Source organism: Natronomonas sp. EA1 (genome assembly GCF_051195035.1).
Classification (GTDB): Archaea; Halobacteriota; Halobacteria; order Halobacteriales; family Haloarculaceae; genus JBNTJV01.
The window spans coordinates 269,663-487,252 of record NZ_JBNTJV010000002.1 but is presented as its reverse complement, the minus strand read 5'-3'; the positions used below and the strand labels follow the sequence as shown (position 1 = coordinate 487,252).

Below are 217,590 nucleotides of genomic sequence, written 5' to 3'. Positions count from 1 at the left end.
ATGACCTCACTCTTCGAGGCATCGAACTCCTCGAGCTGCCGGATGAGGTCGTCATCCGCGCGGAAGGTTATCTTGCTCATTCGTCCCTCGATTGTGTAGCACGCTATTTCAATCTTCCCGCGATGTCCGACAGCTGTCTGTCGCCCCGCTGACGGCGCTTCCCTCGCACGGAATGATAACCGTTAAGTCCGACAGCGGGATTGTTTCGAGTGTAATCCGCCCTTAGCTCAGACTGGTAGAGCAGTCGACTGTAGATCGACTTGTCCCCCGTTCAAATCGGGGAGGGCGGACTTTTCCTGCGAACAACGTGAGCAGTGAAAAGTCTCTCCGCGAGCCGATTTGAATAAGGAGCGACCTCCGGGAGCGACTGGCTTCAAATCGGGGAGGGAGGACTTTTTTGACGCCTGTATCACAGTACCAAACAGTCTCGACCAGCTCTGCGGTTACGGACGATAATCACGTTCCGAGAGTTCTGATGGAACTACACACCTGATGGGGATTTCGCCGTCCAGCGACTTCTGGGCCAGAGGTGGGTAGATGGGGCCGTGACGTGCCATCGTCCTGGTGGGTCGTCGTTCAGATCGCTGGGCGAGACGAATCGGTCTGTAGGCGGTGTGCCTCTTAGCTCGTCTCCATGAGGTGTCAGGCGTAATCGACTGATCCGACTTCGTCGATAGCCTGTAAGACGGCTGTGGGTGCGCAGACTGAGCGCGCAAGATACCTATCGCCATCGTCTCCATCGAACCGACGGGCTCGTTCGTCGCCTATCTTGGGGACGGCGACGATATCAACGAGGTGGTGCTCTGTCCCGACAGCGCACTTCGTCGGTGGGCTTGAGAGCGACTCGGGGTTGAAGAACAGTGGTGACTACGTGCCTACAACGTTGACATCCACATGGTCAACTGGGAATGCGATGATGCTTGATAAACAGATCCACACGCCGGAGAGTATCACATATAATAATAGTAGTGCGGATCGACAGCTAAATCCCGCGCCTTGGACTCTGAGAGTATTTTTCCGACGGCCCTTGAGACTTGTATCGTTACTGGGAGCTTTTTGCAAAAGTCGGATGTGTTCCAGTCCAACTTGGTGAACGCCAAGATCTCTTCCGTGATCTCCTGAATTGGCGTATCACATACACTCTCGTCCGGTTTAATTGTTATCGGCTTTGGTACTCTCAGACCAGGGTACGTCGACAATTCTGGAATGAATCCCTTTGTGTACAAATAGTGTTCCTTCTGGTTAGGAGATGATAGCATGGTGCCTCTAAGAACTGGATACTCCCCCTCGGTAAACATCCGAACTGGGCTTCTTTCTCGAATTGTGATGAAATCCAATTTCCGAACTCCTACCCTCTCCGCTGCCCTGAGAAATCCTTCCCTCTCATCGCTCCAATAGTTGGATGTCTTGTGCAGGACAAGCCTCTCTGGATGATGTCCCTTGATCCTCGCGTATTGTTCTATGATACTGTCTACAAGATCCTCTGCGTCGGATTCAGATAGATGGTTATTTCCTGGGCCACTTTCTTTATTATCGACAGGATCACCACGGAGAATGAAGCTCTCTCCTGTTTCGAGGAAAACCTGCGCCATTGATGCCTTTGTTTTCCTTTTCTGACCTCGTTCGACATAGAACGAGATTCCGGCATAGCAGGTGTCTGACTCTAAGTGAGCCAACTTCCACGGATGGCCTCGGCTCGCCTTGTATCTAATTGCGACTGCAATATTCCAAGCAACTTCTGCTCGATCTTGGACGTCTGCCCCTCCAGCGAGTGTTTTAGGTCTAATCAGTTGTGTAGGAATTTTCTCTTGCATGCCCGCAAGCTTGACCCTACTTCGTAAATCGCTGGTCTGGCTCTGTATCTTTCCAGCCTTCTGATGTGGTGGTATACATGCATCTTTCACTTCTTCGGGCAGCGCTACGACGATTACATCAGGGGGTGTTTCTCTTTGATAGAGTAACCGAACCTTGTTCTCTATGAATTGAAGCGTTTTCTCATACCGTGTCTGTCTGTTATCTGTCTCTTTTATGATTCGCGTTTCTTGACCGGTAATCACTTCTCTCCATCGCTTCTGGAGACTGATTGAGAATTTAAAAGGGGAATCGGGGCCAATTCCGGGAAACGGAGGGTTCCATCTCTCTGGATCCCCCGATCTGAGAATCCGTGTTCTCATCTCTTCGAACAACTGCTCAACCTGTCCAATGGAGCGGCTTGAGCCTATAAGTCCAACATTGACGACCATGTTCTCGCCCTCCCCCGAAGGAGTCCGTGGGCCATATTTTGATAATCCAACTCTGGGGTCCTTTGCCTCTCCTCCTCCGAACTGGAGAGAGGGTTCCTCAATATAACTCGACTCAAACTCGTTCATATAAAATCACCCAGCCCGGCCTGTTCCTCGTCCATGATTCGACCCTGCTCATCGCTATCCTGTACCGGACGGACAGGTAGAGAGAGATGTGTCACAGCCTCTGTCGCAATTTGCTGATCCTCGCCGTGTGGACGAGGGGCACCCAGATTCAGTATATCGCTCCAGTGCCTCGTATAGCGTCGAATTTTGGAATTTCGCGCATTCGGGTCTGTAAACGCATCATGAAGGCTCTTTACCTGATTTGAAGTAATCAGTCTCTCACCATCTTCTGAATAAACAAACTCTGGGATTAAGAAAATCCAGATCTCCCCATCGTACCTTTCTAGAGACTGGTGCACTGCTCTGTGACGGACAAAATTCGTTTCTCCTCTTTCATCCGAGAACACCTTACTCACCTGCATTCCTTCCTTCTCGATTGTTTCCTGATTGAGGTCATCGTGCTCAAAATAGAGTATGTATTTTCCATTATGACGGGTAGACGTACACCCGAAATTGACTGCTCTGTGAGTAACGAATTTATTCATCAACCCTATGGAGGACCTCTGATTGCCCGACTGCTTCTGCCACTCGTCAAATCTACTTGGATTCCAACTACCTGATTTTACGAAGTGCGTTACTTCTTCAGGAAGATCTTGGGGAGCAATTAGCGAATGTAGCGAGTCTTCCTCGACCCAGATCGGAAAATAATTGGGATTTACCTCTCGAATGTTCTGATGCGTAGCGTCCTTCTCGAGATCACCCGTGTACACGTTCTGAGGGAGCTGGGTAATTCGATAGAAGTTGGGGACTAGTGATGTTTGCCCCTCTATGGGCCCTGGTTCCTCAAAATAGAACTCTGACTCGAAACGACCATCATCAGCCATATCGTCAATCCAGTGCTCCAGATCAACGTAGTCTCCCTGAGCTACGCGGCAATCAACCAGAAATTGTGTGAAATCATCGATAGTGTAACCCGATATCCGAGATTGTTCATCCTCGTTGAGCTCACTGCAGTCTCGAACGTCGCCCCAAGTTCTCTTAATCTCCTCCTCATCATGCTGGCTTGGCTCAAATACCGACCGCCAACGAGACAGATTTGCTAGGCCCGGTGCGAATATCATGAAATCAAAGCGTCCACCTTGGGACTCATATTCCAGAAAATACCGTCCCAGCTCGGCCAGAAGCGAGCTATCGGATAAACTCAATTTGTCACTCGCCTTTACCTCCACAACGGCTCGTCGAGTACCCTCCACCTTTGGACGACTCAGTACCAGATCTGGCGTTCGTCCATGGAATTCTGAATCCTCTACTAGGACCCAGCCTTGCGCCTTCAGGTAAGAGATAACTTGCTCCTTGTAATTCTGTCCTTTCCTGTGGGCTGACTCTCTTTGGCCACGCAGATTCCAGACCGTCACTAAATAACTACTGGAGAGGTAGTTTAAAAAACATTTCGCGGAGTTCGAAGCAGTCATTCAGAAACACTTTGTATCGTGATATTCTTGTCTAAACTATGACTCAGCGGTTGGGGGTAGACGAGCTCGCCGCGATTCTGCTTGACGAACATCGATATGACAATGCTCTCCCCCCAAAGGCATTCCACAAGATTGCGTATTTCGCCCAAAAAGAACTGGATGAGATTGGTCTAAGTGCGAACATCTCTTATTTTTGGTATCGGTATGGAATAATGACCTGTACAAGCGGGTCTTCAGTTGGAATCGATCGAGGCTCTGTTCAGAACGAACTCTCCTGTAACACTGACCCGGACGATTTACAGCTGTCTGAGAATGAAGAGATGCAGCTCCGACTGGCAGTCAATCGGGCCCTGAAACAATTTTACAATCTATCTCTGGAAGGTCTTACCGATAAAATGTACGAGGAAGCGCCGCATGATTTCCAAAGGCACTATAGAACGTTAGATAAGCAACTTAGCACGGTTGTACCAACCGGACCAGATTACCTTGCGAAAACACCCACCAAGGAGGATATCAGAGAGACATTATTTGAATTCTGTAATTCGTTCAGAGAAGATCCCATAAATGAATGTCTCGATGATATGCTCGTCTTCTACCGGTGTATGAGCGATGAGCTTGACTCTGAGAATTGGAGCCCCAACGATCTACAAGAAATTAGCCGTATATTCTGGGGCATCGTTTCAGCAGAACTCGCGCAGAAAGAGAACTCTGGCCTTAGCTTGGAGCAAATCGCTGCTGAGTTTGAGAAGTCCCCAGAAGAATTCCTTAGCACCCAACGAGGTATGCGGAGAGAGCTCCGAACCTTTGAGAGAGAGGATCGGATGGACCTCCGACAGGGCAGTATCAGTCCGGTAACGAAATCCGCTGCAGATGCGGTTGTGACCTCTATCGTCGATATCTCCTGGGAGTAATGACGAGATATTTTTTGGATACGAACTGCTTGATTGGCCTGACGTTCTCAACGGACGTCTGGAATCCTGATTCCAGACGGCTGTTCGATACTGATAACACCCTTTATACGAGTGACAATGTAGTTGAGGAGTTCTGCGATGCGGATATCAAGACGCAAAGTGAAGAACGAGAGTGGGATGGAGATGGAGGTGTTTTTAATCGTATCCGGTCCCGGTTCAGAATGGGACAGCTAGTTTTTGATCAGGAACTCCAGCTGATTCCGGACGAGGAACTGAACTCGAGTCGCATTGCTGATGAGTTCATTCAAGAGTTTGAAATCCAGGACGAGGCAAAGAGGCGAATCAGGCGCTACTTCGACCGTAACCTGAGTGACCCAGATAACGTCGAAGCTGAAGAGGCTCGCCAAGTAGCAAATAACCTGTTGAATTACATCCTGGAACACTCTGAGAAGGAATTGAGCCGTATACAACACCGGGTCAAATTAGGCCCTTCTCGGGAGGGAAGGCATCAAGAAATCGGACAGCGGCTTCAGTCAGTCGCTGATAATATTCACGATGAGGATGTTGATGTGGTACTTGATGCTTACCACCTGCTTCAGAGGGACATACTGAGTAAGCTAGTTACTGCGGACAAGCGGCACGTCTACGGCTCAAGGAATCTGATTCAAAACATTATGGGGATCCGTGTGTTGTTCCTGCGAGATATGTTCGCTAATTCAGAAACTGCCGGAGACGCTGGGATGTCATAATCGGGATTTCGTTGTCTTAGCTACTACTTGTTCTCCATTCCAAGATTCCTACTCAACACTTGCTGTGCTTCTTCTCTCCACTTACCCGCCTGTTCAATATATTTATCGAGCAGGGACTCCTTCGCCGTTCCGACCTGCTTCTGTTATACCAGACGCTCCCGGTACGCACTTACTGAGCCCATTCAACTGCTTAATTGAAATATAATAAGAAATCCCCGCGATTGCTCCTTTCTGGGCGAGAGGGGCCAGATCGGCTAAGCCGCTCTCGTATACGCTCGTGGGAATTATTGACTCAATCGCATCCGAAATAACTCGGCTCGACAGGCCGTAAATCTCTGATTCAACCTCTGCGTATAGTACCACCGCTCCGATCCCTCTCCTACCCGTCCGTCCGCAGTGAAGAATAGCTCCATCAACGGGGTTCGACCACCTCTCAGTTATCTCCCCACCCGCTCGCGTCCCAGTCGCGGGTGACTTTGAACGGGTCCAGCCGGGTGTAGTACTCCCCCGTCAGCCGGCCGACGGCGTCGATCTTCTCCACGTCGATTTTCCCGTCGGTGAGCAGGTCGTCGTCGACGTGGATGAGCTCGATGTGGCCGAAGACGACGGTGTGGTCCCCGATTTCGAGCGTGTCGTGGAGGGTACACTCCATCGTCGCTCTGGCGTCGGCGACGAGGGGGGCGTCGATGCGGTCGGCCTCCGTGCGGTCGAGGCCGGCGAGCTCGAACTCGTCGGTGCCGGGTTCGACGCTCTCACTCGTCCGGTCCATCTGCTCGACGAGGTCGGCGGTGACGAGGTTGAGCGCGAACGCCTCGGTGTCGAGGACGTTCTGCGCGGAGTCCTTGCGCTCACCCTCGCGGCGGGCCTCGGCGGAGAACATCACGACGGGTGGCTCGGCTTCGATGACGCCCATATAGAAACTGAACGGGGCGAGGTTGTCCACGCCGTCGGCGCTGCGGGTGGAGACCCAGCCGATGGGGCGGGGGATGATGAGACTCGTCAGCAGCCGGTACATCTCGTCGACGGCGTGGTCCGGGTCGATATCCATCACCGGCTCTGGGAAACCTGCGCGGTTAACCGTTCCCGCGGTCAGCCGACAGGTCTCGTGGGCCCGGGCTACAGCGAGATCCGCATCCCGTAACCCACCTCGGTCTCGGCGATGTACCACTCGCCGTCCACCTTCCGGTAGCGGTCCGCGTAGCGACCCTGTCGGAGCCCCTCCTCGCCGTCGGCCGTCCGGTAGACGAGCTGGAGGTACCACGTCCCGGTCGCCTCCTCGCCCGAGACGTCGATGCGGGGGTTGGTGAGGACGTGGGCGGCGAACGCGAAGGCGGTGTCGAACCTCTCGGTGGCGAAGGTGTAGAGAGCGTCGGTGCCCGTATAGGAATCACCGGCGTCGGCGCGGCGGAAGACGCCGTCGTCGGTGAAAAGCGAGACCCACTCCTCGTAGCGCCCCTCGTCGATGGCGTCGCAGTAGTCGTATTTCAGGCGCTGGATGGCGTGGCGGTCGGTCGACGACATGCCGGTGAATGGAGGGAGGGCCTGATAACTGTAGGCCCACAACTTTAACCCTGACTGCGGCATACCCTGTCTGAATGAGCGGTATTCGGGTGCGGTGTGCGGGTCGTGGCTCTGCGGCACTCGACCGTGCCGTACCGACACTATCGGCGGAGGGGTTCGAGGTCGACGTCGTTCCCGACGGAGCGACGGCCCTCGACGCGCTGGCGGACGTCGACTGTCTCGTCGCGGCGTTCGACCTGCCGGATATGGACGGGACTGAGCTCCTCTCGCGGGTGCACGCGGTGGACCCCTCGCTCCCCGTCATCCTCCTCTCGTCGGTCGAGGCCGGCGAGATCGGCTCGACCGTCGTCGGTGCGGTCGTGACCGGGCACTTCCGGTGGGCCGACGGGGGATCCGCGGCGCTGGCCGACCAGGTCCGGTCGGCGGTCGCCCCCGCCCCGGCGGGCGACGCGCAGGCGGGGGCGAACTACCGGGCGCTCGTGGAGGCGATGGCCGACGGGGTGTACACGGTCGACCTCGACGGCCGGTTCACGATGGTCAACGAGCGGACGGCGGGGCTCTCGGGCTACGACCGCGAGGAGCTCCTCGGCGAGCACGTCTCGAAGGTGATGACCGAGGAGGGGATCGAGCGGGGCGACGCAGCCATCCGCGACCTGCTCTCGCGGGAGGACCCCTACTCGGAATCGGTCACCTTCGAGATGGACATGGTGACGAAAGCGGGGGAGCACGTCCCGTGTGAGGACCACGTGGCGCTGCTCACCGACGGGGAGCGGGCGACCGGTTCTATCGGCGTCGTCCGCGACGTCTCCGCGAGCAAGCGCCGCGACGAGCGGCTGCGACAGCTCCACGAGGCGGCCCGCGAGCTGGTGTCGGCGACGGACGCCCGGCAGGTGGCGGACGTCACGGTGCGGGCGCTCGCGGAGATCCTCGAGTTCCCCATCACGAGCGTCCGGCTCGTCGACGAGACGCGGAGCTTCCTGTTGCCGACCGCGATCTCCGAGGAGACGCTCGACACCCTCGGGGAACGGCCGGTCTACCTCGTCGACGGCAACACCTACCCCGCGCGGGTGTTCCGGTCGGACGAGCCGGCCGTCGTCGACGACGTGCGTTCCCTGTCGACGGACCACGACTGGGGGCCCATCCGGTCGGCGTTCTACCTCCCGCTGGGTGAGTACGGGGCGCTCTCCATCGGCTCGACGGAGCCCGCGGCGTTCGACGAGGAGGCCCAGCAGCTGACCGAGGTGCTCGCGGCGACGGCGGAGACCGCGCTCGCGCGGGCGGACCAGCGCGCGGCGTTGACGAAGGAGCGCGACCAGCTGGCGGCGCTGTTCGAGAACGTCCCCGACCCGGCTGTGATGGTGGAGTACCAGGACGGCGAGCCCATCGTCCAGGAGGTGAACAGCGCGTTCACCGAGGTGTTCGGCTTCGAGCCGCCGGAGATCGTCGACCGCTCCATCGACGAGTTCATCGTCCCGCCGACGGCCGAGAGGGAGGCAGAGCAGTACAACGACCAGATCCAGGCGGACGAGTCGTTCCACGGCGAGGTACGCCGGATGACGGTGAACGGTCCCCGCGATTTCCTGTTGCACGTCGCCCCACAGAAAGTGGGGATGCAGACGACCCGCGGGTTCGCCATCTACACGGATATCACCGAACAGAAGGAGCGCGAACGGGAGCTCCAGCGGCAGAACGAGCGGTTAGAGCAGTTCGCGTCCGTCGTGAGCCACGATCTGCGCAACCCGCTGAACATCCTGCAGGGCCGGCTGGACCTGGCCCAGGAGACGGGTGACGACGAGCACTTCGAGAGTGCACAGCGCGCCGCCGACCGGATGGAGGAGCTCATCAGCGGGCTGTTGACGCTCGCCAGACAGGGGCAGGCCGTCGGCGAGATGGAGGCGGTGTCCCTAGAGGCCGTCGCCCGGGAGGCGTGTGAGTCGGTCGAGGGGCCCGACGCGACCCTGACGTTCGACGACCCGCCGACGGTCCGGGCGGACCGCTCGCGGCTCCGCCAGCTCGTCGAGAACCTCCTTCGCAACGCCGTGGAACATGGTTCCACAGGCCCTCGTTCGCAGGCTCACGAGGATGCTGTCGAACACGGTTCCACAGGCCACCGGACCGCGTCCGGTGACGCCGTCGAGCACGCCGGCCCCGAGGTGACCGTCACCATCGGCGCGCTCGACGAGGAGGGGTTCTACGTCGCGGACGACGGCCCCGGCATCCCCGAGGAGAGCCACGGGGAGGTCTTCGAGTTCGGCTACTCCGGCGGGGACGGGACGGGGTTCGGCCTCGCCATCGTGAAGGAGATCGCGGAGGCCCACGGCTGGCGCGTCTCGCTCGGCGACGGCCCGGGTGCGCGCTTCGAGTTCCGCGGCGTGACCCTGGCTTAGTCCTGTTCCTGCCCGGCGCGCCAGACGGTCCCGTTCGCGCGGTAGCCGTCGAACTCGCCGTTCTCGATCTCGGTCCCGATCTCCTCGGCGGTCGCCTCGTCGAGGCTGACGAGGTGACACAGCGGGTGGCCCGGCAGCGCGAGGGGGTTCTCGAGGACGCCGACGAGCAGCCCCGTGAACGGTGCGGCGACGACGTGCTCCTCGCGTTTGAAGTGGTCCGTGATGGTGCAGATGGTCTCCCCCTCGCGGACGAGCGGGTAGGGCCCCCACTTCATGTCGACGAGCCCGCCCGTGTCGGCGCGGAGCCACGCCTTCTGGTCGGTCGGGTCGACGACGCGCCACCAGCCCGGCCACTGGACGGTGGCGTTCGGGAGGACGCCGAACTCCGCGAGCACCGACTCCACCCCGTCGAGCGCCTTCTCGATGAGCACCGGCTGGAACCGGTGGGCCTTCCCCATCTCGATGGTGACGGTCGGGACCCCGGCGGCCGTCGCCGCGGCCCGGAGCGACCCCTCGTCACCCCCGCCGGAGAGGATGACGTTCGCACCGAACGCTCTTGCTAATCTATCCACCTCGGGGTTCGCCGTGTCCGCCCGCACGTGGTAGATGGTGGTCCGGTTGCGGGTGGAGGTGTGGAAGTCCAGCCCGTAGTCGCACTGTTTGATGAACGTCTCGAAGATCTCGTTGGCCATCCGCTCGGCCGTGTTGGAGGTGGCCTTCCCCGGGAACGACCGGTTCAGATCCTGGTCGTAGATGGGGATGTACCGCTGCTGGGCGTGGTAGCCGGGGACGTTCACGACGTGGATGACGACGAGGGTGCCGTGGAGCTGGGCGGGGTCGTACTTCGCTGCTAGCTCCTGGCACACCTTCACGCCGTTGAGCTCGTCGCCGTGGACCGCGGCGGTGCAGAACACCCGCGGGCCGTCGTGTTTGCCGTTGATGATCGTCACCGGGACCTCCACGGGGTCGCCGAGATACGTCTCGGAGACCTCATAGCGGAAGTGCCGCTTCTCACCGGGTGGCACCGCACCGTCGTAGCGGAACGCGCGTCCGTTTGCCATACACCCCGTGGCTCACGCGGGGAGAAAAACCCGCCGTCGCGTGCCGATAGCTTCTTTGAGCGACCTCTCTCACACCCGCCGTGGCCGTCTCCTTCGCCCTGTTCGACACGCTCGTCGACGCGCGGTACGACGCCCCCGCGGCCGACCGGGTGGCCGCGGAGCTCCGGGCTCGCGACGTTCGCGTCCCCGACGACTGGACCGCCGCCTACCGGGAGACACATATCGACCTCCCCGAGGGGGCGGCGGCCCCGCTCCCCGCGCACGTCGCCCGGGCGCTCGCCTCGCGCGGGGTGGACGCCCCCCACAACGCCGCGCGCCGGGCCGCGGTCGCCGCGTTCGACCCGGAGGTGACGCTCCGCCCGGGGGCCCGCGAGGCCGTCGACGCCGCGCGCGAGGCCGGTCCCGTCGCGGTCTGCTCGAACACGACCGTCCCCGAACTCGCCCGCCGTGTCCTCATCCGCGCGGACCTCCGGGACGCGTTCGACGCCGTCGTCACGGGGCTCTCCTGCGGCTGGCGCAAACCCGCTCCGCAGATGTTCGAGCGCGTGGCCGCGGCGCTCGACAGCCCGCCCGAATCGCTCGTCCACGTCGGGAGCGACCCCGCGACCGATGGGGGTCTCGAGGCGCTCGGCGGGACCTACGTCGATATCGCCGAGGTGCCGCTGACGGCGTTCCCCGCGTGGCTGGAGGGGCGATGAGCACGCTCGTCGCCCTCGCCATGGTCGCGGCGCTCGGCGTCCGGCTCGAGACCGACGCCTACGCTATCAACGAGGTCGGCACCCCCCTTCCGCCGAACAGCGCCGGTACGCTCGCCGGGTGGTCGGCCGCGCGGCCGGCCTCCTCGGGGTGGGTTCACACTGCTCGCGTGGCTCTAACATCGGTCGTCTCCCGCGATTCTCCCCGTTCCCGGCGCACTTCAGCCACGTGAAATGCTACGCTTTAATAGCTCAGCTCCTCTGAGTTAATACATGACCGTTGTCAGCGTCTCGATGCCGGAGTCACTGCTCCGGCGGCTCGACGAGTTCGCCGAGGAGCACGGCTACACCGGCCGCTCGGAAGTGGTCCGTGAGGCCTCCCGCAACCTCCTCGGGGAGTTCGAGGACAAGCAGTTGGAAGGCCGGGACCTCATCGGCGTCGTCACCGTCCTGTTCAGCTACGAGACCTCGAACGCCGAGGAGCGGATGATGCAGCTGCGCCACGAGTACGAGGGGCTCGTCACCTCGAACGTCCACAACCACGTGGGGAACCACTACTGTATGGAGCTGTTCATCGTGGAGGGCCAGCTCACCGAGATCTCGACGTTCGTCGGGAAGATCAGAGCGACGAAGGACACCCTCTCCGTGGACTACTCCGTCATCCCGATGGACGACTTCGACGGGACGTTCCCGCACGAACACTAAGATATTTTATACGAATTCGGCGAGGTCGACGGCGGTCTTCCCGGCCACGCGTCGGGAGCCGTCTGACGACCGTCGAACGCCCGACGGACGGGTGAACAAAAGACTCATTAGCTGACGCGCGCGCTACCCGAGTGGAGGATACGGGGGCACACACACGCTCTTTCCCCTTTCGAACTGATACTTCGACGGGCCGGGTCGCCGGCTCGCACGAGGCCGTTTCTCGCGGACGAACGTCGCTACGTCGTCGTCGCTTTCGGAGCGGCGTCTAAAGTCGCTTCTCGCGGTCAGTGCTCGGCGGTCGCTTCGACGACCTCCTCGGCGAGCCGTGCGTCTCTGGCCTCCCGGATCTCGCGTTCGACGTCCTCGCGGCCCTTCTTGAACTCACCCATCGCCTGCCCGCTTGCCCGCGCGAGCTTCGGGAGCTTGTTCGCGCCGAACAGGAGGACGGCGATGAACAGGATGATCAGGAGCTCTGGCCCGCCGGGGAGCCCAACGAACATGGGGTACATGCCGACTCTCTATGGGCGGCGACGGTATTGACTATGTCTGTCGTACGCCCTGCGGCTGGGTCGATACGGTCGCCGTACGTATCATGCCGGAGACAGCTTCTCTCGCGGAGGAAAACGTCTATACGCGTCGTGACGGACGGTCGAACGTGACGGTGCTCATCGCGGCGACGGGACGGCGGGGTGACGCGGCAGCTGCGGCGCTCGACGAGGTGATTCGGGTGGAGACGCTGGCGGCCGCGCGGGACCACCTCGAGGGGGTCGCGGTCGCGGTGGTCGGCCCGCTGACCGATGGCGACCCTGCCACCCTGCGTGAGGCCACCACCCTGCGCGACTCCGCCACGGCGTTCGTCCACCTCGGGCCGCACGAGGCGTTCGCGACGTGTCTCCCGGCGTCGTTCGAGCCGAAGGAGCTCCGCGAGGCGGTCGCGGCGGCCCGTGAGGCGGTCGCGTACCGTGAGGCGGTCGACGAGTTCTACCGGCGGTGTGCGGCGGCGGCGTCGACGGTCTCGACGGAGGAGTCCATCCACGAGCTGCGTGCGGCACGGGAGCGTGCCGACGAACGGTTCACTGCGGCGCGCTCCGGCGCGTTCGACTACTGGGAGCTGCTCGCGGACGATTAGACGGGGAGCCCGTGGATGACCGCGGCCAGCCCGAGATAGTACGAACAGGTGAAAAGCAGCGAGAGCCCGCCGACCTTCGCGACGTACGCCGGATAGCTCTGGGTGCGCATCCAGGTGCAGACGGGGTGTTCGCCGCCGCGCTCGTTCGGGAGCCCCTTCCCAGGGGGGCGGGTCCAGCGGATCTCGCGGTCCGGGCGACGGGCCTTCGCGGCGTCCCGGTCGGACTCACGCGGGGGCTCGGGCCGGCCGGACTCGTGGGCGGGGTCGCCCCGGTCGGTCCGCGGGGCGGTCTCGCGTTCCGATGGCGTCGGCTCGGGGTCGGCCGGCTCGGTGACGGCCGTCGTCCCCCCCTCGACGGGGAGGCTGACGAACTCCCAGCCCTCCGACTCGGGGGTGTGTTTCGCGCGGGTGAAGCCGGCGCAGGCGTGGTGCGGGAGCTCGTGGGCCGCACAGAACTGACGGCCGCAGTGCTCACAGGTGAACAGGAGCTCGTCCGTCACGCCACACGCGGCACACCCAGACATCGCCCATCCATTGGAGAAGGAGGTATATTACTCTCACCTTTCTCGTCGTAATTAACTGTCACGTCCCGTATGCGTGGCTTCCTGCAAGCCCTGCCGGTCTATCAAGAACTATCATTTCGGTATCTGATGTCGTGGTATGGCAGACCAAGGCGAGCAGTTCGGCAATCGGCACATCCGCGGTATCTACCGCGAGGGGATGTACGAGGGGAAACGGCCGTCGTTCCCCACGAGCTACGAGGACCTGCGTGCGGCCGCGTGGGAGGAGATGGACGGGAACGCCCGCGCGTACGTCCACGGCGGCGCGGGGAGCGAGGAGACCTTCGAACGGAACAAGGACTTCTCGGCGTGGCGAATCGCCCCCCGGATGCTCCAGGGGGTCGCGGAGCGCGACCTGACCGTCGACCTCTACGGCCGGACCCACGAGTTCCCGCTGATGATCACCCCGCTCGGGGTCCAGTCGCTGCTCCACGACGAAGCCGAACTCGGCACCGCGAGGGCGTGTGCGGAGCTGGAGGTCCCCTTCATCCTCTCGTCGCTCTCCTCGCACACGATGGAGGACGTGGCCGAGGCGCTCGGGAACGTCCCCAAATGGTTCCAGTTCTACTGGTCGAACGACCGCGACGTGGCCGAGTCGTTCCTCGATAGAGCAGAAGAGGCGGGCTACGACGCCATCGTCGTCACCGTCGACGCGCCCACCCTCGGCTTCCGCGAGCGACTCATCGAGCGCGGCTACTACCCCTTCCTCGAGGGGGAGGGCGTGGCGAACTACGTCGCGGACCCGGCGTTCCGCGAGTCGCTCGACGTCCCGCCCGAGGAGGATATGCAGGCCGCGGTCGACCACTTCCTCGAGATCTTCGGGGACGCCTCGCTCACGTGGGAGGACCTGGCGTTCGTCCACGACCACACGGACCTCCCGGTCATCATCAAGGGGATCCTCCGGCCGGAGGACGCACGGCTCGCCATCGACCACGGCGCGGACGGTATCAGCGTCTCGAACCACGGCGGGCGGCAGGTCGACGGCTCGCTCTCCGCCATCGAGGCGCTCCCCGCCGTCGTCGACGAGGTGGACGGGGAGGTGCCCGTCTTCTTCGACTCCGGCATCAGACGGGGGGCGGACGTGTTCAAGGCGCTCGCCATCGGCGCGGACACGGTGTTCCTCGGCCGGCCGTTCGCCTACGGCCTCGCGTACGACGGCGCGCGCGGGGTCGAGGCCGTGTTACGAAACATCCTCGCGGATTTCGACCTGACGATGGGGCTCGCGGGCTGTGACTCGACGGCGAAGATCGATCGCTCGACGCTGAAACACGAGTCGGAACTCGGGCCGTAGTCCCCGCCTTTTTTCAGATTTCCGGGCGTCCTGTCGCGTATGGGACGACACGTTCTCGTACCCGTTGACGGTTCCGAACAGGCACAGGACGCCGTCGAGCACGCGGTGGGGACGTTCCCCGACGCCGAGTTCACCTTCCTCTCGGTCATCGACCCCTCCGACGTGAACAGCCTCGCGGTCGGGCCCGCGACGACACCCGTCCAGAGCCCGCCCGCCCTCCCCGGCGTGGGCGAGGCGTGGTACGAGGACCGGACGGAACGCGCGGAGGAGCTCCTCGAGGAGGCCGTCGCGCAGGCGGAGGACGTGAACGCCGCCGCCGAGACGGCCATCCGGACGGGGAAGCCCGCCCGCGAGATCGAGGAGTTCGCCGAGGAGGCGGCCGTCGACCACATCGTCATCGGGAGCCACGGCCGCACGGGCGTCTCCCGCGTCCTGCTCGGGAGCGTCGCGGAGTCGGTCGTCCGCCGCGCGGACTGCCCCGTCACCGTCGTTCGCTGATTGCTCGTCGACGACCCGCCAGCGACTCGCCAGCGACTCGCCGCCCACCCCGTCGGCGACCGAGACTTTTTTAGTCGGTATGCAGTAACGCAATTTGTATGGTAGAGGCGTTCGCCGTGGCCAGCGGCAAGGGCGGGACCGGCAAGACGACGAGCACGCTCGCGCTCGGCATGGCGCTCGCCGAGGAGCACGACGTGACCGTCGTCGACGCCGACACCGGGATGGCGAACCTGCTTTTTCACGCAGGCCTCGCGGACGCAGACGTGACGCTCCACGACGTACTTCTGGACGAGGTCGCCGCCGTCAAGGAGGCCACCTACGACCGGTTCGGGATGCGGGTCGTTCCGTGCGGGACCTCGCTGGCCGCGTTCGAGGCCGCGGACCCCGGGCGCCTCCGCGGGGCCGTCGCGGACCTCGCACGCGACACGGACGTCCTCCTGCTCGATTCGCCGGCCGCCCTCGGCTCGAAATCCGCCGTCCTTCCGATCGTCCTCGCGGATAGAGTGGTCGTCGTCCTCCAGCCCACCATCCCCGCGCTCTCGGACGGCCTGAAGGTCCAGGAGTACGCCACCTCCTACGGCACCGAGGTCGCGGGCACGCTGTTCAACAAGGTGCGTGAGGATATCGACGGCGTCGTCGAGCAGGCCGAGCGCTACTTCGAGGGGCCGACGCTCGCGCGGGTTCCCGACAGCGACGCCGCGCGCGCGGCCCGGCGTGCGGGTGAGCCGCTGCTCGCACACGCCCCCCGTTCGGAGGCGGCACGGGCCTACCGGCAGGCCGCGCGCACCCTCGAGATCCGCGACCGGGACGCCGACGACGTGGCGTCGCGCTTCCGCTCCGCGGTCGTCCCCGACCGGCCATGATCCCCGACGGGGAGCTGGTCCGCTCGCGGGTGCTCGCCGACGTGGCGACCCTGTTCGAGGACGCGCTCGACCGCGCGCACACGGGATACGCCGTCCTCGAGCCCGCGGACGCGATGCTCTTCGAGGAGGAGGGGTCGGCCGTCATCACCTTCGAGTCGGGGGTCCCGGTGCTCGCGTACCACACCCGGACCGAACGCGGGGGTGAGTCGGCGCTCGCGGACCTCGCCGCGCCCGGTCCGTACCAGGTGGCGCTCTACGACTCCGCGCCGGGAGACCTGACCGCGGCCCACGAGAGCGACGCGTTCCGGGTGCCACCCGGAGCACCGGCGGAAAAACTCGCAGGCGCACCGCAGCTCGCGGACCGTGCGCGACGCGCGGCGCCCGAGTGGGTGCGCGAGGAGGAGGAACACGCGGTGGAGGCGTTCCTGGCCGACGAGGAGAAGATCCAGGCAATCCGCGAGCAGGCGCGCGCGGAGGCGCAGGCGAAAGCCGAGGAGTGGGGGTTCGACGACGCCGTCTAGTCGAGCGCCTGCAGGTGTGTGAGGGCCTCCTCGCGGGTCATCCCGCGGACGCCACAGACACACGAGAACAGCTCCGGGTCGCCGTCGGCCACCCGTTCGCGGGCCGTCTCGACCAGCTCGCCCCCGTCGAGGGCGTAGGTCACCTCGTAGCTCACCTGCGCGACGGCCCCGATGCGGTGGTCGGCCTCGGGGTCGGGGGCGTGGATGGACTGCTCGTGTTCGGCCTGCATCGACGCCTTCCACTCGCGGAGGGTCGCCTCGGGGTCACGGTCGGTCATGGGGTGTCCTCGCGGTGCCCACGGAAAATCGCTATCGGTACTCGGCGAGCGCGCAGACGGTGTCGGACATGAGCCAGGCCTCGTCGTTCCCGACCTCTTCGATACTCAGCGCGTAGAACGTCTCGCGTCCCTCGTCGACGGTGATGCGGTAGGCTTCGCTCGTCAACGCGGGAACGGGTGTCTTCTGTGCCGGTGCCACACCGGCTCCTCAGGGCTTCTCACTCAAGAGATAGTCGTTTTCGCTCGGCCACCGAATCTGGATTTCACGCCCGCGCTGGCACCCGGTTTCGCCTGTTCACCTATCAGAACTTATTAATCATCCTTGATGTGTTCTCGTCTGCGGACGACGCTCTCGCTGCGATCATCCCCCGTCCCCCGAACTCGCGACGAGCGAGCGCTGGACCAGCGCGCCCGGCTGCTTCAATCTCACAAGGGTTCGTCTGAAACGATATCGGAGTCGCTGATCGCCGCGTCGTATATCCACTTCAATCCCACAAGGGGTTCGTCTGAAACCACGCGCCGACGGTGGCGAAAAACGAGTCGCGGGCGGCTTCAATCCCACAAGGGGTTCGTCTGAAACTTCATCGTGATTCCGGTAATCGGTCGTCCAGCCGGGCTTCAATCCCACAAGGGGTTCGTCTGAAACAAATAGCGGGGGGTCCCCAAGCCCCGAGCGTGACGGCTTCAATCCCACAAGGGGTTCGTCTGAAACCGACCTCGTCGAGCTGGGCCTCATTGAGAAGGGCGAGCTTCAATCCCACAAGGGGTTCGTCTGAAACCCCGAACATCAGAGCTCACCCCCCAGGGCGTCGGCCAGCTTCAATCCCACAAGGGGTTCGTCTGAAACTCTCACGACGCTGGCACAAGCGTCGAGGACGCTCTGCTTCAATCCCACAAGGGGTTCGTCTGAAACGGGGAGCAGTTCGCCGTCGCGTGCGATGCCTACACGCTTCAATCCCACAAGGGGTTCGTCTGAAACGAGGAGACCGGGACGACAAAGACGGATGTCATCCGGCTTCAATCCCACAAGGGGTTCGTCTGAAACATGCGGCAACGTCGACCACTACGCCGAGATTCACGCTTCAATCCCACAAGGGGTTCGTCTGAAACTAACGCTCCACGCTATCCAGCATGGTCTGTGTGCTGCTTCAATCCCACAAGGGGTTCGTCTGAAACGCTCCGAGTGGGGGCATCTATCGGCTCCGCTCGATTGCTTCAATCCCACAAGGGGTTCGTCTGAAACAATGAGCGCCGACGCGCCCGAGATGGTCCTGATTCGGCTTCAATCCCACAAGGGGTTCGTCTGAAACAGGAGGCGTCTGCGGCCTCGCGGTTGCGCGGCCCGCTTCAATCCCACAAGGGGTTCGTCTGAAACAGTTGCTGGGTTGGGTCACCCATACGCCCCGCCGGGGCTTCAATCCCACAAGGGGTTCGTCTGAAACGCGACCAAGGCCGTGGCTACAAAGAGCCGGAGGGGGCTTCAATCCCACAAGGGGTTCGTCTGAAACGAGCCGGGGAGAATCTCGACGTGCTTTGGTTCCGCGCTTCAATCCCACAAGGGGTTCGTCTGAAACTTTAAACCACCCTGTCGGTGGCGAGCGATAGCCAAGCTTCAATCCCACAAGGGGTTCGTCTGAAACTCGAGGCGTGTCCGGTCCTCGTCTCGGTACACCTTGCTTCAATCCCACAAGGGGTTCGTCTGAAACCCTCCATGCGGTCCCTGTCCGTCTTGGTCTTGAGTTTGCTTCAATCCCACAAGGGGTTCGTCTGAAACGGGTGTTTCTCGATACTTGTCTCCCTTCCCATGGCGCTTCAATCCCACAAGGGGTTCGTCTGAAACAGGGGCGTTCTTCGCCCTCGGGCGTCTCGGCGCGGTAGCTTCAATCCCACAAGGGGTTCGTCTGAAACAGTACGACCCTGACGACTCCGCGCCCTGGAGCTGGCTTCAATCCCACAAGGGGTTCGTCTGAAACCTCGAACACTACCGCGACGACCCGGCGACGTTCGGCTTCAATCCCACAAGGGGTTCGTCTGAAACTGGCGAGGTGCTGACGCATGAGCATCGACACCGGCTTCAATCCCACAAGGGGTTCGTCTGAAACACGCCGACGACCTCGCCGCCGGGGACGAGGTGGCGGCTTCAATCCCACAAGGGGTTCGTCTGAAACCAGTTCTCGAACTCGTTGCATGCTGTCGAACATCAGCTTCAATCCCACAAGGGGTTCGTCTGAAACCGTCCTGCGTCGGGTCCTTCGACTCGAGGCGTGCCTGCTTCAATCCCACAAGGGGTTCGTCTGAAACAAGGGAGAGCACATCGGGAGCTGGGTCATCACGGCGCTTCAATCCCACAAGGGGTTCGTCTGAAACAAGGGAGAGCACATCGGGAGCTGGGTCATCACGGCGCTTCAATCCCACAAGGGGTTCGTCTGAAACAAGGGAGAGCACATCGGGAGCTGGGTCATCACGGCGCTTCAATCCCACAAGGGGTTCGTCTGAAACACGAGATCGAGCAGGTCGCGACCACGGGTCGCGGCTCGCTTCAATCCCACAAGGGGTTCGTCTGAAACCGCCTCCGGCAGGCGTGGGCGGGCGATGCGACTCGGCTTCAATCCCACAAGGGGTTCGTCTGAAACGTGAGCATCGACATCGCCGAGCGGCACCACTACCTGCTTCAATCCCACAAGGGGTTCGTCTGAAACGAGGACGAGATTCAGCGGATGCGATACCGCTGTCTGCTTCAATCCCACAAGGGGTTCGTCTGAAACGAGGCCCCATCGTCACCGACGGCGGTGTTCGCGAGCTTCAATCCCACAAGGGGTTCGTCTGAAACATGAGCTGCTCGAGGATGTTCTCGTCGGAGTCGGTGCTTCAATCCCACAAGGGGTTCGTCTGAAACCGGCCCCGGTGCGGCGGAGTTGGGGTCGGTGACCCTGCTTCAATCCCACAAGGGGTTCGTCTGAAACTGACTTCGCGACCGTCGAGATGGACGCCAACGAGCAGCTTCAATCCCACAAGGGGTTCGTCTGAAACTGAAAGGTAGCAGTACGATGCGAGCGTGGTCAGCTGTGCTTCAATCCCACAAGGGGTTCGTCTGAAACTCATTTGTTCGCCGCCCGGGCCACGCCCTTCAATAGCTTCAATCCCACAAGGGGTTCGTCTGAAACACTACGACGGCGTGCACACCATCGACCTGCCGCGAGGGCTTCAATCCCACAAGGGGTTCGTCTGAAACCATGGCCGGTTCGTGGCCGTAGAGCGTTCTATCCACCGTTTGCACATCAAGATTTCCGTCGACCCGCGATAGCCGCTGACCCCCGGGGGGTCGACGGGAGGCCCCCGAACACTTATGATTTAGTGTGTTAAGTGTTGGTTCAATGTCGTTGGTAAACGACCGAAGGGGTGGTGTATGCGTCTGCTGATGCGGCTGTCCGCACGGGCGGATGCAGCGTACGAAACGGCGTATCACCACAAGCTCCGTGGTGCGCTGTGGCGGGCGCTGGAGGGGACGCGGTTCGAGGAACTCCACGATACCGGCGATCCGCCCGGGTTCGTGTTCTCGAACGTCTTTCCGTGGGGAGCGATCGGTGAAGGAGACCGACGAACGTTGCTCGTGGCGTCACACGACGAAGCGCTCCTCTCGACGATTGCACGGCATTTTCGCGATGACTCGGAGTTGAACGTCGGGGAGATGCCGTTCCGGGTGGAGGAGCTGTCGGCTGTCTCCCCCGACGTGGGTGAGCCGGGTACGCGCGGCGTCATCGAAACGGCGACGGGGGTCGTCGTGCGACTGTACGACCACCACCGCGAGGCGTTCGGTATCGACGGGGAGTACGACGAGACGGTGACCTACTGGCGACCGGAGCACACGATGGAGCCATTCCGCGCGGCCATCGAGGAGAACGCCCAGCGGAAACACGAGCTGTTCGCCCCCGAGTACGTCCCCGGTCCAGCGACGGTCGACGGGGAGCTGTTTGACGGGTACGACCTCATCAAGACCTACTCGCTCCCGGTCACCGTCACACGGGGTGTCGAGCGCACGCTCGTGCTCTCGAAGTGGCGGTTCGAGTACCGCGTCCGGAACGACACCCACCGGAAGCAGCTGAACCTCCTGCTCGACTGCGGCATCGGAGGACGAAACGCGCTCGGCTTCGGCTTCCTCAACGTTGACGAGGAGAGCAAGCGAGTGGTCGGGAAGGCGGATGCGGAGGCGGTCGTGCGATGAAGCTACCCACAGCCGAAGCGCTGCTCGCGGAGTTTGACAGCGAGGAAGAGTTTCTCGCTGAACTCCCTGACCGACCCATCTCGTCGCTGCGTGACCTCCAGTACGTCTACGGACGGCTGTACACGCTGGCGACCGCGGGAAGTGGTGAGTATGCGCCGTATCTGACCCCGAACGAGGCGCGAGACCTGTTCGACGAGGAGGAGAGCCTCATCGTCGTTCGCGTTGACCTCTCAGGAGAATCCCCCAAGCTCGACGCACAGCCGGTGGAGATTCAGCGATACGGCTCATCGCTCGTCGAGCAGGTCGCCCACTGCAAGTACAATGCGGCCCGCGGAATCGACCACAGCATCACCCACCGCTCGGGGCGGGACAAGTCCCCCGAGAAGCTCGCCGAGTATGCCATCGAACGCCTGTCGAAGTGGCCGACCGACGACATCGTCAGCGAGATCGCGGCCGACCACGAGGACGGCTGGATTATCGAAGGGCTTTCACAGCTCGGCGAGGACGAGGCGGTCGCCGAAGCGATCACCGAGGCGATTACGAACGAGCTCGGTGGCACGGCCACCTCCCTGCTGACGGTTCGAGTCCGGCTCGAAGCGGACGGGCCGTATCAGTGGCCCGGTGAGGTAGAGGTCTTCAACGCCGCTATGCGCGCGCGGAAACTAGACAAGCTCGTCTCGAAAGGGAAGGCGACGGAGTCCGCGGGCGACTCGTGGGACCTCATCACCGGCGAGTCGGCACGGACGGTCGGGACGGCGGAGGACCCCCTCAACTACTATCTCGGCAAGCAGCTGGAGAAGTTTCCCGGCTTCGACGTGGACGAGGCGTGGCGGACCCACGCGCTGTCGGAGGATGCGGCGATCACGCTGATGAACGCCGCGCCGTTCATCGACGCCTGCACGTATTCGACGTTCGGTGCGAGCGTGTTCTACCTCCCGTATTTCAGGGGTGAGCTGACAGTCGAGCGAGCGCGTGAACTCTACCGACTCCTCCGGCTCATCGCCGCAGAAGGGGACACGACCCCCGTCGAAGTCGCCTACCGAGAGCTCGACGGGAAGCACACGGGAGCGTTCGACCTCCGCTTCTACGTGAGCGCCATCATGCGCCACCAGTCAAAGCGGTACGACGTGTTCGGCGACACGATGAATGGGGAACTCCTCTACCCGGATACGCTCGCAGACGCCCACGAAAACACCCTCATGACGTGGGTGTTCGACGACGGACACGAGCGAATCAGCGCACCCCTCCCAGTTCACGAGAACTGGCGCTTGCTGAGTGGTGAAGGTTATCTCCCGACCATCGCCACGGGACGATACTTCAGCGAGACGTTCAGCCGGGCGGACGACGACCAGAACGCATCGGCCGACGACACCCGAATCGAGGCGCTCGTCTCGGTGCTGAGCGGCCAGCCGATTCCGGTCGAACTCCTCCTCAGCGAGTACGTGGACCGGCTCATCGACGACCAGGGCGACGACTTTCCGCACTATCACGTTTCCTCGCAGTTCGCCCAGCTGACAGCGCTTGCCGAGGCTGGGCTCCTCACGACGAACGACGCCGACCACCGCGAAATCGCTCACGAACCGAGCTACACGACACAGATGACACCATCCGACACACCGATTCGGGCCGATGGCGGGAGCGCCGCCGCGGCCCGAACACAGAAACTCGAACAGTTCCTCGAAGCGACCCCCGCACTCCACGGTGAGACAGACGTGAGTCAGGAGCGCCGTGGTGCGTTCCTGCTCGGTGCCCTCATCGGGCAGGTGGGGAGCTATCAGCAGCGTGCGGAAGGCCGATCGAAGACAGTCATCGACAGCTATCCCATCAAATCGATGTCGGTGACTCGATTGAAGCGCATCACCCAGGAGGTGCTCGACAAGAACGTCGTCTATTCGCGTGAGCAGGGCCTCGGCTCGACGATGTACGCGGAGGTCGTCGATGAGCTGGTGGACACGCTGACCCACCACGACCCAGACGACTGGCGCATCTCGACCGACGACCTGCGATTCTACTACGCACTCGGCGTCTCGTACGGCCTGAACAACTACACCAAGACGGACACGAAGCAGACGGAGACTGACGAATGACAGACACTGACACCACCATCGAGAACCGCTCAGAGATCGTCTTCCTGTACGACGCTGTCGATGCGAACCCCAACGGGAACCCGCTCAGCGGGGCCAACCGCCCCCGAATCGATCCACACACCCAGGAGTGTGTCGTCACCGACGTGCGGCTGAAACGCTACCTCCGCGACCAGCTCGCGGCCGATGGCCACGGTGTGTACATCCGGAACATCAAGGAGGACGGCTACGCTGCGACGCGGAAGGAACTGCTCGAATCTCGACTCAAAGAGTTCGACCCGGACGAACACGACACCGCCGAGGAGATGGCCGAGGCTGTCTTCGGCGAATTCCTCGACCACAGCGCCGACGTGCGCTACTTCGGTGCGACGATGAGCGTGGACGCGAAGGACGACAAACTCGAAGCGGCGGTCGATGCCCTGCCGGACCACTTCACCGGCCCGGTGCAGTTCTCGCCGGGGAAGTCGCTGCACCCGGTCATGGAGAACGAGGAGTACAACAGCCTCACGAGCGTCATCGCGACGCAGGAAGGGAAAGAACAGGGTGGGTTCGACCTCGACGACCACCGCATCCAGTATGGCCTCATCGGGTTCCACGGCCTCGTCGACGAACACGGTGCGGCGAGCACGAAGCTCTCCGAGGCTGATGTCCGACGGCTCGACACGCTCTGCTGGCGGGCGCTGAAGAACCAGACCATCAGTCGGAGCAAGGTGGGGCAGGAACCGCGACTCTACCTCCGCGTCGAGTACGACGAGGAGAGCTTCCACCTCGGTGGGCTGGACAAGGACCTCACCCTCGGGGAAGAGTCAGAGCCGCCGGAACAGCTTCGGAACGTTCGTGACCTCACGCTGGACGTGAGTTCGATCATCGACCGGCTCGACAGGGCGGGTGACCGCATCGCGAGCGTTCGCGTAGTCACCAGCGACGTTCTGACCGTCGAACACGGTGACGAAACGGGCGGTCCGGAGTTCCTCTACGACGCACTCCGGGATGCGGTCGGGACGGATACCGTCGAGGTCATCGACGTGTACGAGGAGCGCGCCGAAACGCTTCCCGAGGCGTAACGACCGTGCCCGAGACCAAACTGGATCGGCGGACGGACGGGAGAGGGGGACCACCGGTGTGTCTCTCCTTCACCGTCCGAGGCCCCTGGGGGCACTTCCGGCGCGTGGAGGGGAACATCGTCAAGCAGACGTACGGCATCGTCCCGCGAACGACCGTGGCCGGGCTCACGGCGGCGATTCTCGGGCTCGACCGCGATTCCTACTACGAGCTGTTTGCCTCCGAATCGTCGGCCATCGCCATCGAACCCGTTCGCCCGATTCGGACGATGAACATGCCGATGAACACGCTCTCGACGGCGAACGAGCACATACAGACGATTCCCTCGCGGGGAAAGGGGCTGAAAGTCGGCCTCCCGGACCCGAGCAAGCCGCGCCAACAGCACAACTACGAAGTGCTCGCCGACCCAGCCTACCGCATCGATCTGTGGCTCGACGACGACGAGCACCGCACACGGCTTCGAACGCTGCTGGAGGAAGGAAAGTCCCACTACGTGCCGAGTCTCGGTCTCTCCGAACACCTCGCAGAGGTCGAGTATCACGGGACGTTCGATGTCGAGCCGGGACCGGACGACGACCGCGTCGACGTGGATTCGGCCGTCATCGACGCCGTCGAGCGGATCGTTCCCGAACCCGATTGTCGCCACCATATCGAGCGGTCACCGGCGTTCATGGAACGTGATGGTCGCCACCGGAGGACGACCGGCTATCGGTCGGTCGTGTACAGTCCCGACGCGGAATCACTCGCGGTCACCGATGTAGAGACGAGCCTCGTTGACGGCCGAGTCGTCATGTTCGGGTGACTGGAGATGCCAGCCACTCGCTACTCACACCCCGGAGGTCCCGAGACCGACGCGGTGCTGCTTCAGGACCACCTTCGAGACGTAGCGGCTCGCGTGGAGCTCGTACTCCCCGATGACGACTGCCGTGACCTGGCCCGCCGACTGGGACTCGTCCACGATTTCGGCAAGCTCACGACGTGGTTCCAACAGCACATCGACGATGAGAACCCGGACGGGCCGACACACCACAGTCGGCTCGGTGCACTGGTCGCCTACTACGTCCTCGAACAGGCGGGATTCGACGAGGCCGACTGTCTCCTCGGCTACGTCGCCGTGGCGAGACACCACGGGGCATCGCCAGACACGGGGCGATACGCCTTCGAGTCGAGTTCGTGGGAAAAGAAGGGGAACGAGAGAGTCCGGAAGGAGGAAGTGCTTCGACAGGTCGAGAACATCGATTCGCACGCCTCAGAGCTCGCGGGTGACATCATCGACGAGGCGACCGACGGAACTGGAGGGTGGACCGAGTGCCGCGACCGACTACAGAACCGATCGTTGTTTGAGGCAGTCAAGTCCCAAGTCGGTGACGGGCCTATGAATATCGGGGTCAAAACCGACCCCGTCCCCGAGGACTTCTACGGCCGGTTCCTCCGCGCGTGGGGCGCGCTCGTCCTCGCGGACAAGACGAGCGCAGCCAGAGCGTCGAACCGAGCCGAGATATACGACGGAGAGACGCCGGACATCGACGCGCTCGACCGGCACATCGCCGGATTCGATGACGCGGAAACGGACCGCGGGAAGCGACTCGATCGACTGCGGAGCGAAGCCCGTGCGGAGGTCAGCGCGAACGTGGACGCACTCGCCGCGGGCGACGAGGGGGTGGCGACGCTCACGCTCCCGACTGGACTCGGAAAGACGCTGACCGGTCTCACCGCGGCGCTCCGATTGCAGGAACGACGTGAAGGGTCACGAATCATCTACGCCCTCCCCTTCACATCCATCATCGACCAGGTGGCCGACGTCGCCCGCGAGGTGTTCGAGACGGACGAGCGTGGCGCGCTTTTGACCGTCCACCACCACCTCGCGGAGACGGTCGTCGAGCACGACGATACCGACCGCGACGAGCGGGATGAAGCCGAGAACGTCGCCTCCATACTCGGAGAGAGCTGGCGGGCCGGGCTGGTCGTGACGACGTTCGTCCAACTGTTCGAGAGCCTCGCCGGACCTCGGAACAGCCAGTCGCTGAAACTTCCGGCACTCCAAGACAGCATTATCGTGCTGGACGAGCCACAGAGCCTCCCACACGACTGGTGGCCGCTGATTCGGCGGCTGGTTTCCGTGCTCACGACCGAGTACGACGCGACCATCATCGCCATGACGGCGACCCAGCCACGGCTGTTCGAGAACGCGACCGACGAGCCGATACCGGAGTTGGTTGACTCCCCCGAACGGTTCTTCCGTGCGGTGGAGCGCGTCCGATTCCGGTTCCACCCATCGGTCGAATCGTTCAACGACGAGGAGACGCCCCTCTCACACGACCGCGCCTCGGACCGACTTCGAGAGGACGCTCGCAACGGTGCCTCCGTGCTCGCGGTCTGCAACACCATCGACAGCGCTCAGGAGCTCACCGGACATCTCGAACGTGACCCCGAGTTCGTCAACGTCGGTGCTGTGTACGACGACCTCCTCACGGCTACCGACGAACCGACCGTCGAGACCCTTGTGGAGGCAGTCACGGACCGTGATGGAGACCGCGCCCTGCTCCACCTCTCGACTCGGCACCGTCCACGTGACCGGCTCCGACTCATCGGTGCGGCACGCCGCCTCGCCCGCGAGCAGTCGCTGATCACCGTCTCGACGCAACTCATCGAGGCCGGCGTGGATATCAGCTTCGACCGTGTGTACCGGGATTTCGCCCCCCTCGACAGTCTGGTGCAGGCGGCCGGGCGTTGTAACCGCTCGTTCGAGCTGGAACAGGGAGTCGTCACCGTCTGGTGGCTCGATGCGCCCGAAGACAAGTCGATAACCCCGGGGGAGGCGGTGTACGACTACTGGGGCGAGAGCTTGCTATCGATTACCGCAGGCGTCCTCGCTGACGGCCCGGCCGAGCGCGGAGAATCAGCCGTCGCGTGGGATGCCGTCCGAACGTACTACGAACGCCTCGCCGCCAGAGCACCGGGAAAGACAGCATGGACCGAGTTCGTGGACCGTGCCGAAGGGGCGAAACTGCGGTCCTGCTCGCTTATCGGGAACCGACAGGCCGTCGATATCGTCGTCTGCCGGTCGGCCGCCGACCGCGAACTCGTGGACGGGATCAGGGACGCGATGGCGACCTACGAGTTCGACCAGCTCGGTGAACTCCTCGACGAGACGAAGCCGTTGCAGGTCTCGGTGCCGATTTACGACGCCACGAGTGACGAGGCACAGGAGCTCATGGATCTGCCGCCGCTCGGCACCGACGCGACGTTCAACACCCACGAGCTCCGGCTTCTCGATACGTCGAACGACCAACACGAACGGTTCTTCGACCCCACGACGGGTGTGTTCATCCCTGACGGCGTGGAGGGGCGGTTCCTGTGACCGACTCGAAACTCGACCCCGTCGAACTGTTGCTCTCGGGTGCCCGCGACTCGACGACCGAGCCCGAGTTCAGGGTCACTGGCGTGATGATGCAGTACTACGAGGCGTGCACGCGAGAGCTGTGGTTCCTCAGTCGGAATATCGAGATCGACCGTGGGAACGCGAGCATCGTCCGCGGGACGAACGTTGACGAGTCCGCCTACGGCGACAAGCGACGAAACCTCACCATCGACGGCACCATCTCCCTTGACCTCCTCGACAGCGGCGAAGTCGTCGAGGTGAAGCCGAGTTCGTCGATGGTCGAACCCGCGACCCTCCAACTGCTCTACTATCTCTGGTATCTGGAGGAAGTCGTGGGCGTCGAGCGGGATGGGGTACTCGCTCACCCCACCGAGCGGCGGCGGGAAGCCGTCGAGCTGACACCCGAGAACCGTGCCCGCGTCGAGGACGCGATTCGCGGTATCTACGAGATCACGCAGCGAGAGACCCCACCGAAAGTCGAGCGGAAGTCGTACTGCAGTTCGTGTGCATACCACGATTTCTGCTGGAGCTGTTGACCATGGACCGGAACTACCACATATTCTCCGATGGCCGACTGGAGCGACACAACGACACGGTCCGGCTCGTTACCCTCGACGACGAGAAGAAGTTCCTCCCCGTCGAGCGTGCCGAGGCGATCTACCTTCACGGACAGATCGACTACAACACCCGGCTGATGTCGTTTCTCAATCAGCACGGCGTCGCCCTTCACGTCTTCGGGTGGAACGACTACTACGCCGGCTCGGTCATGCCGAACCGCGGGCAGACCTCCGGTCGGACGCTCGTCTCGCAGGTGCGTGCATACGACGACCCCGAGACACGGCTCGCGATCGCATCGGAGTTCGTGAAAGGCGGGGCTCACAACATGCGCGCGAACGTCACCTACTACGCGAACCGCGGGAACGACTTCGATGCCCAGCTCGACACAATCGACCGACAGACCGAGGCTATCGACGGTGTCTCCGATATCCCCGAACTGATGGGCGTCGAGGCGTCGATTCGGAAGGCGTACTACTCGATCTTCGATACCGTTCTCCCCGAGGAGTTCGTCTTCGACGGCCGAGCGTACAACCCCCCGAACAACGAGGTGAACAGCCTCATTTCGTTCGCGAACGCGCTCGTCTATGCGAACCTCGTCTCCGCGATCCGCGCGACCGCCCTCGACCCCGCCGTGAGCTTCCTCCACGAACCGGGTGACCGACGCTACTCGCTCGCACTCGACCTCGCGGAGCTGTTCAAACCCTTGCTCGCCGACCGCGTCATCTTCCGGCTCGTGAACCGAAATCAGCTGTCACTCGAGGACTTCGAAGCCGAGCTGAACGCCTGCCTGCTCACCGAATCCGGGCGCCAGACGTTCTCGAAGGTGTTCGAGGAGACGCTCGAACGGACCGTCGAACATCCACGCCTAAAACGGAAGGTCAGCTATCAGTATCTCCTCCGGGTCGAGGCGTACAAACTGAAAAAACACCTGCTCACTGGTGAGGAGTACGTCGCATTCCGGCGGTGGTGGTGATGCCCTACGTCGTCATCGTCTACGATATGCAAGCCGACCGAACACACCTCCTGTTGAACTATCTCAGACGCTATCTCACCCACGTCCAGAACTCCGTCTTCGAAGGGGAACTCACCGACGGCGAACTCGAAGCCGTCCGCGATCGTATCGATTCGACGCTCGACCCCGGCGAATCAACCATCATCTACGAACTCGGCTCCGAAAAGCTCCTCTCTCGAGACGTGTTCGGCGACGACCCCAAGGAAGACGACCGATTTCTCTGAGCTCTCTGTCGACCCCCCGGGGTAGCACGGGTACTGAGGGTCGACGGAAATCTTGATGTGTGAACGGTGGATAGAACGCTCTACGGCCGCGAACCGGCCATGGTGTTTCAGACGAACCCCTTGTGGGATTGAAGCTGCGAGAGATCGTCGAGTGCGGGCTCGACCGACCACCGTTTCAGACGAACCCCTTGTGGGATTGAAGCGCCCACTCAAATCCAGCGGAAGTCTGTTTTCATATTGGTTTCAGACGAACCCCTTGTGGGATTGAAGCCTGTGGTTCGTGACGGTCGCTCGCGGCGTTCCTGTGAGTTTCAGACGAACCCCTTGTGGGATTGAAGCATCAAACTCGGCGATCCCGGGGTCAAGTCGCCCATGTTTCAGACGAACCCCTTGTGGGATTGAAGCAACAATATGGTCTGTGCAGTCTTGGAACGTGACACTCGTTTCAGACGAACCCCTTGTGGGATTGAAGCGCGGTCGTCGTCGAACCCCGAGGACTGTTGGCCGTGTTTCAGACGAACCCCTTGTGGGATTGAAGCTCGTCGATGATGTCGCGGATATGGGCTCGCGCCAACCGGTTTCAGACGAACCCCTTGTGGGATTGAAGCCACTCGTCGGCACACTCACCACAGAGCATCATCGTTTCAGACGAACCCCTTGTGGGATTGAAGCCCAAAAAACGCTGACGGATCGACCGAGATTCGCAACAGTTTCAGACGAACCCCTTGTGGGATTGAAGCACACTCTGGTTAGGACTATGAAACTCACGCCTGACCGTTTCAGACGAACCCCTTGTGGGATTGAAGCACCGCCAACGACGCGAGGCTTATTGACACGGAATCTGTTTCAGACGAACCCCTTGTGGGATTGAAGCACCCGCTCAAGCGTCTTTGGCTCCGCTGTGCCGTCGTGTTTCAGACGAACCCCTTGTGGGATTGAAGCATCGCGATGCGCCCAGCGCTTACCGAACTCGAGGAGTGTTTCAGACGAACCCCTTGTGGGATTGAAGCTCCGCCGTCCACCCACTCATGTCCTACAGCAGGTTTCAGACGAACCCCTTGTGGGATTGAAGCTCCGCCGTCCACCCACTCATGTCCCACAGCAGGTTTCAGACGAACCCCTTGTGGGATTGAAGCTCCGCCGTCCACCCACTCATGTCCCACAGCAGGTTTCAGACGAACCCCTTGTGGGATTGAAGCTCCGCCGTCCACCCACTCATGTCCCACAGCAGGTTTCAGACGAACCCCTTGTGGGATTGAAGCTCCGCCGTCCACCCACTCATGTCCCACAGCAGGTTTCAGACGAACCCCTTGTGGGATTGAAGCGACTCGAGCCCGAGCGCGTCGACCTGCTGGTGCAGGTTTCAGACGAACCCCTTGTGGGATTGAAGGCCCCCCAGGGTCGCGACCTCACGGACACCGACCGAGTTTCAGACGAACCCCTTGTGGGATTGAAGGGCGCTGGCTGGCGTCGGACTCCTGTTCCTGCTCTGGTTTCAGACGAACCCCTTGTGGGATTGAAGGGTGTCGACGCTCATCGCGGTCGTGAGCTATGCGTGGTTTCAGACGAACCCCTTGTGGGATTGAAGGTCGCTTCTCGGGCGTCGAGGCCGGTCGGGAGCGGCGTTTCAGACGAACCCCTTGTGGGATTGAAGTTACGACCACGGCGCGAGGAGGTTATCGCAGCTCGAGTTTCAGACGAACCCCTTGTGGGATTGAAGTTGGATTACCGACGAAGGCCAGCGCTACGTGTCGTGTTTCAGACGAACCCCTTGTGGGATTGAAGTCGATACCCGGCGTAGTGCCCGTATCGGGACGAGAGCGGTTTCAGACGAACCCCTTGTGGGATTGAAGTATGCAGTCGGGGCGGCGTGGTAGCGCCGTCCCGGTTTCAGACGAACCCCTTGTGGGATTGAAGTAGCAAGGCGACGGCAGGCGGTGGGGGCGACCCTGTTTCAGACGAACCCCTTGTGGGATTGAAGTCCACCGTTGCCGGAGTGTGAGCACGTCGGCCTCTGCTGGTTTCAGACGAACCCCTTGTGGGATTGAAGCACCGAGACCAACTTCGACCGTTCCGGTGGAAGGAGTTTCAGACGAATCCTATGGAAGTGTAGCAGTGCTCACAGTGGGAATGCCCGCCGGGCTGCGGATCTCTCAGGTGGCCCCTCGTGGAAGTTGAGTAGACGGCTCTCGGGGTATGGTGACCTGTCGGCTGAACCGCTATGTTCTCGGAGCGCCTACGTCCCCCATGCAACTCGGACTCGCGGGTGACGTGATGTTCGGCCGGCTGGTGGACCGTGCGATGGCCGACCGGGAGCCCGCGGCGGTGTGGGGGGATCTGCTCCCGGACCTGCAGGCGCTCGACGGATTTCTCTGTAACCTCGAGTGTGTGCTCTCGACGCGCGGGGAGCCGTACACCGGGGCGTACCATCCGTACCACTTCCGCGCGGACCCGGCGTGGGCGATTCCGGCGCTGGAGGCCGCGGGCGTCTCCTGCGTGACGCTGGCGAACAACCACGTGCTGGATTTCGGCCCCGAGGCGCTGCGGGACACCCTCGACGCGCTGGAGGCGGCGGGCATCCCCTACGCGGGGGTCGGCGACTCCCCGGAGGAGGCGTTCGCGCCGGTCGCGTTCGAGGCGGGGGACTGCCGTGTCGCGGTCGTCGCCGCGACGGACAACACGCCGGCGTTCGCGGCGAACGGGGGGCTGGGGACGGCCTACGTCGACATCGAGAACGACCCCGGGGGCGCGCGGACGGCCATGCGCGCGGCGCTCGACCGGGCGTGGGCGCTCGATCCGGATCTCGTCGTCGTCTCGCTCCACTGGGGGCCGAACATGCGGACGGCCCCGAGCGAGGCGTTCCGGTCGTTCGCGAGGTTCCTCCACCGGGTCGGCGCGGACGTGGTCGTCGGCCACAGCGCCCACCTGTTCCAGGGGATCGAGGTCGGACGGGGGCTCACGCTGTACGACACGGGGGATTTCGTCGACGACTACGCCGTCGACCCGGGGCTCCGGAACGACCGGTCGTTCCTGTTCGTCCTCGATACCGAGGCGTTCCACCTCCGGGCCGTCCCCACCGAGATCTACGACTGTGCCGTCCACCACGCGACCGAGGAGGGGGCGCGGTGGGCCTGCGACCGGCTGGCGGACCGGTCGGCGGCGTTCGACACGGTCTGCGTTCGCACCGACGACGGGCTCGTCGTCCCCCTCCATCCGAAGCTCCGGGCGCGAGCGATGCGTGGATAGTTGTCGCCTTAACCCCTCGCTGTGAACCCGCGCGCATGGGACTGGACGAGGACGCACTCGACTACCACGAGACGGAGCCGGCGGGGAAACTGGAGATCTCGACGACGAAACCGACGAACACACAGCGCGACCTGTCGCTCGCGTACTCCCCGGGTGTCGCGGCGCCGTGCCGCGAGATCGCCGCGGACCCGGAGGCGGCCTACCGCTACACGACCAAAGGCAATCTGGTGGGGGTCGTCTCGAACGGCACCGCCGTCCTCGGGCTGGGCGACATCGGCGCGCAGGCCTCCAAGCCGGTGATGGAGGGGAAGGGGGTGCTGTTCAAGCGGTTCGCCGACATCGACGTGTTCGACGTCGAACTCGACATCGACGAGGTGGACGCCTTCTGTGCGGCCGTCGCGGGGATGGAGCCCACCTTCGGGGGAATCAACTTAGAGGATATCAGCGCCCCCGCGTGCTTCGAGATCGAGGAGCGTCTGCGCGAGGAGATGGACATCCCCGTGTTCCACGACGACCAGCACGGGACGGCCATCATCTCGGGCGCGGCGCTCATCAACGCCTGCGACATCGCCGACAAATCCCTCGACGACATCGAGGTCGTGTTCGCCGGCGCGGGGGCGGCCGCCACCGCGACGGCGAAGTTCTACGTCTCGCTGGGGGTCCCCCGCGAGAACATCACGATGTGCGATATCGGGGGGATCCTCACCGAAGCCAGAGCGGAGGCCGGGGAGCTCAACCCCCACAACGAGCCGTTCGCACAGGACGTCCCGGAGGGGGAGCTCGCCGACGCGATGGACGGCGCGGACGTGTTCGTCGGGCTCTCCGTCGGCGGCATCGTCTCCCAGGAGATGGTCCGGTCGATGAGCGCGAACCCCATCATCTTCGCGATGGCGAACCCAGACCCCGAGATCACCTATCCCGAGGCGAAGGCGGCGCGCGACGACACCGTCATCATGGCCACCGGACGGTCGGACTACCCGAACCAGGTGAACAACGTGCTCGGCTTCCCGTTCATCTTCCGGGGGGCACTGGACGTGCGCGCGACGGACATCAACGAGGCGATGAAGGTGGCCGCCGCGGAGGCGCTCGCCGACCTCGCGAAGCAGGACGTGCCCGACGCCGTCGTGAAGGCGTACGGCGACGAGCCGCTGCAGTTCGGGCCCGACTACATCATCCCGAAACCGCTCGATACTCGTGTCCTGTTCGAGGTGTCGAGCGCCGTCGCGGAGGCGGCCGTCGAGTCGGGCGTCGCCCGAAAACAGCTCGACCTGGAGGCGTACCGCGCGACACTGGAGGCCCGGCTCGGCAAGTCCCGGGAGATGATGCGCGTCGTCCTCAACAAGGCGAAAGCCGAGCCGAAGCGGCTGGTGTTCGCGGAGGGCGCGGACCCGAAGATCATCCGCGCGGCCTACCAGCTCACCGACGAGGGGATCGCGGAGCCGATCCTCATCGGTGACAAGCGGACCATCTGGGAGCGCGCCGCCGAGCTCGGGCTGGACTTCGAACCGGAGATCGTCGACCCCACGGCGGACCAGCTCGACCCCTACGCGGACCGGCTGTTCCAGCTCCGGAAACGCCACGGTATCACCCGTCACGAGGCCGAAACCCTGGTTCGCGACGGCGACTACCTCGGGAGCGTCATGGTCGAGATGGGCGACGCCGACGCCCTGCTGACGGGGCTCACCCACCACTACCCGACGGCGCTGCGCCCCCCGCTGCAGATCGTCGGCACCGCGCCGAACGCGAACTACGCCGCCGGCGTCTACATGCTGACGTTCAAGAACCGGGTGGTCTTCGTCGCCGACGCGACGGTGAATCAGGACCCTGACGAGGAGGTGCTCGCGGAGGTGGCGAAACACACCGCCGAACTCGCCCGGCGGTTCAACGTCGACCCGCGGGTCGCGCTGCTGTCGTACTCGGACTTCGGCACGGTGACGAACGAGGGGACGCTCAAACCCCGGCACGCGGCGAAACAGCTCCGAGCGGACCCCGATGTCGATTTCCCCGTCGACGGGGAGATGCAGGCCGACACGGCCGTGGTGGAGGAGATGCTCACCGAGGACTACGACTTCTGTGAGCTGGATGCCCCCGCGAACGTGCTCGTGTTCCCGAATCTGGAGGCCGGTAACATCGCGTACAAGCTCCTCCAGCGGCTGGGCGGTGCGGAGGCCATCGGCCCGATGCTCGTGGGGATGGATAAACCGGTCCACGTCCTCCAGCGGGGCGACGAGGTGAAGGACATCGTCAACCTCGCAGGGGTCGCGGTGGTCGACGCCCAGCAGTAGCACCGAACGCGAGCCGTGGCGAGCGTTCGGCTTTTTGGTGCAGATTTTTCGAGGAGTGGTAGTCGGCGAAGCCGACTCCCCGACGCAGAAAAAGGTGCGAGATGGTGAATCTCGCAGGGGTCGCGGTGGTCGACGCCCAGCAGTAGCACCGAACGCGAGCCGTGGCGAGCGTTCGGCTTTTTGGTGCAGATTTTTCGAGGAGTGGTAGTCGGCGAAGCCGACTCCCCGACGCAGAAAAAGGTGCGAGATGGTGACTCTCGCGGGGGTCGCGGTGGTCGACGCCCAGCAGTAGCCCGGTAGTTCTCCACACCTCTCGATAGCCGTCCGTCCCCGAACGTATCGGTCCACAGATACGTTCAAGGCCGGGACGCCCGTTGCGTCGCGTATGGAACGGGAGTCCGCGAAACTCACCTGTCGGACGTGTGGGACGCTGTCGACTATCGAGGTGCACGAGGAGGCGTTCGAGCTCGACTGCGAGTCGTGCGGGTCGCGCCACGAGGGGCGCTATCGCGACGACGGCGTCGTGGTGTGGGCCGGGACCAACGCTTAAGCCGGCCCTCTCCGCAGACGGGGTATGACACTCGACCTCGTGGTGATGACGTCGGACCACGACTCGCTCGACTCCATCGTCGATATCGCCCAGCGCGCGGAGAACCACGGCTTCGCGCGCGTCTCCGCGGGCGAGACGACGGGCCGCGACATGGTGACCACCTTCACCGTCGTCGCGGAGCGCACCGACTCCATCGGCGTTTCTACCGATGTGCTCTCCCCGTTCGGCCGCGCGCCGACCGTTCTCGCCCAGACGGCACTGACGATGCACGAGGCGACCGGCGGACGGTTCCGTCTTGGACTGGGGACCTCCTCACCCGCCATCGCGGAGCGCTGGCACGGCGCCGAGTTCGACCGCCCCCTCCGCCGGCTCCGGGAGACCATCGACATCATCCGCGAGGTGTACGAAGGGGGTCGGGTCTCCTACGACGGCGAGATCTTCGAGCTGGGTGGGCTCGGCTACGAGGGCACCCCGCCCGAGACCCCGCCGGGCATCGACGTGGCCGCGCTCGGCCCGAAGGCGACGGAGCTGGCGGGCCGGTTCGCCGACGGGTGGGTCCCGCAGCTGTTCACCCACGACGGCCTCCGAACTCGGATGGAGGACCTCGAACGCGGTGCCGAGCTGGGCGACAGGACGCTCGAGGACGTCCGGGTCGCGCCCCTGGTTCGCTGCTGTGCGCTCGAAGAGAGAGAGACGGCCCGCGCGAAGACGCGCTCGATGGTCGCGTTCCTCATCGGGGCGTACGGTCCCTTCTACGGGAATTCCGTGGCCGAGCAGGGGTACGAGGACGTGGTGGACGAGATCCGCGCCGCGTGGGAGGACGACTGTGACACCGAGGCGATGGCCGCGGCGCTCCCGGACTCGCTGCTCGACTCGCTGGCGGCGGCCGGGACCCCCGAGGAAGTGCGCGACCGCGTCGAGGCGTTCCAGGCCATCGACGGGGTCGACGCCGTGCGCGTCGGCTTCGTGAAGGGGATGACCGACGAGGAGAAGGAGTCGACGCTGGCGGCACTGTCGGGGCTCTGAGTCGGGCCTTTAAAAGAGGCTGTCGGCCGTCGAGGCGCCCACGACGGAGAACACCGAGCCGATGGAGATGGCCTTTCCCGTCGTGAACGTCCCCACGCCGAACGTCTCGGGCGCGGAGAACGTGAACGCGAGGATGGCGACGGAGAGATACGAGATGCCGATGAGCGACAGATAGCGGAGAGGGACCCCGAAAACGCTCCGCTCGCGGTCGGGGTCGCGGTCCTCGTCGGCGCCGTAGAGGGTCCCGTACCCGATGGCGAGGACGATGGCGACCGTCGTCGCCGCCTGCCACGCCGCCATCGAACCGGCGAGGCTCCACACCTCCTCGGTGACGACGAAGGGCCCCGCCAGCAGGAACCCCCCGACGACCTGCTGGGCGAGATCGGAGAGGCCGAAGCGACCGCCGAACATGGCGTGTGTTCGAAGCGGGACGCGCAAAGGGCTGTCGGCCGAGGGAGGATTTATCAGCCACCGTGACATAGCTCTTGCAGGGTGTTACCATGGCTCAATCCACGTACCTCGCGAGCACGGTCGTCACGGGGGTCGCACTGGCGGTGCTGCTCGTCCTGTTCGTCCGGAGCGCGCGCCCGATTCCCGCGGTCACTGGCGCACCCTCGGGCGGCGTCTCCCGGGCGGTCCGCGGGCCGATGGGCTGGACGCTCGGCTTCTTCGCGCTGCTCGCCGCGGTGACGGCTGGGACCCTCGCGTACGTCTCCGGCGCGGTCGCCCCCGCGATGGCCGTCACGCTGCTCGCCGTCGTCGCCACCGTCGCCTTCGTCGGCTACCTGCTCTACGGGGTGTACGCCGCCGCGCGGGGGAACGGCCACCACAGCGCGCTGGCGGCCGGCGAGGCGCTCGTCGTCCTCGGCGTCTTCGCGCTCGTCGCCGTCGTGACCGTCCTCCTGCTGGGCTGATGGCGACCACGTCGAGCGTGCGACGCCGGCTCGCCACCCTCGATTCGCGAGCCGTGGCCCTCTTCCTCGGCCTCGAACTGCTGGGCGTCGCGGGCTACTATCTGCTGGGCCCCGCCGACATCGAACAGCCCCGCTACGCGCTCTATCCATGGATATGGATCAATCTGGGCCTGCTCGCCGTCTGGCGCACCGACCCTCTCCCCGCGAGCGGCCGCGCTCGCCTGCTCGCCGGCGCGCTCGCGGGCGGCTACGTCCTGCTGCTCGCGTGGCTCGCCGGCCTCGTCGCCCTCGACGGCCACAGCCACGGGCTCTCCGGGTTCGTCGTCACCATGTCCGCGCCGGGGTGGGGCCCCCGCGTGAGCTACGTCGCCGGGGGGTTCCACGTCTCCGTCATCCCCTATCTCACGGTGGGGTATCTCGCGCTCGGCTACCTCCTGTACGCCGCCGTCCTCCGCGCGCGGGCGCTCTCGCTCGCGGGGCTCCTCGGAGTCGGGAGCTGTCTGAGCTGTGCGTTCCCCGTGATTTTAGGAGGTGTTGGCGCGGCGCTCTCGCCCGCCGTCGCGTCGGTGGCCATCGACCTCTCGACGGCCGCGTTCGTGGTGACGGTTGGGCTGTTGTGGCGGGCGACGTGAGTCACGCGGGGGTCGGCCCTCACCGTATTCGGTCCCGTTCGCGGTCCCGCCTCAGTATCGCTGTCGGTGCTTCCGTTCGCTCCTCTCGAAGCATTCCCTGTACGTCCGATGGTCGGGGAACGGGATTCACGACCACTTCTCCACGCTCGTTCTTGTCGAACCGAATGCGTCCGGGAGTATCGATGTCGAGCGTTTCTCGAACCTCTTTCGGGATGGTCACTCGTCCCTCGCTCGTGATTCGGACTGCTTTCCCGTCGGTGTTCATACCCGGTGGTTGGTCGTGGTCGTACAAAGTGTTCAGCACCACTCCCCTCACGTAATCGAGTACGCCGCGGCCGCGGTGAGCGCCAGCGCCGCGAGCAGGCCGATGAGCATGACGCCCGTGATGGAGCGGGGTTCCCATCGCAAATGTTGGTAGTAGCCCGCGACGACGACGGCCTTCACGGCCGACAGGGCGACGATGGCCCACAGCGCGGGCCAGTAGAACCGCTCGATGAACCCGAGTTCGATGGCCACCTGCGCCGTCGCTAAGACGAACAGCAGGACGTAGATCACGGTGTAGAGTGTGAGTCGGTTCATGATTCTCTGGTTACAGGATGTAGAACAGCGGGAACAGGAACAGCCAGACGATGTCGACGAAGTGCCAGTAGAGCCCGAAGTACTCGATCGGCCGGTCGTCGCCGAGGTACGCGCCGTGGTACGCGCGGTACAGCAGGTAGCCGGCGACGGCGATCCCGCCGATGACGTGCGCGGCGTGGAGCCCCGTCGTGAGATAGAACGTCGAGGCCTGCACGCTCGACCCGAGGGTGACGCCCTCGTGGAACAGCGCCTGCCACTCCAGCGCCTTGTTGATGAGGAAGCCGATGGCGAGGAGGATGGTCGAGGCGAGCGCGACGACGACGCCCCACCGGTTCCGCCGCTGGGAGGCGGCGAGCGCGAGCACCACGGCGAACGACGAGGTCAACAGGAGGTAGGTGTTGATGAGCCCCGGCAGCGAGTCGTGGGGCACCGGCTCCCACGCGGTCCAGCCGAACGCCGTGCGGATGAACACGTACGCGCCGATGAGCGCGCCGAACAGCACCACGTCGCTCGCGAGGAAGATCCAGACGCCGAGTTTGGTGTTCTCCACGCGCGCGAAGGGCCAGCGGGCGCCGCGTTCGGGCTCGGGTGCGTAGAACGGCTCGGCCGCCATCGCCACGAGCGCGAGGAACGCGACGGTGCCGCCGCCGACCAGCGAGAGCACCGCGAGCGTCCCGAGCATCCCCTCGGCGAGGACGCCCTCGCGGAACCCCGCGAGCCCGAGGAAGGCGAAGAACGCGCCGATACTGGTGACGAGCGGCCAGATGCTCGCGTGGCTGGCGTGGTCATCCCCGCTCGGGTTCGCGTGGGCGTCCGTCGCCCCTGCCGTCGTGGCTCCCCCATCCGCGACGGCCGCGGCCGGTTCGGTGACGAGGTGGAACGCCCCACCCTCGTACGATGGAACCCCGTCGAAGTTCTCCAGCGGGGGCGGGGAGGCGACCGTCCACTCCGCGGTGGTGGCGTAGGGCCAGGGGTCACCGGCGGCCTCCTCGCCATGGGTAAGCGAGCGGTAGAGGTTGTAGAACATCACGAGGAACGACACCCCGAGGATGAACGCGCCGACGGTGGCGAGGCGGTGCCACGGGAGGAAGGCGAGCTCGTAGTCGAACGCCCGTCTCGGGGTCTCCCACGCGAGGAACATCGGGAAGTAGAGCAGATTGAAGCCGACGAAGTAGAGCGCGAAGTGGAGCTTTCCCAGCGTTTCGTCGTACATCCGCCCGGTCATCTTGGGGAACCAGTAGTAGAGCGCGCCGAACAGCGCGGTGGCCCCGCCGACCATCACGTAGTGGAAGTGGGCGACGACCCAGTAGGTCCCCCGGAACTCGTAGTCGAGGACGACGGCGCCGAGGAAGACGCCCGTAATCCCTCCCAGAATGAAGAGGACGAGCGCCCCGAACGCGAAGAGGAAGGGGGTATTGAACTGGATCTTCCCCTTGACGAGCGTGTAGATGAGCGCGAAGACCATCAGGTCGAACGGCAGGGAGATGCCGATGGTCGTCACCATAAACAGCGTCTTGATTGGGAGGTTGATGGAGGTGAGGAACATGTGGTGCATCCACACCATGAACGACTGGACGGCGACCAGCACCATCGCGGCGAGGAACCACTTGCGGCCCACTAATCGCCGCCCGGTGAAGGTCTGGAACGCCTCCGCCATCGCCCCCAACGCCGGGAAGAAGACGATGTACACCTCCGGGTGGCCGAAGAACCAGAACAGATGCGCCCACAAAAGCGCGCCGCCCTCGTTCGCGGCGAGGTAGGTGGTGCCCAGGATTCGATCCGAGAGGAGGATGAACAGCGCGGCGAGCAGCGCGGCGAAGGCGAACAGCATCATCCACACCGTGAGGAGGATAGAGGCCGAGAAGAGGGGCAAATCCCGGAGGTGGAGCCCCGGCGCGCGCATCCGGTGCATGGTGGTGAGGAAGTTCACCGAGGAGACGGTCACCGAAACCGTGAACAGCGTGAGCGCGAGCATCGCGGCGGTGCCGCCGGGCTGGGGGGTGTACGCCGGAATCGAGAGCGGGGCGTAGGCCGTCCAGCCGCCGTCGAAGGTGCCGCCCATGAAGAACGACCCGATGAACAGCATCCCCGAGGCGAGATACAGCCAGTAGGACAGCGCATTGAGTCGGGGGAAGGCGAGGTCCTTCGCGCCGAGCTGGAGGGGGACGACGTAGTTGGCGAAGCCGAACGCGAACGGCGAGATGAACCAGAACACCATCAGCAGGCCGTGGGCCGTGACGGTCTGGTTGTACGCGAGCCCGGAGAGGATGGTGCCGCCGGGCGTCCAGAGCTGCAGCCGGATGAGCAGCGCGAGCACGCCGCCGAAGACGAGGAAGAACAGCGAGGTGACGATGTAGAGGATACCCACGTCCTTGTGGTTCGTCGTGACGAGCCAGCGCTTGATGCTGGTCTTCGGCGGGAATTCGTGGGCCTCGTCGGTGAGGGCGGGGCGCTCGCTGTGGGTGTCCTCCGCGTAGCCGCCGTCCGGGTGGATATCGGGGGTCATGATGCGGTGGTGTTGGCGTACCAGGCGTCGTACTCCGCCTGCGTGAGCACGATGACGGGGGCGTGCATCGCGGAGTGGCCGGCGCCACAGAGCTCATAGCAGTTCGCGCGGTAGGTGCCGGGCTCCGTGGGGATGGCCCACGTCTCCGTCGTCTGGCCGGGGATGGCGTCGGCTTTCACCCGGAGGTCGGGGATACCGAAGTTGTGGAACACGTCACGGGAGGTGACGAGGAACCGGACCTCGCGGTCCACGGGGAGCCGGAGCTCGCTCGTCCGGTGGCCGTTCGGGTAGACGAACTCCCAGCCGAAGCGGTACCCCTCGACGCGGATCTCCAGCACCTCGGCGTCCTCGGCGGGCCCCTCGACCTGCGGGTGGGTCGGCTGCTCGACGTACAGCAGGGTGCCGTAGCTCCACGCGACGAGCGAGACGACGACGATCGTCGAGAGGCCGAAGGAGACGAAGAGCTTCTTCCCCCCGCCGCTCCCCCGCGGGAGTTCACCGAGCGAGGGGCGGTCGCCCCCGTCCCCACCACCGGTACTGCGACCCGTGTCGCGGTACGTGTAGGCGTTCCAGCACATGTAGCCGATGACGACGACGCCGACGACGGTACCCAGGATCAGGAACACCCAGTAGATCTGCTCGAAGACGGCGGTTCGGGCGCCCCGGGGGATGAAGCCGCCGCTCCCCCCGTTGTGCAACGGCAGCGGAACGACCGGAACCTGGGTCATGCGTCTCCACCTATCTCACCCTACATAATCACAGCTCCGCTATATAACGGTTTTGCATGTTAACAGGGAACACGGCGACCTGCAGGGGGACGCTTCCCTATCTACACCGGGACGTGTCGTATCGGGTAGGTTAGTGGTTTTCGCGGGGACAAAGGTTTTCCCTTCGAGCGTGGTAGTACATGACATGGCTGACACTGATGCGCGAACGGAGAACGTGGGCGTCGACGTCGAGTTCGAGGAGAACGGCGAGCCCGACTTCGACACCCTCCTCGGCGTCATCACCGACGGGTTCGTCGGGGCCATCGGCGGGTTCGTCGGGACGTCGGTGATGACGGTGGTGCTGCTCGTGGCCACCACCATCGGGGTGTTCGACTTCGTGGCGTTCGAGGAGCTGGCGACGCTCTCCGGGCTGGCCGCGTTCGCACCGATGGACGCCCGGTCGTTCGGCTATCTCATCTTCCTGCTCGGCGGGATGGTGACGTGGCCGCTGCTGCTCGCGTCGCTCGGCTCGTATCTCCCGGGTGATCGCTTCGCGCTGAAGGGGATCCCCTTCGGGTTCGTCCTCTGGACCGGGTTCGCGCTGGCGTTCTACACCGGCCAGACCGGGCTCGCGCTCGCGGGCTACCTCGTGTTGACGCTCATCGGCCACTTCGCGTACGGCTTCGCGCTCGGGACGGTGTTCGACTACCTCTCGACCCGGCCGAAGACGCTCGTCTGAACGCGAGCCCGACCGTTCTTCTCACCGTCTAACGCCCACGCCCGCGTAGCCACAGCCCTCACACGCGCGGGTCGCGCTCGTCCCCAGCTCGTACGTCTCCATCCCCGCGCCACACCGCGGGCAGGCGTCCGCGCCGCCGGGGGTGACCCCCGCGACGACGAGCCGCACCCGGAGCTCCCCCGCCAGCGCCTCGTCGATGGCCGCCCCCCAGATGAGATGCGCCTCGGGCGGCACCCGGTCGCCGACGGCCTCGATCGCCTCCCCCGCGGTCGCGACGGACATCGCCTCGCCTCCCGCGACGTGGACGAGGACGCCCGTGGTCGCGTCCAGGCCGTCGAGGGGTTCGAGTGCCGACGCCACGGCCGTCTCCCCCGAGGGTTCCCGCCCCCGACAGAGCGCCGCGGCCCCCGTTCCGGCGAGGACGGTGTCGAGGTCCGCGAGGTCGACGTTCACGAGCCCGGTCTCCGAGACGAGCGCGACGATGGCGTCGACTCCCACGGCCAGCGTCCCCGCAGCGTCCGTGACGCCCCGCGGCGGGGGTGCGACGACCGCCGCGTCCGCCACCTTCCGCACCCGGGCGAGCGACTGTCGCTCGCCTTCGGTCTCCGGGGGCGGGGTGACGACGACGGTTAACGCCCCGGCGGCCCGGCCTCCCCGGGCCACCGCGGTCACCTCGGCGTGTGCCCCCGGCGTCGCCGCGATGAGCAGGACCGCACCGCTCTTGACCGCTCCCGGTAGCTCTCCGGGCGTCACGGTCGTGGCCGCCGTTGCGGTCGCTGCGGCCCGGCCAGCCGCACCACAGCCGGTGACGACGATTGCACCGCGGGGTTGGTCGGGGAGCGCCATCGCCCGGCGGTACTACGTCACCACGGATGACGCTTACCCAGCCTGTCGGTCCGTTGTCGGGTCGAACACCGTCTCGAGGAGCCGTCGTTCCGCGGTCCGAAGGTGGTACTGGTAGGTCGTCGCGGCGATGCCGAGCGTGTCGGCGAGCGCCGCGGTCGTACAGGCGTGGGGCCACTCGTAGTAGCCGCTGTAGTAGGCCAGCCGGAGGGCCTCCAGCTGCCGGTCGGTGCAGGCCGACTCGAGACGGGCACGAACGGTTTCGGCCGTCTCGGGGGCCGACTTCGCCCGGCGGGCGTGGAGTCGCATCCCCGGATACCGCTCCTGGAGGCGTTCGACGAACGGGCGGACGGCGTCGTCCGCGTCGAGCGTCACGATCACCGCAGTCTCCAGCGAGTCGGCCGTGAGCGCGGTCAGCGCTCCGCCGAACGCTCCGGTGGCCTCGACGAGGTGCAGGCGCTCGACGTCCACCCGGACGAGACACCGGTCCCCCTCGTCCACCACCGGAGTCGCCGCGTGGACCTGCTCGATCCCCGTTGCCGCCTCCACCAGGTGGTCGGCACTCGTCTCGGCCGTGAGGAACAACCGGTGTGGCGTCCCCGGGACGACACCGCGGAGGCTCACCGGCGTGTCGAGCCACGCCGCGAGTCGGCTGAACAGCAGGTCGCCGTCGCTCCGGAGCTCCAGGGAGACGCCTCCCGACCCGAGCTGTGGCGCGGTCCGGTTCCGGTCGTGGAGGAGGTAGCCGATGACCTCACCGACGCTCGCGAGTACGGCGCGTTCCTGCGCGACGAGTTCGTCGGGGTGACGGAGATGGAGCAGGAGAACGCCCATTACCCCGTGGTGGGTACCGAGTGGGACCGCGATGACGGAACGGTAGTCGTGGCCGAGCGCGTCGCGACGATGGCGTCGCCAGCGGTTGTCGTCGAGGACGTCCGCGGTGACGGTGACGGACTCGGTCCGGATGGCCCGACGGGCGAGCGCCGCGATGGGGTCGTCCGGGGTGGCGACCCGGTCGAACACCGCGGACTCGATGGCCGGGTGCGTCCGGGCGTGGAGCCGGTCGGTCAAGTCGTCGTGCCCGACGATCCACGCGAACTGGTACAGCTCGTCGCCGGTGAACCGGTCGACGACCGTCCGTTCGAGCGCCTCCCGGGTGTCCGCGCGGACGGCGGCACGGACGACTCCCCGGACCGTCTCGTCGAGATGGGCCAGCCGCTCGAGTTGCCGGGTTCGTTCCGCACGGCGCTCGTCGCGCTCCCGCCGTTCGGCCTCCTGATGGAGGCGCTCCAGGACGGCTTCGAGGATGTCGACGAGCGTGTAGGAGAGCTGTCGGCGGCCGTTCGTGAGTGGGTCGGGTTCCGGGGAGCCGGCGACGACCAGCCCAGCGTTACCCAGCGGGAGGACGAGCCCCTGGTGGACGGGGAACGTCACCTCCGGTTCGGGGTGGTACGCGCCGTGGAACGGGACGACGGTCCCGGCGACGAACGCGTCCTGAAGCGGCCCTTCGGCGTCGAACTCGAGGGCGTCCGTATCGATGGTGTCGGGGTCGACCGCCTCGCTCCACGCCCGGAGGGTGAACGTCCCGGCGTCCCTGTCGAAGCCGTAGGTGGCGACGGCGGCGTAGTCGAGCACCTCGGCGACGGCGATAGTGATCCGGGAGGCGACCTCCCGCTCGGTACCACCTCCGATGAGCTGCCGGATATAGGTGTGAATGCGGCCCAGGCCGATCTCGTAGCGGTGGCGTTCGGTGACATCCTCCAGTATCGACACCGAGAGACCGTCCAACCCCCGTCCGTGGGTCGTTGTCACCTCAACTCGGCGTCGTTCGCCGTCGGGGCGATGGAGTCGACCCAGGTACCGCTCCGTCGGGGGCGCGTCCTCGATGGTCCCACCGGCCCCCGACCCGAAGGGCGGGGACGGAACGCCGTGCCGTCGTGCCGGGTGAATCGGCTCCAGCCAGTCGCTCAACTGTCGGCCGTACGCGTCGTCGCGGCCCGTCAGGCCGAGCAGTTCGACGGCGGCTGCATTCGCATCGACGAGACGGTTCTCCCGGTGGACGACGCTCGGCCGGGGAAGCGCGTGGAGGAACCGTCTCCCGGCCGACGCTGTCCCCCGCGCGGCCCGGTGGCACTGGACGGCCAGCACGTCCATCCCGGCCTCCGGGGTGAGATAGCCGTCGACTCCGTAATCGACAGCGAGGATGGCCAACTCACCGGTACCGCTGTCGTCGACGAGGACGACGGGTGTCGTGCCGAGTCCGGTCAACTGCGCCCGGGCCGTCTCCGTCTCCGTCGCGACGACGAGCGCGCAGTCGGCCCGACTGCCGTCAGTCCCCTCGATTATCTCGGCGTCGATTGCCGGGTCGATGGCGCCCAGGCGCGTCCGGAGTGCTGCGCTGGGAGGACCGTCACCGATCACGCAGACGGTCATTCGGTTCATGGTCATTCCGCCGAGCCAGCATGTATAACTGCTCTGCCGGACTCGGCGTTCGTTTCGGCTGGGACTCTAGTATGCTTGCCCCTTACTGCGGACAGGTCGTGCATACTTGAACGAGGGCTTACCCTATGCTGTGGCCTCGGTCAGGCCAATGACGAGGGACGACTTCGAGACGGCGGTAGACTGGCTCCGAGCGTGGCGACCGACGGACCGGACCCACCTGGGGCTGGTCTCCTCGCTCGCGTCGGGGTTGGGTGCCGCAACGGGCAAGCCCCCCCGTCGTCCCTCGAGCGGCTGTGACGTCGTCGTCGGTGCGGTTGCGGTCGCGGTCGTTCGCCCGGGTGACCTGCTCGAGCACACGACACTCGACCGGAAGCTCCGGGCGCTCGCCGCCACCTACGATCAGCTGATTATCTACGGCCCGAGCGTCGGTGGGGGGCTCATCGACCGTTGGCGGACCCGAGCACGGTACTACACCGCCGCCCGTCTCGGCGTGACGGCCGTGGCGTTCGTGACGGGCCCACCGCCGACGCACGTCCCCGACCAAACGCGGTGGTGGGCGGCGCTCGGCAACTGGCTCGCGGGCTGGTGTCTGTTCGCGATGGCACTGACGGCACTCCTCGCAGGGCTGGTGACGCTCTCCCCGCAGCTCTCGGTGTTCGAGCAGGCGACGCTGACGGCGATGGGCGTCACCTACTCGTTCGGGTTCCTGCTCACCGTGCTGGTCACCGGCGGCTGAGTCACCACCGGAACTCGAAGCGTGCACCGCCGTCGTCCCCCTCGTGGACCGAGGGGGTCCAGCCGTGGCTCTCGGCGACCTGCGCGACGATGGAGAGGCCGAGGCCGGCCCCCTCGCCGGTGGTGTGGCCGCTGGTGAACACCTCCTCGCGGCGGTCCGCGGGGATGCCGGGGCCGTCGTCCTCGAGATAGAACCCGTTCTCGAGGTCGCCGACGGTGACGGTGACGACCGGTCTCCCGCCGTCGACGGCGTTCCCGTCCGTTCCCACCTGGAGCATCGTCTTCGAACCGTGTTCCACGGCGTTCCGATAGAGGTTCTCGAACAGCGACCGGAGGTGGGGGATGCTCGCGTCGACGGTCTGCTCGCTCTCGACGTGGAGGTCGAGGCCGGGCGGGACGGAGGTGGCCGCCTCCTCGGCGACGGTGGCGAGCGGGACGCGTTCGGTCTCGAAATCCCCGGTCCGGGCGAGCGCGAGCATCTGATCGATGATGGTCTCCATCCGGTCGTGGGCGCGGATCACGCGGTCGAAGTGGTCGTGGTCGCCCACCTCTTCGCGCGCGAGCTCGGTGTAGCCACGGGCGACGGTGAGCGGGTTCCGGAGGTCGTGGCTCACGATGCTGGCGAACTGGTCGAGCCGGTCGTTCTGCGCCTGGATCCGCTCGCGCTGGCGGGCGGTTTCGGTCGCGAGGTAGCCGACGACGAGCCCGGAGCCGGCGGCGACGGCGGTGGCGTTCGCGGAGAGCATCACCGCCGTCGCGGTGGTGGCCACGGTCGACGGCGTGATGAGATACACCCAGAGGTAGATGAGGTTCCCGAGGAGGGCGCCGGCGAGCCCCCAGCGGGCGATGATCAGGTCGGGCTCACCGCGGCGGTGGTGGTCGACGGAGAGGACGAAAGTGCTGAGGATGACGGCGGCGGGGATGAGGAGGTGTTCGACGCGCGCGAACAGGTCGGTTTCGGGTTCGAGGACGACGTGAGCGGCGGTGAGCGCGAGCAGGAGCCCGCCGAGGATCGCAGTCGGGACTCCGGGCTCGCGTAACGGTATCCTGCCCCGTCGATCCCCCATCGTGTACTACCGTTGTCCACCTCTCGGTATAAACGCCGGGCTTGCTCCTCCGTGGTGTTCTTCAGGCGGCGACCGGTGATTCCACGTCCGCGAGGTACGCCGCGAGGTCGGTGGTCGTCACCATCCCGATGAGCCCCTCGGTGGGGTCGACGACGGGCATGTGGTGGAACCCCTCGGCGACCATCGTGTCGGCCACGTCGCGGATGGAGTCCTGTGCCCCGGCGGTGACCACGTCGGTGCTCATGTAGCGCTCGACGGTCGTCTGGGCCTTCGGCTGGCTGAGCGCGACGATGCGGACGAAGTCCGTCGTGGTGAGGATGCCGACCACGTGCCCGTCGTCGTCGGTGACCACGACGGACCCGATCTCGTTGTCGAGCATGACCGACGCCGCGTCCTCCACGAGCGTGTCGGGGGAGACGGTGTGCAGGTCGGTCGACATGATACGCGCCACGAAAATATCGTCCATGATTGTTGATGCCACTCATGGGTGATAAACCCTCTCACTATGGCAAAACCCTCTCAGTCGGCGGGTGTCGGGCGGTAGTTCCGGCTCACCGCCTTCCACGCCCCGGAGTGGAAGCGGTAGTAGTTCAGCGCCGCGGGGACCGCGGTCTCGGCGAGGAAGGCGAGATAGAGCCCCCACAGCCCGAGGGCGGTCGTCGCGCCGAGATACGCGAGGGGGATGGAGACGCCGAACATCCCGACCGCCTGCGCGGCGAACGGCCAGCGGGTGTCGCCGCTGGTGTCGAGCGCGCCCGCGGCCCCGCCGGAGACCCCCTGCAACACGACCGCCCCGCAGGCGGCGTAGACGAGCGTCACGGCGACGGGGACTGCGGGGTTCGTCGGGTCACCGAGGAACGCGACCACGATAGGCTCCGCGAGCAGGAAGACGATGCCGGCCGAGACGAGATACACCGCGACGGCAAAGCGGATGATCTCGCGGCCGTACTCCTCCGCGCGGTCCTCGTCGCCGGTGCCGAGCTCCTGGCCCACGAGCGAGGAGGAGGCCAGCCCGAACCCCCAGCCGGGGGTGTTCATGAGCCCCCAGATGCGCCGGGCGACGACGAACGCCGCGACCACCTCGCGCCCGAACAGGTTCACGATGAACAGCATCGGGAACTCCGCGACGGTCCAGACGCCGTTGCGCCCGACGACGGGGGCCCCGATGGTGACGATGTCTTTCACGTCGGCGTGGAGGTACGACCCCCGCGGGTCCACCTGTACGGGGAGGTCGCCCATGCCGGGGAGCCGCCCGCGGACGATGCCGACCGCGAACGCGGTCGCGACGACGACGTTGGACACGACCGTTCCGATGGCCGCGCCCACGACGCCCATCTCCAGCCCGAAGATGAGCACGGCGTTGATCGCGATGTTGGCGACCGCCCCCGACGCGCGAAGCACCATCGGCGTCCACGCGTCGTCCGTCCCGATGAACACGCGGGAGGCGACCAGGTTCAGCCCGGCGAAGGGGACGCCGAAGCCGACGATACGGAGGTAGTCCGCGCCGTACGCGAGCGCGACGGCGTCGTCGCTCACGATGCTCACGAGCTCCCGGGGGAAGAGATAAAACAGGAGGGAGACGGGGACGGTGACGACGAGGACGGCCAGCACGCTGGAGCGGACGGCCTGCCCGAGCGCCTCGGGGTCGTCCGCGCCGAACCGCTGGGAGACGAGGGCGATGGTGCCCGCCGCGAGCCCCCCGCCGAGCGCGAACGCGAGCCCCCAGTAGGGGGCGGCGAACCCGACACCGGCGATGGCCGCGCCGCCGAGGGCGATACCCACCATCGCCACGTCGACCGCGTTCTTCGACATCCGGGCGAGCCCCGTGACGATGCGGGGCCACGCCAGCTCCGTCACCCGGCGCACCCGCGGCTCCGCGACCAGCCCGAGCCGCGCGAGCAGCAGGCCGATGGCGAGGACCACGAACCGGACGGGGTTGGGAAAACGCACCTCTCGACCGTACTGACCGAGCGGTCAAGTGGGTTACCGTTCGCCCGCGCCGTGTGGCGTGTTCGCGGTGGGCGCTCCCCGGCACGCCCCGTCCACTCTGCCCCACCCGGCACGCCCCGTTCCTTCCCGCATCACCACCCACCCCTCATATCCGTTCACAGGAATCCCCAGACAGATGTTCCGTGCGCTGCTTCTCGCCTGGCTCCTCGTCCTCGCCGGTTGTTCGAGCGTGCTCCCCGGAGACCCGCCGGCCGCGCCCGGCGACGAGACGCCCGCCGAGGCCCCCGGAACGCTCGCGCCCGGCGTGACCGAGGGCGGGGTGAACTCGCTCGTCCTCGCGCAGGCGCACAACGACGCGCTGAACGCGACGAGCTACACCGTCTCGCGCACCCACACGGACCTGTATCTCGACGACCGGACGTACCGCGACCGACAGTCGTTCGTCGGGCGCTACGGCGCGGACGGCGCGTATCTGCTCACCTACGGCAACCCCGACCCCACCCCGGAGGTCCCCCACGACCGCTACGAGCTCTACGCCGACGGCGAGACGGTCGTCGTCGGGGGATTCTCCGAGGGCCGTGCCCCCGTCGTCGTCCCGGCGCTCGACGCCGACGGCGCCCCGCTCGACCCCGCCGACGGTCGGTACGAGCCCCTCGGCGTGCAGGAGCTGCACTTCATCCTCGGGGCCGTCGCCATCACCGACATCCGGGCGCTCGGCCCCGACGATGCGGGCTACGAGCGCTACGAGCTGTCGGCGACCCGGTTCCTCAAACCAGGGGAGGTCGCCGAGGGTGAGTCGGTCTGGGCCGACACGCTCACGAACCTCACCTTCACCGCCGTCGTCGACGAGCGCGGCATCGTCCACGCCTACGACTACTCGTACGACGCCGTCGTCTTCGACCGGCCGCTACGGATCACGGAGTCCGTCCGTGTGACGGCGATCGGCGAGACCGATGTCGAACGACCGCGGTGGCTCAGACCAGGCAGAATGAGGCGTCTCGCGGCGGCTCAGTCGTCCAGCTCGGCCTGGATGAACCGGCTGGCGGGGAGCCGCAGGTCGTCGAGGCCGGGGAGGTGTTTCACGTTGTAGACGATCTTCGCCTCCTCGGAGGTGGGGGCGGCGAGACAGGAGAGGCGAATGTCGCGGTCGGTCATCGACGGCGGGAGGATGTGGCTCGCCGGCATCGGCATCTCCCCCTCGACGACGGCGACGGCGCAGTTGGTACACGCCCCGCCGCGGCAGGCGAAGGGCCAGACGTTGCCGTCCTCCTCCGCGGCCTCGAGGAGAGTGTCGTTCTCGTCGACGAGGAGATGGCCGTACGACCCCGGCGCGAGCTCGGCGTCCGCGGCTTTCTCGAACAGGTCGTCGTCGGTGAGCTCCCAGCCGTGGTCGGTCATCGCCTGGTAGTCGAGGAACTCCACGCGCGTTCCCTCCACGTCGGCTTCCTCCTCGAACTCCACCGACTCCGGCTCGGCCTCCATCGCCGCCGCGTGGTCGTCGGCGTCGTACCCCGCCTGGATCCGTTCGTACGCCTGCTTGATGGCGAGGAACTCCCGAATCGACCCGCCCTGGTCGGGGTGGGCCTCCTTCACCCGCGCCCGGTAGGTCTCCTTGATCTCGGACTCGGAGGCCTCGGGGTCGATGTCGAGCACGTCGAACGGGGATGGCACACCCGTCCTTGGGGGCTCGGGCAATAAAGTCCTCTTTTCGCGGCAGTCGGGTTCAGTTCCTCCGGGGGTTCCGCTCGAGGATATCGAACACGTCGATGGCTTTGTACTCCCGATTTCGCTGCTGACCGGTCGTTTCCGTGAGGAGACCGTCGGCTTCCAGTTCGTCGATGGCGTTGTACGCCGTCGGTCCGGTTACGCCGAACCGTTCCTGCACGTCCGCGGGAGTGAAGTACGGAACTTCGAGGAGCGAACGGGCCAGTCGGTGACTCGTCTTCGTCTTCGGGTACTGCTTCTCGTACGACCGGCGAAGTTCGATGAGGTCGAACGTCCGCTGATAGGAGTCACGCGCTTGCTGTTCTATTCCTTCGATGAAGAAGGCTATCCAATCCTGCCAATTCCCCTCCTCGCTGACGGCTCGCATCTTCTCGACGTAGTCGTGTTTGTGGCGGTTGAAGTAGGCACTCGGGTAGAGATACGGCTCTTCGAGATAGCCTGCGGCACAGAGTTGCAGGACGACGAGCAGACGGCCGAGCCGACCGTTCCCGTCCGAGCACGGGTGAATCGTCTCGAACTGGTAGTGAACGATGGCGAGATCCACGAGTGGATGGTACTGGCCGCCCATCTCGATGTAGGCTACAAGCGAGTCCATCAGTTCCGGGACCATGTCGTGCGGTGGTGGCACGAACGGCCGCTGCCCTCCCCGCGGAGACGGAAGATGCACGTCGTGTGTCCGCCAGCCTCCCACTGTGTCGCCCTCGTTTCTGACGCCATCGAGGAGCGTTTCGTGGAGTGATTTGAGGAGGTCGAGCGTGATGGGTTCTCCGCGCTGCATCGCGGCGACCCCGTCTCGAAGCGCTTGCTCAGCGTTCAATACTTCGCGCAAATCGCGCGTCACGTCGACCGCTCGACCGTCGGCGTGTCGGGTGTGGTAGGCGTATACCTCGTCCATCTCCACGTCGGCACCCTCGATTTCGGCCGTTTCGACGGCTTCGAGTCGGCTGAGGGTCGTGTAGAGGACCGGGGCGAAATCGACGGTTCGACTGATGCCTGCCAGTCGGCCCAGTTCGTAGGACGTGCCTGCGATGCGCTCCGTGAGCGGCTCGTCGATCGGAATTGGGGATTCGACCGGTAGCTTGTCCGGGATGTAGTATGCGTGCGGGTGGGACTCGAGGTAGTGTCCGGGTGCTGTCTCGGGTACGGTTCGAGTCCGCATGTTCGTATAGCACGGCCGCGACTGTCTTAATAATATTGCTTATATAGCCCTCTTACTAAGCTGGCCCTCCGGGGCAGGCAATACACATTCTCGACTGGATTCTTTGATTCACACGTACCGTTGACTGCTTCACCGCCCGTCTCCTCCCGAGACGCTCTCCTCCAGCCCGGTGGTTCACTCCTGTCGGACGAGTATCTTCTTTCGCACAGGGCGTCGAAACCCCCAACTCCCCGCGTGCGGTTCTTCCGCCATGGAACGCATCACGACCGTCGACGAGGTGCCAGAGCACGGCTCGTTTCTCTTCACCGTGACGGAGCCGAACGGCCGCGAGGAGGAGGTCATCCTCGTCCACGCCGCGGATGGCATCGCCGCCTGGAAGAACTTCTGTATGCACGAACCGGACCAGCGGCTCGACAGGGGGGTCGGCAACGGCGCGGCGATGCGTGACTCCCAGATCATCTGTCCGCGCCACGGCTCGATGTTCGACGCGGAGACGGGCTACTGCGACAACGGCGACGCGCGCGGGCAGACGCTCGTGGAGGTGGAGATCGCCGTGAATCGGGGCGACGTCTATCTCACCGACGACGACCTGACCTTCGCGCACGTGGGCCCCATCGAGGAGGACGACGGGCTGCCCGACTCGACCTCCCACATCGGTTTTTAACCGACCGTCTCCACCACGACGGTCATCGCCGTCTCCCCGCGGTCCGTCACCACCCGCACGTCGTAGGCCACGGCGAGCGGGTGCGTCTCGCCGACGCGGTTCTGGACGACCACGCCCTCTCGCGCGATACAGGGGCCGAACTCCCGGCCCGCGCCGCCGGGGCACTGCTCCCGCGCGACGGTGCGCGCCGCGCTCTCGTTGTACGAGATCCGGATCGCCGTGCCCGTATCCAGCCGCGAGCGTTCGAGCGTCCGCAGCCGGGGGCGCAGCCGCTCGCGGACGCGGGTGACGGCCGTCTCGCGCTCACCCCACGAGTGATTGTGAGGAATTCCGACGCTGGCCTCGTGGGTCGCGCGTTCGAGGACCCGAACCGTGTTCTCCTCGATGTCGTCGTACTCGGCGCTCGCCGCCACGTCGGCGTGGTAGCCGAGCTGGAGGTACGCGAGCACCATCGGGACGAGCGCCACCGCGACGACGGCCGCCGCGACGAGCACCAGCTGCCCGCGCCCTCTCCGATTCATGCGTACCACACCCGTATCGTCACGTCCCCGTTCACCGTCGCGACCCGCGCGGTCCCGACCGTCACCCCCGGTGGAACGGGGTAGCCGACGGTTCCGTGTGGCGTCTCGACGCGGTACATGAGGTTGGCCGGGAGCACCCGTTCCACACGCCGAGCTAACGCGTCACGCTCACGGTCGAACGTCGCTGGGGACCGAGTGACCTCAGCAAGCCGCGTCGCGCCCTGATGCCGGGGGACCTCCCCCGCGAGCACCGTCGCCGCGTCGTCGGCGTACGCCTCCAGCTGTGCCTCTCTCGTGGCCGGGTCCGGGACGCCGAGCGCGAACCCCATCGCCACGGCGAGCACGAGGACGACGCCGATGCCGGCCTCGATAACCGAGAGGGAGAGCTGGCCACGCTCACGCATCGACGGTCACCTCCAGGGTGGCCTTCCGCGCTCGCGTGGGGAACGCGGTCACCTGCACCCCGCTCCCACCGTCGTGCCGGACGGTGGTGGTCTCGAACCGCGAGACTGCGACGGTGTAGGTTCCGGAGAGCCCGTCGTCTGCGTGGAGCACCACGCGCCCGTTCGCACGGACGGTGGTGACGCTCGCGGTCTCGGGAATCGAGAGCCGGACCCGGTCCGTGCGCCGTGGGAGGGTGGTCTCGTTGCCCGTCATCGTCCGGGTCGTGGGCTGTTCGGTGGCGACGAGGACGATTCTGCTCACTGTGGTCCCCGCCCGTGGCTCCCCGATCGCGGCGACCGTCTCCCCGTCGACCCGGACCCGGACGTCCCCCGCCGTGGGATACCGGGCTTCGAGCCGCTCGGCGTCGAGCGCTTCGAGGCGCGTCACGTTCAGGACGTTCCCGCGGCGCGTGAGGGGGGCGTCAGCGGCGACGAGCCGTTCGGCGAGGCCCACCGCGACGGCGCGTTCCGTCGCGTCACGCTGGCCGTCGGCGAGCGCCCCGTCCGCGAGGGTGACGGCGACGCCGGTGACCGTGGTCAACAGCAGGAGTGCGATGGCGAGCGCGGGGATGTTCGCCTGCGCCCTCTCCGCGCTCATTTCAGGGTCACCACCGTCCCCTCACCCGTCGTTTCGACTCGAACCGCCGACTCGTTCCGGCTCCACCACGCGCCCTCGACACGGGCCACGTGCGAGGGGAGCGCGAGCGGGACGCGCGCGTCGATACCGGGGTCGGGGTGGTCCAACACGAGCGTCCGGTCCTCGACGCGGAGGTAGTACCCCTCCCCGCGAATCGTGCGGGGGAGGTCCACCCGGTAGGTCGCCCGCGCCGCGGTGACGTTCGGCGGCACCGACTGCTGGATGCGCTGGGCCGCGCTCGCGGTTGCGCGCTCGCCAACCTCGTCGCCCGCCGTCGTCCGCGCCGCGGGGACGGCGTTGCCGAACAGCGTCGCCGTCAGCATGGTGATGAACAGCAGCGCGAGGCCGACTTCGAGGGTCTTGCCGACGACCGGGGAGACGGCACGCCGGTCGCGCCCGAGCCTACGCATGGCGCACCTCCAGCGCGAGGTCGTGGACCACCAGATACGCGCGGCGCTCGCCGTCGAACGTGGCGACGACGCTGTCGACCCCGTCGCCGTCGAAATCGCGGGTCGAGAGGGTCGCGCCCTTCGCGTGGAAGGTCTCGTTCCACGGGCGCGGGGTCGTCGTCTCGATGGCGACGGCGTAGGTGCCGTTCCCGAGGTCCCGCCGCTCGTGGGTCACGGTCGTGGTGAGGTGGACCGTGACGCCGCCCGTCCCCGAGACGCTCGCGGTGCCGTTTATTACTGGAGCGCCGACGATGAGCGTCTCCGGCCCCACGGTGACTGGCGGTGGGGTGTGGAGGTCTGCGCGCCCGGGCCCCCCGCGGATGACCGCGCCCGCCGCGAACGCCGCGCGGTCCCGCCCGGATGCGAAGACGAGGGCGTTCGCGTCGAGGGTCTCGACCACCCTCCCGTCTCGGAGCACCCGGAGCTCGCGCTCGACGGTGTGGAGCCGGCCCTCGGTGAACGAGACCTGTCCCCGGCGCGTGCCGGTCGTCGCCACGGGGTCGATTGCGCCGTCGAGCGAGTCGGCGACTCGGGTGGCGTCGGCGTGGCCGGCGTTCTCCTCGACGACCGCGCCGATGATCGCGGTCAGCGAGCCCATCGCGACGACGGAGACGCCGAGCAGGATGGCGACGCCGAGGACGTGCGACTGGCCTCTCATAACATCCCCGCCCCCGCGAAGACGACGTAGCAGACGGCGACGAGCGCCGCGGAGTGGAGCAGCGCCTCGTACTTCCCACGGGCGGCGCTTCCGGCGAACCAGCCGCTGGCGAGCATCGTCGCCTGCGTGACGAGATAGAACCGCCAGCGGTCGCGTTCGGGCTGGACCGCGTCCGGGTCGATGGCGACGCCGCCGGCATCCGAGACGGCCGAGAGCTGTGAGAAGCCGTCGAGGACGTTCCCGTTCACGGCGACGACGATGCCGATGACGAGGAGGGCGGTGGTCCAGCCGACGGCGACGTAGACGAGCATCGCAGAGCGCAGGGCTTTCCGCTCGTGGTAGAGCCGCCCCACCTCGGTCTGGAGGGTGTCGAAGACGGCGTCCGTCTCTCCGCCCATCTCCAGCGCGCCGGTGACGAGCCCCATCGTCTGCCGGGCGAGCGGGGTGCCGACGCGGTCGGTGAAGCGCCGGAGTGCCCCCTCGCGCACGGCGGTGTCGGGCCCGGTCGTCAGCCCGAGGGTGAACGCGAGGTCCTCCACGTCCGCCTGCAACGGACCGGAATCCACCTCCCGCGCGACCGTCTCGACCGCCTCCCTGAACGGCCGTCCGAGGCTCATATGCCCCGCGACGGCGTGGATGACGTCCTTGATCTCCCGGTCCTTGGCGTCGTCCAGCCGCGCCCGCCGGACGGCGACGAGCCCCACGGGAAGTCCGAACGCGACGTACGCGAGGAGGATGACGTTCGCGGGCCGGTAGCCGAGCCACCAGCAGAGCCCCCCGAGGAGGAGCGCGAACAGCCCTGCGGGGACCACGGCACTCGCGGGGTTCGTCGTCGCCGTCGCGAACGTGGCGAGGCCGCCGGGGCGCTCGTACTCCGGGGGTGACTGGTCCGGCGGCCGGAGTTGCATCACGACGAGCGCCGCGCCCGCGCCGACGAGGAGGGCGAAGCCCCCTGCCCCGGCGACGGCGAGCGCCCGGACGGTGACCGGGCCGAGCGGGGTCGCGACCTCGCTCGACAGGCCGGGCGCGAGCACCGCGATGACGGTGAGGATGATGACGAGGAGTGCGGGCAGGACGAGCAGGACGATGAACAGCTCCGCGACGAGTTCGAGGAAATCCTGTGCCCGCTGGCGGGCGCGGGCCTGCCGGTGGGAGAGCATCCGGGACTCCATCTCGAGATACCCGGAGAGGGCATCGCTGCCGGTGGAGGCGTGCTCCTGGAACTTCAGGAGGAACGGGGCGAGCAGGTCACGCGAGGGGGTGTCGCGTGCGGTGCGCCGGAGCGCGGCGTCGAGGCTTCCCGAGAGCTCCGCCCGGGTGAGCACGCGCCCGAACGCGGCGCTCGTCTCGCCGTAGGCGTCCTGGTTCGCGACTTTCCGGAGCATCGCGGCCCGGTCGTCGCTCCCGGTGGCGAGCGCGCGGAGGTACCTGACCGCACCGGGAAGGGTTCGCTCGATGTCACTCTGCCGGGCGCTCGCCAGCCACCGGAGGTAGAGCCCACCCGCGCGGACGGTGAGGTGTTTGGTGAGCCCGCCGACGAGGAGGGCGACGAGGAGGGCGACCGCTGGCCGTGGGAGACCCGGCGCAGGGAGGCGGTCCAGCACCGGGAGCGCGCCGTGGACCGTCGCCACGAGGGAGGCGAGCAGGTCGGCGGGGACGAGCAACACGAGCAGCGCGGTCCAGCAGGCCGCACCGAGGCCGGCGACCCACGAGAGGCCGTAGACACGAGCCAGGAAGCGCTCGAACGGCGTGGCGAGGTTCGCGGCGCGGTAGTGGTCCCGGTCGCGGGCGTGGCGCGTGCGGTCCGCGTGCCTGGAAAAGAGGGCGTAGAGCCCGCGGTCGAGGGGGTTCTCAGTCATCGGCCCCCATCGTCTCGCGTTCGACCGTCGCGGCTTCGTCCGTCCGGAGGTCGGCGAGGAAGCCGAACAGCTCGTCGATGTCGGTCATCCCCTCCTTTCTGATGTAGCGGACGTAGCGGTGTTTCCGCTGGAACTCCCGTTCGACGGCCTCGCGGGTCCGGTCGGTCCGCGCGGCGAGCCGGTCGAACGCCGCGCCCGCGTCGATGGCGTGCTCGAAGGCGCCGGTGTGGTTTCGGCGCGCGAGGCGGTTCCAACAGACGGTGGTGCCGTCCTTCTCGATGCGACCGCCGCCGAGCCCCGAGGAGGACTCGTACTCCCGCTCGGTGCAGAGTTCGACCACCTCGGCGACGTAGCGCTCGCCGTCGACCTTCCGGGGGAAGACGACGAGGTCGATCTCTCGCAGGAGGTAGGCGGGGAGTCCCTGCTCGATGACGCGGTTCACGAGTTTACCGATGTCTTCGGCGTGGAGCGTCCCGACGAGCCCGTGGCCCGTGTTGAGGCTCTCGCCGAACGTCCGGAACGACGCGGGGGTGTTGATCTCCGCGATGACCTCCGTGTCGGGATTGAGGTAGTTCGCCTCCGTCATCAGATCGGCCATCGAGACGGCCTTGTGCTCGCGTTCGTGCTCGCGCGTCGTCAGGGAGACGCCCGTCTCGTGGGGGAGCTGGACCTCCCGGGAGCCCTCGTCGATGGAGATGGGGCGGTTCTCGTAGGGGATAAAGGGCATGTGCGCGTTCATGAGCGTCGTCTTCCCGACGCCGGTGGGGCCGGAGAACAGCACGACCCCCTGCCGCTCGTAGAGCATCCAGAGCAGGGCGACGAGGTCGGTGGAGAGGGCGTCCCGGTCGACCAGCTCCGTGGGTGTCATCGTCTCCGCGGACTGCTTGCGGATGGAGATGTGCGGGCCGCGCTCGGAGATGACGGGCAGCGAGACGGCACACCGGATGGTCTCCCCCGTGCCCGCATCGAGGTTCACCTTCGCGGAGGGCTGGGCCGCGTTGAGTTCGGTGCCGTCCGCCGCGGCGAGCTGGGTGACGACGTTGACGAACGCCGTCTCGTCCTCGAAGGTGAGGTTGGTGGGCACCCGGCCCTCGTGGAGGTCGCTGCGGGGGACGACCTTCACGCGCTGGCCCACCTCGTTCGCCTCGATATCCTCCAGATGGGGGTCGCGGATGGGGATCGTCAGCTGCCCGTGGCCGACGAAATCGCGGAGGACGTAGTAGAGGAGGTCCGCGAGCCGGTCGCGGGCGTAGCGGTCGTTCGCGGGCGGGAGTGCGAGCTCGTACGCCGCGAGCGCGCTCCGGGTGCGGTGGCGCATCGTATCCAGCCACGCGCGGGTGTTCCGGGCGGTGAGCCGGCGGGCGAGCAGGCTCTCCGCGCGTTCGCGGACGAACGCCTCCCTGTCGTCGATGGGCCCGTCGACGCCCGCGTCCCAGACGCGTTCTTTGCACTCGTCGATGAGCTCGCGGTCGCCGGGCAGCAGGTCGGGTTCGAGGACGGCGTACTTGACGGCGAAGTGGTCGCCACCCAGGAGGTTCTCGCGGTAGAGGACGACGGGGATGGAGAAGCCGGCGAAGGGGACCTCGTAGCGGGCGACCCGCTCGGCGGCGAAGCGGTCGAGGTGGTCGGGGTCGCGGTCCGTCCTGGCGGGTGCGTAGTCGCGGGTGTGGACGACCAGCTCGCCGTCGGCGGTGTCCGCCATCTCGATCCGCCCGTCGAGTGCGAGCGGGGTCAGCCCCGCCAGACACCGCAGGTCGGCGAGCGCGTGGTACTCCAGCCGGCGGCGGCTCTCGGGGGCGAGGTCGGTGAGCCGGTCGATGACGGTCCGGTGTTTCGGGCCGAGCCCCTCCCGTAGCCGCTCCGCTGCGCCCTCCCGGGTGAGGGGTCGCGGGATGCTCGCGCCCTCGAAGTACGTCTCCACGCGGTCGAGCGCCTCCCGGGTCGCACGCGTGAGCGACGGCTCTCGCACCTCATACGAGAAGGGGTCGCCCTCGCGTATCGTGATCACGAGGTCGGGTGCGACGGTGTACTGGTCGAGGACGGTGGGGGCGTACCACGCCGCGGCCGAGTCGGGCGGCGTGGGGGCCGGCATCTCCGGACGAGCCATATAGGGTCAATTCGATACGGCTATTAATTTAAACTCTCGGATAGCGTAATAACGACCCATCGGATCTCCTGCGTGGTTTAGGTATCCCTAAAATCCGATGGAACTATGTTTGTTTAGGGAGACCTAAAACCGATGGCGCAGAACACGAGGGACACGAGGGTCACGCGGAACACGAGCGACGGGAGCGACACGGGTGGAGCGATGTGGGTCGGTGTGCGGGCGCCCGACCCGTGTCGGCGTGGGACAGGGCGGTCGGACACCGACCAGCCCGGTGTGGAGCAGTTCGGTGGACGACGGGTCGCGGGCGCGACCGGGGCGTGGTGAGATGGGGGGCTCGCTCGTCGCCCTCCGGCTGCGGGTGGAGGCGCTCGCCAGCGAGACGGGTGAGTACGCCGTGGTCTGCGCCTGCCACGGCGACTCCCCGGTCCCCGCCGACGGCCTCCGGTTCGACGACCGACCGACCGCCCGGGCGGCGGCGCGTGCGACCCGGGCGTACCGGGTCGCCCTGCGGCGGTACGACCCCCGGACCTCGCTGTGTGACCCGCTCGTGTGCCACGTCGGCGGGGAGCCACGACCCACCGCCGCGTCCCCGTGAGATGGCGGGAGCTCCACAGTACCTGCTGGCGCTGTACATCGCGGAACACCGGGAGGCGCCCCCGGTGTCGCCGGGGGTGGTCGCGGACCTCCTCGACCGGTCGCCCGCGACGGTCACCGAGCGGTTCCAGCGGCTCGCCGAGGAGGGGCTCGTGGAGTACGAGCCGTACGAGGGAGTGACGCTCACCCCGGCCGGACGGCAGGCGGCCGAACCACTCCACGAGAGCTACGTCACGGTGTCGTGGTTCTTCCGGGTCGTCCTCGAGCTGGACTCCTCCGAGCGGGAGGCGATGGAGCTGGCGGGCGCCGTCTCTCCGGCCGTCGCCGAGCGGCTGGCGGCGCTGCTTCCCGTGGAGGAGTCCCCCTCGCTGGAGGCCGAGTGACGGCGTGCCGAACCGGACGATTTATTTTTAGGGTGGCCTAAAGAGCTCCCATGAGTGCCGAGCTGCAGTCGCAGACGGATGACACGGGCCGGTCGCGCCCCATCGAATCGACGGTCACGAGCTGTCGGAGCTCCCCCGGTCGGGTCGTCTTCCTGGAGACCGGCAACACCGACGGCTGGATCGCGAGCGACACGACGACGGAGGTGACCCGGTGATGAGCGACGACCAGGTCGACTCCTCGGAGGTCGAGGAGGTCGAGGAGCGGACGACCATCCGTGCCGGCCGGAAGTTCGAACAGGAGTTCCGGCTCGACGCCGCGGAGGCGGGGGAGTTCCTCATCGCACTCGGCGAACAGCTCCGCGACGACGACGAGCTCACCATCGCGACCGAGGAGTGGGAGCTCCCGTTCGCCTTCGGCGAGCCGGTCGAGCTCGAGGTCGACTTCGACGGCGTCGGGGAGCCGGAGCTCGAGATCGAGCTGGAGCTGCCGGGTCGAACGGACGAAAAAGCGCCGTCGGTCGAGTAACCGCGCGTCCCTTCTCGCTTCAGTTGGTCGCCGATTCGAGGACGAGCGTGTCGTCCTCGAGGTAGTGCTCGACGTGGTGGGTGTGTTCCTCGAGCGTCTCGAGCTGGCCGCGCAGCATCTCGCCCGTGGCGTAGTCGCCGAGCCCCTCGGCGAGCTGGATGTGCTCGCGGGTGCTCTCGATGATGTCACCCATCATCTCCAGGTCGTTTTCGAGGGAGGTGCGGATGTCGTAGACGTCCTCGTCCTCCGGCTCGACCGTCGCGTTCTCGGCGAGGGTGGTCATGCTGGCGTGCGGGACGCCACCGAGCGCCTGGAGCCGCTCGGCGATGGCGTCGGCCGCGTCCTCCACGTCCTCGTAGACCTCCTGGAGGAAGCGGTGGAGCTCGAGGAACTCCGCGCCCGAGACGTTCCAGTGGTGCTTGTGGAGCTGGTGGTAGAGGACGTACGCGTCCGCGAGGTCCGTGTTCAGTGCGTCGATGATCTGTTCCGCCTTCTCCGTGTCGAGCCGCAGCGCGTTCTCCTCGACGGTGCCGGCCTGACGACGGGCTGACTTCTGTGTACTCATTTCACTTCGGGATACGCCCTCCACCGGCTTATAACTTTTCAATATCTAAACAACTTTTCGCCGCACCTAAAAATCTCTCACGGGGCCGTCTCTGTCGGTTCGCTCAGTGCACAACGTGTTTCGTATCTGCGATCTGGTATTTTCTGTTGGCCCGCATCGGCAGCCACCGAGACGGGGAGGAGTGACAGGGCCGAGGGGAGCGCGGCCGAGTCACGCGGCGGCGTCGTCCCGCTTGACGCCGGTGAGCTCGAACCGGGCGCCCCCGGCCTCGCTCCCGGTGACGTCGATCCCCCACCCGTGGATCTCCGCGATGCCGTCCACGATGGAGAGGCCGTATCCCGGGCTGTCGGCCGTCGAGAAGCCCGACTCGAACACCTTCTCGCGCTGGTCGGGGGCGATGCCCGTCCCGTCGTCCGCCACGTAGAAGCCGTCCGCGAGGGGGCCGACCCGGACCGTCGTCGCCTTCCCGTGGTCCAGCGCGTTCCAGAAGAGGTTCTCGAACAGCCGGCGGAGCTGGCTCTCGTAGGCGCGAAACGTCATCTCCCCCTCGACGGTGAGCACGGCCTCCCGCGAGGAGACGGTCCCCCAGGCCGTCTCCGCGGCCTCCCGGAGCGAGACCGTCGACAGCTCCAGCGAGTCGCCGCGGGCGACCTGCAGCAGGTCGTCGATGAGGTTCCGCATCCGGTTGTGTGCCCGCGCGACGCCCTCGAGATGCTCGAAATCCTCCGTCTCCTGTGCCAACTCGAGTTTCCCCTCCGCGACGTTCAGGGGGTTTCGGAGGTCGTGTGACACCGTGTTGGCGAAGGACTTCAGGATCTCGTTGCGGTACTGGAGCTCGCTCTCCTGGCGTTTCTTGTCGGTGATATCCCGCGAGTGGACGAACAGGCCGTCGTCGACGGGGTAGACGCGCAACTCCACCCAGTTGTCGTGTGGTTCGAACTCCACCTCCAGCTCCACCTCCTCGCGGGTCGCCATCGCCCGCTCGAATCCCGCCTGAATCCGCGTCTCCTGTGCCCCCGGAAAGACGTCCCAGAACCGCTCGCCGACGACGTCGTCGGAGGTGAGCCCCGTCCGGTCGGCGATCCGCTGGTTCCAGTAGGTGACCGTCCAGTTCTCGTCGATTGTGTAGAAGCCGTCCGTCTGCTCGTACAGCTGGACGAGCCGGTCCTGAGCGATCTTCGCCCGGTGTTCCGACCGGCGTCGGCCGACGAGGTTCCGGATCTGGTTCGCCAGGAGCTCGTACACCTCCGTTCCGTTCTTCTGCAGGTAGCTGTCCACGCCGGCCTGGATCGCCTCGCTCGCGATCTCCTCCGACCCCTGCCCGGTGAAGAGCACGAACGGGAGGTTCGGATAGTGCTCCCGGACCCCTTCGAGGAACTCCAGCCCGTCTTTCCCCGGCATCTGATAGTCGCTGACGACGCAGTCGATCGGCTCGTCGTCGAGCCGGTCGAGCCCCGCCGAAGGGGTCGAGGCCGTGAGTACCTCGACGCCATCGTCCAACCGCTCCAGATACGCCCGGACGAGCTCCCCGAACTGCGGCTCGTCGTCCACGTGGAGGACGAGGATCTCCTCGTCCCGTCGCTGACTGCTCATCTATTATTGCTGTCTCTTCTCGGGACGAATATATGTTTGGTACGTGGGTGGTACAGCCTCGTACCTTCAAACGGCTCGAGGCTCGTAGCTAGACAAATGGATTCCTCTATTGAGGACGTGGAAGCGCATATCCTCCAGTCGAAATACCGACGCCACGTGCTCGAGCATCTCGCGACGGACGGCCCCGCGACGCCCAAGGAGATCGCGACCGCGACGAACGACCGTCGGCCACACGTCTCGCGGGCGCTCGGCGAACTCCGAGAGACCGGCGTGGTCGAGCTCCAGGTCGCCGAGACCAGGACGGTCGGCCGGTACTACGACCTCACCGAGATAGGGCGGTCGGTCTGGCCACACCTGCGCGCGGAGCTCCGGAACGTCGAGTGGGTCGTCGCGGAGCCGGCGACACCGGAGACGGAGACGGCCGTCGAGCTGGCGACGGAGGAGTTCGGTGACTGCCTCCGCTTCGTCTCACACTACGACGGGGAGACGCTCCGTGTCGTCTACGCGGACGCGGACGCCTTCGCGGCGTACACAGACGTGGAGTTCGAGGAGGCGGTCCGGACGCTCGTCTTCGACCACGCGCTCGATGACCTCTCCGTGGCCGACCAGGCGTGCTGGTCGGAGGTGACCCACTTCGACGACTTCTCGCTGCTCCGCGTCCGGGTCTCCGACACGTCGACCATCGCCATCTCCTTCGACCGCGGGGGGGACGTGCTCACCCCGGCGTTCGCCCAGCGCATCGTCGACGTGTTCGCCGAGGCGTAGCCCCCTGGCCACCCCATTTATGCCACCCTCGTCCGAGGACGAGATATGTCACCACCCTACGACCGCGTCCGCAACTACGCGGACGGCGAGTGGGTCGAGCCGACCGGCGACCACGCGGAGCCGGTCACGAACCCCGCGACGGGCGCGGAGCTGTCGACCATCCGATTCGCCAGCCCGGCGGACGTCGACGCGACCGTCGAGGCCGCCCACGCGGCGTTCCGCGAGTGGCGGTCGACTCCCGTGGAAGAGCGCATCCAGCCGCTGTTCCGCCTGAAATCCCTCCTCGAGGAGCACCACGACGAGCTCGCGCGCACGCTCGTCCGCGAGCACGGGAAGACGCTCGCGGAGGCGAAAGGGGAGCTCCGCCGGGGCATCGAGAACGTGGAGGTCGCCTGTGGCATCCCGTCGATGATGCAGGGCGGGAGCCTCCAGCACGCCGCGCCGGATATCGACGAGCGGGCGGTGCGCCAGCCGCTCGGGGTGTTCACGGCCATCACGCCGTTCAACTTCCCCGGGATGATCCCGCTGTGGTTCCTCCCGTACGCGGTGGCGACGGGCAACGCCTTCGTCCTCAAACCGAGCGAGCGGGACCCGCTCACCAGCCAGTACCTCTTCGAACTCATCGACGAGGCCGGCTTCCCGCCGGGCGTCGTGAGCCTCGTCAACGGGGGGAGAGCGACCGTGGAGGCGCTCATCGACCACGAGCAGGTCGCGGGCGTCTCCTTCGTCGGCAGCACCCCCGTCGCCCGCGCGGTGTACGAGCGCGCGGCGGGCGCGGGGAAGCGCGTGCAGGCGCAGGGAGGCGCGAAGAACCACGTCATCGTCGCCGAGTCGGCCGACATCGAGTTCGCGGCCGAGCAGGCCGTCTCCTCCGCGCTCGCCTGCTCCGGCGAGCGGTGTCTCGCCAACGACGTGATCCTCGTCCACGAGGCCGTCTACGACGACTTCCGCGAGGCCGCGCTCGAACGGGTCGAGAGCCAGACCCTCGGCGACGGGCTCGACGAGGCCACCACCGTCGGCCCGCTCATCACGCCCGACCACGAGGCGCGCGTCCGCGACATGGTCGAGACGGGCATCGAGGAGGGGGCCGACCTGGTCCACGACGGCCGCGACTGGGCGCCCGATGGCGAGAAACTCGAGGCAGGAAACTTCCTCGGCCCCTGTCTGTTCGAGGGGGTCACGAGCGAGATGACGCTCGCACAGGAGGAGATCTTCGGCCCCGTCGTCTGTCTCGCGGCGGTGCCGGATTTCGACACGGCGCTCGCCCGGCTGAACGCGAGCCGCTTCGGCAACGCGGCGAGCCTCTTTACCGAGTCCGGGCGCGAGGCCCGGCGGTTCACCGAGGAGGCCGAGGCCGGCAACCTCGCCATCAACGCGGGCACCGCGGCCCCGATGGCCTTCTTCCACTTCGGCGGGCGGAAGGCCTCCTTCTTCGGCGACCTCCACGCGCAGGGCCAGGACATGATCCAGTTCTACACGGACGAGACGATCGTCATCGAGCGCTGGGACTACTAGTCACTCCCCCTCGAACGACGGCTCCCGTCCCTCCAGCCGCGCCCCGAACCCCTCTTTTCGATCCGCCGTCTCGTACAGCGGCATGGCGAGGTCCGCCTCCATATCGAGCCCCTCCTCGAGGGGGAGCTCCAGCGCCCCGTTGAGGGCCGTCTTCGCGCGTTCCATGCCGAGCGGGGCGTTCTTCGCGAGGTCGTCCGCGAGCGCGCGGGCCCGCTCGTCCACCGCGTCGTCGGCGCACACCTCGGTCACGAGGCCGATGCGCTCGGCCGCCGCGGGGGCGACGTACTCCCCGGTGAGGACGAGCTCCTTCGCCTTCGCCAGGCCCACCAGACGGGGCAGGCGCTGGGTCGCCCCGCCGTGGGGGAACACCCCCAGTTTCACCTCCACGACGCCGTAGGCCGCCTCCGCCCCGAGGACCCGGAAGTCGGCGGGGAGGGTGAGCTCGAACGCCCCGCCGACCGCGGCGCGCTTGATGCCGGCGACGACCGGCCGGGAACAGTTTTCGATGCGGTCGAACAGCGTCCGGAGCTCCTGAGTGATGGCCTCCATCGTGGCGCGGTCGCTCTCGTGCATCATCTCCAGATCCATCCCGGCGGAGAACACCGGCCCCTCGCCGAGCAGGGTGACGGCCCGCACGGCCTCCAGCTCGCCCACGCGCTCGAACGCCGCGGTCAGGTCGGCGATGAGCGGTCGGTTCATCGCGTTGCGTTTCTCGGGTCTGGACAGGAGCACGTCCGCGCGGTGGCCGTCCCGCTCGATGCGTGCGAGGCCGTTCGGCAGCTGTGTCGCCATGGCTCCCCGTCGGTGGCCACCAGGAAAAAGGTCGGTTACGGTCGGTTCGCACCCGCTGTGCGTCGTCCGCCGCAGCGAGTTCCGTCGGCGTGGACGGCTCAGTCGTCGTCCGCCGCGGGGGCCGGCTGGCCGTGTTCGATCGTCGTCCCGAGCACGTCGAGGAACGCCGCGAGCCACTCGGGGTGGTCCGGCCACGCCTGCCCGGTGACGAGGTTGCCGTCGGTGACGACGCCGTCGACCCACGCACAGCCCGCGCCCTCGACCTCGTGGCGGACGGCGGGGTAGGCGGTGATGGAGCGTCCATCCAGTACGTCCGCCGCGGCGAGGATCTGCGGGCCGTGGCAGATGGCCGCGACGGGCTTGTCGGCCTCGAAGAAGTGCCGGACCGTGTCGAGCACCGCGTCGTACGTCCGGAGGTACTCGGGCGCGCGGCCGCCGGGGACGACGAGCGCGTCGAACTCGCTCGGGTCCACGTCCTCGATGGCGGCGTCGACGGCGAAGTCGTGGCCGCGCGTTTCGAGATACGTCTGGTCGCCCCGGAAGTCGTGCACCGCCGTCTTCACCGTCTCTCCCTCCCCCTTCTCCGGCGCGACGGCGGTCACCTCGTGACCCACCATCGTCAGCGCCTGATACGGGACCATCACCTCGTAATCCTCCACGAAATCGCCGGCGATCTCGAGGATCTGCTTGCCAGTCATTATCTCACACCACTGGAGTGTAGCGGGAACACGGGGTTAACTGTTGTCCCGGGAGTGTTCGGGGAACGTCGTTCCGGCACCGAGCGGGTGTCTCACGGCGTGACGTGTTCGGCCAGTCGGTGACGTAATGCGCGTCCCGGAGCCCCGTGCGGATGGTGACACGACGTGCCATGCCCGTTCCACTCGGCGGACGACGCCGAGCCCGACAGTACCGAGCAGACGGTCGACGAGGCCCGCGACGACCGAGGGGTCGAGCGCCGCGAGTTCATGAAATCCGCCCTCCTCATCGGCGGGACGAGCGCCTTGGGGACGGCCACGAGCCTCTTCGGCGTTCCCGAGGCGGCCGCCGCGGATGCCCCGGTCAGCGTCGCTGCGCGGAACAACCGACAGCACGCGTGGGACCGGTGGGAGACGCACCTTCCGGATCACCAGCAGACGGTGCCGCCGGCGTACCACCTGGTGCTCCTCGCGGACTACGAGGGGGACGGAGCGCCGACGCCGGCCCACCGGCGCGAGGTCGCCGCGGCGTTCGAGCAGCTCGAATCCGCGTTCGCGTGGGGCCACGAGGGGCTCCTGTTCACCGTCGGCTACTCGCTGGGGTACTTCCGGCGGTACGACGAGCCGCTCCCGCCGGGGCTCGACCCCGAGGTGGACCCGACGAACAAGCCGGGGTTGCTCGGGGCACGGACGCTCATCGACGCCGCGGGCGTGACGCTCCCGCGTGAGGACCCGGTCGCGGACACCCACGACGTCTGTCTCCACCTGGCCAGCGATCACGTCCAGACCCTGCTCGCCGCGGAGGCGGCGCTGTGGGGGGAGCGGGAGTCGGCCCACGGGGTCACGTTCGAGGCGACGCTCGACGGCATCCTGACGAAGCCGGCGTCGTATCCGGACCGCCGGGTGGGGTTCGCCGGCCACGACGCGCTGGAGGCGGAGGGCGGCGAGGAGGAGCCGGATGGCGTCTACCCCGACGACATCCCGGAGGCCGCGGACCTCTCGATGGGGTTCAACGACCAGTACCGCAACAGCGTCCCCCGCGAGACGGACGCGACCATGCTCGAAGACCAGCAGCTCGTCGAGCCGAAACCCCCCGGCGTGTTCGCGCAGGGGACGATCCAGCATCTCTCGAAGCTGGACATCAACCTGAGCGAGGACGCCGGCGAGCGGGAGGGTGGGTGGTACGACGATCACTCGGCGGCGGAGCGCCGCCAGCAGATGTTCAGCCCGGACCACACCGCCGAGAACACCGGAGAAGTGGGGGAGGCGCTGGGGAACTCCACCGCGGCGGGGGAGACGGCGATGCGGAACCTCGACGCCGACGAGCCGGACCTCGCCGAGCGGACCGCACAGCACGCGGCCGAGCACGACCGGGTCGGCCACGCCCAGAAGACGGCGCGGGCCCGGTTCGACCTGCAGGAGCGCATCACGCCGGCGGGCCGCGAGCGGCTCTCGGGTGGCGAGGAACCGCTCCCCGCGGACGAGCGGGAGAACACGGTCGGCACGGCCGGGGAGCCGTACGACGAACCCCTGCCGGGCCACGACGGGACCCAGACGACGGAGCAGGTCATCCTCCGGCGGGACGTGGACACGGTCGATGGGAATCGACCGGGGAACCACTTCATCGCGCTCATGCGGTTCGCGCCGTACATGGCCTATATGCGCCGGGCGATGAACGGAGTCGAGTTCGAGACCGGACAGTTTGGCCTCGACCCGGACGCCGACGGGCTCGACCACTCGGGTGACGTTCCCGACGAGAACGACGGCATCGTCCACTACGTCACGACGCAGCGGCGCGGGAATTTCCTCGTCCCGCCGCTCACGCTCCGGGCGCTGCCCCATCCCCGCGGGGAGCCGGTCAGCATCTCGGTCACCCGGCGAGGCGACAGCTACGTCGTCGAGAGCGACGACCTCCACCGGCGGGCGGTCGACCCGGAGACGGTTCGATTCGGGTGGTTCTACGACGTGAACCGGGGGCGCGGGGCCCGCCCGAGCCGGGTGTCGAACCGCGGCGGGACGTTCACCGCGGTGTTCCCGGCGAGCGAAACCGGCATCGACGCGGCTCCCGGCGGCCCGAACGGGGACGACGACGTCCGACTCCGGCTGTTCGCCAAGCGGTCGGACAGCCGCCGGCCGGTCCGCGGGACGGCGAGCCTCCGGACGGTCACCACGGGCGAACGCGGGGCGGGTCGCGGTGACGAGCGCCGTGACGACGGAGACGGTGAGGACGGGGAGCGGGACGAGGCGGAGCGTGGGACCGGCGACGACGAGGGTCGCGGCGATGGGGGCCGCGATGGGGAACGCGGGGCGGGCCGCGGCCGTGGCGACGGAAACGCTGGCCGGGGGAACGGTCGGGGGGCCTGACCGGGCCCCCGCTCACGCCGGATCGGGGAGGTCGGCCAGCCGCGCCTCGAAGCGTTCCCGACGGTCGGCCAGCCGGTCGGCGTCGGCGAGCGCGATGGCCGACGTACACCCGTCGCGGGCCGCCGCGACGGCTCCCGCCTCCTCACAGGCCGTGACGAGGCCGTCGAGCGCGTCGAGCGCGAGCCCGGTCGCCCCGGCGTCGCGGGCGAGTTCGGCGCTCCGCTCGTAGCGCTCTTGCGCCGCTGCCGGGGCGTTCCGCGCCAGTTCGAGATCGCCGAGCGCGCGGAGGGTTCGGACGCGTTCGAGCGTCTCCCCCGTCTCCTCGGCCAGCCGCAGGCTCGCGTCGAGCCGGTCGGCGGCGGTCCCGTACGCGCCCTCTCGGAGTGCCACCAGGCCACGAACGCGGAGCGCCCCGATCTCGGTATCCGGGTCGTCGACCCCGTCACAGCGGTCGCACGCCTCGACGGCGTGGTCGCGCGCGGCGGCGAGGTCGTCGTCGGCCAGCGCCGCGTGGGCGAGCGCGACGAGCGCGTCGACGAAGACGCGTCCCTCGGCGTCCGGGTCGAGCACGTCGACCGCCTCCTGGGCGGTCTCGATCGCGGCGTCGACCTCACCGCGCAGTCGGTGGGTCCGGCTGAGGCCGGCGAGCGCGAGCCCCTCCCGGAGCGGGCGACCGACCTCGCGGGCGAGCTCGAGGGCGTCGCGCTGGTGGCCGGCCGCGGTCTCCAGGTCGCCCCTCGCCGTGGCGATGCTCGCGAGGTTGACGTAGGTCGCGAGCTGTGCGTCGCGTTCGCCCCGCTCGCGGGCGGTCGCGAGCGCCTGCCGGCCGTACTCGGCCGCGTCGTCGAGCGCCCCGCGCTCGCGGGCGACGAAGCCGAGGCCGTTCAGCGCCCGGCCGGCTTCGCCGCGGTCACCGACCGCCCGTGCCAGGTCGAGCCCGGCTTCGAGGTGGTCCGCGCCCGCGTCGAGGTCGCCGGCGTAGACCGCGACCGTCCCGCGGTCGATCCGGGCCTCGGCCAGCCCCCGCCGGTCGCCCACCGACGCGTACCCCTCGATCGCCGCGTCGAGGTGGTCCGCGGCCGCCGTCAGGTCGCCGTCGGTGAACGCGATGGTGCCGAGGAGGGTCCGGCTCGCGGCCCGCTCGCGTTCGTCGTCGAGCACGTCGGCGGCGTCGAGCGCGGCTTCGGCGTGGCGGCATGCGGCGTCGAGGTCGCCCAGCCGCTCGGCGACGAACCCCAGCCCCCGCCGCCCCCTGACGTAGAATCGCGCGTGTGTCGGATCCACGTCGTCCACGACCAGCGGGTCCGGTGCGGCCGCACAGAGCCGCTCGAACCGTGCCCGCGCTGTCTCGAACGCGCCGGCGGCGAAGCGCATCCCGCCGCGGGCCGCGAGACAGCGCAGCGTCGCCTCCCGGTCGAGCCCGTCGGGCGTCTCGGTGTCGAACAGCGGGGCGAGCTTCGGCCACTCGGTGCCGACGCGGACCGTCGCCACGACCGTCTCGGGGGCCACGTCGAGCCGATCGTCGTCGAGCAGCGCGTGGAGCCCCGCGGCCAGTCGGTCGGCGGCGTCGGCCTCACGCGCGTCCAGCAGGTGGGCGAGGAACTGGACTGACCACGCGCCGTGGACCGTTCGGAACCTCCCGTCCTCGCGGGTCCCGAAGCTGACGTGTCCGTCGAGGGCGTCGAGGGCGCGGTCCGTCGAATCGCCCGCGACGGCCCGGACGTGGTCGGGCCGGACCGCGACGCCGGCCGCGTTGAGCGCGTTGACGAGGAGGGCGGCGTCGACGGCTCGGTCGCCGGCGTCGACGACGGTCCCGTAGGCGGCGGCCACGTCGTCGTCGAGCGTGGTGGGGTCGCCGTCCCCGCCGGCGGCGTGCATCGCGAGTCGGTGGGTGAGGAGGAACGCCTCGCTTGCGGGAGCCGACGCGTCGACGTCGTCCCGGACGGCGGCCCGCAGCTCGTCGCCCGGCACGTCGATGCCGACGGTCTCCTCGAACCGGTCGACGAGTCGGTCGCAGTCCCGGCCGAGCAGCCGCGGCATCGTCACCACTTCGACGCGGTCGGTCGCGGCCAGGTCGCGGCCGGTGGCCGGCCCGTCGTCGGTCCACTCCCCCTCTCGGGCGTCGAACAGGAACGAGACGTCGGTATCGGCCAGCCGGGCGGCCGCCGTGAACGCGGCGCTGGCCTGCGGCCGGACGGCGTCCTCCACGACGACGAGCGGCCGGCCGTCGGCGTGGTCGAGCGTCTCGACGAGGGTCTCGACGGCGTCGAACGGGTCGCCGCGGCCGCTCTCACGGTAGTACACGTCCCCGCGGTCGTCCCGGTACCACTCGCAGGCGACGTGCTTGCAGACGGTGCTCTTCCCGCAGCCGGGGGGCCCGACGAGCGCCACGTCCGTCCCGGCTTCGAGGCGGCGGCGGAGCGCCGCGGTCAGGCTCCGGGGCTCACCCTCCGTCTCCAGCGTCCGGTCGGCGGCGTAGCCGGTCTGGACCGCCGGGAGGTCGAGGCCGGCCCGCCACGCGGTCACCGGGTCGGCCGTCGGGCGGTCGGCGAAGAACGCTCGTGTGAGGTGGACGAACCCCTGTGCGTCGAGGGAGGGGCCGTCGGCCCGACTCGCCCCGACCCGGTCGGTGGCCGGCTCGCCGTCGGCCTCGACCGCCGCGATGCGGTCGTCCGCCCACGCCACGGCCGCCGGGGTCTCGTTTTCGAGGAGGCCGCTGACGGTGCCGTCGTCGGAGAACACCACGAGCGAGACGCGCGGGTCGCCGTCGTGGGTGGTGCGGACGAGCCCGTACGGCGGTGGGTCGCCGACGACGAGCGTGAACCGACCCGTGTCCGCCATCGTCGCCATTCGCCGGGGGAACCGCGCCCGCAGCGTCTCGAAGAGGGAGGTGGAGACGACGAGCGTCGCCGTCCCGCCGTCGGTGCAGACGTGTTCGTAGAGCAGTCGCAGGTGCCGGGCGGTGTCGAGCGATGGGAGCACCGCGTGGTAAGTGTCGGCGGCGGCGACGGTCTCGTGGAGGCGCTCGACCGGGCGGTAGGGCGTCGGCTCGTCGGCCGTAACCGTCTCGCCACCGACGACGGCGCTGGCGTCGAACGGGGCGTCCGGCGGGATCGGGGCCAGCACGTCGGTCGTGGCCGCGAGCTCGCCCGCCGTCCGCCGGTACGCGCGGTGCTCGTCGAGCGCCACACGTCCCGCGACCGTGGCGACGTAGCCGCCGTCGGTTCGCGTGACGAGCCCCGCGTCTTCGAGTTGCCTGACGGCCCGGTTGGCCGTCGAGCGCGAGGTGTCCAGTGCGTCGATGAGGTCCCGTTTCCAGTAGGTCCCCTCGCACAGCAGCTCGAGGAACTCCGCCCGCCGTGCGACGAGCTCGATGAACGCTGCCGCCTCCCCACTCATCCTGGTCGGGGGTTGGACGCGTGTTCAAAAAAAGTAGGGTGCTGCTCGTGGGTGGCCCCGTGGCGTCGGCGCGTGGGGGGCGTCCACCCGCGGCTCGTGGGTAAGCAGCGTTCCCGACCGAACGCTTACGGTGGAGAGGACAGACCTACCGGACATGTCACGGGGTGGTACGGACGGGCGGGCAGCGCTCGCCGCGGCCCGTGCGGCGTTCATCGAGGCGCTCGTCCCCGAGCCGCAGCACAAGCCGGCGCTCGTCGAGTCGCTGGGGTACTCGCGCTCGACGGTCGACCGCGCGGTCGGCCGGCTCGTCGAGGCGGGGTTCGTCGAGCGCACGGACGCGGGGTTCCGCGCGACGCTCGCCGGCCGGCTCGCGGCCGAGTCGTTCCGCGAGTTCGAGGGCAACGCCCGGACGGTGCTCGACGGGGTGGCGGCGCTCGGGGCGTTCCCGCGGGAGTGCGGGCTCCCGATGGCCGTCCTCCAGGGGAGCCGGCTGGAGACGTTCGAGACGCCCGCCCGGGCCTTCGAGGCGATGGTCGAGCCGCTCCGGACCGCCGAGCGCTACGTCGCCGTGGTCCCCACACTCGGCGACTCGCGGCTCCTCCGGCTCTGTCACGCCCGGGTCCGGACGGAGGGGATGGCGGCCGAGCTGCTCGTCGCGCCGGCCGTCCTCGAGCGCCTGCGGACGGAGTTCCCGCGGCTCGCGGCCGACCTCGCCACGGCCCCGGACGTGACGGTCCGCCGGCTCGCGGAGCCGTCCCCGTACGGGCTCTCGCTCGCCGCGGGCGAGACGCCGACGGTCACGCTCACTCCCGCGGCGCGCGACGCGACGGCGGTCATCACCACGGACGAGCAGGCGGCCGTCTCGTGGGCGGAGTCGGTCATCGGCGACCACCGGGAGGCGGCGACGGACGTCACCGACGAGGTGGCCGCGCTCGTCTCGGCGCTCGACGACACGCTGCTCGGTCGCCACGAGACACGCGGGCCGGCCGGGCTCGCGGACATCGGCTTCGAGCGGCTCGACGCGGCGGCGTTCTCCCGACGGACGCCGAACGACCCCGCGACGGGCTGGCGCGTCGGCTTCGAGCTCGCGGACGTCTACTACGGCCACCCGTTCGAGCGCCACCACGACGGAGGGTCGGCGGTCGCCCACCTCCGCGACCGGCTCGCGGGCGGGACACACACCGTGGTCACCGGCCCGCCCGGCTCGGGCAAGAGCACGCTCTGTCGGCAGGTCGCGTGCCGCTGGGTCGCCGAGGAGCTGGGGCCGGTGTTCTACCGCGAGACGCCCGCGCGGACGGCGTTCGACCGCCCGGAGCTGCTCACCGCCGCGCTCGAATCGGCCGAGGGACACGCGCTCGTCGTCGTGGAGGACGGCGCGGCCGAGGGGACGGTCCCCGGGCTCGTGGAGGTGCTCGACCACGCGCGGGACGCGCCGCGGGTGACGGTGCTCACGGAGGCGCGCGAGAGCGCGTGGCCGCCGACGCCCGCGGACCCGCGGGCCGTCGCACTGCTCCGGGAGACGCTCGACACTCATCGGCTCGGGGCGCTCACGGCGGCGGAGTGTGCCGACGCCGTCGCCGCGTTCGAGGCCGCGACGGGGCGGTCCGTCCCGCCGTCGGCCGAGACGCTCTACGGCACCATCCGGGACGGGGACGGCCCGGGCGACTGTCACCTGCTCGGGCACCTGCTCGCGGCGTACACGACGCCCGAGCCGTGGCGCGACGCGACGGTGACCGGCACGGGGCTCGACGCGGACGTGCGCGCCGCCTACGAGCGCGTCTCCCCCGACGACCCGGACGACACGCTCTTCCTGGAGGTCGCGCTGCTCGCGGCGGTGCTCGCGGCCGCGAACCAGCCGGTGACGCCCGCGGCGCTCCACACGGTCGCCGTGGCCCACTCCGACGAGACGAGCGCTCACCGGCACGTCGACGCCGCCATCGACACGCTCCGCGGGGTGCTCCTGTTCGACCGCGGCGACGGGGAGGGGTTCCGGACGCACCACCCGTTCTGGGCCGTCCGCTTCCTCCGGATCGCGCTCGAGGATCGCGAGCGCACCGCCGTCGACGCGTTCCAGCGGGCCTGCTCGGCGCTGTTCGCGGCGGCCGACGACCCCGCCGTCGAGGCGAGCGTCGCCGCGTGGTTCGGCGGGCCGGTCGCGGGACTGGAGCCCGTCCAGTCGGCTCCCGACGCGCTCGTCGAGGCGGTGTTCGACGTGCTCCGCCGGGACACGGCGCTCGCGCCGCTGTTCGGGACCACGGCGTACGCGGGGCTCACGCTCCCGGATGCCTGTTCGGCGGAGACCCGGCTCGCCGTCCGCGACGCGCGGCTCTACGGCTGGTACAAGGCGGGCGCCCTCGACCGCGCCGCCCGCGAGGCCGAGGGGCTGCTCGACGCCGTCGAAACGAGTGGCCTCCCGGCCGAGGCGACGGGTGCGTACACCGCCGAGGCCCGCCGCCGGCTGGCCGACATCGCCGACGACCGGGGGGACGCGGCGACGGCCCGCGAGCATCTCCTGGCGGGGCTCGACGCGGTCTCGGAGACGGCGGACCGCTGGACCGAGACGCGCCTGCTCACGTCGCTCGGGATGGTCGAGCTCCACGTGGACGACTACGACGCCGCGGAGCGCTATCTCACCGAGGCCGAGCGCGTCGGCGAACCGCTCGGCCCCTGTGACGTGCGCTCGGAGACGCTCTACTATCTGGGCCGGCTCCACCGGAAGCGGGGGGACTACGCCGAGGCGGAGACGTACCTCGAGGAGACGCTCGCGGTGGACGAGGCGTGTCCCGCGCTGCCGCCCGCGGACGAGGCGGCGACGCTGAACGCGCTCGGCACCGTCGCCATCGACCGCGGGGAGCCCGACCGGGCGGAGTCGTACTACCGGCAGGCGCTCGAACGCCAGCGCGAGGCCGGGAACAGCCGGGGGGTGGCGACGACGCTCGTGAACCTCGGCGACCTCGCGATGGAGACGGGCGACGTCGAGGCCGCCGAATCCTGCTTCGAGGAGGCGCTGTCGGTCGCCCGCGAGGCGGACGTGGCCGTGGTCCACGGCGCGGCGCTCGGGGGGCTCGGACGGGTCGCCACGGCCCGCGGCGCGTACGACGAGGCCGAACGCTACTTCCGGGAGCGGCTCTCCGTGGACGACTCCCCGCGGACCCGGGCCGTCGTGGACCGGTGGCTCGGGACCGTCGCGGTCGAGCGCGGCGACCTCGAGACCGCGGTCGAGCGGTTCACCGCGGCGTTCGAGGCGTTCGCCGAGCTCGGTGCCCCCGACCGCGCGGCCAGCGCGGGGCTCCTGCTCGTCGAGGCGTGTGCGGACGCCGGGGAGACCCGGACGGCCCGCGAGTGGGTCCGCCGCGTGCGTGAGCTGACGCGGGAGGCGGGGCTGGGGGAGTACGAGGAGCGCGTCGCCTCGTGGGACGCCCGGCTCGCCGCGGACTGACCGCGACCTGAGCGGGCGGGCCACGGTGTGACACCCCCCGTCAGCCCGTGAGATAATTCCGCTCGGCTCGCAGTATCCGGTGCGGGGAGGCCCCGGCGCCGGTGCCACTGTTCGCAGTCGAGTTCGGCCGTCCAGACCGACGGCGCGACCTCGCGGCGTCGGGGAGTGGGGGGAACACGCGACCCGCGACGGCCGTTCGCCCGGCGGTGGTCACGGGTCGCGTGGCCTGTGCTTCATCACAGCCGCCAGCCGTGCGCCAGCCGTCCCCGGTGTCCCGGCCCTCCGGGGAGCTACTCCCAGTCCTCGTCCGTCTCTCTGTCCGTCTCGCGGAGGATGAACGGCCCGATGGAGAGCGTGCGCTTCGTCACCGTGGCGATACGCAGGACGTACGATAAGAGCAGCGCGAACGGGAGCAGCGAGACCGCGGCCGCGGCGCTCACCCCGAGGACGACGTGCGGCACCCCGAGCGTCGCGCCCGTCACCTTCGCGGGGTCGAAGAACAGCAGGGTGGAGACGGCGACGACGAGCGCGGGGATCGCCGCGGCGAGCATCGCCCGCGAGAGGTCGACGAGCTCCCACTGGAAGTAGAGCGTCTTGAAGTGCTCGCGGGCGGGGCCGAACAGTTCGAGGGTCTCGATGAACTCGTCGAGCGCGTCGCGGGCCTCCTCACCCAGCTCGTCGGCGTGAGCCTCCCGGAGCCGGCGGGCGGCGTAGAGCTTCCACGAGTAGTTGAAGTTGAGCGCGGCCGAGAGGACGCCGTAGTCCCCGAACCGTGCGTCGTTCAGCTCGTCGTGGACCGTCTCGGCGTTCTCGCGGGTGCTCCCCGTGAGCGACTCGACGCGGTCGCGGAGCTGGTCGTCGTCGGTGTCGAGGCTCGTCTCCAGCGTGTCGGCGGTCTCGCCGGCCACGTCCACGAGCGCGCGGAGGAATGCGGCCGGTTCGGGCGGGGAGGCGGGCGTCCCCAGCGTGTCGGCCGCGTCGCTCCGGAAGGTGAGCGCGGCCTCCATCCGCTCGCGCTGGTCGCCGACGGCGCCGAGCTCCTGCGAGATGACGAGCTGGTTCAGGGTCAACACGAGGGTGACCCCGGTCACCGTGGCGGCCGTCAGCGCCTGGAACAGCGTCTCGGTGGGGTCGCCGGTCCGGAGCGAGCCGACCACGTCCGGGTAGGCGAGCGCGACGAGGCTGACGGCGAGAAACAGCAGCAGGACGATGCCGGCGGCGAGCAGGCGACGGTCGCGTTCGAGGAGGAGCCTGAGCAGGGCGGTGTTCCGGTCCGAGCGCTCCCTGAGGGTGTCCTGCGTCCCGTCGCTCATGGTCGTGTCGTCTCACGGACGACGGAAAAAGCCGATGGTTCGGGTCAGTCGGCCGCGAACTGCGTCAGGTCGTACGGATGGGTGCCGGAGAGCCACTCGAACATCCGGGCTTTCGCCTCGCGGTCGACGCGGACGCCGTCGTGATCGGTTTCGAGTTCGAGGTTGACCGCGCCCTCCAGTGCGGGGCTGTCGGGGCAGTTCCAGAACAGGGGGTCCTCGCTTCCGCGGATGGTGTAGTAGCGGATGTCGCCGGGGGTTTCGTTCTCGTTCAGCAAGGAGAGGGGGTGGTCGTCGTAGTCGTCGTAGTCGGCGCGCAGGAAGGGACTTACCTTGTAGGGGCCGTCGGTCATCCCCGAGTCCGCACACCAGGAACTGAAGATCATGCCGTGGTTCGCGCCGGCCAGCCCGACGAACGCGTCGACCCAGTCGTAGCGGTCGGCGGCGGCGAGCCAGAAGCGTACGCCCGTCACCCCGAGGCTGTGCGCGACGATGGAGACCTGGTCGGCGCCGGTCTCCTGGCGGACGTTGGAGACGAACACGTCGAGCTGGGCCGCCATCGAGGGGTGGGTGGGGCTCCCCTCGTCGAAGGTGATGGCCCAGAGCTCGTCGCCGCGGTACCCACGTTCGAGGAAGTACTCTGCGTGTTCGGTGAAATCACAGGCGTCGCGCTGGTTCCCGTGGACGAAGATGACGGGGGTGTTCTCGACGCCGGGTTCGGTGCCGTGGTGGGCGTGTCCGCCCCACCCGCCGAAGCCGTCGCCGGTGGGCCACGGGAGGTCGTCGTCAGCGGTTCGATCCACCTCACAGCCGACAGCACACCCGCCCTGCCGCTGCGCCCGTCGAAGCCCCCGGAGGTTCGACAGCAGCGCCGGCGAGAACGGCCACCCACGTGTTGCGTTACCAGCTGACATTCGACCTCCTATTATCCTGGGTATTGTATATATCTGACCCCTCGTTCAGGCCGAATGTCAGGCTCTCGTGGGGGTTCTATCACGGTCCTTCATGGGGTTTTCGCGCGCGGGTATCTGACGGGTGTCAGACGAGCAACTGCACGTCCGCGTCACCCATCCGGGCGAGCGCGGTGGCGGCCCCGACCCCGACGGTCACCTCGTCGTAGAAGTCGTCCTCGTCGTAGTCCATGAGGTCGATGGTCATCTGACAGGCCTGGAGTTCGACGCCCATGTCGAAGCAGGTCTCGAGCAGCTCCTCGATGGACGCGGTGTCGTTCTCGGCGATCTTCTTGCCCATCATCCGGGTCGTCACCGTGTCCATCCCCGGCAGCGCCGCGACCACGTTCGGGACGGGCATCGAGGGGTTCCCGACCGCCGAGAGCTTGAGGTTCTTCGAGCGCTCCTCGTGGAGGATGTCGAGCCCCCAGAAGGTGTGGAACACGGTCACGTCCCAGCCGAACGCGGCCGCCGTGCTGGCGAGGATGAGCGGCGGATACGCCATGTCGAGGGTCCCCTTCGTCGCGATGATGACCATCGATCGCTCGTCGTCGGCCGTCCGAACCGCGTCGAGTTCGGCTTCCAGCTCGTCGATACGGGCCTCCAGCGCCGCGAGCGTCTCCTCGTCGCTCATGCCTTTCGCACGTAGTGGGTGTAGCGGCCGTCGCCCTCGACCTGCTCCAGCAGTTCGACGCCGGGGGTCGCCTCGGCCCAGCCCTGCAGGTCGCTCATGCTCCCGGCATCGGTCGCCAGCACCTCGAGGACGGCCCCCGATTCGAGCCCCTCGATGGCCTGTTTGGTCTTCACGACCGGCATCGGGCAGTTCTCGCCTGTCACGTCCAGCGTCTCGGTTGGATCTGGTGTCGTCATGGGTTTGTCTGTATCGCACAATATTGTGGTTGTACTGTAAAAGTGCTGCGGTGCTTTTGCCCCCAGTTGCTGAAATAGGGCGATTTGTGTGTCTATCTCGACTATGGTTGTGCAATGCTTATACAATTCTCTCCGAAGGTTTATCTCCGTGCTTCCGTTAGGGGCGGCCACAGATGAGCGAACTCCCGTTCCCCGAACCGGACGAGCCAGTGGCACCGACGAGTCCCGAGTCTCTCAAGCGCCGTATCGACGCGGGGGAGTCGGTGACGGTCCTCGACGTGCGCGCCGCAAGCGAGTACGAGGCGTGGCATATCGACGGCGAGACGGTCGAGACGGCCAACGTCCCGTACTTCGCGTTCCTCGACGGCGCCTCCGACGCGGTGCTCGACCGGGTCCCCGACGCCGACGAGCTGGTCGTCGTCTGCGCGAAGGGCGAATCCAGTCGCTTCGTCGCGGGCCTCCTCGCCGAGGCGGGCTACGACGCCACGAACCTCGAACGCGGCATGCGCGGCTGGGCGTCGCTCTACGAGTACGACGAACTCGACGCCGACACCGACGCCGTCGTCGCGCAGTACCGCCGGCCCTCCAGCGGCTGTCTCGCCTACATGGTCGTCTCCGAGGGCGAGGCCGCGGTCGTCGACCCGCTTCGCGCGTTCACCGACGAGTACGTGCAGGACGCGAAGACGATGGGGGCGTCCATCGAGTACGTCCTCGATACGCACGTCCACGCCGACCACGTCAGCGGCCTGCGGACGCTCGCGGACGCGGCGGGTGCGACCGCGCTCATGCCCGCTCCCGCGGTCGCACGCGGGGTCGACTACGCGGTCGAGACCGTCGCGGACGGTGACAGCCTCACCGTCGGCGCGGTGGACATCGACGTGCTCCACACGCCCGGACACACCTCCGGGATGACCGCGTATCTCGTCGACGACAGCGTCCTCCTCACCGGGGACACGCTGTTCACGGAGAGCGTCGCCCGCCCCGACTTAGAGGAGGGAGCAGACGGGGCCGCGGACGCCGCGGCGACCCTTCACGACACCCTGCAGGACCTCCAGCAGCTTCGCGACGACACGCTCGTCGCGCCGGCGCACTTCAGCGACGCGGCGACCCCCCGCCCGGACGGCACCTACGCGGCGCGCCTCGGCGACCTCGTCGAGTCGATGCCCGCGCTCTCGCTCGACCGGGAGGCGTTCGTCGCGTTCGTCCTCGACGACATGCCGCCCCGGCCGTCGAACTACGAGGCAATCATCGCTGCGAACCTCGGTCACGAGGCACCCGACGACGCGACGGCGTTCGAGCTCGAACTCGGCCCCAACAACTGCGCGGCCAGTCGGGAGGCCATCACGGAATGAGCCTCGAACTCTTCCCCGCGGGCGTGCTCCACTACGCGCTCGGCGGCCTGCTCATCGGGCTCGGTGCGGCCACCATCTACCTCGCGACGGGCATCGCGGCGGGGGCCTCGACGTTCCTCGAATCGTCGCTCTCGTACGTCTCCGACCTCCCGCGGCTGAACCGCGCGTCCTACGTCGCCTCCCGCGACTGGCGCGTCCTGTTCACGGCCGGCATCGTCGCCGGCGCGGCGACCTACGCGCTCGCGTTCGGGGAGTTCGGCTGGACGACGGCCGTCTCGGCTCCACGGCTCCTCGTCGGCGGCGTCCTCGTCGGGGTCGGCACCCGGCTCGGCAAGGGGTGCACGAGCGGGCACGGAGTCTGCGGGGTCGGCTCCCGCTCGCCGACCTCCATCGCCAACGTCGCGACCTTCCTCGCCGTCGCGGTCGGGACGGCACAGCTCGTGCTCGCGCTGGGGGTGTCGCCGTGAGTCGCTCCCCCGCGTTCGCCCTGACCATCGTCCTCGGGGGTGTCGTCTTCGGCTTCGGGCTGGGACTGAGCCAAATGGCCCGCCCCGAGGTCGTCCTCGATTTCCTCCAACTGCAGGACATGGGCCTGCTGCTCGTGATGGGCGGGGCCGCGCTCGTCTCGGGGGTGGCGTTCGCGCTCGCGCCGCGGCTGCGCGATCGCGCGCCGCTCACGGATGACCCCTACGAACGCCGGCTGAAGTCGTTCGACCGGAACGTCCTCCTCGGGGGCGTCGTCTTCGGGGTCGGGTGGGGCGTCTCGGGGCTCTGTCCCGGCGCGGCCTACGCCAGCCTCGGCATCGGGAACCTCCCCGTCCTCTGGGGCATCGCCGGGATGTTCCTCGGGGCGTACGGCCACGCCTACTGGCGCTCCGTGCGCGCTACCGCCTGACCGTCTCCCCCGGTCGTGCAGTCTTGCTTTTCGACCGCACAAGCGTTATACTGCCGAATCACGTATCGAACGACCAATGCCCGACTCGCTTGCGGAGATGCTCCAGCAGGATATGGCGTGTGAGAGCCTGCTCGACTGTTTCCACGGTCTCACGGAACTGGACCGCGAGGTGTTCCGGACGCTCGCTGACGCCACCGAGCCCCTGACCGTCGACGAGGTGGCCGCGGCGGTCGAACGCGAGCGCTCGACGGCCTACCGCTCCATCCAGCGCCTGCTGGACGCCGGATTCCTCGAGAAACAGCAGGTGAACTACGAGCAGGGTGGTTACTACCACGTCTTCTCGCCGCGCGCTCCGGAGGAACTCGCCGACGAGATGCAGCGGATGTTGAACGACTGGTACGCGCAGATGGGCCAGCTCATCCACGAGTTCCGCGAGACCTACGGGGAGCGCCGGGCCGAAGCGACGAGTTCCGACTGACCGGCACCCCCGTGGAAACGCCTAACTCCGCGGGTTCGCTAGCCTCCCCGTGGACAGCCGTCTCCGTGCACTCGTCGTCGCCCTCCTCGCGGTGCTCGCGCTCAGCGCCGCGGCCGCGACCCTCGACAGCACCCCCACCGGCGAGGGGGGGAGCGGGGTGAGCGACGGCGACGCGACCGGTATCGGCTCCGATAGCTCGTTCAGCCTCGGCGGGCTCGACCCCGCCGACACCTCGGACGCGAGCGACCTCTTCCGCTACCTCCTGTATCTCGTCCTCGCCATCGTCGCCGTTGCCGGCTTGCTCGGCCTCTACCAGTTCTACGAGGAGTACGGCTTCCGGGGGGTCGTCGTGGTCCTCCTCGCGGGTAGCGTGATGCTCGTCTTCATCTACCTCGTGTTCGCCCAGTCCGCGGGTGAGTTCGCCCAGAACGGCTCCGGCGGTATCGGAAGCGAGGGGACCCCCGCGCTCCCCGGCGGCGGGGAGTCGGGTGGCGACCAGCAGGGCGTCCCGACCGCCGACCCGCCCGCGGCGTTCGGCCTCCTGCTCGTCCTCGCCGTCGTCGGCGCGGGGCTCGTCCTCTTCCGGGCGACCGGTGACGAGGAGGCCGTCCCCGACCCCCCGACTGAGAGCGGGTCGGGCGACCCCGAACAGCTCGCGCGGGTGGCCGGCGAGGCCGCCGACCGCATCGTCCGGGGGGCCGTCGTCGACAACGAGATCTACCGCGCCTGGCGGGAGATGACCGACCTGCTCGACGTCCCCAACCCGAACGCCAGCACGCCGACGGAGTTCGCCGAGGCCGCGGTCGACGCGGGTCTCGATCCGGCAGACGTGGCCGAACTCACGGCGCTGTTCGAGGCGGTCAGATACGGGGGTGCCGACCCCTCCGCGGAGCGCGAACGGCGCGCCGTCGACTGCCTCCGGCGCATCGAGGCGCAGGGGTCCCCCCGGGAGGGCGAGGAGGGAGCGGAATGAGGCCGCTCGTCACGCTCGGGGCCCTCGCGGCGGTCGGGGGGCTCGCCGTCGTCGTCCGCCCCTCGCTCGCCGGAACCGTCTCGCCGACGTACCTGCTCGTCGCCGGCCTCGGCGTCTTCGCGGTTCTCACCGGGGTGGGGGCGGCCCGCGCCCGCCTCGAGAGCGAGCGCCTGCGGGCGGACCTCCCGGCGGTGGAAGAACGGCGCACCGTTCCGGCCCCCGGCGCGGCGTTCGACGATCTGCTCGCGCGGCTCTCGCGGGCGGACGGTCGCACGGCCGCGGAGCTGCGGGCGACCGTCCGCGAACGCCTGGAGACGACGGCCGTGAACGTCCTCGTCCACGAGGGGCACTCCCGCGAGCGGGCCCACGCCATGCTCGAGACGGGTGAGTGGACCGACGACCCGATGGCCGCGGCGTTCTTCGCGGAGGGGACGACCGGGTCGCTCGCCGACTCGGTGTGGGGGGCGATCAAAGGGGAGACGGCGTTCCAGCGCCACGCCCGCCGGGTGGCGGTCGCGCTCCACGAGCGGCTGGAGGGCGGGAAATGAACCGGCACTCGCTCTCCGACCCGCGGGCACCCGACCGCCGGCCGGCCCCGGGACAGGCCATCGACCGGCGAACGGACCGCTGGCGGGGGGTGAACGCCCTCGCGCTGTTCGCCGGCGGCGTGGGGGTGCTGTTCGGCCGGCCGAGCCTCCTGCTCGCGGGCGCGGTGGGCATCGTCCTCGCCGCCTACGCCGCGGCCGCGTCACCTCCCGAGGCCGAGCTGCACGTCGAGCGCCGCCTCTCCGACGAGCACCCCGACCCCGGGACGGCGGTGACGGTCACCCTCCGAATCGAGAACGCCGGCGACACGACCGTGCCGGACCTCCGGATCGTCGACGGCGTGCCGGAGGGGCTCGACGTGGTCGAGGGGTCGCCCAGACACGCCACGGCGTTGCGGCCCGGCAAGGCGGTGACGTACCGCTACACCGTCCGTGCGGGCCGCGGGAAACACGCGTTCGACCCCGTCACGGCGCTCGTTCGGGGGTTCTCCGGGGCCGTGGAGCGTGAACTCGCGCTCCCCGTCGAGACGACGCTCCGGTGTGCCCCGCAGCTGACGGAGGGACTCCCCCTGCCGCTGCTCGCGCAGACGACGCCCTACACTGGCCGAGTGGGTACCGACGCCGGTGGCGCGGGCACGGAGTTCCACGCCGTCCGCGAGTACCGGAAGGGTGACCCCCTCTCCCGCATCGACTGGGCGCGCGCGGCCAGAACGGGTGAGTTCGCCACCGTCGAGTACCGGCAGGAACGCGCCGCGGAGGTCGTCCTCGTCGTCGACACCCGTACGGAGGCGTATCTCTCCCCGCCGGGGGACGGGCCGAGCGCGGTCGAACGCAGCGTCGCGGCCGCGGGCGAGGCGTTCACGAGCCTGCTCGACACCGGAGACAGAGTGGGCCTCGCGGCGTTCGGCCCCGAGTGGACGTGGCTCGCGCCCGCGACGGGGGCGGACCACCGGGCGAAGGCCCGCGCGCTCCTCGGGACGGACGAGGCGTTCCCGCCGACGCCTTCTGACGAGCCCTTTTTCGCCTCGCTGCGGCTGGACCGCCTGCGCCGGCATCTCCCGGCGAACGCCCAGCTCGTGCTGTTCTCGCCGCTCGCGGACGACGACATCGTGGAGGCGGCGAAGCGCCTGACGGCCTACGGTCACGGGGTGACGGTCATCAGCCCGGACCCCTCGGGTCGGGAGACGGCCGGCCAGCGGCTCGCCGCGGCGGAACGACAGCTCCGGCTCTCCGCGCTCCGGCGAGCGGGGATACGCGTGCTCGACTGGGGCGACGAGTCGCTGGCCGCCGCGCTGGCGACGGCCGCGACGAGGTGGTCCGCGTGACGGAACGCCCCTCCCGGCTCTCGGTCGGGCTGGCGGCGCTCGCGGGGACGGTCGCGGTCGTCGCGCTCGCCTCGGTGCCGGTCGCCGCGGGGGTCGCCGGCATCGGCCTGCTCGTCCTGCTCGTGGGGCTCGACCGCGCGGTCGGCCGGGCGGTCGGCGCGGGGACGGTGCTGCTGCTCGGGGGCGTGCTCCTCGGTGGGGTGTTCGGCGTCGCGCCCGAGGCGTTGCTGCTCGCGACGGCGACGGCGGTGCTCGCGTGGGACGTGGGCGACAACGGGCTCGGGATGGCCGCCCAGCTGGGGCGCGAGGCGGCGACGGCCCGGGCGGAGCTGGTCCACGCCGCGGCGACGACGAGCGTGCTCGCGGTCGGCACCGGGCTCTGTTATACGGTGTTCCGGCTCGTCACCGGCACGCGGCCGGTCGCGGCGCTCGTCCTCCTGCTGTTCGGGGCGCTCGCGCTCGCCGCGGCGCTCCGCTGACGGGGATTTTTACGTTCGAGGCCGAAGCGGCCCCATGACCGACACCCTCGCGCTGGAACACGACCTGCCCGACGACCTCCGGGACGCCTGCTCTGACGACTCGCGCTCCATCGGCGCGCTGTACAACACCCTCCAGTCGCTCTCCGACGAGCAGTTCGCGGCCCGGTTCGAGGACTCGCTCGACACCGTCCGGGAGGTGTGTGCCGAGGCGCCCGACATCCCCCTGCTCGCCGTCGTCCTCGGGCTGACCGTCGCGGACGCCGAGAGCATCGAGGACGGCCCGCTCGTCGGGGACGCGGCCGTCATCACCGCGCACATCCCCGGCGTGGACGGCGGGGTGGCCGACCTCCGGTACTGCGACCCCGACGCGACCGCGCTCGACTACTTCCTCTTTCTCCCGCTCCGGCCCGAGGACTGCCCGCCCGGAACGGGCGAACCGGCGAGCGACCTCTCGATGGAGGAGTACCGCGAGATCGTCTCGGCGATGTGTTATCAGCGATTCAACCTCCTGCAGAACGACGTGGACGCCTACACGGAGAACTACATGCGTCCCCTGGTGCGAGGACTGGAGGCGTTCGCGGAGCGTCGCTAGAGCGTCGGGACGGGCGTCTCGTCCAGTACGTCCTCGATGATTCGTCGCTTCTCGACCTCCTCGACGCGGGCGTCGGGGGTGAGAACCAGCCGGTGGGCCAGCACGGGGACGGCGACGCGTTTCACGTCGTCCGGGGTGACGAACGCCCGGCCGGCGACGACGGCGCGGGCCCGTGACGCCTCGAACAGCCGCTGGGTCCCACGGGGGGAGACGCCGATCTGGACGCGGCGGTCCCGTCGGGTCGCGCGGGTGAGCGCGGCCATGTACGCGAGCAGGTCGTCCTCGACGCGGACGGACTCGGGGGCCTCGCGCAGCGCCCGGACCCGGTCGGGTGAGAGCACGGGCTCGATGGCGGGCGACCGCTCGGCCCGGCCCGCACGCCGGCGGAGGATCTCGATCTCGCCGGCCTCGTCGGGGTAGCCCACCGCCGTCTTGACGGCGAAGCGGTCGAGCTGCGCCTCGGGGAGCGGGAACGTCCCGCCCTGCTCGACGGGGTTCTGCGTCGCGATGACGAAGAACGGGTCCGGCAGTTCGTGGGTCTCGCCGTCGACGGTCACCTGCTCCTCCTCCATCGCCTCGAGGAGCGCGGCCTGCGTCTTCGGCGGCGCGCGGTTGATCTCGTCGGCGAGGACGACGTTCGCGAAGATGGGGCCCTCGCGGAACTCGAACTCGCGGTCGCGTTCGTTGAACACGTGCGTCCCGGTTACGTCGGAGGGCAGCAGGTCCGGGGTGAACTGCACGCGGGAGAAGGAGAGGCCGAGGGCTGTGGCGAGCGACCGGGCGGTGAGCGTCTTCCCCGTCCCCGGCACGTCCTCGAGGAGGACGTGACCGCGCGCGACGGCCCCGGTGAGGACGGTCTCGAGGAACGTCTCGTCGGCGATGACCGCCTCGGAGACGGCATCGAGCACCGCGAGACAGTCCTCGTGGGCGGTCTGGATATCCATATCCGAGTCCGGTCGGCTGGCTGTTTAGTGGTTCCGGACAGAAATCGGGTGGTCACCGGCGGTCCGCGCGTTCGGCCTCACCAGCCGTCGTACGCCGGGGTCGCGATGGGCGGCTCCTCCGTGGTCTCTGGCTCGTCGCGCCCGCGCCGGTGTACCCGCGCGACGAGGATGCAGCTCCGTCGGAACATCAGTCGAACTATGCGCCGTGTTATCATAGGCGTTCGGGCCGAAAATCGAAACCGACTAAACCGTCCGCGGGGAAGGTGGTGATGAGCCGAGGTAGCCTAGCCCGGCCAAGGCGGCAGATTCGAAATCTGCTGTCCTCACGGACACGTGAGTTCAAATCTCACCCTCGGCGCTTCTGACGCGAACAAGCCCGCGAGCGACACGCAAAGCGGTCGCTCGCGGCCGTGAGCGTCGAAGCGCCACGGTGAGATTTGAAGCAGGGAGGAGCTTCGCTCCGACCGTGGTTCAAATCTCACTCCTTGAATGCCGCTTCGCGTCTCACTGCTTGAATGCCGCTTCGCGTCTCACTCCTCGAATTCCCGCTACAGCTATTGTCTCCTCGGTAGTGTCTGATGCATGAAAAATCGTCTTCCCGCCGCGATACACCTGACACAGCTCCTCGTCGGATTCCTCCTCCTCGCTGTCTATCTGGTCCCTGCGGTCGTGTCGCTTACGGACCCGCGGTTCGGGGGTAACGCGCTCATCGGGGTCGAATTCGGGGTGCTGTTGCTAACGAACGGTATGCGTGACGTGCTGGACGAGTAACGGACTCGCCCACTGTGCCCCCTGCTACCATTTCACGGCAATATTCGCCACACCTATCCGCTCACACCCCAACGGCGAGGCATGGAAATCGTCGAGGACACGCTCGGCCCGGACATCGACATCTTCCTCTCGCGGCCGCTGTTCGCGCATCTGGCGACGACGTGTGACGCTGGTCCCCGCGAATCGCCGGTCTGGTATCTCTGGGAGGATGGGGTGATGTGGATCAACGGCGATAGAGAGACGGACTCGTTTCCGGGGCGGGTGGAGCAGGACCCGCGGTGTGCGGTGGGTGTCGTGGACTCCGACTCCACGCGGGGGTTGATCCAGCACGTCGGGATGCGCGGGGCGGCGTCGGTGGTGCCGTTCGAGCGGGAGCGCGGGAAACGCCTGCTCTCGCGGTATCTGGGCCCGGACCCGGACGCGTGGGACCCACGGTTCCGGAGTTTCATCACCAACCCGGCGGAGTCGTCGGTGTTCGTGAAGTTCGTGCCCGAGACGGTGGTGGCGCGCGACCAGTCGTACGCGCCGACGCCGGGCGTTTAGGACTCCCTACGTCTCGGCGGGGTCGCCCGTCCGGTCCTGTGCGAGCCCCCCGCGGAAGGCGATCCACGCGAGGACGGAGACGAAGAGGATGGGCGGGAGGATCATGAAGCCCCACAGCGGGTCGAGCCCCCACAGCAGGAGTAGGACGACGTCCGCGACACCGAGCGCGAGGAAGGGAACCACGGCGAGGACGGCCTGCTTCCGGCTCAGTTCGGTTTCCATGCGCCGGCTTGGGAGCGCCGGGGTAAAAACGGCGCGTTCGCGGCGTGGACTTCGTCGATGAGGAAAAGAATTAATATTATGAAGAACGTGAATGATATTAGGGGCGCTGGCCAGTCGAGCCTCCCCGGACTCGACTTCTCCCCCCCCACCCCCGTCGGCCAGTCCCCTCCCCCGCTTTTGTCCCTCGTTCCCCGCCGAGCTGCCGCCCTCGATTATTAACTCTACCCCGTGTATGCCCTCTTTTTTGTGAATGATGGGTGAGTACGTAACAGCTGAGTTAATACCGTCGGCGCTCGAATTCCGGGTAATGACCGATTCGACGAGTGAGCGCCGGCTGACCCTCCGGGTGCCCTCGATGGACTGCGCCTCCTGTGCGGGGCACGTCTCGACGGCGCTCGATGACGCCGGGTTCACGGCGTACGACCTCGCCCCTGCGACGGGCCGGGTCGTCGTCAGCTACGACGGGGACGAGGAGCGCCGGGAGCGGGCGGTTCGCGCGGTCGAGGCCGCGGGCTACGAGGTGACGGGTATCGACTCCACCGACGCCGACGACCTCCGGAGCGACGTGTGGGGCTCGCGGCGGGCGAAGCGGACGGCCGTCGCGGCCGTCTTCGCCACACTCGGGCTCGTGACGGGCGCCCTCGGCGTCGAGGTGGGGCTGCCCCTTCCACTGGGGGACCTCCTGCTCCTCGTCGCCATCGCCGTCGGTGGCGAGGTCATCCTCCGGGCCGGCTACCGCTCGGCACGGACGTTCTCGCTCGACATCGACTTCCTGATGAGTGCGGCCATCCTCGGCGCGACGGGGGTCTCGCTGTTCACGGGCGCGGAACTCTACGTCGAGGCCGCCTCGCTCGCGGTGCTGTTCAACGTCGCGGAACTCTTAGAGACCTACTCCGTTGACCGCGCGCGCTCCTCGCTCGCGGAGCTGCTCGAACTCGCGCCCGAAACCGCGGTCGTTCGCCGGAACGGCGAGCGCGAGACCGTCCCCGTCGAGACCGTCTCGAGGGGGGAGACCGTCATCGTCGAACCGGGGGCGAAGATCCCCCTCGACGGCCGCGTCACCGCCGGCGAATCGGCCGTGAATCAGGCTCCCATCACGGGTGAGTCCGTCCCCGTGGACAAGGAGCCCGGCGACGAGGTGTACGCCGGAACGGTGAACGAACACGGCTATCTCGAGGTGGAGACCACGGCGACGAGCGACGAGAACACCCTCTCCCGGGTCATCGAGCTGGTCGAGGACGCGCAGTCGCGCCAGACCAAACGCGAGCAGTTCGTCGACCGGTTCGCGAGCTACTACACGCCGCTCGTCGTCGCCTTCGCAGTGCTGACGGCGGCGGTCCCGCCCCTGTTCTTCTCTGGGGACCCGGTGACGTGGTTCGTCCGCGGGATCGCCCTGCTCGTCATCGCCTGTCCCTGCGCGTTCGTCATCTCCACGCCCGTCACCGTGGTTTCGGGCGTCACCGCCGCGGCCCGCAACGGCGTGCTCGTGAAGGGTGGTGACCACCTCGAAGCGATGGGGGAGGTCGGCATCGTCGCGTTCGACAAGACGGGGACGCTGACGACGGGAGACCTCGAAGTGACGGACGTGGTGCCGCTCAACGGCAACAGCGAGGCGGACGTGCTCGCCTGTGCCCGCGGGCTCGAAACGCGGTCGGAACACCCCATCGCGTCGGCCATCGTCGACCACGCCGAGGCGAACGGCACGGCTGCCGAACGGGAGGGTCACGGCCCCGAAGTCGAGGGGTTCGAGGCGCTCGCCGGGAAGGGCGTCCGCGCGGAACTGGGAGGCAAGACCCACTACGCTGGCGCGCCGGGGCTGTTCGACGAGCTGGGCTTCGACCTCTCGCACGTCCACTTCACGACCGACGCGGGGGAGCTCCCCGCCTCCACCGCGGCGCAGTGCGAGCAGGCCGGCTGTCTCGACCTCGTGCACGACCTCGTCCCCCGTCTCCAGCGCGAGGGGAAGACGGTCGTCCTCGTCGGCACCGACGAGGAGGTCGAGGGTATCATCGCCGTCGCCGACGGCGTTCGCCCCGAGGCGAAGGCGACCGTCGCGCGGCTGAACGAGATGGGCCTCCGCACCGTGATGCTCACCGGGGACAACGAGGGCACCGCCAGGGCCGTCGCCGACGAGGTCGGTGTCACCGACGTGCGCGCGGGCCTCCTCCCCGAACAGAAGGTGGCGGCCGTCGAGGCCTTAGAGGAGGAGGGCCGGGTGGCGATGGTCGGTGACGGCATCAACGACGCGCCCGCACTCGCCACCGCGACGGTGGGCATCGCCATGGGTGCCGCGGGCTCCGACACCGCCATCGAGACGGCCGACATCGCCCTCCTCTCGGACGACATCGCCAAACTCCCGTATCTCGTGGAGCTCTCCCGGACCGCCACGGGCGTCATCCGGCAGAACATCTGGGCGAGCCTCGGCGTGAAGGCTCTGCTCGCCGTGGGCATCCCGCTGGGCTACGTCAGCGTCGTCCTCGCCGTCCTCGCCGGGGACGTGGGGATGACCACGCTCGTCACCGGGAACGCGATGCGGCTCGCAGGGATCGACCCCGACGCGGAGTAGTTACCGGGGGCTCCACGGGAGCCGTCGCTCACCGGCCGCGAAACGGGAGAACGCGCGAGTCGTCAGTTGTGAACGCGCGAGTCGTCAGTTGTCGGCGCTCGCGCCTGCGGCGTCACCGCCTGCGATGCCCGAGACGGCCTCACCGAGCGCCTCGATGCTGCCGGTCAGGAAGTCGTTGATCGTCTGGTGGATGTCACCGACGAAGTCCGGGACGGGCTCGGGCAGCTCACCGGGTGGCCCCTGCGAGCCCGCGTCGTCGGGTGCGTTACCGGGGGCCGCGGCGGCCGCCCCCGCGCTCACGAGCAGTCCGAGGACGGCCAGCGCCGCGACCGCGAGTTTGGTGCGTGACATTGCACTCGCTGCAAGGGGAGAGAGCCACTTCAAGGGGTGATTTCGTTGCTCGCCGTTCACTCGATTTCGGGGGTTTGAACGCTCCTCTCGGGGGTTAAACGGTATAAACAGTTCTTCACAGGCGGGCTCACCCGTGGGGGGAGAAAGTACTTGTCGTCGGGTCTGAAGATTCTCGTATGGCTCCCTCCACGCGCCGCGCTCTCCTCCACGCCTGCGGGGTCGCTCTCGCGGGCGGCCTCGCCGGGTGTGTCGCCGGGTCGGACGGCGACCCGACGGATTCGCCTCCAGAGTCTCCCACGCACACCACGATTTCCTGTGAACAGCAGGACCCAGTCGATGACCTCACCGTCTGGAACGCGCTTGACTCGGCACACACCGTCGCCGTCACGGTGATGAACACCCGAAACGGGAGCGAATCGGTGGTCTTCGAGGATACGTACGAGGTGCCCGCAGGAGAGCAGACCACGACAGCGGTGGTGTTCGATGGGGACATCGTGGGAGAGTACACGATGACCGCCGAGGCTGACAACGGGTGGACGAACTCGGGAGATGTCACTAACGTCGCGGAGAACGCGTTCCGGTACGGAATCAACGTGGAACTGAACGGGGAGGCGGAGGAGTTGTTCATCTCACCGATTCACTCCGACCCTGGACCGACGCACGAGCTCGGCTGCGAGCGTTAGAGTTCCGCGAGCGACGCCTGCTCGCCGGGGTCGGGGTCTCTTCGAGGAGGAGTGCGCCGCCCCCCGACGACGTAGCCGTCCACCGCTCCCTGCGCATGAGGCGGGGCGTCCTGCACCCAGACGCTTCGCCCGGGCGGGGAGAGCCTGCGGGCCCACTTCCGGGCGAGGGCTTTCGAGTCGAAATCGTGGACGGCACCCTCGTCGCGCACCCACGCCCCCGCACGCGGGGAGACGCGCCGGGCGGACCGTTTCACCTCCACGACGTAGCTCACGGCCCCCCTTCGACGGGCGGGGAGATAGTCCCCCCGGACTGCCCGAGGAGGTAGCTTTTCATACCCCCTTATACAATGTCACTCTATGACACACCAAGCGCGGGTTCGGGGGCTGGGGGTGAGCGTTCGTGGAGAGACGTCCACTCCCGTGGTCATCCTCGACGTGCGCGAGGAGGTCGTCCCCATCTTCATCAGCCACGACCAGGCACAGTCGATCCAGCAGGCGCTGGAGGGGACACCGTTCGAGCGGCCGCTGACGCACGACCTGTTCGTCGACCTGCTGGCGGAGTTCGGGGGCGCCATCGACGCGGTCCGTATCGACGGGCTCGCGGACGGCACCTTCCTCGCGAAGATCGACGCGGTGCAGTACCGCGAGGGGGAACCGGAGGTGAAGACGTTCGACGCGCGGCCCTCCGACGCCATCGCGATCGCGCTGCGGATGGACTGCCCCATCGAGGTCGCGTCGGCCGTCGTCGACGAGGCCGGCCGTCCAGCCTCTGAGTTCGAGATGCGGACGGAGGACGACTGAGCGTCTGCCGGGCGCTACCGCTCGGCGGTGACGCTCGAAGAACGGGTGGTGAGTCAGTCGTCCGCGAGCACCTGCGCGTCCGTCTGTGCGAGCAGGCGGTCGAGCGCGTCGACCATCGCGCGCACGGACGCGGTGGTGATGTCCGAATCGCTGGCGGCGACGGTCACCGTGCGGTCCCCGCGGGACATCTCCACCTCGACGGTGACGACGGCGTCGGTCCCGCCCGTGATGGCGTCGACGTGGTAGGAGTCCAGTCGCGCCTCGCCGACGGGGCCGAGCGCGGAGCGGACGGCCTGTACCGCGGCGTCGACGGGACCGTCTCCGGTGCCCGAGGCCACCCGCTCCTCGCCGTCGACGAGGAGGCGGACGGAGGCGGTCGGGGTGCCGGACCCGGACGCGGCGGTGAGGTCCACCAGTTCGACCCGGCGGTCGTGTTCGCGGCCCTGTACCTCCTCCGCGATGGCGAGCAGGTCGGCGTCGGTGACGCGCTTGCCGCGGTCACCGAGCTGTTTCACGCGGGCGACGACCTCCTTGAGGTCCTCGTCGTCGGCCTCGACGCCGTGCTCCTTGAGCGCGGCCTCGACACCGGCGCGGCCGGCGTGTTTCCCGAGCACGAGCCGGCGTTTCCGCCCGACCGTCTCGGGCGCGTAGGGCTCGTACATCGCGTCGTCCTTCAGCGTGCCGTCGGTGTGGATACCCGACTCGTGAGTGAAGGCGTTCTCGCCGAGCACGGCCTTGTTGGGGGCGAGCGGAACGCCCGTGGCGTTCGCCACGACCTGCCCGAGCTCGTACACCTGCTCGAGTTCGAGGGTCTCCACGCCGTAGCCGTGATAGAGGGCGATGGCGACCTCCTCCATGGCGACGTTCCCCGCCCGTTCACCGATGCCGTTGACGGTCGCATGAACGAGGTCCGCGCCGGCCGCGATGGAGACGAGGGCGTTCGTGACTGCCAATCCGAGGTCGTCGTGGGTGTGGGTGCTCGTGGGGCCGTATTCGGAGAGCGCGGAGACCACTTCGAGCGTGCGGTCGGGCGTCGCGTGCCCGACGGTGTCGCAGTAGCAGAAGCGGTCCGCGCCCGCCTCGTGGGCGGCCTCGGCGAGGCGCTCGAGGAACGCGAGGTCCGCACGGGAGCCGTCTTCGCCTAGCACCTCGACCCAGAGGCCGTGGTCGCGGGCGTAGTCGACGAGCTCCTGGACCGTCTGGACGACGCCATCGCGGCTCGTTCCCACCTTCGTCTGGATGTGTTTCTCGGAGGAGGGGACGACGAGGTTCACGCCGTCCACACCGCAGTCGAGCGCGAGGTCGATGTCGCGCTGGACGCCACGAGCGAAGGAGGTCACCTTCGCGTCGAGCCCGAGGCTGGCGACCCGTTCGATGGTCTCCCGCTCGCCCGGCCCGGTGCAGGCGCTGCCGGCTTCGATGTAGGAGACGCCGGCCGCGTCGAGCGCGCGGGCGATGTCGGCCTTCTGGTCGGGACTGAGCGAGACGCCCGGGGCCTGTTCGCCGTCGCGAAGGGTCGTATCTAGGAACTGTACGTTACTGTCTGAGAGAGGGGTAGTATTCGGGTGCCCCCCGAATAAAACGTTCACCGGTCATATGCCAGTGAGACGTGGGGTGTCACCACGGATAAAGGGGGGCCTTCAGACAGATATTGCTGTCCGACTGGCAAGTATTGCCTACCCGAGGACGAGCTGGTCGCCCACCTCGACGGAGTCGGCCGCGCCGGCGGGCAGTTCGACGACCGTGTCCGCCCGCGCGCTCCCGTGGCCGCGCCACGCGCGGAGTCGCTGCACCTCTCGGACCTCGCCGTCGACGAGCCACACCGCGTCGATGTCGAACGGGACGAACAGCATGTGGAGGCCGCGGTTCCGGACGCCGCTCCCCCCGGCGAGGAGACTCCCGACTGTGCCGAGTTCGCCGAACCGGAAGACGAGCGCGTAGTCGTCGGGAATCGACCGCCGGAACATCAGCCCCCGGCCCTGCGTCACGAGCGAGTCCGCGAACTCGATGTCGGTGGCGATGACCTCGCGGCCCCCCTCCGGGTTCCTGATGAGACGCACACCGGGGGGTCGCCCGGGGTGGCGATAAGCGTGGTGTCGGGCGACGTGCAGCGTCGCAGGATTCAATCCGCCGGCGGCCCACGGTCCGCCATGGAGAAGACGCCACGCGGTACCTCCGTCGGGGTGGACGACCCCTACGCCGTCGTGGAGCGGTGTGACCACGTCACGGACGACGGCCGGTGCGGCTACGCGGGGCAATATGCGGGGATGGACCCGGAGTTCGCCGCGGAGCGACGGGCGGACGACCTGCGCTGTCCTGCGGCGGACCCCCACGGGGAGTGGGACTGGGCCGACTGCCCGCATTTCCGCGCCCGCCAGCAGTCCCGCGAGTGCATCCGCTGTGGCCTCGAGGAGCGGCGGCTCGCGACAGAGGGAGAGAAACCCCTCCTCGAGGAGCACCACCTCGAGTACCCGGACGACGACCGGAAGGAGATGAGCCACGAGGTCTCCGTCTACCTCTGCCGGTGGTGTCACGCGAAGGTCCACACGTCGTGGGCGCGCATCGACGACGACGTGGGGCCGGACCCGGAAGCCATCGCCGCGGCGGAGGGTCGGCGCTCGCGCGAGCTGGCGGAGCTCTCCTTCGAGTCCGCCGCGGAGCGGTACGACCCCGACTGAGCGGTCTGTCCTCCGAGAAACCGGGGCGTGGCCGTGCGGTTCCGCCCCGCGACAGCCCGTGTGGTATACACGTCCTTGCATGGAACCGGGCGTTTCAGGGGGTTTTTATCCCACAACCGTCTATCGCCGGTAATGACGCGAATCGTCGTGGTGGACAACCACGGGCAGTTCACACACCTCGAACACCGGACGCTGCGTGACCTGGGTGTCGACACGGAGATCGTCGACAACGACACCCCCGCGAGCGAGGTGGAGGCGGACGGCATCGTCCTCTCCGGCGGCCCCGACATGGACCGTATCGGCCGCGCACCCGAGTACCTCGAACTCGACGTGCCCGTCCTGGGCATCTGTCTCGGGATGCAGCTCATCGCCAACGAGCTGGACGGCACCGTCGGCTCCGGCGAGTACGGCGGCTACGCCGACGTGACCGTCGAGATCCTCGACGACGAGGACCCGCTCGTCGGCTCGCTCGCCCCTGAGACGAGAGTGTGGGCCAGCCACGCCGACGAGGTGAAGACGGTCCCCGAGGGGTTCTCGGTCACCGCGAAGAGCGACGTCTGTGGCGTCGAGGCGATGGCCGACACCGGCCGAGACCTCTACGGCGTGCAGTGGCACCCGGAGGTCGCCCACACCGAACAGGGAGAGGACGTGTTCGAGAACTTCCTCGCCCTGTGCGAGTAGGTTTATCCGTCACGGGCGAGGAGTCGAGACAATGACTGCAACGCAGGGCGATCTGGCCTCCCTCTCGCGGTTTATCTTCCGGGCCCCCAGCTGGTACTCCAGCGTCGCCTTCTCGCTCATCATCGCCGCGCTCGCCGGGGTCGCGGCCTTCGACTCCCGGTTCATCCTCGAGGACGCGTGGCAGGGCGTCTTCTTCATCGGCCTCCCCACCGTCGTCGCGGCGGGCATCACCCCCTACGTGGACGGGCGACTCGGGGGGCAGCTGACACCCAACCGGGCCTCGCTGCTCGCGCTCATCTGTGAGCTCCTCGTCGTCGGGATGCTCGTCGTCGCCGGCGTCATCGCCGTCCTCGCCGCGAGCGTCGGCCAGAACTTCGTCTTCGACGTGCTCGTCGCCGCGCTCGCCTCCGTGTTCGCCTTCCGCCTGCTCGTCGTGATGGCCGTCTCCGGCCACCTGCTCCGGGTGGCGATCGTCCCCGCCAGCATCCAGACCGTCGCCGCCGCCGTCCTGCTGTTCATCTACAGCGGGACGATGCGCTTTCTGGAGGTCGGTGGTCCCATCGCCCGCTCGTTCCTCTCGCGACCCGAACGCGCCCCCGCGGAACTGCTCGTCGTCGGCCCCGAGGACTTCATCCTCCTCGCGGTCACCTGTACCCTCTATGCGGGTGCGGTCTACCTCTTCCTGCTCGTCATCGACACCCCGTGGAAGCGCTCGATGGGCATCTCGGTCCTCGACTTCCTGCGGGGGTTCATCGGCCACATCGCCGAGGGCTCCCGGGAGCTGGAGGACTTCTTCGAGCAGATCGGCGAGGAGGCCGTCGTCCCCGTCACCGTGCTCTCGTTCCGCACCGAAGAGGAGGAGAAAGCCCGGTTCGTCCTCCCGATGATCCACCCGGGCCCGATGGGGGAGATCGGCGGTGGGAACCTCCCCGAGCGGGTGGCCGCCCACGCGGAGGGGCTGGCGTTCCCCCCGCACGCGACCGCGGGCCACGACTTCAACCTCGTCACCTCCCGTGAGGTGGACACCATCATCGACGCCGCGGACCGCGCCCACGAGCGCATCGAGTATCACGACGCGGCGACGGAGAGCCTGCGAATCGAGGAGGGCGACGCCTCCCTGCTCGCGCAGGCGTTCGGCGACGACGCGTTCATGACCGCGACCTACGCCCCGAAGTTCGCCGACGACGTGGAGTACGCGGTGGGGCTCTCCGCGATGGCCGAGGCCCGCGGTGGCGGGCTGCGTGAGGTGATGCTCGCGGACGCCCACAACTGCAACAACGGCCTGCAGGGGGAGGATTTGGGCCACGTCGTCCCCGGCTCGAAACGCTCGTTCGACATGATCGAGGCCGCGCGGAAGGCCGGCGACGAGCTCGCCACGGCCCCCCGGTACCCCTTCCGCGTCGGCGTCGCGTGGGACCGCACGGCCTGGGAGCCCATCGAGGGGATCGGCCCACTCGGGGTCCGCGTGCTCGTCACCGAGGCGAACGACCAGCGGACGGCGTACGTCCTCGTCGACGGGAACAACATGGAACCCGGCCTCCGCGACCGCATCGTCTCGGCGCTGGAGGTGGACAACGCCGAGGTCATGACGACCGACACCCACATCGTCAACACGGTGAAAGCGACGAATCAGGTGGGCGGGGCCGTCGACCACGACGACCTCATCGGCCTCATTCAGGGGCTCGTCGCGGAGGCCACCGCCGACCTCGAACCCGTCGAGGCGGGGATGGCGAGCGAGCGCGCGGAGGTGACGGTGTTCGGCAACGACCGCACCGAGTCGCTCGCCTCGCACGCCAACGCGATGATCTCGATGGGTGGGGCGCTCGCCGCCGCGTTCATCCTCGCGGTGACGGCGCTGTCGGTGCTGCTCTTTTTCCTGACGTAGGCTAATCGAGCGCCAGGCTCAGTTTTAGCGCGTCGTCGATTTCATCCATCGTTGCGTCAGAGAGACGACCGAGCACGGAGTGAACTCGGCTCTCGATGGAGACGACCCGTATCTGGTCGAGTCGGACGGAGGAGTCCTTGCTGAACGGTGACTCATCAGCTTCGATTAACACCTCGAACGGGTATCCTCGATACGTTCCTGTTGCGGGGGCGACGATCGTCGTACTAGCGTTTTTGTTTCCGGTGTCGTTCTGGACGACGACTGCCGGCCGGGTCTTTTTCATCTCGTGTCCTTCCGCCGGGTCAAATCGAACAACGACGACGTCCCCACGCCGGACCGTTGGCCGTTCACTCATCGAGGCTGTCCCACGCCTCTTCGGACGTTTCGTCCCACTCCCGCGCGAGTTGCTCTGCCGATTCAGATGCGTCCCGATATGCCGCTGCTAACTCCTCCTCGCTCGGACCATCGTCTTCTACGTCGATGACTGCGACCGTCACTCGCTTGTTCGCATACTCCGTTCCGAGATAGATTCGCCCCCGGTCGTCAGTACGGTTCGTGCGGAGGTCACGTGCATCTACGTCGTCCATGTTACCCACTATTGCCCACGAACGCATAAGTACTACCCACGGTTACCCACAGCGCTGCTGCTCACGGGTCTGTGAAGATAAAATCGAAACGGCCGCGTCCCTCGATTACTCTTCGAACAGTTCGTCGACGGCCGCTTGCGCGGCGAGCGCGGCGTCGTCGGCGACCTGCTCCGCGTCACCCGGCGCGTTGAGATAGACGTCCACGTCGAGCACACCGTCCTCGAACGTGACGGTCACGTCCACGTCTTTCACCTCGCTCTTCTTGTAGCGGTCGAAGATGAGGCCTTCCGCCGCGTCGGAGGCCGTCCCGATGACCTCCTCGTCGGTTGGCATCTTACGCGCCGCCGGGGCCCTGCGGACCCTGCGGGCCGCCCATCGCACCGCCCTGGAGCATCTGCTGGAGCTCCTGCTGGAGGCTCTCGAACTGCTCCTGGACACGCTCCTCCTGCTTCTCGAGCGTGCGGACGCGGACCTCGAGCGAGTCGACCTTGTCCGTGAGCGCCTCGTGGGCCTCGTCGTAGTCCGTCTTGACGAGCAGCTCGCCGACCTCACGGTACATCTCCGTGTCGGCCTCGAGCTCGTCGAGCGCCTCCAGCGCCGTCTGCGACTCGTTCAGCGTGGTCTCCGCCTGCTGCTTCTGGGCGGCGACCTGCTGGGCGGTCTCCTGGAGGTCCTGCAGCTCTTCGATCTTCTCCTGCGCTTCCGGCGGCAGATTACCCTGCATACGCGGCCCGAGGGCTTCCGGCGTGAAAAACCCCCGCTTTCGGGATTCAGGTGTGTGCGGGTCAGAATCGCCCGAGGGCGGCGGTCTCCTCGGCGACTTCGACGAGCGTCGTCCAGGTGTTGATGCCCGCGCGCAGCGCCACGAGGTCGTCGGCGTCGATGTCGACGTGGAGGCTGGGTCCATCGAGGGAGACCGCGGCGGTCGTCCGGTCGCCGCTTATCTCGCCGGCCTCCTGTGAGACCGCGCGATAGACGAGACTCGCGGTGTCGGCGTCCGGGTAGTCGAAAACGAGCGCCGCGTCGTGCAGCACCTTAGTTGACGTCGATGGTCTTGATGTCGCGGCTGCGTTCCTTCAGGAGGACGCGGTGGCCGCAGTACGGACAGCGGACGCCGCCGTACTCGTCCAGTTCGACGTCGCGCTTACAGCGGGAGCACTTGTAGCTCATCGGGGGAGATTACTCCTCTTCGTCGAGGGCGGCGCGGAGCGACCGGCGGACGGTCTTGCCGGCCGGCGTCTCGGGACGGTAGGCACCGCCGGCGAACTTCTCGCCGGTCTCGGTGTTGACCCAGATACCGGTGCCGAGGCGCTTGACCTTGTCCCCGTCGACCTTGGCGTTCCGCATGTCGTCTTCGATCTCGGCGACGCGGCGTCGCGCCACGCGACCGTACCGTGCACCGAAGCGCCCGGCGCTCCCGGACTTGCGCTTCTTGCTCATAGTATCGACAGATGCGGCCAGCATGGCAATAAACCCTTTGAGTTACTCCTGGAGGTCGGCGTCTCGCAGCGCCTCGTTCAGGTCCGCACGCACCCGTTCGCCCAGTTCACGGGAGCCCGCCGTCGTCACGACGCGGTTCTCCTGGACGCTGGAGCCGTTCCGGAGGATGAGCCGCACGTTCCCGTTCGTGTCCGCCCGGGTCGCCTTCGCCCGGACGCCCCCCCGCGTCGAGGACCCCCCGGCGTCGATGGGGCCGGGGATGATCTTCTTCACGTGCGGGTGCGCGGCCACCGTTTCGAGTGCCCGCCGCCCCGCTCGCCCCCCGATGAGGGTGGTGTGGCTCCCCCCGAGCTTCTCCGCGAGCGACTTCTCGACCACCTCCAGCGCCGGCTCCCCCTGCCGCTCGATGACGGCCTCGACGGGGTCGTCGTCGGCCACGCGGTAAAAGGGGTAGTGGAGGGCGGCCCGCACCTCCCGCAGGACCTCCCGGTCCCCCTTCGCGTACACCTCGTCGGGGCGCTTGCGCTGCACCTCGTCGGCGATGCGCCCCGCGAAGTTTCGCAGCTCCGTGGAGGCCCGCTTTTCGGCCGTCTCCGGGCGCGTCGTCACCGTCCGCTGGGCGACGATCTCCTCATCGAGGAGGCAGGTGACCGTCGCCCGTTCGCGCCCGATGTCGAGCACCACGAGGTCCGTATTGGCAGTGTGACAGACCAGACAGTAGTCGCCCGGCCGTTCGAGGGGGGTTCCACACTGCCGACACTCCATACCCCATCTGGGGAATCGCGCCGAATAAGCGGGGCGATTTGCTCATGGTGGAATTCTGGTTGGGTGGATTCGGTGTCGGATAATTCCCTCTTTTCTTCTTGTCGGTGTACCGCACCGACAGTCTTCAAGAACACCTCGAAAGCCCCCTCTTGCCGTTCTGCAATAGTGCCCGCCAACACCTCGAAAGCCCCTGCTCGCTCGCGGTCGCTGCGCGAGATATTCGCTTCGCGAATAGGGCTCGCGCAGGCGACGCTCCTCCGGCGCGAGCGAGCAGCCCCTTTCAATCCCACCCGGCGTGACTGTTCAGCGTCGTCGTGCGGTGGGTTGGTCGGGCTACGTCAGATCCAGCGGGTCGGTCTTCAGATACTCCCTGAGGACGGTGGTCGCGTAGCTTCCCTTCGGGAGGCGGAAGGAGAAGGTGAGCGGGTCCTCTGTGACTTCCATATCCGTTCGCACCTGCACGGCACGGCGAATCCCGGTCGAGTCGAAGTTCCCGGGCAGGTCGAAGTCCTCGCGGGTGAGCTCCAGCTCGGCCATCACCTCGCGTTCGATCTCACCGGGTTCGCCGTCGCCGTACTCGGTGTCGGTGCCGATGAGCGGGGCAGTGACGAACGCCCGCCCCCGTTCACAGTGACGGTTGATGGAGCGCAGGCGCTTCTCGGAGACGCGCTGTTCGCGGTCGGTGTCGGGGAGCGCGAGCCCATCGGGCGCGTCTTTGTCGGCGAAACAGACCACGTCGCCCGCGACGGCCTCGTGGAACGGCAACCCACGGGCGAGCCGCTCGGAGAGGATGCGGTTGAACGCGTAGGACTGCACCGCATGAACGAACAGCTGCTGGAGGTTGCGGGGGAGGCGTTCGAGCGCCTCGCGGAAGTGTTCTGGCGAGGAACCACCGTTCTCCGCGAGCCCCTGCAGCAGCGCGCGCTCGTACCGGAGCTTGCCGGGGAGCAGTTCGGTGAGCTGTCCCCACTCCCCCTCACCCCAGCGCTCGTCGATTTTCTCACGGATTTCGTACGTGCCCTCCGGCTCGAAGTCGGTGCGGGTACAGACGTAGGTCTTCACGGCTTCCTCCCACTCTCCGCGCAGGATATCGAGGCCGACGGCGTGCGTGACGGGGCGGTAGGTGCCAAAGCGCTGGGGGCCGAAGAAGTTCGGAACGGCCACCTCGCCCGCGCCCCACTCCTCCAACGAAGCGGTGATGGCGCTCGCGTGCTCGGGGTGGTCGGGCTCCCGGACGGTGATCTCGAAGGCGTTGCCGGCGAGGTCCCCAAAGAGGATGGGACGGCCCGCGCGGCCGAGCACTTCGATGTCGGCCTCGTCGATCTCGGGCAGGTCCGCGTGGTCGAGTTTCACCGAGAAGAGCTGGGTCGTCACGGCGCGTTTGTCCTTCGTGCCGGCCCAGGAGACGCGCTCTCTGGAGATGCCGAGCTTCTTCGCCAGCGCGTCGGCGAAGTCGTTGGTGTCCCAGTTCCTGAGCGTCGCCCGGAAGACGACGTGGGCGTAGGAGCCGGGGTCCGCGTCGACGGGTTCGGTGTCGTACCGTTCGAGCTCGGTCACGCGGAAATCCTCCGCACGGGCCTTCAGCCGGCCCCCCACGCCGTCGGCGTCGGAGACGTACCACTCGACGCCGACGCTCCGCTCGTCGGGGTGGGCCTCACGCATGGCGGGTCCCTCGTGTGGTCATACCCGCACTCACACGCGCAGGGTGAAAGGTCAGTCGTCCCGCCGCGCTGTCGATGCCGGCAATTCCCCCCGCCAGCGCGAGAGGTTTTCCCGGGGTCGGCGAAGGGAGGGCAATGCCAGGTCTGTTCGACCCCCTCGATATCGGTCCGGAAACGGCGCGGAACCGCATCATGGTCTCCCCGATGTGTCAGTACTCCTGTGACGCGATGGACGGACTCGCCACCGAGTGGCACCACGTCCATCTGGGCTCTCGCGCAGTGGGCGGGGCCGGCATCGTCATGAGCGAGGCCGCCGCCGTCGAGCCGCGGGGTCGCATCTCCCCGTACGACCTGGGTATCTGGAGCGACGAGCACGCGGACGCACTGGAGCGCACCACGGAGTTCATCGCCGACCACGGCGCGCTGTCGGCCATCCAGCTGGCCCACGCGGGCCGGAAAGCCGCCACGGAGCGCCCCTCGGAGGGCGGTGCCCCGGTTCACGACGACCGCGGCTGGACACCCGTCGGCCCCACGGACGAACCGTGGCCCCACGACGAGCCACACGAGGTGGAGGCGCTCTCCGAAGCCGGGATCCAGAACGTGGTCGAGTCGTTCAGAGATGCCGCACGCCGGTCGTACGACGCGGGCTTCGACATCGTCGAGATCCACGCGGCCCACGGCTACCTGCTCCACGAGTTCCTCTCGCCCGTGACGAACACCCGGGAGGACGCGTATGGCGGGGATTTCGAGGGCCGCACGCGCATCGTCCGCGAGGTCGCCGAGGCGGTCCGCGAGGAGGCCGGCGAGCGCCCGGTGTTCATCCGATTCTCCGCGACGGACTGGATCGAAGGCGGCTGGACGGTAGAGGACACCGCGCGTCTCGCGGCCGAGATCGACGAGCTGGTCGACCTCGTGGACGTGAGCGCCGGGGCCATCTCGCCCGACCAGGAGGTCCCCTACACGGGGGTCCACTATCAGGTACCCTACGCGGAGCGCGTCCGCGAGGAGACGGACGCCCTCGTCGGCGCGGTCGGTGGTATCACCACGCCGGAGGGTGCGGAGGCGGTCGTCCGCAACGACCGGGCGGACCTCGCCATCGTCGGCCGGCAGTTCCTCACCGACCCGTACTTCCCGCTGCACGCGGCCGAGGCGCTGGGCGTCGAGGGGCCGGTCCCGCGGCAGTATCTGCGCGGGTTCTGACGGGGAACCGTCGCTAGTCGCGAAGCATCGAAAGAAGCGGTAGAGGTGGGTTAGAGGTGAGTCACTCGCCGACTTTGTTCGCGATGTCCTCCACGACCTCGGGGTTCCGCAGCGTGGAGGTGTCACCCAGCTCGTCGCCGTTAGCGATGTCCTCGAGCAGGCGGCGCATGATCTTCCCGGAGCGAGTCTTCGGCAGTTCGGGCGTGAAGATGACCGCTTCGGGCCGCGCGATGGGGCCGATGGCGTCCTCGACGCCCTCGATGATGCGGGCTTCGAGGTCCGCGTCGCCCTCGTAGCCGTCCTCCGTGATGACGTAGGCGTAGACGGCCTCGCCCTTCAGGTCGTGGTCACCGCCGACGACGGCGGCCTCGGCGACGCCCTCGACGCCGACGATGGCGGACTCGATCTCCATCGTCCCCAGCCGGTGGCCGGAGACGTTGATGACGTCGTCGACGCGTCCCAGCACGGTGATGTAGCCGTCGTCGTCGATCTTCGCGCCGTCCTCGGGGAAGTAGACCCACTCGTCTGCGTCGGGGTCGGAGTACTCCTCCCAGTACTCCGAGAGGAACCGCTCGTCGTTCTTGTACAGGGTGCGGAGCATCCCGGGCCACGGCTTGTCGACGGTGAGGTAGCCGGCGCGGCCGGCCCCCACCTCGTCGCCGTTCGTGTCGACGATTTCGGCGCCGATACCGGGGAGTGGTGGGCCGGCGGAGCCGGGTTTCATCGTCCCGATGCCGGGGAGGGTGGTGATCATCATCCCGCCCGTCTCGGTCTGCCACCAGGTGTCGACGATGGGACAGGACTCCCCGCCGATGTGCTTGTAGTACCACTTCCAGGCGCGGGGGTTGATGGGTTCACCGACCGTTCCCAGCAGTCTGAGAGAGGAGAGGTCGCGCTTCTCGGGGTACTGCTTGCCCCACTTCATGAACGCCCGAATCGCCGTGGGCGCGGTGTACAGCTGGGTCACGTCGTAGTCCTCGACGATCTCCCACATCCGGTCCTTCTCCGGGTAGTCGGGAGTCCCCTCGTACATGACGGAGGTGGTCCCGAGCGAGAGGGGGCCGTAGACGATGTAGGAGTGGCCCGTGATCCAGCCGATGTCGGCGGCACACCAGTAGGTGTCCTCGGGCTTCACGTCCAGTACGGCGTGGGAGGTCCACGAGACGTACGAGAGGTAGCCACCCGTGGTGTGTTTCACGCCCTTCGGCTGGCCCGTCGTGCCGGAGGTGTACATGAGAAAGAGCATGTCCTCGGCCCCGCGCTCGACGGGCTCGACCTCGGCGCCCGCCTGTGCGGCGACGAGGTCGCCGTAGTCGTGGTCGTCGTCGCGCATCGGGTGGTCGTACTCGTCACCCAGCCGGTCGACGACGATGCCGGTCACGTCGTGGTCGACTCCGTCCAATCCCTCGTTGGCCTTCGCCTTGTGTTCGAGGGCGTCCCCGCGACGGTAGTAGCCGTCACAGGTGACGAGATACTCGGAGTCGGCGGATGTCATCCGGGTGGCGAGCGCGTCGGCGGAGAAGCCGGCGAACACCACGGAGTGGGGGGCACCGATGCGGGCGCACGCCAGCATGGCGATGGGGAGCTCCGGAATCATCGGCATGTACATCGTGACCACGTCGTCCTCCTCCACGCCGAGCTCACGGAGGGCCGCCGCGAACTCGTTCACCTCGCGGTGGAGCTCCGCGTAGGTGTAGGTGCGTGTCTCCCCGAGTTCGCCGACCCACTCGATGGCGACCTCGTCACCGCGGTCGTCGAGATGCCGGTCGAGACACTCGTGGGAGGCGTTGAGCGTCCCCTCCTTGAACCACTTGTAGAAGGGCGCGTCCGAGTCGTCGAGGACGGTGTCGTAGTCATCGTACCAGTCGAGGAGGTCGGCCGCGCGCTCCCAGCTCTCCGGCCAGTTCTCCTCGAACTCCTCGTAGATGGCGGGTTCCGAGACGTTCGCCTGCTCGACGAACGACTCGGGGGGGTCGAACGACTCCTGTTCCTGCAGCCGCGCTTCGAGTTCCACCTCTTCCTCTGCCATAGTCACGCATACACACCCACACACGGACTATAAAGGGGGATGCTAGCTATCCAAACCCCGCTCTCCCCCCGTCGTCGCGGGACGGCACCGCCGCGGCGAGCCGTCGCGGGCGGTGGAGCGGCTGTCCGTCAGACCGCCTCCGCAGCAGGGGGTCGCCCTTCGTTTCGTTCTCGATGTGCTCGGCGAAACAGGGAGGGGAATGATGGTTCACGACGCATACCCATGCCCCGTGTGGGCACGCTGCCGGCACCTCGCGTCGTGTCACCGGGACGAGCTTCGTTCGGCTCGTCCGAGACGAACCTGGTTCCACTCACGGACAAACTGCCAGAAACGACGCGGTTCCGGGGCGGTGTCATTATATGGCTCCAGGGCATCCCGGTGGACATGTCCGCGTCGCCTGTGCCCGGTTCCCGCACGGCGCCCCACGTTCTCGCCGTCGGCGGCTCCCTGCCGACACCCCTCCCCTCCCTGTCCGTGACGGCCGTCTCCCCGTCGGCGGTCACCGACGCCCTCAGCGACGGCGAGTGCGTCGTCACCGCCCCCGAACTGCCGGTCGAGACGGCACTCGATGTCATCGAACGGGTCGACCGGCACGCACTCGACGTCCCCGTCGTCGCCTGTCACCGCGACCCGTCGGCCGTCCCGTCGCTGCTCGACGCCGGGGCGGCCGAAGTCGTCCGGGTCGACGGCCCAGCCGCGGCCCGGACGCTCGACCACCGCGTCGCCTCGCTGGTCGACCGCCACCGCGCGGACCGCCGGCAGGCCCGCTTCCTCGAACACCTCTCCGACGCCTACTACGAGCTGGACGCGGCGTGGCGGGTCCTCGAGTGGAACCGCGTGATGGCCGAGCGGGTGGGTATCCCCCGCGAGGAGGCGCTCGGTGCCGTCTTCTGGGAGCTCCTCCCCGAGGGGCGCGAGTCGGAGCTCCACGGGTTGTTCGACCGCGTCCGCGAGACGGGGGTCGCGGCCGCCGTCAGCAGCCCCATCCCCACCGAGGAGCTCTGGGTGGAGGCCACCGTCTGGCCCCGGTCCGGCGGTGGCATCGCCGTGCTCTCCGAGGACATCACCGAGCGGCGCGAGCGCGAGCGCGTCCGTCGGGCCATGTTCGAGCGGACGTTCGACCTCGTCACCGTCCTCGACCCCGACGGGACCGTCGTCGAGGCGAACGAGACGGCCCTTCACACGTTCGACCGCACGCGCGAGGAGCTGGTCGGCGACCCCATCTGGAACGCCGAACTCCCCGTCGTCGACCGCGAGGTGGACGACCTGCAGTCGGTCGTCGCCCGCGCCCGCGACGGGGAGACCGTCCGGTACGAACTCGCCTTCACGGACGACGGGGAGCGTCGGGTGCTCGACGTCTCCTACCAGCCCGTCGTCGACGAGTCCGGGAGCGTCACGGACATCATCGTCGAGGGGCGCGACATCACGGAGCTGAAGCGGGTCCAGGAGTCGCTCGAACGGAACAACGCGCTGTTCGCCCAGGCCCAGCGGATGGCGAGCATCGGCGGCTGGGCGTACGACCTCGAGACGGGGACGCTCCGGTGGACGGACGAGACCCTGCGGATCCACGGCGTCGACCCCGAGTACGAACCCACCGTCGAGGAGGCGCTGTCGTTCTACCACCCGGCTGACCGCGAGACCATCCGCGAGGCGTTCGAGGGGGCACTCGCCGGCGAGCCGTTCGACCACGAACTCCGGATCGTCACCCCCGACGACGAGACGCGGTGGGTGCGGGCGATGGGTGAACCGGCGTTCGAGGACGGGGATGTCCGGGCCGTCCACGGGACGTTTCAGGACGTCACCGACCAGCGCGAACAGGAGCGGCGCTTCCGGGCGACGTTCAACAACGCCTTCCAGCTCACCGGGATGCTGGAGCCGGACGGCACCGTCATCGAGATCAACGAGACGGCGCTGGCGTTCGGCGACGTCTCGCGGGAGGCGGTGATCGGCGAGCCGTTCTGGGAGACGCCGTGGTGGCAGACGAGCGAGGCGGACAAACAGCGGCTGCGGGAGGCCATCGAGCGCGCCCGCAACGGGGAGTTCGTCCGCTACGAGACGCGCAACGTCGGGGGCGACCGGGTCGCGCACATCGACTTCTCGCTGAAGCCGGTGGTCGACGACGCGGGGAAGGTGATGCTGCTCATCCCCGAGGGCCGGGATATCACCGAGCTGAAAGAGCGGGAGGCGGAGCTGCGCCGCCGCACGGAGCAGATGGAGTTCCTCAACAGCCTGCTGCGACACGACGTGCTCAACGGGATGACCGTCATCGCCGGGAACGCGGGGCTGCTCGCGGAGGCGACGCTCCCCGAGGAGGCACAGCGCCGGGCTCGTACCATCCAGTCGTGGGCCGACGACGTGACGGATGTCATCCAGCGGGTCAGACACGTCCTCGACGCGCTCGCCGGCGAGGACGAGCTGGTGCTGGAGCCGGTGAACGTGACGCGGCTCGTGGAGGCGGAGGCGAACCACGTCGCCGTCGGCACCGATGCCGAGGTGACGGTGGACGCCCCCGAGTCGGTCCACGCCCGGGCGGACGACCTGCTCTCGGAGGTGGTCGGGAACGTGCTCACGAACGCGGTGAAACACTCCGACCGGGAGACGCCGCACGTCGAGGTGCGCGTCGAGCCACCGGACGAGACCGACCGGGTCCGCATCCGCATCGCCGACGACGGGCCGGGGGTCTCGGCGGCGATGAAGGGCGACCTCTTCGACCGCGAGGCCTCCACGAGCGGCGGCGGGTTCGGCCTCTTCTTCGTCGAGACGATGGTCGAGCGCTACGGCGGGCGCGTCCGCGTCGAGGACAACGAGCCCCGCGGCGCGGTGTTCACCATCGAACTCCCGGCGACGCAGTAGCCGGCTCTTCGTTCGGTACCGCGGTCAGTAGAGCGAGAGGTCGCCCGTGATGGCGTCGACGGCCTCGTCGCTCGCGGGCCCGACCGCGAGCGCGGTGACCGTCCCCGGGTCCAGCTGCGTGTGCCCCGCGTCGCGGATGATAGCCTGCGGAATCCCCTCGCGTTTCGCCATCTCCGCCAATTCGAATAGCTGGCGCTCGCTGTCGCCTTTGAGGACGACCTTCTTCTGGCCCCCCTGTTTCCAGTTCTTTTGCGCCTGTAGGTCGGCCTTCTCGTAGGCCTTCAGCGAGGCGTGAGCGACCTGCGCGGCGAGCTTCCCGGTCCCCATGCCGATGTCGGTGCGGGCGACGATGGCCTGCTTCATACCCTCTCTGGCAGGGGAGGCGGCTTAATTCACAGGAATCGGAGCCCCACGGTCAGCAGCTCCCCCGCGGTGAACAGCAGGACCCCGACGCCGAGTTCGCGCCACGGCACCCGGTCGTGCCGGCTGATGAGCGCGAGCGCGACGACGACGGAGACCGCGAGCAGCGAGGTGTACGCCACCGTGGGGTCGACCGGGAGGCGGTCGTACAGCGACGCTCCGGTCGAAAAGAGGACGAGGTTGTTCACCCCGCCGCCGACCCCCATCGCGACGACGAGGTACGTCCCGCAGAGGGTGGAGAGCCACCCCAGCCGGAGCCACGTCGCCAGCGAGAGCAGGCCACACAAAAGCGTGAAGTAGCCGACGGCGAGCCCGAGGTGGACGCCGGAGAGCAACGAGAGTAGCCCGTTCAGCTCGGCGAACCGCGGGCTCGAGAGGATGGCGGTGGTCGTCACCACGTCGAGTGCCGCGGCGGTCGTCGCCAGGATGGCGAGCGGGTGAGCTCGGACGGTCCGCCATCGCCCCTCGCGCACGTTCACCCGGAGGCTCCCCGACACGCCCGGAGCCTGCGAGGCGAGCGAGATAAATCGATAGGTCCGTTCGCCCGCCTCACGGGGCCGTGAGGACCATCCCGTCCCGGGGTTCGCCGTGGTACCACTCCACACCGGCCCGACCGTCGGCTTTTAGCCCCCATCGCCCGGTCACACGGATATGATACTCTCGGACGCCGACATCCGGCGGCGGCTCACCGACGGTGACCTCGTCATCGAGCCGCTGTCGGACCCGGAGATCCAGATCCAGCCCGCGAGCGTCGACCTCAGACTCGGCCAGGAGTTCCTGGAGTTCCGCCACGCCAACATCCCGTGTATCCACCCGAACGACGAGCGCGAGGTGAGCGAGTACGTCGAGCTCACGGAGATCGACGAGGAGGGGGAGTTCATCCTCCACCCCGGCGACTTCGTCCTCGGGACGACCCTCGAACGCGTCGAGATCCCCGCGGACCTCATCGCCCACGTCGAGGGGCGCTCCTCGCTCGGGCGGCTGGCCATCGTCGTCCACGCCACGGCGGGGCTCGCGGACCCCGGCTACCGCGGCCAGATCACCCTCGAACTCTCGAACCTCGGTCGCGCGCCCGTCGCGCTCTCGCCGGGGATGCGTATCTCCCAGCTCACCTTCACGGAGCTCTCCTCACCCGCCGAGCGCCCCTACGGGAGCGAGCGCGGGTCGAAGTACCAGGACCAGACCGGCCCGCAGGCCTCGCGGATTCAGGGGGACCGGGAGTTCGGGGGCTCGCAATAGATGAAGTTCATCGAGGAGGTCGTCGTCGACGAGTTCCTCCCCACCTTCCGCTCGCTTTTGGCCTCGGACCTCCGGGAACGGGGGCTCACCCAGAGCGAGGTGGCCGAGCTGCTCGGCGTCTCCCAGAGCGCGGTCTCGAAGTACGTCCACGGCGAGGTGGAGGAGACGCCCGAGATCGCTGGCGACGACCGGGTCAGAGAGCTCGTCTCGCGACTGGGGGCGGGGCTCGCCTCCGGGGAGATGACACAGGTACAGGCGCTCGCGGAGGCCGAGATCCTCGTCCGGTCGCTCGAACGCGGCGACCTGCTCGCCCAGCTGCACGAGGCCGCCTACCCCCCGCTCGCGGAGTACGACGGGGAGTTCGCCATCCACGACCCCGACTCGCGGCTCCGGACGGCGGAACGGGCGCTCGCCTCGGTGCGACGCGGCGTCCGGATGCTGGAGAACACCTCCGGGTTCGCGGCGCTCATCCCCGCGGTGGGGTCGAACCTCGTGGAGGCGCTCCCCGAGGCGCAGGGGATCGACGACGTGGCCGCGATCCCGGGCCGCATCCTCGACGTGAAGGGGCGGGCGACCGTCCCCGGCGAGCCGGAGTTCGGCGTCTCGGAGCACGTCGCGGGCGTCCTGCTCACGGCTCGCGCGGGCGGGAGCGATGCGCGCGCGGCGGTGAACATCCGCTACGACCCCGACCTCGTGGCGGCGCTCGAAGCCCAGGGGCTCGAAACCGCACAGTTCGACGCGGAGGGCGGTACCGACGCCGTCCGCGAGGCCGTGGCGGCCACCCCCGACGCCGACGTGCTGTATCAGTCCGGCGGCTTCGGTATCGAGCCGGTCGTCTACGTGCTGGCCCCCGACGCCGTGACCGCGGCCGAATGGGTCCGTTCGCTGGCCTGACCCGATGAGCGTCGCCGAGTTCTACGGGCGGTACGCCGGCCTCTACGACCGCATCGCCACGCTCCCCGGGGTGGGCCGCTGGCGCGCGGCGCTCGCCGACGCCCTCGCGCTCGAACCGGGCGACACCGTCGTCGAGATGGGCTGTGGGACCGGCGCGAACCTCCCGTACCTCCGCGAGCGCGTCGGGAGCGACGGGACCGTCGTCGGCATCGACCTCACCGGCCCGTTGCTCGAGGTGGCCCGCGCCCGCACGAGCGAGTACGACAACGTCCACCTCCTGCGTGGCGACGCCACTCGGCCGCCCATCCCGGACGCCGACGCCGTCGTCGCCTCGTTCGTCTCCGGGATGTTCCGCGACCCCGCCGGAGTCGTCGCCGGCTGGTGCACCCTCGTCGGCCCCGGTGGCCGCGTCGCGCTCCTCGACGCCGCGGTCTCCGACGACCCGGTCGGCCGCCTGCTCAACCCCGCGTTTCGGGCGTTCACCCGGGGTACCGCCCCCGCCCCGACGACGCTCGACGCGGTGTGGGCCGCCCTCGATCTCGGACGGGAAGACCCCCTCGAACCACGGGTGAACGCGGCCCGGAAGGCGCTCGCGGCCCGCACGACCGAGAGGCGATTCGAGGCGTTCGCGCTCGGCTTCGTCGGCCTCCTCCGTGGCCGAGTCCGGTAGCTTTACACGGATGCAAGGATGACGCACGCGGCTCTCTCGCGGCGAAGGATATCAGAGAGGAGGACGACCGGTCCGCGGTCTAACGTCACCCCCCGGCGATGGCCCGCGGGGGCCGGTCAGGGCGTTTTCTCCAGCAGTTTCGACACGTCCGTCCCCTCGAGCCCCGCCTCCAGCGCGGCCCAGTCGTCGTAGCCGCGGTCGTTCGGGCCGTCGTCGTCCGCGTAGTCGTAGTAGCCCGGCGGGGCGTTGTAGTTCATCACGCTCGGGTAGGTGTCGAACTCGACGTCCGTGCTGTCGATACCGCGGTAGTCCTGGGCGTCGAGCCCCACCGCGTGCCCGAGCATGTGCATGAACACGGGGCCGGTGCGGTCGTCCTCGACCACCGTCTCGAAGGCGACGTGCCCCTCGCTCTCGAAGCCGCCGATGTCCCCCTCGCTCACGGAGCGGGCGTCGGCGACGGCCAGCGCGTAGTGGTAGCCGTAGCCCGCGTGGTCGAAGCTCCCGTTAGCGATGCGCGCGAGATCGCCGGGCGTGGTCGCCCGCTCGCGGGAGAGCTCCTCGTCGTAGACGACGTGGAGCGTGATCCCCGTGGAGCCGTCGGGGTTCTCGACGGGCGCGCCGTTGTACGCGTCGATGACGCGTTTGATCTCGTCGCGCGGCACCTGCTCCTCGCTCATGTGGTCGATCTCCACGTAGATGTCCTTGTGGAGCGGTCGCGCGTCGGGGAGCATCGGGTGGCCGTCCACCTCGGGGCCGTCCGGCAGCCCGTCGTCGTCGGTGTCGGGGTCGAGCGCGTCCGTTCGCCCGTTGAGCTCGCGGCGGTCGTTCAGGCCGTCACCGTCCGTGTCGGCGTTCATCGGGTCGGTCGGCCCGTCGAGCTCCGTGGGGTCGGAGAGCCCGTCGCCGTCCGAATCGGCCGTCGTGGGGTCCGTCCCGGTCTCCTCGACCTCCTCGCGGTCGGAGAGCCCGTCGCCGTCGGTGTCGCGCTGGAGCGGGTCGCTGCCGATGGCGACCTCCTCGCCGTCTGCGAGGCCGTCGTCGTCGGAGTCGGAGTCCTCGGGGTTCGTGCCGAGTTCGCGCTCGCGGGCGTCCGTGAGGTTGTCGTCGTCGCCGTCGACGGGCGTCTCGCTCGGTGTCGGCGTCGGGGTGGGGGTCGGCTCACCCGCCGGCGTGGGGGTCGGCTCGTCCTCCGGTGTGGGGGTCGACCCGCCCGGTTCCGGCGTCGACTCGCCGTCGCCACCGGTGTCCGTCCCGTCACCGTCGTCCGCACTCGTCGGGTCGGTGCCGTTCTTCACCTCCGTCCCGTCGGCGATGCCGTCCCTGTCGGTGTCGGGGGCGAGCGGTTCCGTCCCCAGGGCGGCCTCCCGGTCGTCGTCCAGCTCGTCGCCGTCGCTGTCGGCTGAGAGCGGGTCGGTGCCGGCGAGGAGTTCCTGGTGGGGTGGGATGCCGTCGCCGTCGATGTCGACGACACCGGCGGCGGTGGCTCCACCGATGACGAGGAGGAGGGCGGCGCCACCGAAGACGAGGAGCACGACGCCGCCGGTGAGCAGGGATTCGCTTCGCATGGTAGGTAGCCCGTGCGCCGCGAATTAGTCGTTACGGTCGTTTCTCACGTGACCCGGGTGACAGAAGGGGGATCGGGGGTCGGCTCACGCCGGGCGCTGCGTCTTCTTCCGGGGCGTCTTCGCCCTCTCTCCGCGGTAGGTGTCGATACCGAGCGCGCGGTTCAGCGGGCACTGCTGGACCGTTCCGGTCACGGTGAACACGAGCCCGACGACGAGCGCGAGCGCCGCGATGGCCATCCCGATCCCGCTCGCGGCGAAGGCGAGGAGGCCGAGCAGGCCCACCACGCCGATGACGGTGAGGACGGGACCGAACACTAAGCGCACGATACGGTCGTAGCCGCCGACGTTCAGCTCCATGCCCGGAGATACGTCGCGAGAGGCGATAAGCCGCGCTCCGGGCTAGGTGTCTCCGTCGCGGATGGCCCGCTCGGCCGCGGCGAGCGCCGCCTCGCGGTCGAAGCCGTCGACGATGGCCTCCAGCTCCTCGCGGGAGGCCCCTTTCAGCTCGCGGGCGTGGCGGGTGATGTTCGGCACCGCCCGGATCACGTTGTCGACGATGGGGACCGTCGCACACTGTGCCGACCGCGAGAGGGGGTTCAGGTCGATGACGAGCTCGATCTTCCCCATCTCGCTCAGTGCCTCCGCGCGGTCGCCGTCCTCGAGGGGGACGAGCACCACGTCGGCATCCCCGATGCCGTCGGCATCCACCTTCGCGCGCTCGTGGTCGAGCCCCGGGATGCGGCCGTCGGCGGTGAGCCCCTTCACCTCCTCCGCCCCGTGCTCGCGGAGGTGGTCGACGATGGCCTGCATCCGTTCGGGCGTGCGGTTGAAGAGGTTCACCTCGAGGTCGGCCCCCACGACCTCGGCCAACTCGACGAGCTCGCCGGGACACAGCGCCGCGACGTTCCCGTTCACGGAGATGACGGGGTGCTCGGCGAGCAGGAAGTGGGCGGCTGCGGCGCGTTCGGCCGCGTCCGCGCTTTCGGTCGTCTTCTCTCCCAGGAGATAGTCGAACGCCTCCCCGCGGCCCTGTGCGATGAGCCCCTGCTTCGAGGTGATACCCTTCTCCACCCCGTCCTCGATACGGTGGCGCGTGAGCAGCGACTCGTACCGGGGGTGTGATTCGGGGATCTCGATGTCGCTCATGGTCGTCCCTTCGTGCCGGGCGTGAAAAACCGTGTGTAGTCGATTCGGCTACCGAAGCCCCGCGCCGGGCGGGTGAATCGCACAGACGGCCGGGTCGTACCCCGCATCCGAGAGGTCGGTGCCGAGCGCGAACGCCGTCTCGCCGAGCATCGCCATCGAGGCCCGTCCCCCGGCGGCTTCGACCGTCTCCAGCACGTCGCGCAGTTCGTCGGTCAACAGGCCGGCCTCGCGCGCGAACGCGACGGACGCGGCCATGAACGTCTCGAGCGTGGGCGTCGCCCGCACCCGTGTGAGCGCGCGCTCGCCGGCGGCAGAGAGGATCGTCGTGTCCCCGGAGAGCACGTCCTCCGTCGAGAGCTGGCCGAGGGTGAGATACTCTACCCGAGTGCGGGCGGGCACCCCGTCCATCGCGCCGACACCGGGGGCACCGGGTTCGAGGCGAAGTGGGACCCCACCGCGGGCCTGCGCGACCACGTCGCCGAGCCCCGTGCCGGCTTCGACCTCCGCGCGGTGGGCCAGCCCGACGAGCGCGTTCTCGCTTCGCTCCGTGTCGAAGACGGCGTTCGCGGCGAGCGCGGTCCCGAGCGCCATCGCCCCGGAGACGCCGAAGCCCGACCCCAGCGGGAGGGGGGTCTCGGCCTCGACGCGGGCCTCGACACCGAGGTCCGCGAGCACGGTCTCCACGGCCTCGACGGCGATGGTCTCGCCGTTGAGGGTCGTCCCGCTCCCCCTCGAGACGTGGACGGTCACGCCGTCGGAGAGTGCGAGGCCGCCACCACGTGACCCCGCCTTCGCGGGGTCCTCGTGCGGGTGGGCGGAGAAGAAGCCCGTGACGTGGCCGGGGACGAACGCGCTCGCGCTGTCGGTCATCGTCGGTGTTCGGATGGGGGGTCGGTTAAGGATTGAGATTCACCACGAACTCCAGTGAACCCGCGCCCGGTTCTCCGAGAATTAAGTGCTCGGCTGCGCTGCTTCGGGTATGGAACTCAGCGACGTCTTCGAACAGATCCCGTTCGCGCGGCTCCTCGGGATGGACCTCCACGAGGCCGCGGACGGCCACGCTGAAGGCTCGCTCCCGCTCACGGCGGAGCTCTCCTCGAACCCGAACCGGATGGTCGCGCACGGTGGCGTCCCGTACGCCCTCGCGGACACCGTCGGTGGCGCGGCCGTCGTCTCCGCGGCGGGCACCGTCGCGCCCACCATCGACATGCGAATCGACTACCTCGCGCCCGCGACGGGCGAGGAACTCCACGCCGTCGCCGACGTGGTTCGGGTGGGCAACAGCGTCGCCACCGTCGATATCGAGGTGACAGACGGGTCGGGCACGGCCATCGCGACGGCCCGCGGCGTCTACAAGACCGGTGGCGGCGAGGGGGATACCCCGTGGCTCCACGAGGAGGACCGGGACCTGCTCGACGACTGAGTCAGTCGTCGGCGGGCGCGGGCGAACTCGGGTTCTTCGGGACCGTCCCGTCGTCGTTCCAGCCGCGCAGGGCGTAGTAGTTCGACAGTTCTTCGTCCATCCCCTCCAGCTCGTACGGCAGGGTGTCGTCGGTGCGGTCCATCCCGCGCTCGTTGTTGAAGTGGCGCTCCAGGTCGACGATGCGCGCGCCGGTCTCCTGGAGGGTCTCCCAGTCGGTATCGAACAGCCGGGCGTAGCGCTCGGGGGTCATGTTCGAGAACGCGAACTTACAGAGCACGCCCGAGTCGTGTATCGCATTCTTATTCTCCATCTCGATGAGCCGTTCGGACTTCCCCGCGACCCCCGCAGCGTCGAGCGCCTGCTCCGGCGGGACGAGCGGGTACTCGAGGTGGTACATCTCGGCGTACATGTGGTCCGCGCCCCGGTTGGAGACGGCGAACGAGAGCCCCTGGCCGTTGAGCTTCCGGCCGTCGTGGGCCGCGAACTCCATCCCCTTCACGCTCCAGTTCTCGACGCCGAGCTCGTCGTGAATCCGGTCGATGCCCTCGGCGAGCAGGTCGCCGTCACCCTCACGGCGGGCGATCTGCTCGATGAGCTCGTGGATCAACTCCACGTTCCCGAACGCGTCGTTGGCGGCGAGGTAGGCGGCGATGGTGTCGCCGCAGGAGATGGTGTCGAGGCCGTACTAGTCACACAGCTCGTTCGACTGCATGATGGCGACGAAGTCGTCCACGAGCTGGTTCGAGCCGAACGACATCACCGTCTCGTACTCCGGCCCCTCCGTCTCCAATCCCGATTCCTCGTCGCGGGTGGGGAGCTTGCAGGCGAACGCACACGACGAGCAGGTCCCCTTCTTGTACTTGTGGTCGATGACGGCACTCGAGCCGATCTGGTCCACCTTGTCGTACTGGAGCTCCTCGAAGTACTTCGTGGGGAGCGCGCCGACCGCGTTGGCGTAGTCGGAGACGGAGACCGTCCCGGCGTCCTTCATCGGGGAGCCGGACTCCGCGGCCTCCTTGTGGATCTCCCTCACGAGCTCCTCGTCCAGCGCGGCCTCCGGGGCGGAATCCCCGTCGAAGGTGAGGAACTTCACGTTCTTCGCGCCGAGGACGGCGCCCAGCCCCCCGCGGCCGAACGCGCGGGACTCCGAGGTCATGATGGAGGCGTAGCGGACCCGGTTCTCGCCCGCGGGGCCGACGACGGCGGTGTGGCCCGCGTCGAGGCCTCTCGTGGCCTCGATATGCTCGAGCACGTCGTCGACGATGGCCCCCTCCAGCTCGGGGACGGCCTCGAACTCGACGCCCTCGTCGGTGACGTGGAGGCCGACGAGCTCGTCGGATGTCCCCGTAATCTCGACGGCCGAGTAGCCCGTCGCCACGAACGGCCGCGAGACGAACCCGCCGGCGTTCGACGAGCAGAGGCCGTTCGTGAGCGGCGAGAGCGCCGTCGCGGAGAGCCGGCCCGTGAAGGACATCGAGGAGGTCTGCAGCGGCCCGGCGGCGAAGACGAGCCGGTTCTCGGGGCCGAACGGGTCCGCGTCGAACGGGACGCGGTCGTGGACCAGCTTCGAGCCGACGCCGCGCCCGCCGATGAACGCCGCGAGCACGTCGTCGATCTCCTCCTCGGCCGTCTCCCTGGCACCGAGGTCGATGGAACACAGCGGTCCGTCAGCGTGAATCATGTACGTCCGGTCCGACGCTCGTGTGATAAACTATCCGACCCGCCCCGGCGTCCCGGTGGTTCAGGCGTCGGGGTGACAGAACTCCATCGCCTCGCGGACAGCCTCGCGCGCGCCGATGAAGGTGACGCGGTCGCCCGCCTGGAGGGTAAAATCCGCGTCGGGGACGCGGTTGTCACCGTCGCGGGAGACGAGCGCGATGAGACAGCCCTCGGGGAGCATCGGCCCGATCTCACGCACCGTGCGGCCGACGAACTCCTCCGAGGTGAGCTCGACCTCCTGGACGTCACCGCTCTGGCCGATCTCGCCCATCCAGTTGGCGAGCGCGGGTCGTTCGATGACGTTGTCGATGGCCTGTGCGGTCGCGAGCGCCGAGGAGATGGTCCGCACCCCGAGGTCCTCGAACGCCTCGACGTTGGAGGGGTTGTTCGCGCGGGCGATGATGGTCTCAACGCCGAACTTCGAGTCGGCGAGCTGGGCGACGAGCAGGTTCGCGTCGTCGTCCCCGGTGGCGGCGACGACGATGCTGGCGTTCACCGCGCCGGCCGCCTTCAGGACCTCCGTGTCCGTCCCGTCACCGATGTGGACGGTGTGGCCGGCGTTCCGGCAGAGCTCCACCTGTGTCTCGTCGTTCTCGATGATGACGACGTTCTCTCCACGGTCTTCGAGGCGGTCGGCGAGCGCACGGCCCACCTGGCCGCCTCCGATTACGAGTACACGCATTGGTATGACATCGAGTGTTTCCGCGATCTTCCGGGCGAAGCCACCCTCCACGAGGACGGTCGAGAGGATGACGAGGAAGACGGTGCCGACGAGCAGGTTCGCGGCGGGTTCGAACCCCGCGGCCGCGAGCTCGACGGCGAACAGCGTCGCGACCGACGCGGGGATGATGCCGCGCGGCCCGACGAAGCTCATGAACAGCTTCTCCTCGGTGGAGAAGCGGTCACCGGCGGTCGAGACGAACACGAGGACCGGCCGGATGACTGCGGCGACGATGAGGACGAACGCCAGCCCCGGGATGCCGAGGCGGGCGAGATCCGAGAACTCCAGCAGCGCGGCGAGCGCGATGAACACGAACGAGAGGACGAGCAGGGTGATGTCCCCCTTGAACTCCGTGATATCCTCCTCGTAGGGGACGTCCATGTTCCCGAGGATGAGGCCGGCGACGGCGACCGCGGGGACCCCGGCTTCGGTGGCGATGAAGTCCGCGGCCCCGAACGCGACGAGCGCGCCCGCGAGCACGAGCAGTCGGGCGTTCTGCGGGGCGTTGCCGGGCGAGAGGTCGACGTACCGGAGGAGATACCAGACGACCCCGGCGACGACGGTGCCGACGACCATCCCGATGCCGATGCGCTCGGCGAACAGTCGCAGCCCCTCGACGGCGGTCACGTCGCCGATGAGGATGATCTCGAAGACGACGACGGCGAGGACGGCGGCGGTCACGTCGTTGACGATCCCCTCCGTCTCGAGGGCCGCTGCCACGCGGTCGCGGACGGGGACGACTTCGAGGATGGGTGCGATGACGGTGGGGCCGGTCGCCACGAGCAGCGCCGCGACGAGGAACGAGACGAGCCACGGGATGTCGATCTCGAAGACGGGGACGATGATGTATCGCGCCGCCACGGCGGTCCCGACGAGCGCGATGAGCGCGCCGACGGTCACCAGCCGCACGTTGTCGGCGGGTGCCTCCCGGAGCTTGTCGAGGTGGAGGTGGAACGCCCCCTCGAAGACGATGATGGCGACGGAGAGGCCGACGATGGCCGGCAGGGCGTCGCCGAACGACGACTGGGTGACGAGCCCCAGCCCCTCCGGCCCCATCGCGATACCGGCACCGATGAGGAAGATGATACTCGGCACCTCGAACCGGTCCGAGAGGATCTGTGCGCCGACGCCCAGGCCGATGATGGCCGCGACGAGCGGGATCAGCGTGCCTCCTGCCACGGACTCACCTCCATTGGGCGACGCTTCGGCGCCCCGACGTATAAATACCCACGATACGTCGGGCGATTATAACGAGTAGTTCGTCCTGGATATCGAGGTATTTCTGCCGATATCCCACCGTTCTCCCGTGTCACTCCTCTCTTTTTGAATGTGTGTCCAGATATCGCAACACCCCCCGGACGTTCATCGCCACTTCCGCGGCCGCCTTCTCGGGCCCCCAGAGCTCGTCGAGGTCGCTGCGCGCCTGTAACTCCTCGACGACGGCCTCGTCGTCGCCCAGTTCCTCGCGGACCGCGGCGACCTCCTCCACCCACGCGGTGAGCACCGTGGCGTACTCGGCCAGCCGACCCTCGGCGGGGGCGGGGCCGAAGTGGGTGTACGCGAGGGTGTCGGGGTCCAGCGCCCGGATCGTCTCGATGTCCGCGAGCGACTGCTCCAGCTCGAAGTCCGGGGGCGGGGAGGTCACGTCCACCCGGTCGGCCCGCCGGATGTAGATACCGACGGCGTCGGCGGCGTAGACGACGCTCCCCGCGGGGTCGTGGAACACGGCCTGGTGGGGGGCGTGGCCGGGGGCGTCGTACACGTCCAGCGTCCGGTCGCCGAGATCGATGGCGTCACCCCCGGCGATCTCGGTGAGCCGGGCTTCCGGGACGGGTTCGGGCTCGACGTAGTATTCGAACTGCGCGCCGACGGCGCGCTTGGTCCCCTCCCAGAGCCGTGCGGGGTCGATGAGGTGACGCGCCCCGACCTCGTGACAGAGCACTTCGGCGTTCGGGTAGTCGCGGGCGAGAAAGCCCGCGCCTCCGGCGTGGTCGAGGTGGACGTGCGTGGGGATGATGTACGCCAGCTCGTCGGGGGCGATGCCGATCTCGTCGAGCGCGGCCCGCGTCGCGTCGTAGTTCGCCCCGATGCCGGTGTCGACGACGGCGGGCTTCTCCGTATCGAGGATGTAGAGACAGCCGTACTCCGGGGTGTCGTACATCCCCGTATCCAGGTAGTAGCAGTCCGGCACCCCCTCGGCCTCGTACACGTCACCGATTGCCATATCCGGGGGTCGCAGTAGCGCGGCATGAAACTGGCGTTCGTGGGTGTGGCGCCGAACCAGGGCATCGACACGCCTTTCTTTTATCCCCGAAAACTCCCGGCAAATGCTATCGCGACAGTTCGTTCGGGAACACCCCGACGAGGTGCGTCGCGCCCTCGACACGAAGGGCGTCGACGTGGACCTCGACCGCGTGTTAGAGATCGACGAGGAGTGGCGTTCGCTGAAGTCGGAGGGTGACGACCTGCGTCACGAGCGCAACCAGGTCTCCTCGAAGATCGGTCGGCTGAAACAGGAGGGGAAGGAGGAGGAAGCACAGGCGGCCATCGAGAAGTCGGGCGAGCTCAAAGAGCGACTGGAGGAGGTCGAACAGCGCGCGGACGAACTCGAAGCCGAGCTGGAACAGGCGCTGCTCGAACTTCCCAACATTCCCCACCCGGACGCCCCGGTCGGCGACGACGAATCCGACAACGTCGAGGTCGCCCGCGAGGGGTTCGACGCCCTGCGCGAGTTGCCCGACGACGTGGTTCCGCACTACGACCTGGGTGAGGAGCTCGACATCCTCGATTTCGACCGCGGGGCGAAGGTCTCCGGCGGGGGGTTCTACTTCGCGAAGGGTGAGGGCGCACGGCTGGAACACGCGCTCGTGCAGTTCATGCTCGACGTGCACCGCGAGCAGGGGTACGTCGACGTGTTCCCGCCGCTGCCGGTGAACTCGCGGTCGATGGAGGGGACCGGCCAGTTCCCGAAGTTCGTCGAGGACGCCTACCGCATCGGGGGTGAAAATAACGAGGAGTACGACGACGACGACCTCTGGCTCCTCCCCACCGCGGAGGTGCCCGTCACGAACCTCCACCGCGACGAGATCCTCCTCGACGACGACCTTCCCCTCAAATACCAGGCCTACTCGCCGAACTTCCGGCGGGAGGCCGGCGAACACGGTACCGAAACGAGAGGTATCGTCCGCGTCCACCAGTTCAACAAGGTGGAGATGGTGAACTTCGTCCGGCCCGAGGAGTCCTACGAGCGGCTGGAGGGCCTCCGCGACGAGGCCGAGGAGGTCCTCCGCCGGCTGGAGCTCCCGTACCGCGTGCTGGAGATGTGCACCGGCGACATGGGATTCACCCAGGCGAAGAAGTACGACATCGAGGTGTGGGCGCCCGGCGACGACATGGAGACCGGGCCCGCGGAGGGCGGCCGCTGGCTGGAGGTCTCCTCCGTCTCGAACTTCGAGGCGTTCCAGGCGCGGCGCGCGGGCATCCGCTACCGGCCCGAGCGCCACGAGTCCGCGGAGTACCTCCACACGCTGAACGGCTCGGGGCTCGCGATTCCCCGCATCGTCGTCGCCATCCTCGAGTACTACCAGAACCCCGATGGAACCGTCGAGGTGCCCGAGGTCCTCCGGCCGTACATGGGCGGGCTCGAGACCATCGAGGGGCACGAGCCGGTCGGCGAGAGCGCCGTCGGCTCGGGAAAGAAGGAGTAGGACGCTCAGGCGTTGCCGGGGTCGAACACCCAGATCATGTTGTTCTCGTGGCCCGCGTTCCCGGTGTCTTCGCCGATGACGACCCGGCCGTCGTCCATGACGAGGAGGTTGTCGGGCTCGGCGATGGTGTTCTCGGGGTCGAGCGTCGCCTGTCCGGACATCGCCATCGAGGCCATCATGTTCATCGTGCCGCGGAACGGCGAGCGTTTCTCCTCCGACTCCGTGGCGGGGTTGAACGCACACGACTGACACGCTTTCGAGTTGGCGTTCGGATTCGCGTCGTACGGACAGCCGCCGCAGATGTTCGCCTCGGGGCCACCGGTGACGATCGGCTCCATCCGGGTCACGTTGTAGCCGGCCTCCAGCGGGAGGCGGAAGACGGCACCCCACTCGTCTCCCGCGACCTGGATGGCGCCCTCGTCGTCGCTCATCGTGGCGTTGGTGTTCGACATCGCCATGTAGAGGTAGTCCTCACCCGGCTGGGCGTTCCGGCGGATGTTGAGTCCCTCCATCTTGCGGAACTCAATCGTCGCGCCGACGGCCTCGGCCGCTTTTCTCGTCTCGAGGAACGCGACGCGGTCGTCGTCGGCGTTCCCGGCGGCCCACGCCTCGACTTCCGCGTCGGTGATGTAGGAGGTCTTCCCCTCGGTGTAGTCGGCCTGCGTGATGTCGTCGTACGCCGCGATCCACGACTCGATTTCACCCTCGCTTGCGTGGCCGAGTTCCACCCACTCCAGCGTGAAGGCGACCTTCTCGACGGGTGTGCCGTTCGCGCCCTGCTGGGTGGCCTTCGCGGCGTAGAGCGTCCCCGACGAGAGGTCACCCGCGGTGTCGGCGACGAACTTGTAGAACCCCTTGCCGGTGCCGTCGGAGGAGGTGTATGCCGTCTTCTCGTCGGGCATGACGACGGCGTTCTCGTGGGCCGACCGGCCGAGTGCGGTGCGCTTGACGGGGGTCGCGTCGCCCGTCGGGTCGACGATCTCGAGGATGTAGCCGTAGCGGTAGGGGTTCGGGAACGCCTCGGCGAAGATTCCCGCCTCGTTCCGCTCGTGACCGAGGTGGGTCGCGAGGTTCTCGACGCCGCCGCGGTACTTCCAGTTCGGGTCGTTCCATCGCTCGGTGTCGGTGTGAGCGTAGTTCTCCTCGGAGGAGAGGGGGGTGTTCCACGGGGTGACGGTGCCGAAGCAGTTCACCCACGTCCCCTCGACCTCCTCGAACTCGAGGTTCTCCGCGCCGACGACTTCGAGTCGCTCGCCGTCGCGTTCGAGGTGGAGTCGGCTCATCATCCCGGGCCGCGTCTCCCAGTTCGTAAACAGGTACCCCTCGTTCTCCGAGACGGGGATGTAGCCGTTGAAGTCGGGGTTGTTCCCGTCCGTAAGCGGCTCGCCGTCGGGTCCCGTGGGGATTCCAAGCGGCTCGCCGTCGTCGGTCTCCTCGCCGCCGTTTCTCAGCACGTTGTAGGTGCCGAACGCCGTGCGGACCATCTCGTTTGCCCACTCGGTTTCGGGGAGCTGGACGGACTCGAAGTCGCGGGGGAGCGACGAGAAGTCGAAGCCGCGGACGTAGCCGACCGCACCCTGCTGGTAGCCGGGCCACATGCTCTCCCCGTTCGGGTGCTGGACGTTGAAGAAGAACTGACCGTCGTCCGCGAGATACATGCCGGTGATCTCCGCACCGGGCACCGAGTGTGCGAACCGGTTGAGCGTCGCCCCCTCCTGCTCGATGCCGCGTCCCTCGGACTCCGCCGCGCTCACGCTCGGGACCTGTGTGGCGATCGCCGCGAGGAGTGTCGATTGTAGTACGTTGCGTCGGGTGAATCTCTCGGGCATCAGTTGTGCCTTCGGTGAGTCGACCTTCAATGTGTCGATTATTTTATATATTGGCGAACGTACCGAACATGCAAAAACGAGGTGACACGTTGTGGTGGGGAGTGCTATGTATCCCGGGCCGCGGCGCTTTTCTCCCCTCCCCTGGTACCTCCCGTGTGGACCTGCACGTCCGGTACGAGGGTGACGACGACCCGAAGAAGTGCTCCGCGCGGAAGCTGGCGCGGTTCGACCTCGCGGCGCTGCATCGCTCGGCCCGCGCCACGCCCGCGGGAATCGTCCTCGACCCCTACGCGGAGCAGGCGCTCTCGCCCGCCGACTCGGAGTGGAACCGCATCGTCGCGCTCGACTGCTCGTGGGAGACCGCGGAGAAGGAGGCGTTCAAGCTCTCCGGCGACCACCGGGCGCTCCCGTTCCTCGTCGCTGCGAACCCCGTGAACTACGGAACCCCGTTCCAGCTCAACACCGTGGAGGCGTTCGCCGCGGCCTGTTACATCCTCGGTGAACCCGAGCAGGCGGAGGAGATTCTCTCGAAGTTCCGGTGGGGCCACACCTTCCTCGAGTTGAACGCCGAGCCGCTCGAACGCTACGCGGACTGCGAGACCTCACAGGAGGTCGTGGCGGTCCAACAGGAGTATCTGGACGCCCGCGAGGCGTAGGCCCGTTTCAGGGCGCGCCCACCGGGAGCGACCGGAACGCCGCGAACACCGCTTTACAGTCGTCGCTGACCCCGAGTTCGTCGAGCTCCCTCTCCACGTCGATGTCGGCGAGCAGGTCCTCCCCGAACGGGTCCAGCACGCAACAGTGGTGGAGGTAGGCGAGCCGGAGCAGCTCGACCGCCTGCGAGACGTTCGCGGGGCTGTTCACGCGGTAGGTGGTCCACCCCGAGTCCGGATAGAGGTGGTGTGTCCCCGTCCGCCCCTCGTCGACGAGGGCGTCCCGGAGCCGGCGGGGGAAAGGGATGTCGAGGAAGCCGTTGTCGTGGAGGTGACCCACCTCGCGCTCCCTGAGGGTGAACTCGTAGCCGCCGAACCGGTGGGGGCGGGTGTGGACCTCGGGCCACTCCGTGACGGTCGCCATGACGTCCGCCACGTACGCTCGCTGGGGGAGTACTCCGTGGGTCATGCTATCGATAGGCGCTCGACGGGAATAAGTCGCCGGACGCCCGGGAGGATGCCCCTACTCGGCCGCGAACGACAGCCCGCGCCGGTCGGGTGCCGGTTCGAGGGGTGACCCCGGCAGGTCCGGGTCGAGCTCGGCGCTGTTGTAGCCACCGGGGGCCACGTCGTTCGGCGCGCCCGGGTAGAACAGCGAGGCGAGCGTCTGGATGTGCTCTCGGCCGACGCCGAGTTCGAACTGGCCCCCGCCGTACATCGTGATCCCCTCTCGCTCGCAGTACGCGATGGTGTCGAGGAGGGATTCCACGGTGCCGAACCGCGAGGGCTTGATGTTGATCCACGAGGGTGCGAACGGGAGCGCCTCGATGTCCTCGACGCCGTGGATGGGCACGTCCCACGCCACCCGCCCCTCGTGGCCGTCGAAGACCGGTCTCGTCTCCTCGGTGAGCTTCGGATCCTCGATGACCGCGTCGGGGAACGCCTCGACGACCCGCTCGTAGAACGCCGGGTCGGCCTCGGTGTCCACGTCGGTCCCCTCGTAGAGCCCTTTCAGATCGAGCGTCCGCACCCGCCCCATCCGGGCGAGTCGCGTGACGAGGGCGTCGTCCCACTCGGGGGTGGGGTCGAGTTTGAACGTCGCGTCGGGTGCCACCGCGAGGATCTCCTGAATCCGGTCGAACGACTCCACCCGGGTGGAGACGACGAACTCGACGGGGTCGTACGCGCGACCCAGCACGCTTCCGAGGTCGGTCTCCTGCTGACGGAGCGCCAGGTCCAGTCCGGCGCTCTCCAGGGCCCACCGCCGGTAGTCGAGAAAGCGGGCCTCGGAGGGGCGCGGCAGGTCGAGGTCGTCCAGCGCGGCCGAGTACTCGGCGAAGGTGTACTCCCCGGCGAGGGGGAGCGTGTCGGGGAGCGCCTCGTGGTCCGCGGCCTCGTAGGTCACGTCCTCGCCACGGCCCCGGCAGTCCTCACCGGTGAGCGTGACGATGGTCGACACGCGGGTGAAGCCGCTGGAGGTCGCGCGGCTCCGCTGGTCGAGGGCTACGTCGTCGATGGTGAGCGTCAGGTCGGCGAGGCGGTCGTTCATATCCCCTCCTCGCTCGGGGCGTACAAAGGCGCGTCGCCGGCTGAAACGACTCGGAAAGGTTTAACCGCGGGGTCCCAGTATTCGAGGTATGGCCAGTTTCGAGGAAGCGGAAGCGCGAACGCTCACGAAGATGATCTGCATGCGCTGTAACGCGCGGAACCCGAAGGGCGCGAACAACTGCCGCAAGTGCGGCTACGCGAAGATGCGCCCGAAGGCGAAGGAACGCCGCGCCGCATAACCCGGTCGCGCTTTCTCCCGGTTCCCGCTCCCCGCGAGCGACGGCTTCCTCACTCCTCCGGATACTTCGGCTCCCGCGTCTCCGCTCGCGCGAGCGCCCGCTCGACCACCTCGCGCACGTCGCCGTGGAAGGCGTCGCCGTGGCCCGCGTACAGCGACTCGACGGTCTCGGGAACTCCCTCCAGCAGGTCGCGCAGCGACTGGATCAGCCGCTCGCGCGACTGGCCGGGCATGTCCGTCCGGCCGAAGCTCCCGTCGTCGAACGCGCCGTCGTTGTAGACCACAACGTCGCCCGAAAACAGGGTGGTGAGCGAGACGAGCGAGACGTGGTCCGACGCGTGGCCGGGGGTGTACACCACGTCGAACGCCTCGTCGCCGATCTCGACGACGTCCCCCTCGTCGAGGGGGTGGGTCCGGCGTTCGTGCTCCCCATACGCGTAGACCGCGGGGTCGAACGCCTCGCAGACGGCGTCGAGTTCGGCCACGTGGTCGCCGTGCTGGTGGGTGAGGACGACGGCGTCGAGCTCGTCGACGTGTTCTCGGACGACGTCCGCCACGCCGGCCATGGCACCGGCATCGACGAGGACGGTTCGGTCCCCCTCGACGAGATAGGCGTTCGCCGTGAACGTCTCCGCATCGGCGGTGACGTTGGTCACGTTCATAGCCAGTCAACACGGCCCCCGTGCTTGAGGGTGACGGGTGTGGCAGGAATCCGCCCGTATCCGCCTGCCAGCCGCGTGGCGGACTCACCGTGCCGTACCTCTGTCCCCCCTCGGCGTCAGCATCAGGCTTTTCCCTCACGATTCGCTAGTTACGGATGAGATGGGCTTCGGGAGCTACGACGAATCCGAACAGGAGAACCAGCAGATGGACAGCGACCTCGACGATAGCGAGGCCGTCAACACTGCCGAACACGAACACGAGGGGAAGGTGAACTTCGAGTTCGACGATACGGACAGCGACGACCTGCTGGACCAGCTGAAGGAGATCAAAGGCGAGTGAAAGCCGGCGTCCGCGCCCTGGGCGTGGCGGAGTCCTTCCGTGAGGGGACCTCCACGCTCGCGGGCGCGGTCGTCCGTGCGGATCGGGCCGTCGACGACCTCGCGTTCACCACGTGTACCGTCGGCGGCCTCGACGCGACATCCGCGGTCGAGCGGCTGTGGACGGCGCTCGACCGCCCCGACGTTCGCTACCTCTTCCTTTCGGGTATCGCTCCCGCGTGGTACAACCTCTACGACCTGCACCGGCTCCACGACGCCACGGAGCGACCGGTGCTCAGCGTCTCCTTCGAGGCCTCGCCGGGGCTCGGGGACGCGCTCGAAACCGAGTTCTCGGGCGACGCGCTCGATGCGCGACGCGCGGTCTACGACGCCCTCCCGGACCGCCACCCCGTCGACGTGAACGGCGAGACGGTGTGGGTCCGGGCCGTCGGCTGTTCACCCGAGCGAGTCACCGACCTGCTTCGGGGGTTCACCCCCGAGGGTGGCCGGCCCGAACCCCTCCGCGTGGCCCGGTTGGCGGCCCGCGCGGGTGAGACCTTCCGAAGGGATTTGTAGCTCCCCCGTTCTCTCTCGGCCATGGAGAACATGGACGGGCTCTGCGTCACCGAGTGCGAGCGGTGTCCCGCCCTCGTGGAGTCGCGGTCCCGCATCGTGAACGGGGTCGGCCCCGACGACGCGGACCTGCTGTTCGTCGGTGAGGGCCCGGGCGCGAACGAGGACGAGCAGGGCGAGCCGTTCGTCGGCCGCTCCGGGTCGGTGCTGGACGAGGCCCTGCGGGAGGCGGGGCTCGCCCGCGCGGACGTGCGAATCACGAACTGCGTACGCTGTCGCCCCCCGGAGAACCGCGACCCCAGCAAAGAGGAGCTCGCGAACTGCCGGGGGTATCTGGAACACGAGATCGACCTGGTCGACCCCGAACTCGTCGTCACGCTCGGGAAGGTCCCCTCCCAGCACCTGCTCGACCGGTCGGTGGCGGTGACGACGGAAGCGGGGTCGGTCCACGACGCCCGCCTGGGCGAGCGGTCGCGACGGGTGATGGTGAGCGTCCACCCCGCGGCGACCCTCTACGACAGAAGCCAGCGCGAGACGTTCGTCGACGCCATCCGAGAGGCCGCGGAGCTGTCGGGCGCGGGCGACGGGAAAAGCGGGCAGTCGCGGTTGGGCGACTACTGAGCTACTGATTCTTCGACGAGCCGAGCCACTTGCCGCCGTCACCGAGGCTCATCAGCACGTCGACGATGCTCTTCCCCTCGTGTTCGCCGGGGCGCAGGCGGGCGCGCAGCCGCGAGGAGACGAGCTCGACGGTGAGCACGATGACGATGATGACGAGGATACCGGCAGCGGCCTGACTGAACCGCAGGAGGCCGATTCGGCCGCTCACGTACTGGCCGATCCCGCCGGCGCCGACGACACCGAGCGAGACGGCGATGCGGACGTTGATCTCGAGGATGTAGAGCGTCCACGCGACGAACGAGGAGGAGACCTGACTCAGCATCCCGAAGACGACGGTCTGTGAGGAGGAGGCCCCCGTCGAGGAGATGGCCTCGATGGGGCCGTCGACGACCTCCTCCAGCTCGTCGGTGAAGAGCCGCCCCAGATTGCCGATGGTGTCGGTCGCCACCGCGAGCAGCGCGCCCACGGGAGAGATACCGACGAGCGGGACGTAGATGAGCACCCAGACGAGCGCCGGGATGGCGCGGATGGTGCTCATCGTGCCGCGGAAGATGAAGTTGAACGGGAACGGCGTGACGCGCTCGGAGCCGAGCACCCCGAAGAGGAGCGCGAGCGGGAAGCCGAGAACCGTCCCACAGAAGCCGATGAGGATGGTGGCGACGCTCCCGCCGACGATGGTGAGCCCCTCGTCACGGTTCAGGATGGAGTCGATGAACGACCCGGGGTTGAGGACGCTCTGGATCAGGGCGTTCCAGCCGTGGAGGCCGTTGTCGGTGGCGTAGAGGGTGAAGAAGTGGAAGTCGGGGGTGAGGAAGGCGACGAGGGAGTTCGCGAACGTCGGGAGCTGTCGGACGATGTCCGCGAGCGTGAAGCCGAGATACGTCATCCCGGCGCCCGTCGCCGCGAGGATGGCGACGACGCCGAGGACGGTGAGTATCCGGCGGATGGACTGTGCGCGCTCGATCTCCGAGAGCGCGTCGCGGAGGCGTTCGTCGGCGTTGCTCATGCGAGCACCCCGCCGAGTTCCTCCTCCGCGTCGTCGTAGTAGATGTCGTCGACGATGTCCATGGTGAGGTCGTCACGCGTCCCGTCGAAGACGACGCGGCCGTCACGCAGGCCGATGTAGCGCTCGCCGAACTCGCGGGCGAGGCTCACCTGGTGGAGGCTGGCGATGGTCGTCAGGTCGCGTTCGGCGGCGGCGCTTTTCATGTAGCGCATCACCTCCTCGGCGGCCTTCGGGTCGAGGCTGGCGACGGGTTCGTCGGCGAGCAGCAGCGCGGGGTTCTGGACGAGTGCCCGGGCGATGCCGACCCGTTGTTGCTGGCCGCCGGACATCGACCCGGCGCGCTGGCGGGCCTCGTTCAGGAGGCCGACGGTGTCGAGCGCCTCGAGGGCGGCGAGCTTGTCCGACTCGTCGTAGCTCGTGGTGACGCTCTCGAGGAACCCCGTCCGTGAGAGCGCGCCCGTGAGCGCGTTCCGGTAGGCGCTCATCGTCTCGACGAGGTAGTGCATCTGGAACACCATCCCGATGTCGCTCCGCTTGCCGGTGACCTGCTCGTCACCGATGTAGATGCTCCCCTCCGTGGGGGTGGCGAGCCCGTTCAGGAGTCGGAGGAGGGTCGACTTCCCCGCGCCGGACGGCCCGAGCAGGACGACGAACTCCCCTTCCGGAATCGTGAAGGAGACGTCATCCAGGGCGACGGTGTCGCCGTAGTGTTTGGACAGGTCCTCCACTGAGATACGCGGCATTGGTTGGATGTTGAATAGGAGTGATTTGAAAGGAGCGATTCGTCCGGTGTCAGCCCTGGTTGAGCAGGTCCGTGCTCAGCCCGAGCTCGTTCGCCACGTCGATGACCGGCTGGTAGGTCTCCAGGTCCGCGGGGCGGACGTCGCTGAACCAGAGGTCGTCGTCGGTGCCGTCCTCGCCGTCGGCGCCCACGTACGCGCTGTCGGGGGCGTTCTTCAGGGCGTTGACGATGGTCGTCTTCTCCTCCTCGGAGAGGTCGGGGCTGACGACCATCGGGGCACGCGGGATCCCCTCGTAGGTCTTCACGTACTCGAAGCCCTCCTTGAGGCCGTCGTCACCCTGCGTGATGAACTGGCCGACGCCGGCGGCGTCGACCTGCCCGTTCTCCAGCGCGGAGAACGCCTCGGCGTGGCCGGCCCACGTCGCCTCGAAGTCCGCGCCGTTGTCGCTGACGGGGGCCTCGCCGATGGAGAGCCCGGCCTTCTTCAGCATGTACAGCGGGTAGAGCGACCCGGAGGCGCTCGTCATGTCGGCGAAGGCGATGGAGCCACCCTTCAGGTCGGTGAGCGTGTTGATGTCGCTGTCCGTGCGGGTGACGATGACGCTCGTGTAGTCCCACGAGCCGTAGGCGTACCGCTGGAGGGCGATGTCCGCCTTGTCGTCCTTGACGCCGAGGGCGGCCGCGAACGGGCCGGTCTCGGCGACGTCCGCCGTCCCGCTGCCGAGGCCCTGGAGGACGGCCGTGTAGTCGGCGGCGTACTGGAGCTCGACGGAGGCGTCGGCGATCTCGGACTCCAGGTAGTCACCGTAGGGCTTGTACTGCTTCATCATGTAGTCCTGCGGCTCGGAGGGGGACATCATGAACTGGACCGTCCCGTCGCCGTAGGGCTGGGACCCGAAGTTACCGATGCAGCCACTGAGTCCCGAGAGACCGACCGTTCCCGCGAGACCCGCTGCTTTGAGGAAGGAGCGCCGTTTCGTCATGGTTCGGCGGAAATTCGCCAGCCCGCTGAAAAGGTTTACTATTGTGAATATATAGCCGGCTGATGTGTGGTTCCTCCACGTGATCGAGTGAGACACACAACGGAAAGCGCCTTGTCGCCCCGTTCGCAAGTGGAGGTATGCACACGCAAGTCGCGGCCGAGGTGGTCCTCGTCGACTACGGGCTGGGGAACCTCCGGTCGGCCACCCGCGGTCTCGAGCGCGCGGGCGCGCAGGTGACGATCTCCGACGATCCGGCCGACTTCGACGCCGCGGACGGCATCGTCCTCCCCGGCGTCGGCGCCTTCTCCGAGGGGATGGAGAACGCCGAGCCGATCCGCGAGGCGCTCGTCGACGCCGCGAACGACGGGAAACCCCTCTTTGGAATCTGCCTCGGGATGCAGATGCTCCTCACCTCCTCGGAGGAGGCCGAACGCGCCGGCCAGGGCGACGTGGAGGGGCTGGACCTCATCCCCGGGACGAACGTCCGGTTCGCCGAGGGGCAGAAAGTCCCCCACATGGGCTGGAACGAGCTCCACGTCCAGCGCGACCACCCGGTGGTCGCGGGCATCGACGGTGACTACGCCTACTTCGTCCACTCCTACTACGCGAAACCCGACGACGAGCACGCGGTCGTCGCCACAACGGACTACGGGGTCGAGTTCCCCGCCATCGTCGCCAACGAGGCCGGCAACGTGTTCGGGACGCAGTTCCACCCGGAGAAGTCGGGTGAGACGGGGCTCAGAATCCTCCAGAACTTCGTCGACTACTGCGCCGACTCCTGAGCTAGCTCGCGCCGAGCGCCGCGGCGGCCCCACCCCCGATGAGCGTCGGGAGCCAGTAGGTCGCCGTCCGGTGGATGATGACCGCGGCGGCCGCGGCGGCCGCCCCGACCCCGAGCGCGACGAGCAGGGCGATGAGGACGGCTTCCACGCCCCCGAGCCCGCCCGGCAGCGGGGTGATACCGGCGATGGCTCCCACCGGAACCACGACGATGACGACGGTGAACGGGACCGTCGCTCCGAGCGAGAACAGCGAGAGCCACAGCGACCCGGCGAGACAGAGCCAGCCGAGCGTGGAGAAGCCGAGCGCGAGCGCCACGCGCCGTCTGTCGCCGGAGACGCGCTCGACCGCGTGGAAGAAGCCCTCGACGCGCCCCTTGATGACCGACTTCTTCGGCGGGCTCCGTCGGGGGAGCACCTTCCCGAGACTCCTGACGAGCGGCGTCACCGCGTCGATCGCCCGGCGTTCGACCGCGTAGCGGTGTTTCCAGCCGACGTAGCCCGCGACGGGGACGGCGACGGCCAGCACGACGATGGCGGCGGTGGCGAACTGGAGCCGGCGCCCGAACGCGACGGTGGTGGAGATGTAGCCGATGCCGACGGTCGCGAGCGCGATGGAGGGGATGAAGTTGAGCGAATCCACGGAGGCGATGGCGGCGAGTGAGGCCTCGTACTCCGTCTCTGCGGCCCGGGAGATGAGCAGCGCCGAGACGGGCTCACCGCCGGCCTGCCCGAACGGGGTGACGTTGTTGGCGAACGTCGCGGCCGCGAAGACGAGGACGGCCAGCGGGGGGGAGATCGTCGACCCGAGCCCCGACAGCACCGTCCGGAGCGAGAGCCCCCAGGCGGTGAGCCAGCAGAGCGCGACGGCGACGATACCGGGGACGACGTCGAGGTCGGCCCCGGCGAGCGCATCGGTGACGCGCCCGATGCCGACGAGCGCCAGCAGTCCCGCGAGCACCACGAGGGCACCCGCGAAGCCGGCGACGGTCGTCCGCAAGTCGATGTCCATGTCTCGTTCGAGTCCCGGCTGGCGCATCAAGCCACCGGTGGGCTTTTCCTGCGCCCCCACCCGGTTTGGGCATGGACGAACGGGCGGCGCTCGCGCTCGTCGGCGCGGACCTCCCCGCGGCCGGCGACGACTGTGCGGTGGTCGACGAGCTCGTGGTCACCACGGACATGCTCCACGAGACGACGGACTTCCCGACGGGCACCACCCGATACACCGCGGGCTGGCGGGCCGTCGGCGCCTCGCTCTCGGACGTGGCCGCGATGGGGGCCGAAGCGACGTGCGCCGTCGCCGTCTACGGTGCCCCCACCTTCGAACAGGAGGAACTCACCGCGTTCATCGACGGGGCGAAGGACGTCTGTGCCCTCGTCGACGCCGAGTACGTCGGCGGGGACCTGGACCACCACGCGGAGTTCACGACGGCGACCACCGCCGTCGGCAGAAGCGCCGCCCCGGTCCTGCGCTCGGGTGCCCGCGAGGGCGACGCCGTCTGCGTGACGGGCACGCTCGGGCGTTCCGGGGCCGCCCTCGCACTCTTCCCCGACGACGCGGAGCGGGCGAACGCCCTCTTCCGGTTCGAACCCCGGGTGGCCGCCGGCCGGGCGCTTTCCGACTCGGCCACGGCGATGATGGACTCGAGTGATGGGCTCGCGCGCTCGCTCCACCAGCTGGCGGAGGCCTCGGAGTGCGGGTTCGCGGTCGAGTCCGACCCCCTCCCGGTCGACGCGACGGTGGAGGCGGTCGCCGAGAGCGCGGCGGAACGCCGGGAGCTCGCGGTCCACTTCGGCGAGGACTTCGAGCTGGTGTTCACGGTGCCCGAAGCGGAGCTGGCGGCGGCTCGCGAGGCCTGTCCCACCCCCTTCACCCGCATCGGGACGGTCTCGGAGTCGGGCGTGACGATGGACGGGGAGCCGCTCCCCGACCGTGGCTACACGCACGCAGGCGGCTGATTTTGGGCGCTTAATCGGTCATTAACGGCGGTCTGGGCCGCTCACCCGATGAGCTCGAAGGGGACCGGGGTGAAACACAGCAGGCCGAGGAGGAAGGTCACGACTCCGACCGCCATGCGTGTCCGGTCGAGCCGGTCGTCGTACACCGGCGTCGCCGGGCCGGCGTACGCCAGCCCGAGAGTGAGCAGGCCCCAGAACCCCCAGAGGAAGGGGGCGTTCGACCCCACGTCGGCGAAGACGTAGAGGTAGCCGGCCAGCCCGAAGAGGGCGGCGGGGACGAGCGCGGCGACGGTCTCCTGGCGCTCGCCGAGCATCGCCCGCACGAGGTGGCCACCGTCGAGTTGTCCCACCGGAATCAGGTTGAGGAAGGTGACGAACATCCCGACCCAGCCGCCGAAGACGACGGGGTTCAGGGTGAGCCCGTTCCCGTACGTGAGCGGCTGGCCCGTCGCCCACGCGAGGAACTGCAGGAGCGGCGGGTAGCCGAACTCGATCTCGACGGCGTTCGGGTCGCTCATGAGGCTCGCGGGCACCTCCACCGGGGGGAGATACAGCCCGACGACGCTGACGATGACCGTGGCGACGAGGCCGGCGAGCGGCCCCGCCACCCCGATATCGAACAGCGCTTTCCGGTTCGGGATGCGCCCCTTCATCCGGATGACGGCGCCCAGCGTCCCGATGAACGAGGGGATGGGGATGAAGTAGGGGAGGGAGGCCTCCACGTCGTGATACCGGCTCATGACGTAGTGGCCGAACTCGTGGACGGCGAGCACGGAGAGGACGCCGACGGCGAACGGCCACCCCTGCAGCAGGTCGAGCGGGCCGGTCACGTCCACGTAGTACCACATCGTCCCCGCCCACAGCGTCGTGAGGACGGTGAGCAGGAAGGTGAGGACGTTGACGGTGGGGAACGACCCGCTCGCGTTGCGTGGCGTGGCGACCAGTGCGGTGCGCTGGCCAGGGAGTTCGACGCCCGTGATGGGGTCCGTCTCGGAGACGGCGGCGAGCTGGACCTCGTAGCCCTGCTCACGAAAGAGGGGCCAGACTTCGCGTTCGAGGACCTCGGGGCCGACCAGCGGGCGGCCGAGATACAGCAGGCGGTCGCCCTCGCGGCGCGTCTCCTCGACGTGGAAGACCTCCGCGAGCGCGTCCACCGGTGGACCATCGGCCGGTGGGTCGTGGCGACTCATCGGTCGAAGAAAGGGGTTCGTGGGGATAAATCCCCTGACCCCGGCGTGTCACCTTGGGTATGGAGGGCAGGGTGGGTGGGATGTACTGCTATGCTGTCGTCGTGTGTGAGGTGCTCAGGCGTTCGTCACGCGCCAGGTGGTCGCGCTCGTGTAGGACCACTTTTCGATTTCGAGGTCCGTGGCGGACTCGGTGAGTTTCACCATCAGGGCGCCGATCTCCTTGGGCGAGAGACCGACCTCGTCGGCGATAAACTTGGATTTGAAGTAGACCTCGCCGTCTGCAGCCTTGCGCTGGAGGTACGCTTTGAGGCGGCTCTCTTTCGACTCGGTCTCAGGTGCGGGGGTAGTTGCGCTCATCTGTGTCACCTCGCTCATCGCTATCTCCGGGATAGCCATATAAAGGGAGGAAGCTTAGGATAGCTTCGTCACAGTTCGACGTGAAGTAGTGTAAAACGAACCTTTTACGAACGGCTCAAAACGGCTTAGACCTTTTACAAATGATTCTACGGCTGTAACCAGGGATACCGGACGCGGGGTCAGTTCGGGACCGTTCGACCTCCTTTTCGCAGCCGTGAGAACGGAAAATTAGTCCCGAGCGGCTCTCGCGGGACGGCCTGCGCGTCGGTGCGCGCCCGAACACAGCCCACTCGTGGGCCCGTGCGCGGGCACTCACCTCATCACCTCAGTCCCGCTCGTGGACCCAGAACGTCTCCGTCTCCGTGACTTCCTTCTTGAAGATGGGCACTTCGTCCTTGAGCCGGTTGATACCGTCCTCGACGGCCCGGAACGCCTCGGTGCGGTGGGCGGCGAGCACGACGACGAAGACGATGTCCTCGCCGTCGGGGATGACGCCCACGCGGTGGTGCATCGTCACGTCGAGGACGCCCTCGCGGTCCTCCAGTTCCGCCTCGATTTTCGCGAGGCGTTTCTCCGCGACCCCGTCGTACTTCTCGAACTCGAGGAACTCCGTGCGCTCGTCGTCGGGGTGTTCCTTCGCGCGGACGCGGCCGGTGAAGGTGGCGATGGCTCCCGACTCGTCGGCTCGCGGGGAGCGTTTCACCTGCGCGACGAGCGATTCGAGCGTCTCGTACGGCTCCAGCGCCTCGATGGCGTCGATGACCTCGTCGTAGTCGACGACGGCCGCGTCGACGGCCGCTGCGAGCGTTTGCTCGGCTGTGGCGTCCCCGAGACAGACCTGGGGAAGCCGCGCCTCGGGGAAGCCGATGGCGATGGCGTAGTCGTGGTCGGTGGCGAGCCGGTCGAGGGTCTCGTGTAAGGAGCCGCCCTGGCCGGTCGCCTGCCAGCCGTCCTCGTCCAGTGCGTAGGTGGTCGCCGGGCGGGGGGACTGGAGCCCGCCGTCGGCCGCGGCGTTGCGAACGACCGCGACCCGCCCGTCGAGCTCGGCGACGAGGCTGTCCGCGACGGCCTCGGCGTCGGGACCGATGATTCCGAACGCGTGCATATCCACCCCGAGGGAGGGGGAGCCCTTTAGCCTTCGCCGTATCCGGGCCCGTGCGCCCGCGTGACGCGCACACGGCGCTTGACAAGCCTTAAGCGGCAAACAGGGCTACCCGGCAGTAATGCGAATCGTTGTTTCTGTCGGCGGGAGCGTCCTCGCGCCGACGCTTGGCGAGAACCGCGTCGAGGAGTACGCGGCCGTCGTAGAGGGACTCGTCGCGGACGGCCACGACGTGGCCGCCGTCGTCGGTGGTGGCGGCGTCGCGCGGGAGTACATCGGCGCGGCCCGCGAGCTCGGCGCGAACGAGATCGAGCTGGACGGGCTGGGTATCGCCGTCACCCGGCTGAACGCCCGCCTGCTCAAATCGGCGCTCTCCCCCGAGCTCGTCGGCCCCACCATCCCCGAGAACTACGACGAGGCCGCCGAGGCGCTCCACCGCGGCGACGTGGCCGTCATGGGTGGGATCGTCCCCGGCCAGACCACGGACACCGTCACCGCGGCGCTCGCGGAGTACGTCGAGGCGGACCTCCTCATCTACGCCACCTCCGTGAACGGCGTCTACACCGCGGACCCGAACGAGGACCCCGACGCGGAGCACTTCACGGAGCTCACCGCGGGCGAACTCGTGGAGATCATCTCAACGCTGGAGATGGCGGCGGGCTCGAACGCCCCGGTGGACCTGCTCGCGGCGAAGCTCATCCAGCGGGCGGGGATGCACGCGTACGTCATCGACGGGACGGACCCCCAGCGCGTCGCCCGCGCCGTCGAGGGGGACCACGACGGGACGGCGGTGGTGCCGGAATGACGGACCCGCATACCATCGACTCCGACGCCCGCCACGCCTTTTGGGCCGACGCCGTCGCCGACCGCATCGAGGAGCGCGACCCCCACGAGCCCATCGTCATCAAGGGTGGCATCTCTCCGTCTGGAGTGCCGCATCTCGGCAACATGAACGAGCTCATGCGGGGCTACTTCGTCGCGGAGGTGCTCCGCGAGCGCGGGTACGAGGTGCGACAGCTCTTCACCACGGACGACCGCGACCCCCTGCGGAAGCTCCCCCGGAAGCTCGCCGATTTAGATGGAAACGTCGTCGGGCTCGGCGAGGTCAACGCGGGTGCACTCGGCAAGAACCTCGGGAAGCCCTACACCGCGATTCCGGACCCGTTCGGCTGCTGTGACTCCTACGGCGCGCACTTCTCGAATCTCATCGCGCGCTCCGCGGAGCTTCTGGGCGTGCCGACGGAGATGGTCTCCAACACCGAGCTGTACGAGTCCGGGGAGTTCGACGAGGTCGTCGCGCACATCATGGCCCACCGAGAGGAGGCCCGCGAGGTCCTCGCGAACTACCAGGACAAGGTCGATTCGGCGTATATCCCGTTCAACCCCATCTGCGCGGAGTGCGGGAAGATCACCGAGACCGTCACGGGCGTCGATATCGAGGGGAAGACAGTCACCTACGAGTGTACGGACATGGAGGCCGGCGGCAACACCATCTCCGGGTGCGGCCACGAGGGGGAGGCCTCCTTCCGCGAGGGCAAACTCCCGTGGCGCTTCGAGTGGCCCGCCCAGTGGCAGACGCTCGGTGTCGACTTCGAGCCGTTCGGCAAGGACCACGCGGAGGGGTCGTGGCCCTCCGGCGAGGACATCGCTCGGAACGTGCTGGGCATCGAGCCCCCGGTCCCGATGGTCTACGAGTGGTTCACGCTCAACGGTGGCCCGTTCTCCTCCTCGGAGGGGAACGTCGTCCTCGTGAGCGAGGTGCTGGAGTGGCTCGAACTCCCGGTCCTCCGGTTCTTCTTCGCGAAGAACCCGAAGCGGGCGCGTGACTTCGACATCTCCCGGCTCGACCAGCTCGTCGACGAGTTCGACCGCTTCGAGGCCATCTACTTCGGCGAGATCGAGGCCGACGAGGGGGAGACCGCGCGTGCGGAGCGGGTGTACCCGTTCCTCGTCGACGAGGTGGCCCCCGACCGCGTGCGCATCCCGTACACCTTCGCCGCGGTGCTGGGGATGACCGACGACCCCGCCCTTCGCGAGACGATGGCGAAGCGCTCGGGCCACATCCCCGCGGACGCCGACGAGGCGACGGTGGCGGCCGCCCTTGAGAGAGTAGAGAAAGCCCGTGCGTGGGCCGTCCACACGGACAACGAGTACAACTACCGCCTCGCGGAGGAGCTTCCCGATGTCGAGTTCGACGCGAATACCGAGGCCGCCCTCGACGCGCTGGCCGAGTTCATCGAGTCGCAGTCCCCCGACGACGAGACGCTGCAGGGCGAGCTCTACGAGACGGCCCGCGAGCACGACGTGGAGGTGGGCGACTTCTTCACCGCGGGCTACCGGCTCTTCCTGGAGGAGGAGCAGGGGCCGCGACTGGGTCCCTTCCTCGCGGCGCTCGACGAGCAGTTCGTCCTCCGGCGGCTCCGTCGGGAGGAGTAACCCCTTTACAGCGTCCGTTCTTCCTCTCCGGCAATGGTCGACACCCTGACTCTGGTCCTCGTCGGCATCGTGGCGTACACGCTCGTCGCGATGGTGGCGAAATCCCAGGGCCTCCTCCCCGACGCGGTTCGGGTGAGCGGACCCATCACCACCATCCACACCCAGCGCGGGAAGGCCTTCCTGACGTGGCTCGCCGGCCCGAAGCGCTTCTGGCGCGCGTGGGGCAACTTCGGCGTCGGCATCGCCCTCGTCGTGATGGTCGGCTCCTTCCTCCTCGTGCTGTTCGCGGGGGTCCAGGCGCTCACGAACCCGACACCCACCCCCCTCAATCGCCCCCGGAACGTCCTCGCCATCCCCGGCGTCAACGAGTTCCTCCCGTTGTCCGCGGCCGTCGAGATCCTGCTGGGCCTGCTCATCGGGCTCGTCGTCCACGAGGGCGGCCACGGGCTGCTCTGCCGCGTCGAGGACATCGACATCGACTCGATGGGCGTGGCCCTCCTCGCCTTCATCCCCATCGGAGCGTTCGTCCAGCCGGACGAGGAGTCCCGGAAAGTCGCGGACCGCGGCGCCCAGACCCGGATGTTCGCCGCGGGCGTGACGAACAACTTCGCGGTCGCCATCGTCGCCTACGCCCTGCTGTTCGGGCCGGTCATCGGCTCCATCGGCGTCGTCGCCGGGGTCCCCATCGGCGGGACCATCCCCGGCGCGCCCGCGGACCGCGCGGGCATCGAACGCGGTGACGTCATCACGGCCGTCGACGGGGTGAGCGTGGAGAACGCGGCGGAGCTGGAGGCCGTGCTCGCGAACACCTCCGAGCGCTCCGTCTCGGTGACGCTGAAGCGCGGTGAGACGGTCACCGTCCAGCGCTCGCTCGTCGTCGTCGGGGCGACGGCGGACGCGCCCCTCGAGGTAAACACCACCGTCGTCGCCGTCAACGGCACCGAGGTCCACACGCAGGCCGCGTTCGAACGGGCCATCGCGGACCGCCCGGTGGCGACGCTCACCACCGCGACCGGGGAGACCGTCACCGCACCCATGGGGGCCTACGCGGTGCCCGTGGAGGGGGAGGCGTTCGTCGCCGCGGGGGCCCCCGCCGGCGAGACGGTGTTCATCACCCGCATCGACGACACCCGCATCGACGACCAGCAGGCGCTCGCGCGGTTCCTCGACACGACGAGTGAAGGCCAACAGGTGCGCGTCGTCGCCTACGTCGACGGCGAGCGTCGGACCTACGAGGTCACGCTCGGCGCCCATCCCTCTGAGGACACCGGCTTCCTCGGCGTCGGGGCGCTCCAGCCCGGGACATCGGGGATGGCGTTCGACGACTTCGGCATCGACGAGTACCCCGCGAGCTTCTTCCTCTCCGCGCTCGGCGGCGGCGAGGGGAGCCTCGGCATCACCTCCTTCGCCCAGCGGGCGTTCCTCGCGCTGACGCTCCCGTTCGCGGGCGTCTCGCTCGGCGTCGGCCACAACTTCCCCGGCTTCGTCGGCGTCTTTCAGAACTTCTACGTCGCGGAGGGAGCCCTGTCGTTCCTCGGGAGCGGGGGCCTGTTCTTCCTCGCCAGCACGCTGTTCTGGACCGCGTGGATCAACCTCATCATCGGCCAATTTAATTGTATTCCGGCGTTCCCGCTCGACGGTGGGCACATCCTCCGGGCCTCCACCGAAGCGGTGGTCTCCCGGCTCCCCGTCACGAGACAGGTCGCGCTCACGCGCGCGGTGACGACGACGGTGTCGCTGTCGATGCTCGCGGCCCTGCTGCTCATGGTGTTCGGGCCGCGGCTACTGACGTAGAACCGCAAAACCCCTTTAGCTCCGTTTCCTTCTTCGCGCATGGAGCGACGCAAGCCGCCGCAGACCGTGGAGGGCTGGTACGTCCTGCACGACCTCCGGCGCATCGACTGGGACGCGTGGCGAGCCGCCCCCGAGCGCGAGCGCGAGCGCGCCCTCGAAGAGGCCGTGGAGTATCTGCAGGCGCACGAGCGCCTCGCCGACGCAGAGGAGGGTGCCAGCGCCGTCTACTCCGTCATCGGCCACAAGGCGGATTTCATGATGGTCCACCTCCGCCCGACGACCGCCCACCTCGACCGGGCGGAGCGGGCGTTCGAGGGGACCGCCTTCGCCGAGTTCACGGAGCGGGCCACCTCCTACGTCTCCGTCACCGAGATGTCCGGCTACGTCCACGAGGACATCGGCGACGGCGTCGAGAACATCGAGGACCCCGGGATGCGCAACTACATCGCCAACCGCCTCCACCCGGAGCTCCCCGACGCCGAGCACGTCTGTTTCTACCCGATGGACAAATCCCGCGGCCCGGACGCGAACTGGTACGACCTCCCGTTCGACGAGCGCGCGGAGCTCATGTCCGGCCACGGCGACATCGGCCGCGACTACGCGGGGAAGGTGAGCCAGATAATCTCGGGTTCGGTCGGCTTCGATGACTACGAATGGGGGGTCACCCTCTTCGCCGAGGACGCCGTCGACATCAAGCACCTGCTGTACGAGATGCGCTTCGACCCCTCCTCCTCGCGCTTCGCGGAGTTCGGGCCCTTCTACTTCGGCCGGAAGTTCGACCCCACGGAGCTCCCCGCGCTGCTGGCGGGTGAGCCGGTGGGCGAGGGGGCCGCCGAGCACGCGGGCAGCCACGCGGGCGGTCACTCCCACGAGAACGAGGCGGCCGACGACCGCGAGGGCGCGGACGAGAGCGCATCCTCCGCCGCCTCCGCCGGCGGTCGCCCCTCCGTCCCGGACGAACCGCCCCACGACGTGGTGAACGCCAGCGAACTCGAACGCGAGCTCTCGCGGGTGGCCGTCGACCTGACCGACCACCCCGAGGCGGGCTACGGCCTCGTCTTCTCCTCCACGGAGGACGCGGAGACGCTCGTCGAGGACGTCCAGGGGCTCGCGGGCAACTTCGACCACTACGACACCCACGTCCTCACCACCGTCCGCGGCGACAAGGGGCGCTCCACCGTCGTCTCGCTGTGGAAGAACGAGCGGGCCGCCAACACCGCCTCCGGCTTCCTCTCCGGGCTCGAGGGCGTCGAGCGCGGCATCGGGGCCGAACTCGACGCCGAGGAGGGCGTCGGGGGTGCGGGCGCGGGCGTCGAGGGAACCGACGAGGACGACGAGCTCCGCGGTGAGCTCACCGACCTCGATATTTACGCAGGAAAGCCGCACGGCGAGGACGTCTACGCGATGGTCGTCTACTCCGAGGCCGATTCCGAAACCGTCGACGAGGCGGTCTCCGGGCTCGCCGAGCGGTTCGACCACTACGACACCCACGTCAAGACCGCGGTGTACGACGCGGCCGAACGGGGTCGCGTGGCCGTCGTCTCGCTGTGGAAGACCCGCGACGCCGCGGAGAAGGCCGGCGGCTTCCTCGCGGATATTCCGGGGGTCGTTGCGCGGGCTGGCGAGGAGTCCGGCTTCGGGACGATGGGGATGTTCTACACCGTGAAACCCGAATATAGAGACGAGTTCGTCGACCGGTTCGAGACCGTCGGCGGCCTCTTAGCGGAGATGGAGGGCCACCTCGAGACCGACCTGATGGTGAACGTCGACGACGAGAACGACATGTTCATCGCCAGCCAGTGGACCGGCAAGGAGGACGCGCTCTCGTTCTTCCGCTCGGACGCCTTCCGCGAGACCGTCCAGTGGGGGCGTGAAGTGCTCGCGGACCGGCCGCGACACGTCTTCCTGGCGTAGCCCCGCCAGCGGCGCTGTTTTGGTTCTGTCACGCGTAGTACACTCGGTGAGCCGAGCGTGACACAGACAGAACCGGCACTCGACCGGCTGGTACGCGCGAGCCTCGACAGCCTGCCGTACGAGGTCGCCGTCGTCGACTCGACGGGGACGATTCGCTACACGAACACGGCCTGGCGGGCGTTCGCCGAGACGAACGACATCGCGGGGGATCCGACCTGCGTCGGCGTGAACTATCTCGAGGTCTGTGCAGCCACGTCAGTCCCCACCGCGGCCGTGGTCCACGCGGGGCTACGGGCGGTGCTCGCCGGCGACAGCGACGAGCTCGAACTCGAGTACCCCTGCCACTCGCCGACGCAGCGACGGTGGTTCCGGATGCGGGTGCTGCCGCTCGAATCGGGGGGTGAACGGTTCGCGCTCGTCCTCCACATCGACATCTCGGCGCAGAAGGAGCTGGGGCGGGACGCCCGCGCGCACTCGGAGGCGCTGGAGACGGTGGCCGCGGCGGTGAGCTACGAGATCCGCGACCCCATCGCGACCGCGCTGTCGCATCTCGCATTGCTTCGGGAGACCGCGCCGGAAGAGCACGTCGTGGCCATCGAGGCCGCGCTCGCCCGCGTGCAGACCATCGTGACGGACACGCTCCGGCTGGCGCGGCCACCGCAGATCGAACGGCTCGTGGCGACGGACGTGGGGGCGGTCGCCCGGGCAGCGTGGGCGAACGTCGAGACCGAGGGCGCCCGGCTGCGGACCCCGGAGGCGACGGTGTACGCGGACCCGGGGCTCCTCCAGCGCATGCTGGAGACGCTGTTCGAGAACAGCGTGGTCCACGGCGGCCCCGAGGTGGCCATCACGGTGGCCGTGACCCCCGAGTCGCTCCGCGTCTGCGACGACGGGCCCGGCATCCCCGAGGTGGACCGCGACCGGGTGTTCGAGCCGGGGTTCTCGACGGTGGGTGAGCGGGCGGGGTTCGGGCTCGCCATCGCGAAGCGCATCGCCGCGGCTCACGGCTGGGAGATCGGTATCGACAGTTCGGAGACGACCGGGACCTGCGTCGTGGTCACCGGCGTCGTCTCCTGAGGCGAGCCGGCAGGTGTCAGAGGCGGGCCGGCCCGCGTCCCCCTCGGCGTAGGCTCGCGAGGTGGGCACACGGAGTAGGATGCGAGACGAAATAACGGTTACCGCCGCGTTACCGCCTGCGTGGGGGACGTGCCGGGGTTTCAGTCCGCCCGCAGCCCGGCGTCGCGGAGGTCCTCGCCGTCGACGCTGGTGCGGTAGTCCTCTTTGTCCATCCCGTCGAACCGGTCGACGCCGAAGTTGCTCGCGTAGAGCTCCTCGACCCGGGCCAGCTCCGCCTCGGAGAGCCGCGGGGTGTCGGGGGCCGCCCCCCACTCCTCGATATCCGCCGCAGAGCGGAACGTGGGGGTGACGCTCGCCACCGAGTCGAACGCGAGGAGCCACTGGATGGCGGCCTGCCCCATCGTCCGTTCGCCGTCGCGCTCGAGGAACCGGATGGTCTCGAGCTTCTCCCAGCCCGTCTCGTACCACTCGTCCGGGCGGAAGCCGCGGTGGTCGCCCGCCTCCAACTCGGTCTCGGGGGTGACCTGCTCGTTCAGCAGGCCCGAGGAGTGGGGGACCCGCGGGATGAGCGAGGTGGAGGAGCCCGTCCGCTCGATGGTCTCCACGAAGTGTTTCAGGACGTCCTGTTCGAACATGTTGCCGACGAACTGGACGGCGTCGAGCTCCTGCTCGATGGCGAAATCACCCTCCGCGAGCCAGCCGATGGAGGGGCCGAGCGCGACACCGACCGCCTCGGTGACACCCTCTTCGCGCAGCTGGTCGAACAGCTCCAGCACCTCGGGGGTCAGCTCCGCGAGGTTGGGGTTGTGCAGCATCAGCGCGTCGACGTGGTCGGTGCCGAGCCGGTCGAGCGACCGGTCGACGGCGTCACGGAGATACTCGATATCGTAGTTCTTCGGGAGCTCCCCGTGGCCCGCCTGCGGGTTGTTGTAGAAGTCGTAGCCGACCTTCGTGCCGATGACGAGCTCGTCGCCCCGCTCCTCGATGATCCGCGAGAGGAGCTCCTCCGAGCGGCCGTGGCCGTACACGTCACCGGTGTCGATGTAGGTGATGCCGGTGTCGAGAGCGTGGTTCACCATCTCGAGGGCGTCGTCCTCGTCGCGGTCGCCCCACCAGTCGGTGCCGACGACCCACGCGCCGAAGCCGACCTCGCTCACCTCGACGCCGGAGTCACCGAGTTCACGATAGCGCATACCCCACGTTGGGAGCAATCGCACTTAGCCCCCGTGGTTCGCGCGCTTCCGGACGAGTGGTAACTCGGCTTCGAGTGAACAGTCTTATTCGCCCCACCGTCCGAGTGACGCGGTATGAACCCGCACGCGCTCCGCGTCGCCGCGCTCACCGTCGGCGAGTGGACGCCGGAGCAGACGGCTGCCTACGACTGGCTCGCCGGGGAGGCCGCGAGCGTCGAGGCGGTCGCGCTCGACGACCTCTCTCCCAGTGACCTCGCCGCCTACGACGTGGCGTGGTGGCACCGCGACCGACCGCTCGACTGGGAGGCGTTCGACCCCACTGCGGCCGCGCCGGCACTGACGGGGTATCTGGAGGACGGCGGGGGCCTTCTGCTCACGCTCCACGGGCTCTCCGCCGTCGAGCCGCTCGGCATCGACTCCGTCCCGCCCGACGCGGTCGGCCACGAGAGCACGCCCGCCCCCTCGGGCTACCTCGTCAAGCGCGTCCACGCGGACCACCCCGTCTTCGAAGGGCTCGACGACGCCTTCCACACCCGCGGGGCGGACACGGACACGGCGTTCGCGCGCTACGAGTCGGTCGTCCCCGCCCGGGGAGATATCCTCGCTGCGGGCCGCGTCGGCGACGACTCGCTCGTCGGCCACAAGCCGCTCGTCGAGTGGCGCGTCGGGACGGGCCGCGTCCTCGGTGCCGGGACGGGGCTCTCCTTCAGCAACGTCCGCGACTACGCGTGTGCGGCGACCCGTGAACGGTTCGTCCTGAACTGTCTCGGTTCCCTCGCGGGGCCGCGCCGTCGGGCGTTCACCGACCGCCCCGCCTCGGGCGAGGGGTTCCGCGCCGTCCGCGAGAAGCTCGCTACTGACCACCATCGGCCGGGCTACCACCTCGCCGCGCCCGCCGGCTGGCTGAACGACCCGAACGGCCTCATCGAACACGAGGGGACGTACCACGTCTTCTATCAGTACAACCCCGCGGGGCCGTATCACGGGGCGATCCACTGGGGCCACGCCACCTCCGAGGACCTCCTCTCGTGGGACGACCAGCCGGTCGCGCTCGCGCCCGATCCGGAGGGCCCGGACCGCGACGGCTGCTGGTCCGGCTGTGCCGTCCACGACGACGACGGCACCCCTACCATCCTCTACACGGGTGGTCGCCACCGGCGACAGCTCCCGTGTCTCGCGACGGCGACGGACGACGACCTCTCCGGCTGGGAGAAGGACCCCCGCAATCCCATCATCGACGCCGCGCCGAGCGGGCTGGACGTGCTCGAGACGGACGACTGGGAGGCGGAGTTCCGCGACCACTGCGTCTGGAAACAGGATGGACGGTGGTACCAGATCATCGGCTCCGGCCTGCACGGCACCGGCGGCTGTGCGCTGCTCTACGAGGGCGAGGCGCTCGACGACTGGCGGTTCGTCGGCGTCCTCCACAGGGCCACCGCCCCCGACGCGGGCGCGGTCTGGGAGTGTCCTGAACTGCTCGATCTGGGGGATGCTCAGCTACTTCACGTCTCGAACTACGACAAAGTGCGCTACTTCCTCGGCGACTCGGACCTCGATGCTCCCGGATTCGATGTCCACGAGTCGGGGCTGCTCGATCACGGCGACTTCTACGCCCCGCAGTCGCTCGCGACGAGCGACGGCCGCCATCTCATGTGGGGCTGGCTCCCCGAGGCCCGCGCGCTGGACGCGCAGTGGGAGGCGGGCTGGTCCGGGCTGCTCTCCGTTCCGCGCGAGCTCACCACCGAGGGCGGGGCGTTCGTCCAGCGGCCCGCCCGCGAGCTCGCGGCCCTGCGCGACCGCCACGCCGAGACCGGCGACCTGGCGCTCACGGCGGGCAGCCACCGGGCGCTCGACCTCGCCGGCAACCGCTACGAACTCGCCGTCGAGCTCGACCGCGAGCCGGGGACGACCCTCGAACTCGGGCTGTTCGAGTCCCCCGCAGGTTCCGAGCGGACGGTGCTCCGGTGGACCGAGGACGCGCTCGTCGTCGATCGCTCGCGGGCGAGCCACGACGACCGCACCTCGACCGAGGAACAGCGCGCGCCGGTCGCGGGCGACTCGCTCTCCGTGCGCGTCTTCGTCGACCGCTCCACCGTCGAGGTGTTCGCGAACGAGGCGACGTGTCTCACGAGTCGGGTGTACCCCACGCGAGTGGACGCCGACGGCGTGACGCTCACCGCGGACGGCCGTGTTGAGGGAACGCTCGACGCGTGGGAGCTGCGGGGGACGTTCCCCGCGGGGCAGACTCAGTAGGAGCGGTCGCGAGCCTGTTCGTCAGCCAACCGCGCGATACGCTCGTCGAACCGCTCGGGGAGCGGCTCGTCGGGTAGCGGGATGTGGCCGTGGTTCAGCTCGCCGACGATCTCGGTTTCGGTGCCGTCGACCCGCAGGCGGACGGTGGGCGCGAGCGTCCCGCCGAACCGGCGGAACTGCTCTTCTTCGGGGAGAAAGCCCACGTCGTCGAGGCTCGGGCGATCGTAGTCGAAGTAGTTGAAGAAGGAGGTGACGAGGATCTCCTCGTCGTGCCCGAACGCGAGCCAGGAGTACGACTGGAACGGGGCGTTCTCGGGGTTGGTAACCACGAGCCCGTCGCCGTTGAGGGGTTCGTAGGGGCCGAACAGGTCGTCAGAAACGAAGCCGTAGAGCGCGTCGAACCCGTCGAGGCCGGGCGCGAAGGTGTGTTTGTGACTGGAGATGAAGAGGTAGTAGCGGCCGTCGCGGGTGACGAGGTGGGGCCGCTCCAGCTCCTGGTTCACGCAGACGGCGTCCACGAGGGGGTCCATGAGCTCGAAGTCGGTCGGGTCGCCGGTGGGGGAGTGAGCGATGCCGACGTTTCCATTGAACTCCTGTTGGGCCGGGTCGCCGTCACAGCGGTCCGAGCCCTCGGGAACGGGGGTGTTCCCCTCGATGAGGAGGTACACCTCTCCATCGTCCTCCCAGTACCACGGGTCGCGGAAGGTGTAGATCATCCCGCGTGACTGCTGTTCCGTCTCGTAGCGCTCCCCGTCGGGTCTGAGGATGGTCTCGTGGGTGAACGGCCCCTCGATGTGGACGCCGTCGTCGTCCGCGTGGATGCGCCCGCCGGTGGCGGCGGCGATGCGCTGGCTGTACGTCAACTCGTCGTGCGTCTCGTCGCCCGCGGCGGTGTAGTAGACGACGAGCGACTCCCCCTCCAGGCGGACGGTGCTGCCGGCCCACTGGCGCTGGCCGAGCGGCTCGGTCTCGGGGAACACTCTCCCCCCAGTCTCCCACTCGCGGCCGTCCGCGGAGTAGAAGTACCGGAGGGTGGCCACGTCGTGGCGCTTCCCGGGCAGGAGGCCGCTCGGGGCGGTGAGTGCGACGATGGCGCGGTAGCCGCCGATGTCGGCGATCTCGCCGTTCCGGTCGCGGACGAGCCACGTGTCCCAGATGTGGAGCTCGGGGTCGAGCTTCCGTTCGGGCGGGTAGATGACGGGCGTTACCACCCCGTCGCGGCGGTGGAGCGCGGCGGCCTGCTCGCGCGTCCAGGGCGTCGTTCGATACGCGCTGTGCGTGGGCATATCACCGACCACCACCTTCTCCGAGAAAATTCACTCGATTCCGGGTTGTGTTTGTCGCCCGCGAGGGGACCCGGCCGAAACCCCGTTACCGTAGGGTAACGCCGCCGCGACGGAAACCCCTATCAACGCGGCGGGGGTATCGGGCCCAATGACGAAACGACACGTCTCGCTGCCACCCGAGGCGGAGGAGGGGTTAAACGCGTTCCTCACCGACGTGGACGAACGGCTGACCGCGGCGACGAAGCCCGACCGTGAGGAGAGCACGTGCGAGGTCGTCCAGGACGTGCTCGTCGACCTCTACGGGGACCGCGAGGCCTACGAGCGCTGGCAGGCCGGGAAGGCCATCTCCCCCGCGGAACGCGTGCGCCTACAGGGGTACGACCCCTGTAACGCCACGCTCGAAGCCGAGTACTACGCCGAGAAGGACGAGTCCCGCTTCGAGCGCTCGAAGCATCTCCAGTGGCTCTGGCGGCAGTTCGACGCCACGCCGATGGCCGACAACGTGGCGTTCGCCCTCCGCTTCCGACAGATGCTCGCGACCCACCTGTTCGACGAGGCGGGCGAGAACCTCCGGCTGTTCAAGGGGATCTCCTTCTCCTACGGCCACAACATCACCATCGGGGACAACACGGTCGTCCACGACGACGTGCACCTCGACGATAGAGGAAAACTCACCATCGGGGACCGGGTGTCCATCTCCGACGGCGCGCACATCTACAGCCACGACCACGACGTCGTCGACCAGACGGAGGTCCGGAACTTCCACACCCGCATCGAGGACGACGCCCGGGTCACCTTCGACGCGATGGTCCGCGCGGGCTGCGTGGTGGGCGAAAACAGCATCGTCGGCTCCCGTGCCAGCGTGCAGGGGGACGTGCCGGCCCACCACATCGTCGTCGGCTCGCCCGCCAAGAGCGTCCGCGTGAAACCCGGCTACGAGGACGAGGCCGCCCCCATCGCCGAGTCGCTCACGAACCGGCAGGACGACCGCGAGATCCCCTACGAGCTCCCCGAGGACCTGGACGTCTTCGACGAGTTCGGGCGCGACACCGGGGGGCCGGTCCACCCGCACGAGCGGCCCTAACGATTTCCGTCCCCGGTTCGTAGCGGTGACATGAACCGTCGCCGCTATCTCGCCCTCCTCGGCACGAGCGCGCTCGCCGGCTGTACGGGGTCGGGAGACGAGCCGACCCCCTCCTCCACCGGTGAACAGTCCGTCGTCGCCGAGACGGTCGTCGAAGGCTTGCGGGTGCCGTGGGGTGCCGACTTCCTCGACGGCGAACTGTATCTCACCGAGCGCCGCGGCCGCATCGTCCGGGTCGCCGACGGCACGGTCCGCGAGGTCGCGGACCTCACCGACTCCACCGCCGCCCGCGGGGAGGGTGGCCTCCTCGGGCTCGCCTTTGCCCCCGACGGGGAGACGGCCTACACCTACCAGACCTACGCCGACGGCGGCGAGCAGAACCGGATCCTCAGACACGACCTCGCGGACGACTGGACCACGGAGGTGCTGTTCGACGGCATCCCGGGCGCGTTCATCCACGACGGTGGCCGCCTGCTCGTCCACGACGGCGCGCTGTACGCCTCCTGTGGCGACGCCGCGGAGGCCGAATCCGCCCAAGAGCGGGACGCCCTCTCGGGGAAGATCCTCCGGCTCACGCTCGACGGGGAGCCCCACCCCGAGAACCCCTTCGCCAACGCCGTCTTCACGTGGGGCCACCGCAACCCCCAGGGGTTCGCCGTCCGCGACGGCGAGATCTACGTGAGCGAACACGGCCCGGACGTCCACGACGAGATCAATCTCCTGAAGAAGGGCAACAACTACGGCTGGCCGGAGGCGCGGGGCCCCTCCGAGAACCCCGCGTTCACGGACCCCCTGATTTCGTGGTCGCCGACCATCGCCCCGGGGGGCGCGGCGTTCTACCCCGACGACGGCCCCATCGCGGACTGGCGCGGCGACCTGTTCGTCGGGACGCTGAAAGGGAGCCATCTCCGGCGGATCACCATCGAGGACGGGGAGGCGACGACCGACCAGCGGCTCTACACCGACCGGTGGGGGCGGCTCAGGACGACGTTCGTCGGCCCGGACAGGCATCTCTACGCGGTGACGAGCAACCGGGACGGGCGTGGTCGCGCACGCGACGGCGACGACCGGGTGCTTCGCTTTACGCCCGGGTGAGCCGGGTGGTCCGCGGTACCCCGGATGACTACGACCGCGTGAGTTCGCGCCCGAGTGCGAGGAGCGCGCCGACGTCGACGAGCGCGACGGCGAGTTCGAAGAGCCCCACCCACGGCGGGAGGACGAACCCGAGCCACGACTCGACGACCGCCGCGAACTCCCGGAGTGAGCCGGACGAGCGCCCGTCCAGGTCGTCCCCCGGTGGGACGTCGTCCGGTTCCTCGGGCAGGTGCTCGCCCGTGAGGTGGATGCGGTCGGCCTCGTAGACGATACCGCGCGCGCCGAACTCGGCCTGCGTGTCGAACGACCAGACGACGCTCCCGTTGGCGTTCACCTCGACGACCCGGAAGTTCCGTGAGTCGGTGATGAGCGTGTTCCCGTTGGGTAACCGATCGGCGTCACGCGGCCACTGGAGCTGTTCCCCGGAACCGGTGCCGTCGTAGCGCCAGATGATCTCCTCCGTCCGAGCGTCGATCTCCACGACGCGGTTGTTCTCCGAGTCGGCGATGAGCATCGTGTCGTGGGCGTCGAGGTAGTTCGGGTTGTGCTGTTCGTTCATCACGGCGTGCTTGCCGGGTTCCCCGTAGGTGGCGACGATGTCGTTCGTCGCCGGGTCGACCTCGAGGACCACGTCGAAGTTCCGAATCGAGAGCGTGAAATGCCCGCTGTCCAGCCGGTCGATGTCGTTCATATGTGTCCAGTCGGACTCGGGGCCCTGCTTGCGGAACTCCTCGGCCTCGGAGGGCGAAACGTGCTCGTTCCACCAGTCGGTCCCCTCGCCGATGTGCTCCTCGGCCTGCCAGCTCCAGGTGATCTCCCCCTCCTGGTTCACGGTGAACGCGCGGTTGTTCCCCATGTCGATGATGGCGGTCTCACCGTTCGGCAGGCGGTCGGCGTCGTGGACCTCGTGGTACTCGGGGAAGACGTCGTACCAGTCGTACTCCCAGACCACCTCCTTGGTGTCGTAGTCGACCTCGACGACGCGGTTGTGGACGCACTCTCCCTCGTCGTCGAACTCGTCGGGGCACTCCGCGGCGGGGAGGACGGTGGCGACGGAGGCGAGGACGTTGCCGTTCTCGAGGTACTCGGCGTCGAAGATCCGTGAGTCGGCGGGCCCCCACTTCCAGACGAGCTCTCCCTCGGGAGAGACGATGGCGGCGTAGCCGTTGTCGTTGCCGAACCAGCCCTCGGCCTGAAGGGTGATGAGGGTGTGGCCCGGGTAGGCCTCGGCGGCGTTCTCGGGGGTGGGCGGGGCGGGGTCGTGCGTCAGCGCCGTCCCCGCGAGCAGGGCGGAGGTGAGGAGGACGACGGCGGCCAGCACGCGGACCCGCGGCGTGGTGTCCATGCTGTCGGGAACCTGTCCGGGCAGTATAGGACTGACGGTTAGCCGGACCCCTCAGCCGTCGACTGCCTCCGCACTCACGGGTCCGTGGACGGGGCGCCGGGCGACGAGCAGGACGGCGGAGACGACGAGCAGCGCCCCGCCCAGCACCGCGACGGTGACGAACAGCGAGGTGGCGTCGGCGATGGGCCCCGACACCAGTTTCACGGGGATGCTCGAAAGCGACAGCAGCATCGACGTGGCGGAGAGCACCGTCGCGCGCCCGAGCGCGGGCGTCCGCTCGTTCACGTAGGTCTCCGAGATCGGCCCGGCCATGCTGAGGAGGCCACGGGCGAACAGGAACACCGGGGCCGCGGCCACGGGCAGGAGGCCGACGAGGACGAGTCCCGCCCCGAGCAGGAGCGGCGCGGCGTGCAGCAGTGTCGAGATCCCCACCCGATCGGCGAGCGCACCCGCGTAGTTCGAGGCGAGCGCGGCGACGGCCGAGAGGAGCGCGTAGAGGTAGCCGAGCCCCACCACGTCCAGTCCGGCTGCACGGGAGATGGGCTGGATGAACAGGTCCGCGCTCCACCCGACGGCGAAGAACAGGGAGACGTAGACGACGAACCACCGGAGCGACGGGGCGGCGAGCCCCCCGATGGCGCGCCGGGCCTTCGAGAGCGTGAACGCCTCCTCCGTCTCGCCCAGCTCCTCGGGCATCGTGAGCAACACGACTCCCGAGAGCACGTTCACGACCCCGGTCGCGTAGAACGGGTAGGCCGGGTTCATCGTGTAGAGATACCCCCCGGCGACCGCGGTGACGGTGTTCGCCGCGAGGAGGACGGCCATCCCTCGCCCCCGGACCCGGGTGAAAGTCGCCTCCTCCGCGTACCGCGAGAGCGTGTCGTAGAGCCAGGCGCTGTCGTTTCCGGTGCGGAAGGTCTGGGCGACCCCCCACGCCACGTAGACGACGAGAAACGCGGTGAACGACTGGGCGACGCCGAAGGCGGCCGCGGAGAGCCCCACCCCCACCGAGGAGCACACGAGTGCGTTCCGGCGGCCGAGGCGGTCACCGACGTAGCCCGTCGGGAGCTCTGCGAGGAGGATGGTGGAGAAGAACACCACGTCGAGCAGCGTGATCTGGGTGTAGCTGAACGCCCGTGCCTCGTCCAATAGGAGGACCCAGACGGGGATGAGAAAGCCGAGCGTCGAGGTCGCCATGTAGAGGTAGTAGCGGGCGACCAGCGTGGAGAGCCGCGAGTCCATCGGCTACTCCTGTTCGCGGGCAGGGAAGAACGGACCGATTCGCCTCAGGCCGGCGCGGGCTTCGCCACCGGCTCCACCAGCGTCGCCACCGTCGGGTGGATATCCGCGAAGTGGCCCGGCGGCACCGCCTCGGCGGTGAGGACCACGTCGTACCGCCCCAGGCTGAACCGGGCGACCCGGTCACCGTTCTCCGCGCGCACCACGAGCGGATGCGGCCCGGATTTCGTCTCGTTCCAGTGCTCGTCGCTCGGCGCGTCGTGGCGCCCGGCCACGTCGATGCCGTGCCGCAGCTCGCGCGCCTGATTCCCGCGCAACGCGAGGTCACGACGGAGGTAGAGCAGTTCCGCGTCCCCCGGCGCCACGAGGATGATTCCCCGTAGCTCGTCCCCAATCCCGGTTCGGCACGCGGCCACCAGCCGCTGCCGGAGCACCGATGAAATCATCGACGACATACGTCAGAAGTGGGTGTCGGAGTACTTGAGCCTTGCTACCAATTCACACGGTACTTCGGAACGGGTTGGGTGTCGGGGTTGTCTATCGAAAATGGAGGAACTGGTGGGTTCGGTTTCCAGCGTTTTCGCCGTACGGCGAAAGCCGCTGGCGACTGGGCAAGACTCGCTCCGCTCGTCTCGCTAGCTCTCAGGTCTTCGCCCTACGGGCTCAGACGCTGCCGACGCGGTGAGACTCGCAAGCGAGCCTCATCTGCCGTCAGCGTTTTCGCCTTACGGCGAAAGCCGCTGACGATCACGTGGGAACAGCGCGGGGCCGGAGGCCCCGCGAGTGACCGGCGCGAAGCGCCGGGAACACCGTCAGACTCGCTTCGCTCGCCTGACGAGCTCCCACTCGCCGGACAACGGCCTCGCCTACGGCGAGAGCCGTTGTCGGTCTCGTGGGAACAACACAGCCTCCCGAATGTTGTCCAGATCGAGCATCGTCATGATGAGCCGCTCGGCACCGAGGCCCCAGCCGGCGTGCGGGGGCATGCCGTATTTGAACATCTTCGTGTAGTAGTCGAACGCCTCGGGGTCGAGCCCCTGCTGTTCGAACCCGGCGATGAGCTCCTCGTAGCGGTGTTCACGCTGGCCACCGGAGACGAGCTCCATGCGCGGGTGCATCATGTCGAACCCGGTCGAGAGCGTCTCGTCGTCGTCGTGGTCCTTGATGTAGAACGGCTTGATCTCGGAGGGCCAGTCGGTGATGAAGTAGTGCTCGCCCACGTCCTGGCCGAGCGCGTGCTCGCCCTCGGTCGGGAGGTCGTCGCCCCAGACGAGCTGCTCGTCGAGCGCGCCCGTCGCGTTGATGCGCTGGATGGCCTCCTCGTAGGTGAGCCGCGGGAACTCGCCGTCGGGGACCGCGAACTCCTCGTCGAGCCCGAGCGCTTCGAGCTCGCGCTCGCAGTTCTCGGCGACGGCCTCGTAGGCGGCCTTCACGACGGCCTCACAGACGTCCATCGCCTCGGTGTGGTCGAAGAACGCCGATTCGAAGTCGATGGAGGTGGCCTCGTTGAGGTGCCGCGGGGTGTTGTGCTCCTCCGCGCGGAAGATGGGGCCGATCTCGAAGACGCGCTCCAGGCCAGAGCCGACCATCAGCTGTTTGAATAACTGGGGAGACTGGTTCATGAACGCCTCCTCGCCGAAGTAGGAGATGGGGAACAGCTCGGTGCCGCCCTCCGTCCCGGTGGCGACGATCTTCGGCGTGTTGATCTCCGTGGCCGCGAAGGAGCGGAACGCCTCGCGGACGGCGCGCAGGACCTCGGCGCGGATCTCGAAGACGGCCTTCGCCTCCTCGCGGCGCAGGTCGAGCGTGCGGTTGTTGAGGCGGGTCGGCAGCTCGGCGTCGACCTTGCCGGAGGGGTCGAGCGGGAGCTGGGTCTCGGCCTCGGCGATGACCTCGATGCTGGTGGGGACGACCTCGACGCCCGTGGGGGCGCGGGGCTCCTCTTTCACGTCGCCCTCGACCTTGAGGACGGACTCGCGCGAGGCGTCGAGACCGGTCTCGACGAGCGCGTCGTCCATCTCGTCCTTCTCGAGTTTGACCTGGATCTTCCCGCTGGTGTCCCGCAGGATGAGGAACGCGATACCTCCGAGGTCACGGGTCTCGTGCAGCCAGCCGGCGATGGTGACGGTGTCGCCCGGCTCGGCGTCCGCAGTGTACGTGCGACCGTTCATACTTCGAAATCAGGCGTCCCCGACTTAAGCCCCGTTATTCCGCGCCGATGACGCGCTCGACGAGGCGGGCGTACCCGCGCCGCAGTCGCTCGCTGACCGCCTGGTTCGAGATGCCCAGCTCCCGCCCCAGCTCCTCGGTGGTGGTCCGCCGCGGGATGTCGAAGTACCCCCGCTCGTGCGCGAGCTTCAGCGTCTCGCGCTGGCTGTCGGTGAGTCCGTCCGCCGTCCGTCCCCGCGGCTCGCCGTCGGTGTTCGCGTCGTACATCCTCCGGAGCCGGAACTCGATGCCGTGCTCGGCGAACACCTCGCGGTAGTCGGTGAACGATTCCCGGTCCGGAAACCGGGCCCGTGAGTACCACCAGCCGTCGCTGAAGTGGGCTTCGAGCCCCTCTCCGCCGCGTTTCACCCACTCCGGATAGAGGACGACATCCGTCTCACCGGTCAGCTGGAAGCGGTACAGCCGCTTCCCACCGAGGTCGCTGAGGAGCTGCGGGTCGGTCACGGTCGGGTCCGCCGCAACCGCGGCGTCGAACGCCGCCGGCTCGTCCGTCGTCGCCCACGCGAACAGCCCGGGACGCTCGGGGTCGGTGGCGACGATGCGCTCGATATCGAGTCGCACGTCCACCGTGGTCAGCGTCCGCTCCAGCACGACGCCGTCCGGTGCGAACGCGTACTCGACGATGATGCTCATTCAATCTTTCAGATGACGTTGGTGGGTATAAAGTCTCCAATCGGAACGCCGCCGGTGTCGGATGTCGCTTACTCCACGCCGATGACCTGCTCGACGAGGCGGGCGTACCCGCGCCGCAGCCGCTCGCTGACCGCCTGGTTCGAGACGCCGAGTTCGTCGGCCAGCTCCGCCGTCGTCGTCGACCGCGGGATGTCGAAAAACCCCCTCGCGTAGGCCAGTTTCAGCGTCTCGCGCTGGCGCTCCGTCAGGCCGTCTTCGTGTGCGTCCACGTCGTCGGAGTCGTAGAGCCGGTGGAGGTGAAACGACACCCCGTTCTCGGTGAGGAAATCCCGGTAGGCAGCGATGGTCTCGCGGTCGGGAAAGCGCGTCCGGGAGTTCCACGTCCCGTTCTCGAAGCGGGTCTCCAGCCGCTCGGCCCCGAGCCGTACCCACTGCGGGTAGAGCACGACACCGACCTCGTCCGTCACCTGCAGGCGGTAGAGCCGCGCGTCCCCGATGTCGCTCAGACACTGGATATCCGTCGCCGTCGGGTCGGCGGCCATCGCGTCCTCGAACGCGTCGAGGTCACCCCCCTCGACCCAGATGAACAGGATCGGGTTCTCCGGCTCGACGGCCACCGACCGCTCCAACTCGAGTCGGATATCCGGATGTGCCGCGAGCGCGTCCCCCAACACGAGCCGGTCTCCCCCAACAGAATACTCCGCGATGAGACTCATCTCTACACCAGCATCTCGGCGCCGGAGTAAAATCCTTTGCAGCGACTCGCGGCTGAATTCCCGGTCAGGCGCGGCGGGTGGCCTTCCCGTCGCGCGCCCCCTCGACGGTCTCGCGGACGGCGTCGACCCCCTCGTCGTGGACGAGGTCGCCGACGATGACGGTATCGGCGACCTGCCCCATCTGGTAGGCCGAATCGTAGTCGCCGACGCCGCCGCCGTAGAACAGGTGAGCGTCCTCGAGCGCGGTGCGCGCGGCGTCGACGATCTCGGGGTCGCCGAGCGTCCCCGAGTACTCGATGTAGATGATCTCCTGGCCGAACATGCGCTCTGCGACCTCGGCGTAGGCGGCCACGTCGTCGGCGTTCAGGTCGCAGTTCGCCTGCGTGTACTCCGCGACGGTCGAGTCCGGGTTGAGGACGATGTACGCCTCGGTGTAGGTCGTCGCCCAGTCGATCTCGTCGTCGAGCCGGACCCACTCCTTGTGGGCGCCGGTCATCCACGCGATGTCGCCCGCGTTGAAGACGATGGGGACGAGATAGCCATCTAAGGAGTCGGAGTGGACGACCGCGCCGGTGTGCGACGGCTCGATGTACACCGGGATGTCGTACGTCCCGCAGGCCTCGACGACCCGCTGCATCTTCTCCTCGGTCATGCCCGTCGTGCCACCGATCTCGATGGCGTCCGTACCGGTCGAACAGACGTCCTCGAACGTCTCGCCCTCGACCAGCGTCTTGTCCGGGTCGAGTTTGACGATGTGGTCCCAGTCAGCCCAGGGAGCGCTCATACCTCCGAAAATCGGACGGGTGACCAAAACCGCTTCGGCTTCAACTTAGCTGCGCCTGCCAGTCGCGGACCGTGTTCGCGGAGACGCCCTGCACCTTGTCGGCCACGTCCTCGGGGTCCGCCTCCCTGAGCGAGTCGAGGCTGTCGAACCCCGCGTCAGCGAGCTTCTCGGCCGTCTTCTTCCCCACCCCGTCGAGGTCCTCCACCTCCGTCGTGGCCTGCCGCTGTCTGTACTCCTCGTAGTTGCAGATGGGACAGCCGAGCTCCCACGGCTCGTCGCCGGAGTGGACGACGAGTTCGGGCAGGTCGTGTTCGGCACAGTAGGTGTCGGTCACCTCGATGTCGCCCCGGCGGGGCAGCGGCAGCGAGTAGTCGCAGTCCGGGTAGCGCGTACAGCCGACCAGCCGGGCGCCGTTCCGGAGCTTCTTGATGGCCAGCTCGCCCCCATGCTCCGAGCCACAGTCGGGACACGCCCCGATGACCCGGTCTTCCGTCTCGTCGGCCTCGTCGGCCTGACACTGCGGGCAGCCGTGGACGAACGTGGACCGTCCCGCGAGCATCTTCACGTGCTTCAGGTCGTGCTCCTCGCACGTCTCGTCGATTGTCGTCGGCTCACCCTGCGAGGGGAGCGGGAGGGTGTACGTACAGTCCGGGTAGCCGTCACAGCCGACGAAGTAGGAGCCGCGGCGCGACCGGCGCAACAGGAGGTCCTCGCCACACGCCGGGCAGGGGCCGAGCGTCTTGTCGGCCTTCAGCGAGTCGCGCAGGAACGTCCCGATGTCGTCCCGAGAGGCGTGGAGCTCCTCGAAGACGGTCTTCAGCATCTCCCGGGACTCGTCGGTCACTTCGTCGAGCGTCTTCTCGCCGGCGGCGATGGCGTTCATGTCGGCTTCGAGCTGGGCGGTCATCCCCTCGTCGACGACGTGCTCCGCGAACTCCTCTGCGGCCTCCACGACGGCCATCGCGAGCTTCGTGGGCTGGGGTGGGTCGTTCTCGATATATCCTCTATCGTAGAGCTTCTGGATCGTATTGTGTCTCGTGCTTTTCGTCCCGATACCCAACTCCTCCATCGTCTCGATGAGCCGCGACTGGCCGCGGCGACGGGGCGGCTGGGTCTGTTTCGCCTCCAGCCGGACGTCCTCGATGTCGAGCGTGTCCCCCTCCTCCAGTTCGGGGACGTAGTTCTCCGTGGTGCTGAAGTAGGGGTAGACGGCGTGGTAGCCCGGGTCCACCAGTCGTTTGCCGTTGGCCTTCAGCTGACAGCCGTTGGCCGCGGCGACCACGCGCAGGTGGGCCCACGTCGCGGGCTCCGCACACGTGGCGAGAAAGCGCCGGACGACGAGCTCGAATATCTCCCACTCGTCGTCGGAGAGGTCCTGTTTGCCGGGCATCTCGCCGGTCGGGTGGATGGGCGGGTGGTCCGTCGTCTCCTTCTCCCCGCGCGTCGGCTCGATGGCCTCGTCGCCCTCGAGCAGCGAGGCGGCGTCCTCCCCGAACGCGCCCGTGTCGGCGAACGTCGCCAGGAGCTCCTCGGGGTCGAGGTCGTCCGGGTAGACCGTGTTGTCCGTTCGCGGGTAGGTGATCCACCCCGCGGTGTACAGCTCCTCGGCGATGGACATCGCCTTCTGGGCGGAGTGGCCGAGCGACCCCGCCGCACGGATGTACTGGGTCGTGTTGAACGGGGCCGGCGGGTCGTCGGTCCGGGTGCGCCGCGAGACGCTCGTGACCTCGGCTCCGGTCGCCTCTCGCAACCGGGCGTGCGCCGCCTCCGCGTCGGCCTCGTTCCAGACGCGCTCGTTCTCGGTGCCCTCGGACTCGTAGAAGTACTGCGCCTCGAAGCGCTCGTCGTCATCGTCTGCTCGCGGCCCTTGGCCGCTCGCTCGTTCCGCGGAGCTTCGCTCCGCGCTGCCTTTCTGCAGGTCGGCGAACAGCTCCCAGTAGTCCTCGGGGTCGAACGCCTCGATCTCTCGCTCGCGGTCGACGATGAGTTTGAGGGTGGGTGACTGCACCCGCCCGACCGAGATGAAGTCGTTGCCGAGCTGGCCCGCCGACAGCGAGAGGAACCGCGTCAGAGCCGCCCCCCACATCAGGTCGATGATCTGGCGGGCTTCCCCCGCGGCGGCCAGGTCGAAGTCCAGCTCGTCGGGGTTCGCGAACGCCTCCTTCACCTCGCGCTCGGTGATGGAGGAGAACCGGACGCGCTTGATGGGGATCGAGGCGACCTCGTCGATGAGCTCGTAGGCCTCCTTCCCGATGAGTTCGCCCTCGCGGTCGTAGTCGGTCGCGATGATGGCCGAAGAGGCCTCCTCCGCGAGCTGCTGGAGCGTCCGGACGATGTTCTCCTTCGTCGGGGTCTTCACCACGTCGGCGTCGGTGAGCTCGACGGGCTCCACGTCGCGCCAGTCCGAGTATTCGGGCGGGAAGTCGACGCCGACGACGTGGCCCGACAGCCCCACGCAGCGTTTGTCTCCCCAGCGATAGACGTTGACGCCGTTGCGGCGGTCGACGCCGGCCCCTCCGTCGGAGAGGATGTCGGCGATGCGCCGGGCGGCGTTGTCCTTCTCGGTGACGATGAGCTCCATCATCGGCCACCTCCGTAGTCGGTCATTGGGGGCATCTATGCCGACTCCGTGTTTCAACGTTTCGCCGAAAACCGCCGTACGGGGCGCGTGCGGGCGCGTCTGCGTGTGGCGTGTGCTCGCGAGGGTGCGGGGGCGGGCGCTCCCGCGTGCGTGTGAGGTGGTGGTACGGCTCTCGAACGGGGGGCGAAGACCGCTGGGCTCATACCGCTCGACTCCCGAAGCGAGGTATGCACGACCGCGCGATACGCCCCCTGCAGTTCCTCGCGCTCCAGCTCGTCGGTGCCGTCGCGGTGGTCCACCTCGCCGTCGGCACCGAACAGCTCGCGGCCGTCGCGGCCAACGGGCTGCTCGGGCGGTATCTCACGAGCGAGGTGTTCACTCACCCGCGGGCGCTCCTGTTCGTCCTCCTCGGCGTCGCCGGGCTCGCGGGCATCGTCGCCGCGGCGAAGGGGTGGCTCCCGCGGCGCCGCGCGTACGAACTCGGCATCGCGCTCATGCTCTGTTCCCTCCTGAGCTGGGTCGCGTGGCACACCCTCCTGAACCACGGCGCGGCCATCGGCGCGGCTCCCGCACCCGAGGACCACACCCACGGTGGGCTGCTCGCCACGCTCTTCTCGCACTACGTGGAGCCGATCCTCGCCGCCCTCGGGACGGCGGCGAGCGACACCCCCGGCTCGGGCCGGGTGCTCCTCGGCGTGGTCTCGAAGACGCTCGAACTCGCGGCGGTCGTCGTGCTCGCCCTCCTCCTCCGGACCGACCCGGCGGTGGCGGGCGAGCCCCTCCTCTCGCTCGGCCTGTCGAACCCCGAGGCCTAGGTGGTCGACTCGTTCACGCCGGCGAAGCGGGCGTGGCTGATGGAGAGGAGGTAGGCACTCCGGGCGTCGATGTGGCCGTAGCCGGTCTCGACGTCCGGCCCGGGTGCCGAGACGTCCCGCGCGGAGACGGTGAGGATGGTCCGGAGCTGTTTCGCGGAGAGCGTCGTGTACTCCGATTTGAGCAGCGCGGCCGTCCCGGCGACGTAGGGGGCGGAGAAGGAGGTGCCCTCGAGGTCGGCGCCGGTGAGCGCGACGCTGTCGGGCGCGACGAGGTCGACCCCGTGGTGGCCGGGGAGTCCACGCGAGGAGAACGCCTTCACGCTCCCGTTGTCGTACGCGCCGACGGTGAGAACGCCGGGGGCCGTGCCCGGCGCGGTGAGACTCCCGTTGGGCGTGGCGGACGCGAGCGCGTGGCTGGCGAACAGCTCGATCTCGCTCGTCCCGGTGGCGTTCGTCGCGCGGACGGCGAGATAGTAGCGCCCCTCGACGACGGTGGTGTCGATGTGCTCGGTGCGACCGTCCCCGACGCCCCGGGCGACGACCTCGTCCGTGCCGGCGCGTTCACGCAGGAGATAGAGGTCGTACTCCTCGTCCCCGGTCCAGGAGGCGGCGGCGTAGACGCGCCCCGAGAGCGGTTCGCCGCCGTTGAGGGCGTTCCCCTCGTGCTCGCCGAAGGCCACCCAGGGGCGACCGGAGCCGGGGTCGTACCGCCCGGTCCAGTGGCGCTGGGCGTAGTTGCCGGCGCTCGTGACGAACAGGGTGTCCTCGGCCGTGGCCGCGGCGATGGCCGAGAGCTGGTCGGCGTCCGCGTGGCCGAAGTAGCTGCCGGCGTCGACGATGACGTCCGCGCCGTTCGCCTCCAGCCACTCCACGGCCGCGGCGTACTCCTCGGGCGTGGTGGTCGCGCCGACGGCGGCGAGCTGGAGCTCCGTCTCGGGGGCGGTGTCGACGACGACGCTCGCAACGGCGGTGCCGTGGGTGGCGTCGCTGCGGGCGTCGGCTCCGAACGTCCGGTAGCCGCGGACGTTCGCCGCGATCTCGGGATCGGTAGGCTGGAAGCCGGCGTCGATGACCCCGACGGTGACGTTCGCGCCGCGGATGCCGCGGCTGTGGAGCACGTCCGCGCCAACGACGCCCACGCCGGCGGCGGTGCGGGTGGCCTTCCCGGCGAGCGCGCGGTCGATGCGGACGGCGGCGATGCGGGGGTCGTTCCAGAGCGCGCGCACCTGCGAGAGCTGGACGGTCAGCTCCGCGTGGCGGGCTCCCTGTCGGGTGTACACCCGGTTGACGGGGAGCCCGTCGGGAACGGCCGCCCCCTGTTTCAGCTGGACGACGACCTGCACCTCCCGGTCGGGGTCGGAGACGGCGCTCCCGGACGAGCGGCTCGTCTCGCCGGGGACGGTGAGCCGGTCGTCGAGCGTGTCGACGGCGCTGCCGGGCGTCCGGCTCTCGGCGATCGGCGCGGGGAGCGCGACGGCGGCGAGCGGCGCCACCACTACCCACGCCACGACGAACAGGCGAAGCGCAGTCCCCGGCCGCATATAGCCTGTGAATACCTATCAGAGGTATAAAACGATTGGGACACGGTTCATCCGTGAATGGGCGTTTCTGCCCGTCAGCGTACGGATTTGGTCACTCTCGGAGGTAGGTCACCGCGAAGAACGCGGCCGCGACGAGCAGGCCGCCCGCGAAGAACACGGCGCCCGGCGGGAGCCCGATGGGGGCGACGCCGCCGGAGCCGACGGCGTCGCTGAACCGCGGGAGTTCGGCCGGGCCGGTCGGCTCCGTCGAGAGGGTGACGAGCAGCTGGACGAGCAGGCTGGCGACGGCGAGGACACCGATGGCGGGGAGCAGGGCCTTCAGCCGGTCGAACACGCCGGCGGACTCCTCGCGGCCGACGAAGACGACCATCGGCTCCTCGCCGGGCGCGTAGACGTTCATCTCGCGGCCCTTCGAGGAGTAGCGGGTGTCCGCCACGCGAACGAGCCCGGACTCCTGGAGGTTGTTCAGATGATGACGGGCGTTCTGGAGGGAGGTGTCCACACGGTCGGCGACCTCCGAGGCGGTCGCCGGCTCCTCGTGGAGCGCCGTCAGGATGGACCGGGCAGTCTCCGACGCGAGAGAGGAGAGCAGCTCGCCAGCGTCCTCGCTGTCGAGCCAGAGCGTCCGCAGCTCCCCGTTCTGTTCCGGGGTCGCGTCGGACTGGGACGGCAGTAGCTCTGACATTGATTGACGTACTGCTGTCTCGGTAATAAGGATTGGTGCTCTCCACGGCTGACCGGCTGTAACGCGTTTACTCGCTGTTTCGGGCGCGACGGACGCGTGATCGACCCTCGTTTCGGGGCAATTCTTGCGAAACCAGTCCGGTCAGGCCAGCTCCTCACGCAGCAGGCCGTTGACCGTTCCAGGGTCGGCGCTCCCGCCCGTCTTGGCCATCACCTGCCCGACGAGGAAGTTCAGCGCGCCCTCCTCGCCCGACTCGTAGTCGGCGACGGCCTCGGGGTTCTCCTCGATGGCCTCCTTCACCGCGGCCACGACGGCGTCGTCGTCCGTCTTGCCGAGTCCCTCGCGCTCGACGATCTCGTCCGGGGCCAGCCCCTCGTCGAGCATCGTCCGGAGGACGGTCTCCTCCGCGTTCTTCGCCGTGATCTCGTCGGTCGCGACGAGCTCGACGAGCCGCGTGAACTCGTCCAGCCGCTCGGTCACGTCCGTGATCTGCATATCGCGGTAGTTGAGCTCGCCCAGCAGGTTGTCGGCGACCCACGTCGCCGCGAGGTCGGCGTCGAACTCCGTCGCCACGTCCTCGAAGAAGTCCGCCACCTGCTTCGTGGAGGTGAGCTTCGAGGCCGCCTCTTGACTCAGGCCGTACTCCTCGCGGAAGCGCTCGCGGCGCGCGTCGGGGAGTTCCGGGATGGGGATCTCCTCCTTCCAGCCGGAGACGCGAAGGGCGGGGAGGTCGGCCTCGCGGAAATACCGGTAATCCTTCTCCTCCTCCTTCGAGCGCATCGAGACGGTGGAGCCGTGCGTCTCGTTGAAGTGGCGCGTCTCCTGGGCGACCGCCTTCCCGCGTTTGATGAGGTTCTTCTGGCGCGTCTCCTCGTAGGCGAGCGCTTTCTCCGCGCCCTTGTGACTGGAGATGTTCTTCACCTCGGTGCGGTTCGCGTCCTCGAGGACCGCTTTCGAAATCGTGCCGTCCTCGGCCACGTCGTCCGCGTCCACGATGGAGAGGTTCGCGTCGATACGCATCGAGCCGTCGCGCGTGGAGTCGAAGACGCCGAGGTACTCGAGCACCTCCTCTAACTTCTCTAAGAACGCGCGGACCTCCTTCGGGTCGCGGAAGTCGGGCTCCGTGACGATCTCCATGAGCGGGGTGCCCGCACGGTTGTAGTCGACGAGGGTGTAGTCCGCGCGGTCGATGCCGACGATACGGTTTTCGAGGTCCGCGGGGCCGTCCCGGACGTGCCGAAGGCTCCCGGGGTCCTCCTCTAAGTGCGCCCGCCGGATGTTGACGAGCCGGCGTGCGCCCTGGTGGGAGAACTCTAATTCCCCATCCTGACAGATGGGGGCGTCGTACTGCGTGATCTGGAAGTCCTTCGGCAGGTCGGGGTAGAAGTAGTTCTTCCGGTGGAACGTCGTCTCCTCGGGGATGTCGGCGTCGATGGCCTTCCCGACCTTCACCGCGGCCTCCACCGCCCCCTCGTTCAGGACGGGGAGCGCCCCGGGCAGACCGAGACAGACGGGGCAGACCCGCGTGTTCGGCTCCTCGTCCTCCTCGCCCCGGGTCGAACAGCCACAGAAGATCTTCGTGTCGGTCTCGAGCTGGACGTGCACCTCGAGGCCGATGACGGCCGCCAGCTCGCGCGACTCGGCGGTAGCACTCATTACCTTCCGATTCGGACGCGGGCGCTAAAGCGTAACGGGACGCACTCGAACCTTTCAGTATCTCCAGCCGAAACGCCGCGAATCCGGGGGCGGAGACGTATCAGGAACTATGTCATTGTCTGACGCAACTTTAAGGGCTCGCGTGCAGGGTACCTAGGCATGACTGGGAACCGCGTTGAGGAACTCGAAGCGAAGGTCCGGGAGCTCGAGGCCAGCATTTCGGGGCTCACCGACGAACTCGTCGAGACCAAAGAACGCCTCCGGCTCATCGAGGACCACGTGGACCTCGACGACGTGCTCGACGCCGACGAGCGCCGTGCGGCGCGCAAGCAGCGCTCGAAGGACGCCGAGCAGGCGGCGCAGGCGAACGCCGAGGCCGAGGCCGCGGCGTCGGCCGACGAAGCTAAAGGGGAGAGCGAGGAAGAAGAGTCAGAGAGCTCCGCCGACGACATCATCGTCGCGTAGGCGGGGCCAACGAGCGCCCCCATGCACATCAAAGAGCTCGTCCTCGACAACTTCAAGAGCTTCGGCCGGAAGACCCGAATCCCCTTCTACGAGGATTTCACGACCATCTCCGGCCCGAACGGCTCCGGGAAGTCGAACATCATCGACTCGATCCTGTTCGCGCTGGGGTTAGCCCGCACTTCGGGCATCCGCGCGGACAAACTCACCGACCTCATCTACGACCCCGGTCACGACGACGGCGACTCGTTCGGCGGGGAGCGTGAGGCCTCCGTCGAGGTCATCCTCGACAACGCGGACGGCACCCTCGACCGCTCGCAGGTCGTCAACGCCGCGGGCACGGACAACGTCGGCGATGTCGACGAAATTTCGATTCGGCGCCGCGTGAAACAGACCGAGGACAACTACTACTCCTACTACTACCTGAACGGCCGCTCGGTGAACCTCTCCGATATTCGGGATTTGCTCTCACAGGCCGGGGTCGCCCCGGAGGGGTACAACGTCGTCATGCAGGGCGACGTGACCGAGATCATCACGATGACGCCCTATAATCGCCGACAGATCATCGACGAGATCGCGGGCGTCGCGGAGTTCGACGCGAAGAAGGCCGACGCCTTCGAGGAACTCGAGACCGTCGAGGAGCGCGTCGAGGAGGCCGACCTCCGCATCGAGGAGAAGGAGTCCCGCCTCGAACAGCTCGAGGACGAACGAGAGACCGCACTCGAGTACAAGGAACTCCGCGAGTCGAAAGCGGAGTACGAGGGGTATCTGAAGGCCGCCGAACTCGAGGACAAGCGCGCGGACCTCGAGGACGCCCGAGAGAGCATCGAGACGAAGGAGTCGACGCTCGAGGAGCTCCAGCGCGAACTCGACGAGCGACAGGGGCGGGTCACCCGCCTCGAGGAGGATCTCGCCGACCTCAACCGCGAGATCGAGACGAAAGGCGAAGACGAACAGCTCGCCATCAAACGCGAGATCGAGGAGCTGAAAGGAGAGATCTCGCGACTCGAAGACAAGATCGCGAACGAACAGGAGCGCATCGAGGAGGCCGAACAGAAGCGCTCGCAGGCGTTCGTCCAGGTCGACCGGAAACAGGAGACCGTCGACGACCTCTCGGCGAAGATCAGAGACAAGAAGGTCCAGAAGGCCTCGCTGAAGGCCGACGTCCAGGAGAAGGAGGCCGAACTCGAGGCGGTGGAAGCCGAGATCGAGTCGGTCGACTCCGAGTACGAGGACGTCCGCGACGCCTTAGCGGAGAAACGCGAGGCCCTCTCGAAAAAGAAGGACGAGAAGAACGAGCTCCAGCGCGAGCAGGACCGGCTCATCGACGAGGCGCGCCGGCGCTCGAACGCGCAACGCGAGAAGCGCGAGGAGATCGAGACCGCGGAGGAGCGGCTCCCCGAGCTCGACGCGGAGCTCGACGATTACGGGGCCGAGCTGGAGAAGGCAGAGGCGAATCTCGAAACCATCCGCGACGTGGTCGAGGACCTCAAAGCGGAGAAGCGCTCGCTCACCGACGACCTCGACGACGTGGAGGACGACCTCTCCGCGAAACAGCAGGAGTACGCCGAGCTGGAGGCGCGCGCGGGCCAGTCCGGCGACACCTCCTTCGGGCGCTCGGTCACCACCATCCTGAACTCCGACATGGACGGGGTCCACGGCGCTGTCGCCCAGCTCGGCTCCGTCGCGGGGCAGTACGCGACGGCCGTCGAGACGGCCGCTGGCGGGAGAATGGCCCACGTCGTCGTCGACGACGACGGGGTCGGCCAGCGCTGTATCGAGTACCTGAAATCCCGAAACGCGGGGCGAGCGACGTTCCTCCCCATCACGAAGATGCGCGGGCGGTCGCTCCCCTCGGCTCCGTCGCTGCCGGGCGTCGTCGACTTCGCGTACAACCTGCTCGATTTCGACTCGCAGTACGCGGAGGTGTTCTCCTACGTGCTCGGCGACACGCTCGTCGTCGAAGACATGGAGACCGCAAGAGATCTGATGGGCGATTTCCGCCTCGTCACGCTCGACGGCGACCTCGTCGAGAAGTCCGGCGCGATGACCGGGGGGTCGGGCGGCGGCTCCCGCTACTCCTTCTCCAAGTCGGGGAAGGGGCAGCTCGAACGCGTCGCAGAGCGCATCACCGAACTCGAGGACGAACGGCGCTCGATTCGGGAGGACATCCGCGACGTGGAAGAACGGCTGGACGACTCGCGCGACCGGAAGTCCGACGCGCTGGAGAAGGTGCGTGACATCGAGGCGGCCATCGAGCAGACCGAGGCCGAGAAGACGGAGCTGGAGGAGAAGATCGCCCGCCTCGAAGGCGAGTTGGACGACCTCGAAGAGCAGCGCGAGGAGGTGGGCGAGGAGATGAACGCCATCGAGGCGTCCATCGCGGAGAAGGAGAGCGAGATCGAGGCGCTCGAAGCCGATATCGCGGAGCTTCAACAGGAGCTCCAGGACTCCGATATCCCCGAGCTCACCTCGCGTGCGGAGGAGATCCGCGAGACCATCGCCGACATCGAGGGGCGGATGGACGACCTCGACGGGAAACTCAACGAGCTCTCGCTCGAGAAGCAGTACGCGGAGGACGCCATCGAGGAACTCCACGACACCATCGAGTCCACCCAGAACCGGAAAGCCGAAGCGGAAGAGCGGGTGGCCGAGTTGGAGGAGGAGATCGACGAACACGAGGCGACACTCGACTCGAAACGCGAGGAGGTCGAGGACCTCGAAGACGAGCTCGCCGACCTCAAATCCGAACGCGAGGAGCTGCGCGAGGAGGTCCGTGCCGCGAAGGACGCCCGTGACGAACAGCGCGAGCAGGTCTCGCGGGTCGAAAGCGACCTCGAGGAGCTCGAATCGGAGGTCTCCCGGCTGGAGTGGGAGGTCGACGAGCTCGCCTCGCAGGTCGGCGACTACGACCCCGAGGAGATCCCGGACCACGCCTCCGTGAAGGGACAGATCACGAAACTCGAGAACAAGATGGAGGCGCTCGAACCCGTCAACATGCTCGCCATCGACGAGTACGACCGGGTGGCAGACGAGCTCGCCGACTTAGAGGAGAAACGCGAGACCCTCGAGGAGGAAGCCGAGGGGATCCGCGAGCGCATCGCGCAGTTCGAGGCGCGCAAGAAGGAGACGTTCATGGAGGCCTACGAGGGCATCAACGAGGAGTTCACGGACATCTTCGCGCGCCTCTCGAACGGGTCGGGTGAGCTGATGCTCGAGAACCCCGAGGACCCCTTCGAGGCCGGGATGACGATGAAGGCCCAGCCCCGGGACAAGCCGGTCCAGCGGCTCGACGCGATGAGTGGGGGCGAGAAGTCACTGACCGCGCTCGCGTTCGTCTTCGCCATCCAGCGATACAACCCCGCGCCGTTCTACGCGCTCGACGAGGTGGACGCCTTCCTCGACGCCGCGAACGCGGAGATGGTCGGGGAGATGGTCGACGACCTCGCGGGCGACGCACAGTTCATCGTCGTCTCCCATCGCTCGGCGCTTCTGGAACGCTCCGAGCGCGCCATCGGGGTGACGATGCACGACGACAACGTCTCCGCCGTGACGGGGATCGACCTGAGCGGGCAGGGGATTCCGGCAGACGATTAACTATGAGCGACGACATCCCACTCGACATCACCGGGCACGACGCGGAGAAACGGCGGCGTGAGCAGGAGCAGTCCGTGGCGGACTCGGTCGAGGCGGACGCCACCGACGCCATCCTCTCGGAGTTCGACGTGCCCGACCCGGACGACGAGGAGGTCGAACCCGTCGAACTGCTCGTCCAGCTCGCGAAGGACGGGGCCATCGAGCCGTGGGACATCGACATCGTCACGGTCACCGACGAGTTCTTAGAGCGATTGGACGAGGCCGACCTCCGGGCGGGTGGCCGGGCGCTGTTCTACGCCGCGGTGCTCTTGCGGATGAAGTCGGACGCGATGTTGGAGCCCGAGGAGCCGGAGGAGGAGCCGTGGGACGCCATCGAGGAGGAGGGGTTCGACTCCGGTGGGGCCGACCCCTTCGACCGCCTCGAGAAGGAGATCGACCGGCGGCTCGACCGGAAACACGCGCGGGGGACGCCACAGACGCTGGACGAACTCGTGCGCGAGCTCCGCGACCGGGAGCGCAACTCCCGGTGGAAGGAACACCGGACGTACGACACCTCGGACTCCCCGCACGGCTACGCGCGAGGGACCCAGACCCTCGACTACCGCTCGGCCGACGACTTCCGGATGGACGACGAGCCGACCGAGGCCGATGCGCTGGGAACGGCCCACGACGAGAAGATGGAGGATATCATCCGGGACACGTACATGGCGCTCAGAGAGCACTACGACCAGGGCCGCGACGAGGTGCTCTTTGCAGAAATCGACGACGCCGGCGGCTCGCTCGTCGACACCTTCCTCGGCATCCTCTTTCTCGCCCACCGGGGCCAGGTCCGCCTCCAGCAGGACGAACTGTTCGGCGACCTGTGGGTCCAGGACCCCGCCGCCGTCACGGAGAGCGCGGAGGCGGTCGCGGACGGTGGCGAGGAACTGCCGTAGCGGCCTCGCTATTTGAACCGTTGGCATATCCAGCCGAACCGTTATGCATGAGTATGGCAAACGATAACAGTGGGCATGACGCCGTCATGGTTCGAGGAACGGCTGGCGGAAACGGACGGTCGGGTGGACCCGGACACGCTCGTGGACGCACTGGCGTACGTTCGCGACGACGGGCGCGACTGACCGAAGGACGCGGCTTTTTCGCCGTTCAGTCGTCGAGATACTGCCCGACGAGGAGGTCCACCTTCTGGCGCGTCTCGTGGGGAATCGCCTCCTCGGGGGTGTTTACCGACCCCTCGACCGCGTGCCGGCAGTCGCACTCGTGGTCCTCGGGGAGGTTCCGCACCGCGTGCTCGATGGTCTCCTTGATGGCGACTTCGTTGGCCGCGGCGTTGTCGAGCACCTCCTCGAGGGTGACCTCGGCATCCGCTTTCCACACGTCGTAGTCGGTGACGCCGGTCACGGTGGCGTAGCACATCTCTGCCTCGCGGGCGAGTTTCGCCTCCGGGATGGCGGTCATCCCGATGATGTCGTGGCCCGACGCGCGGAAGTGCTCGGACTCCGCGCGGGTGGAGTACTGCGGCCCCTCGATGCAGACGTAGGTGCCGTCCTCGACGACCTCTGCGTCGGAGGCTTCCTCCGCGCTCTCGGCGAGGTGGCGCTTCATGTGGGGACAGTACGGGTCCGCGAACGGCATGTGGACGACGATGCCGTCCTCGAAGAACGTGTACGGCCGGTGGCGCGTCCGGTCGAAGATCTGGTCCGGGACGACGAGCGTCTGGGGCGGCAGGTCCTCACGCAGCGACCCCACGGCGTTCGAGGCGAGGATGCGCTCGACGCCGAGCGCCTTCAGCGCGTAGATGTTCGCCCGGTAGGGCGCGTTCGTCGGGGAGTACTGGTGGTCCCGGCCGTGGCGCGGGAGGAAGGCGATCTCCACCCCTTCCAGCTCGCCCACCGTGATGGGTGCGCTGGGCTCGCCGTAGGGCGTCTGGACGTGCTCTTCGCGGGTGTTCTCGAGCGGCAGGGCGTCGTAGATACCGCTCCCACCGATGAAGCCGATCATGCCCCTCCTTCCGACGGTAGATACAAAACGCCCCCGGAACCCGCCCGACGTGGGTCGGGCGCGTGCGACGCACAGGGGCACAACACCGAGGGGCGTCGGTGCCTCCCCTCCACGTATGAGCGATTCCGCCCTCGCCGAGGACCCCATCGCCCTGTCCGGCGACCTCCTCCGGAGCGTCCGGGCCGGCGAGTCCCCCGACTTCGACGCGCTGGCGGGTCTCGATCCCGACGCCCTCGATGCGGCGCTCCCGACCGACGCGGAGCGCCTCCCGTTCTGGCTCAACGTCTACAACGCGGTGGCCATCGACACCCTCCGTCAGCACCCCGGCTGGTACGAGAATCGCCGGACGTTCTTCGCCCGGGAGCTGGTCACCGTCGCGGGCCAGTCCCTCTCGCTCGACGACATCGAACACGGCCTGCTCCGACGCTCCCAGTGGAAACTCGGGCTCGGGTACATCCCCAACCCCTTCGCGGGCGCGTTCGAGACGCGGTTCCGGGTCGACGAGGTGGACCCGCGCATCCACTTCGCGCTGAACTGTGGCGCGCGCTCGTGTCCCGCCATCGCCGTCTACACGCGGGATATCGACCCCGAGTTGGACCGGGCGGCCGAGGGGTATCTCCAATCCGAAGTCGAGTACGACGGGACCACCGCGCGGGTCCCTCGCCTGCTGCTCTGGTTCCGCGGCGACTTCGGCGGCGGGTCGGGCATCCGGGCGATGCTCCGACGGTACGGCCTCATCCCGGAAGACGCCACTCCCCGGATCCGGTATCTCCCGTACGACTGGACGCTGAAACTCGACGCTTTTAAATGAGGCTCGCCCACGCGAGCGTCTGCCCGGCCGCGAGCGCGACCATCGCGGCGACGCTCGGAAGTGGGTCGTCGTCGGGGAACCGCCGGACGGCCCACGCGGCCAGGCCGAAGGCGGGGAGCGAGGCCAGCGTCACGATGGGGGGATAGACCCCCTGCAGGTCGAGCGCGGCGAGCGTCGCCATCCCGACCATCGCGGCGAGGCCGTGGAGCCGCTCGATTCTCGACTCGGACCACCGGACGACGAGCGTGTGCTTCCCGGTCTCCTCATCCGCGGCCCGGTCGGGCCACTGGGTCGCGAGCAGGTTACAGAAGACGAGGCAGGTGAACGGCACCACCGACAGGGCGACGAGCGGGAGCGGTCCCGCGACGACCGCCGCGCCGTAGACGGGAAGCACGAGCCCCCCGAGCAGGGAGTTGTCCACCTCGCCGAGGCCACGCCGCGAGAACCGGAGCGGGGGCAGCGAGTAGCCCCAGCCGAGGACGGCGATGGCGACGAGCAGGAGGAGTGCCAGGGGCGGGAGCAGGGAGACGGCGAGCAGGGCCGCGAGCGCGGCCACGCCCGCGCTGGCGAGCGTCGCGTTCCGGGCGAGCGAGCGCGGGAGCCCCGTCTCGACGAGCGCGCCGCTCCCGCCGGAGAAGGGGGTGCGCTCGGTGAGTCGGTCGGTCTCGTAATCCGCGTACTCGTTCGCGTAGTGGACGCTCGCGGCGGTCGGGAGGAGCGCGAGCGCGCCGTAGAGCACTCGGGCGTCGAGGGGTGTCCCGGTGGCGGCCGCGATGCTGACGCCGAGCGCGTAGACGAGCAGGATCAACAGCAGTTGGGCGGGCCGGGCCAGCTTCCACAGCGCCCAGAGGGTGGGGGTGCGTGCGCGGACGGCCCGGTCGAGGCTCACGTCAGACGAGGCGCCACTTGCCGCCCTCGGACTCGATGACGTCCCGGCGCTCCATCTCGGCGAGCACCTCTCCTAATCTGTTCGGCTGGGCGATCTCCATCTCGATGCGCTCGACGCTGTGGTACTCCGAGAGACACCGCCGAATCTCGGCGCGGGAGAACGCCTCCTGGTCGGCCCGCTCCATCACGCCGGCGATGAGGTCGATCATGTCCTCGATGAAGTTCCACGGGTAGACGATCCACGCCCACTCGTCGAGCCGTTCGCCGACGAAGTCGGGGTCGAAATCGGAGGTCCCGAGCAGCTGGAGGGTGGCGGTGCGGACCTCGCCGGCGTTGCGCTCCCGGACGTACTCGTCGGCGCGCTTGATGGAGCCGCCGGTGTCGGCGATGTCGTCGATGATGAGGACGTCCTTCCCCTCCACCGAGCCCTCTGGCATCGGGTAGCGAACCTGGGGCTCGCCCGTCTTCTGGGCCGTGCCGACGTAGTGTTCCATCTTCAGGCTGGTGAGGTCGTTCAGCCCGAGGAAATCACAGATACAGCGTCCGGCGAACCAGCCGCCGCGGGCGAGGGCGACGACCACGTCCGGCTCGAAGTCGTCGCGTTTCACCTGCGTCGAGACCGTCCGGCAGAGGTCGTAGATGTACTCCCAATTCGTAATCGTACATTTGAAGTCGTCCGGGAGGTCGCTCATGCCCGGAACTGGGAGAGCCGAGGTGTTAAACCGTTTCAATCGCCGCGTGGCCCGCCCGTGCCCTCGGTACGAACACCCCCACTTTTCCCCTCGCCTCCGGAAGCGGGGGTATGCACACCCGACGCGCGCTCCTCGTCGACGCCTTCACGGACGACCCCCTCGCGGGCAACGTCGCCGGCGTGGTCCCCGAGGCCGACGGGCTCTCCGACTCGCAGATGCAGGCGATCGCCCGCGAGCTCCGGGCACCGGAGACGGCGTTCCTCCTCTCGAGCACCGAGGCCGACCGGACGGTCCGGTTCTTCTCGCCCACAGGGGAGGTCGACCTCTGTGGCCACGCGACGATCGCGAGCCACGCGCTGCTCGCGGCGGAGGGGCTCGACGAGGGGACGCACACCCTGGAGACGAACGTGGGCGTCCTCGACATCGAACTCGACGGGGAGACGGTGTGGATGACTCAGACCTACCCCGACGTGCGGAAACTCGAGGTCGCGTACGGTGACGTGGCCGAGGCGCTCGGCATCGGTACCCGGGCGTTCACCGGGATGAAACGCGATCTCCCGCTCGCGCGGGCCTCCACGGGCCTGCCGTTCCTCGTCGTCCCCGTGGAGTATCTCTCCGACTTGAGCGACATGGCCCCCGACTTCAGAGAAATCGAGCGGCTGACCGACGAACACGACTGTGCGGGGCTGTACACCTTCACGTTCGATACCCTCGGTGGCGACGCGACGCTCCACGGGCGGATGTTCGCGCCGGGGCTCGGCATCGACGAGGACCCCGTGACGGGGACCGCCTCGGGCGCGGTGGGGGCGTATCTGGACGTCTTCGACGCCTTCGATTCGACTCCTGAAGAGATGGTGTTCGAGCAGGGCCACTTCGTCGACCGGCCGGGTCGCGTGCGAGTGCGGGCGACGGGCGGCCCCGAGGCGCGCCCGCAGGTGGGTGGGCGCGCGGTGGTCTCCTTCGAGGGCGACATCGCCATCCCCGCCGACGAGGACGACGATATCATCGAGGCCTAATTGGATATTTACTGGGAACTGAGTTCCTCTTTCGGCCGTTTCGGCAATCCTTGCACGGCCCGTCCGGAATCTTCTTTAGCGGCGTCGCGGTCGGTTCGGGTGAGCACACGATGGCTGTACTCTGGCTGGACGAAATCGGGTCCGACGACCTCAACTCCGTGGGTGGCAAGGGGGCATCCCTCGGGGAAATGACCAACGCGGGGCTCCCGGTGCCGCCGGGATTCGTGGTCACTGCACAGACCTATCGAGCATTCATCGAGGAGACGGGCATCGACGAGGAGCTGTTCTCGGCCGTGGACGTGGACGCGGACGACTCCGCCGCGCTCGCCGAGGCCGAGGCGCGTGCGGAGGAACTCATCCTCGGGACGGAGCTGCCGGCGGACATCAGACAGGGCATCCTCGACGCCTACGATAACTTAGGCGACGGTGAGGCGTTCGTCGCCGTCCGATCGTCGGCGACCGCGGAGGACCTCCCGGACGCCTCCTTCGCCGGCCAGCAGGAGACGTTCCTCAACATCACGCGCGAGGACCTCGTCCAGCGCGTGAAGGAGTGCTGGGCGTCGCTGTTCACCCAGCGTGCCATCTACTACCGCGGCGAGCAGGGGTTCGAGCACGACACGGTCGATATCGCCGTCGTCGTCCAGCAGATGGTCGACGCGGAGAAGTCGGGCGTGATGTTCACCTCCCACCCGTCGACCGGCGAGCCGCAGATCATCATCGAGGCCGCGTGGGGGCTCGGCGAGGCCGTCGTCTCGGGGTCGGTCTCCCCCGACAACTACGTCGTCGACCGGGAGACGGGCGAGCTCATCGACGCCACCATCGCGGAGAAGAAGCTGCTGATGGAGAAAGACGAGGAGACGGGGAAGACCGTCACCCGCGACGTGCCGGAGGAGAAACGAAGCGCGCAGGTGCTCTCCGACGACGAGATCGCCCAGCTCATCGAACTCGGTGAGCGCGCGGAACAGCACTACGATGCCCCGCAGGACGTGGAGTGGGCCATCGTCGACGGGGAGGTGTACATGCTCCAGTCGCGGCCCATCACCACCATCTCCGAGGGCGCGAAGCAGGCCACCGCGGACGGGCAGGGGAACGGTGACGTGCTCGTGAAGGGGCTCGGCGCCTCCCCCGGCGTCGTCTCCGGCGCGGCGCGCATCGTCCGGAAGCTGGACCAGCTGGACAAGGTGGGCGAGGGCGACATCATCGTCACGGAGATGACGACCCCCGACATGGTCCCCGCGATGAAGCGGGCGGCCGGTATCGTCACCGACGAGGGGGGGATGACCTCCCACGCGGCCATCGTCTCGCGGGAGCTGGGTGTTCCCGCCGTCGTCGGCTCCGGCAACGCCACAACGGTCCTCGAGGACGGCCAGCTCGTCACCCTCGACGGCGAGAAGGGGACCATCACGGAGGGGACGACGAAGAAGGCGAAGCAGGAGGCCGACGAGCCCGAGTACGCCGACGTGCGGCCGCAGAACCCCGTCAAGCCGATGACCGCGACGGAGGTGAAGGTGAACGTCTCCATCGCGGAGGCCGGCGAACGCGCCGCGGCGACCGGTGCCGACGGCGTCGGGCTCCTTCGCTTAGAGCACATGATCCTCTCGACGAACAAAACTCCGGAACGGTATATCGCGGACCACGGCGCGGACGCGTACGTCGAGGAGATCGTGCAGGGCGTGCGTACGGTCGCCGACGAGTTCTACCCGCGGCCGGTGCGCGCCCGGACGCTCGACGCGCCGACCGACGAGTTCCGCCAGCTCGAAGGTGGCGAGGACGAGCCGCGCGAGCACAACCCCATGCTCGGCTACCGTGGCATCCGGCGGTCGCTCGACCGGCCCGAGGTGTTCAAACACGAACTCGAAGCGTTCCGCCGGCTGTTCGAGATGGGCTACGACAACGTGGAGATCATGTTCCCGCTCGTCAACGACGCGGAGGACGTGCTCCGCGCGAAGGCGCTCATGGAGGAGGCGGGCATCGACCCCGAGAAGCGCACGTGGGGCGTGATGGTCGAGACGCCCGCCGCGGCGCTCGGCATCGAGGAGATGGCCGGCGCGGGCATCGACTTCGCCTCCTTCGGGACGAACGACCTCACGCAGTACACGCTCGCCGTGGACCGGAACAACGAGAACGTCGCCGACCGGTTCGACGAGCTCCACCCCGCGGTCCTGAAACTCATCGGCGACACCATCGAGACGTGCCGGGAGCACGGCGTCCGCACGAGCATCTGTGGGCAGGCCGGCTCCAAGCCGCAGATGGCGCGGTTCCTCGTGAAGCAGGGGGTCTCCTCCATCTCGGCGAACATCGACGCGGTGCGCGACGTGCAACACGAGGTCAAGCGCGTCGAACAGAAGCTCATCCTCGATTCGGTCCGGTAGTCGGGCAAATCCCTTCTGGCTCTCGCCGGAACAGCGGCCTTTTCACCCGTGCGTCCCGAGTCGGACCATGCGACGTACCGCCGCCACGCTGTTGCTCGCGGTCCTCCTCACGCTCTCCGGCTGTAGCGCCATCACGGGCGGGTCCGGTCCGCAGGAGGCCCCTCCGGGTGTCGAGGACGGTCGACTCGTGAACGCCACCGCGCTCACCACGGCCCACACGGCCGCGCTCGTCGAGTCGGGATTCGAACACGACATCCGGACGAACGCCACCATCGCCCGCAACGGGGAGACCTTCGAGGTGTCCAGACGCCAGCAGACGGTCGTCGAACCGGGCGCAGTCGAGTACCAGTTCCGGCTCATCAACGGCGGTGAGGGACCGAGCGCACAGGTCGACGCGTGGGGGAACGAGACCACGCAGGTGACGCGGGTCCAGGCGGGCAACCAGACGCAGTACGGGGTCGGCAACCCCACGCCGGCAGCGCAGTTGACCACCGAGTCGCGGTTCACGCCGTATCTCGCGAGCGGGAACTTCACCGTCGAGAACACGGAGACGGACGGCGACGTGACGCTCGTGACGCTCGTCGGTGGCGCGCCACCGGGTGACGCGAACCTCCTCCCCTCCAGCGCGGTGGGGAACCTCACCGACTACGAGGTCCGCGCGGTCGTCGACACGCAGGGCCGCATCCACGAGTTCTCGGTGACGGGGACGTACACCGTGGCGGGGACCGAGGCCCGGTTCGCCTTCGACTACCGGCTGCTCCGGACGGACGGGCCGAGCGTCGACCAGCCCGAGTGGGCGGCCGAGGTGCTGGCGTCGCGTTGACGCGAAGTGCGGAACTTATAACCACGCTTCCCTGTAGGTACTGATAGATGCAGCGCGCCGAACCGCAGGATTTCTCGCGTGTCCTCTCGTCGATGTGTACCGAGCCACACCCGGCGGCGCGCGAGGCGGCCGGCCGGTTCCTCGCCACGAACCCGGGGGACCCCGGCACCTACGAGACCGTCGCGAAACTCGAGCGGGAAGCCGTCGCCATCCTCGGCGAGATCGCGGGGCTCCCGGACGCCGCGGGCTACATCGCGTCGGGGGGGACGGAGGCCAACATCCAGGCGGTTCGCATCGCGCGCAACCGCGCGTCCACGAAGACGCCGAACTTCGTCGCGCCCGCCTCGGCGCACTTCTCCTTCCAGAAGGCCGCGGAGGTGCTCGGCGTGGAGATGCGCGTCGCCCCCCTCGAGGACGATTACACGGTCAACCTCGAAGCGGTGGACGAGCTCGTCGACGAGGAGACGGCGCTCGTGCTGGGTGTCGCGGGTACGACGGAGTACGGGCGCGTCGACCCCATCCCCGAACTCGCCGCGCGGGCGAACGCCGTCGACGCGCTCTGTCACGTCGACGCCGCGTGGGGTGGGTTCGTCCTCCCCTTCACCGACCACGAGTGGGACTTCTCGGACGCCGACATCGACACGATGACCATCGACCCCCACAAGATGGGGCAGGCGGTCGTTCCCGCGGGCGGCTTGCTCGCGCGCGGCCCCGAACTCTTAGACGAGCTGGCCATCGACACACCGTATCTCGAATCCACCTCGCAGGTGACGCTCACGGGGACGCGCTCGGGGGCGGGCGTCGCGGGCGCGGTGGCGGCCATGCGCGAGCTCTGGCCCGACGGCTACGAGCGCCAGTACGAGGTCTCACAGGCGAACATGGAGTGGCTCGCCGACGCCGTCGCCGACCTCGACTTCGACGTCGTGGAACCGGACCTCCCCATCGTCGCGATGGACCTCGGGCCGGACCTCCACGCCGCCCTCCGCGGTGAGGGGTGGCGACTCTCCAAGACCGAGGCGGGCGAGGCTCGCGCCGTCGGGATGCCCCACGTCACCCGCGAGATGCTGGAATCCTTCGTCGCGGACATCCGTCGGCTCGCCGACTGAGACGGGGGCGGTCGCCGGCCGACGCGTAATCGTTCGCTGACTGGGAGCGGTACGCTTACACCCCCTGCCGGAATAACTCCGCCCGTGACGCCGTCGCTCGCCTCGCTCGCGTTCGTCCACGGGGACCTCCACGTCCTCGAAGAACTGGTCCGGACGGCGAGCGGCCCCCTGGGACTGCTCGTCATCTTCGTCTACTCGTTTCTCATCGCCTTCGTCCTCCCGCTGCCGAGCGAGGTCGTCCTCCTTGCGAACCTGAACCTGGGGCTGCCCGCCGACGTGGAGCTCACCCTCGTCGTCGTCGCCTCGGGGCTCGGGAAGGCGCTCGGGAGCGTCTTCGCGTTCGCCATCGGTCGCGGGGTCAAGGAGTCGGGGCCGGTCATCACCCTCCTCCGGAAGTCACCCATCGACGTGGTGGCGTGGTCCGAACGCAAGACGGTCGAGCTCGCGCGGAAGTACGGCTACGCGGGGCTCGCGCTGGCGCTGTGCGTGCCGGGGTTCCCCGACACGTTCTCGATCTACGCCTTCTCCGTCCTCGAAGAGGACTACCTGAAGTTCGCGCTCGCCACCTTCGTCGGCAGCGTCGGCCGGCTGGTGGTCACGCTCGCCATCTTCGCGCTCGGTTTCACGTTCGTCTGACGGCGTGACCGCACCCGAACCCGCGGCGTTTTAGGCGCGGGCGGTCCGAGTCGGGGTATGAGCCACGACACATTCCCCACCGACCGACCCGCGGTGGTGACGTGTGGGCTGCCGTACGCGAACGGCGACCTCCACGTCGGCCACCTGCGTACGTACGTGAGCGGGGACGCGCTCGCCCGCGCGCTCCGCCGTCTCGGCCAGCGAACCGCCTTCGTCTGCGGCTCCGACATGCACGGCACCCCCATCGCCGTCAACGCCGCGAAGGAGGGCGTCTCCCCCGAGGCGTTCGCCCTGGAGTACCACGAACAGTACGAGCGGACGTTCCCCCGATTCAACGTCGCGTTCGACAACTACGGCCACACCCACGACGAGACGAACACCGAACTGACGCGGGAGTTCGTCCGGTCGTGGATCGACAACGACCACGTCGAACAGAAGGAGATCCAGGTCGCCTACGACCCCGAGGCCGACCAGTGGCTCCCCGACCGCTTCGTCGAGGGGACCTGCCCCTACTGCGGGGAGACGGCACGCGGCGACGAGTGTGACGACGGCTGTCAGCGCCACCTCGAACCCGGCGAGATCGAAGAGCCCGTGAGCGTCATCACCGGGAACGCCGCGGAGTACCGCGCCCGCGAACACAAGTTCCTCCGGCTCTCCGACTTCCAGGAGTATCTCCAGGGGTTCATCGACCGCCTCGAGGGGACGGAGAACGCGAAGAACCAGCCGCGCGAGTGGATCGAGGGCGAGCTGCAGGACCTCTGTATCACCCGCGATATGGACTGGGGGATCGACTACCCCGAGGGCGAGGAGGACCTCGTGCTGTACGTCTGGGTGGACGCCCCCATCGAGTACGTCGCCTCCACGAAGCAGTACTCCGAGCGCGTCGACGACTTCGACTGGGAGGCCGTCTGGAAGAACCACGGCACCGACGAGGAGCCCGACGGCGGCGAGATCGTCCACATCATCGGCCAGGACATCATCCAGCACCACACCGTCTTCTGGCCCGCGATGCTCCGCGGGGCCGACTACAACGAGCCGCGCGCCGTCATGGCCTGCGGGTTCGTCAACCTCGCGGGGAAGGCGTTCTCCACCTCTCGTAACAGGGCGGTCTGGGCCGACGACTACCTCGACGCCGGGCTCGACCCCGACCTCTTTCGGTATCAGATCATCACCGGCTCGGAGTTCGAGGCCGACGTGAACTTCTCGTGGGACGCCCTGCAAGAACGGGTCAACGGTGACCTCGTGGGGACGCTCGGGAACTTCATCTACCGCTCGCTGCTGTTCGCCCACCGGAACTACGACGGGACGCCGGACGCCGCGGTGAGCGACGAGGTCAGCGAGCGCATCGAGGCGGCTATCGCCCAGGTCGAAGACAGCGTGAACGACTACTCCGTCCGCGGGCTGGGACAGGCCCCCGTCGAACTCGCGAAGTTCGGCAACGAGTACATCCAGCGCCACGAGCCGTGGAAGCTCACGGACGAGGACCCCGCGACGGCCGAACAGGTCATCCGCGACTGCGTCCAGCTCGCGAAGGCGTGTGCCGTGCTCATGCAGCCCGTCCTCCCCGGGAAGGCCGCGGACCTCTGGGCCCAGCTCGGCGAGGACGGCAGCGTGGACGACGTGACCCTCGACGCGGCGCTCGAGGCCCCGCCCGAGACGTTCGACGCGCCCGAGGAGCTGTTCGAGCGGCTCGAAGACGAGCGCGTCGAGGCACTGAACGCCGACCTCGAATCGCGGGTCGAGGCGGCCGAATCGGCCGACGAAGACGACGACACAGACTCAGACATGGACCTCGAACCCATCGCAGACGACCGTATCAGCTTCGACGACTTCCAGGCACTCGACATCCGGGTCGGAGAGATCCTCTCCGCCGAAGGCATCGACGGTGCGGACAAACTCGCCAGGCTGGAGGTGGATATCGGCGTGGAGACGCGCCAGATCGTCGCGGGTATCAAACAGCTTCACGACCTCGATTCGCTCGCGGGGAAGAAGATCGTCGTCGTCGCCAACCTCGAAAAAGCGGAGCTGTTCGGCGTCGAGTCGAACGGGATGCTGCTCGCGGCGGGTGACGAGGCCGATCTCCTCACCACCCACGGTGACGCCGTCCCCGGGACGAAAGTCCAGTAACCGTACTCAGAGGAAGCCGAGGAGCTTCCCGACCCACACCGCGAACTTCACGAGTTCGACCTTCACCCCTTCCGTGAAGGTGAGGCCGCTGATCTCGATCTCACCGTTCTCGTAGGCCTCGTTGAACGCCTTCCCCGGGTCGTCGGCGGTGAGGACGTCGTTCATCGTGGCCTCGCTCGTGCGGACCCGAATCTGGGGGTTCGTCGCGTCGCCCTCGCCGTACTCGGTGATGGCGCCGTCGTCGTTCGTCGTGAAGTGGTACGCTGTGCCGGTGTCGGCCGTCGCCAGGGTCGAGCCCTCACCGACGCGCAGCTCGACGCGCTTGCCCGCGAGCTGTCCCTTCGCGATGTCGGGGGCCTGGTCGAGGTTCGCGTTGTAGGTTGAGACCAACGAGTCGAGGTCGAGCTCACTCGAGTCCGACTGCGCGCTGACGGGGGCGACGCTCGCGAGGAGAACTGTCGCGAGCACACCGAACAACAGGAAACGGTTTCTCATCGGCCAGTAGACGCCGAGTGAGTATATCTGGGTTTCGGCGGCAGGGTTTTTCAGGCGGCGACCCCCAGAAGGGGTATGGACGATTCGCAGAAGAAGGACGCTCCCCAAAAGCAGGAGGACTCCTTCCAGTTCGCCACCGAGGGGGAACAGTGGCGCATCTCGCTCGACGATCTCGAAGACGACACGACGCTCGACGCCGGCAGCCCCTCGGTGGAACACGCGCTGTTCGTGGTACTCGGCGCGGCGGTCACCGTGGTGACGTTCCTGCAGTTCCTCTGACCGAATCCTTAATTCGACGCCCGAACCTAGCCGGCGTATGGTCGAGGTCCTCGGGATGCCCCTCTCGCTGCTCCTGCTCGCCGCCGGGTCGGCGCTCGTCGTCGCCGAGGCGCTCGCACCGGGCGCCCACTTCATCGTCATCGGCGTCGCGCTGCTCGTCGCGGGCGCGGTCGGCTTACTCGTGGGTGACCTGCTGGGCCCGCTCACGCCGCTGTTGCTCGCGGCCGTCGTCATCGTCTCGGGCGCGGCGACGTTCCACTTCTACCGCCGGCTGAACCTCGTCAACACCGCGCCGGACGGCCAGACGAGCGACTCGGAGTCGCTGCGCGGGAAGGTCGGGAAGGTCACCGAACGGGTGACGGGCGACAGCGGCGAGGTGAAACTGCAGAGCGGGGGATTCAACCCCTACTACCGCGCGCGGAGCATCGATGGCGCTATCGAGGTCGGCGAGGAGGTCATCGTCGTCAGTCCCGGTGGGGGGAACATCGTGACCGTCGTCCCCACCAACGGCGACGACGAGATCGACCGGGAGCTGGCTCGCGAACGCGCCCGCGAGACACGCAGGACGGACGCCGAGGAGGACACCGAGTCCGCGTGACTGGATCCCCGCGGGGCGAACGCTTATCAGGCAGTTGACCCAACTCCGGGTATGATCGTACCCCTGCAGGTGGGGCTTGCCCTCCCGATTCTCGCCGTGGTGGCGCTGCTCATCGCCATCGTGGCCGTGTACAAATCGGTCGAGATCGTCAACGCGTACGAGAAGCGCGCGCTGACGGTGTTCGGCGAGTACCGGAAACTGCTCGAACCGGGTATCAACTTCGTCCTCCCGTTCGTCTCGCGGACGTACACCTTCGATATGCGGACACAGACGCTGGACGTGCCGCGCCAGGAGGCCATCACGCGGGACAACTCCCCCGTGACCGCGGACGCCGTCGTCTACATCAAAGTGATGGACGCGAAGAAGGCGTTCCTCGAGGTCGACGACTACAAACGCGCGGTCTCGAACCTCGCACAGACCACGCTCCGCGCCGTCCTCGGTGACATGGAGCTGGACGACACGCTGAACAAGCGCCAGGAGATCAACGCGCGCATCCGGAAGGAGCTCGACGAGCCCACCGACGAGTGGGGAGTCCGCGTCGAGTCGGTCGAGGTCCGCGAGGTGAACCCCTCGCAGGACGTCCAGCAGGCGATGGAGCAGCAGACGGCCGCCGAGCGCCGTCGGCGCGCCATGATCCTGGAGGCGCAGGGTGAGCGTCGTTCCGCCGTCGAGAGCGCGCAGGGTGACAAGCAGTCGAACATCATCCGGGCGCAGGGGGAGAAACAGAGCCAGATCCTCGAAGCGCAGGGTGACGCCATCTCGACCGTGCTGCGCGCGAAATCCGCCGAGTCGATGGGTGAGCGCGCGGTCATCGACAAGGGGATGGAGACGCTCGCGGAGATCGGCACGAGCGAGTCGACGACGTTCGTCCTCCCGCAGGAGCTCACCTCGCTCGTCGGGCGCTACGGCAAGCATCTGACCGGCAGCGACGTGCAGGCCGACGAGTCGGTGCTCGACTCCATCGACTTCGACGAGGAGACGCGCGAGCTCATCGGGCTGGACGACATCGAGGAGATCCTCGGGCAGATCGACGAGGAGGCCGAGATGGATGTCGAGCAGATGGAGAAGGAGGCGGAGGCCATCAAAGCCGGTGACGACACCGCCCAGATCAAGAGCGCGGATCAGGTCATCGAGGAGATGGACGCCGAGGAGTCCGGCGCGGCCGAACCGGAGCGGGAGTAGCGAAGTCCTTTTACCACGAGATTTCCTACCACGGCTATGAACCAGGGGGTCGACGAGAGTAAACGCGCCACGCTCAAGCGCTTCGCGGCGCTCGGCGCGGCCAGCCCCCTCGCCCGCTTTTCGAGCCACGACGCGGGCACGAACGACGCCCGTGACGCCATCGTCGGCTACCTCACGGCGACGCCGGGCGCCCACTTCTCGAAGCTGCGCGACGACCTCCAGCTCGGCACCGGCGAGACGCAACATCACCTGCGTCGCCTCGAATCCGCGAGCGCCGTGGAGTCCGACCGCGACGGTGACTACCGGCGGTTCTACCCCTCGGGTCGCTTCTCGGCGTTCGAGAAGCGCGCGCTGGGCTACCTCCGCCGGGAGACGCCCCGGGCGATGGTCATCGCGCTCCTTCGCGATCCGGATGCGACGGGCGCGGACATCGCCGAGGCCGCGGATGTCTCTCGGCCCACGGTGAGCAAGTACGCCGCAGAACTGGAGTCGGCGGGCCTCCTCTCACGCGAGGACGGCTACCGCATCGAGCGACCGGAAACGCTGCTGATGCTGCTCGTCCGCTACGCAGACTCGTTCGGCTCCGATGCGGTGGCGCTCGCGGGCGAGGCCGACGAGCTCGTCCGGTACGACCGCTAAACGGTGACCTTCCAGGTCGTGCCCGACGAGTAGCCCCACTTCTCGACGTCCACGTCGAAGTCCCCCTCGCAGATGGCGGTCATGTTCGCGCCGACCTCCTTCGCGGAGAGCCCCAGCGCCTCGCCGATGAGCCGGGACTTGAAGTAGGTCTTCGTCGCACCCTGCTCGCGCAGGTACGAGAGGATGCGCGCCTGCTTGTCGGTGAGGTCGGTCGTCGCCGCGGTAGTCGCGCTCATAGGTGTCCATCTATCCGCACCGAGTATAGGGGGTTTGGTACACTCGGTTAACGCCGCGCTGTCGTGCGGTTTTGACTCCTCCCGAGGAGGAAGAAACGGCCGTGACACGGGGGGTTGGTACGGCTCCGAAAGGGCGAACAGGCGACCCGCCGCTGTCGAGTGGGGTGGGTCGCACTCCCGCCTCGGCCACCACCCGACGCCGTTCAGACGATGGGGCCGCTGGTCCCGGCCTCGTATTTGAACCCTCGGCCGGGCTGAGGCGGTGGGCCGGTCGCATGTGGCGCGAACGGACGTGAGCGCCCACGCGGCCTGGGGAAGGGCTGGGCTGTCGCGGCCGCAGTAGAAGGTAGCGCCCGAAGGGCACGGCGCACCCGAGCGCGAGCTATGGCGAGCGCTCGGCCTTTTTCATGAACGTTTTTCGAGGAGTGGTTCGCGCTTTGCGCGAACCCGACGAAGAAAAAGGTTCTATTCGATTATTTCGCCCACCGCGAAGTTCGATTTCACTTCGGAGACCTCGATCTTGACGCGCTCGCCGACGTCGGCGCCGGGGACGATGATGACGTAGCCGCGCTCGACGCGGGCGATGCCGTCGCCTTGCTTGCCGAGGTCCTCGATCTCGACGTAGCGGATCTCCCCCTGTTCGACGGGGGGCTGGGGTTCGTCGGGGGCGACGGCGTCGTCGCCGTCGTCGTCGCTGGTGGTCTGGGGGCGGTCACCCGAGATGAGGGCGACGCGGTAGGTCTCGCCGGGCTCGACGGAGCCGGTGTCGATCTCGCGGCGGGGAATCTCGACGACGTAGCGGTCACCCTCGGACTCGATATCGGCGCTAAACAGACACAGCAGCTTCTCGGAGATCTCCATAGACAGTCGTCTGTAGAAGGCGAGCGGTAAAGGCTTACCGACGAGTGCCGTCGGGGTGTTTCGGCCCTTCGGAGTCGTGGACGACGATCTCTCCGGGAGCGTCGGTTGGGGTGTAGTTGTCCCGGACGCCGATGGCCTCCTCCAGCTCGCGGACCGCTCGCTCTTTGAGCGCGCTGGCGAGCTCCTCGGCCTCCTCACGCGAGATGTCGCGGCCGAGGCCCTCACACTCGTGGGCGCGGACGATTCCTTCGCGGTCGACGGCTTCGCCCATCGGTTCCGTCGTGCCGCCGATGGCGACGGAGAAGGGGTAGGTCTGACAGATGAGCGGGCGGTCCTCGTGGACGGTGCAGGCGCCCTGGCCGTCCGCCTCGCGGTAGAAGGTGCAGTCGCCGCAGTCGGTGGTCTGGAGCGCCCACTCGAACGTCTCGCCCGTGCCGTCCTCGTCGAGGCCGAAGGGCATGGGGCGGGCGATGTCTCTCCAATCATACTCCGTTTCCGACTCGATCTCCCGCACCTCGTCGGGGAACACCGTCGCCGTGTGTTCCTCCCCGTCCATCCCCTTACAGCAGTGGCCACAGCGGGTGCACTCGAAGCCGATGGACTCGATGGCGTCGGCCAGCTCGCGCTCGTCGAGCGCGCGGGCCTGTTCCAGTTCGGCTTCCAGTTCCATACCCTCGCTCGGTGATGAAGACGGAAAACTACGCGGGTTCGGCGTGCTCGCCGTCCCACCGGAGGTCGCCCTCGACGGCGAGCTTCTCGAGGTGGGCGCGGACGGTCGCCTCCGCGAGCCCGCGGACGTGAGAGACGTCCTTCTCGTAGGCGGCATCGAGGATCGAATCGAGGTCGCGAGCGCCCGCGTTGACGGCCGCGCGGATCTTCCGCTCGCGCCCGAGGCGATGGTCGATGAGGTGGGCACAGACCGCGCGCGGGTGCTCGATGGCGGGGCCGTGGCCCGGCTGGAGGGTGTCGGGGTCGCGGGCACACAGCCGTCGGAGCGAGGCGAGGTACGCGCGCATGTCGCCCTCCGGGGCGCCGACGACGATGCTCCCCTCGGCGACGGCGAGGTCGCCGGAGACGACGGCGTCCCCGAGCGCGAAACAGACGTGTTCGCGGGCGTGGCCGGGGGTGTAGATGACTTCCAATTCCCCTTCGTCCGTCTCGATGCGGGTGCCCTCCCGCAGGGTCCGGTCGGGGGCGATGCCGGTGGCGGCCTCGAAGGCGGCCTCGTGGCCCTGAAGCGCCCAGACGGTGGCGTCGTGTTCGGTGGCGTAGTGGGCGACGGCGCCGACATGGTCCCCGTGGTAGTGGGTGAGAAGAACGTGGCTGAGGGTTCTGTTCGCGAGGTGGGAATCGAGGACGTCGCTCCGGGCGGCGGGGTCGATGAGGGCGGCCTGCGCGTGGCCGACGACGTACCCGTTGGTCGTCGGGTGTAGGGTTCGCCCGGAAGGCGTCAGTTCGACGCGGTCCATGCCCCGGCGTCGGGTGGGTGGGTCTTAGTTGACGAGGAAGTAGACCTGCTTGCGCGCGTCGTGGAAGCTGTAGCGCGAGCCGACGAGGTCCTGCTCCTCGAGGCGGTTGAGCGCGTAGCGGACGGTGCGGTCGGGGAGGAGCGATTCGTCGGCGAGCTGGCCCTGCGAGAGCGGCGAGGCGCCTTCGAGCACCTTCGCGACGAGCTTCGCGCTCGGGGGGAGTTCACGCAGCCGGTCGCGGAACTCGGGGTCAGCCATTGGGTTGTCGGTGGTCGAGCGGTCCTCCGTGGTCGTGCTCATACCTCACTTAGCCACGAAGTCACACGTAAACCTTCGCTACATGTGTGTAAGAACACCTGAAAGGCATTAGTGTGTATAATGGCCCCTTATACAAACGTTCGTGACGTGAATTGCCTGAACCGATAGCGGCGGGGAAACGGTCATACGCGTCCCGCTCGAATTTTCTGCATGGCATCCATCCCTGAAGCGTTCCACGACCTCTTCGAGAAACGGACGTTTGCCCACGTCGCGACGGTGATGCCCGACGGCACGCCGCAGGTCACCCCCGTCTGGGTCGGCTACGACACCGAAACTGGACATCTGCTCGTCAACACGGCGCGCGGCCGACGCAAGGAGAGGAACGTCGCGCGCGAGCCGAAGGTGGGGCTGTCGATCACCGACCCGGAGGACCCCTACCGCTGGATTTCCGTTCGAGGTGTCGTCGAGGAGCTCACCGAAGCGGGTGCAGACGAGCATATCGACCAGCTGGCACAGCGCTATCTGGGGGAGGAGACGTACCCCTACCGCGACGGGGAGTCCGGCGCGCGCGTCCTCATCCGCATCCGACCCGAGAGCGTCGCTACGTCGTGAGACCTGCGTGGTGAGCCCTACGTCGTGAGGTCGCCGTGCCGGCGGTAGCTGCCCAGGATCGTTCCACATTCGGGGCAGTGGACGACGAGGAGCCGGCCGTGGGTGTGCCGGACGAGCTCGTCCGTCCCCACCGGGCCGCACCGTGGGCAGGTGGGCATAGCTCTCATATGCTACCTCGACCCAAGAACCTGTGGTCCACGCGCCACGTATCCAGTATCGTTTTATCCTCCCGGTGGGTCGTGGCAGATAGCGTGAAGGGACAGGAGTGGTATCAGGCGGACGACGTCGCCGAAGAGTACGACGCAAAGCGATTCTCGCGGGGCGGACAGCTCATCGACGACCGCGAGAAACGCGCCGTGTTGAACGCCCTGTCCCCCCTCAAGGAGAAGAAGATCCTCGAGATCGCCTGCGGCACCGGGCGCTTCACGGTGATGCTCGCCGAGCGCGGCGCGGACATCGTCGGCCTCGACATCTCCGAGGCGATGCTCCAGCAGGGCCGCGAGAAGGCCATGGAGGCCGGCGTGGACGACCACCTGGAGTTCATGCGCGGTGACGCCGCGCGGCTCCCCTTCCCCGACGACTACTTCGATGCGGTCTTCGCGATGCGGTTTTTCCATCTCGCGGACACCCCGGCCTCCTTCCTCGCCGAGATGTCCCGCGTCTCCGCCTCGCAGGTGTTCTTCGACACCTTCAACCGGTACTCGACCCGCTCCGTCTACAACTGGCTGCTCCCGATGGGGTCGCGGCTCTACTCCGACGAGGAGGTCGAACGGCTCCTCACGGGCGCGAACCTCCACCTGGAGAACGCGGAACACGACTGGGTCCTCCCCTACGGCTTCTACCGGAAGATCCCCGACGGGGTCGCCCGGAGCTTCCGCCAGGCCGACACCGCGCTCGGGGAGACGCCGTTGGGCGATTACCTCGCGAGCGTGTCATACTGGGACGCACGAGTCGCCTGACCGGGGTCTTTTTAGTCGTCCGACCTGCTACCGAAGGGTATGGACGTCTCGGTGGTCGTACCGACGCTCAACAGTCGTGACCGGCTAGCGGCGTGTCTCGACGCGCTCGCCGCCGTCTCCCCCACCGAGATCATCGTCGTCAACGGCCCGTCCGTCGACGGCACCTCCGGTATGGTCCGCGACCGTGCGGACGTGGACGTGCTCATCGAACTCGACGACCGGAACGTGAACGTCGCCCGGAACGCCGGGCTCGACCGCGCCCGCTCGGACGTGGTGGCCTTCCTCGACCACGAACTCCTCGTCCAGCCGGGGTGGCTCGACGCGCTTCGGGAGGGAATCGCGGAGGCGGACGCCGTCACCGGTCCCGTCCGCAAGCGCCTCGACGTCGGCTGGACCGCGGAGGGCGTCGAGGAGCGCGACATCCGCGGGCGGACGGTCTCGTACTTCAACGCCGGCAACGTCGCGCTCCGGCGTGAGGCGCTCGAAGCCATCGACGGCTTCGACGAGTACCTCGTCGTCGGTGGGGCGCGTGATGCGGCCCACCGGCTCGCCGGCCAGGAGTTCGAGGTCGCGTGGGCTCCCGAGATGACCGTCGCGCTCGAAGGGGAGTTCGCCGGGCCACGACCCACTGTCCGGGCCGACGGCGGCAGTTCCCGCGACTGGACGTGGCGCTACCGCTCGCTCGCCTACCGGCTGGTGAAGAACTACGGGGTGCGCCCCTCCGTCGCCTTCCGGCTCGTCCGCCACGCGGTGGGTGACGCGGCGGCCTCCCTCCGGGAGGTGGCGACGGGCGAGGGGGTTCCGTCTCGATGGTTCGGCAACGGCCGTGACGTGGTGTCGGGGCTCGTCCGCGGCATCCGTGACGGCCAGCAGGCCCGGCTCCGTGACCGCTCTCCTCGCCGGAACCCGAACGGCTGGAGTTCGCGGGCGGACCGCGCCGTCTCCGCGTTCGACCGTCGCTAGTCGAGCGCCGGGAACACTCTGGAGGGGTTCCGGTCGAATGCCCGTTCTATCGCGCTCTCGTCGACCGAACAGGTGAGCAGTTCCATCACGCCGACCGACGGGTGCACGGCGGGGACGCCGCTCCCGAACAGCACCCGGTCCGGGTGTTCGGTGAGCGCCCGTTCGAGCGGCTCGCGGTAGCGGACGCCGCTCGTCTCCAGGTACAGCGAGTCGTACCGTTCGAGGAGGTCGATCGCCTCGTGCATCAGCTCCCGGTTCAGGGGGTGGCCGCCGAAGGAGGTGAGGACGAGGGGGAATGCCCAGTCGAGGAGCGTCGTGGCCACCCGGTCCGGCGGGAACGGCTCGCCCCCGAACACGAGCGTCGGGAGGCCGGCGTCGGCCATCGCGGCGAGGGTGGCCTCGTCGGGGAGGCCGTCGCGTGCCGGGTCGAGGACGAACCCGTGGAAGCGGTCGTCGTAGGCGAACTGCTCGACGTCCTCGGGAGAGGTGTGCCACTCCTTGCGGCGGGCGGGGATCGGGAGCCGTCGACCGGGGTCACGTGGGCCGTTCACCCGGGCGAGCGCGACGAACGGGCGTTCGACGGAGAGCCGGGCGACGGCGTTGTTCGCGGCGAGGTAGCCCCGGTCTCTGGGGCCGGGGTGGACCAGCGCCCGGACGATGCCGGCGTCGTGGAGTTCGCGTTCCAGCCGTTCCGGCTCGACCGCGCGGCCGTTGCGTGGCTCGCCGGGGTCGAGGCAGGCGTGAACGTCGACCATCCGCAGGTCGCGGCGCGTGCGGCCCATCGACTGGGGGCACGGCGACCGGAGAGAAAGGTGTACCGCCGGTCCCGTTCGTGACCTGTCGACGAGGCTGTGCGATATGCGCGCATACCGTCGCCCTCATGCGCTTTCCCGGTCGAAAATCTACGAAATATTTATATAGAACTGCTGACGACATACCTATTGATATGGCACAACAGTTCGGCTCACGACGGATGGGACAGCCCATGTTCATTCTCGCCGAGGACACCTCCCGCACCCACGGTCGGGACGCTCAGTCCTCGAACATCCGTGCCGGGAAAGCGGTCGCGAACGCGGTACGCACCACACTCGGCCCCCGCGGGATGGACAAGATGCTCGTCTCCGACTCCGGCGACGTGGTCATCACGAACGACGGAGCCACCATCCTCGAGAAGATGGACATCGAGCACCCCGCGGCCCAGATGATCGTCGAGGTTGCCACCACGCAGGAGGAGGAGGTCGGCGACGGCACCACCACCGCCTCCGTGCTCGCGGGCCAGCTGCTCGCGCAGGCCGAGGACCTCTTCGAGGACGATGTCCACCCGACGACCATCGTCGAGGGGTACCACGAGGCCTCCCGCATCGCCCTCGAAACCATCGAGTCGCTCGTCCTCGACGACGAGCTCGACGACGAGCTCCTCCGGAAGGTCGCCGAGTCCTCCATGACCGGCAAGGGGACGGGTGACATCGAGGCCGACGCGCTCGCCAAAACGGTGGTCGCCGCCATCCGCCACGTCCAGGGTGACGAACGCGTGGAGCGCGACGACGTCGTCGTCCGCACCCAGACCGGTGCCGCGACCAGCGCCACCGAGCTCGTCGAGGGAGTCATCTTCGACGAGGAGCCCGCTCACGACAACATGCCGCGGAAGGTCGAAGACGCCTCCATCGCCGTCCTCGACCTCGATCTGGACCTCCGTGAGTCCAACATCGACGCCGAGTACAACGTCACCGACATCGACCAGCTCACCGCCGCGTTCGAGGCCGAGGAGGGTGAACTCCGCGGCTACGCGGACGCCCTGAAGGAGGCTGGTGTCGATGTGGCCTTCGTTACCGGTGACATCGAGGACCGTGTCGCCTCGATGCTCGCCAACCACGGCATCCTCGCCTTCGAGAGCATCTCGAAGGACGACGCCCGCGCCATCGCCCGTGCGACCGGCGCGAAGACCGTCGGCTCCGTGAAGGATCTCGAGGCCGCCGACTTCGGCCACGCCGAGTCCGTGAAGGTCCGCAAGTTCGGCGACAGCGAGCTCACCTTCATCGAGGGTGGGGCGGCCGCGAAGGCCGTCACCGTCTTCGCCCGTGGCGGCACCGAGCACGTCGCCGACGAGCTGGAGCGCGCGCTCAACGACGCGCTCGATGTCGTGACCGCGGCGCTCGACAAGGGCGGCGTCGTCCCCGGTGCGGGTGCGACCGAGATCGCCATCGCCGACGCGGTGCGCGCTCAGGCGGCCGGCATCGAGGGCCGCAAGCAGCTCGCCGTCGAGGCGTTCGCCGACGCGCTCGACGTCATCCCGCGCACGCTCGCCGAGAACACCGGGATGGACCCCATCGACGCGCTCGTCGACCTCCGCGCGACCCACGAGAACGAGGGTGTCGCGGGCGTCATCAGCCAGGGGCAGACCGGCGTCATCGGTAACCCCATCGAGGCCGGTGTCCTCGATCCCGCGGCCGTCAAGCGCGAGGCCATCGAGTCCGCCACCGAGGCCGCGACGATGATCGTCCGCATCGACGACGTCATCGCGTCGAACTGAGACCCACTCGACTTCCTTTCCACCGGCTCGGGCGGTGTTTCTTTGTTCCCACCCTGCGAGGGTGCGGTGTGCCCTGCGCCCACACGTTCACGGACGGGACCCCGTGTGCCCACCCGGCCGACGGCGAGCGCTGTCTGTTTCACACCCCACCCGACGAGCGGGACGCCAGCGACGCCGCGGTCCGTGACGCCTTCGTCGAGGCCGTCGAGAGCCGCTCGCCCGGTCGCAAGCGGTTCGACGGCGCCCAGTTCGGCGTACTCGAGCTATCCTCCAGGGTCATCGACTCGAAGGACAACCACGAGGTGCGGCTCGACGGGGCCGATATCGAGGAACTCCGGTTGCCGAACGCCTCGGTCCGCGAGCCGGTGAGTCTCACGGGCGCGCGAATCGACCGGGTTTCCGCGCCCGAGGCGACGTTCGAGCGGTCCGTCACCCTCGACGGCGCGACGCTCGGGGCCGGCCCCCACGAGTTCACGGACGCGACGTTCCAGGGGAAGCTGCTGCTCACGGGGTGTCAGGTGGCCGGCCCGGTCACCTTCGAGGGGGCGGCGTTCGGCCGGAAGGTCGACTGCACCGACGCCCGGTTCGAGGCCGGCCTGGATCTCGAGGGGTGTCACCTCCCGTCGCTCAGGGTGTCGGGGGCCACGGTCGAGGGAGGGCTGCAGCTGCTCGATGCCGAGTTGGACCGGCTGGAGGTGCGGAACCTCTCCCCCGACGGCTGTCTCGTCGACTGCACCCGTGCGACGGTTCGCTCGGGGACGCTCGCCCAGCCCGCGACGGGGGCGACGGCGTTCGACCTCCGCCGGGCGACGGTCGGGGACGTAGCGTTCGCCTTCGCCGATCCCGCGGCGTTCGACCACTACGGCATCCTCCGCACGGAGTTCGAGGGGTTCCCCTTCGCCGACTACCGGGAGACGCTCAGAGCGTTCGGCTGGCGACTCCACGGGTTCACCGCGCGGGAGCGCGAGTCCTCCACGGCGGACTTAGAGCTCACGTATCTGAAGGCGAAGAACGGGGCGACCGCGGTCGGTGACAACGACGACGCCTCGCAGTTCTTCGTCCGGGAGATGCGCTACCGGAGGCGGCGCTACCGTGACCGGCTGGCCGATGCCTCGCTCCCGCTCGACCGCCGGTTCGACAGCGGCGGGCGGTGGCTGACGAACCGCCTGCTCGGGCTCCTCGCGGGCTACGGGGAGCGCCCTTCGCGGGTCCTCGGCCTCGCGCTCGCCGTCCTCACCTTCTTTACGGCCGCGTACGCGGCGTTCGGCGTGACTGCGGGGCTCTCAGAGAGCATCTACTTCTCCATCGTGACGTTCACGACGCTCGGCTACGGGGATATCGTCCCACCGACGGACGTGACGCGGCTGTTGGCGGCGACGGAGGCCATCTGCGGGGCGTTCCTCACCGCGCTGTTCGTGTTCACCCTGGGGAGGCGCGTGACGCGGTGACGCGCTAGTCGCGCCGGAGATGCCCCTCCAGCGACTCCTCGACGGTGCCGATGCCGTCGGTGAGCTCCTCGCGCTCGAAGTAGAGCAGCTCCGCCGCGATGACGACGACGGCGATGAGGAGGACGACCCAGAACACGTTCCGGCTGGCGGTGTAGAGGTGGTACACCAGCAGGGGGAAGAACGTAGCCGTCCCGAGCACGCCGATGGCGGGGATGACCGGGTTCACGTCTCCCGAATCCCGTTCTCGGAAGGCGAGCCAGGACATCGCGCCGAAGACGACCATGAACGCCAGCGAGCCGAAGGAGGTGATGGCCTCCAGCGAGCCGTAGGCGCTGAACGCCGCGGCGGCGACCCCCAGCACGACGAGGGTGCGCTGGGGGGCGCCGTCGGCGTCCGCGTCGCCGAACCCGTCGGGGACGAGCCCGTCTGAGATCATCCCCTTGCCGAAGTGGGCGGCCGAGAAGAGCGTCCCGTTGATGGCGCTCCCGGTGGAGAACAGCGCGGCCGCGGCGATGAAGACGAAGCCGGCGTGGCCGAGGAACGGCTCGACGGCCTGGGCGACGGCGAGTTCGGGGTGTTGCTGGATGTAGCTCGCCTCGACGAGGCTCGTCACGAGGATGGCGACCATGCTGTCGATGATGATGGCACCCACGATGGCGGTGTAGACGGCCTTCGGGATGGTGGATTCGGGCTCGTGGATGCTCTCGTAGTCGTACATCAGCAGTTGCCACCCCTGGAAGGAGACGAAGGAGATGGCCGTCGCCGTGACGAGGCTCAGGTCCGTCAGGCGGTTGAAGCCGAACGACAGCGAGTCGATGCGGAAGCCGTACCAGAGCCCCCAGGCGGTGATACCGAAGAGGATGACGAGTTTCAGCGCGACGAGCGCCTTCTCGGAGGTGCCGGTCACCCGCGCGCCGAGGACGTTCAGCGCGAGGAACAGCCCCACGGCGAAGACGGACGCGAGCGGTCGGAGGGGGAGCCCCGTCGTCTGTGTCACCCGCGGGGGGAGCAGTTCGACCGCGAACCCGCCGAACGCGTAGGCGTACATCGCGATGGCCCCGACGTAGCCGACGAGGAGGGTCCAGCCGACCATCCCCGCGAGGTCCTTGTTCCCGACGAACGACTCGATCTGCGTGACCGAGCCGCCGTGGCGGTCGCCGAGCTCGTTCAGTTTGAGATAGCTGTACGCGGCACACATCGAGACCAGGCTCGCGGCGGTGAACGCCATCCACGCGGCGTCGCCGGCGATGGTGGCGACGACGCCAAGGACGGAGAAGACGCCCCCGCCGATCATCCCGCCGAGGCCGATTGCCGCGGCTCCTGGGTATCCCAGCTTCCCGTCGCTCATCGGGTCAACGTTCTCACCCCACCCGTTTCAAAACGGGGGGTGCGTGTCAGAGTGTTGGAAGCTCCCAGTCGTAGTGGAGCGCGAGGAGGCGGAGTGCGAGCACGACGCCCACGCAGGTGGCCGTCGGCGCGGGCGGGGCCGCGACCTGGTCGACGGCCCAGAAGACGGCACCCCCGACGAACGCGGGGGTGGCGTAGAAGTCCTCGCGGAGGACGATGGGGACGCGGGTGAGCAGCAGGTCGGCGATGGAGCCGCCGCCCACACCCGTGATGGTGGCCAGCAGCACGACGCCGAACGGGGAGACGCCGAACGCGGTTCCCACGAGCGCGCCGGTGGCGGCGAACGCGGCGAGGCCGACCGCGTCGGGGAGGAGGACGGCGGGGTGGTCGAGCACCGGCCCGACCCGGCGCCAGACGACGACGCCGAGCGCCACGCCGAGGAAGGCGAACGCCACGTCCGTAGTCGTCAGAAGCGAGGCGGGGATCCGACCCACGAGCACGTCGCGGGTGGCACCGCCTCCGAACGCCGTGATGACGCCGAGGACGACGATGCCGAACAAATCGAGGTCCGCGTCCGCCCCTTTGAGCGCACCGACCATCGCGAACGCGACGAGCCCCACCGCGTTGGCGACCTCGAAGGGGCCGACGCCACCGAGAGCCGCTATTCCCATCGCAGGGCGAGGTCGTCGCCGATCGAGAGTCCGAACGCTTCGTCTCCCCGGCCCTGATTCACGGCGAACTCGACGTTGCCGTGGCTCCCGACGGTGACGAGCCGTTCTCCCGCTTCGAGGTGGGCGTACGACGGCACCACGGGAGCCGTCTCGCCGTTCACGGTGGCCTCGTCGGCTCCCTCGAGCACCTCGCCGGGGATGTTGGAGACCGCGTTCCCGAAGTCGTCGACGACGAGCAGCTCGCCCGTCGCTTCCTCGTTCGCTATGGAGGGTTCGGGGAAGGTGAGGTCAGTGTAGTCCTTCGTGCGCGAGAGCGCGGGGAGCCGGTCCAACTCGGCGACGCCGACCTCGTGAACGTCGGCAGCGACGGGCGCGAACACGTCCCTGCCGTGGAACGTGTGGCTCGCGGGGTCCTTCACCGTGACCTCGAACACCTCCGGCGTTCCCAGCCTGCGGGCGACCGGGAGGAGCAGGCCGTTGTCCGGGCCGACGAGGGCGTGGCCGCCCGAGCGAATCACGAGGGCTTTTCTCTCGGTGCCGACGCCGGGGTCGACGACACAGCAGTGCACACTCGGCGGAAACTCCGGGAGGACGAACCGGAGCCAGAACGCGGCAGAGCGCACGTCCTGGCGGGGGAAGTCGTGGGCGATATCCTCGATTTCGACGTCGGTTCGGCGATGGATGACCCCCTTCATCGCGGCGGGATACGGGGTGCCGAAGTCGGTGGCGAGGGTGATCATCTCACTCCGGGTCGTCGCCGCCGTCGCCGTCCGTGGCGTCGGTGTCGGTGATCTGCTGGAGCCGTTCGATGCCGTCGATCTCGTCGATGACGTCCACGACCGCGTCGGGGACGAGCGCCTGCCAGTTCTTCCCGGCGGCCATCCGTTCGCGCACCTCCGTCCCCTCGAACTCGTCGCGGCGGAACATCGGCGACTGGCGCACCTCGATGCCCGCCTCCTCGAACAGGCGGATGACGAGGGGGTTGTTCGAGTAGGCGACCTCGAACCGGGGGCTCATCGACTGGACGTGCGAGACCCACACCGAGTTGCGGTTGAGGTCCTCGATGGGGACGGCGTAGGTGACGATATCCAGCTCGTCGAGCGTCTTCGTGATCATCATGATGCGCTCGCCGGCGGTGAAGGGGTTCCGGGCGGTGTGGCTCTGGTCTGCACTCCCGATGCCGAGGACGAGTTCGTCCACCTCCTCGGCGATGCGGGCGACCATGGCGTGGTGCCCCTCGTGATAGGGCTGGAAGCGCCCGATGTAGAACCCACGAGTCATACGTGTGGATTTCTCCCCCGCCAAATGTAGGTTACGAGTGCCGGTGAGCACGGGTGTTTATATACTCTTCTGGGCGTGTCACTCCCCTATGAAATCATCGCAACAGCCCGCAGGCACTCGGTTTCGGGGGGATACACCCCGTTTCGGGGGGAGAAAGTATATCAGTCGAGGGGCCCTCAATTCGGGTGATAGCAACGGTTCTATGAGCAACGAATTCGACACAGACGGTGCTCCGGAAGAGAGCACTCACACCGCTGATGGGTCCGACGCCCCTGAGGAACTCCCCACGGAGGACCTCGGGAGCGACGTGACCGTCGAGGCTGGGGCTGCGGTCGACCCCGACGAGGAGGACGGGCTTCTCGGTGGGCTGCAGGTCGACTCCACCGAGGACATCGAGATCCCCGACCGCCTCGTCGACCAGGTCATCGGGCAGGACCACGCACGCGACATCGTCCTGAAGGCGGCGAAACAGCGCCGCCACGTGATGATGATCGGCTCCCCCGGGACGGGGAAGTCGATGCTCGCGAAGGCGATGAGCCAACTCCTCCCGAAAGAAGAGCTGCAGGACATCCTCGTCTACCACAACCCCGACGACGGGAACGAACCGAAGATCCGGACGGTTCCCGCCGGCAAGGGCGAACAGATCGTCGAGGCCCACAAGGAGGAGGCGAGAAAGCGCAACCAGATGCGCTCGTTCCTCATGTGGATCATCATCGCCGTCGTCTTCGGCTACGCGCTGCTCATCGCCGAGCAGTTGCTGCTGGGGATTCTCGCGGCCGGTGTCATCTACCTCGCGTTCCGCTACTCCTCACGCGGGTCCGACGCGATGATCCCGAACCTGCTGGTCAACAACGCCGACCACCAGACCGCGCCGTTCGAGGACGCGACGGGTGCCCACGCGGGCGCCCTGCTCGGTGACGTCCGGCACGACCCGTTCCAGTCCGGTGGGATGGAGACGCCCAGCCACGACCGCGTCGAGGCCGGGGCCATCCACAAGGCGAACAAGGGCGTGCTGTTCGTCGACGAGATCAACACCCTCGACATCCGGTCCCAGCAGAAGCTGATGACCGCGATCCAGGAGGGGAAGTTCTCGATCACGGGCCAGTCCGAGCGCTCCTCGGGGGCGATGGTCCAGACCGAGCCGGTGCCGACCGACTTCGTCATGGTCGCGGCCGGGAACCTCGACGCGATGGAGAACATGCACCCCGCGCTCCGCTCCCGCATCAAGGGGTACGGGTACGAGGTGTACATGGACGACACCATCGAGGACTCCCCCGAGATGCGCCGGAAGTACGCGCGCTTCGTCGCACAGGAGGTCACGAAGGACGGCCGCCTGCCGCCCTTTACGGCAGATGCCATCGAGGAGATCATCCTCGAGGCGCGCCGCCGCGCCGGCCGGAAGGGGCATCTCACCCTCGAGTTCCGGAACCTCGGTGGGCTCGTCCGCGTCGCGGGGGACATCGCCCGCGCCGAGGACCGGCCCCAGACGACTCGCGACGACGTGCTGAAGGCGAAGAAGCGCTCGCGCTCCATCGAGCAGCAGCTCGCGGACGACTACATCGAGCGCCGCAAGGACTACGAGCTCACCGTCAACACCGGCGACGTGGTCGGCCGCGTCAACGGGCTCGCCGTCATGGGCGAGGACTCCGGTATCGTCATGCCCGTCATGGCCGAGGTCGCCCCCTCGCAGGGGCCGGGCGAAGTCATCGCGACGGGGAACCTCCAGGATATCGCGAAGGAGGCGGTTCAGAACGTCTCCGCGATCATCAAGAAGTTCTCCGACGAGGACATCGCCCAGCGGGACATCCACATCCAGTACGTCCAGTCGTACGAGGGTGTCGAGGGTGACTCCGCCAGCGTGACGATGGCCACGGCGGTCATCTCCGCGCTGGAGGATATCCCGGTGGACCAGTCCATCGCGATGACCGGCTCGCTGTCCGTGCGCGGCGACGTGCTCCCGGTCGGTGGAGTGACCCACAAGATCGAGGCCGCCGCCAAGACCGGCATCAAGAAGGTCATCATCCCGAAGGCGAACGAGCAGGACGTGATGATCGAAGACGAGTACAAAGACCAGATCGAGATCATTCCGGTCACCCACATCTCGGAGGTGCTGGAGGTGGCGCTCGCCGGCGAGCCCGAGAAGGACTCGCTCGTCGACCGCCTGAAGTCCATCACCGGCTCCGCGCTCGACCGCGATGTCGGGCGCTCGTCGACCGGTTCACCCAGCCCGCAGTAGCGTGACCGACTGGGCCGCGTTCGCCGGTATCACGGCCGCGGTCCTCGTCCTACTCCTCTTACTCGCGCGTGCCTCCCAGACCGTCGTGAGCGCCGGCTCGGACGAACCGACGGGGACGGCCTCCGCCGAGCCCGTCGAGACGGGCGAGCTCCGGACCGTGCGCTACGGCCCGGAACCACCGGAGCCCCGGGAGGAGAGCTACCCCACGAAACTCCTCCTCGTCAACGTCGCGTTCTCGCAGGGGGTGTTCGCGGCGCTCCTGCTGGCGGGCGCGTGGCTCACCGCGGTCCCGCCGTCGGCGTTCGGCCTCTCGGGGCCGCTGGCTCCCGCGGTCGCGCTGGGGCTCGGCTTCGGCGTGGCGCTGTCGCTCGCGAACACCGGTGCGGGGGCGCTCGCGGAGGCGTTCGGCCACGCGCCCAGCGAGGAGCTCCGGGAGCTGCTCGCGCCGGAGTCGCTCGGCGGGTGGCTGCTGCTCCTCGGCGTCGTCCTCCCGGTCATCGCCGGCTTCGAGGAGCTCCTCTTCCGTGGCGCGCTCATCGGCGCGATGTCGGTGGGGTTCGAGCTCTCGCCGTGGCTCCTCGCCGTTCTCTCCTCCGTGGCCTTCGCGCTCGGTCACGGCGCGCAGGGGCCGATCGGCATCACCGTCACGGGGACGCTCGGGTTTGTCCTCGCGGTCGGCTACATCCTCACGGGGAGTCTCGTCGTCGTGGTCGTCGCCCACTACCTGGTGAACGCCGTCGAGTTCCTCGTCTACGAGGGGCTGGGCGTCGAGGTCCCGTTCAAGAGCTGACAGGCGAGCGGTCGGGCCCGCACGCGCTGCTCGCGCAACCGCGAACGCGTGCGGGGTGACTCAGTCAGAACATGCGGCCGCTGGTCCCGTGCTCCTACTTAAAGTCCTTCCAGCGAGCGGAGCTTCTGTTCTACGGCGGGCGGGGCAGCGCTCGGGCCGTCACGGACGCGGTGGTCGGGGACGAGCAGGGGGCAGGGGTTCGCGTCGAGCGCGATGCGGATGGTCTGGAGGTCGTCCGCGTCCTCGGGGTCGAGGCCGCCGGCGAGGCGGGCGACCTGTTCGCAGGAGGCCTGTTCGCCGTAGGGGATCTTCCGGACGCCCTCGAGCACGGAGGCCTGGTCGGTCGGGAGGTTCGCCGAGAGGGCCACGTCCACGTCGCCGAAGTCGTCGTCGGCGCCTTCGAGGTAGGCCCCGATGCGGTCGAGCAGCGGGTGCTCCTCGTCCGCGTCGGGGTCCGCGTCGGCCGGGAAGTCGACGGAGAGCACCTTCCCCCCGGCGATACCGAACTGCACGTAGCTGTCGAGATACGGTGAGAAGCGCGCGTAGAGTCCCGCGTCGTCCATGGGTGTCACGAAGGGGGGCCGCCGGATAAGTCTAGCCGGCATGGCCGAGAACGGACGCAAGTCTTATGTGCAAATCAGTCCGTTAGTGTACAGTAATGACCACTAGTGAACTGGCACCGGCGGTCCAGTCGATCCTGGAGGCCGCCCGCGAACGCGGCGGTGGGGGCGAGCGGGTGTCCGTGACCCCACGCTCGCTTCCCGAGGCGCTCGCGGCCGCGGAGGCGGACGGGCGGGTCCCCGTCATCGCGGAGGTGAAACCCACCTCGCCGACGACCGAGGGGGAGCGGACCGACGACCCCGTCTCCCTCGCGACGGAGATGGTCGCGGGCGGCGCGGCCGCGCTCTCCGTGCTCACCGAACCCGACCACTTCGGCGGGTCGCCGGAGACGCTCGAACGGGTCCGGGCGGCCGTCGACGTTCCCGTATTGCGCAAGGACTTCATCCTTCACGAGTCGCAACTCGACGCCGTCGAGTCGGACGTGGTCCTGCTCATCGTCCGGTTCGTCGGCGAGGACCTTCCTGACCTCTTGGAGGCCGCCCGTGACCGTGGCTTCCAGGTGCTCGTCGAGGCCCACACCGACGAAGAGGTCGAGGCGGCCGTCGCGGCCGGGGCCGACATCATCGGCATCAACAACCGCGATTTGGGGAAACTCGAGGTCGACCTCGCGACGTTCGAGCGGGTCTCGGCAGGGGTCCCCGAGGGCGTCACCCTCATTGCGGAAAGCGGTATAGAGACAGGGGACGACGTCTCGCGGATGCGCGATGCGGGGGCCGACGCCCTCCTCGTCGGCTCCGCCATCATGGCAGGAGACGTCCGCGAGAACACCACACGACTCACCACACCGAAATGAGCCAGCACAAATTCGGCGACTACGGCGGCCAGTTCGTTCCCGAGGCGCTCATGCCCGCCATCGAGGAACTGACGGACGCCTACGAACGCTACGTACTCGAGAACGAGGACGGCTTCATGGACGACTTCCGCGCCCGCATCCGCGATTTCGGCGGGCGCCCGACTCCCCTGCAGTACGCGGAGGGGCTCTCCGAGCGCTACGATACCGATGTCTACCTCAAACGCGAGGACCTGCTCCACGGCGGCGCACACAAACTGAACAACGCGCTCGGGCAGTGTCTCCTCGCGAAGTACATGGGCAAAGAGCGCATCATCGCCGAGACCGGTGCCGGGCAGCACGGCACCGCGACGGCGATGGCCGCGGCCCACCTCGATATGCCCTGTGAGATCTACATGGGCCGCCGCGACATCAACCGCCAGCGCCCCAACGTCTTCCGGATGCGAATTAATGGGGCGGAGGTGAACCCCGTCGATATCGGCCGCGGAACCCTCAAAGAGGCCATCTCCGAGACGATGCGCGACTGGGCCACCACGGTGGAGACGACCCACTACGTCATCGGGTCGGTCGTGGGGCCGGCACCGTTCCCCGCGATGGTGCGGGATTTCCACAGCGTCATCGCGACGGAGACGAAACGGCAGATGGAAGAGAAGACGGGCGGGCTCCCCGACTCCGTCGTCGCCTGCGCGGGCGGCGGGTCGAACACGATGGGTATCTTCTCGGCGTTCGTCGAGGAGGAGTCCGTGGGGCTCTACGCCGTCGAGGCCGGCGGTTCCACCCTCGAGGTGGACGAGGAGCGGGGCGTCGCGCCCAACTCCGCGTCGCTCTCGACCGGGACGGATGGGGTGCTCCACGGCGCCCGCACGCGCATTCTGCAGGACAGCGACGGGCAGATCATGGAGTCCCACTCCGTCTCCTCCGGGCTCGACTACGCGGGTGTGGGGCCGGAACTCGCCCACCTCGTCGAAACGGACCGGGTGAACGCCGTGAACGTCGACGACGACGCGGCGCTCGAAGCGTTCCACCGGCTCTCCCGCGTCGAGGGCATCATCCCCGCGCTGGAGTCCGCCCACGCGGTGGCCTATCTGGAGACGGCCGAGGACCTCGGCGACAGCGTCGTCGTCAACGTCTCCGGACGAGGCGACAAGGACCTGGAGGCCGTCATCGAGGAGACGGAGAAACGCAACATCGAGAACGCCCCGACGATGGAGGTGTTCGAATGAGCCTCGAGGACGCCTTCTCCGAGCCCGCCTTCGTCCCGTATCTCGCGGCGGGTGACCCGGACTTCGAGTCCTCCATCGCGTACGTGGAGGCGCTGGCGCGTGGCGGCGCGGACGTCATCGAACTCGGGCTTCCGTTCTCGGAGCCCATCGCCGAAGGTCCCACGATTCAGCAGGCGGTCGTCCGGTCGCTGCACGGCGGGATGACCCCCCGCCGGTTCTTCGAGTTCGTCGAGGCGCTCGACGTGGACGTACCGCTGGTCTGTATGACCTACTACAACCTCATCTACCAGTTCGGGGAGAGCGACGGCCCCGAGTCCTTCGTCGAGCGCGCGGCCGAGGTGGGCATCGAGGGGTTCGTCGTCCCCGACCTCCCGGCGGAGGAGGCCGACCCCCTGCGCGACGCGTGTGACGCACACGGCCTGGACCTCATCTTCATCGTCGCGCCGACGACGAAAGGTGAGCGCCTCGAACGCATGATGGAGCGCGTCTCGGGCTACGTTTACGTGCAGGCCCGACTGGGCGTGACGGGCGCTCGCGACGACGTCTCCGACCAGACGAGCGAGAGCCTCGCGCGCCTGTCGGCGTACGACGTACCCAAGGCGGTGGGATTCGGTATCAAGACGGGTGACCACGCGGCGAACGTTATCGCCGCCGGGGCCGACGGCGTCATCGTCGGCTCGGCACTCGTCGATATCGTCGCCGACGGGGTGGAGAACGACACGCCGACCGAGGAGATCGCCGCCCGGTTGGAGGCGAAGGCCCGCGAGCTCAAGGAGGGCGCACTCCGCGGCGCGCAACGCCCGCCGGAGCCGGAACGCACTTAAAAACGCTTGTGATATACTAGCACAACAATGAACACAGGGAAAACAGCACGACTCGACCGCATCGGGACAGGGGACAAGTATCTCATCGTCCCGATGGACCACGGCATCACCATGGGGGCCGTACAGGGCCTCAAGGACATCGAATCGACCATCGACGGCGTCACCCGCGGCGGCGCGGACGCCGTCCTCACGCAGAAGGGTATCGCCCCCCGCGTCCACCCGAACAAGAACGGCAAGGGCTTTATCGTCCATCTCAACGCCTCCACCACCATCGGCCCGGACGAGCAGGACAAGCGCCTCACCGGAACCGTCGAGGAGGCCGTCCGCGCCGGTGCCGACGCCGTCTCCTTCCACATCAACGTCGGCTCCAACTACGAACCCAAACAGATCGAGGAGCTCTCGCGGGTCACCGACGACGCCGAACGGCTGGGGATGCCCGTCCTCGCGATGGCGTACGCCCGCGGTCCGGGCGTCGACAGCACGGACCCCGAGTCGCTCGGCCACGCCGTCCGTCTCGCGGAGGAGGTCGGCGCCGACCTCGTGAAGACCGGCTACTCCGGCGACGCCGAGAGCTTCGAGCACGTCGTCGAGTCCACCCGGCTCCCGGTGGTCATCGCCGGCGGCTCGAAGGGCACCGACCGACAGACCGTCGAGGCCGTCCGTGGCGTCATGGACGCCGGCGGGGCGGGCGTCTCGATGGGCCGCTCCATCTTCCAGCACGAGGACCCCGAGGCCATCGCGCGCGCCGTCTCCGCGGTGATTCACGACGACGCCACCACCGAAGAGGCGCTCCAGCGCGCCGGCCTCGCCCTCGCGTAATTCCCCCTTTCCGCCACCTTAAATACCGCCCCCCGCCCACGCCGAGACATGACACGCTCCGTCTGGCTGAAAGCCGACGACTCCGTCGGCGACTGGGACGCACGACGGGCACGCATCACCGCCGGCCTCGAAGCCGGGGTGGATGTCGTGCTCGTCGACGAACGCGACATCGAGCGGGTACGCGAACTCGGGCAGGTGACCGTCGCCGCGTTCACCGGCGACGACGTCCACGTGATGGACGCCGAGCCCTCCGAGGTCGACCCCGACATCACCGTCGTCGGCAAGGACGGCGAGGGCGACGCCACCGTCGACCTCCCCTCCGACTTCTCCGGCAGCGCCGACCTCACCACCCTGCGCCGCACCGAAGGGACGACCGGCGCGTACGTCCGCATCCTCGACAAGGAGTACGAGACGCTCGCCCAGGAGGCCGCGAAGGACGCCGACTACACCATCGTCATCGGCGAAGACTGGAACATCATCCCCCTCGAGAACCTCATCGCCCGCATCGGCGAGGAGACGGACCTCGTCGCCGGGGTCCGCACCGCCGAGGAGGCCCGCACGGCGTTCGAGACGCTCGAACTCGGCGCCGACGCGGTGCTTCTCGACTCCGACAGCCCCGACGAGATCCGCCGCACCGTCGAAGTGCGCGACGAGGCCGAACGCGAGTCACTCTCGCTCGAGTACGCCACCGTCACCGCCATCGAGCAGACCGGCAGCGCCGACCGCGTCTGCGTCGATACCGGCTCCATGCTCGACCACGACGAGGGGATGCTCGTCGGCTCGATGGCCCGCGGGCTGTTCTTCGTCCACGCGGAGACCGCCGAATCCCCCTACGTCGCCTCCCGCCCCTTCCGCGTGAACGCCGGCGCCGTCCACGCCTACGTCCGCACCCCCGGCGGCGGCACGAAGTATCTCGCCGAACTGAAATCCGGCGACGAGGTGCAGGTCGTCGACACCCAGGGCCACACTCGCGAGGCCATCGTCGGCCGCTGTAAGATCGAGAAACGCCCGATGTTCCGCGTCGAGGCCGAGCTGGAGAACGGCGACCGCGTCGAGACCCTGCTCCAGAACGCAGAAACCATCAAGGTCGCCACGGAGACCGGCCGGAAGGCCGTCACCGACCTCGAAGTCGGCGACGAGGTCCTCCTCTACTACGAGGACACCGCACGCCACTTCGGGGAAGCGGTGGAGGAGAGCATTATCGAGAAATAGGACCTTTTTTCGCCTCGGGTGCTCGCTCCGCGAGCACCACTCGGCCGAAAAATCTCCACCAAAAAAGCTCCTCGTCTGCCTTCGGCTGACTCGTCGGCACGGAACCTCGCTCGGGCGCAGGCGCGCCCTCGCTCGGACATTCCGCCAACGGCACATTCGACCGTTCGGTGCCTGTTGCCTGTTCGGTATGCTACCGACAGTACTTGAACAGGGGTATGAGCGCTTTATACAGCACTTCTCGTCCGTCTCGACGTGATAGATACAGCTCTCCGATGTTTCGTTCACTTCGGAATCTGAGTGGCTCCGGTGACGATTGACCTCCTCCCGCGCCCAAAGACGGAGGTATGCGCTCGTAACTCTATCAGTATCGTTGCTGGAACCACTGCGCGATTTCCTGTTGAAACTGCTCGAACCAGTGCAGATCCTCGTGCAGCACGCCATGGACGATGCCGTGATTGACATTCCCGTACCGATGCGCGAGGATGTTCCGAAATCCGACCGCCTCTTCTAACTGTTCTTGAACTTCGCGTGAGATAATGCCAGCATTTCCTAGCGACTCCAGTTCCTTCTTCGATGTTCCACTCGGTGAAAGGCCCTCGGAAGCACGGATATGCTGGGCGAGGTCGATGCAGGACTGAATGAGGTTCATGAACGTCCGCTCGACCGCTCGCTGAATGATGAGGTCTTCGGCATACGCTGTTTTCGACAGCCCACGCATCTGCTTCAGGCCGTTCGTGTACTCGTTGATGTATCGGAGTTTGTCGACGACGATGTCTGCATCGACCATCTACACGTCACCACGAGCGAGTCGGTCGATGAACTCACGGCGCTCCTGTTCTCGTTCGGTCTCGTTCGCCTCATATGCTGCGGTGATTCGTTGTCGATACGCGTCAACGACTCCTTCGTCACCGATGAGACGCACTCCGTCTCGGAGCGCCACATACGCAACGTGAGTTGGGAGCGACTCGATATCACTCACGTCAACGAATCCGTCTGCGGACTCCTGTAGCTCGGCGTCGATACGGTTCCGTCGGTGGAACCGCTCAGCTTCGGACATCTCCTCTGGAAACCGGAGCGCAATATCGACATCCGATGACTCGTCTGCCGTGCCTCGCGCATGCGACCCGAACAGAATCGCGAATTCGACCTCAGTTTGAGCGAGGTACGCCCTGATGGCAGCAATGTCGAGCGTTTCGACAGCGGAGTCATCTGATTCGGGCATGGTGTTCCTTCGCGCTCCGGGTTAATATATTTCCAGTCGTTCACGCTCGAGGCGGCATCCTTCGCTCGTAGATGGTGAAAAACGAGTGGAAGCGGAGGGAAATCTGAACGGCGCTACTCCTCTCGAACGACCTCGAACTCCTGGGTACACCAGTGGCAGAAGCCGAACTCGGGGTTCGCCTCGCGGCCGCAGGTCGGACACCGCGGCACGTCGGGATTGGCGTAGAAGTTCCCGCGGACGGCGAGCCAGTAGGCGTCGATGGTGGAGAACGCGGTGACGGTGGTGAGCGCGATGGAGGCCGCGAGCGGGAGACTGCCGAGCGTCGCCAGCATGGCCTCTGCGGTGCCGACGGGGTCGGTGAGCGAGAGGCCCGTCCCGGCGGCGAACGCGAGCGTGACGGTCCAGAGCGTGAACCACAGCAGGGCGCGGGACCACTCCCGCAGGTAGGCGTGGCCGAGGCCGGGCAGGAAGGCGAGGACGGCGGCCAGCCACGGCCGGCGATAGCGCACGCGGGTCATTGGATCCCGTATCGGACGTAGCGGCATAAACCCCCGGAATCGGTCAGACGCCCGTCATCGGCGCGTCAGCGGAGGGCCTCGACGAGCCCGCGGAGGGTCTCGAGGTCGTACTGCCCCGGTGCGGTGGCGTTCGCGGGGTCGACGGGCGCGTAGCCGATCTTCGAGCCGTAGACGGGCGCGACGGCGCGGGTGTGGCTCCCCGCGTCGCCCATCGCCATCGTCGCCACGCGCGCGCCCTCGCGGGTGAGCGCCCGGGTCGCGGCGAGCAGCGCGAGGGTGTCGTCCGCGTCGTGGGCCGTGACGGCGAGTTTCCCCACGTCGCCGGCGCCCGCGGCCCGCGCGAGCAGCCGTTCCAGCTGCTCCTGGTCGGGCGTCGCCTCGAAGTCGTGGACGCTCACGACGACCGTCGCGTCGTGCTCGTGAGCGTGGGCGACGGTCTCCCGGCCCTTCGGCTCCTCGACGACGGCGAGCTCGATGTCGATGGCCTCGACCGAGGGGTGTTCAGCCGCGGTTCGGAGGTCGGCGAGTCGGCCCTCCTCGGGTGCCTCACCCCCCTCCCACGTCGCGCGGTTGGTGGCGAGGATGGGGAGCTCCCCGGAATAGGCGTCGAGCGCGTCGAGCGGGTCGTCGGCGAGGTCCATCCGGAACTCCACGCAGTCGGCGTGTGCGCGGGCGGCGGGCTCCTCACCCAGGTCGGCCGTGCTGGCGGCGAGCGTGAAATCGTCGAACTCCATACCCCCCACTCAGGAGGGGAACAAAAAAAGCGCCCTAAACCGGCTCGTACTGCGCCGTCCACGGGCCGTCCCCGTCCAGAGCGGCGATGTCGTAGAGCCGGATTCCGGACTCCTGGTTCGTCACCACGTCGAAGTCGTAGTGGTCGGCGGGGTACTCACCGCCCCCCTCGCGCTCCTCGAGGAACTCCCGGTGGGCCTCCAGTCGCCCCTCCGTCACGCGGGTCGCGAGGTCCGGCACGGACGCGGGGTCGAACCCCTCCACGAGCCCTGCATCGCGCTCGTAGCCCACCGACGAGCGGCCGGCGACCATCGCCGCGACGGTCGTCGTCCCCGTTCCCCAGAACGGGTCGAGCACGGTGTCCTCGTAGACGGAGAACATCCGAATGAGGCGATGGGGAATCTCGAACGGGAACGCGCCCGAGCGGTCCCGGTCGCCGGTGGCGAGCGCCTGTTGCTCGCCTCGAATCTCCCAGAGGTCGGAGAACCACTCGTTGCGCTCCTCCCAGAAGTACGCCGACTCGTAGCGTCTCCTGTCCCCGGCGGGGAACGACCGCGTCGTCCCGTTCCTGAACACGAGGATGTGCTCGTGTTCGAGGGTGGGGTAGGCGTTCGTCGGCACCATCCCCGAGCCCATGAACTTCGTCCGGCTGTTCGTGGGTTTGCGCCAGAGGATATCGGGGAGGGGTCGAAAGCCGTGTTCGCGCATCCGGCGCGTGATCTCCGCGGCGTTCGGGTACTGCGTGAACCCCTCGACCGAGCGCGTGGCGTCCCCGACGTTCACGCACACGATGCCGCCGGGACGGACGACCTCGGGGAGCCGGCCCCACACCTCGTCGAGCAGGTCGTGCATCAGCTCGAACGCGCGGTCCCCGTCCTCCGCGTCGAGCGCCTCCCCGATCGCGGGGTCCTGCGCCGCGAACGACTCGTCCCACATCTCCACCATCGGGTAGGGTGGCGAGGTGACCACGAGGTCCACGCTGTCCGCGGGCAGCGACAGCTCACGGGCGTCGCGTGCGTGGACAGCGTGGGTCGTCTGCATAGCTTCCCCGTCGCCGTCCCCGCATACGGGTCTTATGGTCTCGCTCGGTTGGACGAATCCCCGAATTTATGTAGGCTCCCGACCCTTCGACCGGGTATGCAATTCTGCGACGAGTGCGGCTCGATGATGCACACGAACGGCGACTACTGGGAGTGCCGCTCCTGTGGCCACGAGGAGCTTCGCGACGCCGCGAAAGAGGAGGGAATGACCACCAAGGAGGGCCGCGACGAGAACGCCGGCCCCGTCGTCATCGAGTCCTCGGAGGACATCGGCCTCCCGACGACGAAGGCGAAGTGCCCCGAGTGTGGCAACGACCGCGCGTTCTACGAGATGAAACAGATCCGCTCGGCCGACGAATCGGAAACGCGCTTTTTCACCTGCACCGAGTGCGACAAGAAGTGGCGCGAAGACGACCACTAGGCTGATTTTGTTTTACTCTCGCTCGTTTTCGTGATTGGTGGCTAGCTGTTGTTCTCTTCGGCCGTGTCTGCTTCTTGAGTGCTATCGGCTCCGCCAACAACAGGTAGAAAGCCCCGACGCGCTGGAGTCGGTGCGCCCGCTGTCGTTCGAAAATCGGCGATCTTCGTGATGACGAGAGAGCGAAGCTCTCTCGAACCACGCTCCTCGTCGTCCACTTCGTTCACTCCTGCGGTGCTTGTCGGTGCGCGCCTTCCTCCACCGCGTCGCCCCTTTCAGTCCCACCCACGGTGGATTCCCGACTGTTCGACTCTCGGCGGCTGGCCGAGCAGCCGACCCGGGTGGACTGAAAGGGGCCGCTCTCTCGGCGAAGGCGGACGACGCAAGCTCCGCAGCGAACGTAGTGAGCGAGGAGCGCAGCGAGGCCCCCGAGTCGAGAGAGCGGGGGCTTTCGAGGTGGTGTTGGCGGACCTGTCTCGTGCGGTCACGTGAAAATCCACGGAGTATCACACCCAGAAAGAACATCCTCAACAAAACAGCCGAGAGGCGCGCATCTAAGGCCCTCGCGTCCGTTCTCCCGAGCAATGCCGAGAACACCGACCCCCCCGGCTGACCTCCTCGCCGACTGGACGCTCACGGAGGAGACGACGGAGACGGTGTTCAGCCTGCCGACGGCGACGGTGGAGGGGCACACGCGGCTGTACGAGGACGAGGGGCTCAGAGCGCAGGTGGTCGAGGCGGGCGGGGCGGACAGACGCTGGCGGTTCTTCTTCACGACGGCACTCGAATTTCAGCCGCCACTCGCGCCCGCGGTCGTCCCGATGGTGAAGCCCTCGGTCGTCACGGAGGCCAAACGAACCTTCGCGAGCGACCTCCGGGAACGCGGGTTCGAGAACGTCGAGACGGGCCGGACGGAGACGGTCCGCGTTCGGTCCGGTGCGCGGGCACGGCTCACCGCCTATCGGGCGACGCTCTCCTCGGGGGAGACCGACCTCTCAATCCGGGGCTACCTCGCGGTGTGGCACGACGACGGCTTCCTCCTTGCAGGGGGTGCCTACCCGCAGGGCGGTGTCTCGGGTGCCGAAATCGACCCCGGAGAATACAGAACCGAGTTGCTCGATCTGATTCGCGCGGTGGCGTGATCAGACCGGGTCGTAGCGCGCGAACGTCAGATACCCCGTGTGACCCACGCCAGCCGTGGAGGGGCGCGAGCCGCGCTCGTCGAAGTCCATGTGGCGCTGGATGGTCTCCAGCGTCTCGACAGCCGAGAGCTCGGCCTCGCGCGCGGCCTCGACGCAGGCGCGCGTGGACTCGATAAAGGGGGAGTAGACGGCGACGTAGCCGCCGGGAACGAGCAGGTCGGGGGCGTGTCCCACCACGTCCGCGGCGTCCGCGGTGTCGAGGGTGAGGGTGTCGAACCCCGAGAGGTCGTCCAGCTCGTCGGTGATATCGCCGGTGCGGACCTCGACGGTGTCGGCGACCCCGGCTGTCGCCATGTTCTGGCGGGCGTTCTCCGCGAACTCCTCGCTCTGTTCGTAGGTCGTGACCTGCACGCCGAGTCGGCCGAGATACGCCGACAGGACACCCGTGCCGGTCCCCGCATCGAGGACGTGGTCGCCCGAAGAGAGGCCGGTGTGGCCGATGATGAGCCCGATGTCGCGGGGCATCATCGGGGCCCCCGTCCGGTCGAGGTGGTCGAAGAGGTCCGGCCCGCGGGGTTTGCGGACGTGGAACTGTTCGCCGATGTGGGATTCGAGTACGTCGCCGGGCTGGACGTCCTCGGGCACCTCGAGGATGCCCAGGTCGGACTCCAACCGGCTGCCGGGCTCGACGAGGTACTCCCGATCGGGACGAACGAGGAGGACGCTCACTCCAGCCGCTCGACCGCCGCGGCGAGATCGCCGTCCGTCGCTTCGAGGGCGGCGCGGGCGTCCTCCTTCGAGGCGCCGGCGCGCCCCGCGACGATCTCGATGTCGGCCTCGGGGATCTCGTCGCCGGCCTCGCTCTCGTCGTCGGCCTCGCTCTCGTCGTCGCCGGCCTCGCCGGCCTCCACGGCGGGGGCCTCCGACCGCGGGCGGGTGTCGGGCGAACCGACGATCTGGTACGTCTCCTGGCCCTGGGCGTCCATCTTCTGGACCTCGGGCTCGTTGAAGACGAGCTCCTCGTCTGCGGTGCGGATGATGACCTCCTCGGCGTCGATCTCGGTGAGGTCGATGCCCATCTGGTTCATCATCTGTTTCATCTTGCGCGGGTTCAGACCGCCTCCTCCGAACATACCCGAAGCGTGGGTCGGGGCATAAAAAAGCGCACCGCCTTCTCTCCCGGCCGCGGCGACGGATTACTCCGTGCGGCCCTCGCGCACTTTCACCGCCATCCCGGTCTTGAAATCCAGCATCGCGCTCGCGGGAAGCTCCGCGCGGCCGACGGCGAGGAGGTCGCCCTCCTCGTGGACCACGGCCACCTCGTCGACCGGTCGGACCGCGGGGTCAACGTCCCGGACGAACTTCGCGAAGACGTTCTTCCCGTCGCGCACGAACGGCTCGCTATCGTCGCCCACGACGACGGTGTAGGCGCCCTCCGGGAGCGCCGCGAGCAGGCGCTCGCCGCCCGCGATACCGAGGGTGAACCGCCCGTCGTTCCCGTAGGAGACGATGCGCTCGCCGTCGGGGACCTGGATCTGTGCGGGTCGCCCGGAGGAGGTCCGGATGACGTCGATGGGCTCGTCCGTGGGGAAGAGGGCTGCCCCCGCGCCCGCCCCGAACTGGTAGTCGGCGACCGTCGTGAGGGTCGCTCGCTCGTCCGCGTTCATACCCGAGCCAGCGGGTCGGGACGAATACCGCTTTCGTGTCTCGCGTGTTGGGTGGCAACACACGACAAACATGATTGAAATCCGTCGTGTTTATGCGGGAGAACTCGGAATCCGGCCGTATGGCAACGGACACGCGGAAGGTCGCACTCGGTGTGCTGCTGCTCGTCGCGAGCACGGTCGTCATCCTCGCGACGGGAACGAGAGGGAGCGAAGTCCCCGGGATTCTCGCGGGGCTCGGCGCGCTCGGGATGGCCGCCGGCTCGCTGCTCGTCGGGATGTCCGAGGAGAACGCGGCGGTCTAAACTGGTTTCGAGGGCGAGTTCCCCGCGTCACCGGACGCGGTGGTGAAGCCGCCGACCTCCACGGACACAACGCGGGTGTTCGGGTGTTACTGCTTCCACGCAACCGAGAGGGAGCGCGGAGAGAATTAAAGTTCGTTGCGTCGGCAGTGCGAGACAAAACACGGATGCCACGGGCCACCGCGCCCGTGGTACTTCACAGCAGATACTTATCCGGGTTCTCGCTCATGTCGATGAAGGAGTCCGCAGCCTCGCGGAGCTCCTTCGCGGAGGACTCACCGAAGCTGAACACCTCGACGCGCACGCCCTCGTGTCGCAGGTGCGAGCAGAGGCGGGTGAAGTCCCCGTCGCCCGAACAGAGCACGAGGGTGTCGACGTGGCTCGCGAGGGTGACGGCGTCCAGCGAGATACCCACGTCCCAGTCGGCCTTCTTCGTCCCGTCGGTGAACGTCTTGATCTCCTTGATCTTGGCCTCGAAGCCGATGTCGCGCAGCGCGTCGAAGAAGTCCTCCTCGGCGGGGGAGTCGGCGCGGATGACGTAGGCGATGGCCCGGACGAGCTCGCGGTCGAAGACGGCGGCGTCGAGGAGGGCGGTGTAGTCGATGTTCCGCGAGTAGAGACTGTGCGCGGAGTGATAGAGGTTCTGCGAGTCCGCGAGTACGGCGACTCGCTGGCTCGAGTGGAGCGGCGGCATACTCCACTCTCGATGCGGCATGGTTGAAAGGGTGTCGGGATGGCCGGCGTCCGGCGCGCCCTCGTGGGGCGTGTTCACACGCCCGGCGCGATTTGCACGCGGCGCAACGCCTAAGTCCGTTCATGCCGGTATCCCGTATATGCGAGAGGCCACACCCAGAGACGCTCGGTCGACGAGCGGTGGGTGTGTTCGCGCTGTTTTCAAAGGCAAACGCCCGCGATAGGCTTCCGGCGGGCGTAGCGCCCCCGTCGCTGGCCGTTCCGACCGGGCACTGCGCGCCGACCATCACCACCAACACACAGCCATGACACGAACATTCGCGGGCGTCTTCCCGGCGCTCACCACGCCGTTCCACGACGACGAAAGCATCGACTTCGACTGCCTCCAGGAGAACGTTCGCCGCCTCGAACGGGGCGGCGTCCACGGCGTCGTCCCCGTCGGCACCACCGGCGAGTCGGCCACGATGAGCCACGACGAGCATATCGAGGTCATCGAGGCCGTCGTCGACGCCGTCGAGGAGATCCCCGTCATCGCCGGCTCCGGATCGAACAACACTCGCGAGGCGCTGGCGCTCTCCCGCCGCGCGGCCGACGCGGGCGCGGACGGCCTGCTTCTCATCTCCCCGTACTACAACAAGCCCGAACCCGCGGGCATGGAGGCGCACTTCCGCACCATCGCGGACGAGATCGATCTTCCCCAGATCATCTACAACGTCCCCTCCCGGACGGGCCGCAACATCGCCGTCGAGACGGCCGTGAACCTCGCTTCGCACGAAAACATCGCGGGGTACAAGGCCGCCTCCGGGGACTTAAACCGGGTCGCCGAGGTCATCGAGCGCACCCGCCACGAGGAGTTCACCGTTCTCTCGGGTGACGACCAGCTCACCCTCCCCATCATGTCCATGGGCGGGACGGGCACTATCAGCGTGGCGGGCAACGTCGAACCCGAGCGAACGAGTACCATGGTCGATTACGCCCTCGCGGAGGACTACGAGGCGGCCCGCGAGCTCCACTACGAGCTCGGCCCGCTGTTCCGCACGCTGTTCATCGAATCGAACCCCATCCCGGTGAAGGAGGCGCTCGCCATCCGCGGCGAGATGCCCCCGACGATGCGCCAGCCCCTCTCCCGGATGGGGGAAGAGAACCTCGAAACCCTGCGAGGCGTCCTCGCTGATCTGGAATGAGGGTCGCCGTCGCCGGCGCCACGGGCCGCACGGGCTCGGAGATCGTCGCGGAGGCACGCGAGCGCGGCCACACGGTCCACGCGCTCTCGCGTGAGCCCGTGGGCGAGGAGCGCGACATCGCCCATCTCCCGGCCGTCCTCCGGGACGAAACCGATGTCCTCATCGACTTCACCGTCCCCGAGGCCACCGTCGACCACGTACAGGTCGCCGCCGAGACGGGGACTCCCATCGTCGTCGGGACGACGGGCTTCTCGGAGGAGGGACTCGACGCGCTTTCCGACGCCGCCGAGTCCACGCCCGTCCTCCGCGCCTCGAACTTCGCGCCCGGCGTACAGGCACTGTTGCGCGTCGTCCGCGCGGGCGTCGAGGCGCTCCCCGAGTACGATATCGAGATGACGGAGACGCACCACAACGGGAAGCGCGATGCCCCCTCGGGGACGGCAAATACCGTCTTGAACGAAATCGATGCCGCCCGCGAGGCCGCACTCGAACGCGTGTACGGTCGCGAAGGTGAACAGCCGCGCGAGGACGGCGAGGTCGGCGTCCACGTCCGCCGTGCGGGCAACGTCCGCGGGGAGCACGAGGTGCTGCTCGCGGGGAACGACGAGGTGCTCACCCTGACCCACCGCGCGGAGTCCCGGCGCGTGTTCGCGGCGGGGGCGGTGGACGCGGCCGAATGGGTTCGCGAGCAGGACGCCGGCGAATACGAGTTCAGTGAGACGCTATGAGTTTGGAATCCGACATCGACGACCTGTGGCAGCGCTATCAGACCGACCTCGACGCCGAGAGCGCGGACGAGGCCGACTACGCCCTCCTCGGGGAGTTCCTCGACGCGCTCGAAGCGGGCGAGGTGCGGGCCGCCGAGAAGCGCGGTGGCGAGTGGGAGGCCAACGCCTGGGTGAAGCAGGGCATCCTCCTCAACTTCGGCCTGCGTGACATCCAGGCGTTCGAGTACGGCGACGTGGCCTACCACGACGTGCTCCCCCTCCGGAACACGGACGACCTGCCCGCACGCGGCACCCGCAACACCCCCGACGGGACGGTCATCCGCCGTGGTGCCCACATCGGGAGCAACGCGATCCTGATGAGCCCCGCCTTCGTCAACATCGGGGCGCACGTCGGCGACGGCACGCTCGTCGACTCCTGTGACACCGTCGGCTCCTGTGCGCAGATCGGCGAGAACGTCAAGCTCGGCGCGAACACGCTCATCGGCGGCGTCCTCGAACCGGTCGAGGGTGCGCCGGTCGTCGTCGAGGACGACGTGTCCCTGGGCGCTGGCTGTCGCGTCACCTCCGGCTTCGTCGTGGGCGAGGGCTCTATCGTGGGCGAGAACACCCTCCTGACGCCCCGAATCCCCGTCTACGACCTCGTCGAGGAGGAGGTTCTCTACGGGGAGCTCCCGCCGAACCGCCGTGCCTTTACCAGATTTGTGGAGTCCTCCATCGGCGACCACGACCTGTTCGAGGGCGGCGCGTACAAGCCCGCCGTCGTCGCCACACACGTCGAGGAGGACACCCTCGAAGCGACCCAGCGCGAGGAGGCACTGCGAGAGTGATTCCGATGTGCAGAGGCGTACAACACCTCGGAAGCCCTCGGCCGCTCGCGGTCGCTGCGCGAGATATCCGCGCACGCGATAGGGCTCGCGCAGGCGACTCTCCTACCGGCGCGACCGGCCTCGCCCTTCCCATCCACCAGGGGCGCGGAGGGCAGACCGAGCGAACCGACACGCAAGCCCGGTGTGCGCCGAGGTGGGCCGTATGAGCGGTGACGTACGGCGGCTCGCCGACTGGGACGCCGAGCGACTGCGCGCGCTCGCCGACGAGTACGGGACGCCCACGTACGTCCTCGACCTCGACAGGATCACGGAGAACTGCGCGACCCTCCGGTCGGCATTCCCCGAGGCGCACGTCGCCTTCGCGGTGAAGGCGAACACCACCCGCGCGGCGCTGGAGACGGTGCTGGAGGCGGGCCTCGACGCGGAGTGCGCCGCGGCTGGCGAGGTCCACCGCGCACTCGAAGCCGGGTTCCCGCCCGAGCGCATCCGGTACACGGCCGTGCTCCCGCCGGAGGCGGACCTCGACTTCGTCACCCAGCACGACATCACCATCACGGTCGGCGCGCTGGACACCCTCGACTCCCTCGAACGGCGGGGGTTCGACGGCCGGCTCGCCGTCCGCGTCAACCCGGGTATCGGCGCGGGCCACCACGCGAAGGTGACGACGGGGACGGAACCGAAGTTCGGCATCCCCTACGAGCGCGCCGTGGAGGCCTGCGAGCGCGCCCGCGAGGTCGGTGAGCTGGTGGGGATCCACGCCCACGCCGGCTCCGGCATCTCGGGTGAGGACCTCT

The 217,590-nt window shown here is 67.9% G+C and carries 222 protein-coding genes, 2 tRNA genes, 1 pseudogene and 2 CRISPR repeat arrays (2 of these 227 only partly in view); of the genes and pseudogenes, 113 read left to right on the top strand and 112 right to left on the bottom strand.

Features of this window, described 5'->3' with window-relative positions:
- Nucleotides 1–80, bottom strand: the beginning of a protein-coding gene (locus tag ACQUQR_RS08390) for a double zinc ribbon domain-containing protein (RefSeq protein WP_435196011.1). Its footprint begins 466 nt before the window's first position; the window shows 80 of its 546 coding nt (coding positions 1–80); its start codon is at nt 78–80; the stop codon falls past the left edge of the window.
- 136 nt (nt 81–216) lie between these two features.
- Between ACQUQR_RS08390 and ACQUQR_RS08385 the strand changes: the two genes are divergently transcribed.
- A tRNA-Tyr gene (locus tag ACQUQR_RS08385) sits at nt 217–290 on the top strand.
- 660 nt (nt 291–950) lie between these two features.
- On the opposite strand, the gene ACQUQR_RS08380 is transcribed toward ACQUQR_RS08385, so the two are convergent.
- Both ACQUQR_RS08380 and ACQUQR_RS08375 read right to left on the bottom strand, forming a co-directional pair.
- A complete protein-coding gene (locus tag ACQUQR_RS08380) occupies nt 951–2,369 on the bottom strand; it encodes an argonaute/piwi family protein (protein WP_435196010.1) in 1,419 nt (472 codons plus the stop codon).
- Nucleotides 2,366–3,763, bottom strand: coding sequence for a hypothetical protein (locus ACQUQR_RS08375; protein ID WP_435196009.1), 1,398 nt, complete (start codon nt 3,761–3,763; stop codon nt 2,366–2,368). Before ACQUQR_RS08375 ends, ACQUQR_RS08380 begins: the two co-directional genes overlap by 4 nt.
- A gap of 95 nt (nt 3,764–3,858) precedes the next feature.
- On the opposite strand from ACQUQR_RS08375, the gene ACQUQR_RS08370 reads away from it, so the two are divergent.
- Both ACQUQR_RS08370 and ACQUQR_RS08365 read left to right on the top strand, forming a co-directional pair.
- Nucleotides 3,859–4,731, top strand: a complete 873-nt coding sequence (locus ACQUQR_RS08370; RefSeq protein WP_435196008.1) for a hypothetical protein — start codon at nt 3,859–3,861, stop codon at nt 4,729–4,731.
- Nucleotides 4,731–5,480, top strand: coding sequence for a hypothetical protein (locus ACQUQR_RS08365; protein WP_435196007.1), 750 nt, complete (start codon nt 4,731–4,733; stop codon nt 5,478–5,480). Before ACQUQR_RS08370 ends, ACQUQR_RS08365 begins: the two co-directional genes overlap by 1 nt.
- A 433-nt stretch (nt 5,481–5,913) precedes the next feature.
- Here the strand turns inward: ACQUQR_RS08365 and ACQUQR_RS08360 are convergent, their stop codons facing one another.
- Complete coding sequence (locus ACQUQR_RS08360; protein ID WP_435196006.1) at nt 5,914–6,528, bottom strand: flavin reductase family protein; 615 nt, start codon at nt 6,526–6,528, stop codon at nt 5,914–5,916.
- Between the two features lie 68 nt (nt 6,529–6,596).
- Nucleotides 6,597–7,001, bottom strand: coding sequence for a nuclear transport factor 2 family protein (locus tag ACQUQR_RS08355; protein ID WP_435196005.1), 405 nt, complete (start codon nt 6,999–7,001; stop codon nt 6,597–6,599).
- A 74-nt stretch (nt 7,002–7,075) separates the two neighbouring features.
- On the opposite strand from ACQUQR_RS08355, the gene ACQUQR_RS08350 reads away from it, so the two are divergent.
- A complete protein-coding gene (locus ACQUQR_RS08350; protein WP_435196004.1) occupies nt 7,076–9,388 on the top strand; it encodes a PAS domain S-box protein in 2,313 nt (770 codons plus the stop codon).
- Here the strand turns inward: ACQUQR_RS08350 and ACQUQR_RS08345 are convergent.
- Nucleotides 9,385–10,449, bottom strand: coding sequence for a succinylglutamate desuccinylase/aspartoacylase family protein (locus tag ACQUQR_RS08345; RefSeq protein ID WP_435196003.1), 1,065 nt, complete (start codon nt 10,447–10,449; stop codon nt 9,385–9,387). The two genes, ACQUQR_RS08350 and ACQUQR_RS08345, sit on opposite strands and share 4 nt — an antisense overlap.
- An 80-nt stretch (nt 10,450–10,529) precedes the next feature.
- On the opposite strand from ACQUQR_RS08345, the gene ACQUQR_RS08340 reads away from it, so the two are divergent.
- The 3 genes from ACQUQR_RS08340 to ACQUQR_RS08330 are packed head-to-tail and all read left to right on the top strand — an operon-like array spanning nt 10,530 to nt 11,849.
- Nucleotides 10,530–11,147 (top strand): HAD family hydrolase, encoded by a 618-nt coding sequence (locus tag ACQUQR_RS08340; RefSeq protein WP_435196002.1) that lies wholly within the window; start codon nt 10,530–10,532, stop codon nt 11,145–11,147.
- Entirely contained in the window at nt 11,144–11,377 is a 234-nt protein-coding gene (locus ACQUQR_RS08335; protein ID WP_435196001.1) for a hypothetical protein, read from the top strand. Before ACQUQR_RS08340 ends, ACQUQR_RS08335 begins: the two co-directional genes overlap by 4 nt.
- Nucleotides 11,378–11,417: 40 nt before the next feature.
- Nucleotides 11,418–11,849, top strand: a complete 432-nt coding sequence (locus ACQUQR_RS08330; protein WP_435196000.1) for a CopG family ribbon-helix-helix protein — start codon at nt 11,418–11,420, stop codon at nt 11,847–11,849.
- Nucleotides 11,850–12,133: 284 nt separating this feature from the next.
- On the opposite strand, the gene ACQUQR_RS08325 is transcribed toward ACQUQR_RS08330, so the two are convergent.
- Complete coding sequence (locus ACQUQR_RS08325; RefSeq protein WP_435195999.1) at nt 12,134–12,358, bottom strand: Sec-independent protein translocase subunit TatA/TatB; 225 nt, start codon at nt 12,356–12,358, stop codon at nt 12,134–12,136.
- 146 nt (nt 12,359–12,504) lie between these two features.
- On the opposite strand from ACQUQR_RS08325, the gene ACQUQR_RS08320 reads away from it, so the two are divergent.
- Complete coding sequence (locus ACQUQR_RS08320; RefSeq protein WP_435195998.1) at nt 12,505–12,978, top strand: hypothetical protein; 474 nt, start codon at nt 12,505–12,507, stop codon at nt 12,976–12,978.
- On the opposite strand, the gene ACQUQR_RS08315 is transcribed toward ACQUQR_RS08320, so the two are convergent.
- Nucleotides 12,975–13,502, bottom strand: a complete 528-nt coding sequence (locus ACQUQR_RS08315) for a hypothetical protein (protein ID WP_435195997.1) — start codon at nt 13,500–13,502, stop codon at nt 12,975–12,977. The genes ACQUQR_RS08320 and ACQUQR_RS08315 overlap by 4 nt on opposite strands.
- A gap of 136 nt (nt 13,503–13,638) precedes the next feature.
- Between ACQUQR_RS08315 and ACQUQR_RS08310 the strand changes: the two genes are divergently transcribed.
- The 4 genes from ACQUQR_RS08310 (at nt 13,639) to ACQUQR_RS08295 (ending at nt 16,711) form a co-directional block, all read left to right on the top strand.
- Nucleotides 13,639–14,829, top strand: a complete 1,191-nt coding sequence (locus ACQUQR_RS08310) for a lactate 2-monooxygenase (protein ID WP_435195996.1) — start codon at nt 13,639–13,641, stop codon at nt 14,827–14,829.
- Between the two features lie 39 nt (nt 14,830–14,868).
- Nucleotides 14,869–15,327, top strand: a complete 459-nt coding sequence (locus tag ACQUQR_RS08305) for a universal stress protein (protein WP_435195995.1) — start codon at nt 14,869–14,871, stop codon at nt 15,325–15,327.
- A 98-nt stretch (nt 15,328–15,425) separates the two neighbouring features.
- Entirely contained in the window at nt 15,426–16,190 is a 765-nt protein-coding gene (locus ACQUQR_RS08300; protein WP_435195994.1) for an AAA family ATPase, read from the top strand.
- Nucleotides 16,187–16,711, top strand: a complete 525-nt coding sequence (locus ACQUQR_RS08295) for a hypothetical protein (RefSeq protein WP_435195993.1) — start codon at nt 16,187–16,189, stop codon at nt 16,709–16,711. The genes ACQUQR_RS08300 and ACQUQR_RS08295 overlap by 4 nt, the downstream gene beginning before the upstream one ends.
- On the opposite strand, the gene ACQUQR_RS08290 is transcribed toward ACQUQR_RS08295, so the two are convergent.
- Both ACQUQR_RS08290 and ACQUQR_RS08285 read right to left on the bottom strand, forming a co-directional pair.
- Nucleotides 16,708–16,989 (bottom strand): hypothetical protein, encoded by a 282-nt coding sequence (locus tag ACQUQR_RS08290; RefSeq protein WP_435195992.1) that lies wholly within the window; start codon nt 16,987–16,989, stop codon nt 16,708–16,710. The genes ACQUQR_RS08295 and ACQUQR_RS08290 overlap by 4 nt on opposite strands.
- Before the next feature lie 31 nt (nt 16,990–17,020).
- Nucleotides 17,021–17,188 carry a hypothetical protein gene (locus ACQUQR_RS08285; protein ID WP_435195991.1) on the bottom strand — a complete coding sequence of 56 codons (168 nt, stop codon included), beginning with the start codon at nt 17,186–17,188 and terminating at the stop codon, nt 17,021–17,023.
- Nucleotides 17,189–17,471: 283 nt separating this feature from the next.
- A CRISPR array of direct repeats spans nt 17,472–20,221; the repeat unit is 31 nt; unit sequence GCTTCAATCCCACAAGGGGTTCGTCTGAAAC.
- A gap of 174 nt (nt 20,222–20,395) precedes the next feature.
- Here ACQUQR_RS08285 and cas6 point away from each other — a divergent pair.
- From cas6 to ACQUQR_RS08225, 12 genes are all read left to right on the top strand, one after another.
- Complete coding sequence (cas6, locus tag ACQUQR_RS08280; protein ID WP_435195990.1) at nt 20,396–21,211, top strand: CRISPR-associated endoribonuclease Cas6; 816 nt, start codon at nt 20,396–20,398, stop codon at nt 21,209–21,211.
- Complete coding sequence (gene cas8b, locus ACQUQR_RS08275; protein ID WP_435195989.1) at nt 21,208–23,298, top strand: type I-B CRISPR-associated protein Cas8b/Csh1; 2,091 nt, start codon at nt 21,208–21,210, stop codon at nt 23,296–23,298. The genes cas6 and cas8b overlap by 4 nt, the downstream gene beginning before the upstream one ends.
- Nucleotides 23,295–24,359, top strand: a complete 1,065-nt coding sequence (gene cas7b / locus ACQUQR_RS08270) for a type I-B CRISPR-associated protein Cas7/Csh2 (RefSeq protein WP_435195988.1) — start codon at nt 23,295–23,297, stop codon at nt 24,357–24,359. Before cas8b ends, cas7b begins: the two co-directional genes overlap by 4 nt.
- Nucleotides 24,360–24,364: 5 nt before the next feature.
- Nucleotides 24,365–25,159, top strand: coding sequence for a type I-B CRISPR-associated protein Cas5b (gene cas5b / locus ACQUQR_RS08265; protein WP_435195987.1), 795 nt, complete (start codon nt 24,365–24,367; stop codon nt 25,157–25,159).
- 6 nt (nt 25,160–25,165) lie between these two features.
- A complete protein-coding gene (locus tag ACQUQR_RS08260; protein WP_435195986.1) occupies nt 25,166–27,718 on the top strand; it encodes a CRISPR-associated endonuclease Cas3'' in 2,553 nt (850 codons plus the stop codon).
- Nucleotides 27,715–28,275 carry a CRISPR-associated protein Cas4 gene (locus ACQUQR_RS08255; RefSeq protein WP_435195985.1) on the top strand — a complete coding sequence of 187 codons (561 nt, stop codon included), beginning with the start codon at nt 27,715–27,717 and terminating at the stop codon, nt 28,273–28,275. Before ACQUQR_RS08260 ends, ACQUQR_RS08255 begins: the two co-directional genes overlap by 4 nt.
- Before the next feature lie 2 nt (nt 28,276–28,277).
- Nucleotides 28,278–29,270 carry a type I-B CRISPR-associated endonuclease Cas1b gene (cas1b, locus tag ACQUQR_RS08250; protein ID WP_435195984.1) on the top strand — a complete coding sequence of 331 codons (993 nt, stop codon included), beginning with the start codon at nt 28,278–28,280 and terminating at the stop codon, nt 29,268–29,270.
- On the top strand, nt 29,270–29,533 hold the full coding sequence (gene cas2 / locus ACQUQR_RS08245; protein ID WP_435195983.1) for a CRISPR-associated endonuclease Cas2: 264 nt from the start codon (nt 29,270–29,272) through the stop codon (nt 29,531–29,533). The genes cas1b and cas2 overlap by 1 nt, the downstream gene beginning before the upstream one ends.
- A 104-nt stretch (nt 29,534–29,637) precedes the next feature.
- Nucleotides 29,638–31,584: direct repeats of the CRISPR family, unit length 31 nt; unit sequence GTTTCAGACGAACCCCTTGTGGGATTGAAGC.
- 196 nt (nt 31,585–31,780) lie between these two features.
- Nucleotides 31,781–32,779, top strand: coding sequence for a CapA family protein (locus ACQUQR_RS08240; RefSeq protein ID WP_435195982.1), 999 nt, complete (start codon nt 31,781–31,783; stop codon nt 32,777–32,779).
- A gap of 35 nt (nt 32,780–32,814) precedes the next feature.
- Complete coding sequence (locus ACQUQR_RS08235; RefSeq protein WP_435195981.1) at nt 32,815–35,064, top strand: NADP-dependent malic enzyme; 2,250 nt, start codon at nt 32,815–32,817, stop codon at nt 35,062–35,064.
- Nucleotides 35,065–35,449: 385 nt separating this feature from the next.
- Nucleotides 35,450–35,614 carry a hypothetical protein gene (locus ACQUQR_RS08230; protein WP_435195980.1) on the top strand — a complete coding sequence of 55 codons (165 nt, stop codon included), beginning with the start codon at nt 35,450–35,452 and terminating at the stop codon, nt 35,612–35,614.
- 24 nt (nt 35,615–35,638) lie between these two features.
- Entirely contained in the window at nt 35,639–36,640 is a 1,002-nt protein-coding gene (locus ACQUQR_RS08225) for a TIGR04024 family LLM class F420-dependent oxidoreductase (RefSeq protein ID WP_435195979.1), read from the top strand.
- A gap of 9 nt (nt 36,641–36,649) precedes the next feature.
- On the opposite strand, the gene ACQUQR_RS08220 is transcribed toward ACQUQR_RS08225, so the two are convergent.
- A complete protein-coding gene (locus ACQUQR_RS08220) occupies nt 36,650–37,051 on the bottom strand; it encodes a DUF2391 family protein (RefSeq protein WP_435195978.1) in 402 nt (133 codons plus the stop codon).
- A gap of 89 nt (nt 37,052–37,140) precedes the next feature.
- On the opposite strand from ACQUQR_RS08220, the gene ACQUQR_RS08215 reads away from it, so the two are divergent.
- Nucleotides 37,141–37,554: a hypothetical protein gene (locus ACQUQR_RS08215; protein WP_435195977.1), complete on the top strand. Its 414-nt coding sequence runs from the start codon at nt 37,141–37,143 to the stop codon at nt 37,552–37,554.
- Nucleotides 37,554–38,186 carry a DUF7546 family protein gene (locus ACQUQR_RS08210; RefSeq protein ID WP_435195976.1) on the top strand — a complete coding sequence of 211 codons (633 nt, stop codon included), beginning with the start codon at nt 37,554–37,556 and terminating at the stop codon, nt 38,184–38,186. Before ACQUQR_RS08215 ends, ACQUQR_RS08210 begins: the two co-directional genes overlap by 1 nt.
- Before the next feature lie 19 nt (nt 38,187–38,205).
- Here the strand turns inward: ACQUQR_RS08210 and ACQUQR_RS08205 are convergent, their stop codons facing one another.
- The 4 genes from ACQUQR_RS08205 to coxB are packed head-to-tail and all read right to left on the bottom strand — an operon-like array spanning nt 38,206 to nt 41,999.
- Complete coding sequence (locus tag ACQUQR_RS08205) at nt 38,206–38,451, bottom strand: AbrB/MazE/SpoVT family DNA-binding domain-containing protein (protein WP_435195975.1); 246 nt, start codon at nt 38,449–38,451, stop codon at nt 38,206–38,208.
- 47 nt (nt 38,452–38,498) lie between these two features.
- Complete coding sequence (locus ACQUQR_RS08200) at nt 38,499–38,765, bottom strand: cytochrome C oxidase subunit IV family protein (RefSeq protein ID WP_435195974.1); 267 nt, start codon at nt 38,763–38,765, stop codon at nt 38,499–38,501.
- A 10-nt stretch (nt 38,766–38,775) separates the two neighbouring features.
- The gene (locus tag ACQUQR_RS08195; RefSeq protein WP_435195973.1) at nt 38,776–41,271 is read right to left on the bottom strand and encodes a cbb3-type cytochrome c oxidase subunit I; all 2,496 of its coding nucleotides are present in this window, start codon (nt 41,269–41,271) and stop codon (nt 38,776–38,778) included.
- On the bottom strand, nt 41,268–41,999 hold the full coding sequence (gene coxB, locus ACQUQR_RS08190; RefSeq protein ID WP_435195972.1) for a cytochrome c oxidase subunit II: 732 nt from the start codon (nt 41,997–41,999) through the stop codon (nt 41,268–41,270). Before coxB ends, ACQUQR_RS08195 begins: the two co-directional genes overlap by 4 nt.
- 184 nt (nt 42,000–42,183) lie before the next feature.
- On the opposite strand from coxB, the gene ACQUQR_RS08185 reads away from it, so the two are divergent.
- The gene (locus tag ACQUQR_RS08185; protein WP_435195971.1) at nt 42,184–42,717 is read left to right on the top strand and encodes a DUF6789 family protein; all 534 of its coding nucleotides are present in this window, start codon (nt 42,184–42,186) and stop codon (nt 42,715–42,717) included.
- Between the two features lie 21 nt (nt 42,718–42,738).
- Here ACQUQR_RS08185 and ACQUQR_RS08180 read toward each other — a convergent pair whose 3' ends face one another.
- Together ACQUQR_RS08180 and ACQUQR_RS08175 are read right to left on the bottom strand one after the other, a co-directional pair.
- Nucleotides 42,739–43,563 (bottom strand): hypothetical protein, encoded by an 825-nt coding sequence (locus tag ACQUQR_RS08180; protein ID WP_435195970.1) that lies wholly within the window; start codon nt 43,561–43,563, stop codon nt 42,739–42,741.
- Nucleotides 43,564–43,596: 33 nt separating this feature from the next.
- Nucleotides 43,597–46,002, bottom strand: coding sequence for a bacterio-opsin activator domain-containing protein (locus ACQUQR_RS08175; protein ID WP_435195969.1), 2,406 nt, complete (start codon nt 46,000–46,002; stop codon nt 43,597–43,599).
- A 148-nt stretch (nt 46,003–46,150) separates the two neighbouring features.
- On the opposite strand from ACQUQR_RS08175, the gene ACQUQR_RS08170 reads away from it, so the two are divergent.
- Entirely contained in the window at nt 46,151–46,738 is a 588-nt protein-coding gene (locus tag ACQUQR_RS08170) for a hypothetical protein (RefSeq protein ID WP_435195968.1), read from the top strand.
- Nucleotide 46,739: 1 nt separating this feature from the next.
- Here the strand turns inward: ACQUQR_RS08170 and ACQUQR_RS08165 are convergent, their stop codons facing one another.
- The 3 genes from ACQUQR_RS08165 to ACQUQR_RS08155 all read right to left on the bottom strand — a co-directional run bounded on the left by ACQUQR_RS08165 (nt 46,740) and on the right by ACQUQR_RS08155 (nt 49,754).
- Entirely contained in the window at nt 46,740–47,804 is a 1,065-nt protein-coding gene (locus ACQUQR_RS08165; RefSeq protein ID WP_435195967.1) for a sensor histidine kinase, read from the bottom strand.
- Nucleotides 47,805–47,865: 61 nt separating this feature from the next.
- The gene (locus ACQUQR_RS08160; RefSeq protein WP_435195966.1) at nt 47,866–48,270 is read right to left on the bottom strand and encodes a CBS domain-containing protein; all 405 of its coding nucleotides are present in this window, start codon (nt 48,268–48,270) and stop codon (nt 47,866–47,868) included.
- Nucleotides 48,271–48,323: 53 nt separating this feature from the next.
- Nucleotides 48,324–49,754 carry an MATE family efflux transporter gene (locus tag ACQUQR_RS08155; RefSeq protein ID WP_435195965.1) on the bottom strand — a complete coding sequence of 477 codons (1,431 nt, stop codon included), beginning with the start codon at nt 49,752–49,754 and terminating at the stop codon, nt 48,324–48,326.
- 175 nt (nt 49,755–49,929) lie between these two features.
- Between ACQUQR_RS08155 and ACQUQR_RS08150 the strand changes: the two genes are divergently transcribed.
- Entirely contained in the window at nt 49,930–50,844 is a 915-nt protein-coding gene (locus tag ACQUQR_RS08150) for a hypothetical protein (protein WP_435195964.1), read from the top strand.
- Here the strand turns inward: ACQUQR_RS08150 and fer are convergent.
- Nucleotides 50,763–51,425, bottom strand: a complete 663-nt coding sequence (gene fer, locus ACQUQR_RS08145) for a ferredoxin Fer (RefSeq protein ID WP_435195963.1) — start codon at nt 51,423–51,425, stop codon at nt 50,763–50,765. The genes ACQUQR_RS08150 and fer overlap by 82 nt on opposite strands.
- 52 nt (nt 51,426–51,477) lie before the next feature.
- Nucleotides 51,478–52,638, bottom strand: a complete 1,161-nt coding sequence (locus tag ACQUQR_RS08140; RefSeq protein WP_435195962.1) for a Fic family protein — start codon at nt 52,636–52,638, stop codon at nt 51,478–51,480.
- Nucleotides 52,639–52,888: 250 nt separating this feature from the next.
- Between ACQUQR_RS08140 and ACQUQR_RS08135 the strand changes: the two genes are divergently transcribed.
- A complete protein-coding gene (locus ACQUQR_RS08135; RefSeq protein ID WP_435195961.1) occupies nt 52,889–53,302 on the top strand; it encodes a Rieske (2Fe-2S) protein in 414 nt (137 codons plus the stop codon).
- Here ACQUQR_RS08135 and ACQUQR_RS08130 read toward each other — a convergent pair.
- The 7 genes from ACQUQR_RS08130 to ACQUQR_RS08100 are packed head-to-tail and all read right to left on the bottom strand — an operon-like array spanning nt 53,299 to nt 59,976.
- Nucleotides 53,299–53,823: a DUF7261 family protein gene (locus ACQUQR_RS08130; RefSeq protein WP_435195960.1), complete on the bottom strand. Its 525-nt coding sequence runs from the start codon at nt 53,821–53,823 to the stop codon at nt 53,299–53,301. The genes ACQUQR_RS08135 and ACQUQR_RS08130 overlap by 4 nt on opposite strands.
- Nucleotides 53,820–54,227 carry a DUF7262 family protein gene (locus ACQUQR_RS08125; RefSeq protein ID WP_435195959.1) on the bottom strand — a complete coding sequence of 136 codons (408 nt, stop codon included), beginning with the start codon at nt 54,225–54,227 and terminating at the stop codon, nt 53,820–53,822. Before ACQUQR_RS08125 ends, ACQUQR_RS08130 begins: the two co-directional genes overlap by 4 nt.
- A complete protein-coding gene (locus ACQUQR_RS08120) occupies nt 54,220–54,864 on the bottom strand; it encodes a DUF7263 family protein (RefSeq protein ID WP_435195958.1) in 645 nt (214 codons plus the stop codon). The genes ACQUQR_RS08125 and ACQUQR_RS08120 overlap by 8 nt, the downstream gene beginning before the upstream one ends.
- Complete coding sequence (locus ACQUQR_RS08115; RefSeq protein ID WP_435195957.1) at nt 54,861–55,313, bottom strand: DUF7266 family protein; 453 nt, start codon at nt 55,311–55,313, stop codon at nt 54,861–54,863. The genes ACQUQR_RS08120 and ACQUQR_RS08115 overlap by 4 nt, the downstream gene beginning before the upstream one ends.
- On the bottom strand, nt 55,306–56,010 hold the full coding sequence (locus tag ACQUQR_RS08110; RefSeq protein WP_435195956.1) for a DUF7289 family protein: 705 nt from the start codon (nt 56,008–56,010) through the stop codon (nt 55,306–55,308). The genes ACQUQR_RS08115 and ACQUQR_RS08110 overlap by 8 nt, the downstream gene beginning before the upstream one ends.
- On the bottom strand, nt 56,007–57,869 hold the full coding sequence (locus tag ACQUQR_RS08105) for a type II secretion system F family protein (protein WP_435195955.1): 1,863 nt from the start codon (nt 57,867–57,869) through the stop codon (nt 56,007–56,009). Before ACQUQR_RS08105 ends, ACQUQR_RS08110 begins: the two co-directional genes overlap by 4 nt.
- The gene (locus ACQUQR_RS08100; protein WP_435195954.1) at nt 57,862–59,976 is read right to left on the bottom strand and encodes a type II/IV secretion system ATPase subunit; all 2,115 of its coding nucleotides are present in this window, start codon (nt 59,974–59,976) and stop codon (nt 57,862–57,864) included. Before ACQUQR_RS08100 ends, ACQUQR_RS08105 begins: the two co-directional genes overlap by 8 nt.
- A 132-nt stretch (nt 59,977–60,108) precedes the next feature.
- On the opposite strand from ACQUQR_RS08100, the gene ACQUQR_RS08095 reads away from it, so the two are divergent.
- The 5 genes from ACQUQR_RS08095 to ACQUQR_RS08075 are packed head-to-tail and all read left to right on the top strand — an operon-like array spanning nt 60,109 to nt 61,479.
- On the top strand, nt 60,109–60,300 hold the full coding sequence (locus ACQUQR_RS08095; RefSeq protein WP_435195953.1) for a hypothetical protein: 192 nt from the start codon (nt 60,109–60,111) through the stop codon (nt 60,298–60,300).
- A gap of 1 nt (nt 60,301) precedes the next feature.
- Complete coding sequence (locus tag ACQUQR_RS08090; RefSeq protein ID WP_435195952.1) at nt 60,302–60,571, top strand: DUF7552 domain-containing protein; 270 nt, start codon at nt 60,302–60,304, stop codon at nt 60,569–60,571.
- A gap of 1 nt (nt 60,572) precedes the next feature.
- Nucleotides 60,573–60,953 (top strand): metal-dependent transcriptional regulator, encoded by a 381-nt coding sequence (locus ACQUQR_RS08085; protein ID WP_435195951.1) that lies wholly within the window; start codon nt 60,573–60,575, stop codon nt 60,951–60,953.
- A gap of 50 nt (nt 60,954–61,003) precedes the next feature.
- Nucleotides 61,004–61,168 (top strand): hypothetical protein, encoded by a 165-nt coding sequence (locus ACQUQR_RS08080; RefSeq protein ID WP_435195950.1) that lies wholly within the window; start codon nt 61,004–61,006, stop codon nt 61,166–61,168.
- Nucleotides 61,168–61,479, top strand: a complete 312-nt coding sequence (locus ACQUQR_RS08075; protein WP_435195949.1) for an amphi-Trp domain-containing protein — start codon at nt 61,168–61,170, stop codon at nt 61,477–61,479. The genes ACQUQR_RS08080 and ACQUQR_RS08075 overlap by 1 nt, the downstream gene beginning before the upstream one ends.
- Nucleotides 61,480–61,498: 19 nt before the next feature.
- On the opposite strand, the gene dpsA is transcribed toward ACQUQR_RS08075, so the two are convergent.
- The gene (gene dpsA, locus ACQUQR_RS08070) at nt 61,499–62,044 is read right to left on the bottom strand and encodes a DNA starvation/stationary phase protection protein DpsA (protein ID WP_435195948.1); all 546 of its coding nucleotides are present in this window, start codon (nt 62,042–62,044) and stop codon (nt 61,499–61,501) included.
- A gap of 210 nt (nt 62,045–62,254) precedes the next feature.
- Nucleotides 62,255–63,637 carry a response regulator gene (locus tag ACQUQR_RS08065; RefSeq protein WP_435195947.1) on the bottom strand — a complete coding sequence of 461 codons (1,383 nt, stop codon included), beginning with the start codon at nt 63,635–63,637 and terminating at the stop codon, nt 62,255–62,257.
- 96 nt (nt 63,638–63,733) lie between these two features.
- Between ACQUQR_RS08065 and ACQUQR_RS08060 the strand changes: the two genes are divergently transcribed.
- On the top strand, nt 63,734–64,402 hold the full coding sequence (locus ACQUQR_RS08060; RefSeq protein ID WP_435195946.1) for a winged helix-turn-helix domain-containing protein: 669 nt from the start codon (nt 63,734–63,736) through the stop codon (nt 64,400–64,402).
- 45 nt (nt 64,403–64,447) lie between these two features.
- Nucleotides 64,448–65,917, top strand: coding sequence for a CoA-acylating methylmalonate-semialdehyde dehydrogenase (locus ACQUQR_RS08055; protein ID WP_435195945.1), 1,470 nt, complete (start codon nt 64,448–64,450; stop codon nt 65,915–65,917).
- Here ACQUQR_RS08055 and ACQUQR_RS08050 read toward each other — a convergent pair whose 3' ends face one another.
- Complete coding sequence (locus ACQUQR_RS08050; protein WP_435195944.1) at nt 65,918–66,709, bottom strand: enoyl-CoA hydratase/isomerase family protein; 792 nt, start codon at nt 66,707–66,709, stop codon at nt 65,918–65,920.
- A gap of 98 nt (nt 66,710–66,807) precedes the next feature.
- Nucleotides 66,808–67,407 (bottom strand): DJ-1/PfpI family protein, encoded by a 600-nt coding sequence (locus ACQUQR_RS08045; protein ID WP_435195943.1) that lies wholly within the window; start codon nt 67,405–67,407, stop codon nt 66,808–66,810.
- A 165-nt stretch (nt 67,408–67,572) separates the two neighbouring features.
- Here ACQUQR_RS08045 and ACQUQR_RS08040 point away from each other — a divergent pair, with 165 nt between their 5' ends.
- Nucleotides 67,573–69,768, top strand: coding sequence for a DUF7405 family protein (locus ACQUQR_RS08040; protein WP_435195942.1), 2,196 nt, complete (start codon nt 67,573–67,575; stop codon nt 69,766–69,768).
- Between the two features lie 12 nt (nt 69,769–69,780).
- Here ACQUQR_RS08040 and ACQUQR_RS08035 read toward each other — a convergent pair whose 3' ends face one another.
- Nucleotides 69,781–73,167: a tetratricopeptide repeat protein gene (locus ACQUQR_RS08035; protein ID WP_435195941.1), complete on the bottom strand. Its 3,387-nt coding sequence runs from the start codon at nt 73,165–73,167 to the stop codon at nt 69,781–69,783.
- Nucleotides 73,168–73,321: 154 nt separating this feature from the next.
- Here ACQUQR_RS08035 and ACQUQR_RS08030 point away from each other — a divergent pair, with 154 nt between their 5' ends.
- Nucleotides 73,322–76,606 (top strand): tetratricopeptide repeat protein, encoded by a 3,285-nt coding sequence (locus tag ACQUQR_RS08030; RefSeq protein WP_435195940.1) that lies wholly within the window; start codon nt 73,322–73,324, stop codon nt 76,604–76,606.
- A gap of 290 nt (nt 76,607–76,896) precedes the next feature.
- On the opposite strand, the gene ACQUQR_RS08025 is transcribed toward ACQUQR_RS08030, so the two are convergent.
- The 4 genes from ACQUQR_RS08025 to ACQUQR_RS08010 all read right to left on the bottom strand — a co-directional run bounded on the left by ACQUQR_RS08025 (nt 76,897) and on the right by ACQUQR_RS08010 (nt 79,736).
- Nucleotides 76,897–77,919, bottom strand: a complete 1,023-nt coding sequence (locus ACQUQR_RS08025) for a hypothetical protein (RefSeq protein WP_435195939.1) — start codon at nt 77,917–77,919, stop codon at nt 76,897–76,899.
- 44 nt (nt 77,920–77,963) lie between these two features.
- Nucleotides 77,964–78,830, bottom strand: a complete 867-nt coding sequence (locus ACQUQR_RS08020) for an esterase/lipase family protein (RefSeq protein ID WP_435195938.1) — start codon at nt 78,828–78,830, stop codon at nt 77,964–77,966.
- A gap of 124 nt (nt 78,831–78,954) precedes the next feature.
- A complete protein-coding gene (locus tag ACQUQR_RS08015; RefSeq protein WP_435195937.1) occupies nt 78,955–79,500 on the bottom strand; it encodes a DsrE/DsrF/DrsH-like family protein in 546 nt (181 codons plus the stop codon).
- Nucleotides 79,497–79,736 (bottom strand): sulfurtransferase TusA family protein, encoded by a 240-nt coding sequence (locus ACQUQR_RS08010; protein ID WP_435195936.1) that lies wholly within the window; start codon nt 79,734–79,736, stop codon nt 79,497–79,499. The genes ACQUQR_RS08015 and ACQUQR_RS08010 overlap by 4 nt, the downstream gene beginning before the upstream one ends.
- A 173-nt stretch (nt 79,737–79,909) precedes the next feature.
- Here ACQUQR_RS08010 and ACQUQR_RS08005 point away from each other — a divergent pair, with 173 nt between their 5' ends.
- The 9 genes from ACQUQR_RS08005 to ACQUQR_RS07965 all read left to right on the top strand — a co-directional run bounded on the left by ACQUQR_RS08005 (nt 79,910) and on the right by ACQUQR_RS07965 (nt 86,375).
- Nucleotides 79,910–81,088 (top strand): MBL fold metallo-hydrolase, encoded by a 1,179-nt coding sequence (locus ACQUQR_RS08005; RefSeq protein WP_435195935.1) that lies wholly within the window; start codon nt 79,910–79,912, stop codon nt 81,086–81,088.
- A complete protein-coding gene (locus tag ACQUQR_RS08000; protein WP_435195934.1) occupies nt 81,085–81,555 on the top strand; it encodes a YeeE/YedE family protein in 471 nt (156 codons plus the stop codon). Before ACQUQR_RS08005 ends, ACQUQR_RS08000 begins: the two co-directional genes overlap by 4 nt.
- Complete coding sequence (locus ACQUQR_RS07995; RefSeq protein WP_435195933.1) at nt 81,552–81,983, top strand: DUF6691 family protein; 432 nt, start codon at nt 81,552–81,554, stop codon at nt 81,981–81,983. The genes ACQUQR_RS08000 and ACQUQR_RS07995 overlap by 4 nt, the downstream gene beginning before the upstream one ends.
- A 76-nt stretch (nt 81,984–82,059) precedes the next feature.
- Nucleotides 82,060–82,461: a helix-turn-helix domain-containing protein gene (locus ACQUQR_RS07990; protein ID WP_435195932.1), complete on the top strand. Its 402-nt coding sequence runs from the start codon at nt 82,060–82,062 to the stop codon at nt 82,459–82,461.
- Nucleotides 82,462–82,510: 49 nt separating this feature from the next.
- On the top strand, nt 82,511–83,434 hold the full coding sequence (locus ACQUQR_RS07985) for a DUF4129 domain-containing protein (RefSeq protein ID WP_435195931.1): 924 nt from the start codon (nt 82,511–82,513) through the stop codon (nt 83,432–83,434).
- Nucleotides 83,431–83,982 (top strand): DUF7269 family protein, encoded by a 552-nt coding sequence (locus ACQUQR_RS07980; RefSeq protein ID WP_435195930.1) that lies wholly within the window; start codon nt 83,431–83,433, stop codon nt 83,980–83,982. The genes ACQUQR_RS07985 and ACQUQR_RS07980 overlap by 4 nt, the downstream gene beginning before the upstream one ends.
- Complete coding sequence (locus tag ACQUQR_RS07975) at nt 83,979–85,304, top strand: DUF58 domain-containing protein (protein ID WP_435195929.1); 1,326 nt, start codon at nt 83,979–83,981, stop codon at nt 85,302–85,304. Before ACQUQR_RS07980 ends, ACQUQR_RS07975 begins: the two co-directional genes overlap by 4 nt.
- Entirely contained in the window at nt 85,301–85,783 is a 483-nt protein-coding gene (locus ACQUQR_RS07970; protein WP_435195928.1) for a DUF7519 family protein, read from the top strand. Before ACQUQR_RS07975 ends, ACQUQR_RS07970 begins: the two co-directional genes overlap by 4 nt.
- A gap of 34 nt (nt 85,784–85,817) precedes the next feature.
- Nucleotides 85,818–86,375 (top strand): hypothetical protein, encoded by a 558-nt coding sequence (locus tag ACQUQR_RS07965; RefSeq protein WP_435195927.1) that lies wholly within the window; start codon nt 85,818–85,820, stop codon nt 86,373–86,375.
- Here ACQUQR_RS07965 and ACQUQR_RS07960 read toward each other — a convergent pair.
- On the bottom strand, nt 86,372–87,319 hold the full coding sequence (locus ACQUQR_RS07960) for an AAA family ATPase (RefSeq protein ID WP_435195926.1): 948 nt from the start codon (nt 87,317–87,319) through the stop codon (nt 86,372–86,374). The two genes, ACQUQR_RS07965 and ACQUQR_RS07960, sit on opposite strands and share 4 nt — an antisense overlap.
- Before the next feature lie 273 nt (nt 87,320–87,592).
- Between ACQUQR_RS07960 and ACQUQR_RS07955 the strand changes: the two genes are divergently transcribed.
- The 3 genes from ACQUQR_RS07955 to ACQUQR_RS07945 all read left to right on the top strand — a co-directional run bounded on the left by ACQUQR_RS07955 (nt 87,593) and on the right by ACQUQR_RS07945 (nt 88,633).
- Nucleotides 87,593–87,677: transfer RNA gene (locus tag ACQUQR_RS07955), tRNA-Ser, on the top strand.
- Between the two features lie 224 nt (nt 87,678–87,901).
- Nucleotides 87,902–88,090, top strand: coding sequence for a hypothetical protein (locus tag ACQUQR_RS07950; protein ID WP_435195925.1), 189 nt, complete (start codon nt 87,902–87,904; stop codon nt 88,088–88,090).
- Between the two features lie 81 nt (nt 88,091–88,171).
- A complete protein-coding gene (locus tag ACQUQR_RS07945) occupies nt 88,172–88,633 on the top strand; it encodes a pyridoxamine 5'-phosphate oxidase family protein (protein ID WP_435195924.1) in 462 nt (153 codons plus the stop codon).
- A gap of 6 nt (nt 88,634–88,639) precedes the next feature.
- On the opposite strand, the gene ACQUQR_RS07940 is transcribed toward ACQUQR_RS07945, so the two are convergent.
- Nucleotides 88,640–88,855 carry a hypothetical protein gene (locus ACQUQR_RS07940; RefSeq protein ID WP_435195923.1) on the bottom strand — a complete coding sequence of 72 codons (216 nt, stop codon included), beginning with the start codon at nt 88,853–88,855 and terminating at the stop codon, nt 88,640–88,642.
- Between the two features lie 307 nt (nt 88,856–89,162).
- Here ACQUQR_RS07940 and ACQUQR_RS07935 point away from each other — a divergent pair, with 307 nt between their 5' ends.
- Nucleotides 89,163–91,421: a heavy metal translocating P-type ATPase gene (locus ACQUQR_RS07935; protein WP_435195922.1), complete on the top strand. Its 2,259-nt coding sequence runs from the start codon at nt 89,163–89,165 to the stop codon at nt 91,419–91,421.
- Nucleotides 91,422–91,505: 84 nt separating this feature from the next.
- Here ACQUQR_RS07935 and ACQUQR_RS07930 read toward each other — a convergent pair whose 3' ends face one another.
- Nucleotides 91,506–91,772 carry a hypothetical protein gene (locus tag ACQUQR_RS07930; RefSeq protein ID WP_435195921.1) on the bottom strand — a complete coding sequence of 89 codons (267 nt, stop codon included), beginning with the start codon at nt 91,770–91,772 and terminating at the stop codon, nt 91,506–91,508.
- Between the two features lie 176 nt (nt 91,773–91,948).
- Between ACQUQR_RS07930 and ACQUQR_RS07925 the strand changes: the two genes are divergently transcribed.
- Complete coding sequence (locus ACQUQR_RS07925; protein WP_435195920.1) at nt 91,949–92,455, top strand: hypothetical protein; 507 nt, start codon at nt 91,949–91,951, stop codon at nt 92,453–92,455.
- Here ACQUQR_RS07925 and ACQUQR_RS07920 read toward each other — a convergent pair.
- Entirely contained in the window at nt 92,452–92,727 is a 276-nt protein-coding gene (locus ACQUQR_RS07920; protein WP_435195919.1) for a hypothetical protein, read from the bottom strand. The two genes, ACQUQR_RS07925 and ACQUQR_RS07920, sit on opposite strands and share 4 nt — an antisense overlap.
- Nucleotides 92,728–92,812: 85 nt before the next feature.
- Between ACQUQR_RS07920 and ACQUQR_RS07915 the strand changes: the two genes are divergently transcribed.
- Nucleotides 92,813–93,256, top strand: coding sequence for a bifunctional nuclease family protein (locus ACQUQR_RS07915; protein WP_435195918.1), 444 nt, complete (start codon nt 92,813–92,815; stop codon nt 93,254–93,256).
- Nucleotides 93,257–93,309: 53 nt separating this feature from the next.
- Here ACQUQR_RS07915 and ACQUQR_RS07910 read toward each other — a convergent pair whose 3' ends face one another.
- Nucleotides 93,310–94,845 (bottom strand): (R)-citramalate synthase, encoded by a 1,536-nt coding sequence (locus tag ACQUQR_RS07910; protein WP_435195917.1) that lies wholly within the window; start codon nt 94,843–94,845, stop codon nt 93,310–93,312.
- 87 nt (nt 94,846–94,932) lie between these two features.
- Nucleotides 94,933–95,316, bottom strand: coding sequence for a DUF192 domain-containing protein (locus ACQUQR_RS07905; RefSeq protein WP_435195916.1), 384 nt, complete (start codon nt 95,314–95,316; stop codon nt 94,933–94,935).
- Nucleotides 95,317–95,406: 90 nt separating this feature from the next.
- On the opposite strand from ACQUQR_RS07905, the gene ACQUQR_RS07900 reads away from it, so the two are divergent.
- The 3 genes from ACQUQR_RS07900 to ACQUQR_RS07890 all read left to right on the top strand — a co-directional run bounded on the left by ACQUQR_RS07900 (nt 95,407) and on the right by ACQUQR_RS07890 (nt 98,500).
- The gene (locus ACQUQR_RS07900; protein ID WP_435195915.1) at nt 95,407–95,934 is read left to right on the top strand and encodes a DUF7097 family protein; all 528 of its coding nucleotides are present in this window, start codon (nt 95,407–95,409) and stop codon (nt 95,932–95,934) included.
- A gap of 132 nt (nt 95,935–96,066) precedes the next feature.
- Nucleotides 96,067–96,615, top strand: a complete 549-nt coding sequence (locus ACQUQR_RS07895) for a GMP synthase subunit A (protein WP_435195914.1) — start codon at nt 96,067–96,069, stop codon at nt 96,613–96,615.
- Nucleotides 96,616–96,646: 31 nt separating this feature from the next.
- The gene (locus ACQUQR_RS07890; RefSeq protein ID WP_435195913.1) at nt 96,647–98,500 is read left to right on the top strand and encodes a DUF2070 family protein; all 1,854 of its coding nucleotides are present in this window, start codon (nt 96,647–96,649) and stop codon (nt 98,498–98,500) included.
- 1 nt (nt 98,501) lies between these two features.
- Here ACQUQR_RS07890 and ACQUQR_RS07885 read toward each other — a convergent pair whose 3' ends face one another.
- The 9 genes from ACQUQR_RS07885 to truD form a co-directional block, all read right to left on the bottom strand.
- Nucleotides 98,502–98,855 carry a type II toxin-antitoxin system PemK/MazF family toxin gene (locus tag ACQUQR_RS07885; protein ID WP_435195912.1) on the bottom strand — a complete coding sequence of 118 codons (354 nt, stop codon included), beginning with the start codon at nt 98,853–98,855 and terminating at the stop codon, nt 98,502–98,504.
- The gene (locus tag ACQUQR_RS07880) at nt 98,848–99,087 is read right to left on the bottom strand and encodes a hypothetical protein (RefSeq protein WP_435195911.1); all 240 of its coding nucleotides are present in this window, start codon (nt 99,085–99,087) and stop codon (nt 98,848–98,850) included. The genes ACQUQR_RS07885 and ACQUQR_RS07880 overlap by 8 nt, the downstream gene beginning before the upstream one ends.
- Nucleotides 99,088–99,192: 105 nt before the next feature.
- Nucleotides 99,193–99,420 carry a DUF3194 domain-containing protein gene (locus tag ACQUQR_RS07875; RefSeq protein ID WP_435195910.1) on the bottom strand — a complete coding sequence of 76 codons (228 nt, stop codon included), beginning with the start codon at nt 99,418–99,420 and terminating at the stop codon, nt 99,193–99,195.
- A gap of 1 nt (nt 99,421) precedes the next feature.
- Complete coding sequence (locus ACQUQR_RS07870; protein WP_435195909.1) at nt 99,422–99,811, bottom strand: prefoldin subunit beta; 390 nt, start codon at nt 99,809–99,811, stop codon at nt 99,422–99,424.
- 61 nt (nt 99,812–99,872) lie between these two features.
- Entirely contained in the window at nt 99,873–100,121 is a 249-nt protein-coding gene (locus ACQUQR_RS07865) for a KEOPS complex subunit Pcc1 (protein WP_435195908.1), read from the bottom strand.
- Between the two features lies 1 nt (nt 100,122).
- The gene (locus tag ACQUQR_RS07860; protein ID WP_435195907.1) at nt 100,123–100,257 is read right to left on the bottom strand and encodes a DNA-directed RNA polymerase subunit P; all 135 of its coding nucleotides are present in this window, start codon (nt 100,255–100,257) and stop codon (nt 100,123–100,125) included.
- Between the two features lie 9 nt (nt 100,258–100,266).
- Nucleotides 100,267–100,527 (bottom strand): 50S ribosomal protein L37ae, encoded by a 261-nt coding sequence (locus ACQUQR_RS07855; protein ID WP_435195906.1) that lies wholly within the window; start codon nt 100,525–100,527, stop codon nt 100,267–100,269.
- Nucleotides 100,528–100,569: 42 nt separating this feature from the next.
- Nucleotides 100,570–101,292: a DUF2103 domain-containing protein gene (locus tag ACQUQR_RS07850; RefSeq protein ID WP_435195905.1), complete on the bottom strand. Its 723-nt coding sequence runs from the start codon at nt 101,290–101,292 to the stop codon at nt 100,570–100,572.
- 333 nt (nt 101,293–101,625) lie between these two features.
- Complete coding sequence (truD, locus tag ACQUQR_RS07845; protein ID WP_435195904.1) at nt 101,626–102,954, bottom strand: tRNA pseudouridine(13) synthase TruD; 1,329 nt, start codon at nt 102,952–102,954, stop codon at nt 101,626–101,628.
- 134 nt (nt 102,955–103,088) lie between these two features.
- On the opposite strand from truD, the gene ACQUQR_RS07840 reads away from it, so the two are divergent.
- A complete protein-coding gene (locus tag ACQUQR_RS07840; protein ID WP_435195903.1) occupies nt 103,089–104,153 on the top strand; it encodes an NADH:flavin oxidoreductase/NADH oxidase in 1,065 nt (354 codons plus the stop codon).
- Between the two features lie 61 nt (nt 104,154–104,214).
- Here the strand turns inward: ACQUQR_RS07840 and acs are convergent, their stop codons facing one another.
- A complete protein-coding gene (gene acs, locus ACQUQR_RS07835; RefSeq protein ID WP_435195902.1) occupies nt 104,215–106,182 on the bottom strand; it encodes an acetate--CoA ligase in 1,968 nt (655 codons plus the stop codon).
- A 384-nt stretch (nt 106,183–106,566) separates the two neighbouring features.
- Here acs and ACQUQR_RS07830 point away from each other — a divergent pair, with 384 nt between their 5' ends.
- Nucleotides 106,567–109,035: a PAS domain-containing protein gene (locus ACQUQR_RS07830; protein WP_435195901.1), complete on the top strand. Its 2,469-nt coding sequence runs from the start codon at nt 106,567–106,569 to the stop codon at nt 109,033–109,035.
- Between the two features lie 24 nt (nt 109,036–109,059).
- Here the strand turns inward: ACQUQR_RS07830 and pth2 are convergent, their stop codons facing one another.
- Nucleotides 109,060–109,398 (bottom strand): peptidyl-tRNA hydrolase Pth2, encoded by a 339-nt coding sequence (pth2, locus tag ACQUQR_RS07825; RefSeq protein ID WP_435195900.1) that lies wholly within the window; start codon nt 109,396–109,398, stop codon nt 109,060–109,062.
- Between the two features lie 29 nt (nt 109,399–109,427).
- Nucleotides 109,428–109,952 (bottom strand): hypothetical protein, encoded by a 525-nt coding sequence (locus ACQUQR_RS07820; RefSeq protein ID WP_435195899.1) that lies wholly within the window; start codon nt 109,950–109,952, stop codon nt 109,428–109,430.
- Nucleotides 109,953–110,106: 154 nt separating this feature from the next.
- Here ACQUQR_RS07820 and dcd point away from each other — a divergent pair, with 154 nt between their 5' ends.
- The 3 genes from dcd to ACQUQR_RS07805 are packed head-to-tail and all read left to right on the top strand — an operon-like array spanning nt 110,107 to nt 112,258.
- Entirely contained in the window at nt 110,107–110,694 is a 588-nt protein-coding gene (gene dcd, locus ACQUQR_RS07815; RefSeq protein WP_435195898.1) for a dCTP deaminase, read from the top strand.
- A complete protein-coding gene (locus tag ACQUQR_RS07810; protein ID WP_435195897.1) occupies nt 110,695–111,588 on the top strand; it encodes a thiamine-phosphate synthase family protein in 894 nt (297 codons plus the stop codon). It abuts the gene before it with no gap.
- 4 nt (nt 111,589–111,592) lie between these two features.
- Complete coding sequence (locus ACQUQR_RS07805) at nt 111,593–112,258, top strand: class I SAM-dependent methyltransferase (protein WP_435195896.1); 666 nt, start codon at nt 111,593–111,595, stop codon at nt 112,256–112,258.
- Nucleotides 112,259–112,374: 116 nt separating this feature from the next.
- On the opposite strand, the gene ACQUQR_RS07800 is transcribed toward ACQUQR_RS07805, so the two are convergent.
- The 4 genes from ACQUQR_RS07800 to ACQUQR_RS07785 form a co-directional block, all read right to left on the bottom strand.
- On the bottom strand, nt 112,375–113,823 hold the full coding sequence (locus ACQUQR_RS07800) for a hypothetical protein (protein ID WP_435195895.1): 1,449 nt from the start codon (nt 113,821–113,823) through the stop codon (nt 112,375–112,377).
- Nucleotides 113,824–113,907: 84 nt separating this feature from the next.
- Complete coding sequence (locus tag ACQUQR_RS07795) at nt 113,908–114,180, bottom strand: YgaP family membrane protein (protein ID WP_435195894.1); 273 nt, start codon at nt 114,178–114,180, stop codon at nt 113,908–113,910.
- 42 nt (nt 114,181–114,222) lie between these two features.
- Nucleotides 114,223–114,969, bottom strand: a complete 747-nt coding sequence (locus ACQUQR_RS07790; protein ID WP_435195893.1) for a 4-phosphopantoate--beta-alanine ligase — start codon at nt 114,967–114,969, stop codon at nt 114,223–114,225.
- A 48-nt stretch (nt 114,970–115,017) separates the two neighbouring features.
- Complete coding sequence (locus ACQUQR_RS07785) at nt 115,018–115,839, bottom strand: pantoate kinase (protein WP_435195892.1); 822 nt, start codon at nt 115,837–115,839, stop codon at nt 115,018–115,020.
- Nucleotides 115,840–115,948: 109 nt separating this feature from the next.
- Between ACQUQR_RS07785 and ACQUQR_RS07780 the strand changes: the two genes are divergently transcribed.
- On the top strand, nt 115,949–116,392 hold the full coding sequence (locus tag ACQUQR_RS07780) for a PaaI family thioesterase (protein ID WP_435195891.1): 444 nt from the start codon (nt 115,949–115,951) through the stop codon (nt 116,390–116,392).
- A gap of 1 nt (nt 116,393) precedes the next feature.
- Here ACQUQR_RS07780 and ACQUQR_RS07775 read toward each other — a convergent pair.
- The 3 genes and pseudogenes from ACQUQR_RS07775 to ACQUQR_RS07765 all read right to left on the bottom strand — a co-directional run bounded on the left by ACQUQR_RS07775 (nt 116,394) and on the right by ACQUQR_RS07765 (nt 121,056).
- Nucleotides 116,394–118,073 (bottom strand): annotated as a pseudogene (locus tag ACQUQR_RS07775) (aldehyde ferredoxin oxidoreductase family protein).
- Between the two features lie 60 nt (nt 118,074–118,133).
- A complete protein-coding gene (locus ACQUQR_RS07770; protein WP_435195890.1) occupies nt 118,134–120,011 on the bottom strand; it encodes a cation:proton antiporter domain-containing protein in 1,878 nt (625 codons plus the stop codon).
- Nucleotides 120,012–120,141: 130 nt separating this feature from the next.
- Nucleotides 120,142–121,056: an MBL fold metallo-hydrolase gene (locus ACQUQR_RS07765; RefSeq protein ID WP_435195889.1), complete on the bottom strand. Its 915-nt coding sequence runs from the start codon at nt 121,054–121,056 to the stop codon at nt 120,142–120,144.
- A gap of 103 nt (nt 121,057–121,159) precedes the next feature.
- On the opposite strand from ACQUQR_RS07765, the gene serS reads away from it, so the two are divergent.
- The gene (serS, locus tag ACQUQR_RS07760; RefSeq protein WP_435195888.1) at nt 121,160–122,539 is read left to right on the top strand and encodes a serine--tRNA ligase; all 1,380 of its coding nucleotides are present in this window, start codon (nt 121,160–121,162) and stop codon (nt 122,537–122,539) included.
- 5 nt (nt 122,540–122,544) lie between these two features.
- On the opposite strand, the gene ACQUQR_RS07755 is transcribed toward serS, so the two are convergent.
- A complete protein-coding gene (locus ACQUQR_RS07755; protein ID WP_435195887.1) occupies nt 122,545–124,368 on the bottom strand; it encodes an alkaline phosphatase PhoX in 1,824 nt (607 codons plus the stop codon).
- A 155-nt stretch (nt 124,369–124,523) separates the two neighbouring features.
- Between ACQUQR_RS07755 and ACQUQR_RS07750 the strand changes: the two genes are divergently transcribed.
- Nucleotides 124,524–125,024, top strand: coding sequence for a DUF367 family protein (locus ACQUQR_RS07750; RefSeq protein WP_435195886.1), 501 nt, complete (start codon nt 124,524–124,526; stop codon nt 125,022–125,024).
- 7 nt (nt 125,025–125,031) lie between these two features.
- On the opposite strand, the gene ACQUQR_RS07745 is transcribed toward ACQUQR_RS07750, so the two are convergent.
- Both ACQUQR_RS07745 and ACQUQR_RS07740 read right to left on the bottom strand, forming a co-directional pair.
- A complete protein-coding gene (locus ACQUQR_RS07745; RefSeq protein WP_435195885.1) occupies nt 125,032–125,490 on the bottom strand; it encodes a luciferase family protein in 459 nt (152 codons plus the stop codon).
- A 54-nt stretch (nt 125,491–125,544) separates the two neighbouring features.
- The gene (locus tag ACQUQR_RS07740) at nt 125,545–126,570 is read right to left on the bottom strand and encodes a hypothetical protein (RefSeq protein ID WP_435195884.1); all 1,026 of its coding nucleotides are present in this window, start codon (nt 126,568–126,570) and stop codon (nt 125,545–125,547) included.
- An 88-nt stretch (nt 126,571–126,658) separates the two neighbouring features.
- On the opposite strand from ACQUQR_RS07740, the gene ACQUQR_RS07735 reads away from it, so the two are divergent.
- Nucleotides 126,659–126,808 carry a 50S ribosomal protein L40e gene (locus tag ACQUQR_RS07735; protein WP_435195883.1) on the top strand — a complete coding sequence of 50 codons (150 nt, stop codon included), beginning with the start codon at nt 126,659–126,661 and terminating at the stop codon, nt 126,806–126,808.
- A gap of 49 nt (nt 126,809–126,857) precedes the next feature.
- Here ACQUQR_RS07735 and ACQUQR_RS07730 read toward each other — a convergent pair whose 3' ends face one another.
- Nucleotides 126,858–127,469, bottom strand: a complete 612-nt coding sequence (locus ACQUQR_RS07730) for an MBL fold metallo-hydrolase (RefSeq protein WP_435195882.1) — start codon at nt 127,467–127,469, stop codon at nt 126,858–126,860.
- Between the two features lie 160 nt (nt 127,470–127,629).
- Here ACQUQR_RS07730 and ACQUQR_RS07725 point away from each other — a divergent pair, with 160 nt between their 5' ends.
- From ACQUQR_RS07725 to ACQUQR_RS07715, 3 genes are read left to right on the top strand one after another with little or no spacing between them, the layout of a single operon-like run.
- The gene (locus ACQUQR_RS07725) at nt 127,630–127,809 is read left to right on the top strand and encodes a DUF5786 family protein (RefSeq protein ID WP_435195881.1); all 180 of its coding nucleotides are present in this window, start codon (nt 127,630–127,632) and stop codon (nt 127,807–127,809) included.
- Nucleotides 127,806–128,363: a DUF99 family protein gene (locus ACQUQR_RS07720; RefSeq protein ID WP_435195880.1), complete on the top strand. Its 558-nt coding sequence runs from the start codon at nt 127,806–127,808 to the stop codon at nt 128,361–128,363. The genes ACQUQR_RS07725 and ACQUQR_RS07720 overlap by 4 nt, the downstream gene beginning before the upstream one ends.
- Nucleotides 128,364–128,384: 21 nt before the next feature.
- Nucleotides 128,385–128,981 carry a uracil-DNA glycosylase gene (locus ACQUQR_RS07715; RefSeq protein WP_435195879.1) on the top strand — a complete coding sequence of 199 codons (597 nt, stop codon included), beginning with the start codon at nt 128,385–128,387 and terminating at the stop codon, nt 128,979–128,981.
- A gap of 1 nt (nt 128,982) precedes the next feature.
- On the opposite strand, the gene ACQUQR_RS07710 is transcribed toward ACQUQR_RS07715, so the two are convergent.
- Genes ACQUQR_RS07710 through ACQUQR_RS07700 form a run of 3 tightly spaced genes read right to left on the bottom strand, consistent with a single transcriptional unit; the run spans nt 128,983 to nt 131,712 of the window.
- The gene (locus ACQUQR_RS07710; RefSeq protein WP_435195878.1) at nt 128,983–129,987 is read right to left on the bottom strand and encodes a PhnE/PtxC family ABC transporter permease; all 1,005 of its coding nucleotides are present in this window, start codon (nt 129,985–129,987) and stop codon (nt 128,983–128,985) included.
- Entirely contained in the window at nt 129,984–130,730 is a 747-nt protein-coding gene (locus tag ACQUQR_RS07705; RefSeq protein ID WP_435195877.1) for a phosphonate ABC transporter ATP-binding protein, read from the bottom strand. The genes ACQUQR_RS07710 and ACQUQR_RS07705 overlap by 4 nt, the downstream gene beginning before the upstream one ends.
- Nucleotides 130,731–130,779: 49 nt before the next feature.
- Nucleotides 130,780–131,712: a phosphate/phosphite/phosphonate ABC transporter substrate-binding protein gene (locus tag ACQUQR_RS07700; protein WP_435195876.1), complete on the bottom strand. Its 933-nt coding sequence runs from the start codon at nt 131,710–131,712 to the stop codon at nt 130,780–130,782.
- Nucleotides 131,713–131,849: 137 nt separating this feature from the next.
- Between ACQUQR_RS07700 and hisH the strand changes: the two genes are divergently transcribed.
- Nucleotides 131,850–132,494, top strand: a complete 645-nt coding sequence (gene hisH, locus ACQUQR_RS07695) for an imidazole glycerol phosphate synthase subunit HisH (protein ID WP_435195875.1) — start codon at nt 131,850–131,852, stop codon at nt 132,492–132,494.
- Nucleotide 132,495: 1 nt separating this feature from the next.
- On the opposite strand, the gene ACQUQR_RS07690 is transcribed toward hisH, so the two are convergent.
- Nucleotides 132,496–133,503: a lysylphosphatidylglycerol synthase transmembrane domain-containing protein gene (locus ACQUQR_RS07690; protein WP_435195874.1), complete on the bottom strand. Its 1,008-nt coding sequence runs from the start codon at nt 133,501–133,503 to the stop codon at nt 132,496–132,498.
- 71 nt (nt 133,504–133,574) lie between these two features.
- On the opposite strand from ACQUQR_RS07690, the gene thiL reads away from it, so the two are divergent.
- Nucleotides 133,575–134,450, top strand: a complete 876-nt coding sequence (thiL, locus tag ACQUQR_RS07685; RefSeq protein WP_435195873.1) for a thiamine-phosphate kinase — start codon at nt 133,575–133,577, stop codon at nt 134,448–134,450.
- A 41-nt stretch (nt 134,451–134,491) separates the two neighbouring features.
- Here the strand turns inward: thiL and ACQUQR_RS07680 are convergent, their stop codons facing one another.
- From ACQUQR_RS07680 to ACQUQR_RS07670, 3 genes are all read right to left on the bottom strand, one after another.
- Nucleotides 134,492–135,640: a site-2 protease family protein gene (locus ACQUQR_RS07680; RefSeq protein WP_435195872.1), complete on the bottom strand. Its 1,149-nt coding sequence runs from the start codon at nt 135,638–135,640 to the stop codon at nt 134,492–134,494.
- Between the two features lie 114 nt (nt 135,641–135,754).
- Nucleotides 135,755–135,997: a DUF7123 family protein gene (locus ACQUQR_RS07675; RefSeq protein WP_435195871.1), complete on the bottom strand. Its 243-nt coding sequence runs from the start codon at nt 135,995–135,997 to the stop codon at nt 135,755–135,757.
- Between the two features lie 325 nt (nt 135,998–136,322).
- Entirely contained in the window at nt 136,323–137,102 is a 780-nt protein-coding gene (locus ACQUQR_RS07670; RefSeq protein WP_435195870.1) for a molybdopterin synthase, read from the bottom strand.
- A 118-nt stretch (nt 137,103–137,220) separates the two neighbouring features.
- Here ACQUQR_RS07670 and pyrH point away from each other — a divergent pair, with 118 nt between their 5' ends.
- From pyrH to ACQUQR_RS07645, 5 genes are read left to right on the top strand one after another with little or no spacing between them, the layout of a single operon-like run.
- A complete protein-coding gene (gene pyrH / locus ACQUQR_RS07665; RefSeq protein ID WP_435195869.1) occupies nt 137,221–137,904 on the top strand; it encodes a UMP kinase in 684 nt (227 codons plus the stop codon).
- The gene (gene lysS, locus ACQUQR_RS07660) at nt 137,901–139,535 is read left to right on the top strand and encodes a lysine--tRNA ligase (protein WP_435195868.1); all 1,635 of its coding nucleotides are present in this window, start codon (nt 137,901–137,903) and stop codon (nt 139,533–139,535) included. The genes pyrH and lysS overlap by 4 nt, the downstream gene beginning before the upstream one ends.
- 33 nt (nt 139,536–139,568) lie before the next feature.
- Nucleotides 139,569–141,329 carry a site-2 protease family protein gene (locus tag ACQUQR_RS07655; protein WP_435195867.1) on the top strand — a complete coding sequence of 587 codons (1,761 nt, stop codon included), beginning with the start codon at nt 139,569–139,571 and terminating at the stop codon, nt 141,327–141,329.
- A gap of 39 nt (nt 141,330–141,368) precedes the next feature.
- Nucleotides 141,369–143,243: a heme-binding protein gene (locus ACQUQR_RS07650; protein WP_435195866.1), complete on the top strand. Its 1,875-nt coding sequence runs from the start codon at nt 141,369–141,371 to the stop codon at nt 143,241–143,243.
- Nucleotides 143,244–143,300: 57 nt separating this feature from the next.
- Nucleotides 143,301–144,320, top strand: coding sequence for an ATP-binding protein (locus ACQUQR_RS07645; RefSeq protein ID WP_435195865.1), 1,020 nt, complete (start codon nt 143,301–143,303; stop codon nt 144,318–144,320).
- 140 nt (nt 144,321–144,460) lie between these two features.
- Here the strand turns inward: ACQUQR_RS07645 and ACQUQR_RS07640 are convergent, their stop codons facing one another.
- On the bottom strand, nt 144,461–145,513 hold the full coding sequence (locus ACQUQR_RS07640) for an aldo/keto reductase (protein ID WP_435195864.1): 1,053 nt from the start codon (nt 145,511–145,513) through the stop codon (nt 144,461–144,463).
- 114 nt (nt 145,514–145,627) lie between these two features.
- Here ACQUQR_RS07640 and ACQUQR_RS07635 point away from each other — a divergent pair, with 114 nt between their 5' ends.
- The gene (locus ACQUQR_RS07635) at nt 145,628–147,766 is read left to right on the top strand and encodes a GH32 C-terminal domain-containing protein (RefSeq protein ID WP_435195863.1); all 2,139 of its coding nucleotides are present in this window, start codon (nt 145,628–145,630) and stop codon (nt 147,764–147,766) included.
- On the opposite strand, the gene ACQUQR_RS07630 is transcribed toward ACQUQR_RS07635, so the two are convergent.
- Nucleotides 147,760–149,052 carry a glycoside hydrolase family 68 protein gene (locus tag ACQUQR_RS07630; RefSeq protein WP_435195862.1) on the bottom strand — a complete coding sequence of 431 codons (1,293 nt, stop codon included), beginning with the start codon at nt 149,050–149,052 and terminating at the stop codon, nt 147,760–147,762. The two genes, ACQUQR_RS07635 and ACQUQR_RS07630, sit on opposite strands and share 7 nt — an antisense overlap.
- A gap of 148 nt (nt 149,053–149,200) precedes the next feature.
- Here ACQUQR_RS07630 and ACQUQR_RS07625 point away from each other — a divergent pair, with 148 nt between their 5' ends.
- Both ACQUQR_RS07625 and ACQUQR_RS07620 read left to right on the top strand, forming a co-directional pair.
- Nucleotides 149,201–150,136 carry an acyltransferase gene (locus tag ACQUQR_RS07625; RefSeq protein WP_435195861.1) on the top strand — a complete coding sequence of 312 codons (936 nt, stop codon included), beginning with the start codon at nt 149,201–149,203 and terminating at the stop codon, nt 150,134–150,136.
- A 30-nt stretch (nt 150,137–150,166) separates the two neighbouring features.
- Nucleotides 150,167–151,231: a PQQ-dependent sugar dehydrogenase gene (locus tag ACQUQR_RS07620; RefSeq protein WP_435195860.1), complete on the top strand. Its 1,065-nt coding sequence runs from the start codon at nt 150,167–150,169 to the stop codon at nt 151,229–151,231.
- A 28-nt stretch (nt 151,232–151,259) separates the two neighbouring features.
- On the opposite strand, the gene ACQUQR_RS07615 is transcribed toward ACQUQR_RS07620, so the two are convergent.
- The 8 genes from ACQUQR_RS07615 to ACQUQR_RS07580 form a co-directional block, all read right to left on the bottom strand.
- Nucleotides 151,260–152,576, bottom strand: coding sequence for an aryl-sulfate sulfotransferase (locus ACQUQR_RS07615; protein WP_435195859.1), 1,317 nt, complete (start codon nt 152,574–152,576; stop codon nt 151,260–151,262).
- A gap of 51 nt (nt 152,577–152,627) precedes the next feature.
- On the bottom strand, nt 152,628–153,818 hold the full coding sequence (locus tag ACQUQR_RS07610; protein WP_435195858.1) for an MFS transporter: 1,191 nt from the start codon (nt 153,816–153,818) through the stop codon (nt 152,628–152,630).
- 44 nt (nt 153,819–153,862) lie between these two features.
- Nucleotides 153,863–154,270, bottom strand: coding sequence for a DUF7522 family protein (locus ACQUQR_RS07605; RefSeq protein ID WP_435195857.1), 408 nt, complete (start codon nt 154,268–154,270; stop codon nt 153,863–153,865).
- A 411-nt stretch (nt 154,271–154,681) separates the two neighbouring features.
- Nucleotides 154,682–155,986 (bottom strand): aspartate--tRNA(Asn) ligase, encoded by a 1,305-nt coding sequence (gene aspS / locus ACQUQR_RS07600; protein ID WP_435195856.1) that lies wholly within the window; start codon nt 155,984–155,986, stop codon nt 154,682–154,684.
- A 34-nt stretch (nt 155,987–156,020) separates the two neighbouring features.
- Entirely contained in the window at nt 156,021–156,677 is a 657-nt protein-coding gene (locus ACQUQR_RS07595) for a helix-turn-helix domain-containing protein (RefSeq protein WP_435195855.1), read from the bottom strand.
- A gap of 68 nt (nt 156,678–156,745) precedes the next feature.
- A complete protein-coding gene (locus tag ACQUQR_RS07590; RefSeq protein WP_435195854.1) occupies nt 156,746–157,393 on the bottom strand; it encodes a helix-turn-helix domain-containing protein in 648 nt (215 codons plus the stop codon).
- Nucleotides 157,394–157,457: 64 nt separating this feature from the next.
- Nucleotides 157,458–158,177, bottom strand: a complete 720-nt coding sequence (locus ACQUQR_RS07585) for a phosphoglycerol geranylgeranyltransferase (RefSeq protein WP_435195853.1) — start codon at nt 158,175–158,177, stop codon at nt 157,458–157,460.
- Nucleotides 158,178–158,217: 40 nt separating this feature from the next.
- Nucleotides 158,218–160,758: a DNA topoisomerase I gene (locus ACQUQR_RS07580; protein ID WP_435196262.1), complete on the bottom strand. Its 2,541-nt coding sequence runs from the start codon at nt 160,756–160,758 to the stop codon at nt 158,218–158,220.
- Between the two features lie 227 nt (nt 160,759–160,985).
- On the opposite strand from ACQUQR_RS07580, the gene ACQUQR_RS07575 reads away from it, so the two are divergent.
- Nucleotides 160,986–161,573 (top strand): hypothetical protein, encoded by a 588-nt coding sequence (locus ACQUQR_RS07575; RefSeq protein ID WP_435195852.1) that lies wholly within the window; start codon nt 160,986–160,988, stop codon nt 161,571–161,573.
- Here the strand turns inward: ACQUQR_RS07575 and ACQUQR_RS07570 are convergent.
- The 3 genes from ACQUQR_RS07570 to gatB form a co-directional block, all read right to left on the bottom strand.
- Nucleotides 161,570–163,114 carry a S8 family peptidase gene (locus tag ACQUQR_RS07570; RefSeq protein WP_435195851.1) on the bottom strand — a complete coding sequence of 515 codons (1,545 nt, stop codon included), beginning with the start codon at nt 163,112–163,114 and terminating at the stop codon, nt 161,570–161,572. The genes ACQUQR_RS07575 and ACQUQR_RS07570 overlap by 4 nt on opposite strands.
- Nucleotides 163,115–163,205: 91 nt before the next feature.
- Complete coding sequence (locus ACQUQR_RS07565; protein ID WP_435195850.1) at nt 163,206–163,799, bottom strand: ArsR/SmtB family transcription factor; 594 nt, start codon at nt 163,797–163,799, stop codon at nt 163,206–163,208.
- A 141-nt stretch (nt 163,800–163,940) separates the two neighbouring features.
- Nucleotides 163,941–165,455 (bottom strand): Asp-tRNA(Asn)/Glu-tRNA(Gln) amidotransferase subunit GatB, encoded by a 1,515-nt coding sequence (gene gatB / locus ACQUQR_RS07560; RefSeq protein ID WP_435195849.1) that lies wholly within the window; start codon nt 165,453–165,455, stop codon nt 163,941–163,943.
- A 159-nt stretch (nt 165,456–165,614) separates the two neighbouring features.
- Between gatB and ACQUQR_RS07555 the strand changes: the two genes are divergently transcribed.
- From ACQUQR_RS07555 to ACQUQR_RS07545, 3 genes are read left to right on the top strand one after another with little or no spacing between them, the layout of a single operon-like run.
- The gene (locus tag ACQUQR_RS07555) at nt 165,615–165,920 is read left to right on the top strand and encodes a DUF7518 family protein (protein WP_435195848.1); all 306 of its coding nucleotides are present in this window, start codon (nt 165,615–165,617) and stop codon (nt 165,918–165,920) included.
- Nucleotides 165,921–165,941: 21 nt separating this feature from the next.
- Complete coding sequence (smc, locus tag ACQUQR_RS07550; RefSeq protein ID WP_435195847.1) at nt 165,942–169,514, top strand: chromosome segregation protein SMC; 3,573 nt, start codon at nt 165,942–165,944, stop codon at nt 169,512–169,514.
- Between the two features lie 2 nt (nt 169,515–169,516).
- Nucleotides 169,517–170,449 carry a segregation/condensation protein A gene (locus tag ACQUQR_RS07545; RefSeq protein WP_435195846.1) on the top strand — a complete coding sequence of 311 codons (933 nt, stop codon included), beginning with the start codon at nt 169,517–169,519 and terminating at the stop codon, nt 170,447–170,449.
- Nucleotides 170,450–170,657: 208 nt separating this feature from the next.
- Here ACQUQR_RS07545 and mtnP read toward each other — a convergent pair whose 3' ends face one another.
- The gene (gene mtnP, locus ACQUQR_RS07540) at nt 170,658–171,512 is read right to left on the bottom strand and encodes an S-methyl-5'-thioadenosine phosphorylase (RefSeq protein WP_435195845.1); all 855 of its coding nucleotides are present in this window, start codon (nt 171,510–171,512) and stop codon (nt 170,658–170,660) included.
- Between the two features lie 115 nt (nt 171,513–171,627).
- On the opposite strand from mtnP, the gene ACQUQR_RS07535 reads away from it, so the two are divergent.
- On the top strand, nt 171,628–172,323 hold the full coding sequence (locus ACQUQR_RS07535; protein ID WP_435195844.1) for a DUF547 domain-containing protein: 696 nt from the start codon (nt 171,628–171,630) through the stop codon (nt 172,321–172,323).
- On the opposite strand, the gene ACQUQR_RS07530 is transcribed toward ACQUQR_RS07535, so the two are convergent.
- Nucleotides 172,316–173,212: a prenyltransferase gene (locus ACQUQR_RS07530; RefSeq protein ID WP_435195843.1), complete on the bottom strand. Its 897-nt coding sequence runs from the start codon at nt 173,210–173,212 to the stop codon at nt 172,316–172,318. The two genes, ACQUQR_RS07535 and ACQUQR_RS07530, sit on opposite strands and share 8 nt — an antisense overlap.
- A gap of 1 nt (nt 173,213) precedes the next feature.
- On the bottom strand, nt 173,214–173,903 hold the full coding sequence (locus tag ACQUQR_RS07525) for a phosphoribosyltransferase (protein WP_435195842.1): 690 nt from the start codon (nt 173,901–173,903) through the stop codon (nt 173,214–173,216).
- 110 nt (nt 173,904–174,013) lie between these two features.
- Here ACQUQR_RS07525 and ACQUQR_RS07520 point away from each other — a divergent pair, with 110 nt between their 5' ends.
- The 6 genes from ACQUQR_RS07520 (at nt 174,014) to metG (ending at nt 181,983) form a co-directional block, all read left to right on the top strand.
- On the top strand, nt 174,014–174,919 hold the full coding sequence (locus ACQUQR_RS07520) for a PhzF family phenazine biosynthesis protein (protein WP_435195841.1): 906 nt from the start codon (nt 174,014–174,016) through the stop codon (nt 174,917–174,919).
- A 110-nt stretch (nt 174,920–175,029) separates the two neighbouring features.
- Nucleotides 175,030–177,291 carry a phosphoenolpyruvate synthase gene (gene ppsA / locus ACQUQR_RS07515; protein ID WP_435195840.1) on the top strand — a complete coding sequence of 754 codons (2,262 nt, stop codon included), beginning with the start codon at nt 175,030–175,032 and terminating at the stop codon, nt 177,289–177,291.
- A gap of 67 nt (nt 177,292–177,358) precedes the next feature.
- Nucleotides 177,359–178,114, top strand: a complete 756-nt coding sequence (locus ACQUQR_RS07510; protein WP_435195839.1) for a DUF7537 family lipoprotein — start codon at nt 177,359–177,361, stop codon at nt 178,112–178,114.
- A gap of 47 nt (nt 178,115–178,161) precedes the next feature.
- Complete coding sequence (gene mfnA, locus ACQUQR_RS07505; RefSeq protein WP_435195838.1) at nt 178,162–179,220, top strand: tyrosine decarboxylase MfnA; 1,059 nt, start codon at nt 178,162–178,164, stop codon at nt 179,218–179,220.
- Between the two features lie 84 nt (nt 179,221–179,304).
- A complete protein-coding gene (locus ACQUQR_RS07500; RefSeq protein ID WP_435195837.1) occupies nt 179,305–179,856 on the top strand; it encodes a YqaA family protein in 552 nt (183 codons plus the stop codon).
- Between the two features lie 57 nt (nt 179,857–179,913).
- On the top strand, nt 179,914–181,983 hold the full coding sequence (metG, locus tag ACQUQR_RS07495; RefSeq protein ID WP_435195836.1) for a methionine--tRNA ligase: 2,070 nt from the start codon (nt 179,914–179,916) through the stop codon (nt 181,981–181,983).
- 6 nt (nt 181,984–181,989) lie between these two features.
- Here the strand turns inward: metG and ACQUQR_RS07490 are convergent, their stop codons facing one another.
- Nucleotides 181,990–182,478, bottom strand: coding sequence for a hypothetical protein (locus tag ACQUQR_RS07490; RefSeq protein WP_435195835.1), 489 nt, complete (start codon nt 182,476–182,478; stop codon nt 181,990–181,992).
- 75 nt (nt 182,479–182,553) lie between these two features.
- Between ACQUQR_RS07490 and ACQUQR_RS07485 the strand changes: the two genes are divergently transcribed.
- Genes ACQUQR_RS07485 through ACQUQR_RS07470 form a run of 4 tightly spaced genes read left to right on the top strand, consistent with a single transcriptional unit; the run spans nt 182,554 to nt 185,176 of the window.
- Nucleotides 182,554–182,757 (top strand): DUF7312 domain-containing protein, encoded by a 204-nt coding sequence (locus tag ACQUQR_RS07485; protein WP_435195834.1) that lies wholly within the window; start codon nt 182,554–182,556, stop codon nt 182,755–182,757.
- A gap of 37 nt (nt 182,758–182,794) precedes the next feature.
- On the top strand, nt 182,795–183,355 hold the full coding sequence (locus ACQUQR_RS07480) for an NfeD family protein (RefSeq protein WP_435195833.1): 561 nt from the start codon (nt 182,795–182,797) through the stop codon (nt 183,353–183,355).
- Nucleotides 183,356–183,406: 51 nt separating this feature from the next.
- On the top strand, nt 183,407–184,537 hold the full coding sequence (locus tag ACQUQR_RS07475; RefSeq protein WP_435195832.1) for an SPFH domain-containing protein: 1,131 nt from the start codon (nt 183,407–183,409) through the stop codon (nt 184,535–184,537).
- 36 nt (nt 184,538–184,573) lie between these two features.
- A complete protein-coding gene (locus tag ACQUQR_RS07470) occupies nt 184,574–185,176 on the top strand; it encodes a winged helix-turn-helix transcriptional regulator (protein ID WP_435195831.1) in 603 nt (200 codons plus the stop codon).
- Here the strand turns inward: ACQUQR_RS07470 and ACQUQR_RS07465 are convergent.
- From ACQUQR_RS07465 to ACQUQR_RS07445, 5 genes are all read right to left on the bottom strand, one after another.
- Nucleotides 185,173–185,412 carry a DUF7123 family protein gene (locus ACQUQR_RS07465; protein ID WP_435195830.1) on the bottom strand — a complete coding sequence of 80 codons (240 nt, stop codon included), beginning with the start codon at nt 185,410–185,412 and terminating at the stop codon, nt 185,173–185,175. The genes ACQUQR_RS07470 and ACQUQR_RS07465 overlap by 4 nt on opposite strands.
- 465 nt (nt 185,413–185,877) lie before the next feature.
- Nucleotides 185,878–186,273 (bottom strand): TRAM domain-containing protein, encoded by a 396-nt coding sequence (locus ACQUQR_RS07460; RefSeq protein ID WP_435195829.1) that lies wholly within the window; start codon nt 186,271–186,273, stop codon nt 185,878–185,880.
- 34 nt (nt 186,274–186,307) lie between these two features.
- The gene (locus ACQUQR_RS07455; protein ID WP_435195828.1) at nt 186,308–186,943 is read right to left on the bottom strand and encodes a YkgJ family cysteine cluster protein; all 636 of its coding nucleotides are present in this window, start codon (nt 186,941–186,943) and stop codon (nt 186,308–186,310) included.
- Nucleotides 186,944–186,971: 28 nt separating this feature from the next.
- Nucleotides 186,972–187,742 (bottom strand): MBL fold metallo-hydrolase, encoded by a 771-nt coding sequence (locus tag ACQUQR_RS07450; RefSeq protein ID WP_435195827.1) that lies wholly within the window; start codon nt 187,740–187,742, stop codon nt 186,972–186,974.
- A 24-nt stretch (nt 187,743–187,766) separates the two neighbouring features.
- A complete protein-coding gene (locus tag ACQUQR_RS07445; RefSeq protein ID WP_435195826.1) occupies nt 187,767–188,042 on the bottom strand; it encodes a MarR family transcriptional regulator in 276 nt (91 codons plus the stop codon).
- 168 nt (nt 188,043–188,210) lie between these two features.
- Here ACQUQR_RS07445 and ACQUQR_RS07440 point away from each other — a divergent pair, with 168 nt between their 5' ends.
- Nucleotides 188,211–188,612: a PPOX class F420-dependent oxidoreductase gene (locus ACQUQR_RS07440; RefSeq protein ID WP_435195825.1), complete on the top strand. Its 402-nt coding sequence runs from the start codon at nt 188,211–188,213 to the stop codon at nt 188,610–188,612.
- Between the two features lie 17 nt (nt 188,613–188,629).
- Here the strand turns inward: ACQUQR_RS07440 and ACQUQR_RS07435 are convergent, their stop codons facing one another.
- On the bottom strand, nt 188,630–188,770 hold the full coding sequence (locus ACQUQR_RS07435; protein WP_435195824.1) for a hypothetical protein: 141 nt from the start codon (nt 188,768–188,770) through the stop codon (nt 188,630–188,632).
- 93 nt (nt 188,771–188,863) lie between these two features.
- Between ACQUQR_RS07435 and ACQUQR_RS07430 the strand changes: the two genes are divergently transcribed.
- Together ACQUQR_RS07430 and ACQUQR_RS07425 are read left to right on the top strand one after the other, a co-directional pair.
- Nucleotides 188,864–189,571 carry a class I SAM-dependent methyltransferase gene (locus ACQUQR_RS07430; RefSeq protein ID WP_435196261.1) on the top strand — a complete coding sequence of 236 codons (708 nt, stop codon included), beginning with the start codon at nt 188,864–188,866 and terminating at the stop codon, nt 189,569–189,571.
- A gap of 39 nt (nt 189,572–189,610) precedes the next feature.
- Entirely contained in the window at nt 189,611–190,534 is a 924-nt protein-coding gene (locus tag ACQUQR_RS07425; RefSeq protein WP_435195823.1) for a glycosyltransferase family 2 protein, read from the top strand.
- Here ACQUQR_RS07425 and ACQUQR_RS07420 read toward each other — a convergent pair.
- Nucleotides 190,531–191,316 carry an amidohydrolase family protein gene (locus ACQUQR_RS07420; RefSeq protein WP_435195822.1) on the bottom strand — a complete coding sequence of 262 codons (786 nt, stop codon included), beginning with the start codon at nt 191,314–191,316 and terminating at the stop codon, nt 190,531–190,533. The genes ACQUQR_RS07425 and ACQUQR_RS07420 overlap by 4 nt on opposite strands.
- Nucleotides 191,317–191,507: 191 nt before the next feature.
- Between ACQUQR_RS07420 and thsA the strand changes: the two genes are divergently transcribed.
- Together thsA and ACQUQR_RS07410 are read left to right on the top strand one after the other, a co-directional pair.
- On the top strand, nt 191,508–193,064 hold the full coding sequence (gene thsA / locus ACQUQR_RS07415; protein WP_435196260.1) for a thermosome subunit alpha: 1,557 nt from the start codon (nt 191,508–191,510) through the stop codon (nt 193,062–193,064).
- A 68-nt stretch (nt 193,065–193,132) separates the two neighbouring features.
- Complete coding sequence (locus ACQUQR_RS07410; RefSeq protein ID WP_435195821.1) at nt 193,133–194,512, top strand: potassium channel family protein; 1,380 nt, start codon at nt 193,133–193,135, stop codon at nt 194,510–194,512.
- Nucleotides 194,513–194,516: 4 nt separating this feature from the next.
- Here ACQUQR_RS07410 and ACQUQR_RS07405 read toward each other — a convergent pair whose 3' ends face one another.
- From ACQUQR_RS07405 to ACQUQR_RS07390, 4 genes are read right to left on the bottom strand one after another with little or no spacing between them, the layout of a single operon-like run.
- Entirely contained in the window at nt 194,517–195,860 is a 1,344-nt protein-coding gene (locus ACQUQR_RS07405; RefSeq protein WP_435195820.1) for an APC family permease, read from the bottom strand.
- 46 nt (nt 195,861–195,906) lie between these two features.
- A complete protein-coding gene (locus tag ACQUQR_RS07400; protein ID WP_435195819.1) occupies nt 195,907–196,530 on the bottom strand; it encodes a trimeric intracellular cation channel family protein in 624 nt (207 codons plus the stop codon).
- Nucleotides 196,521–197,270, bottom strand: a complete 750-nt coding sequence (locus ACQUQR_RS07395) for an SAM hydrolase/SAM-dependent halogenase family protein (RefSeq protein ID WP_435195818.1) — start codon at nt 197,268–197,270, stop codon at nt 196,521–196,523. The genes ACQUQR_RS07400 and ACQUQR_RS07395 overlap by 10 nt, the downstream gene beginning before the upstream one ends.
- Nucleotide 197,271: 1 nt before the next feature.
- Nucleotides 197,272–197,811, bottom strand: a complete 540-nt coding sequence (locus ACQUQR_RS07390) for a nicotinamide-nucleotide adenylyltransferase (protein WP_435195817.1) — start codon at nt 197,809–197,811, stop codon at nt 197,272–197,274.
- A 202-nt stretch (nt 197,812–198,013) separates the two neighbouring features.
- Here ACQUQR_RS07390 and lonB point away from each other — a divergent pair, with 202 nt between their 5' ends.
- Together lonB and ACQUQR_RS07380 are read left to right on the top strand one after the other, a co-directional pair.
- Entirely contained in the window at nt 198,014–200,047 is a 2,034-nt protein-coding gene (lonB, locus tag ACQUQR_RS07385) for an ATP-dependent protease LonB (protein ID WP_435195816.1), read from the top strand.
- Nucleotide 200,048: 1 nt separating this feature from the next.
- A complete protein-coding gene (locus ACQUQR_RS07380) occupies nt 200,049–200,837 on the top strand; it encodes a CPBP family intramembrane glutamic endopeptidase (protein WP_435195815.1) in 789 nt (262 codons plus the stop codon).
- Between the two features lie 98 nt (nt 200,838–200,935).
- Here the strand turns inward: ACQUQR_RS07380 and ACQUQR_RS07375 are convergent, their stop codons facing one another.
- Complete coding sequence (locus ACQUQR_RS07375; protein ID WP_435195814.1) at nt 200,936–201,400, bottom strand: MGMT family protein; 465 nt, start codon at nt 201,398–201,400, stop codon at nt 200,936–200,938.
- Nucleotides 201,401–201,495: 95 nt separating this feature from the next.
- Between ACQUQR_RS07375 and trpC the strand changes: the two genes are divergently transcribed.
- The 5 genes from trpC to ACQUQR_RS07350 are packed head-to-tail and all read left to right on the top strand — an operon-like array spanning nt 201,496 to nt 206,326.
- Complete coding sequence (trpC, locus tag ACQUQR_RS07370; protein ID WP_435195813.1) at nt 201,496–202,251, top strand: indole-3-glycerol phosphate synthase; 756 nt, start codon at nt 201,496–201,498, stop codon at nt 202,249–202,251.
- Nucleotides 202,248–203,471, top strand: a complete 1,224-nt coding sequence (gene trpB, locus ACQUQR_RS07365) for a tryptophan synthase subunit beta (protein WP_435195812.1) — start codon at nt 202,248–202,250, stop codon at nt 203,469–203,471. Before trpC ends, trpB begins: the two co-directional genes overlap by 4 nt.
- On the top strand, nt 203,468–204,295 hold the full coding sequence (trpA, locus tag ACQUQR_RS07360) for a tryptophan synthase subunit alpha (protein WP_435195811.1): 828 nt from the start codon (nt 203,468–203,470) through the stop codon (nt 204,293–204,295). Before trpB ends, trpA begins: the two co-directional genes overlap by 4 nt.
- 27 nt (nt 204,296–204,322) lie before the next feature.
- Nucleotides 204,323–205,114 carry a 2-amino-3,7-dideoxy-D-threo-hept-6-ulosonate synthase gene (locus tag ACQUQR_RS07355; RefSeq protein WP_435195810.1) on the top strand — a complete coding sequence of 264 codons (792 nt, stop codon included), beginning with the start codon at nt 204,323–204,325 and terminating at the stop codon, nt 205,112–205,114.
- Between the two features lie 48 nt (nt 205,115–205,162).
- Nucleotides 205,163–206,326, top strand: a complete 1,164-nt coding sequence (locus ACQUQR_RS07350) for a 3-dehydroquinate synthase II (protein WP_435195809.1) — start codon at nt 205,163–205,165, stop codon at nt 206,324–206,326.
- 361 nt (nt 206,327–206,687) lie between these two features.
- On the opposite strand, the gene hepT is transcribed toward ACQUQR_RS07350, so the two are convergent.
- The 5 genes from hepT to ACQUQR_RS07325 all read right to left on the bottom strand — a co-directional run bounded on the left by hepT (nt 206,688) and on the right by ACQUQR_RS07325 (nt 209,839).
- Entirely contained in the window at nt 206,688–207,113 is a 426-nt protein-coding gene (hepT, locus tag ACQUQR_RS07345; RefSeq protein ID WP_435195808.1) for a type VII toxin-antitoxin system HepT family RNase toxin, read from the bottom strand.
- Entirely contained in the window at nt 207,114–207,548 is a 435-nt protein-coding gene (mntA, locus tag ACQUQR_RS07340) for a type VII toxin-antitoxin system MntA family adenylyltransferase antitoxin (RefSeq protein ID WP_435195807.1), read from the bottom strand.
- Nucleotides 207,549–207,661: 113 nt separating this feature from the next.
- On the bottom strand, nt 207,662–208,066 hold the full coding sequence (locus ACQUQR_RS07335; protein WP_435195806.1) for a DUF6677 family protein: 405 nt from the start codon (nt 208,064–208,066) through the stop codon (nt 207,662–207,664).
- 65 nt (nt 208,067–208,131) lie between these two features.
- Nucleotides 208,132–208,800, bottom strand: coding sequence for a type I 3-dehydroquinate dehydratase (locus ACQUQR_RS07330; protein ID WP_435195805.1), 669 nt, complete (start codon nt 208,798–208,800; stop codon nt 208,132–208,134).
- Between the two features lie 34 nt (nt 208,801–208,834).
- Entirely contained in the window at nt 208,835–209,839 is a 1,005-nt protein-coding gene (locus tag ACQUQR_RS07325; protein ID WP_435195804.1) for a DNA-methyltransferase, read from the bottom strand.
- 96 nt (nt 209,840–209,935) lie between these two features.
- Between ACQUQR_RS07325 and ACQUQR_RS07320 the strand changes: the two genes are divergently transcribed.
- Nucleotides 209,936–210,259, top strand: a complete 324-nt coding sequence (locus ACQUQR_RS07320; RefSeq protein ID WP_435195803.1) for a transcription factor S — start codon at nt 209,936–209,938, stop codon at nt 210,257–210,259.
- 581 nt (nt 210,260–210,840) lie between these two features.
- Nucleotides 210,841–211,398, top strand: coding sequence for a hypothetical protein (locus tag ACQUQR_RS07315; RefSeq protein WP_435195802.1), 558 nt, complete (start codon nt 210,841–210,843; stop codon nt 211,396–211,398).
- Here the strand turns inward: ACQUQR_RS07315 and ACQUQR_RS07310 are convergent, their stop codons facing one another.
- From ACQUQR_RS07310 to ACQUQR_RS07300, 3 genes are all read right to left on the bottom strand, one after another.
- Complete coding sequence (locus tag ACQUQR_RS07310; RefSeq protein ID WP_435195801.1) at nt 211,399–212,127, bottom strand: methyltransferase domain-containing protein; 729 nt, start codon at nt 212,125–212,127, stop codon at nt 211,399–211,401. It lies immediately after the preceding gene.
- Nucleotides 212,124–212,531 (bottom strand): nascent polypeptide-associated complex protein, encoded by a 408-nt coding sequence (locus ACQUQR_RS07305; RefSeq protein ID WP_435195800.1) that lies wholly within the window; start codon nt 212,529–212,531, stop codon nt 212,124–212,126. Before ACQUQR_RS07305 ends, ACQUQR_RS07310 begins: the two co-directional genes overlap by 4 nt.
- 63 nt (nt 212,532–212,594) lie before the next feature.
- Nucleotides 212,595–213,065, bottom strand: a complete 471-nt coding sequence (locus tag ACQUQR_RS07300; RefSeq protein WP_435195799.1) for a PUA domain-containing protein — start codon at nt 213,063–213,065, stop codon at nt 212,595–212,597.
- A gap of 119 nt (nt 213,066–213,184) precedes the next feature.
- Between ACQUQR_RS07300 and ACQUQR_RS07295 the strand changes: the two genes are divergently transcribed.
- Nucleotides 213,185–213,367, top strand: a complete 183-nt coding sequence (locus ACQUQR_RS07295; protein ID WP_435195798.1) for a hypothetical protein — start codon at nt 213,185–213,187, stop codon at nt 213,365–213,367.
- Nucleotides 213,368–213,560: 193 nt separating this feature from the next.
- Here ACQUQR_RS07295 and ACQUQR_RS07290 read toward each other — a convergent pair whose 3' ends face one another.
- Nucleotides 213,561–214,058: an NYN domain-containing protein gene (locus tag ACQUQR_RS07290; RefSeq protein WP_435195797.1), complete on the bottom strand. Its 498-nt coding sequence runs from the start codon at nt 214,056–214,058 to the stop codon at nt 213,561–213,563.
- Between the two features lie 304 nt (nt 214,059–214,362).
- Here ACQUQR_RS07290 and dapA point away from each other — a divergent pair, with 304 nt between their 5' ends.
- The 4 genes from dapA to lysA form a co-directional block, all read left to right on the top strand.
- Complete coding sequence (dapA, locus tag ACQUQR_RS07285) at nt 214,363–215,241, top strand: 4-hydroxy-tetrahydrodipicolinate synthase (protein ID WP_435195796.1); 879 nt, start codon at nt 214,363–214,365, stop codon at nt 215,239–215,241.
- Nucleotides 215,238–215,969 (top strand): 4-hydroxy-tetrahydrodipicolinate reductase, encoded by a 732-nt coding sequence (gene dapB, locus ACQUQR_RS07280; RefSeq protein WP_435195795.1) that lies wholly within the window; start codon nt 215,238–215,240, stop codon nt 215,967–215,969. Before dapA ends, dapB begins: the two co-directional genes overlap by 4 nt.
- Nucleotides 215,966–216,796: a 2,3,4,5-tetrahydropyridine-2,6-dicarboxylate N-succinyltransferase gene (locus ACQUQR_RS07275; RefSeq protein WP_435195794.1), complete on the top strand. Its 831-nt coding sequence runs from the start codon at nt 215,966–215,968 to the stop codon at nt 216,794–216,796. Before dapB ends, ACQUQR_RS07275 begins: the two co-directional genes overlap by 4 nt.
- 202 nt (nt 216,797–216,998) lie before the next feature.
- On the top strand, nt 216,999–217,590 hold the 5' portion of the coding sequence (gene lysA / locus ACQUQR_RS07270) for a diaminopimelate decarboxylase (RefSeq protein ID WP_435195793.1). It continues 617 nt past the right edge of the window; only the first 592 of its 1,209 coding nucleotides appear in the window; its start codon is at nt 216,999–217,001; the stop codon falls past the right edge of the window.

What these genes read in the sequence shown, in the direction of transcription:
- ACQUQR_RS07420 (WP_435195822.1), bottom strand. Translation starts at nt 191,316, where the DNA reads ATGGGCCGCACGCGCCGCGACCTGCGGATGGTCGACGTTCACGCCTGC.
- ACQUQR_RS08295 (WP_435195993.1), top strand. Translation starts at nt 16,187, where the DNA reads ATGATCCCCGACGGGGAGCTGGTCCGCTCGCGGGTGCTCGCCGACGTG.
- ACQUQR_RS07860 (WP_435195907.1), bottom strand. Translation starts at nt 100,257, where the DNA reads ATGAGCTACAAGTGCTCCCGCTGTAAGCGCGACGTCGAACTGGACGAG.
- ACQUQR_RS08345 (WP_435196003.1), bottom strand. Translation starts at nt 10,449, where the DNA reads ATGGCAAACGGACGCGCGTTCCGCTACGACGGTGCGGTGCCACCCGGT.
- ACQUQR_RS07900 (WP_435195915.1), top strand. Translation starts at nt 95,407, where the DNA reads ATGGAGAAGACGCCACGCGGTACCTCCGTCGGGGTGGACGACCCCTAC.
- ACQUQR_RS07800 (WP_435195895.1), bottom strand. Translation starts at nt 113,823, where the DNA reads ATGCGAAGCGAATCCCTGCTCACCGGCGGCGTCGTGCTCCTCGTCTTC.
- ACQUQR_RS07875 (WP_435195910.1), bottom strand. Translation starts at nt 99,420, where the DNA reads ATGCCAACCGACGAGGAGGTCATCGGGACGGCCTCCGACGCGGCGGAA.
- ACQUQR_RS08085 (WP_435195951.1), top strand. Translation starts at nt 60,573, where the DNA reads ATGGCGGGAGCTCCACAGTACCTGCTGGCGCTGTACATCGCGGAACAC.
- ACQUQR_RS07980 (WP_435195930.1), top strand. Translation starts at nt 83,431, where the DNA reads ATGAGGCCGCTCGTCACGCTCGGGGCCCTCGCGGCGGTCGGGGGGCTC.
- mfnA (WP_435195838.1), top strand. Translation starts at nt 178,162, where the DNA reads ATGCAGCGCGCCGAACCGCAGGATTTCTCGCGTGTCCTCTCGTCGATG.
- ACQUQR_RS07545 (WP_435195846.1), top strand. Translation starts at nt 169,517, where the DNA reads ATGAGCGACGACATCCCACTCGACATCACCGGGCACGACGCGGAGAAA.
- ACQUQR_RS07330 (WP_435195805.1), bottom strand. Translation starts at nt 208,800, where the DNA reads ATGGAGTTCGACGATTTCACGCTCGCCGCCAGCACGGCCGACCTGGGT.
- mntA (WP_435195807.1), bottom strand. Translation starts at nt 207,548, where the DNA reads ATGCCCGAATCAGATGACTCCGCTGTCGAAACGCTCGACATTGCTGCC.
- serS (WP_435195888.1), top strand. Translation starts at nt 121,160, where the DNA reads ATGCTATCGCGACAGTTCGTTCGGGAACACCCCGACGAGGTGCGTCGC.
- ACQUQR_RS07460 (WP_435195829.1), bottom strand. Translation starts at nt 186,273, where the DNA reads ATGGAGATCTCCGAGAAGCTGCTGTGTCTGTTTAGCGCCGATATCGAG.
- ACQUQR_RS08180 (WP_435195970.1), bottom strand. Translation starts at nt 43,563, where the DNA reads ATGGCGCTCCCCGACCAACCCCGCGGTGCAATCGTCGTCACCGGCTGT.
- ACQUQR_RS08350 (WP_435196004.1), top strand. Translation starts at nt 7,076, where the DNA reads ATGAGCGGTATTCGGGTGCGGTGTGCGGGTCGTGGCTCTGCGGCACTC.
- ACQUQR_RS08185 (WP_435195971.1), top strand. Translation starts at nt 42,184, where the DNA reads ATGGCTGACACTGATGCGCGAACGGAGAACGTGGGCGTCGACGTCGAG.
- ACQUQR_RS07810 (WP_435195897.1), top strand. Translation starts at nt 110,695, where the DNA reads ATGAAGTTCATCGAGGAGGTCGTCGTCGACGAGTTCCTCCCCACCTTC.
- trpA (WP_435195811.1), top strand. Translation starts at nt 203,468, where the DNA reads ATGAGCCTCGAGGACGCCTTCTCCGAGCCCGCCTTCGTCCCGTATCTC.
- ACQUQR_RS07965 (WP_435195927.1), top strand. Translation starts at nt 85,818, where the DNA reads ATGACCGACACCCTCGCGCTGGAACACGACCTGCCCGACGACCTCCGG.
- ACQUQR_RS08020 (WP_435195938.1), bottom strand. Translation starts at nt 78,830, where the DNA reads ATGTCAGCTGGTAACGCAACACGTGGGTGGCCGTTCTCGCCGGCGCTG.
- ACQUQR_RS07450 (WP_435195827.1), bottom strand. Translation starts at nt 187,742, where the DNA reads ATGGACCGCGTCGAACTGACGCCTTCCGGGCGAACCCTACACCCGACG.
- dapB (WP_435195795.1), top strand. Translation starts at nt 215,238, where the DNA reads ATGAGGGTCGCCGTCGCCGGCGCCACGGGCCGCACGGGCTCGGAGATC.
- ACQUQR_RS07675 (WP_435195871.1), bottom strand. Translation starts at nt 135,997, where the DNA reads ATGAGCGCAACTACCCCCGCACCTGAGACCGAGTCGAAAGAGAGCCGC.
- ACQUQR_RS07870 (WP_435195909.1), bottom strand. Translation starts at nt 99,811, where the DNA reads ATGCAGGGTAATCTGCCGCCGGAAGCGCAGGAGAAGATCGAAGAGCTG.
- ACQUQR_RS07295 (WP_435195798.1), top strand. Translation starts at nt 213,185, where the DNA reads ATGGCAACGGACACGCGGAAGGTCGCACTCGGTGTGCTGCTGCTCGTC.
- thsA (WP_435196260.1), top strand. Translation starts at nt 191,508, where the DNA reads ATGGGACAGCCCATGTTCATTCTCGCCGAGGACACCTCCCGCACCCAC.
- ACQUQR_RS07390 (WP_435195817.1), bottom strand. Translation starts at nt 197,811, where the DNA reads ATGACTCGTGGGTTCTACATCGGGCGCTTCCAGCCCTATCACGAGGGG.
- ACQUQR_RS08120 (WP_435195958.1), bottom strand. Translation starts at nt 54,864, where the DNA reads ATGAGCGCGGAGAGGGCGCAGGCGAACATCCCCGCGCTCGCCATCGCA.
- ACQUQR_RS07785 (WP_435195892.1), bottom strand. Translation starts at nt 115,839, where the DNA reads ATGACCGACAGCGCGAGCGCGTTCGTCCCCGGCCACGTCACGGGCTTC.
- ACQUQR_RS08170 (WP_435195968.1), top strand. Translation starts at nt 46,151, where the DNA reads ATGACGAGGGACGACTTCGAGACGGCGGTAGACTGGCTCCGAGCGTGG.
- dapA (WP_435195796.1), top strand. Translation starts at nt 214,363, where the DNA reads ATGACACGAACATTCGCGGGCGTCTTCCCGGCGCTCACCACGCCGTTC.
- ACQUQR_RS07765 (WP_435195889.1), bottom strand. Translation starts at nt 121,056, where the DNA reads ATGGCAATCGGTGACGTGTACGAGGCCGAGGGGGTGCCGGACTGCTAC.
- ACQUQR_RS07315 (WP_435195802.1), top strand. Translation starts at nt 210,841, where the DNA reads ATGCCGAGAACACCGACCCCCCCGGCTGACCTCCTCGCCGACTGGACG.
- ACQUQR_RS07855 (WP_435195906.1), bottom strand. Translation starts at nt 100,527, where the DNA reads ATGAGCAAGAAGCGCAAGTCCGGGAGCGCCGGGCGCTTCGGTGCACGG.
- ACQUQR_RS08260 (WP_435195986.1), top strand. Translation starts at nt 25,166, where the DNA reads ATGCCAGCCACTCGCTACTCACACCCCGGAGGTCCCGAGACCGACGCG.
- trpB (WP_435195812.1), top strand. Translation starts at nt 202,248, where the DNA reads ATGAGCCAGCACAAATTCGGCGACTACGGCGGCCAGTTCGTTCCCGAG.
- ACQUQR_RS07455 (WP_435195828.1), bottom strand. Translation starts at nt 186,943, where the DNA reads ATGGAACTGGAAGCCGAACTGGAACAGGCCCGCGCGCTCGACGAGCGC.
- ACQUQR_RS07940 (WP_435195923.1), bottom strand. Translation starts at nt 88,855, where the DNA reads ATGGAAACCGAACTGAGCCGGAAGCAGGCCGTCCTCGCCGTGGTTCCC.
- ACQUQR_RS07375 (WP_435195814.1), bottom strand. Translation starts at nt 201,400, where the DNA reads ATGGACGACGCGGGACTCTACGCGCGCTTCTCACCGTATCTCGACAGC.
- pth2 (WP_435195900.1), bottom strand. Translation starts at nt 109,398, where the DNA reads ATGAAGCAGGCCATCGTCGCCCGCACCGACATCGGCATGGGGACCGGG.
- ACQUQR_RS08300 (WP_435195994.1), top strand. Translation starts at nt 15,426, where the DNA reads ATGGTAGAGGCGTTCGCCGTGGCCAGCGGCAAGGGCGGGACCGGCAAG.
- trpC (WP_435195813.1), top strand. Translation starts at nt 201,496, where the DNA reads ATGACCACTAGTGAACTGGCACCGGCGGTCCAGTCGATCCTGGAGGCC.
- ACQUQR_RS08100 (WP_435195954.1), bottom strand. Translation starts at nt 59,976, where the DNA reads ATGGCTCGTCCGGAGATGCCGGCCCCCACGCCGCCCGACTCGGCCGCG.
- ACQUQR_RS08130 (WP_435195960.1), bottom strand. Translation starts at nt 53,823, where the DNA reads ATGAATCGGAGAGGGCGCGGGCAGCTGGTGCTCGTCGCGGCGGCCGTC.
- ACQUQR_RS08210 (WP_435195976.1), top strand. Translation starts at nt 37,554, where the DNA reads ATGGCGACCACGTCGAGCGTGCGACGCCGGCTCGCCACCCTCGATTCG.
- ACQUQR_RS07725 (WP_435195881.1), top strand. Translation starts at nt 127,630, where the DNA reads ATGGGCTTCGGGAGCTACGACGAATCCGAACAGGAGAACCAGCAGATG.
- ACQUQR_RS08235 (WP_435195981.1), top strand. Translation starts at nt 32,815, where the DNA reads ATGGGACTGGACGAGGACGCACTCGACTACCACGAGACGGAGCCGGCG.
- ACQUQR_RS07470 (WP_435195831.1), top strand. Translation starts at nt 184,574, where the DNA reads ATGAACCAGGGGGTCGACGAGAGTAAACGCGCCACGCTCAAGCGCTTC.
- ACQUQR_RS07710 (WP_435195878.1), bottom strand. Translation starts at nt 129,987, where the DNA reads ATGAGCAACGCCGACGAACGCCTCCGCGACGCGCTCTCGGAGATCGAG.
- ACQUQR_RS07975 (WP_435195929.1), top strand. Translation starts at nt 83,979, where the DNA reads ATGAACCGGCACTCGCTCTCCGACCCGCGGGCACCCGACCGCCGGCCG.
- ACQUQR_RS08380 (WP_435196010.1), bottom strand. Translation starts at nt 2,369, where the DNA reads ATGAACGAGTTTGAGTCGAGTTATATTGAGGAACCCTCTCTCCAGTTC.
- ACQUQR_RS07590 (WP_435195854.1), bottom strand. Translation starts at nt 157,393, where the DNA reads ATGAGTCTCATCGCGGAGTATTCTGTTGGGGGAGACCGGCTCGTGTTG.
- hepT (WP_435195808.1), bottom strand. Translation starts at nt 207,113, where the DNA reads ATGGTCGATGCAGACATCGTCGTCGACAAACTCCGATACATCAACGAG.
- ACQUQR_RS07565 (WP_435195850.1), bottom strand. Translation starts at nt 163,799, where the DNA reads ATGTCAGAGCTACTGCCGTCCCAGTCCGACGCGACCCCGGAACAGAAC.
- ACQUQR_RS08045 (WP_435195943.1), bottom strand. Translation starts at nt 67,407, where the DNA reads ATGACTGGCAAGCAGATCCTCGAGATCGCCGGCGATTTCGTGGAGGAT.
- ACQUQR_RS07735 (WP_435195883.1), top strand. Translation starts at nt 126,659, where the DNA reads ATGGCCAGTTTCGAGGAAGCGGAAGCGCGAACGCTCACGAAGATGATC.
- ACQUQR_RS07805 (WP_435195896.1), top strand. Translation starts at nt 111,593, where the DNA reads ATGAGCGTCGCCGAGTTCTACGGGCGGTACGCCGGCCTCTACGACCGC.
- ACQUQR_RS07755 (WP_435195887.1), bottom strand. Translation starts at nt 124,368, where the DNA reads ATGCCCGAGAGATTCACCCGACGCAACGTACTACAATCGACACTCCTC.
- ACQUQR_RS08165 (WP_435195967.1), bottom strand. Translation starts at nt 47,804, where the DNA reads ATGGGGGATCGACGGGGCAGGATACCGTTACGCGAGCCCGGAGTCCCG.
- ACQUQR_RS07325 (WP_435195804.1), bottom strand. Translation starts at nt 209,839, where the DNA reads ATGCAGACGACCCACGCTGTCCACGCACGCGACGCCCGTGAGCTGTCG.
- ACQUQR_RS07490 (WP_435195835.1), bottom strand. Translation starts at nt 182,478, where the DNA reads ATGAGAAACCGTTTCCTGTTGTTCGGTGTGCTCGCGACAGTTCTCCTC.
- ACQUQR_RS07610 (WP_435195858.1), bottom strand. Translation starts at nt 153,818, where the DNA reads ATGGACTCGCGGCTCTCCACGCTGGTCGCCCGCTACTACCTCTACATG.
- ACQUQR_RS08205 (WP_435195975.1), bottom strand. Translation starts at nt 38,451, where the DNA reads ATGAACACCGACGGGAAAGCAGTCCGAATCACGAGCGAGGGACGAGTG.
- ACQUQR_RS08150 (WP_435195964.1), top strand. Translation starts at nt 49,930, where the DNA reads ATGTTCCGTGCGCTGCTTCTCGCCTGGCTCCTCGTCCTCGCCGGTTGT.
- ACQUQR_RS07795 (WP_435195894.1), bottom strand. Translation starts at nt 114,180, where the DNA reads ATGGAGCTGAACGTCGGCGGCTACGACCGTATCGTGCGCTTAGTGTTC.
- thiL (WP_435195873.1), top strand. Translation starts at nt 133,575, where the DNA reads ATGGACGAACGGGCGGCGCTCGCGCTCGTCGGCGCGGACCTCCCCGCG.
- ACQUQR_RS08025 (WP_435195939.1), bottom strand. Translation starts at nt 77,919, where the DNA reads ATGAGCGACGGGACGCAGGACACCCTCAGGGAGCGCTCGGACCGGAAC.
- lonB (WP_435195816.1), top strand. Translation starts at nt 198,014, where the DNA reads ATGAGCAACGAATTCGACACAGACGGTGCTCCGGAAGAGAGCACTCAC.
- ACQUQR_RS08365 (WP_435196007.1), top strand. Translation starts at nt 4,731, where the DNA reads ATGACGAGATATTTTTTGGATACGAACTGCTTGATTGGCCTGACGTTC.
- ACQUQR_RS07445 (WP_435195826.1), bottom strand. Translation starts at nt 188,042, where the DNA reads ATGAGCACGACCACGGAGGACCGCTCGACCACCGACAACCCAATGGCT.
- ACQUQR_RS08065 (WP_435195947.1), bottom strand. Translation starts at nt 63,637, where the DNA reads ATGAGCAGTCAGCGACGGGACGAGGAGATCCTCGTCCTCCACGTGGAC.
- ACQUQR_RS07830 (WP_435195901.1), top strand. Translation starts at nt 106,567, where the DNA reads ATGTCCGCGTCGCCTGTGCCCGGTTCCCGCACGGCGCCCCACGTTCTC.
- ACQUQR_RS07570 (WP_435195851.1), bottom strand. Translation starts at nt 163,114, where the DNA reads ATGCGGCCGGGGACTGCGCTTCGCCTGTTCGTCGTGGCGTGGGTAGTG.
- ACQUQR_RS08055 (WP_435195945.1), top strand. Translation starts at nt 64,448, where the DNA reads ATGTCACCACCCTACGACCGCGTCCGCAACTACGCGGACGGCGAGTGG.
- ACQUQR_RS08175 (WP_435195969.1), bottom strand. Translation starts at nt 46,002, where the DNA reads ATGAACCGAATGACCGTCTGCGTGATCGGTGACGGTCCTCCCAGCGCA.
- cas7b (WP_435195988.1), top strand. Translation starts at nt 23,295, where the DNA reads ATGACAGACACTGACACCACCATCGAGAACCGCTCAGAGATCGTCTTC.
- ACQUQR_RS07605 (WP_435195857.1), bottom strand. Translation starts at nt 154,270, where the DNA reads ATGTCGTCGATGATTTCATCGGTGCTCCGGCAGCGGCTGGTGGCCGCG.
- ACQUQR_RS07655 (WP_435195867.1), top strand. Translation starts at nt 139,569, where the DNA reads ATGGTCGACACCCTGACTCTGGTCCTCGTCGGCATCGTGGCGTACACG.
- ACQUQR_RS07960 (WP_435195926.1), bottom strand. Translation starts at nt 87,319, where the DNA reads ATGGATATCCAGACCGCCCACGAGGACTGTCTCGCGGTGCTCGATGCC.
- ACQUQR_RS07930 (WP_435195921.1), bottom strand. Translation starts at nt 91,772, where the DNA reads ATGTCACGCACCAAACTCGCGGTCGCGGCGCTGGCCGTCCTCGGACTG.
- ACQUQR_RS07440 (WP_435195825.1), top strand. Translation starts at nt 188,211, where the DNA reads ATGGCATCCATCCCTGAAGCGTTCCACGACCTCTTCGAGAAACGGACG.
- ACQUQR_RS07405 (WP_435195820.1), bottom strand. Translation starts at nt 195,860, where the DNA reads ATGAGCGACGGGAAGCTGGGATACCCAGGAGCCGCGGCAATCGGCCTC.
- ACQUQR_RS08115 (WP_435195957.1), bottom strand. Translation starts at nt 55,313, where the DNA reads ATGCGTAGGCTCGGGCGCGACCGGCGTGCCGTCTCCCCGGTCGTCGGC.
- ACQUQR_RS08360 (WP_435196006.1), bottom strand. Translation starts at nt 6,528, where the DNA reads ATGGATATCGACCCGGACCACGCCGTCGACGAGATGTACCGGCTGCTG.
- ACQUQR_RS08080 (WP_435195950.1), top strand. Translation starts at nt 61,004, where the DNA reads ATGAGTGCCGAGCTGCAGTCGCAGACGGATGACACGGGCCGGTCGCGC.
- ACQUQR_RS07485 (WP_435195834.1), top strand. Translation starts at nt 182,554, where the DNA reads ATGGACGATTCGCAGAAGAAGGACGCTCCCCAAAAGCAGGAGGACTCC.
- ACQUQR_RS07950 (WP_435195925.1), top strand. Translation starts at nt 87,902, where the DNA reads ATGAAAAATCGTCTTCCCGCCGCGATACACCTGACACAGCTCCTCGTC.
- ACQUQR_RS07525 (WP_435195842.1), bottom strand. Translation starts at nt 173,903, where the DNA reads ATGAGCGACCTCCCGGACGACTTCAAATGTACGATTACGAATTGGGAG.
- ACQUQR_RS08105 (WP_435195955.1), bottom strand. Translation starts at nt 57,869, where the DNA reads ATGACTGAGAACCCCCTCGACCGCGGGCTCTACGCCCTCTTTTCCAGG.
- ACQUQR_RS07915 (WP_435195918.1), top strand. Translation starts at nt 92,813, where the DNA reads ATGACACACCAAGCGCGGGTTCGGGGGCTGGGGGTGAGCGTTCGTGGA.
- acs (WP_435195902.1), bottom strand. Translation starts at nt 106,182, where the DNA reads ATGGCAGAGGAAGAGGTGGAACTCGAAGCGCGGCTGCAGGAACAGGAG.
- pyrH (WP_435195869.1), top strand. Translation starts at nt 137,221, where the DNA reads ATGCGAATCGTTGTTTCTGTCGGCGGGAGCGTCCTCGCGCCGACGCTT.
- ACQUQR_RS07475 (WP_435195832.1), top strand. Translation starts at nt 183,407, where the DNA reads ATGATCGTACCCCTGCAGGTGGGGCTTGCCCTCCCGATTCTCGCCGTG.
- cas1b (WP_435195984.1), top strand. Translation starts at nt 28,278, where the DNA reads ATGGACCGGAACTACCACATATTCTCCGATGGCCGACTGGAGCGACAC.
- ACQUQR_RS07535 (WP_435195844.1), top strand. Translation starts at nt 171,628, where the DNA reads ATGAGCGATTCCGCCCTCGCCGAGGACCCCATCGCCCTGTCCGGCGAC.
- cas6 (WP_435195990.1), top strand. Translation starts at nt 20,396, where the DNA reads ATGCGTCTGCTGATGCGGCTGTCCGCACGGGCGGATGCAGCGTACGAA.
- ACQUQR_RS07745 (WP_435195885.1), bottom strand. Translation starts at nt 125,490, where the DNA reads ATGACCCACGGAGTACTCCCCCAGCGAGCGTACGTGGCGGACGTCATG.
- ACQUQR_RS07850 (WP_435195905.1), bottom strand. Translation starts at nt 101,292, where the DNA reads ATGGAGTGTCGGCAGTGTGGAACCCCCCTCGAACGGCCGGGCGACTAC.
- ACQUQR_RS08135 (WP_435195961.1), top strand. Translation starts at nt 52,889, where the DNA reads ATGGAACGCATCACGACCGTCGACGAGGTGCCAGAGCACGGCTCGTTT.
- ACQUQR_RS08230 (WP_435195980.1), top strand. Translation starts at nt 35,450, where the DNA reads ATGGAACGGGAGTCCGCGAAACTCACCTGTCGGACGTGTGGGACGCTG.
- ACQUQR_RS08110 (WP_435195956.1), bottom strand. Translation starts at nt 56,010, where the DNA reads ATGAGAGGCCAGTCGCACGTCCTCGGCGTCGCCATCCTGCTCGGCGTC.
- ACQUQR_RS07690 (WP_435195874.1), bottom strand. Translation starts at nt 133,503, where the DNA reads ATGGACATCGACTTGCGGACGACCGTCGCCGGCTTCGCGGGTGCCCTC.
- truD (WP_435195904.1), bottom strand. Translation starts at nt 102,954, where the DNA reads ATGCGTGAGGCCCACCCCGACGAGCGGAGCGTCGGCGTCGAGTGGTAC.
- ACQUQR_RS08140 (WP_435195962.1), bottom strand. Translation starts at nt 52,638, where the DNA reads ATGCGGACTCGAACCGTACCCGAGACAGCACCCGGACACTACCTCGAG.
- ACQUQR_RS07880 (WP_435195911.1), bottom strand. Translation starts at nt 99,087, where the DNA reads ATGGACGACGTAGATGCACGTGACCTCCGCACGAACCGTACTGACGAC.
- ACQUQR_RS08215 (WP_435195977.1), top strand. Translation starts at nt 37,141, where the DNA reads ATGGCTCAATCCACGTACCTCGCGAGCACGGTCGTCACGGGGGTCGCA.
- ACQUQR_RS07895 (WP_435195914.1), top strand. Translation starts at nt 96,067, where the DNA reads ATGACGCGAATCGTCGTGGTGGACAACCACGGGCAGTTCACACACCTC.
- ACQUQR_RS07320 (WP_435195803.1), top strand. Translation starts at nt 209,936, where the DNA reads ATGCAATTCTGCGACGAGTGCGGCTCGATGATGCACACGAACGGCGAC.
- ACQUQR_RS08225 (WP_435195979.1), top strand. Translation starts at nt 35,639, where the DNA reads ATGACACTCGACCTCGTGGTGATGACGTCGGACCACGACTCGCTCGAC.
- ACQUQR_RS07275 (WP_435195794.1), top strand. Translation starts at nt 215,966, where the DNA reads ATGAGTTTGGAATCCGACATCGACGACCTGTGGCAGCGCTATCAGACC.
- metG (WP_435195836.1), top strand. Translation starts at nt 179,914, where the DNA reads ATGAGCCACGACACATTCCCCACCGACCGACCCGCGGTGGTGACGTGT.
- ACQUQR_RS07300 (WP_435195799.1), bottom strand. Translation starts at nt 213,065, where the DNA reads ATGAACGCGGACGAGCGAGCGACCCTCACGACGGTCGCCGACTACCAG.
- ACQUQR_RS07585 (WP_435195853.1), bottom strand. Translation starts at nt 158,177, where the DNA reads ATGAGCGCTCCCTGGGCTGACTGGGACCACATCGTCAAACTCGACCCG.
- ACQUQR_RS08290 (WP_435195992.1), bottom strand. Translation starts at nt 16,989, where the DNA reads ATGACCGACCGTGACCCCGAGGCGACCCTCCGCGAGTGGAAGGCGTCG.
- ACQUQR_RS07395 (WP_435195818.1), bottom strand. Translation starts at nt 197,270, where the DNA reads ATGATCACCCTCGCCACCGACTTCGGCACCCCGTATCCCGCCGCGATG.
- ACQUQR_RS07510 (WP_435195839.1), top strand. Translation starts at nt 177,359, where the DNA reads ATGCGACGTACCGCCGCCACGCTGTTGCTCGCGGTCCTCCTCACGCTC.
- ACQUQR_RS07625 (WP_435195861.1), top strand. Translation starts at nt 149,201, where the DNA reads ATGACGAAACGACACGTCTCGCTGCCACCCGAGGCGGAGGAGGGGTTA.
- ACQUQR_RS07990 (WP_435195932.1), top strand. Translation starts at nt 82,060, where the DNA reads ATGCCCGACTCGCTTGCGGAGATGCTCCAGCAGGATATGGCGTGTGAG.
- ACQUQR_RS07305 (WP_435195800.1), bottom strand. Translation starts at nt 212,531, where the DNA reads ATGTTCGGAGGAGGCGGTCTGAACCCGCGCAAGATGAAACAGATGATG.
- ACQUQR_RS07355 (WP_435195810.1), top strand. Translation starts at nt 204,323, where the DNA reads ATGAACACAGGGAAAACAGCACGACTCGACCGCATCGGGACAGGGGAC.
- ACQUQR_RS07615 (WP_435195859.1), bottom strand. Translation starts at nt 152,576, where the DNA reads ATGGACACCACGCCGCGGGTCCGCGTGCTGGCCGCCGTCGTCCTCCTC.
- ACQUQR_RS07840 (WP_435195903.1), top strand. Translation starts at nt 103,089, where the DNA reads ATGCCAGGTCTGTTCGACCCCCTCGATATCGGTCCGGAAACGGCGCGG.
- ACQUQR_RS08200 (WP_435195974.1), bottom strand. Translation starts at nt 38,765, where the DNA reads ATGAACCGACTCACACTCTACACCGTGATCTACGTCCTGCTGTTCGTC.
- ACQUQR_RS08195 (WP_435195973.1), bottom strand. Translation starts at nt 41,271, where the DNA reads ATGACCCCCGATATCCACCCGGACGGCGGCTACGCGGAGGACACCCAC.
- ACQUQR_RS07400 (WP_435195819.1), bottom strand. Translation starts at nt 196,530, where the DNA reads ATGGGAATAGCGGCTCTCGGTGGCGTCGGCCCCTTCGAGGTCGCCAAC.
- ACQUQR_RS08095 (WP_435195953.1), top strand. Translation starts at nt 60,109, where the DNA reads ATGGCGCAGAACACGAGGGACACGAGGGTCACGCGGAACACGAGCGAC.
- ACQUQR_RS08355 (WP_435196005.1), bottom strand. Translation starts at nt 7,001, where the DNA reads ATGTCGTCGACCGACCGCCACGCCATCCAGCGCCTGAAATACGACTAC.
- ACQUQR_RS07465 (WP_435195830.1), bottom strand. Translation starts at nt 185,412, where the DNA reads ATGAGCGCGACTACCGCGGCGACGACCGACCTCACCGACAAGCAGGCG.
- ACQUQR_RS07595 (WP_435195855.1), bottom strand. Translation starts at nt 156,677, where the DNA reads ATGAGCATCATCGTCGAGTACGCGTTCGCACCGGACGGCGTCGTGCTG.
- ACQUQR_RS08125 (WP_435195959.1), bottom strand. Translation starts at nt 54,227, where the DNA reads ATGCGTGAGCGTGGCCAGCTCTCCCTCTCGGTTATCGAGGCCGGCATC.
- ACQUQR_RS07945 (WP_435195924.1), top strand. Translation starts at nt 88,172, where the DNA reads ATGGAAATCGTCGAGGACACGCTCGGCCCGGACATCGACATCTTCCTC.
- ACQUQR_RS07705 (WP_435195877.1), bottom strand. Translation starts at nt 130,730, where the DNA reads ATGCCGCGTATCTCAGTGGAGGACCTGTCCAAACACTACGGCGACACC.
- ACQUQR_RS07630 (WP_435195862.1), bottom strand. Translation starts at nt 149,052, where the DNA reads ATGCCCACGCACAGCGCGTATCGAACGACGCCCTGGACGCGCGAGCAG.
- ACQUQR_RS07700 (WP_435195876.1), bottom strand. Translation starts at nt 131,712, where the DNA reads ATGACGAAACGGCGCTCCTTCCTCAAAGCAGCGGGTCTCGCGGGAACG.
- aspS (WP_435195856.1), bottom strand. Translation starts at nt 155,986, where the DNA reads ATGAACGGTCGCACGTACACTGCGGACGCCGAGCCGGGCGACACCGTC.
- coxB (WP_435195972.1), bottom strand. Translation starts at nt 41,999, where the DNA reads ATGACCCAGGTTCCGGTCGTTCCGCTGCCGTTGCACAACGGGGGGAGC.
- ACQUQR_RS07335 (WP_435195806.1), bottom strand. Translation starts at nt 208,066, where the DNA reads ATGACCCGCGTGCGCTATCGCCGGCCGTGGCTGGCCGCCGTCCTCGCC.
- ACQUQR_RS08010 (WP_435195936.1), bottom strand. Translation starts at nt 79,736, where the DNA reads ATGACGACACCAGATCCAACCGAGACGCTGGACGTGACAGGCGAGAAC.
- hisH (WP_435195875.1), top strand. Translation starts at nt 131,850, where the DNA reads ATGCACACGCAAGTCGCGGCCGAGGTGGTCCTCGTCGACTACGGGCTG.
- ACQUQR_RS08310 (WP_435195996.1), top strand. Translation starts at nt 13,639, where the DNA reads ATGGCAGACCAAGGCGAGCAGTTCGGCAATCGGCACATCCGCGGTATC.
- ACQUQR_RS08075 (WP_435195949.1), top strand. Translation starts at nt 61,168, where the DNA reads ATGAGCGACGACCAGGTCGACTCCTCGGAGGTCGAGGAGGTCGAGGAG.
- ACQUQR_RS08030 (WP_435195940.1), top strand. Translation starts at nt 73,322, where the DNA reads ATGTCACGGGGTGGTACGGACGGGCGGGCAGCGCTCGCCGCGGCCCGT.
- ACQUQR_RS07780 (WP_435195891.1), top strand. Translation starts at nt 115,949, where the DNA reads ATGGAACTCAGCGACGTCTTCGAACAGATCCCGTTCGCGCGGCTCCTC.
- ACQUQR_RS08160 (WP_435195966.1), bottom strand. Translation starts at nt 48,270, where the DNA reads ATGGACGATATTTTCGTGGCGCGTATCATGTCGACCGACCTGCACACC.
- mtnP (WP_435195845.1), bottom strand. Translation starts at nt 171,512, where the DNA reads ATGATCGGCTTCATCGGTGGGAGCGGTATCTACGACGCCCTGCCGCTC.
- ACQUQR_RS07715 (WP_435195879.1), top strand. Translation starts at nt 128,385, where the DNA reads ATGGAGAACATGGACGGGCTCTGCGTCACCGAGTGCGAGCGGTGTCCC.
- ACQUQR_RS07575 (WP_435195852.1), top strand. Translation starts at nt 160,986, where the DNA reads ATGCACGACCGCGCGATACGCCCCCTGCAGTTCCTCGCGCTCCAGCTC.
- ACQUQR_RS07555 (WP_435195848.1), top strand. Translation starts at nt 165,615, where the DNA reads ATGACTGGGAACCGCGTTGAGGAACTCGAAGCGAAGGTCCGGGAGCTC.
- lysS (WP_435195868.1), top strand. Translation starts at nt 137,901, where the DNA reads ATGACGGACCCGCATACCATCGACTCCGACGCCCGCCACGCCTTTTGG.
- ACQUQR_RS08000 (WP_435195934.1), top strand. Translation starts at nt 81,085, where the DNA reads ATGAGCCTCGAACTCTTCCCCGCGGGCGTGCTCCACTACGCGCTCGGC.
- ACQUQR_RS07480 (WP_435195833.1), top strand. Translation starts at nt 182,795, where the DNA reads ATGGTCGAGGTCCTCGGGATGCCCCTCTCGCTGCTCCTGCTCGCCGCC.
- ACQUQR_RS07290 (WP_435195797.1), bottom strand. Translation starts at nt 214,058, where the DNA reads ATGCCGCCGCTCCACTCGAGCCAGCGAGTCGCCGTACTCGCGGACTCG.
- gatB (WP_435195849.1), bottom strand. Translation starts at nt 165,455, where the DNA reads ATGAGTGCTACCGCCGAGTCGCGCGAGCTGGCGGCCGTCATCGGCCTC.
- ACQUQR_RS07520 (WP_435195841.1), top strand. Translation starts at nt 174,014, where the DNA reads ATGCACACCCGACGCGCGCTCCTCGTCGACGCCTTCACGGACGACCCC.
- ACQUQR_RS07680 (WP_435195872.1), bottom strand. Translation starts at nt 135,640, where the DNA reads ATGAGTCGCCACGACCCACCGGCCGATGGTCCACCGGTGGACGCGCTC.
- cas8b (WP_435195989.1), top strand. Translation starts at nt 21,208, where the DNA reads ATGAAGCTACCCACAGCCGAAGCGCTGCTCGCGGAGTTTGACAGCGAG.
- ACQUQR_RS08050 (WP_435195944.1), bottom strand. Translation starts at nt 66,709, where the DNA reads ATGGCGACACAGCTGCCGAACGGCCTCGCACGCATCGAGCGGGACGGC.
- ACQUQR_RS07885 (WP_435195912.1), bottom strand. Translation starts at nt 98,855, where the DNA reads ATGAGTGAACGGCCAACGGTCCGGCGTGGGGACGTCGTCGTTGTTCGA.
- ACQUQR_RS08005 (WP_435195935.1), top strand. Translation starts at nt 79,910, where the DNA reads ATGAGCGAACTCCCGTTCCCCGAACCGGACGAGCCAGTGGCACCGACG.
- ACQUQR_RS08220 (WP_435195978.1), bottom strand. Translation starts at nt 37,051, where the DNA reads ATGTTCGGCGGTCGCTTCGGCCTCTCCGATCTCGCCCAGCAGGTCGTC.
- ACQUQR_RS08060 (WP_435195946.1), top strand. Translation starts at nt 63,734, where the DNA reads ATGGATTCCTCTATTGAGGACGTGGAAGCGCATATCCTCCAGTCGAAA.
- ACQUQR_RS07790 (WP_435195893.1), bottom strand. Translation starts at nt 114,969, where the DNA reads ATGAGCGACATCGAGATCCCCGAATCACACCCCCGGTACGAGTCGCTG.
- ACQUQR_RS07670 (WP_435195870.1), bottom strand. Translation starts at nt 137,102, where the DNA reads ATGCACGCGTTCGGAATCATCGGTCCCGACGCCGAGGCCGTCGCGGAC.
- ACQUQR_RS08035 (WP_435195941.1), bottom strand. Translation starts at nt 73,167, where the DNA reads ATGAGTGGGGAGGCGGCAGCGTTCATCGAGCTCGTCGCACGGCGGGCG.
- ACQUQR_RS07925 (WP_435195920.1), top strand. Translation starts at nt 91,949, where the DNA reads ATGGCTCCCTCCACGCGCCGCGCTCTCCTCCACGCCTGCGGGGTCGCT.
- ACQUQR_RS07890 (WP_435195913.1), top strand. Translation starts at nt 96,647, where the DNA reads ATGACTGCAACGCAGGGCGATCTGGCCTCCCTCTCGCGGTTTATCTTC.
- ACQUQR_RS08305 (WP_435195995.1), top strand. Translation starts at nt 14,869, where the DNA reads ATGGGACGACACGTTCTCGTACCCGTTGACGGTTCCGAACAGGCACAG.
- ACQUQR_RS08015 (WP_435195937.1), bottom strand. Translation starts at nt 79,500, where the DNA reads ATGAGCGACGAGGAGACGCTCGCGGCGCTGGAGGCCCGTATCGACGAG.
- ACQUQR_RS07580 (WP_435196262.1), bottom strand. Translation starts at nt 160,758, where the DNA reads ATGGAGCTCATCGTCACCGAGAAGGACAACGCCGCCCGGCGCATCGCC.
- smc (WP_435195847.1), top strand. Translation starts at nt 165,942, where the DNA reads ATGCACATCAAAGAGCTCGTCCTCGACAACTTCAAGAGCTTCGGCCGG.
- ACQUQR_RS07350 (WP_435195809.1), top strand. Translation starts at nt 205,163, where the DNA reads ATGACACGCTCCGTCTGGCTGAAAGCCGACGACTCCGTCGGCGACTGG.
- ACQUQR_RS07640 (WP_435195864.1), bottom strand. Translation starts at nt 145,513, where the DNA reads ATGCGCTATCGTGAACTCGGTGACTCCGGCGTCGAGGTGAGCGAGGTC.
- ACQUQR_RS07425 (WP_435195823.1), top strand. Translation starts at nt 189,611, where the DNA reads ATGGACGTCTCGGTGGTCGTACCGACGCTCAACAGTCGTGACCGGCTA.
- ACQUQR_RS07435 (WP_435195824.1), bottom strand. Translation starts at nt 188,770, where the DNA reads ATGCCCACCTGCCCACGGTGCGGCCCGGTGGGGACGGACGAGCTCGTC.
- ACQUQR_RS07650 (WP_435195866.1), top strand. Translation starts at nt 141,369, where the DNA reads ATGGAGCGACGCAAGCCGCCGCAGACCGTGGAGGGCTGGTACGTCCTG.
- ACQUQR_RS07740 (WP_435195884.1), bottom strand. Translation starts at nt 126,570, where the DNA reads ATGAACGACCGCCTCGCCGACCTGACGCTCACCATCGACGACGTAGCC.
- ACQUQR_RS07635 (WP_435195863.1), top strand. Translation starts at nt 145,628, where the DNA reads ATGAACCCGCACGCGCTCCGCGTCGCCGCGCTCACCGTCGGCGAGTGG.
- ACQUQR_RS08240 (WP_435195982.1), top strand. Translation starts at nt 31,781, where the DNA reads ATGCAACTCGGACTCGCGGGTGACGTGATGTTCGGCCGGCTGGTGGAC.
- ACQUQR_RS08370 (WP_435196008.1), top strand. Translation starts at nt 3,859, where the DNA reads ATGACTCAGCGGTTGGGGGTAGACGAGCTCGCCGCGATTCTGCTTGAC.
- ACQUQR_RS08330 (WP_435196000.1), top strand. Translation starts at nt 11,418, where the DNA reads ATGACCGTTGTCAGCGTCTCGATGCCGGAGTCACTGCTCCGGCGGCTC.
- ACQUQR_RS08335 (WP_435196001.1), top strand. Translation starts at nt 11,144, where the DNA reads ATGAGCACGCTCGTCGCCCTCGCCATGGTCGCGGCGCTCGGCGTCCGG.
- dcd (WP_435195898.1), top strand. Translation starts at nt 110,107, where the DNA reads ATGATACTCTCGGACGCCGACATCCGGCGGCGGCTCACCGACGGTGAC.
- ACQUQR_RS07620 (WP_435195860.1), top strand. Translation starts at nt 150,167, where the DNA reads ATGAACCGTCGCCGCTATCTCGCCCTCCTCGGCACGAGCGCGCTCGCC.
- ACQUQR_RS08090 (WP_435195952.1), top strand. Translation starts at nt 60,302, where the DNA reads ATGGGGGGCTCGCTCGTCGCCCTCCGGCTGCGGGTGGAGGCGCTCGCC.
- ACQUQR_RS07730 (WP_435195882.1), bottom strand. Translation starts at nt 127,469, where the DNA reads ATGAACGTGACCAACGTCACCGCCGATGCGGAGACGTTCACGGCGAAC.
- dpsA (WP_435195948.1), bottom strand. Translation starts at nt 62,044, where the DNA reads ATGAGTACACAGAAGTCAGCCCGTCGTCAGGCCGGCACCGTCGAGGAG.
- ACQUQR_RS08325 (WP_435195999.1), bottom strand. Translation starts at nt 12,358, where the DNA reads ATGTACCCCATGTTCGTTGGGCTCCCCGGCGGGCCAGAGCTCCTGATC.
- ACQUQR_RS07935 (WP_435195922.1), top strand. Translation starts at nt 89,163, where the DNA reads ATGACCGATTCGACGAGTGAGCGCCGGCTGACCCTCCGGGTGCCCTCG.
- ppsA (WP_435195840.1), top strand. Translation starts at nt 175,030, where the DNA reads ATGGCTGTACTCTGGCTGGACGAAATCGGGTCCGACGACCTCAACTCC.
- ACQUQR_RS08315 (WP_435195997.1), bottom strand. Translation starts at nt 13,502, where the DNA reads ATGTCTGGGTGTGCCGCGTGTGGCGTGACGGACGAGCTCCTGTTCACC.
- cas2 (WP_435195983.1), top strand. Translation starts at nt 29,270, where the DNA reads ATGCCCTACGTCGTCATCGTCTACGATATGCAAGCCGACCGAACACAC.